Genomic DNA, 228929 nt, shown 5'->3' on the forward strand with positions numbered 1-228929 from the left:
AGCTGCAGCGCACCAACGCCGAGCTCGAGGAGAAGGCGACGCTGCTGTCGGAGCAGAAGGGCAACATCGAGAAGCAGAACCGCGAGATCGAGATGGCGCGCCTCGGCCTCGAGGAGAAGGCGCAGCAGCTGGCGCAGGCGTCGCAGTACAAGTCGGAGTTCCTGGCCAACATGAGCCATGAGCTGCGGACCCCGCTCAACTCCATGCTGCTGCTGTCCCGGCTGCTCGCCGACAACCCGGACACCAACCTGACCGCCCGCCAGATCGAGTTCGCCGCGACGATCCACAACGCCGGCTCCGACCTGCTCGCGCTCATCGACGACATCCTGGACCTGTCCAAGATCGAGGCCGGTCGCATGGACGTCGAGCCGGGCGAGGTCTCGTTCGAGGAGATCCGGGCGTACGTCGAGCAGGCCTTCGCCCCGCAGGCCGAGGACAAGGGCCTCGACTTCATCGTGGCGGCCGACCCGGCACTGCCCCCGGCGATCGTCACCGACCCGCAGCGCCTCCAGCAGATCCTGCGCAACCTGGTCTCCAACGCGGTGAAGTTCACCGACAACGGCTCGGTGACGCTGGCCATCGGGGTCGCGCCGGTCGAGCTCGAGTTCAGCGCCCCGACGCTGGCCGGCGCCCGCCGCGTGATCCAGTTCGCGGTCTCCGACACCGGCATCGGCATCTCCGACGACAAGGTGGCGCTCATCTTCGAGGCGTTCCAGCAGGCGGACGGCACGACGAGCCGCAAGTACGGCGGCACCGGCCTCGGCCTGTCGATCAGCCGGGAGCTCGCCCGGCTGCTCGGCGGCGCGATCGGCGTGACGTCCGAGGTCGGCAGGGGCGCCACCTTCACGCTCTACCTGCCGGACGTCATCGCGACCGAGGTCATGCCGGCGGTACACCCGGTGCCGGCCCAGCCCCTGTCGCACCCGCCGGCCACCCGCGTGCTGCCCTCGGCCCCGGCGATGCTGCGCTCGCTGCCCTCCGGCGACCGCCGCGCGACCGCCGCCGCGCACCAGCTCGACGGCGCGACCGTGCTCATCGTCGACGACGACGTGCGCAACGTCTTCGCCCTGACCAGCGCGCTCGAGCTGCACGGGATGACGGTGCTGTACGCCGACAACGGCGCCGACGGCGTCCGCATCCTCTCCGAGCACCCCGGTGTGGACATCGTCCTGATGGACGCGATGATGCCCGACCAGGACGGCAACGAGACCACGCGCGCGATCCGCCGCAACCGCCGCTTCGCCGAGCTGCCGGTGGTCTTCCTCACCGCGAAGGCGATGCCCGGCGACCGCGAGTCTTCCCTCGCCGCCGGCGCCAGCGACTACATCACCAAGCCGGTCGATCTCGACGAACTGCTTGACGTGATGGCCGCTTGGGTAAACGGGGAGGGCCGCGCGGTGTAGCTTCGTTGGGTCATCCTTCGTTGGTGGCATCGCGGCACGGACGAAGGGAGCGGCATCCTTGACTGGACCGGACAGGCCGGCGAAGGTGCTGCTCGTCGACGACCGGCGGGACAATCTGCTGGCCCTGGAGGCGATCCTGCAGGGCCTGCCGGTGCAGACCGTCGGCGCCGACAGCGGCGAGGAGGCGCTCAAGGCGCTGCTCGTCGACGACTTCGCCCTGATCCTGCTCGACGCGCAGATGCCGACGATGGACGGCTTCGAGACCGCGCGCCACATCAAGCGCCGCGAGCGCACCCGCCACGTGCCGATCATCTTCCTGACCGCCGCGGACCGGGACTCGCACCTGGCCCTGCGCGGTTACGCGGCCGGCGCCGTGGACTACCTCACCAAGCCTTTCGATCCGTGGGTACTGCGGGCCAAGGTCTCCGTCTTCGTCGAGCTCTGGACGATGACGCAGCAACTCGCCGCCCAGTCCGAGCTGGTGCGCACCCGCGAGACCGAGCTGCGCGCCGCCGGCGCGGCGGTCGACGAGGCCACCGCGCTGCTCAAGGCGGCTCTGGCGGCGGACGGCGAGCTCGGCCGCGAGCAGGTCGAGAAGGCGATGGCCGCCCTCGCGAAGGCCCGCGCCAAGATCTAGCCCCCCTCGCGCATGACGCCCGCGCCCCTGAGACCCGGGACCTCACTCCACACTCGCAATTGCGCCCAAACCTTTGACCAGCGCTCGCCATCGCATTTGCAAGGGCCGGCTCGAGACGCGTGCTCGCGGAACATCATGCTGCCGACGACCCCGAACGCGCCCGGCAGGTGCTGCCGCACCCCGCAGGTGCGCGGGATCTCCAGATCTGCGCTGATGCCGGATTTATCCCCTGTCAGGGTATAAATCCGACAAGTCGTGGCGCGCCAGCGCCCGACTTGTCGGAAAAGCCCGCGGAAGGGTGCTATGCCTCCTGGATCATCAGGGCGTTGCGCAGGCCCGTGATGTCCAGGACGCGGATGAGGAAAGCGCCGACGTTGACCAGGACCAGGTAGCTCTGCGCCAGGGTGGCCTTGCGGCTCAGGACGACAAGCGTGCCGAGGCCCTGCGAGTCACAGAACGTGACCCCCGCCATATCGAGCACGACCCGGGCCGGGGGCTCCGCGAGGACGTCGTCGACGGCGGCGGCCAGGCGGGAGACGGTCGACATGTCGATCTCACCGGACAGCGACACCACGGTTTCGGTCGGGGCGCGGCGTACAGAAACGGAGAGATCGGGGCGATCCACCGCCACAGCCTATATCCGATCACGGCCCACAGTGGCGTCGGGCACACGCGCCCCAGGGCCGCGCGGAGCCGGTCCGGAAGGGCTGTCAGAATGGGCAGGCTGTGACCGATTTTGACGCTGCCGGTCTCGGCCCGTATGCGGGTGACGCGCCGGCCTCCGAGGCCCTGTTCGACCGCGCTCAGGCCATCGTGCCGGGCGGGGTGAATTCACCTGTCCGGGCGTTCCGGGCGGTCGGAGGCACCCCACGATTCATGGTCAGCGGCTCCGGCTGCTGGCTCACCGACGCCGACGGGCGGCGCTATCTCGACCTCGTGTGCTCCTGGGGACCGCTGATCCTCGGGCACGCGCATCCCGAAGTCGTCGCCGCGATCACCGAGGCGGCCGCGCGCGGCACCAGCTTCGGCACGCCGACGCCCGGTGAGGTGGACCTCGCCGCGGAGATCGTCGCGCGGACGGCCGTCGACCAGGTGCGCCTGGTCAACTCCGGCACCGAGGCCACGATGAGCGCACTGCGGCTGGCCCGCGGGTTCACCGGGCGGGCCAAGGTCGTCAAGTTCGCCGGGTGCTACCACGGGCACGTCGACGCGCTGCTGGTCGCGGCCGGGTCCGGGGTGGCGACGCTCGCGCTGCCCGACTCGCCCGGCGTGACGGGTGCGGCGGCCGGCGACACGATCGTCCTGCCGTACAACGACGTCGCCGCGCTCGAAGCGGCCTTCGCCGCGCACGGGGACCAGATCGCGGCGGTCATCACCGAGGCGGCGGCCGGCAACATGGGCGTGGTCGCGCCGCACGACGGGTTCAACACCAAGCTGGCCGAGATCGCGCACCGCCACGGCGCGCTGCTGATCCTCGACGAGGTCATGACCGGATTCCGGGTGAGCCGCGGGGGCTGGGCCGGGCTCGAGCCCGTGGACGCCGATCTCTACACGTTCGGCAAGGTCATGGGCGGCGGCATGCCGGCCGCGGCGTTCGGCGGGCGGGCCGAGATCATGGCGCGGCTGGCGCCGGCCGGGCCGGTGTACCAGGCCGGCACCCTCTCCGGCAATCCGCTGGCCTGCGCGGCGGGGCTGACGACGCTGCGCCTGGCGACCCCGGAGGTCTACGCCCGGCTGGACGCGACGGCGGCGACGGTGGGCAAGTTGTCCTCCGACGCCCTTTCCGCCGCGGGTGTACCGCACGTGCTGTCCACGGCGGGCAACATGTTCTCGATCTTCTTCACGGACCGGCCGGTGCTCTCGTTCGCCGACGCGCAGACGCAGGACGTGGCCGCGTTCCGGGCCTTCTTCCACGAGATGCTCTCCCGCGGCGTCTACCTGCCGCCGAGCGCCTACGAGTCCTGGTTCGTCTCCACGGCGATCGACGACGGGGCCATGTCGGTGCTGGAGGCGGCGCTGCCGCACGCGGCCCGGGCCGCGGCCGAGGCGGGGTCCGCCAAGGCATGAAGACCATCGTTCACGTGCTGCGCCACGGCGAGGTGCACAACCCGGAGAAGGTCCTCTACGGGCGCCTGCCCGGCTACCGGCTCTCCGAGCTCGGCGTCCAGATGGCCAAGGCCGCGGCCGAGTCGATGGCCGGCCGGGACGTCACGCACCTGGTCGCGAGCCCGCTGGAGCGAGCGCAGCAGACCGCCGCGCCGTTCGCCGAGCAGCTCGGGCTGCCGATCGCGGTCGACGACCGGCTGATCGAGAGCGCCAACTTCTTCGAGGGCAAGCGGGTCGGTGTCGGCGACGGCGCCCTGCGCGACCCGCGCAACTGGTGGGTGCTGCGCGACCCGATGACCCCGTCGTGGGGCGAGGCCTACACCGTGATCGCTGCCCGCATGTTCGCCGCCCTGATGGCGGCCCGGGAGGCGGCCGAGGGGCACGAGGCGGTCTGCGTCTCGCACCAGCTGCCGATCTGGACGCTGCGCCGGCACGTGGAGAAGAAGCGGCTGTGGCACGACCCGCGGCGGCGGGAGTGCTCGCTGGCGAGCTTCACGAGCTTCCACTTCGAGGACACGAAGATCGTCGGCATCGCCTACACCGAGCCCGCCGCCCACCTCATCGCGCTCTCCGCGTCCGCGCGCCAGGCGAAGGGGGCCTGACGTGCTGCGCCGGGTCCTCGCCGCGGTGCTCGTCGCCGCCGCCCTGCTGACGGTGTCGGCGTGCGGCAGCAGCGCGCCGAAGAACGCGCTGGGCAGCCGCAAGATCGCGGTCGCCGACCGGGTCGCCGCGCCCGCGATGCGCGGCGAGCTCATGGGCGGCGGCCAGTTCGACCTGTCGCAGCACAAGGGCCAGGTCGTGGTGGTCAACTTCTGGGCGTCGTACTGCCCGCCGTGCCGCACCGAGGCCCCCGAGCTGGAGAAGGTCCTCGCCGCCACGAAGGACCAGGGCGTCACGTTCATCGGCGTCAACGTGCACGACCAGCGCGACCCGGCCAACGCCTACCTGGCCGACACCAAGCCGACGTACGGCAGCATCTTCGACCCCTCCGCGTCGCTGGCGCTCCAGTTCGACGTGCCGCCCAACTCGATCCCGGCCACGCTGGTCATCGACCGGTCCGGGCGGATCGCCGCGGTCATGCGCGCCGAGATCGACCAGGCGCTGCTCGAGCCGGTCGTCCGCGAGCTGCTGGCCGAGCAGGCCTGACATGCCGACCGTGCTCGCCGACGCCGGGACGGTCGCCGCGAGCGGACCGCTCCTGGCGGCGATCGCCATCGCCGTGCTCGCCGGGCTGGCGAGCTTCCTGTCGCCGTGCATCCTGCCGTTGGTGCCCGGCTACCTCTCCTACGTCACCGGCCTCGCCGGCGCCGACCTCGACTCGGGCCAGCGCCGCGGCCGGGTGGTCGCGGGCGTCGGCCTGTTCATCGCCGGCTTCTCCGCGGTGTTCATCGGCCTGATCGTGCTGGCCACCCGGGCGGCGATGTCGATGCTCGTGCACCGGCGGCTCATCGAGGTGATCGCCGGCATCGCCGTGATCGTGCTGGGCCTGGCCTTCATGGGCGTGGTGCCGGGCCTGGAGCGGCAGTGGCGGATCCAGCGGCTGCCCGCGGCCGGGCTCATCGGCGCGCCGGTGTTCGGCATGGTCTTCGCGCTGTCGTGGGCGCCGTGCACGGGGCCGACGCTGGGCGCCGTGATCGCGCTCGGCTCGACCAGCGGCTCGCAGGCGCGGGCGGTTACCCTGGCCGTCGCCTACTCGCTGGGCATCGGCCTGCCGTTCATCGCCGTCGGGCTGGGCTTCCAGCGGCTCATCGGGGTCGTCAAGTTCATCCGCCGCAACAGCCGCTGGGTGACCCGGGTCGGCGGCGCCCTGCTCGTGCTGGTCGGCCTCGCCCTGGTGACCGGCGTCTGGAGTTCCCTCATGATCGCGTTGCAGTCGAACATCGGGCCCGGATCGGTGCCGATCTGATGCGCTGGCTCTACCACACCACCGCGGCCGTGAGCCGGCGCGCCTGGCGCCAGCTGACCAGCATGCGCACGGCGCTCGTGCTGCTGTTCCTGCTCGCCGTGGCCGCGATCCCGGGCTCGGTGCTGCCGCAGCGCAACGTGTCGCCGGAGAAGGTGCGCAACTACCTGGCCACGCACAAGCAGTGGGGGCCGACGCTCGACCGGCTGTTCTTCTTCGACGTGTACGGCTCGCCGTGGTTCTCGGCGATCTACCTGCTGCTGTTCGTCTCGCTGGTCGGCTGCCTCGTGCCGCGGTTCCGTTCGCACATCGTGGCGCTGGTGAAGGTACCGCCGAAGGCTCCGAAGCGTTTCGACCGGCTGCCGGCGCACGCCGAACTGGCCGGGTCGGGCGACGCCGCCGACGCCGAGCGCATCCGCGCGCTGCTGCGCCGGCGCCGGTTCCGCACCACCGTGCGCCAGGACGGCGACGTCTACGAGGTCTCTGCCGAGAAGGGGCACCTCAAGGAGACCGGCAACCTCGTCTTCCACTTCGCGCTGCTGTCGCTGATCATCGGCGTCGCGTACGGCTCGTGGTTCGGCTGGCACGGCAACCGCCTGCTGGTGCAGGGCGAGGACTTCGCGTTCTGCAACACGCTGCTCAACTTCGACGAGCACGCCCTGGGCGCCCAGGTCGGCGAGAACGACCTGCCGCGGTTCTGCCTGCGCCTGGACAAGTTCAACGCGACGTACCTGGCCAACGGGCAGCCGGTCACCTACAAGGCCGACATCAACGTCACGCAGCACGGCAAGCAGAGCGAGAAGGTGCTGCAGGTCAACGACCCGCTGCGCCTCGACGGGGCCAACGTGTCGCTGCTCGGCCACGGCTACGCGCCGGTGCTCGAGTACACCGACAAGTACGGCAGGACCTCGACCAACGTCGCGCCGTTCCTGCCGCAGGACGGGCTGCTCACCAGCCAGGGCGTGGCCACGTTCCCGGACGTGAACATCAACCCGCAGACGCACACCCGCGACGAGAAGGCCCAGATCGGCTTCTCCGGCATCTACCTGCCAACCGTGCCCTCGGACCCGTCGGCGAACTCCTCGGCCTTCCCCGCCGAGAACGACCCGCGGCTGATGCTGCAGGCCTACCAGGGCGTGCTCGGCTTCGACGCCGGTGCGCCGCTGTCGGTGTACACGCTGGACGACCGCCAGATCGCGGCGGGCCGTCTCAAGACGTTCGGCGAGCCGATGATGCTCAAGCCCGGCCAGACCGGCACGCTGCCGGACGGCACGACGGTCAGGTTCGCCGGCACCCAGCAGTGGGTCACCATCTCCATCCGGCATGACCCTGGCCAGCCGATCGTCCTCGGCGGCGCCATCGCGCTGCTGGCCGGCCTGCTCGGCTCGCTGTCGGGCAAGCGCCGCCGGATCTTCTTCCGCATCTCACCCACCGGCATCGAGGCGGGCGGCCTGCCGCGCAGCGACTACCCGGGTTTCGCCGAGGAGTTCGACGGGATCGTGCGCGACGCGGCCCCTGCCGCGAGCGTCCCGGAGCAGGTGCCGCAGACTGAGAACGTCGAGGAGGTTGTGTGATGGGCGGGCTGTCGAACCAACTATTGGTCGTCACGATCCTTTGCTACGTGCTCGCGATGATGGCGTACGCCATCGAGTACGCCTTCGGCGGTCGCAGCATCATCGCCCGCGCCGCGGTCCGCGAGCCGGCCCTGGTCGGCGCGGCCGTCGGCGGCCCCACGGTCCTGCCCGAGTCGCACCTGCCCGCCGAGCCGTCGGCGGAGCCGGGGCGCTCCGGTGGCCACAAGGCCGGCGTCGTCGCGGTCGTCCTGACGATCCTCGGCTACGCCGCGCACGTCGGCGCGCTGGTCACCCGCGGCATCGCCGCCGACCGCGCCCCGTGGGGCAACATGTACGAGTTCGTCATGATGGCCACCGCGGTCGGCATGACCGCCTGGCTGGTCGTGCTCGCGAAGTGGGCCAACCTGCGCCACCTCGGCCTGTTCGTCACGCTCGTGGCCTCGATCCTGCTCGCCGTCGCCGGCATGACCCTCTACGTGCCGGTCGGCCCGCTGGTGCCCGCCTTGCACTCGTACTGGCTGGTCATCCACGTCGGCGCCGCCTCGACCGCGTCGGGCATCTTCCTGGTCGGCTTCGTCACCGCCGCGATGCACCTGATCCGCTCCGGCTACGACGCCGGCAAGACCCGCTTCCCGTACTCCCTCGGCGAGCGCCTCCCGCAGGCGGCCACGCTGGAGCGGGTGACGTTCCGCATCCACGCGTTCGCGTTCCCGATCTGGACCTTCGGCGTCATCGCCGGCGCGATCTGGGCCGAGGCCGCCTGGGGCCGGTACTGGAACTGGGACCCGAAGGAGATCTGGTCCTTCATCGCCTGGGTCGTCTACGCCTGCTACCTGCACGCCCGCTCGACGCCGAGCGTGAGCCGCCGCCTGACGAGCTGGATCGCCGTCATCGGCTGGGCCACGATGCTGGTCAACCTCTTCGGCGTCAACCTGGTCGCCAACGGCCTGCACTCCTACGCCGGCGTCTGATTGGAGCGGTTGCCGCTGGACAGCAAGCTCTGCTGACCGGCGCCGCGTCCGCGGCGTGGTCGGCCCGGTGCGCGGCGGCAGCCACCGCACGACCACCCGGCGCAGGAGCAGCGCCGCCGAGACCGCCAGGCGCACGGGCGCGGGCGGGGTGCGCAGGCCGACGGCGGCCCGGGTGCGCGGCGCGAGCAGGGCGGCGACGACCGGGCGGACCAGCGGGCGCAGCCACGGGCGGACGCGGGCGCGGGCCATGGCCAGGGTGCGCTCGCTGCACATCCGGCCGGTCTCGGTGAAGGTGAAGGCGGCCTCGCGGCGCTCGAGGTACGCGGCCAGGCCGTCCGGGTCGCGGGGCAGGCCGGGCACGCCCATGCGGCGGCCGAGCTCGGCGTAGAAGACCGCCAGTGCGGTGCGCTCGCCCGCGGTGAGCCGCCGCCAGCCGTGCCGGTCCAGCCAGCGCATCAGCGTGACCGCGAGGGCCGCCAGGGCGAAGCCGTTGTGCTCGGCCGCGACCGCGCCGGTGCGGTGGCCGCGGTTGACGAAGCGCAGGATCGCCCGGCCGCGTGGGGAGTCCAGGCCGTGCTCGACGAGGTCGCCGAAGGTCAGCGAGGTGACCTCGGAGCGTATGAGCAGGGCGTTGGTCGGGCCGACCGCGTCGGCGACCGGCGGGTTGGCGTACAGGTGCCAGATCATGAGGCGACCGGCCATGCGCACGTCCCACGGGAACTCGTGGAACATGAGCAGGCGGACGATCTCCTCGTGGTCGCGGGCCGGGTCCAGGCCCGCGATGCGATCCCTGATCCCGAAGCGGCGCGGCACGCCGACGAGGATAGGAAAGCGAAGCTACTTCGTCTTCGTGATGGCGGTCGCGGTGACCGTGCCGTCGGCATTCTGACCGGTGACGGTGACGGTGGAGCCCGCGGTCAGGTCCTTCAGCGCGCCCGGCGTCGAGACCGTGGTCTTGTCGCTGGTCTTGACGATCACGGTGGTGCCGTCGGCGGTCTCGATGTAGACGGTGGTGCCGTCGACGAGCTTGACGGTGCCGCTGACGCCGCCGCGCGCACTGTTCTGGCCCGTGCCGCCCTGGCCCTGACCGCCGGCGCCGGGGAAGCCCTGCGCGCCGCCGCGGCCGGCGAAGGCGCTGGCCAGCGCGGCCGGGTTCACGCCGCCGGGCGTGGCGGCCGCCGGGGCGGTGCCGTAGCTCTTCTGCACCTGGGCGCCCCCGACGAAGCCGACCACCACGAGCGCGATGCCGGCCAGCGCGTAGGTGGCGCGGTTGGCCAGGCGCCGCGGCGCGGCCTTGGAGATCCGCTCGTTGAGGTCGTCGTCCAGCGGCGGCTGGGCCAGCAGGTCGGGCTCCTCGTCGCCGCCGAGCCGGTCGTGCTCCGCGGTGACCTCCTCCAGGTCCTCCGGGAACGGCAGCGGGTCCAGGAACTCCGTCTCCGCGTCCGACGGGTGCGGACGGCTGTACGGGGAGCCGTCGGACGGGTCTTGGTGCGCGTCCGGACGGCGGAAGGGCGAAGCGGCGTGGGTCACGGAACTCTCCTCGTCGACTGCCGTGCGGATGGGACCGGGTCGCGATGCCCGCGGGGGGTCGGGCACCGCAACCAGGACCCGTCCGCGCGGAGGTTGCTGTCACTCATAGCGGAGGGCCTCGATGGGGCGCAGGCCGGCGGCGCGGCTGGCCGGGTAGCTGCCGAAGAACAGCCCGATCGCGACCGAGAAGCCCAGTGCCAGGGCGACCGAGCTCGGCACGATGACGGGTTTGATGCTCACGATCGTGAACTGGCTGCCGATGATCGCGGCGGCCACGCCCAGCAGCCCGCCGATCAGCGACAGCACCGTCGCCTCGACCAGGAACTGGGTGAGGATGGTGCGTTTCGGCGCGCCGAGGGCCTTGCGGATGCCGATCTCGCGGGTCCGCTCGGTGACGGTCACCATCATGATGTTGGTGATGCCGATGCCGCCGACCAGCAGGCTGATCCCGGCGACCGCGCCGAGCAGCAGCGTGAACGTCTCCGCGGTGTTGGCGCGGGTCTCCAGCAGCTGCGACTGGTTGAGGATGCGGTACGCCGACGTCGTCGACGATCCGCTGATGTTGAGCTTCTCGTTGAGGATCGCGGTGATCTCCGACTGTGCGTCGCTGACCTCGTCCGGCGAGGTGGCCTGCACGAGGAGCTGGTTGAGCGAGCCGTACCCGGTCAGCGACTCCTGAACCGCGCTGACCGGCGCCATGGCGACGTCGTTGGGGTCGTTGAACCCGCTGCCGCCCTTCGCGGCAAGCACCCCGACGACGGTGAACAGCTTGCCGGACACGGCGATCTGCTTCGACAGCGGATCGACGTTGCCGAAGAGCTCCTCGGCGACGGTCGAGCCGATCACCACGACCTTGCGGGAGTCCTTGACGTCGTCGTCGGTGAACAGCGCACCCTTGGCGACCTTGAAGTTCGACGCTCCCACATAGCCCGGGTAGGTACCCACGAACTGCGGGATGGTGTGGTCCGTGCCCTCGTAGGTCGCCGACTGCGAACCGGTCACCACCGGCGAGACGCTCTTGACGTGCGGCGCATCGTCCTTGTTCTCCAGCGCCGGCACGAGGTCCATGTTCAGCGCGGTGTTCTGCGTCGAGGCGGCGCCGCGGGCACCGCCGCCGGCGCCGGCCGTCACGGTCAGCGTGTTGGTGCCCAGCGACTCGATCTGCTTCTGCACCGCCTGCGCGGAGCCGTTGCCGACCGCGACGAGCAGGATGACGGCCGCGACGCCGATGAGGATGCCCAGCACGGTGAGGCTGGAGCGCAGCTTGTTGGCGGTGATCGCGCGCAGCGCGAAGCGGATGGTCTCGAAGATGTTCACTTCAGCCGCTCATCCTGGACGATGTGTCCGTCGACCAGCCGGATCAGTCGCTTCGCGCGCTCGGCGACGTCCGGCTCGTGTGTGATCAGCACGATGGTCCGGCCCGAGTGGCTGAGCCGGTCGAACACGGCCAGCACGTCGTTGGTGGACTGGGTGTCGAGGTTGCCCGTCGGCTCGTCGGCGAGCACCAGGGCCGGCGCGGTGACCAGCGCCCGGGCGACCGCGACGCGCTGCTGCTGGCCGCCTGAGAGCTGGTTGGGCTCGTGGCCCTCGCGGTCGGCGAGCCCGACCATGCCGAGCGCCGCCCGGGCCCGGCGGCGCCGCTCCGCGCCCTTCACGCCGGCGTAGGCGAGCGGCAGCTCGACATTGGCCAGCGCTGTGGTCCGCGCGATCAGGTTGAACGCCTGGAACACGAAGCCGATCCGCCGGTTGCGCACCAGCGCCAGCTGCCGGTCGTTGAGCCGGCTCACGTCGACGCCGTCGAGCAGGTACTGCCCGGACGTCGGGATGTCGAGGCAGCCCAGGATGTTCATCAGGGTCGACTTGCCGGAGCCGGACGAACCCATGATCGCGACGTAGTCGCCACGCTCGACTGTGAGCGACACGCCCCGCAGGGCGTGCACCTCCGTCTCGCCCTGCCCGTACACCTTCGTGACGTCCTGGATGTCCAGCACCGGCTTCACGGCGCGCTCCAGCTCCTCGCCCGCCTCGGCGGTCATCTGCACGCTCATGTCAGTTGCCCCCACGACCGCCGAAGCCGCCGCCGCCACCCGTGAAGTTCCCGCCGCCGGTGAAGCCGGCCCCGCCCGGGAACTGCTGTTGGTTGTTGGTGCCCGTCGTCGAGCTGGTCGTCGTGGTGGTGATCAGCACCTGCTCGCCGGCCTGCACCCCGGACTTGATCTCGACGAAGCCGCCGCCGGTGATGCCGACCTCGACCGTGCGCTCCTCGTTTTGCCCGTTGACCTGCACGGTGACCGCGCGCTGGCCGCCGGCGGTGCGCAGCGCGGTGCTCGGGATGCGCACCACGTTCTGCGCCTCGGCGACCGTGACCACCGCCGTCGTGCTCTGGCCCAGGCGTACCCCTGCGGGCAGCGAGTCCAGCGTGATCACCACCGCGTAGGAGTTCACGTTGTTGCTGGTCGTGGCCGTTGGCGAGATCGTGCTGACCTTGCCCGTGGCCCGCGTGCCGCTCAGCGCGCTCCAGGTGATGTTGGCGGTCTGGGCCGCCTTGAGCTTGGTCGCGTCGGCCTCGGCGAAGCTCGCGTTGATCTGCAGCTTCGACAGGTCCGCCAGCTGGATGAAGCCGCTGCTCGAGCTCGAGCTGGAGCTCGACGACGAGGACGTGTTGTTGCCGCCGCCACCGCTGCTGGAGGAGGAGCCGCCCGAGGACGAGCCGACCGCGCCGTTGACCGCGGTGACCGTGCCGGCGATCGGCGCCGTGAGCACCGTGCCGTTCACCGTCGCCTGCGCCGAGGTCACGTTGGCCTGTGCGGTGGCGACCTGCGCCTCGGCCGAGGCGATCGTGGCGTCGTCGGCGCTGTTGTTCTCGTCGCGGGTCAGCGCGGCCTTCGCGGCGGTGAGGTTGGCCTTCGCGGTGTCCAGCGACGCCTGTGCGGCGGTCGGGTCGACCTTCGCGAGCGTCTGGCCCTTCGTGACCACGTCGCCGACCTTCACGTCCACCTCGGTCACGGTGCCGGAGGTGGTGAAGTTGGCGTTCGCCGTCGAGGCGCTCGCGACCGAGCCGGACGCGGAGACCGTCTGCGAGACGGTGCCGGTCGAGGCGGCCACGAGGCGGGTCCGCGTGGTGGTCGTCCCGGTGTCGGCGTTCGCGGCCGGCCCGCTGACGATCTGGTACGCCCAGAAGGCGCCACCCGCGGCGGCGAGCACGAGCACAGAGTTCACGAGGGTCACGGAGTTCAACCGTGGCCGGCGCAGAGACGGCAGCGACAAACGCATGAGGGGAATCGTGGTGGGCGTCGCTCGGAGCGACCCTCAGCGAACCTCGGAGTTCCCTCGGAATCCGGTTGCCCGGGTTTCATCGGATTCGTCCGCGTCCTCAGCGTAGTCCTCGTCCTCGTCGCTGAAGTCGGGCATTTCCAGGGCCGGCAGCAGTACCCGGAACGTCGCGCCCTGCCCTGGTGCTGTCCACAGCTCGACCCGCCCGCCGTGCGCCTGCACGATCGACGCGACGATGGACAGCCCGAGGCCGGCGCCGCCGGTCTTGCGGGAACGGGAGCCCTCGGCGCGGTACAGCCGCTCGAAAACGCGCACCGCGTCCTCCGGCTGCATCCCGGGCCCGCTGTCGCTGACCTCGATGGCGCCCAGCGGGACACCCTCGGGCAGCGGCGCGCCGACCGTGGCGATCGGCAGCATCTTCGGCGGCCCGGCCCGGCCGACCCGGACCACGACGCGGGTGTCCTCGGTCGTGTGCTGCAGCGCGTTGCTCACCAGGTTGGCCACCACCTGGCGCAGGCGGGTCTCGTCGCCCTCCACCGTCACCGGCTCGAAGGTCACCGAGCCCTCGTCGAGCGCGGCGAGCTGCACGAACCGGGTCGGCACCCGCACGTGCGCGTCGCGGACCGAGTCGGCGGCGACGGCGAGCAGGTCGACGGGGTGCTGCTGCAGCGGGCGCTCCTCGTCGAGGCGGGCCAGGATCAGCAGGTCGTTGACGAGCAGCCGCATCCGGCTGACCTCGGCGTCGATGCACTCCATCGCCTCGTCGAGGGCCGGGCCGGGAGGGGCGCCGCCCCTGCGGTACAGCTCGGCGAACCCCTGCACGCTCGTGAGCGGGGTCCGCAGCTCGTGCGCGGCGTCGGCGAGAAACTGCCGCAGCCGCCGCTGCGAGGCGGCGCTCTCGTCGACCGCGCCCTCGATGCGGGTCATCATCGTGTTGAGCGCGATGCCCAGCCGCCCCGACTCGGTGTGCGCGTCGGCGTCGTCGATGCGCCGGGACAGGTTGCCGCCGGCGATGTCGGCCGCGGCCTCCTCCATGCGGGTCAGCGGTGCGAGCCCCACCCGCACCAGCGCGGCGGTGGCGAAGCCGACCAGGATGAGCAGGGCGACGCTGACGCCGGAGCTGTACTGGATCATCTGGTCGCGGGTCGCCTCGACGTCGGCGAGCGAGATCGCCCGCACGCCGTAGCCGAGCTCCTCGTGCCGCTCGTTGTAGACCTTGAAGACGCGCACGCGCCAGTCGTTCTTCGCGCCCTTCACGGTGAACGGCCGGCCGTCGGCCGCGTGCTGCTCGAGGCTGCCCAGCAGCTTGGGCGGCAGCAACGGCGTGCCGATCGCCTGCACCTGGCCGGTCTTCGAGATGAAATAGCCCTCGTACTGCGGGCCGGGGTTGAAGCCCTCGTTCTCGCCCCGGCGGGTCGGGAACGACGACGCGCTCGGTGTCGGGAAGCCCGTTGCGCTCGGGTTGACGGCCGGCGGCCTGGGCCCGCCGCCGCGCAGCTGCTGGTTGACGCGCTCGATCAGGTAGGAGTTGAGCAGCAGCACGCCGATGATGTTGGCGGCGACCAGCGCGACCGCGGCGATGGACACCACAGAGACGACGATCCGGGTGCGGACCGTCCACTGTCTCCAGGGCCGCAGTCTCACCCCTCGGCTCTCGGCAATCGCAGCGCGTAGCCGACCCCGCGCACCGTGTGGATCAGCGGCGGGTCCCACTTGTCGATCTTGCGGCGCAGGTAGTAGACGTACGACTCGACGATCCGGCCGTCGCCGCCGAAGTCGTAGTTCCACACGCGGTCGAGGATCTGGGCCTTGCTCACGACGCGGCCGGCGTTCGTCAGGAGGTACCGCAGCAGGTTGAACTCGGTCGGCGACAGGTCGACGCGCGTCCCGCCCCGGCGCACCTCGTGGGCGTCCTCGTCCATCTCCAGGTCGGCGTAGCGCAGCACCCCGCCGTCGACGAGCTGCTGCTGATCGCCCAGGCTGCGGCGCAGGATCGCCCGGATGCGCAGCACGACCTCTTCGAGGCTGAAGGGCTTGGCGACGTAGTCGTCGGCGCCGACGGTCAGCCCAGAGATGCGGTCCTCGACCGAGTCGCGTGCGGTCAGGAACAGCACCGGCACCGGCCGGCCGCTCGTGCGCAGCCGCTGCGCGACCTCGAAGCCGTCCAGGTCGGGCATCATCACGTCGAGCACGACGAGGTCGGGGCCGTATTCGGCGGCGGCCGCGAGCGCCTCCCGCCCGCCGGTGGCCACGCGCACCTCGAAGCCGGTCAGCCGCAGCGTGGCCGACAACAGGGCGCGGATGCTCGCCTCGTCGTCGACGACGAGGACCTTCGGCTGGCGTTCGGTCGTCTGGGACGCGGTTACGGGCATCGGCTCCATCGTCACTGGCCCGCCGTCAGGATCTCGTCGCCTTCGGCAAGTCCGCTCTTGATCTCGGTGTTGACGTCGCCGCGCAGCCCGACCTCGACGGTGCGCTGCTCGTCCTTGCCGTTGACCCGCACGGTCACAACGCCGTCGTGCACGGCCGTAGAGGGCACCGACAGGACGTTGTCCACGGATGCGGTGACTACTGCGACAGTAGCGCTCTGGCCGTACAGGAGCGTATCGGGCACCTTGTCGAAGGAGATCAAGGCGGCGTATCGCACCAGGCGGTTCGACACCGTGCCGGCCGGGTCGATCTGCATGACCTTGCCGTCGTACTTCGCGCTGACGTTGTCCGGCAGCGTGATCTTCGAGGCCTGGCCGACCTGCAGGTGGGCCACCTCGGCCTCGGTGAACTGCGCCTTGACGACCACGTCACCGGTGCCGGCGAGCGTGATCACGTTGGAACCCGCCTGGCTGCCGACGGTCCCGTTGACCGCGAGGATCTTGCCACCTACCGGCGCGGTGATGACGGTGCCGGCGAGCTTGGCGTTGGCCTGGGTGAGGCTGAGCTTGGCGTTGTTGAGCCGCTGCTGTGCGCTCATCAGGTTGTCGCTGGTCTGCTGCACCTGGTTGGCGCGGTTCTGCGCGGTGTTCGCGTTCGTGTTCTGTCCGCCGCCGGTCGTCTGGCCACCCCCGCCGGTGTTCTGGCCGCCGCCGGTGGTGGCGCCGCGGGAGCTGCTGGCGCTCGGCGTCGGGTTGGCGGTCGGCGTGGCGAGCGCCGCGTCGTGCGCGTCCTCGGCCCGGGTCAGCGCGTCCTGCGCGCTGTCGACGTTCTGGGAGGCCTGGTCGACCGAGTCCTGCGCCGAGGCGGGATCGATCTTGGCGAGCACCGCGCCCGGTGCGACCACGTCGCCGGCCTTGACGTCGAGCTCGATAAGCGTGCCGCTCGTGGTGAACCCGAGACTGCGGCTCGCCTGGGCCTGCACCGCGCCCGACGCCGAGACCGTCGTGCTCACCGGGCCGCGGACCACCTTCGCGGTGCTGACCTTTACCGGAGCCGGCTTGTCGTCCCCGGTCAGCACGACCGTCGTCACGGCCGCGGCCGCGAGCACGGCGGCGCCTCCGGCCAGCCACCAGACCTTCATGGGAAGGTAGTTCAGTCCGCTCTCCTCCCGGCTACCTAGGCCGGACCTCAAAGTTTCCTGAGAGCCCCCGCCGGCTCACGCCGCTCGCCGGTTGTGAGCAAACTTTGAGGTTCGGTCTACTTCTCGTCGAGGTTGGCGCCGTTCCATCACACGGGTGATGAACAAGCGGATCGGCGGCGCCGCGCTCGCGCTCGCCGCGGTGGCGTTCTTCGCCGCCGCCTGCGGCTCCTCCGACAGCAACGCCCCTGCCACTGCCGGCGCGTCCGGCGGCACCGACTACGCGTCGTGCCTGCGCAACAACGGCGTCAACCTGCCGCAGTTCAATAACGCGTCCGGCCGCCCGACCGCCCGCCCGTCGGGCTTCCCCACGGCCCGCCCGTCGGGCCAGTTCCGCTCCGGCGAGCCTCGCCCGTCGGGCAGCGGCGGCTTCCGCAACGGAGGCGGCGGCTTCTTCGGCACGGCGGCCCCGAACGGCGTGGACCAGCAGACCTGGGAGAAGGCCCAGAAGGCCTGCGAGTCCCTGCGCCCGACGGCCTTCCCGAACGGTGGCGGTGGCGGCGGCAACGGCCGCGACGCGGCGTACCGCAACTGCCTCACCGAGCACGGCGTCACGGTGACGGGTTCGACGGACCAGCTGGACACCTCGGACGCGAAGGTGGCCGCGGCCGTCCAGGCCTGCGCCCCCTTGAAGCCCAGCCCGCGCCCGGCGGCCTCCTGATCTCTGTGCCCCGGCGCACCTCCGCGAGGATTCAGACCCCCGCCCGAACGGCCACCGGACTCGCCGGCCCCACCCGGCGGGTCACTGCGCCCGGTGACCGCTCGGGCGGGCCATCGCTCACCAGCCACCCCGTGGGCTTCATTCCAGGGTGCGTCGGCGTCGCACCCTCTGTGCGCTGATCTTGCGGCCGCGTACCGGCAATCCGGGCATCGTGGGAGTGTCCCGGCGGATGCGGCCGTGAGATCGGCGCCGGAAACGCGTGTCGGCCTGACGTGATCGGCCCATCCGGGCCGCGGGCGCTGGCTGCCGCGGAGCGAGTGGGCCGATCATGAACATGGTTCTCCGGCCCTGGCGATTCCCAAACATGGTCCGAACATCGGGCGGGTGACGCAGCCGTCAGAATGGGACGGTGGTGGATCAGGGCAAAGGCCTGGTGCTCGTCGTCGAGGACGAGAAGCCGATCGCCGACCTGCTGCGCATGTACCTCGCCCGCGACGGCTTCGGCGTCCACGTCGAGCACGACGGCGCCGCCGGGCTCGCGGCGGCGCGCAAGCTGCGGCCCGTCGCCTGCGTCCTGGACATCGCGCTGCCGGGCATGGACGGCACCGAGGTCTGCCGGCGCCTGCGGGAGAGCGGCGACTGGACGCCCGTGCTGTTCCTCACCGCCCGCGACGACGAGGTCGACCGAATCCTCGGGCTGGAGCTCGGCGGCGACGACTACATCACCAAGCCGTTCAGCCCCCGCGAGCTGGTGTCCCGGGTCAAGGCCGTGCTGCGGCGCACGCAGGGGCAGCCGGACGTCGGGCAGGTGCGCACCGTCGGGCCGATCACGATCGACGCCGCGCGGCGGGAGTGCCGCGTCAACGGGACGCCGGTCGCGCTGACCTCCACCGAGTTCTCCCTGCTGGCGCACCTCATCAAGAAGCCGGGACGGGTGTTCACGCGCGAGGAGCTGCTGGGTTCCGTCTGGGGGTACGCCGCGCACAGCGGCACCCGCACCGTGGACGTCCACGTCGCCCAGGTGCGCGGCAAGCTGGGCGACGCCGCCGCGGTGATCCGGACCGTGCGCGGGGTCGGGTACACCGCCGATGCTTAGCTCGCTGGCCGCCCGCACCGCGCTCGTCACCTGCGTCGTCGCGGTGATGTCGGTGGTGGTCACCGCCGCGGTGGGTGCCCCGCTCGCGCTGACCCGCGACAACACGGCCGCGCAGCAGCGGCTCGAGGACGACGCCACACTGCTGACCGTGCTGCTGCGCCCGAAGCTCGCCACCGCGCGCAACCCCGCCGACGAGGAGGCGGTCGTCAAGCAGCTCGCGGCGAAGAACATCGACGTGTACCTCATCCGCGCCGGCCAGCCCGACCGTGCCGGCCTGCCGCCCTCGGCGGTCAAGGCGATCGCCAACGGGCAGCCGGTCAAGGCGCACCGCGGGCTCGTGGACGGGCGCGTCCGGCTGCTCGTCGGGCGCGCGATCGGCAAGGACGGCAACGGCTTCGTGGTGACCGAGCCGCCGCCGACCGGCACGCTCGCGCGGTTCTTCGGGCAGCTGTGGATCGCGCTGCTGGCGGGCCTGGCCGCCGGGCTCATCGCCGGTCCGCTGCTGGCGCGGCGGATCTCGCGGCCGATCAGGACGGTCGCCGCGGCCGCGAAGCGGCTCAGCGCCGGGGACCGCACCGTCACGCTGTCGCCGGACGGGCCGGCCGAGGTCGCCGAGCTCGCGCACGCGGTCAACGCGCTGACCGCGGCGCTGGCCACGAGCGAGGGGCGGGAGCGGGAGTTCCTGTTGTCGGTCTCGCACGAGCTGCGCACGCCGCTGACCACGATCCGCGGGTACGCCGAGGCGCTCGCCGACGGCGTGGTCGGCGAGGACGGGGTGCAGCGGGCCGGGCGGACGGTGCTCGACGAGGCCGAGCGCCTCGACCGGCTCATCGCCGACCTGCTGGTGCTCGCCCGGCTCGAGGCCGCGGACCTGCCGATCGAGATGGTCGAGGTGGACCTCTGTTCTCTGCTCGCCACGACCGCGGAGGCGTGGGGCGGGCGCGTCGCGTCGGCGGGGCTGCTGCTGCGCACCGAGCTGCCGCCGTTCGCGGTCCCCGTGGTCACGGACCCCGGGCGGATCCGGCAGATCATCGACGGGCTGCTGGAGAACGCGCTTCGGGTGGTACCGGCGCAGGCTCCTCTGGTCTTGGCTCTTTACACGAGCCCGTCCGCGGCATGGCTCGAGGTGCGCGACGGCGGCCCGGGCTTCACCGACGAGGACCTCGCGGTGGCGTTCGAGCGGGGCGCACTGTCGCGGCGGTACCAGGGCATCCGCAAGGTCGGCAGCGGCCTCGGGCTGGCGCTGGCCGCCCGCCTGTCACGCCGGCTGGGCGCACGCATCGACGCCGGCCACGCTGCGGAGGGCGGCGCCCGATTCACGGTGACATTCCCGTTGCGCACCGTGTCATGATGCATGTCTATGCATACCTGGTGGGTGGTCCTGGGGCTCGGCGGCGCGGGTGCGTCGCTGGGCATCCTGCTCGTCCAGGTGCTGTTCTGGCAGCGCCTGCGCCGGGTGGGCGCCGATCCGGTGGGTGTCTTCACCCAGGGGGTCGCGCTGCGGTGGGTCGGCGTGCCGCTCGCCGTGCTGCACGTCGCACTGTTCCTGGCGCTGACCCGGCTCGACCAGCCGGGCTGGTGGCTCGGCGGCGTCGCCACGGTCCTGTCGATGCCGGTGCGACGGCTGCTCAACCTCAAGGCGATCGCGGTCATCTTGCGCGGCGTCGGATACGAGCACGGCCCGGTCCTCGACCGTGACGGGGTCCAGGTCGACAAGCAGCCCTACTGGAGCCTGGTCCGCAGCTGGTACCGCCACGAGTACACCGGCCACGGCGTCGGCGACGTGATCGCCATCAAGGTCCTGGGCCTGCTGGTACACCTGCTCTTCTGGCCGCTGGCGGCGCTGGGCGCGCAGGCCTCGCACGTGCTCATGTGCCAGGACCCGGCAGACGCGCTCGGTCACTCCACCGACGGCCATGAGCGCCCCGGCGACGCCTTCCGCGCGCTCGGCACCCCTTATGTCAGGTTTGCGGCGAGAGATCCGCGGTAGGGAGAGAGTTAGCCCGATTCCGAGGAGGTACCCCGATGAGACGCTCGCGGATAGGCCTGCTCTGCGGCGCGGCGGTCATTGTGGTTGCCGGCGGCCTGCCCCCGACCGCGGCGGCCGCTCAGCCCACCCCCACGCCGACGCCCCCCGAAACCACGAGCTCGGCGCCGGCCGGACATGACATGCTCTCCGGCGTCCTGCACGGCGAGGGACTGGTGCAGACCACGAAGGGGCCGATCCGGGTCGCGATGCAGCGTGGCGAGGCGACGAAGCTGACGCCCACGTCGCTGACGGTCTTGTCGACCGACGGCTACTCGCGCACCTGGACACTGACGAACAACGTCCGCGTGTACGACAAGCGGCACACCCTGCAGCCGGGCGCCCTGAAGGCCGGGGCCCAGGTGGCCGTGGCCGGCACCGCGCCGGTCGCCGCCGGTGCTACCCCGACGGCGCCGGCCCAGTTCACGGCAAAGTGGATCCTGGTCCAATCGACATGAGGAGTCGGCGATGAGCCCGGTCGGAGCCGGGCTTATCGCCGCAGCTCGGCGACGCAGCACTTGATGCTGCCGCCGCCCTTCTTGAGTTCCGACAGCTCCACCGGTACCGGTGTGTAGCCGGCCTCCCGCAGTCGCGCCGCGAGCGTCGTGGCCTCGCTGTTGAGCACCACGTTGCGCCCGTCGGAGACGAGGTTGAGGCCGAACGCGAGCGCGTCCTCCTCCGTGGCCAGGATCGCGGCCGGGAACAGCTGCGCGAGCACCGAGCGCGACGCCTCGGAGAAGGCGCCCGGGTAGTACACGACGTTCTCGTCGTCCAGCGGCGCCAGCGCCACGTCGAGGTGGTAGAAGCGCGGGTCGACCAGGCGCAGCGAGATCACCGGCCGGCCGAGCGCCTCCTGGGCCTCCGCGTGCGCGGCCACCTCGGTGCGGAAGCCGTGCCCGGCGAGCACCAGGCCGCCGAGCGCGGCGGGCAGGTACGTGAAGTCGCCCTCGCCCTCGTTGGTCTGCGACGGCGTGACGTAGCGCCAGCCGATCGTGTCGTAGAAGCGCCGGTGCGCCGCGGCCTCGGCCGTGCGCTGCGGGTACTTGAACCGTGCGCCGTAGACGACGCCGTCGACGGAGAAGGCGCCGTTGGCCGCGTACACCATGTCCGGCAGGCCGATCTCCGGCATCAGCACGTGGACCTCGTGGCCGAGGCGGACAAACGTCTCGCGCAGGCCCTCCCACTGCTTGACGGCGAGTTCGGTGTCGACCGGAGCAGTGGTGTCCATCCAGGGATTGATCGCGTACTCCACCACGAAGTGTTCGGGTGGCGACATCAGGTACGACCGCGTCACGAGATCAAACGGTAGATAGCCTGTGGTACACAAAACAGCGAGAAAAGTTGCTTTCGAGGAGGGATTCGTTGCGCCTCGACCCGATCGACCAGCGAATCATTGCGTTGCTGCAGGAAGACGCCCGTTCATCGTATGCGGAGATCGGTGAGCGGGTCGCGCTGTCGGCACCGGCCGTGAAGCGACGCGTCGACCGGCTCCGATCCAGCGGAGTGATACGCGGCTATACGGCGCTCATCGACCCGGGCGCGGTCGGCTGGACCACGGAGGCGTTCGTCGAGCTCTTCTGCACTGGTCGCACGTCGCCGCAGCAGATCCGGGCCGCGGCCAAGCGCCACCCGGCGGTCGTCGGGGCGTACACGATCTCGGGCGAGGCCGACGCGCTCGTGCACCTGCGCGCGATGGACATGGCCGGGCTCGAGGAGGCCCTCGAGCGGCTGCGCGGCGAGCCGTTCGTGACCTCGACGCGCAGCATGATCGTGCTGTCGCGGCTGGTGGAGACCCTCGCGCCGAGGATGATGGAGGACCCGGGAACCGGTGCGGCCCCGCCGCCGTCCTAATGCCATGAAGCGTGCCGCCGTTACGCTGGGTGCCGTCCTGTTGCTGCTTGCCGGGTGTACTGCGAGCAGAGGCCCCTCCTCGTCCACCGCCGCGTCCGCGGATGCGCCCGCCCCGGCGCCGGCGCTGCGGCTGGTCGCCTACGACTCGTGCGCCGACCTGGTCGCGGGCCTGCGCAAGGCCACGCAGGAGGCGGTCACCCCGTGGGGCCTCGCCGGCATGCCCGGCGACATGCGGGCGCTGAACGCCGCCGGCGACGCGCGCGCGGCCAGCGCGCCGGAGGCGATGCCCGGCGCGGCGAAGGCGCAGGCCGGCGCCGACCAGGCGTACTCCGGCACCAACACCCACGAGGCCAACGTCGACGAGCCCGACATGGTCAAGACCGACGGCAAGCGGATCGTGACCCTCACCGGCGCCGGCGTGCTCACCGTCGTCGACGCCGCGGCGCGCAAGGTCACCGGCACCCTGCGGATCGGCTCCGACGGCAACGGCGGCAAGCGCGCCGCCTCGGCGTCGCAGCTGCTGCTGTCCGGCGACCGCGCGCTCGTGCTCGGCTACGACTACACCGACCCGGAGCACAGCGGCGCGGAGTTCACCCTCGTCGACCTCGCCGGCCCGCCGAAGGTCGTAGGCACGTTCAACATCGGCGGCTCCCTGGTCGACGCGCGCCAGGTCGGCTCGGTCGCCCGGATCGTCGTGCGCTCCTCGCCGCGCATCGACTTCCCCGCCCAGAACTTCTCCGACCAGTCGAAGATCGCCGACGACGACGCCCGGCTCGCCGCCAACCGCGCCACCGTCGCCGGCGCGCCGGTCGAGTCGTGGCTGCCCCAGTGGGCCGCGGTCGACGCGACCGGCAAGCGCACCGAGGGCCGGGTCGACTGCGGCGCGGTGAGCCTGCCGGACTCGTACTCGGGCACCTCCATGCTCACGATCACCACGTTCGACCTCGCCGCGCCCGCGCTCGGGCTCGGCGACCCGGTCACGATCGCGGCCGACGGCGGCATCGTCTACGCCAACGGCCCGAGCCTCTACGTCGCCAACGACCAGCGCTGGCGCACGTACATGCCGATGGCGAAGCGCGGCGTCGCCGCCGACGCCGTGGTGGCCGTCCCGCAGCGCACCCAGCTGTTCAAGTTCACGGTCGCCGGCGCCGCCCGCCCGCGCTACGTCGCCGCCGGCGAGGTGCCGGGCTGGCTGCTCAACCAGTACTCCATGTCGGAGTGGGACGGGCGACTGCGCGTGGCCACGACCGCGAACGACGCCTCGACCGTCTACGTGCTCGAGCAGCGCGGCGGCGCGCTCGCCGAGAGCGGTCACGTCGGCGGGCTGGGCAAGGGCGAGAGGATCTACTCGGTGCGCTTCGTCGGCACCGCCGGCTACGTCGTGACGTTCCGCCAGACCGATCCGCTGTACACGCTGGACCTGTCCGACCCGGCCGCGCCCCGCGCCGTCGGGGAGCTGAAGATCACGGGCTACTCGGCGTACCTGCACCCGGCCGGCGACGGCCGCCTCATCGGCGTCGGGCAGGAGGCCAACGAGAAGGGCCGCGTGCAAGGCCTGCAGGTGTCGCTGTTCGACGTGCACAACATGGCCGCGCCGGCCCGCCTGGCCCAGTTCCAGGTCCCCGGCGCCACGTCGGCGGCCGAGTTCGACCCGCACGCGTTCCTCTACTGGCCGGCGACGGGCCTGCTCGTGCTGCCGCAGACCTCGCGCAACCAGCCGGACTCGGCCGCGAGCGCGCTCGTGCTCTCGGTGAGCGACAAGGCCATCGCGAAGACGGGCGTCATCACGCATCCGACGGCCCGCTACGTGATGATCGAGCGCTCGCTCGTCATCGGCGGCACCCTGTGGACGCTGTCGCAGACCGGCCTGCAGGCCAACGACATGGCGACGCTGGCGCAGCAGGCCTGGCTGTCGTTGCCTTCCGCCTAGAGGTACATCCCGGTGCGCTCGCTCTCGCCGGCGATGGCCGGCTTCGGCTTGTCGCCCTCGCCGAAGAAGCGCTTGCCGCCGAACTCGCCGTGCAGCCGGTCGTCCAGCTCGTCCGCGAGCCCGGTCATCACCTGCACGGCGAGCATGAGGTGGGTGGCCTGAAAGTCGCGCCCGAACACCGGGACGCTGGCCCACACGGTGTCGTTCGTGCAGTACAGCCGGCCGATCGGCATGCGGTTGGTGAGCTCGGAGAGCTTCACATACAGCCGCTCGGTCGGCTCGATCTCGGTGAGGATCGGCGAGAACACGTCGACCAGCGGCGGGTTGTCGCGCACCCGCACGAAGACCATCGCCGAGCCGGACCGGATGCCGATGTCCCCGTCGGGGTCGATGGGCAGTTCCTCCGGCGTCGTCTTCATGAGCCGGGCGACGACCGTGGTCACCTTGTCGTACAGCGGCAGGCCGTCGGTCTGCTCGTTGAGCTCGGCAAGGCTGCCGGCCCCCGACCGGACCACGTCGACGACCCCGTCGCCGTCGGCGTCGACGATCGAGGAGAGCGAGCGCGCCACCCCGAGCGCCGGCACGGCCGCGACCCGCCCCTCGGCGTCGTGCGCCAGGTAGGTCAGGAAGGCCGGGTGCGGCGCGCCGTAGATGTCCCGCAGCGTGCGCATGATCAGCCGGCTCAGCTGCGGCGCCTCGGCCTTGCCGACCCGCAGCCCGAACGACTCACCCGAGCCCGGCACGACCCCCGGCGGCGACCAGCCCAGCGCCACGATCTCCGCGATGACGCTCCTGTCCAGCCGATAGGCCGCCGGCAGGTCCGCGTTGCTCACCGCCGTCGCCGCGAGCTGGTCGTCGTCCTCGCCGGTCACCTGGATCGAATACACGGCGTCGCCGGTCCCGGACGCCGTCGGGTCGAGCGTCACGTCGAGCGTGGTGCCGCTGTCGAGGCCGCGCAGGGCGTCGACGAGGTGGAGCGCGAAGTCGCGCCAGGCCTCGGCGACCTTCGCCTTGAGGTCGCCTCCCACGGGCTCCTCGTCGTCGAACAGCGCACTCTCGAACGCCGCGGCCTCGTCCGGGTCACCAGCCATGATCGCCTCCCTGTCCCCCAACCCTCACCCTATCCAGAGTCGATCGCTCACTCGGACCGGGTAGCCAGCCGGCGCAGCGCCTCCCCCGTACGCTGCGGGTCCGCGCCGCGCCCCACCGCCACCCCGAGCAGGAAGGCGGTCAGCGGCGCCCCCGGCCGGGCGACGTTGTGCGCCACGTCCCGCGCGAGGTCCAGCACGGCGGCTCGCAGCGCCGCGTCGGGCGCCTCCACCCCGAGCGCCTCGGCGGCCTCGTCGAGCCACCGCTCCAGCACGTTCTCGTTCACTCGTCGACCACCTTGCGCAGATCCTCCTCGGTGTCGCAGTCGAAGTACGGCGGCCGCTCCCGGCCCCACCGCACCTCGGCGACGTCCAGCCCGGCGGTCAGCGCGCGCAGCGAGACCCCGTCGACGCTCGCGAGCTGCCGGATGTTTGCGGCCAGCGCCTCGATGCGCCAGACCCCGCACAACCACTGCCGCCGCCCGCCATCATCGACGAACACGGCACCGTCGCGCGCCCGATCGCCCTCGACCAGCGCGTCGGTGAGCAGCCCGATCGCCTCCGCGGTGACCCACGGCAGGTCGGCCGCCAGCAGCGCCACCACATCGGCCGAGCGCCCGACGGCCTCGAGCCCGGCCGCGGCGGCCGCGACCGGCCCGCCGCCCGGCGGCTCCTCCCGCACGACCCTGACGCCGCCCGGCAGCCCGTCCCGGCCCGGCCCGACCACGACGAGCGGTGCGGCACCGGCGCCGGCGGCCGCGGCGAGCACGCTGCGCACCATCGGCACGCCACCAACCGCCACCATCGGTTTGTCGCGCCCACCGAGCCGCCGAGCCTGCCCGCCGGCGAGGACCACTGCCGCGAGACGCATCGGTCCGAGCTCCGGGTGGCCGTCACGCACATGCAGAACCTACCGTCGAGCAAGAACGTCGACACGCTCCGGCAGAGAGGTACAACCATGGGCCGCGTCACGCAGCGCCGCACCATTGTCCGCGTTGCCATGACGCCCAAACCCGCCGAAATACCGGACACGTCCCGGACCGACGCGTTCGCGGTCGAGACGCGGGTGGGTCCGGACACGCTCGCCGCCGAGGAGCCCCTCGAGATCCGCGTCGGCGGCAGCCCCCTCGCGGTCACCATGCGCACGCCCGGCGACGACCTCGACCTGGCCATCGGTTTCCTGCTCACCGAGGGCGTGATCCACAGCGCCGCCGACGTGGTCACGGCCAAGCTGTGCGCCGGCGACGAGGAGCCCAACTCGTACAACGTGGTCGACGTCCGCCTGGCGGCCGGCGTCCCGGCGCCCGAGGCCCAGCAGGCGGCCCGGAACTTCTACACCACCTCCTCCTGCGGCGTATGCGGCAAGGCGAGCATCGAGGCCGTGCGCACCCGCTCGGCGTTCGACGTCGCCGCCGACCCGGTCACCGTCGAGCCCGCCGTGCTGGCCTTGCTCCCGGACGCCCTGCGTCGCCGGCAGCGCGCCTTCGAGACCACGGGCGGGCTGCACGCCGCCGGCCTGTTCACGCCCGGCGGCGAGCTCCTCTGCCTGCGCGAGGACGTCGGGCGTCACAACGCCGTCGACAAGGTCGTCGGCTGGGCGGTGCGCCAGGAGCGCCTGCCCCTGGCCGGCCACGTGCTCATGGTGAGCGGCCGGGCCAGCTTCGAGCTGTGCCAGAAGGCCTGGATGGCCGGCCTGCCGGTGCTCGCCGCCGTCTCCGCGCCGAGCACCCTCGCCGTCGACCTGGCCGCGGAGGCCGGCCTCACCCTCATCGGCTTCCTGCGCGGCCCGACCTTCAACGTCTACGCCGGCGCTCATCGCGTCCTGGGGATACCGCCCGATCAGGCCGGGCCTCACCGCGAGGCTCGCCTTTCCCCGGCTCGCTGACGCGGCCCTTTCCCAGCTCGATGGCGCGACCCTTCGCCGGCTCGGTGACGCGGCCCTTCCCCGGCTCGGCATGGCGCATCGGGCCGCGCCGCGGGCGGTCGACGGACCGTCGCGGCCGGCCCGGCGGGCGTCGCCGCCGGCGGGTCGGCGCGATCGGCGGCACCTGGCCCGGCGACAGGCCGCGACCGAGGATTTCCGCCATGAGGCCGGCCGCCGAGTAGTCCGGGTCGGCGTCCAGCGCCCGGTCGAGTGCGAGGGACGCGTGCAGCCCGTTGCCGGCCCGCCAGCTCAGGTACGACAACAGCGTCGCCGCCGGCGCCACCGACGCCGGCTCGCAGCGGCGCACCAGGTCGGTCCACAGCCGCCGGTGCGCCTCCCCGAGGTGGCCGGCGCGGCGCACGTCCCGGTCGAGGCGCTCCCAGGCCCGGTCCCGGAACGTCACGACGTGCAGCAGCACCTGCAGCCAGGCCACCTCGTCGTCGGTGAGCCGGCCGCCCTCCCCGTATCGGGCGAGCGCCAGGTCGAGCGCGGCCCGGCCCGCGCCGGCGAGCAGCGCCCGGATCGCGGCGGCGTCACGGCCCGCGACGAGGCGCAGCACGCGCAGGTTGGCCCGGTTGCCGGCCTCCTCCATCGCATCGAGCGCCGGGCCGTGCGGTCCGGCGAAGGCGGCCGCCACGGCGGCGCGGTCGGGCAGCGCGACCAGGCCGGCGAGCGTGGCCTCGGCGGCGACGAGCGAGGTGGTGGGGTCGAACGCGCGGCCCTCCGGCGGGCAGCAGCCGGGCGCGGCGCACAGCAGCGACCAGTAGCGCCCCTCGTGCGTGCGCAGCATGTCCAGCAGCGCGATGCCGGATCGCTCGAGCGCGGCGGCCACCGCGCGCAGGAACGGCTCGGCGCGGCCGGGCGGCCCGTAGCCGATCAGCAGGGCGCCGTCGATGCCGTTGCGGCTGAACAGCCCGGCGTAGTGCTCGGCCAGCACCTCGCCGGCGTCTCGGTCGCCGGGCAGGTCGCCGGGCAGGTCGCCGCGCAGCTGCACGTGCAGGCCGCTGCCGCGCAGGCCGAGGGCGACGAGGCTGTCGGTCGGGTGGAACCCCATGAGGTAGGGCATGGCGGAGAGGAGCTCGGCGGGGCCGCGCAGGCGCATTCGGGAAGCCATGCATCGAGCCTCGCCCGGGCCGGGCCGCGCGTGAATGAGCGGTTTTCGGCTGTGGATAACCCCGCAGGCCCTGTGGATAAGTCAGTAACGGAAGCGCAGATCGTGTAGGTCGATGCCGTCTTCGAAGGCCGAGCCCTTGCGGTCGAGGTCGATCGCGAGGGTCACCCGGGCGAGCGCGTCGTAGCCGGCGGCGTGCAGGCAGCGGATGGCGTCCAGGTTGCGGGCCGCCGGCGAGATGCTCAGCTGCCCCAGCCCTCTTCGGCGGGCCTGGTCGGCCACGTGCGCCAGCAGCGCGCGCCCGATGCCCTCGCCGCGCCGCGCGGACGCGACGACCAGCGGCTCCACCTGGCCGCCACGGCCGTCGAGCAGCAGGCCCACCATGCCGACCACGGCGCCGCCGGCGTCCGAGGCCACCCACATTCCGGACAGGTCGAGGCGCGTGAGGTACTCCTCGAACGCGGCGCCCGAGTCGTCCTCGGACGTCGCGCCGTAGAGCCCGGCGTCGGCCGTGGTGAGCTCCGCCCACAGCTGGCGGCACTCTCGATGGTCGGTCGGGCGGTACGCCCGGATCGTGAGGGCCGACACCTGCGCGGCCGGCGTCACCTGTGTGGTCATAACTCATAGTTACTCCGCCGGGCCCCGTTACGACACCCACATCGCAGGATTGCCACCTGGCCCGATTCGCAACTTTTGCTGCAGCGCGCTAGTAAAGACCTTCATGTACCGACCGAATCCGAACGCGGGTTAACATCGGAATCGGCTCGCAGCTACGACGAAGGGACGGCCGGTCGGGGCCGTCCCTTCGCTGTTTTCCAAGCTGGATCTTGTTTATCAAAACTACGGCAGGCGGAATTCGCCGTCCTCGTCGACCGCGGCGATGAAGGTCTCCCACTCGACGCGGGTGAAGCGCACCAGACCCGCGTCCGGTGCGTTCGAGTTGCGGACCTCGATGACGCCGTCGACGAGCCGCGCCTGGACGCATGCTCCGTTGTTACCGCTGCGGGTGGGCTTGTGCCACTCCTCGTTCAGCGCAGCCATTCTGCGCACTCCTTCGGGGTCGGGGCCGTGCTCAGTTCGCGGCTTCCTCGATCACCTTGATCGATTCCAGTGGGCTGAGCGCGGCGGCTCGCAGATTTTCGAACACGTCGTGATAGCGCTGGACATCATCGGCGGCAGGATAGATGTCGCCAGTCATTGCCTCGGCATAGACGACGCTTGGTGCACCATCGAACTTGAGAATCGAGAACGACCCAGCCATGCCGGCATATGCCCCTCCGGAGAAGGGCAGGATCTGGACCGTCACGTTTCTCGACCTGGCCGACTCGCCCAGGCGCTTGAGCTGCGACCGCATGACATCGGGCCCGCCGATGAGGCGCCGGATCACGCTCTCGTCGAGGACCGCGATGAAGTGCAGGGGTGGCTGATCCGCGCGGTTGAGGAGCACCTGCCGCTCGCGGCGGGCCTTGACGTGCGCCTCGACCGCGTCCTCGGACTCTCCGGGTGAGGCGGCGAGCAGCGCGCGCGTGTACTCCTCGGTCTGCAACATCCCAGGCACGACCAGCGCCTCGTAGTTGCGGATCTCGATCGCGCTGGACTCCAGCCCGATGAACCGTGAGTAACTCGCCGGCAGATCGCCGTAGCGGGCGAACCAGCCCCGCGTCTTGCCCTCCCTGGCGAGGACGACCAATGTATCGATCTGTTCCGGATCATGAACGTCGTAAATCTGGAGGAGGCGCTCCAGCGTGCTGCGCCGGACTCCGACCTTGCCGCCCTCCATCCGGCTGATGGTGCTGGGTGAGCAGTCCAGCTGCAGCCCGACGTCCTCGGTGGTGAGTCGCGCACGCTCGCGCAGCTCTCTCAGTTGCTTGCCCAACTGAAATCGGGGGAACGTGGGGCTGTGGGGGGTAGACAACGGTCACCTCCATTACTCAGCACGAGTGTGTCCGTTACCGGGTTGACGCGCAAGCGTCGCAGCGTCTGAGCGATTGCCTTGCTCTACTCAACTTTGACTTGCCGTATTGCCGCGCGAAACGTGCACGTGCATTCTGGATGTGTCAGATCGCTCCTCGCCGGAGGGAGATCCGTGGTGTTCGAGGACGACACGCTCCTGCTCGAAGGCGCACCACGACTCTTCGGCATTGTCGCCGATCCACTCGACGACGACCATCCACAGGTCGTCGCCTGGGGGCACGAGCTGCCCGATCAGGCCGTCCTCACCTGGCGCCTCGGCAACGGCAAGACCGAGATCGCCGTGTTCCGGTCGGCCGAAGCCGCACTGGCCACGGCGCAGCAGCTCTACGACGCGCGCCTGCTCTGGACCGCACCGGCGGTCCAGGGGTTCTGAGGGGTATCAAATGGCGGTGATCTACGACCACGCGGTGACGGACGCGCGCCGGCGCGTCGAGCGGCACCAGCCCGTGCCCGGCCACGGCGGCGGCTGCGCGGCCGGGTGCGCGCAGTGGCCCTGCAAGCCGTACTCGACGGCATGGGCGGTCGTGACGCGCAACTCCAACACGCGCGCCGGACGGTAGTCCCCGGCCGCCGAATCGGCCGACCGGAAAATGCCTGATCGACCGACCCGGATGGATACCACTGCCGCGGCGTTGCCGATCGGTCGGACCCGAAGGATGCGGCGCGGAGATGAGCGGTGGCCGCCGGTCGGGTGAGAACGGGCGGTGGTGGCGCACGCCGGAGGAGAACGGGACTCCAATAGGTCGAGACAAACGGACCAACGCCACGTAACCGCGAAACGATCCGCCCGACCTGGGGGGATTTTTGCGGATTAGTCCGCCGGTGCGGCCCGACTCCATGGTGTCGATCCACACGCCTTCTGCGATGCTGGACACACACCGGCAACGGGGCCGTAGCCTCCGCATACCCTGCGAGGCAGAGCCCGGGGCCGGCTCCCGGGCATGATCACCGTCATGCCCAACCGCGACGCGCCGACCCCACCGGGTTGCCGCGTAGCAGCCACCCCCGCTGCGCGGCAGGGTCACCCCCGCTGCCGACGCGAGAGACGACAGGGAGAAACGGATGGCGAAGGGCGAAGTCAAGGCCCGGGCGCACACGACACGGGCCGTGCCTGAACCCGCGTTCGTGCAGCTGCTCACCCCCGAGGGCGACCGGGTCGAACACCCCGACTACGCGGTCGACTTCACCGACGAGGAGTACCGCTCGCTGTACCACGACCTCGTCGTGGTCCGGAAGCTCGACGCCGAGGCGACCGCCTTGCAGCGCCAGGGCGAGCTGGGCATCTGGGCGAGCCTGCTCGGTCAGGAGGCGGCCCAGGTGGGCTCCGGCCGGGCGCTGCGGGCGCAGGACATGGCCTTCCCGACGTACCGCGAACACGGCGTTCTGTACTGCCGCGGCATCGACCCGATCATGCCGCTCAGCCTGTTCCGCGGTGTCGACCAGGGCGCCTGGGACCCGAACGAGTTCAAGTTCAACATGTACACGATCGTGATCGGCGCCCAGACGCTGCACGCGACCGGATACGCGATGGGCATCGCCAAGGACGGCAAGGTCGGCTCCGACGACGGCGAGGCCGTCATCGCCTACTTCGGCGACGGCGCCACCAGCCAGGGCGACGTCAACGAGGCCTTCATCTGGGCGTCGGTCTTCAACGCCCCGCTCGTGTTCTTCTGCCAGAACAACCAGTACGCGATCTCCGAGCCGCTGGAGCGCCAGACGCGCGTCCCGCTGTACCACCGGGCAAGCGGTTTCGGTTTTCCCGGCCTGCGCGTCGACGGCAACGACGTGCTCGCCTGCTACGCGGTGACCCGCAAGGCGCTCGACGACGCGCGGCACGGCCAGGGCCCGTCGTTCATCGAGGCGTACACGTACCGCATGGGCGCGCACACCACCTCCGACGACCCGAGCCGCTACCGCATCGCCAGCGAGGTCGAGGCCTGGCAGGCCAAGGACCCGATCAAGCGGCTCCGCGCGTTCCTGACCAAGCAGGGCATGGCGAAGGACGGCTACTTCGACGCCATCGACGAGGAGGCCCGCGTGGCCGCCGTCGGCCTGCGCGAGCGGGTGCTCAACATGCCCAACCCCGACCCCCTGACGCTGTTCGACCACGTGTACCCGCACGGCTCCCCCGAGCTGGCACAGCAGAAGGAACAGTTCGCCAAGTACCTTGCGTCGTTCGAGGGGAGTGGGCACTGATGACCGCGGAGAACCTGACCCTCGGCAAGGCGCTCAACACCGGTCTGCGCCGTGCGATGGAGCGCGACCCCAAGGTCCTGATCATGGGCGAGGACGTCGGCAAGCTCGGCGGCGTCTTCCGCATCACCGACGGGCTGCAGAAGGACTTCGGCGACGAGCGGGTCATCGACACCCCGCTGGCCGAGTCCGGCATCGTCGGCACCGCGGTCGGCCTCGCCATCCGCGGCTACCGCCCGGTCTGCGAGATCCAGTTCGACGGCTTCGTCTACCCCGCCTACGACCAGATCGTGTCGCAGGTCGCGAAGCTGCATTACCGCTCGCAGGGCAAGGTCAGCCTGCCGATCGTCATCCGGATCCCGTTCGGCGGCGGCATCGGCGCGGTCGAGCACCACTCGGAGTCGCCGGAGGCCTACTTCGCGCACACCGCCGGCCTCAAGGTCGTCTCCTGCGCCAACCCCGACGACGCGTACTGGATGATCCAGCAGTCGATCGAGTCCGACGATCCGATCATCTTCCTGGAGCCCAAGCGCCGCTACTGGGAGAAGGGCCAGGTCAACGTCGACAGCGCGAGCCTGCCGCTGCACGCCGCGCGGGTCGCCCGCCCCGGCAACGACGTGACCGTGCTCGCCTACGGCCCGATGGTGCGCACCGCCCTCGACGCCGCCACCGCGGCGGAGGAGGACGGCCGCTCGCTGGAGGTCATCGACCTGCGCACGCTGTCGCCGCTGGACATGGCGCCCGTGTACGAGTCGGTGCGCCGCACCGGCCACGCGATCGTCGTGCACGAGGCCCCCGGCAACCTCGGCCTCGGCGCCGAGATCGCGGCCCGGGTCACCGAGGAGTGCTTCTACTCCCTCGAGGCCCCGGTCCTGCGCGTCACCGGCTTCGACACGCCGTACCCGGCCGCCCGCCTGGAGGAGGAGTACCTGCCGGACCTGGACCGGGTGCTCGACGCCGTCGACCGCTCGTTCGGGTTCTGAGGGGAAGACGGATGACCAGGGTCAAAGAGTTCAACCTGCCCGACCTCGGCGAGGGCCTCACCGAGGGCGAGATCCTCAAGTGGCTCGTGCACGAGGGCGACACGATCGTCCTCAACCAGCCCATCGTCGAGGTGGAGACCGCGAAGGCGGCCGTCGAGATCCCCGCGAAGTGGGCCGGCAAGGTCAGCCGGATCTTCCACCCCGAGGGCTCGACGGTCGAGGTCGGCCAGCCGATCATCGCGATCGACACCGACCCCGGCGCCGGCGACCTGCCCGCGCCGTCGGCCGCGTCGCTCGCCGCTGTCGAGGTGGCCGGGGACGCGCCGGTGGAGCCCGGCCTGATCGGCGGTCCCGCTCCGGGCGGCCGCACCGCCGTCCTGGTGGGTTACGGCCCCAAGACCGCGGTGGCCAAGCGCCGCCCGCGGTCGTCGGCGTCCGCGCCGGTTCAAGAGCCTGCTGCGGTACCCCCACCGGCACCCGCCCCCACCGCTCCGGCCGCGCCCGCGGCCCGCACGGTGACGCCCCCGGCACCGGCTCGCAACGGGGCCGTCCTCGCCAAGCCGCCGGTCCGCAAGCTCGCCCGCGACCTCGGCGTCGACCTGGTCGGCATCGAGGGCAGCGGCCCCAACGGCTCGATCACCCGCGACGACGTGCTGACCGCGCAGTCGGCCCCTGCAGCGGCTCCGGCCGCCGCGGCGCGCCCGGCCCGGGCGCCGGGCGAGCGCGAGGAACGCGTTCCCGTCAAGGGCGTGCGCAAGCTGACCGCCGAGAACATGGTGGCCAGCGCGTTCGCCGCGCCGCACGTGACCGAGTTCCTCACGGTCGACGTCACCCGGTCGATGAAGGCCCTCGAGCGGCTCAAGGCACACCGCGACTGGCGGGACGTGCGCGTCTCGCCGCTGCTCATGGTGGCCAAGGCGGCGCTGCTCGCGCTGCGCCGGCACCCGATGGTCAACTCGACGTGGGCGGGCGACGAGATCGTCGTCAAGCACTACGTCAACCTGGGCATCGCGGCCGCCACCCAGCGGGGCCTGATCGTGCCGAACATCAAGGACGCGCAGGAGCTCACCACCCGCGAGCTCGCCGACGCCCTGACTGCGCTGGTCGGCACCGCCCGTGACGGCAAGACGCCACCTGCCGACATGGCCGGCGGCACGTTCACGATCACCAGCGTCGGCGTCTTCGGCGTCGACTCGGGCACCCCGATCCTCCCGCCCGGCGAGTCGGCCATCCTGGTCTTCGGCGCCGTGCGCGAGCAGCCGTGGGTGCACAAGGGCAAGATCAAGATTCGCCAGGTGACGACTCTGGGCCTGTCCTTCGACCACCGCATCATCGACGGCGAGCTCGGCTCGAAGTTCCTGCGGGACGTCGGCGCCTACCTGGAGGACCCGGAGGGCTCCACGCTCGCCTGGAGCTAGCGCGGCACCGGCCTTGCCCGTAGGCAGGCCAATTCATCGACAGTGGCCTCGTGCGATGCACGGGGCCACTGTCATATGCCCGACGAACAGGGCGTTTGCCCAGCTGCGAGCTTACGAATCTTCGGCTGGTGTGCCGCATCACTTCATATTCACTGGCTTTGGATCTTTTCACGGGCGTGTAATGGATGCGAAACCAAAGTGTCCTTACACCCGCCCCAAGGGAGCCAGCCGTGAGCACCTTCTTCGAGCGCTACAAGGCCCGCCGCAACGCCGCCCGCCGCATGGAGGCCATCGAGCGCGCGATCGCCAAGAACCCGTCGTCCGCCCTCCGCGACGAACTCCACGCCATGATCAACCGCAGTTAGCCCTCCCCCGTTCAGGGCTTCCTGCCTCCCGAACCGCCCCGGTCCGTCCCCTCCCCCGGACCGGGGCGGTTTTGTACGTCCTGCCCGCTTCGTCCCGGCCGATTTCTCATGTCTTGCCCACCCCTGGTTTGCTGAGCGCGGTGCCGGCGTTTGCCATCCCCAACCGACGAACCTCGGTACCGGCTCTGCCATGGCACTCCCCGGTCGACTACGGTCGCAAGGGTCTGACCAACAGGAGGCACGCATGACGTCCGACCAGCAGCACCCGTCCGAGCAGCCGGACGAGGGCGCGGCGGCAGCGCCGCCGGTCGGCAGGGCCCCGGCCGTCCGGGCAACCGCTTCGGTCCCCGTCCCCTCCTCACCCCCACCTTCGCCGCTGGCGCCAGCCACGCCGCCGTCGATCCCCGAGCCTTCGCCGTCCGCGCACGACGCCGCGGACGCCGAGCCGGCCGAGCGCCCCGGCCCCTTCCCACCGGCCGGCCCGCTCCCGCCGCGCGTGCCCCAGGTCCCGCCGGGCATGCCCCCGTACGGGCAGCAGCCCTCCGCGGGCGGCGCGTCGGGCAAGGCATCGGTGCCTACCCAGTTCGGCCAGGCCCCACCGCCGGCCGCGGGCCCCGCCGGGAGCTTCCCCGGCTTCACCCCGGCCCCTCCAACCACTCCCGCCACTCCGGCCGCTCCGGCTGCTCCCGCGGCCTGGCCCGAGCCGAGCCCGTGGGCCCCCACGCCCCCGCCGGCCGGCCCATCGTCCGGCGCACCCGTCTCCGGCGCCCCGATCTCGAGCGCGCCGGTCTCCGGCTCCGCCCGCGTACCGACCGGCACCGCCCAGGTCCCCACGGGTAGCGCCCAGGTTCCCTCCGGCACCGCCCAGGGGACGCCGCCGACCGGCACCGCCAAGATCCCTCTGGGTTCCGCGCGGGTTCCGACCGGTTCGGCGCAGGTTCCGACCGGTTCCGCGCAGGTCCCGACCGGCTCGGCCCAGTTGCCCACGGGCTCGGCCCAGGTCCCCACCGGTTCGGCGCAGGTGCCGACCGGCTCCGCGCAGGTGCCGACCGGGACGGCCCAGGTGTCCGGCGCCGGCGCGCCCGGCGTGCCAGCGCCGCCGAACCTCGGGCAGATCCCGCAGGAGAGCGCACCGCAGCCCCGGACGTACCAGGCCCGCGCCCAGGTCTCCGTCCCGCCGGTCTCCTCCGTGCCGCCGGTTTCGTCCGCGCCGCCGGAAACCTACGGCCAGCCCGTCTCCTCAGCGCCGCCGGCCACCTACGGCTCTCCGGCCTCGTCGACGCCGCCGGGCACCTACGGGCAGCCCGTCTCCTCAGCGCCGCCGGCCACCTACGGCTCTCCGGCCTCGTCGGCGCCGTCGGACTCCTACGGGCAGCCGGACTCCTACGGCTCCGCGGCCACCTACGGGCAGCCGGACTCGTTCGCTTCGCCAGCCTCGTTCGGCTCGCAGGACTCGTACGGCTCGCAGGACTCGTACGGCTCGCAGGACTCGTACGGGTCGCCGGCCGGATCGCAGGACTCGTACGGCCCGTCCGACTCGTACGGGTCGCAGGACTCGTTCGGGTCGGCGGGTTCGGCCGCGCCGCCGTTCTCGTCCACGCCGCCCGGTTCGTACGCGCCGCCGCCGGTGTCCGGTGCGTCGGGATCGGGCGGGCCGGGCTCGGCACAGCCGGGCTTCGGCGCCTATCCGCCCCCGCCCGCGACCTTCCAGGCGTCGGCGTCGGCCACCGGATACCAGGGCACCGCGACGCCGCCGACCAGCGTTCCGCCCGCCGGTGGGTCGCCGTTCGACGCTCCGTACGGCGGCGCGCCCGCGGGGTCCGCGCCGGTCAGCGGGCCCGGGCTGTACCAGGCTTCGCCGCCGCCGGCCGGCGGGACGTACCAGACGTCCGCGCCACAGGCCACCGGAGCGTTCCCGGCAGCGGGCACGCCGCGGTACAGCGACCTCGTCACCATGCCCGGCGACAACCCGCCGCCGATGCGGGGCATCGAGGGCGACGTCCCGCCCACGCCCGAGCCGCCGGTCAAGAGCCGCCGCGGCCTGCTCGTCGGCCTCGCGATCGTGGTCGCGGTGTTCCTGCTCGCGGTTGCCGGCACGGCCATCGTGGTCAAGGTCAGCAACCTCGGCACCACGAGCTTCGCGGTCAACTCCTGCGTCAAGCAGGACGGCGAGGGGGCCAAGGGCGCGAGCTGCTCGGACAAGGACTCGTTCCGGATCGTCTCCAAGGTCGACGAGCCGTCGAGCTGCTCCGACGCCAGCCAGCCGTTCATCGTCCTGCAGCACAAGGGGCAGAAGGACCAGGTCCTGTGCCTCCGCCCGGCGAGCCAGAAGTGACCGCCGACTCGCCACTGCTCAAGGCCCGCGTCCGCGCCCCGGAACTGCGCGGCCGCGGCTGGCTCAACACGGGCGGCCGGGACCTACACCTGTCCGACCTGCGCGGCAAGATCGTGCTGCTCGACTTCTGGACCTTCTGCTGCATCAACTGCCTGCACGTCCTGGACGAGCTGCGCCCCCTCGAGGAGCGCTACTCGGACGTGCTGGTGACGATCGGCGTACACAGCCCGAAGTTCGAGCACGAGAAGGACGCCGCGGCGCTCGCTGCGGCCGTCGAGCGGTACGGGGTCGACCACCCGGTGCTCGATGATCCCGAGATGCTGATGTGGCAGCAGTACGCCGCGAAGGCCTGGCCGACCCTCACGGTCGTCGACCCCGAGGGCTACGTCGTGGCGAACATGGCCGGCGAGGGCCACGCCGAGGGCCTCGCCCGGCTCGTCGACGAGCTCGTCCGCCTCCACGAGGCGCGGGGAACTTTGCGGCGCGGGGACGAGGCTCATGCGGTACCAAATCCGGATTTGACGCTTTTGCGCTTTCCCAGCAAAGCCTTGGCGCTGCCCGACGGGCATTTCCTCGTCTCCGACGCCACGCACCAGTCGCTGGCCGAGCTCGCCGCCGACAACGAGACCCTCGTGCGCCGCATCGGCACCGGCCGCCGCGGCCGCAAGGATGGCACCGAGCCCGAGTTCTCCGAGCCCGGCGGCCTCTGCCTGCTGCCGCCGCACGCGGCCGAGATCGCCGGCTACGACGTCGTGGTGGCCGACACGGTGAACCACCTGCTGCGCGGCCTGCGCCTGTCCACGGGCGAGGTCACCACGGTCGCCGGCAGCGGCAGCCAGTGGCGCGGCACCGTCGACTTCGAGGCGCACGACTCCCTGGCCGTGGACCTGTCCTCCCCGTGGGACGTCGCATGGTTCGACGGCAAGGTCGTGGTGGCGATGGCCGGCATCCACCAGCTGTGGTGGTTCGACCCGGTGAAGCGCACGGCCGGCATGTACGCCGGCACGACGGTCGAGGCCCTCAAGGACGGCCCCCTGGACGAGGTCTGGATGGCCCAGCCGTCCGGCCTGTCCACCTCCCCCGACGGCCGCCGCCTGTGGATCGCCGACAGCGAGTCCTCGGCAGTGCGTTGGATCGAGGACGGCGAGATGCACACGGCCGCCGGCCAGGGCCTCTTCGACTTCGGCCACGTCGACGGCCCCGCGGATCAGGCCCTGCTGCAACACCCGCTCGGCGTCCTCGCCCTGCCCGACGGCAGCGTCCTGATCGCCGACACGTACAACGGCGCCGTCCGCCGTATCGCCGCCGGCCAGGTGACCACGGTCGTCGACGGCCTGCAGGAGCCCAGCGACCTGGTCCTGACGGCCGAGGGCGACGTGATCGTCGTCGAGTCCGGCGCCCACCGCCTGGTCCGCCTCGGCGCCGGCACTCTGGCGGCGGCCGGCATCGACGTGTCGGGCGTACGCCACCGCACGGAGCGCCCCCCAACGCTGCTCTCCCCCGGCGAGATCGAGCTGGACCTGATCTTCGAGCCCGCACCGGGCCAGAAGCTGGACGAGTCGTTCGGCCCGTCGACGCGGCTGGAGGTGTCCGCGTCCCCGCCGGAGCTGCTCATCTCGGGCTCGGGCGTGACGACGGCCCTGCGCCGGACGCTGGTCCTGTCCCCCGACGTCCCCGCGGGCGTACTGCAGGTGGTAGCCCAGGCCGCGACGTGCGACATCGACGCCGAGTTCCCCGCCTGCCACCTGACCCGCCAGGACTGGGGCGTGCCGATCAGGGTGGAGCCGGACGGCGCCACCCGCCTCCCGTTGATCCTGCGAGGCATGGACGCCTGACACGTTGGGTTACGGAGTCTCACCCTCCGTAACCACATTGATCAACTGTTTGGTGGTGCGTGTTACGGTGGGTTATCAGCGGCCCGCCCCGCCGCCGAGTTCCGTCCGCACGTCTTCCTAGTCAACGAACGGCTCAACGGCAACACCAGCGACCAACAGTCCGTCGCGCACCGCCCGCGCCATGTCGACCGCGCCAGGCGTGTCCCCGTGCACGGAGAGCGACTCGACCGGCATCGGGATGAGGGTGCCGTCAACGGCCTGGACGACGCCTTCGAGGGCCATGCGCACGGCTCGGACGACGACCTGGCCGACGTCGGTGACGAGCGCGCCCCGCGAGGTGCGGGGGACGAGGCGGCCGTCGGGGAGGTACCCGCGGTCGACGAAGCCCTCGGCCACGACCCGGAGGCCGCGCTCGGCGGCGAGCCGGGCCAGGACGGAGCCGGGCTGGCAGAGCACCGGGAGCCCCGCGGGGCTCGACGGACCCGTGCCGCCCAGCCCGGTCGCGGCCCGGGCCGTGCCCTCGCCGCGCCGCCCAGCCGGGTCGGCGTGGTCGGCCGGGTTCAACGAGTCGGCAGGGCTCGGTCGGCCGCCGACGCTCGGCGCACCCGCGCCCGTCGACGCGCCCGCTGCGGCGCCGAGGGGTGAGAGATCGGCGGGCGCGGGGAAGGCGGCGGCGGCCGACACGACGGCCGACGCGTGGGACTCGTCGATGGCCGCGGTGTTGTACAAGGCACCGTGTGGCTTCACGTAGGCGACCGGCCCGAACGCCGCCAGGGCGCCGATCTGGTACCGCAGCTCGTCGGCCAGCTCATCCGCCGGCACGTCGATGCGGCGGCGGCCGAAGCCTGCCAGGTCGCGGTAGCTCACCTGGGCGCCGACCCGGACGCCCTCGGCCGCGGCGCGGGCACTGACGCGGCGCATCGTGGACGGATCGCCGGCGTGGAAGCCGCAGGCCACGTTGGCGCTGGTGACGATCGTGAGCAGGGCGTCGTCGTCGCCCAGGCGCCAGATGCCGAAGCCCTCGCCCAGGTCGCTGTTCAAGTCCACCACGGGATCGAACGGTAATCGCAAACAGCGGGCTACGGGCGGAAGTGGACCTCGTCGCCGGGGCGAGCCTGTGCCAGTAGCGGCAGGTCGGCGGCATGGACCACCGCGACCACCGGGTACCCGCCCGTCGTGGGGTGGTCGGCCAGGAACACCAGCGGCTGGCCGTCGGCGGGGACCTGGACGCTGCCGAGCACGATGCCCTCGCTCGGCAGCTCGGCGGCGTCCGCGCGGGTCAGCGACGGGCCGGACAGGCGCGCGCCGACCCGGTTGCTCTCGGTCCGGACCCGGTACGGGCCGCCGACCAGCGCCTCCGCGTCCGCGAAACGGTCGGCTCGGGGGCCCCAGGTGATCCGCAGGGTGAGCGGGCCGCCCAGCACGGGGCGCGGTGCAAGATCCACGGCGGCCGGCGACGCGACGACGGGCCCGAGCGGCAGGTGGGCGCCCGCTCGCACCACCGGCGGGCCGAGCAGGGACAGCGTGTCGGTCGAGCGGCTCGACAGGACCGGCGACGGGGTCAGGCCGCCGGAGATCGTCAGGTACGCGCGCAACCCGAGCACCGCCCGGCCGACCTCGATCCGGTCGCCGACCCGAACCTGCACGGGGGCGTTGAGCGGTGCCGGGCGGCCGCCGACCCGCAGCGGGGCGGCCGCGCCGGTCAGGGCGATCGTCCCGGGGCGGCGCGCGACCGCCGCGAACGGGCCGAGCGTGATCTCCAGGCCGGCGGCGGAGGCCGGGTTGCCGACCAGGCGGTTGCCCAGCAACAGCGCCGGGCGGTCCAGGGCGCCCGAGCGCGGCACGCCCAGGTGCGCATAACCGGCGCGCCCCAGGTCCTGCACCGTGGTCAACGGCCCGGCGACCTCGACCAGCAACCCGCCGCTCACGCGGAACGGAACCGCACGGTACGGCCCGGCGTGAACAACGCGGGCGGCTCGCGGTCGACCCGGAACAGCTCGGCCGAACTGTGGCCGACGATCCGCCAGCCGCCCGGCGACGGGGTCGGGTAGATGCCGGCGAACTCCGCGGCCAGGGCGACCGACCCGGCGGGCACCCGGGTCCGCGGCGTGCCGAGACGCGGCACGTTCCAGGGCAACCCGCTCAGATAGGCGAATCCGGGCGCGAACCCGCAGAAGGCGACGGTCAGCTCGGTCCCGGTCAGCACCTCGACGACCGAGGCGACGGTCGTGCCGGTGTGTGCGGCCACGAACGGCAGGTCGATCCCGTCAAAAATCACGTCCACGACGAGGGTGGGCTCATGCGGTACCGCTGCAGGATCGATCGACCAGTCGCGCAATCGGGCGGCAAGGGCCGCGGGATCGGTCACCCCGTCTAGCAGGACCGTGCGCGCGCCGGGCACGATGTCCACCACCGACAGCCGGCCGGCGGCTCGCTCGGCGTCCAGCGCGGCGAACCAGTCCAGCGGGGTGTCGACCTCGATGAGGAGCGCGTCGGCGCCGACCGGGCGAAGCTGCACTCCGTCACGATAGACGTCAGGAAGATACTTGCGAGTAACCTACGGTACCGTAACCTGGAGGGCGTGACCGTGAAGACCGAAACCCGGCTGCGCCCGGTCGACCTCGGCAAGCCGCGCATGCGCGGCTGGCTGCATGCGTATGCGGCCGGCGCCGCCGTCGTGTGCGGGATCGTGCTGTGCTCGCTCGCGGCCGCGCGGCCGGGGTGGGCGCCCTTCGTCAGCTGCGTGATCTACAGTCTCACGGTCGTGGCGCTGTTCGGCACGAGCGCGCTGTACCACCGGCGGGTCTGGTCGGAGCGCGGGTACAAGATCATGCGCCGGCTCGACCACTCGATGATCTTCGTGTTCATCGCCGGCACCTACACCCCGTTCAGCGTCCTGCTGCTCAGCGGCAACACGCGGGTGGCGATCCTGGCGACGGTCTGGAGCGGCGCGGTCCTCGGCGTGGGCATGAAGTTCGCGACGGGGTTGAGCAAGCGGCGATGGCTCTCCGCGCCGCTGTACATCGCGCTGGGATGGGTGGCGATCGCCGTGCTCCCGGACATCCTGCACACCGGGGGCGTGACCGCACTGGTGCTGACGCTGGCCGGCGGGGCGTTCTACACGGTCGGCGCCGTGTTCTACGCCCTGCGCAAGCCCAACCCGTGGCCGACCGTCTTCGGCCACCACGAGTTCTTCCACGCCTGCACGCTGGTCGCGGCGATCTGCCACCACATCGCGATCTACTTCGCGTTGTACGCGAAATAGCGAACTAGTACCGCCGCGTGCGCCGCTCGACGATCTCGTCCGCGGTCGGCGGGATCGCGGTGCCGGCCGCCGGGGGCGGCGGCGGGACCGCGCGACGGCGCGTGTTCCAGAAGTAGAGGGTCAGGACCAGGCCGACGAGCCCGGCAATCTGCAGGATCCAGCCGATCGTGTCGAGGTTGAACGGCCCGAGATCGGTGTCGTCCAGCCCGAACGTCATGATCGCTCCGACAACGATCAGAAGAATGCTTCCGCCGATGCCCATCGAAGACCTCCCGAGGCTGTCTGTTGGGTAACCGTCTGTGCCCGGGTTACCCACGTGCGACGTTCTTCAATCGGGCAGGCTGTCTCCATGACCGTGCGCACGCTCATCCTGCTCCGGCACGCGAAAGCCGCGAACCCGGATGACTACGACACCGACATCGAGCGTCCACTGGCCCCGCGCGGGCATCGCGACGCCACCGCGGCCGGGGACTGGCTGCGCAGCGAGGGACTGACGCCGGACGCCGTGCTGTGCTCGACCGCGGTGCGCACCCGGGAGACCCTGGCCGACCTGCGCCTCGCCGACACGGTCCCGGTGATCTACGAGCATCGCATCTACGTCGGCTCCGCCGAGGACACCCTGGACCTCGTACAGCACGTCGACGCCGCGACCGAGACCCTGCTCCTCATCGGCCACAATCCCACTATTTCCGATTTATCCGACACCCTCGCACCCCGGGCGCTGCCGGACGGCGTCCTGCCGACGTCAGGCATAGCCGTACACCGCTTCAAGGGCACCTGGCACGACGTCGGGACCGCCCCGTTGGCCACCCAGCACACCGCACGCGGATAGCAAAAGGGGGAGGGCGCCATTGCCCTCCCCCTGCAAATCCAAGAACGCCTAGAACGCGTCCTCGGAAAGCTGCATCGCGTCCAGCGCGGTCGACTCGATCACGCGACGGTCGGCGCCGACGCGCGGCAGGATCTCGTGCGCGAAGAACTTCGCCGCGGCGACCTTGCCCTCGTAGAAGGCCTTGTCCGCCGGCGACACCTCGCCCGCGAGCGCCTTGAGGGCCACCTCGGCCTGCCGCTGCAGCAGCCAGCCGACCACGATGTCGCCGAGGTCGAGCAGGAAGCGCCGCGAGTTGAGGCCCACCTTGTAGAGCGCCTGCGGGTCGCCCGCCTGCGCCTCGCCGAGCCAGCCGGTGAAGATGCCCAGGATCTGCTGCACCTCGGCCAGGGCCTTGCCCAGCGCCGCCCGCTCGACCTTGAGCTGGCCGTTGCCGCCCTCGGCCTCGAGGAACTGCTGGATCTCGCCGGCCACGGTGAGCAGCGCCTTGCCCTGGTCCTTCACGATCTTGCGGAACACGAGGTCGAGGCTCTGGATCGCGGTCGTGCCCTCGTAGAGGGTGTCGATCTTCGAGTCGCGCACGTACTGCTCGAGCGGGTAGTCCTGCAGGAAGCCGGAGCCGCCGAAGGTCTGCAGCGACTCGTGGCCGAGCAGCCCGTAGGCCCGCTCGGAACCTACGCCCTTGACCAGCGGGAGCAGCAGGTCGTTGACCCGCTTCGCGATCCTGGCCGCCTTCTCGTCGCCCGCCGCCTCGGCGAGCGCGACCTTGTCCTGCCACGACGCCGTGTAGCAGACCAGGGCGCGCAGGCCCTCGGCGTACGACTTCTGGGTCAGCAGCGAACGGCGCACGTCCGGGTGGTTGATGATCGTGACCCGCGGCGCCGCCTTGTCGTTGCTGACCAGGTCGGAACCCTGGACGCGGCTCTTGGCGTACTCGAGCGCGTTGAGGTAGCCGGTCGACAGCGTCGCGATGGCCTTGGTGCCGACCATCATCCGGGCGTACTCGATGATGAGGAACATCTGCCGGATGCCCTCGTGCACGTCGCCGAGCAGCCAGCCCTTGGCCGGCACGCCGTGCCCGCCGAAGGTGACCTCGCACGTGGTGGACACCTTGAGGCCCATCTTGTGCTCGACGTTGGTCACGAACGCGCCGTTGCGGTCCTTGAGCTCGCCGGTCTCGGCGTCGAAGTGGAACTTCGGCACGACGAACAGCGACAGGCCCTTGGTGCCGGGGCCGCCGGCGCCGGGCGTGTCGACCGGGCGGGCCAGCACGTAGTGGACGATGTTCTCGGCCAGGTCGTGCTCGCCGCTGGTGATGAAGCGCTTGACGCCCTCGATGTGCCACGAGCCGTCGGCCTGCGGGATCGCCTTGGTGCGCCCGGCGCCGACGTCCGAGCCCGCGTCGGGCTCGGTGAGCACCATCGTGGAGCCCCACTGCTTGTCGACGAAGAGCTTCGCCCACTTCTTCTGCTCTTCGGTGCCCTCGATGCGCAGCGTGTTGGCGAAGGAGGGGCCGGAGGCGTACATCCAGATCGGCGCGTTCGAGCCCAGCACCAGCTCGGCGAGCGACCACCACAGCGCGCGCGGCGCCGCGGTCCCGTCGAGCTCGGCGGGCAGGTCGAGGCGCCAGAACTCGGCGGCCATGAACGCCTGGTAGGACTTGCGGAACGACTCGGGCATGCGCACCGAGTGCGTCGCCGGGTCGAAGACCGGCGGGTTGCGGTCGCCGTCGGTGTAGCTGGCCGCGAGGTCCTCGCGGGCCAGGCGGTCGACCTCGCCGAGAATGCTCCGGGCGGTGTCCACGTCGATGTCGCCGTAGGGGCCCTGACCCAGGACCTTGTCGACACCGAAGACCTCGAAGAGGTTGAACTCGAGGTCTCGCAGGTTGCTCTTGTAATGGGTCATCGCGGAGAGGCCCCCGTCTCTGGGTCGCTGCTGTTCCAAGCCGAGCATGGCCGACCGAGGTTACCAGTCGGTAACAGCTATCTTATTACTGGCTAGTAACGTCGGACAACCCGCACCGGCAAGTGAGCCGGACCACAGATGCGACCCAAGACCCAAGACACGAACAAAGATCCGAGCTACCGCGGCGCCCGCCGTGGGCACGGTCCGTGACTCCCGGGCCTGCCGCGTCCGCGCGTAGTCACCCGCGGCGGCGCTCAGGACGACGCGACGCCCGCGCCGCCGATGTCCCAGCTCGGCACCGAGGCCGGCGGCTTGACGCCCTGGTACTCCACCAGCACCAGCGCGATGTCGTCGTCGAGCCGCCCTCGCACCCACTCCAGCAGCGCGCTCTCGAGCGACTTGAGCCCGTCGCCAACGGTCCCGTGCCCCAGCAGCCGCTGCGCCCGCTCCGCGGTCGGGAAGAATTCCCCGTCGCGGCGCGCCTCGGCCAGCCCGTCGGTGAAGAACAGCAGCCGGTCGCCCGGCTCCAGGCGCTCCACCCGCGGCTTGACCACCGGCATGAAGCCCAGCGGCGGCGCGTTGGACGGCGGGTCGAGCTGGATCACGCGCCCGCGGCGCAGCAGCAGCGGCGCGGGGTGGCCGCAGTTGACGATCGTCAGCGTTCCGCCGCGCTCCTCGACGAGCGCCGCGGTCACGAAGTCCTCGTCGCCGAGCGAGCGGGCGACGGCCCGGTCCAGGTCGGCCACGATCGCGCGCAGGTCGCCGCGCTCGAAGGCCACATGGCGGTAGGAGCCCAGGACGATGCTGGCCAGGCGGACCGCGTCGAGGCCCTTGCCGCGCACGTCGCCGATGATCATGCGCACGCCGTAGGGGGTGTCCAGCGCCTCGTAGAGGTCGCCGCCGATGTCCGCGGCGGCGCTGGCGGAGATGTAGCGGGCCGCGACCGTGAGCGGGCCGACCTGGGGGCCGAGCGGGCGCAGCACGGCGCCCTGCGCGACGGAGGCGAGGCGGGACAGTTCGGCGTACCGCGCGATCTGCCGCTGCCGGATCGCCCCTACGGCGGAGGCGATCCCGCTGGCCACGATTACGCCGCCCAGGTTGAGCATCAGCACCAGCGCGCGGTCGCGGCTGTGCATGAGCTCGATCGAGCAGAACAGGAACGCCAGCAGCGTCGAGGCGCTGCCGACGGCGAGCACCTCCGGCCAGGACGCGAACGCCGCGGCCAGGAACGGCGCCGCCGCGAGCAGGCCCACGTAGTCGGCCCTGACCCCGTCGGCGACCTCGGCGGCCAGCACGAGCGCGATCAGCACGAAGGCCGCGCCGACACCGGCGCGGGCCTCGGGAAGCAGCTGACGTTTCATAGGTCCGGCAAACAGCATGCCACCAACCCGGCCCCGGTCCGCTCCATCAAACGGCCGGGTCTGCCTTACTTGAGTACCTCGTACCGCGCGTTGATGACACCGGCACCCAGCGAGGCGATCTTCTGGAACGCGGCGCGGGACAGGTCGATGCAGCGCCCGGACACATAGGGCCCACGGTCATTGATCCTGACCACTACGGAGCTGCCGTTGGCGAGGTTCGTCACCCGAACCTGCGTGCCGAACTTCCACTCCTTGTTCGCGGCGGTCATGGCGTTCGGGTCGAACGGCTCGCCGCTCGCCGTCATCTGGCCGTCCGCGTAGTACGACACCTTGCAGGTGCCGGTGCTCGACACCCCGGTGGCGGTCGCCGTCGAGGTCGTCGGCTTGGGCTTCTTCGACGGCGTCGGCGAGGCCGTGACCGGCACGGAGCCGAGGCCGGCGGTGTCCGGCGGCAGTGCCGCGGAGGCGGAGGCCGAGGGATCGGGGCGATTGCCGCGGTCGGCCCGCTCCTGTGGGCTCCGCGCGGCGTCCACCACCGCCTCGGGCTTGGCATCGTCGGAAACGAGGTTCACGGTCGCCACCGCGCCGCCCACGAGGACGACCACGGCCGCGATACCGGCGATCAACGGGACGAGCTGGCGGCGACTCACGACGGAATGTCGGCCGGACAACGTCTGCACCCTTCGTCGACAGCAAGGCCGTGCCCGACCGTAACGGTCGGGCACGGCCGCCCGTCAAACCGAAGCGCGGCGACTGTCCGCATTTGCCCGCATAGTTCCAGCCGAACGGATGACCCGCGGAGGAGCCGTTCAGCCGATCTGCGAAACGACCGCCGTGACGGCCTCCGCGAGCGCGACCTCCGACTTGTCGCCGGTCTTGCGGTCGCGGATCTCCACCACGCCGTCGGCCAGGCGCTTGCCCACCACGACGATGGTCGGCACGCCCAGCAGCTCGGAGTCGTTGAACTTCACGCCGGGCGAGACGTCCTTGCGGTCGTCGAGCAGCACGGTCAGCCCGGCCGCCTCGAGCTGCTCGGCGAGCCGCTCGGCGCCGCCGCGGATCTCGTCGGTCTTGCCGGCCGCGACCACGTGCACGTCGGCCGGCGCGAGCTCGCGGGGCCAGCACAGGCCGCGGTCGTCGGCGGTCTGCTCGGCGACCACGGCGATGGCGCGGGACACGCCGACGCCGTAGGAGCCCATCGTGACGACCTGGGCCTTGCCGTTCTGGTCGAGCACGGTGAGGCCGAGCGCGTTGGCGTACTTGCGGCCGAGCTGGAAGATGTGCCCGATCTCGATGCCGCGGGCCTGCTCGAGCGCGCCGCCGTCGATCGGGCAGATGTCGCCGTCGACGATGCGGACCGCCTCGATCGTGCCGTCGGGGGTGAAGTCGCGGCCGGCGACGAGGTTCATCACGTGCTTGCCCGGCTCGTCGGCCCCGGTGATCCACGCGGTGCCCACGACGACTCGCGGGTCGACGAGGTACCGGATCTCGCTCGCGCCCTTCTCGCCCAGCACGCCCGGCCCGATGTAGCCCTTGACCAGCGCGGGATGCTGCGCGAACTCGGCCTCGGTCATCGGCGCGACCTCGGCCGGCGACACCGCGGCCTCCACGCGGCGCAGGTCCACCTCGCGGTCGCCCGGCACGCCGACGGCGAGGGGCTCGCGCTTGCCGTCGGGCAGGGTCAGCGTGAGCATGACGTTCTTGAGCGTGTCGGCGGCCGACCACGCCGCACCGTCGCGGCGCAGGTCCTCCTGGGCGTTGAACAGGTCGACCAGCGTCTCGATCGTCGGGGTGTGCGGCGTGTCGACGACCTGCGCGGCGGGCAGCCCGTCGATGGGCCGGGCCGCCGGCGCGGGCGTCACGACCGCCTCGACGTTGGCCGCGTAGTCGCCGTTGGTGCACCGCACGAACGTGTCCTCGCCGATCTCGCAGGTCGCGAGGAACTCCTCCGACGCGCTGCCGCCCATCGCGCCGCTCATCGCGGAGCAGATGACGTAGTCGAGGCCGAGCCGGTCGAAGATGTTGATGTAGGCCTCGCGGTGGCGGGCGTAGGCGGAGCGCAGGCCGTCGTCGTCGACGTCGAAGGAGTAGGAGTCCTTCATGACGAACTCACGGCCGCGCAGGATGCCGGCCCGGGGGCGCGCCTCGTCGCGGTACTTCGTCTGGATCTGGTACAGCGTGAGCGGCAGGTCCTTGTACGAGGAGCACATGTCCTTCACGGCGAGCGTGAACATCTCCTCGTGCGTGGGCCCGAGCAGGTAGTCGCCCTGGCGGCGGTCCTTGAGCCGGAAGAGGTTCGCGCCGTACTCCGTCCAGCGCCCGGTCGCCTCGTAGGGCTCACGGGGCAGCAGGGCGGGGAACGACAGCTCCTGGCCGCCGATCGCGTCCATCTCCTCGCGGATGACCCGCTCGATGTTGCGCAACACCCGCAGGCCCATCGGCAGCATGGTGAAGATGCCCGGTGCGACGCGGCGCACGTATCCGGCCCGGACCAGCAGCCGGTGGCTGGTCACCTCGGCGTCGGCGGGATCCTCGCGCAGTGTCCGGAGGAACAGCGAGGACATCTTCAGGACCATCTGTGTCCACCTTCTTGTGGCCGTTTCCGTCACGTTGGACGATACCGAACGTACCCATTTGCGGTCCTGCGGGTTTCCGTGTCCTGGCGCTCATGGCCGTCGGCGCCCTGGCCGCCTGCTCGCACGGCACCTCACCCGAGGGCGGACCGGCGACACTCACGGTGACCAGTACGGACTGACACACTCGCCTACACTCCACCGGGTGACGATCAGGGGGAAGTTCCCGGCCAGGACGGCTGACACGTTGGCGATCCTGAGCTTTGTCATCGGGGCGGTCTACGTGCTGAACGAGCTGTGGGCGGATCCCAACGGGCGCTACCTTGCGCTGAACTTCCAGGACAGCTTCACCTTCGAGTGGTTCCTCACCCACGCGACCGAGCTGTTCACGAAGGGTGAGACGCCGTTCTTCTCCTACGACGTGAACTACCCCATGGGCGTCAACCTCATGGCGAACACGTCCATCCTGACGCTGGCCCTTCCCCTGACGCCGGTCACGCTGTGGCTCGGCGCGGGCGTCACGTTCGCGATCATCTCCACGCTCGCCGTCGCCGGCACCGCCGTCGCCTGGTACTGGGTGCTCTCCCGCGACTTCGGCCGCTCCCGCCCGGCCGCCTACGTCGGCGCCGCGTTCCTCGGCTTCGCACCGGCGATCATGTCGCAGTTGGCCGGCCACCCGAACATCGCCGGGCAGGGCCTGATCCCGCTGATCGTCGCCGCGGTGTTCCGGATGCGCCACCCCGGCAGGACCTGGCGCCAGGGCCTGGTGCTGGCCGGCCTCGTGCTCGCGCAGGCGGGCATCAACGAGGAGATGCTGTTCTTCACCGCCATGGCCCTGTTCGTGTTCATCCTGGCCTACGTGCCGTGGCGGGACCTGCCGGGCTACGCGAAGGTCATGCTGCCCAAGTGCGGCGTGACGCTGCTGGTGGCGGGCGCGGTGCTGGCCTACCCGCTGTACTTCCAGTTCACCGGCCCGCAGGCCTACCACGGCCTCGACAGCGGTGTGCGCTCGATCAACCTGGACGTGCTGGGGTACACCACCTTCGGCCGCTACTCGATCGGCGGCGACGTCGCCGAGGCCGTGCGCGTCAACCGCGGCAACGCCAGCGAGGAGAACGGCTTCTTCGGCTGGCCGCTGTGCCTGGTGCTGGTGGCCGCCGCGATCGCCATGTGGCGCAGCCGGCTCTCCCGCGCGCTGTTCGTCACCGCGTTCTTCTTCGTGATCATGTCGTTCGGCGACACGCTGCGCATCGACGCCGTCGAGCACACCGACTGGCACGGCCCCTGGCACTGGCTCGCGCTGCTGCCGCTGTTCGACTCGGTCGTGCCGACCCGGCTCGGCCTGGTCGTCACCGCGGTCGCCGGCGTCACCATCGCCCTGATCATCGACCGCCTCATCGTCGACCGCCTGCGCCCCCCGCTCGACGCGACCGCCGCGGTGCCGGTCGAGGCCGAGATCCTCGAGGCCGACGACCCGCGGCTCGACCCCGTGCCCGCACTCGTCGGCTCCGGCCCGTCCGACGGCGAGTCGGCGACGGCCCGCCTCGACCCGCCGCCGGCACCGCCCCGCCGCTCGGCCGGCTCCGCCGACGACGAGCCGCTGCCCATCGAGCGCCCGGGCCTGGTGCCCGCGATCGCGTGGGTCGTCGCGCTCGCCTTGGCGCTCCTGCCGCTGGTGCCGACCCCGCAGCCGGCCGCCGAGCGCCCGCCGCTGCCGGCGATCTTCGCCAACGGCAACTGGCGCACCGAGCTGCCGCCCAACCCGGTCGTCACCGTCCTGCCGGGCGGCTGGGTCGACAACATCAAGCTGATGCGCCTGTCGACCGAGACCAACTACGAGGTGAAGTTCAACGGCGGGTACTTCCTCGGCCCCAACGACACCGTGCCGGAGGACAAGAACGCGCACTTCGGCCCGGGCGAGCGCCCGACCGTCGCGCTCATGGACCGCGTCCGCGGCCAGCTCGCCTCGCCGGACGTGACGGAGCAGCAGAAGGCCGACATGCGCGCCGACCTGCAGTTCTGGCAGGCGACGAACATCGTGATCGTGATCGCGTACCACAACAACGTCGACGTCATCCGCCGCACGATCGACAAGCTGGTCGCGCCGGAGGTCGGCCCCGGCCGGCTCGTCGGCGGCGTCTGGCTGTGGGACGTCCGCCCGATCAGCGGGGCCTGAGGATCAGCTCGGCGGCGAGCTCGGGGTGCATCTCCGGAATCCAGTGGTGCACCCCGCGCAGGATTTCGAAGGTGTACTGCCCGTCGACCCACGCCCCGCACATGCGCGCGAGCCGTTCGGTGACGTACCGGTCCTCGTCGCCCCACGCGAACAGCGTCGGCACGCTCACGCGCGGAAACGCGGCCGTCAGCCCCATCGCGCGGTACCAGTTCAGGGCCGAGTCCAGCTCGTGACGCCGCCCTCGCTCGGCGTAGCGGCGCGCGAACTCCTCGCCGAGCCCGCTGCGCCGCAGCGCACCGCCGATCCCGCGCCCCAGCACCCACTCGGGCACTTTCGGTAGCGAGAAGAGCCCGATGTACGCCGACCGCCACAGCTGCGCACTGCGCAACGCCGACGGCGCCCACGCCCCGCGGTGCGGGACGGACAGCGCGGTCAGCGTCCGCACCCGTTCGGGAAACAGCCCCGCGACGTGGAACGCGAGCGCGGCGCCCCAGTCGTGCCCGGCCAGGTCGAACCGCTCCAGCCCCGCCTGGTCGGCCAGGGCGATGACGTCGCCGGCGAGCAGATCCAGCGCGTACGGCCTCCTTCCGCGCGGCCGCGCCCCCGGCGAGTAGCCGCGCAGATCGGGCGCGAGCACGCGCCTGCCGCGCTCGACGAGCAGTGGCACGACGCCCGCCCAGGCCGTGCGGTCCTGCGGAAACCCGTGCAACAGCACGACTCCGGGCGCCTGCGGTTCCCCGGCGTCGTCGACGTCGAACTCGAGCCCGTCGTTGACGAATCGCGTGATCAAGCCTCGGCCTCCACGAGCTTGCGCTGCGTTGTCAGCAGCAGGAGTACCAGACCACCGGCGAGGCAGTACTGCGCACCTTGGGCGGCGATCACCGGCACGATACCGAGCTGGTCCCCGAGCACGCCCGCCGCGAGCGCGCCGACCAGCATCGCCCCGGCTTCGAGCGCACTGAATACTCCGAAGAGCCGCCCACGGTACGCGTCGTCGCTGTGCGTCTGGAACAACGTCAACAGCCCGGCAAGCATGAACGCCCCCGGCAACCCGACGACCAGCATGATCGGCAATGCGGGCCACCACGCGTCGAACACCAGCGGATACAGGAAGAGAAGCAGGTCCAACCCCCCGAACGCCAGCGCCCCGTATCCGACGAGCCGCCGAGGCGAGACCCGGTGCCCGAACGCCGCCGCCGCGAGCCCTCCGGCGATCCCCCCACCGGCCTGCACCGCCATGATCAGCCCGTACACCGCGGCATCGGCATGCAGCACGCCCCGCACGAACGGCGCCATGAGACTGCCCATGACCGCCTCCCCGACCCCGGTCATGACGACGAAGAGCAGGACGACCCGCAGCGTCGGCTCCCGGACGGCAACCCGCGCCCCATCGGCCCATTCCCGCAGCAGGTGCGGCTTCTCCTGACGTTGCCCATGCCCGGTAGGCGTCCGGATGAGCAGCAGTGTGCCCGCCGCCAGCCCGAAGCTGACCATGTCCACGACCGCCAGCAGCGAGATGCCGCCGAGCCCGGCAACAACACCGCCCACGGCGGCCCCGACCAGCCGCGCCACGTCCCTGACCTGCCCGTTGAACGCATTGGCCGCCACGAGATCGCGCTCGTCGACGAGCCGCGGGATGACGGCGGCTTCCGCCGCGATGAAGAACTGCCCGAGCCCGCTCTGCACCGCCGTGACCAGGTACACGATCCAGACATCCCCACGGTCCTGCACTCCCAGCAGTGGCAACAGCCCCACCGCGAGCAGCAGGTTGGTCACGACCATGACCCGCCGCCGCTCCCACCGGTCGACGAACACGCCGGCGATCGACCCGAGCACGAACTGCGGCACCAGCGAGGCCAGCAGCGCCCCCGCCGAGGCCAGCGTCGACCCGGTCAACTCGTAGACCGCGTAGGTCAGCCCGACCCGCATGATCCAGTCCCCGGTCAGCGAGACGAGCCCCGCGCCGAGCAACAGCCGGAAGTCGCGCGTCATCGCCTCATCCCCCCGACGCGGTCGCCTCGAGCGGCGTACAGATGATCGTCAGATCCACGGGCCGGGCCCCGGCGGGTCGCGCGGCGGCGTCCCCGATCGGCCGCCGCGCAACCAGCGGCTCGATCACCGCATCCAGCGCACGCCGCAGCTCGACCATCTCGTCGGCCGTGAGGTACACGAGGCTCTGCCCGATCCCGGTGTTCTCCCGCCACACGGCGTCCTCGCCGCCGCGCCGCCGCTGCCAGTCCACCAGCTGCCCGATCGCTCGCTGCGCGATCAACTGCTCGAGCGCATCGGCCCCCGCGCCGGCCTCCCACGAGTACGAGGTGGTGGTGACCCGCCACGGCCGCTCGCGGTTGTCCGCGGCCGGCGCCTGCTCGACAAACCCGTACTTGGCCAGCTGCCGCAGATGATGCGAGGCCAGCGCCTGACTGACGCCCAGCTCCCGGGCCGCCTGCGCGGCGGTGAGGGCCCCTTCCCGCCCGACAAGCTCCCGCAGCTTCAACCGCAACGGATGCGCCAGCGCCCGAATGGCCACCGGATCATCCACAACAAGCCTCGTGGACTCACCCGAACCAGACTCCAAAGACATGCTTGGAGTCTCACGCCTTTCGATGGACGATGTCAAGCACTTACTTGGAATACGCTCCGAACGCCACTACCGTCGCGGATCGTCCTCCGGGTCCACGTACTCGAGCCCGAGCGGCCCCATCGCCATGACCTGGGTGACGTACTCGCCGGACTTCGCCCAGTGAAAGTGCGGCGTGCCGCCGGGCAGCACGACGACGGCACCGGGCGGATACGCCTCCAGCTTCTCGCCGTCGAACCGTTCACCCAGCCCGACGTAGAAGACGCCAGACATGACTGTGTAAACGCGATCCTCCGGATGCCGATGGGGCATGAGCTTCACCCCGGACGGCACCTTGACCCGGATGACGTAAAGCTCGGCCTCGGTAGGCCGCCCCACCACGACGGCCAGGCGAGCCTCCGGCGGAAACGCCGGGAACGGCTCCCAGCCGACGTCCTCCGGCAGCACCGCCCTGAAGGCGCCCAGGTCCGGCTGGTGGGTACGCGTCGCCGCGGCCCGAACATGCGTTCTTTAGCTCATCGAGCATCAACAACTGGCAGACTCGCGATATACATCACTACCTTATCTTCCGAAATGGACGATCTCGGCTACTGTCAGGCGATGCCGTTCCGATTCATGACAGGCGAACGATTGGAGAACTCTCCGACCTTGCCATTGAGATCGATCCGCGATTCTGGACTCGACGGCAACGCGACGGAGTGGCGTATATCGGGCGGTAGACGACCTTTACCGCGGCTACATGAGGCATTCTATCGGTACTGCAAGGACGGACAGTCGGGGTCGTACATACCAAAAGATGTTTGAAGCGGTCTCGTTCTTCCGTCGCTCACACCAGGGTCGCAGCGATGACTGGGCCGCAGTGATTAGCCTCGCCACCGCGTTCGAAATGCTATTGACTGATTCGTACGAACCAAATGTTGCCAAACGCCTCCGAAAGCGGACCCAAGCGCTGCTTAGGGGGATTCGCGGAACGGCGCTGATGCAACAATCTGTCGAGGACCTCTATTATGCCCGCAGCGCCACTGTTCACTCCGGAGAGCCGCAAAATATCGACCTAAGCACTGCTCGACGGGCCTTCGTGCTGGCATTTCAGGAGATCATGCAACGGATGCCGACGCTCCGTGCCGGAGAAGAAAAGCCGCTCGCGTTCCTAACAGGTATTCGCTAGTCGTTAGTCTGCGAACTCCACGCATCGGTCTCCGGCGTTGCTGGCCCAGGCGCTGCGGCTCGTGACGGCCCGTTCGGTGTCGCGGTTCGGCGCAACGCGCGCATCCCAGCACCAGCCGGAGCGGCTGACGGCGGCGCCGTGCCGTGTGAAGACCTTTGCAACTAGCACCATCGTGAAGGCTCAGAACGGGGGCTCGTCGTCAAAGGCGGACCTGCCTGGGGTAGCCGCTGCCCACGGGTCCTCGTTCCTTGCCTGTCGGCGGGCTTGCGGTCCAGGCACGTCAGGGTCTTCCTCGATCGCCTCTGACCAAGCACGTCTGGTGGCGTCCAAGTTGGTGAACGGGTCACCCATGCTGTCGGGGTAACGCTCCTCGCCCGGCTCCATGGTCGATGTGGCGTAGAACGCCAATGCGATTGCTTCGACAGTGTGCCAACGCGGAGGCACGTGGCCGCGCAAGATCCGCCGGATGGTCTCGGTACTCGCCGTGCCCTTCAACTCGTCGTTGGCTCGAATCCACTCTTCGACCTCCCGCAACGCCGGGCTTCCGGCCGCGCGGTACAACATGAACATCTCTTCCATGAAAGCCCGGCGCTTAGTTCCCGCCGGCACGACGTCGTGGCGTGGCATCCGGATGACCTTCGGCATGGCGAGTCCTCGTGCAGCAGGAGAGGAGGCAGACGAAAACACTTGAAGACCCGTAATAACACACGATGACAATGGATGCCACGTGTAGACGCCGCTCACCGCCCCGTTCCCCCAGGTCAACAAGGATGCGCAACCACTCTGGCCAGCCTCGACACTGGATCCCGTCGCCCTGGGGGCGAGGCCGGCAGCCGCGTGGGTGCCGGGGGCAGCCGGAAGGAAGAACATGCGGTCACCGTTCCTCTGGACTAGCGCCGCGGTCGCAGCGTTCGCACCCGCGTCTACGCCCTGGTTTGTTTGGGCACTTCTGACGGTGGCTGCTCTTGCAACGGCGGTGACAGGCAGCATTCTGGACTATCGGCTTCGGCGGCACGCACTTGCGAAGGTGCCGGCACAGCGTGTGGTGGACGTGCTCAACGCCGGCTCGGTTCGCCGTGGCGTCCGCCCGGAGTGAGCACGGCGGTCGAGGCTTAGCCCGAGTGGCTCCGGCATCAGCCGGGCGGCGCCGGACGGGCTGCCTCTACCGAGCTAATGGCACGCTAATGGCACGAAGCCGGTGGCGAGTGCCCTGAGACGCGAACGGCCCTGGCTGGACGTCTGTCCTGACCAGGGCCTGAGCGTTGGAGCGGGTGAAGGGAATCGAACCCTCACTGTCAGCTTGGGAAGCTGATGTTCTGCCATTGAACTACACCCGCGAGCGACGCCTACTGTACCGAATCCAAGGGCTTCGTGCACGGATCATTCTCACGTGCCTTCGGGACGGGGCGCGCGCGGTCGCGCCACACCGTCCGTGTTGACACCTTCGAGGTCTCGTGGCGGACCACCATCGCCACGCTGACCGACAGCTCGTAGATGCGCCAGTCCACGCCGGCGGCGGCGCGCATCAGGGTGGCCAGGTGTGCCGTCAGGGCGGGGTCGGTGACCGGGGTGGCTGTACCGGAGAGGTACGCCTCGTCGTCCGCGTCCGTGGACGGGAAGCTGTGCAGCGAGTAGCGGCCGTCCCGGTCCAGGTCGTGGCGCTTCGGGGACGGCAGGACGAAGCAGAAGAGGCCGGCGTCGGTGATGACCGGGGAGACGGGGTGGATGCGGGGGCCGCCGTCGGGGCGGACGGTTGCCAGGTAGCCCAGGCCGGGGCCGTACTGGCAGACGAGCGTGCGAATGTCCGCCGCCAGCTCGGGCTCGGCGGCGGCGAAATCTGCCCACGATGCCATGACGACAACGGTACTCGAACACGCGTTCTAACATGCCGCGATTACGCCAAACCGGGCCGCAACGTAACCTCAGGGGGTGCTGCTATCCGACCGTGACCTCGCCAAAGAACTCGAAGGCGGCCAGCTGCGCCTCGAACCGTTCGATCAGGCGCTGGTGCAACCGTCCAGCATCGACGTGCGGCTCGACCGGTGGTTCCGGGTGTTCAACAACCATCTGTACACCCACATCGATCCCGCCATTCAGCAGGACGAGCTCACGTCCATGGTCGAGGTCGACGACGGGGAGCCGTTCGTGCTGCACCCGGGGGAGTTCGTGCTCGCCTCGACGCTCGAGGTGATCACGCTCGGGGATCAGCTGGCGGGGCGGCTCGAAGGGAAGTCCAGCCTCGGGCGGCTCGGGCTGCTGACGCATTCGACCGCCGGCTTCATCGACCCCGGCTTCTCCGGGCACGTGACGCTCGAGCTGTCCAACGTGGCCAACCTGCCGATCCGGCTCTGGCCGGGGATGAAGATCGGGCAGCTGTGCATCTTCCGGCTGTCCTCGCCGTCCGAGCACCCATACGGATCGGCGGTCTACGGCTCGCGGTACCAAGGCCAGCGCGGTCCCACGCCGAGCCGCTCCTGGCAGAACTGGCGCACCTGGTCGACAAAGTAAGAAGTAGGTCGACAAAGTAAGAAGGGCGGGCCTGCAAACCAGGCCCGCCCTTCGAAGCTATGCGACTCTTCCGTACCCGGATATTGGCTCGGAGTCGATCTTTTTCATCTGCACCGGTTCACTTGGGTTCGGTGCATGGACCATCCATCCGCCGCCGACGTACAGCCCGACATGATGGAAGTCGCTGTAGAAGAACACCAGGTCGCCGGCCTTGAGGTTGGCCCGCGAGACGCGGCTGGTGTCGTCGTACTGCCACTTGGTGTAGTGCCGCAGCGTGTACCCCGCCTGCTTCCAGGCGTAGAGGGTGAGGCCCGAGCAGTCGAACGTGTTCGGGCCCTCGGTGGCCCACACGTACTTCTTGCCGATCTGCTGGCAGGCGATCTTCGCGGCCGTGGTGCCGGGGCCGCCGGTGTACTCGTACGGGCACGCGACAGGCCGCAGGTTCCCGGTGCCGCCGCTGGAGCCGTACGCCTTCAGGCGCATGTCCTGCAGCGACTTGATCTCGCCGTTGATCTGCGTCTCCTGGGCGGCCAGCGCGGCCTCCTGCTCGGCCTGCTTGGCGACGAGCTCGTCGATCGGGGCCTTCTGCGCGTCGTATTCCTTCTTCGACGCGAGGACGTCCTTGATCTTGATCTGCTCGTCCTTCGCCAGCATGTTCAGCATCGTCATCTGGTCGATGAACGTGTCCGGGGAGCCGGTGGTGAGCATGGCGTCGAGCTTGGAGACATTGCCGGTCTTGTACTGCCGGATGGCGAAGGCGCTCACTCGGTCGAAGGCGGCGTCGACCTGGGATCGCAGCGGGGCGATCTGGTCCTCGAGCTTCTTCTGCTTGGTCTTGTTGTTGGCGAGCTCGATCTTGAGCTGGTTGTGCTGCTCGATGATCGGCTCGATCTGGTTCCACTTCTCGTCGATCTGCTTCTCAATATCGCCCGGCGTCGGGTCCGCGTGCGCGTTCCCGGTGATGCCGACGACGAGGGACAGACCGCCGAGGGTGGCAACGAGGAGCCGTACCAGACGACTGGGCCGCCTCGTCCACCTCAGATGGGTCTCCACCGAGGAGTTACTCCTTCTTCCATGGCCGCCTACCGGGTTAGCTGACGGGTTCGGACGGGAAGGTCGCCCTACCGCGCACGCAGATCTCGCGGATTCACCCCGATTGAGCTGGTTGGGTCCCCGGCTCGGTTTCGACTCGGCGGTGCCGCCTGGCGCGCCCGTGGCAGGCGCGGACATCCAGCCGACGAGAATTCACGTTAAGGGGAGTGCGTTCCCAGGTTCAAGCCACGACACGATTCTTGTCCGATTTGTTCCGAAAGGTCACGTGAATCGAGTGACGAACACATCATCGATTACACCGATGAACGAGTCGTTGTTCACGCTCGTTCCCTTGCCGCCAATACACAGCGGGTCGTCGTTCACTATCGACAGTGACGAAGAAATCGCGGTGCGTCCGCCTCGACCCCGGACGCGGCCACCGTGAGCAGCGCGTTACCCCGCGTGCACGCTATCCGGCGCCACCGCGAGTCAGCGACGGTCCGCGATGCCGGCGCTACATAAATGGTAGGAGAAACGGTTCCGACAATCACGCAACCGGGCGCTCGGACACGCCGTCGACCTGCAGTTCGAACTGACCGTCACCGACCGGGAACCCTTTTTCCACGACATTGGCGCCCTTGGAAATCTCATCGGGGCCGCGCAACGTGTCCGACAACTGAATGTCCGAATGCCCTCAGGCCGGCTGCGTCACGGGCGGTCCGCCGACGACCGCCGTCAGCACGTCGTCGAGGGTCACCACGCCCAGGGGCACGCGCCCGTCGCTCACGAGCACGATGTGCTGGCGCTCGCGGCGCATGGCCAGCAGCAGCTCGGCCAGGGTGCGGGTCGGCGGCACGATGCCCAGCGGGCGGATCAGCTCGGCCGGGATCGGGGCGCGCCGCTGCGGCCCGACGAAGCCCAGCACGTCCTTGACGTGCACGAACCCGAGCACCCGGCGGCTGGCCCGCTCCACGACCGGGAACCGCGAGCGCCCGGTCCGGGTTGCCAGGACCTCGAGCGAGGCCGGCGAGACGTCCTCGGCGACCGTGGTGATCTCCGACCAGGGCCGCAGCGCGTCACGGGCGCTGCGCTGCGACAGCGCCAGGGCGCCGGTGATCCGGGCGTGCTCCTCGGGCGCGAGCAGACCCTCGGTGGTCGCCTGCGCGGCCAGGCCCGCGAGCTCCTCGGCGGTGAAGACGGTCTTGACCGAGCCGGTCGCCTCGATGCGCCACAGCGACAGGATCGTGCGGGAGGCCCACTTCATGGCGACGAGGACGGGCTTGGTGCCCATGCAGAACGCGTACATCGGCGGGCCGAGCCACAGCACCGCCCGCTCCGGCGAGGCCAGCGTGAGGTTCTTCGGCACCATCTCGCCGACCACGGTGTGCGCGAACACGACCGCGCCGAGCGCCAGGCCGAAGGCGACCGGGTGGACGAGCCGCTCCGGCACGTGCAGCGCCTCGAACGGGCCCTGCAGGCCGTGCGCCAGGGCCGGCTCGGCGAGCGCGCCGAGGCCCAGGGTGCAGATCGTGACGCCCAGCTGGGCGCCGGCGATCATGAGCGGGATCTCGTTCATGGCGCGCAGCGCGGTCCGGGCGCGGCGAGACGTGGCGGCCATCGGCTCGATGACCGTGTGGCGCGAGGCGATCAGGGAGAACTCGCCGGCGACGAAGAACGCGTTGCCGAGCAGCAGCACGATGGTGACGATCAGCTCGGTCATTCGGCCGGCACCTCCGGGCGCATGACGCGCACCTGCTCGATGCGGCGCCGGTCGACCTCGACCACCGTGAACTCCCAGCCGTCCTCGTTCCAGGTCTCGCCGACGGTCGGGATGTGCCCCAGCCGCGCCATCAGGAAGCCGGCGAGCGTCTCGTAGGGCCCGGGCGGCACGTGGAAGCCGGTGACCTCGGCCAGCTCGTCCTCGCGCAGCACGCCGTCGACGAGCACGGTCCGCTCGGCGCCGGGCACGGTGAGGTCGGGCATGCCGTGCGCGGTGGTCGGCTCCTCCTCGACGTCGTGCTCGTCGGCGATCTCGCCGACCAGCTCCTCGACGAGGTCCTCGACGGTCACGACGCCGTCGGTGCCGCCGTACTCGTCGACCACGATCGCCACGTCGGAGTTGCCCTTGCGCAGCGCCTCGAGCACGCCGTCGAGGTCGAGGCTCTCGGGCACGAACACGGGCTCGCGGGCGACGGCGGAGACCTTGGTGGTGGGCCGGCGCACCGGCGGCACGCCGAGCGCGTCGGTGACGGTGACGACGCCGGTGACCTGGTCGAGCGTCTGCACGTAGATCGGGAAGCGGCTGTAGCCGGTCTGCACCGAGGTCGCCAGCAGGTCGGCGACGGTGGCGTCGGCACGCAGTGAGATGACGTCGACACGCGGCGTCATCGCCTCGGCGGCCCGCTTGTCACCGAAGCGGATCGTGCGCTGCAGCAGCACCGCGGTCTCCTTCGGCAGCGCGCCGGCCCGCGCGGAGATCGCGGCGAGCAGCCCGAGCTCCTCGGGCGAGCGGGCGCTGGCCAGCTCCTCCTGCGGCTCGACGCCGAAGCGGCGCACGACCCAGTTGGCGGTGCCGTTGAGCAGCGTGATCAGCCACGAGAAGAACCGCGAGAACATGCGCTGCGGCCCGGCGGTGGCGCGGGCGAGCGGCATCGGCCGGGCCAGCGCGGCGTTCTTCGGCACCAGCTCGCCGAAGAGCATCGACAGCAGCGTGGCGATGATCAGGCCGATGACGTGCGCGGCGCCCTTGGTCACCGAGCCGAACACCGGGTGGATCAGCGGCTCGACCAGCCGCGACAGCGCGGGCTCGGCCAGGTAGCCGGTCAGCAGCCCGGCGAGGGTGATGCCGAGCTGGGCGCCGGAGAGCTGGAACGACAGCTCGCGCAGCGCCTGCCGGACGGTCCGGGCCTTGCGGTCGCCCGCGTTGGCCTGCTGCTCGATCTCGGCGCGGTCGACGGTGACGAGCGAGAACTCGGCGGCGACGAAGGCCGCGTTCGCCGCGGTGAGCAGCGCGAACGCCAGTAGGGGCAACAGTGTGGTCAACACGCTCGCGCGATGGTCCTCTCAGGTGTGCCCTGATTGTTCCACGTGAACCCAAAAACCTCCCAAGCCGCCCACCGGTCAGGACTTTCGTCCGGAGTCGAACGAGCCATGCATCGAAAAGCCAATGCATGGCTCGGGTCCGTTCAAGTTACGACCGTTGTTCCCACCAGCGCCGGGTCTGGGTCGATCTACGCGAAGCTCATCGAGCCAGACTTGGCGAACCGGTCGGCGCCGGGGCGCCTCCCTGCCACGTCCGCGGTGCCAAGGTCCTACTTTCCGACCGCCTTGAGCAGGACGGAGGCCACGTCCACGACCTCGACGTCGTCCGGCGCCGCGCCCGCGGACTTCTTCCCCGTCACGCCGTCGCCGAGCATCGTCAGGCAGAAGGGGCACGCCACCGCGACCGTCTTGGCGCCGGTCGACAGCGCCTCCTCGACCCGCTCGACGTTGATCCGCTTGCCGATGCGCTCCTCCATCCACATGCGCGCGCCGCCGGCGCCGCAGCAGAAGGAGCGCTCCGCGAACCGGTCCATCTCCACCAGGCCGCCGCCGTCGTCCTTGGCCTTGCCGGTCACGGCGCCGAGCACCTCGCGCGGCGGGGCGAACACCCGGTTGTGCCGGCCCAGGTAGCACGGGTCGTGGTAGGTGACCGACCCGTCCAGCGGCTGGACGGGCGTGAGCTTGCCGGAGGACACGAGCTGCGCGAGCAGCTGAGTGTGGTGAATGACCTCGTAGTGCCCGCCGAGCTGCCCGTACTCGTTCGACAGCGTGTTGAAGCAGTGCGGGCAGGTCGCCACGATCCGCTTCACGCCGGCCTCGTTGAGGGTCTCCACGTTCTGCTGCGCCAGCATCTGGAAGACGAACTCGTTGCCGATGCGCCGGGCCGGGTCGCCGGTGCAGGTCTCGCCCTGGCCGAGGATGGCGAACTTGACGCCGGCCTCGTGCAGCAGCGTGGCGACGGCCCGCGTGGTCTTCTTGGCGCGGTCCTCGAAGGCGCCCGCGCAGCCGACCCAGAACAGGTACTCGAAGTCGCCCTCGGACAGCTCCGCGACGTTGGGCACCTCGAAGCCGAGCCCCTTGGTCCAGTCGTCGCGGGTGGACTGCGCCGCGCCCCACGGGTTGCCCTTGTTCTCGAGGTTGCGCAGCATGACGCCGGCCTCGGTCGGGAAGTTCGACTCGATGAGCACCTGGTAGCGGCGCATGTCCACGATGTGGTCGACGTGCTCGATGTCGACCGGGCACTGCTCGACGCACGCACCGCAGGTGGTGCACGACCACAGCACGTCGGGGTCGATGACGCCGAGCTCGTCGGCGCCGCCGATCAGCGGCCGGTCCTTCTCGGCCAGGGCGAGCACGTCGACCTTCGCCAGGGCCTCCTCGGTGGCCTTGTCGCCGCCGGCGAGCAGGTAGGGCGCCTTGGCGTAGGCGTGGTCGCGCAGGTTGAGGATGAGCAGCTTCGGCGACAGCGGCTTGCCGGTGTTCCAGGCCGGGCACTGCGACTGGCACCGCCCGCACTCGGTGCAGGTCGTGAAGTCGAGCATGCCCTTCCAGCTGAACTGCTCGACGGTGGCGACGCCGAACTGGTCCTTCTCCGGGTCGGCCTCCTCGAAGTCCAGCGGCTTGCCCTCGCTGGTCATCGGGCGCAGCGCGCCGAGGCCCGAGCCCTTCTGGCCCGGTGCGCGCTTGAAGTAGATGTTGAAGAACGCGAGGAACCGGTGCCAGGCCACGCCCATCGTCACGTTGCTGGCGATCACGATGACCCAGGCCATCGACACGACGATCTTGAGCATCGCGATCAGGCTGACCGCGGCGTTCCAGTGCGGCAGGACCGAGCCGAGCGCGTGGCTCACGGGCGCGGCCCAGACCGGCCATTCGAGCTCGTCGTTGGCGGCCTTGAAGCCGCGGATGAAGAAGCCGCAGAGCAGGACGGCGAGGATCGTGTACTCGACGTAGTACGCCTGCCACATCGTCGAGCCGGTGAAGCGGGACCGCCGGTTGGGGTTGCTCGGCAGGTTGCGCAGCCGAATGCCCATGAGCACCAGGATGCCGATGAAGCCCAGCACCCCGATCCACTCGGTGACCAGGCCGTAGACGTCCCAGCCGCCGATCAGCGGCAGGCCGTTGCCGGGCTTGACGACCTCGAAGTACGCCTCGAGCACCAGCGAGGAGAGCGCGATGAACGCGATCATCACGAACCAGTGCGCGGCGCCGACGACGGTCCAGCGCAGCATGCGGGTGTGCCCGAGCGTCTCGGCGAGCATCGTGCGCAGGCGCAGGCCACGATCGCCGGAGCGGGTCGGGTCGGGCTGACCCAGCCGCACCACGGCGAGCATCCGTCGCACGGTACGCACGACCAAGGCCACCGCGACGATGGTGATCGCCGCCGCGACGCTGGTCGCGACGATCTGCACTGCACCCATGCCGAAGCCTCCCACGGTCCCGGGCCTCCAACTCCTGTGGAGACCTTAGTCCCCCTTGTTACCCGTGGGTAACGTGAAGTTGGTCGCAGCAAACGCTAGGCCACCGAACACACGGGCACCGCAACTTGTGACAAGTTCGCGCAGGACGAGCGCCACGACGAGCGTGAGCGCCGCCCCGACGATGTGTCACACGACGGTGAGCGACAAAGCGCAGCCCCCTCGCGGGCGCGAGGGGGCGAACTGCTCAGCGTCTCAGCGCCACTTGGAGAACACGGCGAGCGACGCCACCAGGAACCCGAAGCCGATCGCCAGGTTCCAATACCGCAGATCGGCGAGCGTCGAAAGCCAGTTGACGTCGAAGAACCCCTGCGTCAGGTAGTACGTCACGAGCCAGGCAATGCCGATCACCACGAACGCCACTGCCATCGCCGGCACCCAGACCGGGCTCGGGCGACGCCTGGCTGCGGCGGTCTCCTGCGGGCGGAGTTCCGCCGGCGCGGTGTAGACCTTCTTCTTACGTACTGTCGACTTCGGCACGGCGCTCTCCTGGAGGGGTCGTCTGGCCAACACTATCCACGTGACGCCGCCACCTCCGCCAGCGCCGGCCTGAATAATGTTCTCCGACTAGCGTAGTCAAGTCGGTACGCGACTGTGAGAAGGGGGCGTGGTGGAGTACACATCAGGTGGCTCTTCCTGGTCTCGCGCCCTCCGCCGACTCGGTCGAGCTATGCTGCCACGCCGTCACCCGCAGCGGAGTTTTGCCTGGTCAGTGCTGACGCCGGCGGTCCTGGCGGTGGCCGGGATGCTGTTCTCCCTCAGCGCCGCGACCGCAAAGGGCACCGACCTTCGCGACGACCGCCGCCCGGAACTGACCAACCTGATCAGCGAGCGCAAGCGCGAGGTCGCCGATTCCCGGGACCGGGCCAGCCGGCTCCGCGCCGAGATCGACGCGCAACAGCGGGCCCAGGCCGGCGCCGACGGCCAGGTGGACCAGCAGCGCCGCCGCGGCGACCAGGAGCAGGCCGCCGCCGGGCTGACCGCCGTGCACGGCCCCGGCGTCGTGGTCGTGCTCAACGACGCCCCGCGGCGCGCCGACGGCACCCGCCCGGCCGGCGCCACCGTCGATGACCTGGTCGTTCACCAGCAGGACGTGCAGGCCGTGGTGAACGCTTTGTGGGCCGGCGGCGCGGAGGCGATGACGCTGATGGGCGTCCGGGTGATCTCGACGAGCGCGGTACGCTGCGTGGGCAACACGCTGTTGCTCGACGGCCAGGTCTACTCGCCCCCGTTCGAGATCGCCGCCATCGGCGACCAGGCGAGACTCGAGCGCGCGCTCGGCGTGTCCGAGGGGGTTCGGTTGTTCAGCGAGGCCGCCGGGACCTTCGGGCTCGGCTACGAGGTCAGGTGGGAGGGCGACGTGCAGGCCAGGGCATACGACGGCTCGACCGCGCTGCGCGCGGCCCGGACCGGGTCCTGAGCCGGGGTAGCGCCGCGATGGACCACCACCGGCCCCGCCACCGCGCTCTCGACCAGGACGACATCGCCACCACCGTCATGCCGCGCATCGATCCCGACGCGCCGCCCCCGCCCGCGACCCCGCCGTCTTCGCCGCCCCTGTCTTCGCCGCCGCCTTCACCCCCGCTGCCTTCGCCACCGCCGGCGGATTCGGCCGATGCGACCGCGATAATCCCGAAAATCACCCCGGACGCGGACCAAACCGCATATATTCCGAAATTCAGCGGGCCGCCCGCGGAAGCAACTGCCATCCTCGCGAAACTTCCACAGAAGCCCCCCTCCGACGAGCCCGCCCAGCCGACCGAGCCCACCCCCGAGGCCAAGCCGGAAGCAGTGGACGCCAACGGCGCCATCGTGGTGCCACTGCGCCCGGTCCGCACCGAGGAAGGGTACCGGAGCGTGTACTCCGAATATACGCGAACAACGTTCGGCTCGGTGGCGCGCACCGTCAGCCGGACCACGGGCGAGGTGCTCATCACCTTCGGCCTGATCGTGCTGCTGTTCGCCGGCTACGAGGTCTGGGGCAAGTCCGCCATCGTCGACGCGCACCAGGACGAGCTCAACCACCAGCTCGAGGAGCAGTGGGCGCAGCAGCCGACCGTCGGGCCGAGCACGACGCCGAGCGTGGTCAAGCCGCCCAACGGCGCCGTCATCGCCTCGGTGCACATCCCGCGGCTGAAGAAGAAGTGGGCCATCGTCCAGGGCGTCACGCCGGCCGACATCCGCTACGCGCCCGGCCACTACCCCGACACGGCCCTGCCCGGCCAGATCGGCAACTTCTCCATGGCCGGGCACCGGACCCCGGCCATCTGGTGGGACCTGGACCAGCTCAAGCCCGGCGACCCGGTGATCATCAAGACCGCCGACACCTGGTACGTGTACCGCGTCGTGGGCCACGAGGTCGTGCTGCCCACCGCCGTGCAGGTGGTCGCGCCCGTGCCCGACAAGCCGGGCCAGGCGCCGACGAAGGCGATGCTGACGATGACCACCTGCAACCCGAAGTTCAACAACTACCAGCGCTACGTCGTGCACGCCGAACTCGACCGCTCCCAGCCCGCCGCCGACGGCGACCCAGCCGAGCTGAAGGGCTGAGCGCGTGTACTCGTGGATCTGGCGGCACATCCCGTTTCGGCAGTGGCAGCTCAAGGCGCTCGTCTCCGCCGCGCTCATCGCCGGCGTCGGCGCCCTGCTGTGGTACGAGGTCTTCCCCGCCGTCGAGCCGATCCTGCCCTTCGACGACGTCCAGGTCGAGACCAACGACCCCGGCGCGGACACATCCGTGGAGAGCCCGGCCGCGCGACCGTCGGGCAGCACGATTCCGCGCAGCCCAGCGCCGGGCGCGACCAGCACTACCCCGCCAATGGTGCTTCCGAGTTAGGTGACCCCCGTGCGCGTGCTCGTCATCGACAACTACGACTCGTTCGTCTTCAACCTGGTCCAGTACCTGGGCCAGCTCGGCGTCGAGTGCGACGTCCGGCGCAACGACGAGATCGGCGTCGCCGACGTCGGCGCGGCCCGCCCGGCCGGCGTGCTGCTCTCCCCCGGCCCCGGCACGCCCGAGCGGGCCGGCATCTGCATGGCGGTCATCGAGGAGTACGCCGGCAAGCTGCCCATCTTCGGCGTCTGCCTGGGCCACCAGGCCTTCGGCGCCGCGTTCGGCGCCACGGTGACCCGCGCGCAGGAGCTGCTGCACGGCAAGACCTCGCTGGTGGAGCACAAGGGCCAGGGCGTGCTCGCCGGGCTGCCGGACCCGTTCATCGCCACGCGGTACCACTCGCTGGCCGTTGTCGAGGAGACGCTCCCGCCGGAGATCGAGGTGACCGGCCGCACCGAGTCGGGCGTCGTCATGGCGATGCGCCACCGCGAGCTGCCGATCGAGGGCGTCCAGTTCCACCCCGAGTCGGTGCTCACCCAGGGCGGCCACCTCATGCTGGCCAACTGGCTGGCCGTGTGCGGGCTGCCCTCGGCCCTCGAGCGGGCCCCCGAGCTCGTCGCCGAGGTCGAGGCGCGCCGGGTCGCGGCCTTCGCGTAACGAGCGTCACCGAGAGCGGTTACGCCGCCGAAAGTGTGAGCCTGTGCACAACCCTGTGGATAACTGGCCAGTTATCCACAGGGCACCGTATGTAGCGCCCGCGCCCTTTGCTCAGGGAGTCGCGCTGCCGCTCGGCTTCGGCGTCCCGCCCGACGGGTTCGTGGTCGGGTTGTTGTCGGACTGGCCGATGCGCAGCACGATCTGCTCGGTCTTCGGGTACACCTTGCCGATCGTCTGCTTCGCGCCGACCACCAGGCCGACCTTCGAGTCGTCGGTGACCGTCGTCACCGTCGTGCTGACGTTGATGAAGCCGTACTGCTCGAGCAGCGCCTCGGCCTGCGCCGGAGTCTTGTTCACGACGTCGGGCATGGTCGCCTGGTTGAACTTCGACACGAAGATCGTGACCGTCGAGCCGGCCTTGACCTGGGTGCCCGCCGGCGGATCGGACGCGACGACCTCGTCCTTGGGCTCGACGCCGTCGCGCTCGGCGATCACCGCGTTGAGGTGCATCCCCTGCAGCTGCTGGGCCGCCTGGTCCTTGTTGAGCCGGGTCAGCGACGGGATCGTCAGCAGCTGCGGCGCGCCGCAGATCGTGTAGTCGATCTGCGTGCCCTTCTTGACCTGCTTGCCGGCATCCGGGTTCTGCGTGAGGACGGTGCCGGCCTGGCAGTTCTGCGAGGGGTCCTGCCGCGGGTCGCCGGACAGGTTGGCCTGGCGCAGGATGGTGCTGGCCTCGCCCTCGGTGTGCCCGGTGATCTTCGGCACCGTCGCCAGCGGCTCCTTGTTGGCCAGGTAGAGGCCGATCGACAGGGCGGTGACCGCCAGCAGCCCGAGGATGGTCAGCGCGACCACGACGCCCGTGGAGCTCTTGCGCTTCTGCCGTTGGTTGGCGCGCGACGGCTGGCGCGAGGCCGGCGGCGCGGGCCGGTACTGGGTGGCCTGCTGTGCCATGACCGTGGCCATCTCGTCCTCGGTCATGACCGGCGGCGCCGACACGGGCCGGCCGGCCGCCGCGCGCATGACGTCGGCCCGCATCTCGCCGGCGCTCTGGTACCGGTTGAGCGGGTTCTTGGCCAGCGCCTTGAGCACCACGGCGTCAACGTCGGGCGTCACGTCGCGGTTGCTGCTGCTCGGCGGCCGCGGGTCCTCCCGCACGTGCTGATAGGCCACCGAGACGGGGTTGTCCCCGACGAACGGCGGGTGGCCGCACAGCAGTTCGAAGATCACGCAGCCGGTCGCGTAGACGTCGCTGCGGGCGTCGACGGGCTCGCCGCGGGCCTGCTCCGGCGAGAGGTACTGCGCCGTGCCGATGACCGCCGACGTCTGCGTCATGGTCGTCGCGCCGCTGGCCAGCGCCCGGGCGATGCCGAAGTCCATCACCTTGACCTGGCCGGTCTGAGTGAGCATGACGTTGCCCGGCTTGATGTCGCGGTGGATGATCCCGTGGCGGTGGCTGAACTCCAGCGCCGCGCAGATGTCCGCCGTGATTTCCAGGGCGCGCCGGGGCATGAGCCGCCCCTCGGCCGCGAGCACCTCCTTGAGGGTGCGGCCGTTGACGAACTCCATGACGATGTACGGCAGTTCCTCGCCCGCCGGGCCCCGCTCCTCGCCGGTGTCGTAGACGGCGACGATCGCGGGGTGGTTGAGGGAGGCGGCGTTCTGCGCCTCCCTGCGGAACCGCAGTTGGAACGTGGCGTCGCGAGCGAGGTCGGTGCGCAGCGTCTTGATCGCGACGTCGCGGCCGAGCCGCAGGTCGCGACCCCGATGGACCTCGGCCATACCGCCATAGCCGAGCAGCTCCCCGACCTGGTAACGGCCGCCGAGGAGGCGCGGCTGGGCGGTCATGTCGTGTCGTCCTTCGGTCATCGACTAATACCTTGCCACGTCTTGCGACAAGAACACATTCGGGTTGTTTGTCAGCCCGGCACGCAAAGGTTGCCGACCAGCTTCATCGGCGGCTCGCACGTCTTCGACGTTCCCGGCTGCGGGTTGGCCGACTGCGACGGCTTGCCCGTCGAGTCGTCCCCGGGCGGGGTCGTCTGGTCGTCGATCTTGCCGATGTTGGCGTAGATGGTGATCGCGCTGCCCGCCGGCACGGCCTCGCCGCACGGCTGGACCTCGACGACGGCATTGGGCAGGTAGCCCTGCGTCGGCTTGGGCGCGATGGTGACCGTCATACCCTTGCGCTCCAACTCCCGCTTGAGGAAGTCGGCCTGCTGGAACCTCGGCTTGCACTCGATCGGCACCGGACGCCCGGTCGCCTTCGGCGGGGTCGGCGACGCCGAGGTCGGCGCGGTCGTGGTCGGGTTGTCGCCCACGTTGCTGGACGGATTGTCGTCGCCCTTGGTTGCCAGCCAGATGCCGCCGATGCCGACCAGCACCAGCAGTACCACCGCGAAGACACCCACGATGAGCACGTTGTTGCGCTTGCCGCCGTTGCCCCGCGAGCCCGAGCCGCTGGGCCGCGGCGGCTCGTAGCCCCCGGGTCCGCCCATGTCGTAGCCGCCGGGCGCGCCCATGTAGGTGGCCGTGTCGTTGGAGGGCGGGGGCGGCACGCCGGCCGCGCCGCGCGCCTGGTGGCCGCCGAGACCCGCGGCCGCGCCGGGCGCGCCGGGGGTCGCGCCGGGCATGATCCGGGTGCCGCCGACGCCGGAGGTCGGCGGCCCGGACATCGGCGAGCCGGACATCGGCGACATCGGCTGTCCGCCGTAGCCGGGCGAGACGGGCGAGCCGGAGACCGGCGGCCCGGATACGGGGTTGCGGCCGGTCGGCGACCCGGGCGGGCCCATCGGGGCGCCCATGGGCGCGACCGCCGGGCCGGTGGCCGTCCCGCCGGACATCTGCCCCGAGACGCGGCGGGCGGCCTGTGCCAGCGCCGCGGCGCTGGGCCAGCGGGCACCCGGGTCCTTGGCCATCGCCCGCTCGACCAGCTGCGCCACCGGCGGCGGGATGTCGGGCGGCAGCGGCGGCGGCAGGTCGCGCACGTGCCGCATCGCGATCTCGAGCGGGTTCTCGCCCTCGAACGGGCGCACGCCGGACAGGCACTGGTATGCCACCACGCCGAGCGCGTACACGTCGGACAGCGGGGTGGCCTGCGAGCCGGAGGCCTGCTCGGGCGAGATGTAGGAGGCGGTGCCCAGCACCGAGCCGGCCGCGGTGAGCTGCGCGACGGCGGCGGAGCGAGCGATGCCGAAGTCGGTGAGCACCAGCGTGCCGTTGGGGCGCACGAGCAGGTTGCCGGGCTTCACGTCGCGGTGGACGATGCCCTTCTCGTGCGCGGCGTGCAGCGCGTCGGCGGCCTGTGCGATGAGCGCCATGGCGCGGGCCGGGGTGAGCCGGCCGACCCGGGACAGGGTGCGGGAGAGCGCGTCGCCCTCCACGTACTCCATGATCAGGAAGGCGGTGCCGTTCTCGCTGCCGTAGTCGTAGATGTCGACGACGCCCGGGTGGTTGATCGTCGCCATGGTGCGCGCCTCGCCCCGGAAGCGCTCGGCGAAGCCGGGCTCCTCCAGCAGCGCGGGCAGCAGCACCTTGATCGCGACCGTGCGGCCGAGCACCTCGTCGGTGCCGCGCCACACGTCACCCATTCCGCCGCCGGCGATGCGTTCGTCCAGGCGGTAGCGACCGCCCAGGGTGGTGCCGGCGCTCAACATGTCGCGCACCTCATTATCGAATGCCCTTTTCGTCCGCGTATGCCTTCATGACCAGGCCGCCGATGCGGGCCGCCTCGGCGCTGCCACCTTTGCCAGCGTTCTCGAGGAAGACCGCGACCGAGACGACCGGCTTGCCGTCCTTCAGGGCAAAACCGATGAACCAGCCGTGGTCCTGTGCCTCCTCGCCGTCCTGCGCCGTACCGGTCTTACCACCGACCTGCAAGCCCGAGATGCGCGCGCTCTTGCCGGTGCCGTCGTCGGCGGACACGACGCTGAACATCATGTCCTGCAGTTCGTGCGCGACGTCGGCGGTGATGGGGGTGCGCAGCGTCTTGGGCTCGGTGTGGTCGGCGATCGACAGATCGGAGTTCTGCAGGCGGTCGACAACGTACGGGCGCATCTGCTTTCCGTCGTTGGCAACCGTCGCCGCAATCATGGCGCCTTGCAGCGGAGACATCTTCACCTCGCGCTGTCCGATGCTCGACTGAGCGACGGCCGGCGGATCGACGCGGTTGTCCGAGCCGGCGGTCATCGAGCCGGTGTGGCTGGCCACGATGCCGCAGTAGTTGTGGTCCTGGTCCTCGACGAAGCGGGGCTCCGACTCGAAGCCGAAGGCCTGCGCCATCGACTTGAGCTTGTCCGCACCGACCCGCTCGACGCCCATCCGGGCGAACACCGTGTTGCAGGAGACCGTGAGGGCCTGCTTCATCGTGATCTGGTCGGGGCAGACGCCGGTGTGCGAGTTCTTGATCTGGAAGTCGGAGACCTGCGGCGGCTTGTAGAACTCGCCGCCCGGCACGATCGAGTCCGGCGTGAGCGAGGAGTCCGCCGTCATCGCGGCCGCGGAAGTGATGATCTTGAAGGTCGAGCCCGGCGGATAGATTTCCGACACCGCGCGGTTCAGCAACGGCTTGGCCGGGTCGCCGTTGAGCGTCTTGTAGTTCGCGGACGCGGCGTTGATGTCGTGGGTGCTCAGCAGGTTGGGGTCGTAGCTGGGCAGCGAGACCTCGGCGAGGAGCGCGCCGGTGTTCGGGTCCATCGCCACGACCGCGCCGCTCTTGACCTTGAGCTTGTTGGCGCCCAGTGCCTGGTACGCGGTGTCCTGCGTCGCCTTCGACAGCGTCAGCAGCACGTTGCCGCCGGCCGGCTCCTTGCCGGTGAACATCCCGGCGATCCGGTCGGCCGCCTGCTTGTCCGAGGTGCCGATGAGGAAGTCGTTGTTGAGCTTCTCGAGGCTGGTCGAGCCCAGGTTGACCGGCTTGTAGCCGAGCACGTGGGCGTACTCGTCCCTGAGCGGGTACGTGCGCAGGAACTTCAGCGAGTCGCCGGTCGACTGGGCGTCGGCGAGCACCGTGCCCTTGGCGTCGGCGATCTTGCCGCGCGGCCGCTCGTACTCCGTCGCCTGGACCCGCGCGTTGTGCGAGTCGGTCCGGTAAGCGTCGGCCATGACGACCTGCCGGTAGTTCAGGTTCAGGAACAGCAGGGCGAACAGGACCAGTACCACGACGCCGACCCGGCGCAGCGGGGCGTTCATCGCACAACCTCCGTGGGCATCTCTTTGATCTGTACCGGCCCGCCGCCGCCACCTCCGGTGGAGATCCCGCCGAGACCGATCGACGGCGGACCGCCGGCCGGGCGACGGCCCGCATCGGAGATGCGCAGCAGCAGGCCGATCAGCAGCCAGTTGGCCACCAGCGACGAGCCGCCCGCCGAAAGGAACGGCGTGGTCTGGCCGGTCAGCGGGATGAGCTGGCTGATGCCGCCCACGATGACGAACACCTGCAACCCCACCGTGAACGCGAGGCCGCCGGCGAACAGCTTGCCGAAGGAGTCCCGCACGTTGATCGCGGCGCGCAGGCCGCGCTCGACGAGCAGGACGTACACCACCAGCAGGGCGGTCAGGCCGAACAGCCCGATCTCCTCGCCCAGGCCGGAGAAGATGAAGTCGGTGCGCACCTCGGGCACCTTGGTCGGCTGCCCGGCGCCGGGCCCGGTGCCGGTGAGCCCGCCGGTGCCCAGGCCCAGGAGCGACTGGACCAGCTGGTAGCCCTTGTTGTTCGCGTCGCCGAACGGGTCGAGCCAGGTGGTCGCGCGCTCGGAGAAGTTCAGGAACGGCCCGCCGATGGTCTTGCCCAGGAAGTACGCCAGGAACGCGCCGCCGAGGAACAGCCCGAGGCCGATGATCAGCCAGCTGACCCGCTCTGTGGCCACGTAGAGCGTGACGACGAACAGGCCGAAGTACATCAGCGAGGTGCCCAGGTCCTTCTCGAACACGAGGACCATGAGCGACATAAGCCACACGCCCACGACCGGGCCGAGGTCGCGCCCGCGCGGGAAGTCGATGCCGAGGAACCGCTTGCTCGCCAGGGACAGCACCTCGCGCTTGCGCACCAGGTAGTAGGCGAAGAAGACCAGCAGGCAGATCTTGGCGAACTCGCCCGGCTGGATCGTGAAGCCCGGCAGCTTGATCCACAGCTTGGCGCCGTTGATCGCGGAGTACCGGGCCGGCAGCACCGCGGGGATCAGCACGAGGACGATGCCGGCGAGGCCGAGCGTGTAGGCGTACCGCGAAAGGGACCGGTGATCGCGGACCACCGCGAGCAGCACGACCGCGCCGATGACCGCGACCGCGGTCCAGCCCAGCTGGCGGAAGCCGTCACCGCCGAAGACGCTGAGCCCGGCCCGGTCGACCGCCTTCGTGCCGGCCAGGTCCAGCCGGCGCAGGAACGCCACGCCGATGCCGTTGATGAGCGCGACCGCCGGCAGGATCACGGGGTCGGCGTAGGGCGCCAGGAAGCGGACCGCCACGTGCGCGACCCCGAAGATGATCGCGATCATGGCGGTCTGGAACCAGAAGTCGGACGTGACCTCGCCGATCGCGTTGCCCTCGACCACCGCCGCATAGACGGTGAGGATGGCGATCACGAAGACGAGCAGGCCCAGCTCGACGTTGCGCCTGGTGCGCGGGCGGGCCGGCGCGGAAACGCCCGCTCCGCCGCCCGTGGGCGGCGGAGCCGGGATGGCGGTGGCGGTCACGACTGAGTTCCTTTTCGCCTCGGCACGTCTGTTCGTCCCAGCGCTGTCAGCAGCTTGCCGCGGGGGTCGGGGTCGGCGTGGAGGTCGCGGTCGGCCCGCCCGTGGAGGACGGCGTGCCGGCCGGGTCGTTGGCGGGCGCGCTGACGCCGCCGCTGGTGGGGGTCGACACGGAGATGGACGCCGTTGCGGAGTCCGAAGGTTGCGCCGTCGGGCAGGCCTGCTTGCGCGAGGGGTTGCTCGGGTCCTCCAGGTCGGCCATCTTGTCCTGGGCCTGCTGGAGGTTGTCGACCTGGATGCCCTGCCTGACGTTGCCCTGAGCGGCCGGCGTCAGGTCGTCCAGGGTGAGCGTGGGGCTCTCCTGGTAGACCTCCGACAGGTGCAGCCAGGCGATCTTGCCGGGCACGCCCTTGAAGATCGCAACCCGGCCGGCGTCGGTGGCGCCGACGTAGTACCGCGACTGTGTCACGCTCCAGCCGTACCAGAGCCCGCCGCCAAGCAGCCCGAGCAGCACCACGAGGAGGATCGCCGTGCGCAGCGGGTGGCGGCGGGAGCGCGGCTCCCCCTCCTCCTGCGACTGCGCCGCGGCGGCGGTGTGCCCGCGCGGGTCGGCGGGGTCGTCCGGCACCGGCGGACGCGGCGCGGCGAGCGCGGCGCCCCGGGCCGAGGACATCGACTGGTCGGCAGAGGTCGCCATGCCCCGGTCCTGGGCGGCGGCGCCGCCCACGATCGGCCGCTCCTCGACGATGTCCTCGTCGGTCACGTCGGCGACGATCACGGTGATGTTGTCGGGCCCACCGCCGCGCAGGGCGAGCTCGATGAGCCGCCCGGCGCACTGGTTGGGGTCGACGTACTCGCGCAGCGTCGACTCGATGGTCTCCGCGCTCACCACACCGGAGAGCCCGTCGCTGCACAGCAGGTACCGGTCGCCGGGCTTGACCTGGCGCACGGAGTACTCAGGGTCCGCGTCGCGGCCGTCCAGCGCCCGGGTCAGCAGGGATCGCTGCGGGTGGCTGTTGGCCTCTTCGAGGCTGATGCGGCCCTCGTCGACGAGCATCTGGACGTAGGTGTCGTCCTTGGTCACCTGGGCGAACTCCCCGTCGCGCACAAGGTACGCACGGGAGTCGCCGATATGGACCATGCCCATCTTGGAGCCGGAGAACAGCATGGCGGTCAGGGTCGTACCCATGCCCTCCATGGCCGGGTTCTCCTCAACCGCATCCCGGATCTGCTGGTTGGCCAGGTCGACGGCGCCCCGAAGGGTGTCGATCATGGCGTTACCGGGCACGTCTTCGTCGAGTGGCGCCATGGTGGCGATGACAATGTTGCTGGCGACGTCACCGGCGGCCATGCCGCCCATGCCGTCGGCCACGGCAAGCAGCCGCGGTCCGGCGTACACGGAGTCCTGGTTGCCACTCCGGATCAGACCGCGGTCGCTGCGAGCCGCATAGCGCAAGGTGAGGGTCATGGCCGTAACTCGAGAGATGTGCGGCCGATGCGAATCGGCACGCCGAGGGGGACGGGGGTAGGTGCGCTGACCTTGGTCTTGTCGAGGTACGTCCCGTTGGTCGAGCCGAGATCCTCTAGGTACCACTGGCCGGCGCGCGGCACGAGGCGGGCGTGCCTGGACGAGGCGTAGTCGTCGGTGATCACCAGCGTCGAGTCCTCGGCCCTACCGATGGTGATGGGCGCCTCGCCGAGGGTGATGCGAGTGCCCGCCAGCGCACCGGCGGTGACGAAGAGCTGGTTTGCGGTCTTCCCGCGCTTGACTTTCGCAGGACGGCCAGGAGCCGTCACCGCACCAACCCCCCGGGGTGCGGCGACGATCCGGCTCGAACGCGAGCCCGCGAACAGGTCCCGGCGGATCACTCCCACCACTGTGAACACGAAGATCCACAGCAGCACGAGCAGCCCGTACCGGGCAACCGTGATGACAAATTCCATCTACGACGCGCTCATTCAGATCCGCCTACGTAACGTACGGTCATCCATCCACGCGGTAAGTCAGCGTGGTCGTGCCGAGCTGGATCATGTCACCCGGGTTCAGCGCGACCGCAGAGACGCGCTGACCGTTGACCATCGTGCCGTTCGTGGAGCCGAGATCGGTCAGTACGACCTGAGCCCCGTCGAAGTCGAGCCGCGCGTGACGACGCGAGATCCCGACATCGGGGAGCCGCATGTTGGCCTGGTCGCCCCGGCCGATCACGGTCGAACCGATCGACAGAGGGTAGCTTCGCCCGTCGCCGGACACCAGTCGAACGTTGCGGGCCGGCCCGCCGGGGCCTCCGGGCGGGGGGCCGTAGCCGCCGCCACCCTGGTTGTAGCCGCCATACGGGTCCGGCGGCGGCGGCTGAGCCACGTCGGCGCCGGTGTAGACCTCAGCGGTCACCCGGAACATGCCCGTGTCCAGCCCGTCGCCGCGCTCGATCTCGACGATGACGTCGCCGTACACCGTCCAGCCCTGCTCGCCGATGAACTCCGCCTGCGACTGCGCAAGCTCCTGCGCGAGCGCGGCGGCGTACGGCGCCAGCCGACTGTGGTCATAGGGCGACAGGTCGATCACGTAGCGATTCGGCACGAGCGTGCGCCCGCCTGCCAGAATTGCCTTGTGGGCTTCCGCCTCCCGTTGCATGGCGTTGAGGATCTCCACGGGGTGGACGACCCCCTTGAAGACCTTTGCGAAGGCCCCCTCGACCAGGCCCTCAAGGCGCTTCTCAAAGCGCTGCAGCACACTCACCGGTTCCTCCTCGGGTTCCGAGGCCATGATGGTATCCGGACGTCGCACGCCCGTATGCAAGCTGACCGGCTGGCCCGTGCTACTCTTCCGTGGCGCCCAGGGAAGCCTAGTGCCTACCCGGTGATTTCGCCGAGTGGGACTTAGGTTATGCTCTGACGCGCCAGGGCCCAAGGAAGTCACTCCAGGGTCCCAGGGGAAGTGGCGGAATGGCAGACGCGCACGGTTCAGGTCCGTGTGCCCGAAAGGGCGTGGGGGTTCAACTCCCCCCTTCCCCACCGCTGATGTGAGGGCTCGCGCCGGAAGGCACGGGCCCTTCGCCATTTCCCGATGGTCAAATACATGACTCCGGCCCACAGCGGCGGCAAGAGGCTCCCCGCGACTCACGGTATGCTCCGAAACGGTTTGGACTACGCCGTCATCCTTGGGAGTTCTCCTCGTGAGCGTTGCACTGGTCACCGGCTCGGCCGGCCTCATCGGCTCTGAGGCGGTGCGGCACTTCGCGTCCCTCGGGCTGGACGTCGTCGGCATCGACAACGACATGCGCAAGCGGTTCTTCGGCAACGAGGCCTCCACCGCGTGGAACGTTGTCCGCCTGACGAGTGACCTCGGTGAGGCCTACACGCATCACGACGTGGACATCCGCGATCGCGACGCCGTCGCCGGCATCTTCCAGCGCTACGGCAAGGACATCGCCGTGGTGATCCACACGGCGGCCCAGCCGTCACACGACTGGGCGGTCCGCGACCCCTTCACCGACTTCGACGTCAACGCCGGCGGCACGCTCAACCTGCTGCAGAACGTCCGCGAGCACTGCATCGAGGCGCCGTTCATCCACTGCTCGACCAACAAGGTCTACGGCGACCGGCCCAACAGCCTGCCGTATCAGGAGCTCGAGACCCGCTGGGAGATCGAGCCCGGGCACGAGTACGAGAACGGCATCAAAGAGGACATGTCGATCGACGCCTGCCTGCACTCCGTCTTCGGCGCCTCCAAGGTCGCCGCGGACGTCATGGTGCAGGAGTACGGCCGCTACTTCGACATGAAGACCGCCTGCTTCCGCGGCGGCACCCTCACCGGCCCCGCCCACTCGGCCACCGAGCTGCACGGCTTCCTCGCCTACGTGATGCGCTGCAACATGGAGCGCCGGACCTACCGGATGTTCGGCTACAAGGGCAAGCAGGTCCGCGATGCGATCCACAGCCACGACGTGACCAGCGCCTTCGAGGCCTTCTTCCGCAACCCGCGCTCCGCGGCCGTGTACAACCTCGGCGGCGGCCGCCACTCCAACACCTCGATGCTGGAGGCGTTCGCCCTGGCGCAGCGCATCACCGGCAACGAGATGGTCACCGAGTACCACGAGGCCAACCGCGTCGGCGACCACATCTGGTGGATCGGCTCCAACGAGAGCTTCCAGCTGGACTACCCGGACTGGAAGCAGGTCTACGACGTGCCGATGATCTGCCAGGAGATCTACGAGGCCAACGTCGACAAGTGGACCCCGGAAGCCTGAGACGGATCGGCCGTGATTGACAGAGGCAAGCACAACGTCCTCGGCGTCGAGGTCAGCGCCGTCGACTACGACAGTGCCGTCGACAAGGTGATGGGCGCTGCCCGCGAGGGCGGCTCGCTCGCGGTCACGGCGCTGGCCGTGCACGGCGTCATGACGGGCGTGCAGGACAAGGCGCACGGCGCCCGCCTCAACTCGTTCGACCTGGTGACCCCGGACGGCCAGCCGGTGCGGTGGGCACTCAACCTGCTGCACCACGCGCAGCTGGCCGACCGCGTCTACGGCCCCGACCTGACGCTCAAGGTCCTGGAGTCCAGCGCCGCCGAGGGCCTGCCGGTGTACTTCTACGGCTCGACCCAGGAGACCCTGGACCGCCTGGCCGGGAAGCTGCACGAGCGCTTCCCCGCGCTGAAGATCGCCGGCATGGAGCCGTCGAAGTTCCGCACGGCCCAGCCCGGCGAGCCCGAGCAGATCGCCGCGCGCATCAAGTCCTCCGGCGCGCGGGTCGTCATGGTCGGCCTCGGCTGCCCGCGCCAGGAGGTCTTCGTCTACGCGATGAAGCACCTGGTCGACGCCCCGATGCTCGCCGTCGGCGCCGCCTTCGACTACCACGCCGGCGGCCTGAAGAACCCGCCGCCGTGGATGCAGCGCTACGCCCTCGAGTGGCTCTGGCGCCTGGGCCTCGAGCCCCGCCGCCTCTGGCGCCGCTACATCCTGCTCAACCCGAACTACCTGGCCCGCCTCGGCGCCCAGAAGACCCGCGTGTGGCGCGCCGCGCCGCCCGCCCCGGCAACAGAGCCCCTGACCAGCTTCGCGGTCTGAGCCGCGCCCGACGCGCCCAGCGCCCGCTCTACGGGGCCTGGGCGCGTCTGCGTCGGTTGCCCGGTCGTGCCTGCCCTGGCTCGCGCGAAGCGCGGAAGCGGGCCGGCGGTGCGCTGCGGTGCTCCGAAGGAAAGTGCCCCACAACGCCGATGGGCGCCCCTAGGGCGCCCATCCGTGCGTTCGGCCGTCCCGGCTAGCGGGACCAACCAACAATGTCCGAAATATCACACCAACGGCCGATCAACCGGCCGCGGCCGCATCAGCGGCCCGTGATCGCGTCGACCTTGGCGGTGCGGCGCTTGAACGTCCCGCGCTTGTCGAAGGCGCGCTCGGCCGGCCACAGCATCAGCGCCAGCGGCGCGGCGATGTACCAGCGGTCGAGCATCACGTAGGCGACGATGTTCGCGACGACACCGAGTGCGTAGAGCCCGACCAACCAGTCGACGCGCTTCTCGCCGATGCCGCGCTTGTTGTAGGCGTCCAGGACGCCGAACGCGCCAATACTCAGGGCCAGCAGGCCGACACCGCTCACGACTGCGAAGATCAGATCGGACACGTCACTCACCCTTGCCTCCCCGTTACCACCGGCGAACCCGACCCAAGCTAAGCGGACATTTCAAGATCGACCATCAACTTTGCGACACCGCCGGGGGCCGAACGTTCCGTACCAATCGGGCATTCGGCCGATTTCACTGATCTTGCGCAACCACCCAAATCGGCCGGTCGGCGCCGGTCTCGAGGCAGATCTCCGCCCATTCGCGGCGTGCCGTCCACTTTTCGGGGGCGCTGTCCGATTCGCGGTGCGCCGGCCACGCCGCAATGGCGACGCGCGGTTCGCCGTGTGTCGCGCCGACCGGCAGTACCTGACGGGCCCCGGTCGCGCGTTTTCGGCGCACCCGGAGCCCGTCCGACCTCCCCAGGTCGAGTCCTCCCTGCTTTCTACAGGTTGCGGATCGACCTGTCGATAGACAGGCAGGTGCGCGTAACGACCACGCCGGAGCCACGAAACAAACCGGCCCGCCCCGCAGGCATCACGCCGCGGAAACGGGCCGGCCGGTTGCGCCCCGGCGCGCGTCACGCCAGATCGAACTCGCCGTCCTTGGTGCCGTCGACGAAGGCCAGCCACTCCTCCGGAGTGAACAGCAGTACCGCGCCGGCCTTGTCCTTCGAGTCGCGGAGCGCCACAGCCCCACCGACGAACGCGACCTCGACGCAGTTGTCCGAGTACGGACCGCTGCGGGTGCTCTTGCGCCACGCGGCACCATCGAGGTTCACGCTGAAGCCCTTGGCTTCGATTTCCACTACAGCTCCTTTGTCAGCTTCACGAACATCGACACTGACTCGTCCGGACGGAGTGCGTTGGCGCGCAAGTAGTCAAAGATGAATCCGTAGCGCTGAAGCTCGTCGTCCTTCTCGAGGAAGAGCCCGCCGGCAGCGTTCGAGGCGAACACGAAGTTCTGCCCGGCTGACTCGTCGTACAGCAACATCGTGAATGCCCCATCCATCCCGGCATGCGCGCCGGCGGAGAAGGGCAGGACCTGCAGGGTCACGTTCGGCCAGGTCGCCGCCAGGCTCAGGTGCTCGAGCTGCCGGCGCATGACCGCCCTTCCACCGATCGGGCGGCGAAGGACAGCCTCGTCCAGCACCACCCAGAGATCGATCGGGTCATCCTGAGTGAGCAACGACTGGCGGCCCATTCGGACACGCACCCGTTTCTCGACATCCGTGGCGCCGATGTCGGGGCGGGCGGCGTGGATCATCGCCTGCGCGTACTCCTCGGTCTGCAGCAGTCCGGGCACGACGAGTGCCTCGTAGGAGCGGATGTGGTCGGCCGCGGCCTCGAGCCCGACGTAGGCGCTCGTGAGCACGTCGCCGTAGAGCTGCCACCAACCCTTCTGCCGCGCCTCGCGCGCGATCTTCAGCAGTTGGTCGGCGTATTCGGGGTCAACGCCGTAAATGTCCAGCATGTCGCGGACGTCGCGGGGCGTGACGCCGGTCTGGCCGGTCTCGATCCGGGAGATCTTGGATCCGGAGCACTCGAGCCGGTCGGCCACCTGGTCGATGGTGACGCGCGCGGCCTCGCGCAGCCGTCGCAGTTCCATGCCCAGCTGCCGTCGTCGGAGGGTGGGGCTGCCACGTCGACTTGCCACGTTGTCGCACCTCCGCGCTGCGGGACCTACGTAGATAACTTACGTATAGATCAGCGCAACATCGTAAAGCCATGCAAGGCGACGAGACAGGACAATCGGCGACTCATACCTGCGGTGGAAAATTTCTTTTGCAAGTTGCATTGATCAGGATTCTCGGGCAACCTGTGCGTGTGGCTGGGGTCACGGATTGTTCACTTGCCCGATCAATCCGTCCCAGGCGGACGCAGCGACAAACGATCCAACCGATCGGCGGTCAAGGGCCCAAATCACCGCGATAGGCCCCAAACCGACCTTCCCATTAGCCGACGGAAGACGGGAGTCCCACCGTGTTGCCGAGGACCGGTGACGTGCTGCGCGTGACCAGGACCGCGAGCGTCCAGTTCGCACAGCCAATACTGTTCCGGGTGATCAGAGTGCACGACTGGCAGACATACGACGGCTGGGCCTGGCTGGACGGGTACCAGCTCAACGCGGCCGGCGACGCAGTCGAACGCCGCACCATCTTCGTCCAGCTCCTGGGCCTGCGGCCCGGCTTCGTCGCCCGCAACCAGCGCGCCAACACACTGACGCGCGCCCGGGTTCCGGTCGCCGTCGCCTGAACAGCGCTGCCGGCCACCTCCCCGGTCCGGGTGCGGACCGGCGGGCGAGGTGGCCGGCAGCTCTCGTAGCGCGTGGCCCTACGTCTTTCTCTCAGTCGCTCGCCGACGCACTCGGGCCCGGCTTGGCCGGGGATGACACCGGAGCAGCCACGATCAGGGTGACCGTGTCCCCCGCGTTGACCGTCTCGCCCTCGCCGGGCCGCGTGGAGAGCACCTCGCCCGGCGGCAGCGAGCCGTCGGCCTTGCGCTCCACCTCGACGTTCAGCCCGAGCACCTGCAGCTTCACCGTGGCATCGGCGAGCGTGTTGCCGCGCAGGGCCGGGATCACGACCTGCCCCGGCGGCGGCGCGCTCGAGGTCGGGGCCTGCGAGGTTGGCGCCTCGGAGGTGGCCGCCGGCGGCGACGTCGTCGGCGCGGGCGGCGACGGCAAGGTCGTGACGACGCTCGGCTCGACCCCGCCGGGCGCGTTCTGCCCGTTCACGGTCGCGCGATAGATGAGGAACAACCCGAAGGCCAGCGCGGCGACCATCACCAACGCCACCATGCCCACGAAGACCGGCCTCAGCCAGGACCGCCCCTGATACGGATCCTCTTCCTCCACCCACTCCTGCGGCGCGGGTCGGCGCAGCGCGGGGTCGCCGGGCTGCGGCACTCCGGCGCGCGCCGACCACCGCGCCCCGTCGTCGGCCGGCGGCTGCACCCGCGTTCCTTCGCCCTCCCCCGGCTGCACCCGGGTCGCATCCCGCGGCGCCTGCCTCCGCGTGGCGTCGGCGTCCTCGGCCGGATGGGCCCGCGTGACGTCCGCGTCCCCGGCCGGATGGGCCCGCGTGGCATCGGCGTCCGCGGCGCGGTGCGGCTGCGTCGTCTCCTCGCCCGCCGGCGGGTACGCCGACGTCGCGTCGGATCGCACACGCGGGTGAACCTGCGTCTCGTCGCCGCCGCGCGGCCGGCGCGGCTGGGTCGTCTCGTCGCCGGGCTCCGGCGCAGGTCGGTACGGCTGCGTCGGCTCCTCACCGGGCTCCGGCGCGGCTCGGCGCGGCTGGGTCGTCTCGTCGCCGCGCTCCGGCGCAGGTCGGTACGGCTGCGTCGGCTCCTCACCGGGCTCCGGCGCGGCGGGGCGGAGCCGGGTCGTCTCGTCGCCGGGCTCCGGCGCAGCGGGGCGGGGCCGGGTCGTCTCGTCGTCCGCGGGCGGGTTGATGCGCGTGGCGTCGGTATCGTCCCGGTCGTCGCCGGGCCGTCCCGCACCGGCCTGATCGGGCGAGCTGTCCGCGCTGTTCGACATACCTCCAGTTCACCACCTTGTCCGACTTGTCCGCCCGCCCGCGCCAACCTGCCCATCCGCGAACGCCTCTAACACGGCGCACGACGGGGCGCTGACGTTCCCGCGACTAAGACTCGCCCGTGTGGACGGCTGGGCGTACGCTGCGCGGCATGGCGGCACGAAGCTGGGGAACCTCTATATTCACGGCGATCGGCGTCGCGGCCGGCGCCGGTGCGGCGCAGCTCGGGCTGGGGTACGGGCTGGGGATCATCGCCTGGCAGCCGACCGGCAGCAGCGCGACCGTCTGGGTGAGCAGCCTGGCCTGGGTGACGTGGCTCGCCGCGTCGTCGACGGTCATCGGCGCCGTGTGCGCCGACCGGCTCGCCGGCGCGGGCGCCCCCGTCCCGGCCGACCCCGACAGCGTCGGCGGGCAGGCCCTGATGATCGCCTGGCGCGTGGTGATCGCGCTCGCGGCGGCCGTCGGCTCGCTCATCATCGTCCCGCTCGTCGCCATCCCGGCGCGCCTGCCGCGGCCGGACAACGCCGCGCCGTACTTCACCGCCGGCGGGTACGCGATCGCCGGCCTCATCCTCGGCCTGCTCATCGCCGTCGGCGCGCTCGCCGCCCGGGCCATCGCCGCGAACATCATCGCCTCGTCCGCCTGGCTGTGGACGCTCGCCGTGGTCGCGGTCGCAGATGTGGTACGAGCGGACGGCGACACCGCCACGGCCGCCCAGCTCGGCACCTGGCAGTTCACCGACGCGACCTGGGTGAACGGCATGGTCAACCTGCCCGGCGCCCTGCTCATGCTCGCCATCGCCCTGGTCATCGGCAGCCTCGCCGCCTGGCCGGCCGGCCGCCGAGGCGACAACCGCGTCGGCGTGGCGATCTCCGGCGCCGCCGGCCCGCTGCTAGTGGCCGTCGCCTACTTCCTGGCCGCGCCCGCGCTCGGCGAGCACGACCAGCACCTGTCGGCGTTCGTGATCGCGCCGTATGCGGTGCTCGCCGGCCTGGCCGGCTCCGTCATCGTCTCCGCGGTCGGCCCACGCGGCTCCCGCGCCCGGGCCCGCGCCGTGCGCCGCGCCGCCGCGGACGAGCGCGACGCCCGCTCCGCCGCCGAGTACTCCGACTGGGCCGCCGCCCTCTCCGCGGCCGACGCCGCCGAGTCGCGCCGCGGCGACGACGACGAGTCCGCGACCGACCCGGTCTACGCCTCGTCGTCGAGCCGCTCCCGCGAGCCGGTCTCCGTCGGCGCCGGCGAGATCGACTCCGCCACCGACCTCGAGTCCGACGCCTACGCCCCGTCGCGCGCCTACGGCGGCAGCGACTCCGCCGGCAGCACGTACACGTCGGACGCCGCCAAGCGCGCCTACGCCGAGGACACCGTCGACGAGGACCCCGCACCGGCCAAGTCCTCGAGCACGTCGACGAGCTCCGGCCGCGCCTCCGTCGCGCCGCTGTGGCCGAGCGAGGCGGCCAACGACGCAAGCTCGTCGAAGCCGACCGGCCGCACCAAGCGCGGCCGCGGCAAGCCCACCGACTAGCCGCTGTTCAAGCTCGCTGCGCTCGCGCCGAGGGAGCTTCGCTCCACCCGAACCCCCTCAAACCCGCAGCGCGCGCCCGGACGACGAGCACGTTCGCGGTCATCGTCGGACCAGCCGGCGTATCGTCCGCAGCCGCTCCGGCTTCGGCGCAGGCCTGATCACGAAATTTGCGATTGGCGCTGGACACAAAGGGCGCGCCCCAGCGGACGGCCGAGGACCGCGAGCGGGCAAGGGCGAGGGGCGGGCCGCCGGGACGGAGGATGTCCGGCGTACGCCAGGCGTGCTTGCATACTGCGATGTTCGTGAAACTGGGCGCGCTCATGGACCGTGGCCGCTGGGTCGTCGTCGGCGCGTGGCTCGTGGCGGCGATCGCCGGGGCGGTGTTCGGCGGGGGGCTCTTCGACCGGCTGGTCACCACGGACACGAACCGCCCCGACAGCGAGTCCGCCGTCGGCAAGCATCGCATCGACGAGCTCGCCCCGACCGGCGCGCTGGTGTTCGCGGTCATCGAGGGGTTGCCGCCGTACGACCCGAACCTCGTCGCGAGCGTCTCCGACGCGGCGCGCGAGATCCGCGGGCTGCGCGGGGTGAAGGAGGTCAACGATCTCTACACCGGCGTCGGCGGTCGCATCGGCGCCGACAACCGCAGCGTGATGATCCAGGTCGAGCTCGACCCGGCGCTCGCCGACGCGCCGCGCGAGGCGCTCGAGGACCGGGTCAAGGCGCGCCTGGAGCAGATCAAGGCGCCGACGGTCCGGGTCGGCGGCACCAAGCTCGCCGAGCGCGCGTTCGCCGACCAGTCCGTGCACGACCTGGCGATCGGCGAGAGCGTCGCGTTCGCCGCGCTGCTCGTCGCGCTGTTCCTCATCTTCGGCGGGATACTCGCCGCCACGCTGCCGCTGGCCGTCGCGATCGCCGGCGTCACCGGCTCCCTCCTGCTGCTGCTCGGGATCAGCTACGCGACGCGCGTGAGCGAGTACTCGCTGAACGTCGTCACCCTCCTCGGCATCGGCCTCGCGGTGGACTACTCGCTGCTCATCGTCGCCCGGTACCGCGAGGAGCGCCTCCGTCACGATCCGCACGAAGCGCTGGTCGTGGCCATGGACCGGGCCGGGCGCGCGGTCGCCGTCTCCGGCGTGGCCGTCGCGCTGACCATGGCCGGCCTGACCGCGTTCGCCGAGCCGCTGCTCGCCGCGGTCGCCCTCGGCGGCGCCGCGGTCGTGGCGGTGGCGACGCTGGCCGCGCTCACGCTGGTCCCGGCGCTCATCGCGCTCGCCGGCACGCGCATCCGGCCGCAGGGCGAAGGCTTCCGGCTGCCGTTCAAGCACCGCCAAGGTGTACCGCCCGAAGCCCGCCGATCCGCCGTGCCCACGCAGCGCAAGGACAGTGCGACCGAGCCGCGCAACGGCACGGCGTCGAAGCGCCGGGAAGGCGGCGCGTCCACGCAGCGCCAGGGTCTGCTCGCGCGGCTCGCCGCGCGAGCGCAGCGGGAGCCGGGGCGGGTCGCCGGGCTCGCGACCGTGGGCCTGCTGGTCCTGGCCGCGCCCCTGCTGGGTGCCAACCTGGCCAACTCCGACGCCCGGGCGCTTCCGCGCGGGAACGAGGCTCGCCAGGCGTACGACATCATGAGCTCGAAGTTCTTGAACAACGAGGCGGATCCGGTCGTCGTGCTCGTCCAGGCCGGCCCGGAGCGGGCCGAGGTCCGGGACCTGATGAACCGCATCGCCAACGAACTGCCGCAGGACCTGCTGCGCCAGGACCTGCGCGACAAGGTGCCCGCCGGCTGGACCGTCCTCGAGCTGACCCCGAAGGGCGGCGTCGGCGGCGAGCAGGGCTACGACCTGGTCCGCCGCGTGCGCGCCATGCCCACCCCGTTCGCGAAGTGGGTCACCGGCCCGGCCGCCGAGGTCGTGGACTACCGCAACTCCCTGGCCTCGCGGCTGCCCGCCGCGGCGCTGATCGTTCTGCTGGTCACCATGGTGATGCTCTTCGCGCTGACCCGCTCGGTGGTCATCCCGATCAAGGCCGTCCTCATGAACCTGCTGACCCTCGCCGCGACGCTGGGTGTGCTCGTGGTGCTGTTCCAGTGGGGCTGGGGCGAGGTACCGCTGTTCTTCGACTCGTGGGGCGGCCTGGACCTCACGACGCCGGTGCTGCTGTTCGTGTTCGTCTTCGGCCTGTCGATGGACTACGAGGTGTTCCTGCTGGCGCGGATCAAGGAGGAGTACGACCAGCGCCCCGACACCAACCGTGCCGTCCTGCGCGGCATCTCCCGCTCCGGCCCGGTCGTCACCGCCGCCGCGATCTGCATCGGCATCGTGTTTCTCGGCTTCGCCGCGGGCGGCCTGGTCGCAGTGAAGGAGATCGGCGTCGGCATGACGGTGGCGATCATCATCGACGTGACGGTCGTCCGAGGCCTGCTGCTGCCGGCGCTCATGGCCATGCTGGACGCCTGGAACTGGTGGGCCCCGCCGTTCCTGCGCCGCCGCCGCGTCCCGGAACCGGCCCGAGCGTGAGATATTGACAACGGTCGTGGTTCCGACGCCCGCCTTCTTCGGACCCTCTTTCGCCCGTACCCTTCCACAACATGTCTCCAGTTGCGGATCATGATCCGCGAAACGCCGGGGCGACCTTCGCCGCGACGCTGCGAGCCCGCCGCCTCGCCAGGGGACTGACCCAGGACGAACTGGCCACCCGCGCCAGGCTCGGCGTGCGCACCCTGCGCGAGCTCGAGCGCGGCCGGGTCGCCCGCCCGCAGCGCAACACGGTCGCCCTGCTCGCCGACGCCCTGGGCCTGACCGGCCCGGACCGCGATTCGTTCCTGTCCGCCGCCATGGGCCGCGCATCACTGTCCAACCCGGCGACCGGCGAGTTACATACCAGTTCGGATCACGGCAGGTCAGATGTGCCGGAGGCCGGCATCGCGGGGACCGACCGCACCCGAAGAGCGGACGCGGACCTCGGACACACCGCCGCGACGCCCGGGCCGACGTCCGACGCGGCCCAGCCTCGGCGGACTCCGCAAGGCCTCGCGCCGAACGTGCCCACACAGCGCGGCCCGAGCCCTCAGTTCGGCAACCAAGGGTCCAGCAACCAAGGGCCCGGCAACCAAGAGGCCGGCAGTCGAGGGGCTGGCCATCAAGAGCCCGGCGAACAGCGGCCGGTCGACCCGAGCCCGGTGCGGTCGTCCCGGGGCACACTGCCGCTGCCGACGCTGCCGACGCTCATCGGCCGCGACAACGACATCGCCGAGCTGCTGGCGCTCCTCGGCGTGCCGACCGCGAACAGCGCCGACACCACGACGGCCTCGAGCCGTCAGGCCCCCGCTGCCGGACCGGGTGGGCAGGGGGCCGCCGAGCTCGCGCCCGGGCGTGCGGCCGAGGTCATCGCGCTCATCGGCATGGCCGGAGTCGGCAAGACCGGCCTGGCCCACACGGTCGCGCATTCCGCGGCGGCCGCCGGCTGGACCGCCGTCTCCATCACCATCACGAACATATCCCAGCCCACCGACATTTTTGCCGCAGTCGCCGCCGTCTTCGGGGTCGCGCGCGTGGACGAGCTGGTGGAGAGGTACGCCGCACACCGCGAACGTCCGGCGCTGCTCGTGCTCGACGGGGTGGACCGCTCGCCGCGCGCCGTGGTCGAGGCGCTCGGGTGGCTGCGCGCGCGCCTGCCGACCGTGCGCATCCTCGCCACCTGCCGGCGGCCGCTGTCCGGGGAGCTGCCGGGGGCCGTGGACTGGCAGGTCCTGCCGCTGGAGACGCCGGCGGCGCCCGAGTCCGAGGCCGGCGTCGACGTGGCGGCGATACGACGGGTCCCGGCCGTTGCGCTGTTCGTGGAGCGGCTGCGGCTGGTGCGTCGCGAGCCGGCCCGCGACGACGAGATTCCCACGATCGCCGAGCTCGTGCGGCGGTTCGACGGGCTGCCGCTCGCGATCGAGCTGGCGGCGGCCCGCGGGCGGGTGTTGGAGCTGGCGGAGCTGCTGTCGCGGTACGGTAACCGCGTTCTTGATCTTGCGGCCACGGACCCGGCGGGGCATCGGCTGCGCGACGCGGTCGCGGCGAGCTATCAGCTGCTCGCCGAGCGGGAGCAGGCGGCGCTGCGGCGGCTGTCGACGTTTCGCGGGCGGTGGTCCGTGGAGCTCGCCGAGGCGCTGCTCGACGGCGTGGTCGGGGACGTCGAGGCCGTGCTGGACCGGCTCGTCGGGCTCGGCCTGGTGAGCGTGCGCGGGCCGGGCGACCTGCGCTTCCGGCTGCTCGACGTGGTGCTCGACTTCGCCGCCGAGCGTTGCGCGGACGCGGGCGAGCTGCGCGCGGCCCGGCTGCGCCACGCCGAGGTCATCACGCGCGCCGTCGTGCGCGTCTCGGCGGGGCTCACGGGGCCGGACAGTGCCGCCGCCGTCTCACGCCTGGACTACCTCAACAGCGACATTCGCACGGCGCTGCGGTACACCGCCGTCCGCGAACCGGACCTCGCCCTGCGCCTGGCGGGCGCGATTCCGCGCTGGTGCCGGCTGCGGGGCCGCGACGTCGAGGCGCACCAGCTGCTGCGCCGGCTGCTCGACGATCGGCGCACGCAGGAGTGCGATCCGGGGGTGCGCGCCTGGGCCCAGGTCGGCGCCGCCATGCTCGCGATGGCGCACGGGCGCGGGGTCGGCGAGCTGTACGCGACCGAGGAGGCCGTGCAGGTGCTCACCGTGCGCGGCGACGTCATCGGCGAGCTCACCGCGCGGGCGCTGGTGGCCGGGATCTGGCAGGCGCTCGGCGGCACCGACGAGGCGCGCCAGCACAACGAGCTGGTGCTGGGCCTGGCCATCCGCACCGGCCGCGTCCGCGAGATCGCCGTCGCCCAGAACAACCTCGCCTGGAACGACGTGCTTGCCGGCGACCTCGCCACGGCCGCGCGGCGGCTCGCGGCGGCCGGCCGGCGGGCGGCGGAGGCGGGCGACACGCGCATCCGGGCGCTCACCGAGGCCAACCTCGCCGAGGTCGCGCGCCTGGACTGCCGGTTCGACGACGCGGTCGCCCTGGCCCGGCAGGCCGCGGCCGTGATCGCCGAGGTCGGCGACCCGACCCATCGCGTGCGCGTCCTCGGCACCCTCGGCCAGGCGTTCGCCGAGGCCGGGCGCGCGAGCGAGGCCGCCGGGGTGCTGGCCGAGCTGGCCGCGGTTCCGGGCAGCAGCGGCACGGCGGCGCTGATCGAGGGCTACCTGGCGCTGTCCCGCGGGGACCGCCGGGCCGCGGCGGCCGCGTTCGAGTCGGCGGCGAACCTGCTGGCGGGCCGCGACGACGTACGCGACGTGCTCGAGGCCCTCACCGGCCTCGCCGCGAGCGCCGAGCCGCCCCAGCGGGAGCGGGCGATCGAGGAGCTGGCCGGCCTGCGTGAGCGGGGGCGGATGGCACTGCTGGCCCGAGAGCATCGGCTGCTGGCGGCTCTGAAGGGCACGGACGAAGACCCCCTGGCTGCGTTGACACGCCTGCCCACCTAGCTTCGTCCGTGCCGGCCCCACCGGGGCGCGCTGCACCTCCCCGGCCGCCGACGCTAGCCCAGCCGGTAAGGTTGAAACCCGATTTTTCCGACTTGTACCTCGGGCCGATCCCAGACCTGCCGGTAGTTCTGCCGGTATCCGCCCCCGGACCCGGGGTCGCAAGCATCAGCTGCGCATATCCGAAATTTCGGACATACATGCCTTCGCCATGTCGCATGAACGCATGTTTCCCGTGAAACGCCACAATGTCACCCAAAGCAGCCGGTAGACTACAAAGCGTCTCTGGCCTCGGGGGCTGACTCAATGCTGAATTGTCGGATAAATGGAGCGAAGTCAGGCGGCCGGGCGCATGGAGGGCACGCCCGACGTCGCCTCCGGGCGCACCGCGTCGCGGATCGTCCGCAGGCCGCTCAGCAGGGCGTCCAGGCCCGCCGGCGACAACCGGCCCGTGAACCACTCCTCGATCAGCGCGACATGCCCCGGCAGGACCTCCCGCATCTTCGCCGAGCCGGCCGGCGTGATCACGGTGAACGAGCCGCGCCGGTCCGTCGGGCAGGCGCGCCGCGTCGCCAGGCCGTCGCGCTCCAGGCGGTCCACCACCCGGGTCACGCCGCTGGTCGACAGGCCGGTCTGCGCGGCCAGGTCGGTCATGCGCAGCTCGCCGCCCGGAGAGCGGGCGAGCCGCACGAGCACCTCGAAGTCGACGTTGCCGAGACCGTGCTCGGCCAGCTGGACGTTGAGCCGCGCGTTCACCCCGGAGAAGGCCTCCACGAACAGGCCCATGGCGGTGATTCGCGGGTCTTCCAGCATTTCGTCGGTCACAGTGCAACTCTAGCAGAGAACTTGACGAACGAGAGTCTGCCGTGTGTATATTTGCTGCGGCAATCTTCTTCACAACCGCACAACGAGGGAGTCACCATGACGGCACCCGCGAACACCCGCGAGTACAACGGTCTCACCATCCCCACGCCCGGCAAGTTCGAGCTCGACCCCGCGCACACCCGGGTCAGCTTCGTCGCCCGGCACATGATGGTGAGCAAGGTTCGCGGCGGCTTCACCAGCGCCAGCGGCAGCATCGTGATCGCCGAGGACCCGCTGCAGTCGCACGTCGAGGTCAACATCGACGCCGCCAGCATCGACACCGGCGTCGCCGACCGCGACGGTCACCTGCGCAGCCCCGACTTCCTGCACGTCGAGCAGTGGCCGGCGCTGACGTTCAAGAGCACCCGCGTGATCGGGCTGTCCGGCAACGAGTTCCGGCTCGTCGGCGACCTCACCATCCGCGACGTCACCCGCGAGGTCGAGCTCGACGTCGAGTTCGAGGGGCACGCCAAGAGCCCGTGGGGCCAGGAGGTCATCGGCTTCAGCGCGACGACCGAGATCGACCGCGAGGAGTTCGGCATCACCTGGAACCAGGCCCTCGAGACCGGCGGCGTGCTCGTCGGCAAGAAGGTCAAGATCGAGATCGGCGCCGAGGGCGTGCGCCAGTCCTAGGGCATTTATCCAAACAACGGCTAATGCCGGAGTTTGACCATCGTGCAGAGGGTGGGCGAATTCTCCCACCCTCTGCAAGGTTTTGCTCACCCTCGGCTGACCAGATGTCTGTTTTGTCCCTAGCGGTACACCTGGACTGCTCCTAACGTGAGGGGTCCAAGAGGGCCAGGGGGCAGGCATGGGCCAGGACGTCACACGGGGCTCGTTCTCGCGTGAGGACCGTGCTCGATATCGGCGGAAGGTGCGCCGATGCCTCGACGTCTTCGCGCTCATGCTCAACGATTTCCGGTTCGACTCCGACCGGCCGATGACCGGCCTGGAGATCGAGGTCAACCTCATCGACCCGGACGCGCAGCCGGCCATGCGCAACGCCGAGGTCCTCGCCGACCTCGCCGATCCGTCGTTCCAGACCGAGCTCGGCCAGTTCAACCTCGAGATCAACGTCGCGCCGCGCGTGATCGAGGGCGACGGGCTGGACGTGTACGAGCGCGAGGTCCTCGCGAGCCTGGTCCACGCCGACGAGCGCGCGCACAAGTCCGACGCCCGGCTGGTGCTCATCGGCATCCTGCCCACGCTGCGCCCCGAGCACCTGGTGCTGGCGAACATGTCCGACGACCCGCGGTACCGGCTGCTCAACGACCAGATCATCAACGCGCGCGGCGAGGACATGACGCTGGACATCCGCGGGCAGGAGCGGCTCGAGGCCCAGTCGGACTCGATCGCGGGCGAGTCGGCGTGCACCAGCGTGCAGTTCCACCTGCAGGTGGCGCCGGAGGACTTCGCGATGTACTGGAACGCCTCCCAGGCCATCGCGAGCATCCAGGTCGCCGTCGGCGCCAACTCGCCGTACCTCTTCGGCAAACACCTCTGGGCCGAGACCCGCATAGCGCTGTTCGAGCAGGCCACCGACACCCGGCCCGAGGAGCTCAAGGCGCAGGGCGTGCGGCCGCGGGTCTGGTTCGGCGAGCGCTGGATCACCTCGATCTTCGACCTGTTCGAGGAGAACGTCCGCTACTTCCCGCCGCTGCTGCCGATCACCGAGGACGAGGACCCGGTGGCCGTGCTCGAGGCCGGCGGCGTGCCGCGCCTGGGCGAGTTACGCCTGCACAACGGCACGATCTACCGGTGGAACCGGCCGGTGTACGACATCATGAACGGCCGTCCCCACCTGCGCGTCGAGAACCGGGTGCTCGCCGCCGGCCCGACGGTGGTCGACCAGCTCGCCAACGCGGCGTTGTACTTCGGCCTCGTCCGCGAGCTGTGCGAGCAGGACCGCCCGATCTGGACGCAGATGTCCTTCTCGGCCGCCGAGGAGAACTTCCACACCGCCGCCCGCGAGGGCCTGGACGCGCACGTCTTCTGGCCCGGGCGCGGCGAGATCGGCGTCTCCGCCCTGGTGCTCGACGAGCTGCTGCCGATCGCCGCGGCCGGCCTGGACCGCTTCGGGGTGCAGCCGGCCACGCGGGACCGGCTGCTGGGCGTGATCGAAGGCCGGTGCCGCACCGGGCGCAACGGCGCCGCCTGGCAGACCCAGGTCGTGCAGCGCCTGCAGGAGCGCGACGGCCTGGACCGGCCCACGGCGTTACAAAGGATGCTCCAGCGGTACGCCGAGGGCCTGCACGAGAACGTCCCAGTACATACCTGGCCGGTGTAGGACCCCTACAGCCCCATCGACCGCGAAATGATCATGCGCTGCACCTCAGACGTGCCCTCGCCGATCTCGAGGATCTTGGCGTCGCGGTACATGCGCCCGACCGGCGTCTCGTTCATGAAGCCGTAGCCGCCGTGCACCTGCGTCGCCTCGCGCGCGTTGACCATCGCCGCGTCGCTGGACGTCAGCTTCGCGATCGCGGCCTGCCGCTTGAAGTCGCGCCCGTTGACCAGCCGGCTCGCGGCGTCGTAGTAGGCCAGGCGGGCGGTGTGCGCCCGGCTCTCCATGTCCGCGATCTTGAACTGGATCGCCTGGTACTCCCCGATCGCCTTGCCGAACGCGTGCCGCTGCCGGGCGTAGGAGACCGACTCGTCGACGCAGCCCTGCGCGAGCCCGACGCCGAGTGCGGCGAAGGCGACCCGGCCCTCGTCGAGCGTCTGCAGGAACTGCGCGTAGCCGCGGCCCCGCTGCCCGAGCAGGTTGCCGGCCGGCACGCGCACGTCGTCGAAGCTCAGCTCGTGCGTGTCCGAGGCGCACCAGCCGACCTTGGAGTACCCCGGCTGGACAGTGAACCCCCGCGTGCCGCTCGGCACGATGATCGCCGAGAGCTCCTTGCTGCCGTCGGGGTTGACCCCGGTGACCGCGGTGACCGTGACCAGCACGGTGATGTCGGTGCCGGAGTTGGTGATGAACGCCTTCGACCCGTTGATCACCCACTCGCCGGTCGCCTCGTCGAGCACCGCGCGCGTCTGCGTGCCGGACGCGTCGCTGCCGGCGCCCGGCTCGGTCAACCCGAAGGCGGCCAGGGCCTCGCCGGAGGTGAGCTTCGGCAGCCAGTGCTCCTTCTGCGCCGGCGTGCCGAACCGGTAGATCGGCATGGCGCCGAGCGAGATGCCGGCCTCGAGCGTCACCGCGATCGACGAGTCGACCCGGGCGAGCTCCTCCAGCGCGATACACAGCGCGAAGTAGTCGCCGCCCATTCCGCCGTACTCCTCCGGGAAGGGCAGGCCGAACAGCCCCATCTTGCCCATCTGGCGGACCAGGTCGTAGGGGAAGGCGTGCCGCTCGTAGTAGTCGCCGATCACCGGCGCGACCACATCGTGGGCGAACTCGCGGACGCTGTCGCGCAGCGCCTCCAGCTCTTCCGGCAGCGTGAAGTCAATCATGGTCAGTTCGCCCCTCTAGACCGGCGTGACGCCGTGGCGACGCCGTGAGAACGCGCGGTCCTTGGCCCGGGCCGCGGCGAAGCGGCGCACGAGCTCGCCGCGCAGCGCCGAAGGCTCCACGACGGCGTCGACGACGAGCTCGCTGGCCAGCCGCATGATGTCGATGTCGCGCTCGTAGTCGGCGCGCCGCTCGGCGACGAACGCGGCCCGCTCGGCCTCGTCCTCGATCGCCGCGATCTTGTTGGCGTAGACGGCGTTGACGGCCGCCTCGGCGCCCATGACCGCGATCTTCGCCGTCGGCAGGGCGATCGTGGCGTCGGGCTCGAAGCCCGGTCCGGCCATCGCGTAGAGGCCGGCGCCGTAGGCCTTGCGGACCACGACACAGATCTTGGGTACCGTCGCCTCGGAGATGGCCGTGATCATCTTGGCGCCGTGGCGGATGATGCCCTGCTTCTCCACCGCCGAGCCGACCATGAAACCGGGCACGTCGGCGAGGAACAGCAGCGGCACGTTGAAGGCGTCGCAGAGCTGGACGAACCGGGTCGCCTTGTCGGCCGAGTCGACGAAGAGCACGCCGCCCTTGAACATCGAGTTGTTGGCCACGACGCCGACGACACGGCCGTCGAGGCGGCCGAAGCCGACGGTCAGCTCGCGCGCCCAGAGCGCCTGGATCTCGAAGAACGAGCCCTCGTCGAGCAGCCCCTTGACGACCTTGCGCATGTCGAAGGCCTGGCGCTCGCTCGCCGGGATCTCGGGAAATCCGGTCTCGGCCAGTCCCGCAACGGCGGGCGGCTCCGACGTCCAGTTGGAGGGCAGGTAGGACAGATAGCGGCGTACCGTATCAATGGCGTCCTGCTCGGTCTTGCACAGGAAGTGCCCGACGCCGCTCTCGGCGCAGTGCACGCGCGCGCCGCCCATCGCCTCCAGCGTCGTCTTCTCGCCGGTGACCATCTCGACCATGCGGTCCGAGCCCAGGTACATCGAAGCGTTGCCCTCGACCATCGCCACGACGTCGCAGAACGCGGGGATGTAGGCGCCGCCGGCGGCGGAGGGGCCGAAGAGCGCGCAGGCCTGCGGGATGCTGCCGCTGGCCCGGACCTGGGTGTGGAAGATCCGCCCGGCGCCGCGGCGGCCGGGGAAGAGATCCACCTGATCGGTGATGCGCGCGCCGGCGGAGTCCACGAGGTACACCATCGGGACACCGGTGGCGTAGGCCTTCTCGATGATCCGGATGATCTTCTCGACGGTCCGCGCACCCCAGGACCCGGCCTTGACGGTCGAGTCGTTGGCCATGAGGCAGACAGGCCGCCCGTCGACCGTGGCGGTGCCGGTGATCACGCCGTCGGCCGGCAGCCCGTCGGCCAGGGCGTTGGCGAACATCCCGTCCTCGACGAAGGAACCCTCGTCGACGAGCAGGGCGACGCGCTCCCGGGCGAAGAGCTTGCCGCGCGCAGCGTTGGCCGCGTGGTACTTCTCCGCGCCACCGGCCTCGACCCGTTTGCGCAGCTGGTTGAGGGCATCACCCTCCATGGTGCGACCTCCGCGACGGCTTCCTGAACGGTCGTTCATGTTAACGCTCGTTCAGGTTAGCCGACGCAGAGGTGAAGTTCCAACTCTCGGCGTGTGTGCATCACAAGGGGAGGCGCGGACCCGCCTTGAGCACCCCGGACGGCAGCTCCCGGCCGACGATCTCCTGCGCCAGCCGCGCCGCCTCCAGCAGCGCCTTGAGGTCGATCCCCGTCTCGTACCCCATGTCGTGCAGCATGTGCACGACCTCCTCGGTGGCCACGTTGCCGGTCGCCCCCGGCGCGTAGGGGCACCCGCCGAGCCCGCCGACGCTCGCGTCGAACTCGGTGATGCCCATCCGCAGCGCGGTCAGGATGTTGGCCAGCGCGGTGCCGCGGGTGTTGTGGAAGTGCAGCAGCAGCGGCAGGTCCGGGTGCCGGTCGCGGACCCACCCTACGACCTCCTCCACCCGCCGGGGCGTGCCCATGCCGGTCGTGTCGCCGAACGCGACCCGGTCCGCGCCGTCGGCCACGACCCGGTCGACGATCGCGGCCACCCGCGCCGGGTCGACGTCGCCCTCGAACGGGCAGCCGAAGCTCGTGGAGATGATCACCTCGGCCTTGGCGCCGGCGCCGTGCAGCAGGTCGATGAGCACCGCGATGTCGTCGAGCGACTCGTCGGTCGAGCGGTTCACGTTGCGCCGGTTGTGCGTGTCCGAGGCGGAGACGACCACCTCGATCTCGGTGAAGCCGGCGGCCAGCGCCCGCTCGGCGCCCTTGGTGTTGGGCACGAGCGCGGAGTAGCGCACCGCCGGGTTCTTCTCGGCGCGCTGCCACACCTCGGCGGCGTCGGCCATCTGCGGTATCGCCTTGGGGTGGACGAACGAGACCGCCTCGATCCGCTGTACACCCGTGGCGGAGAGGGCGTCGAGCAGCCGCACCTTGGCGTCGGCCGGCACCGGGTCCTCGTTCTGCAGGCCGTCGCGGGGGCCGACCTCGCGGATGGAGACGAAGCTCATTTGCTCGCACGCATCCTTCCCACGATGCCGGTGTCGTAGTCGCCCGAGATGAACTCCGGGTTGCCCAGCAGCTCGGCGAAGAAGGGCAGGTTGACCTTCGGCCCGGCGACCTCGAAGCCGGCCACTGCGGCCCGCAGCCGCTCCAGGGCGTCGGCCCGGTCGGCGCCGTGCACGACCAGCTTGGCCATCAGCGAGTCGTAGCTGGGCGTGACGACGTTGCCGGCGCTGTACCCCGCGTCGACCCGCACCCCGTCCCCGCTCGGCTCGACCCACGCGGTGATCGCGCCCGGCCCCGGCAGGAAGCGCTTCGGGTCCTCGGCGTTGACCCGCACCTCGATCGCGTGCCCGGTGACCGTCAGCGCGTCGGGGTCGAACGTCGGCGCGAGCCCGGAGGCGATCCGCAGCTGCTCCTCGACCAGGTCGATGCCGAACACGGCCTCGGTGACCGGGTGCTCGACCTGCAGCCGCGTGTTCATCTCCAGGAAGAAGAACTCGTCGCCGGCCGGGTCGAACAGGCACTCGACGGTCCCAGCGTTGCGGTAGTCGACCGCCTCGCCGGCCCGCACGGCCGCCGCGAGCAGCTCGGCGCGCTTGCCGGGCGAGAGCGCGGGCGACGGCGTCTCCTCGACCAGCTTCTGGTTGCGCCGCTGCACGGAGCACTCCCGCTCGCCGAGCGCGACGACCCGGCCGTCACACAGGCCCAGAATTTGTACCTCGATGTGCCGCACCCGCGGGAAGTAGCGCTCGATCAGCACGGACCCGTCGCCGAACATCCGCTCCGCGAACCCGCGCACCCGGTCGTACTCGGTGCGCAGCGCGTCGGCGTCGTTCGCGACGGCCATGCCCATGCCACCGCCGCCGGCCGCGGCCTTCACCATCACCGGGTAGCCGATCTCGCCCGCGGCCTCCAGCGCCTCGCCCACCGTCCGCGCCGGGTCGGTCGTGCCCGGCGCCACCGGCACGCCCGCGGCCGCCATCAGGTTCCGCGCGTTGATCTTGTCGCCCATCGCGTCGATCGCGTCCGGCCCCGGCCCGACCCAGATCAGCCCGTTGTCGGCCACCGTCGCCGCGAACGCCGCGTTCTCCGACAGGAACCCGTAGCCCGGGTGGATCGCCTCGGCCCCGGTCGTCTTGGCCGCGGTCAGGATCGCCTCGGTGTTGCGGTAGGACTGCGCCGGGTTGGCCGGTCCGAGAAGAACCGCCTCGTCGGCCTCGAGCACGAACGGGAGCCCCGCGTCCGCCTCCGAGTACACCGCAACGGTACGAATGCCCAGGCGGCGCGCGGTGCGGATGATCCGCCGCGCGATCTCACCACGGTTGGCGACGAGCAATGAGTTCAGCATCGTTGCTGTTCTCCTGTGGATAACTCTGTGGGTAGGAAGGCGGTGAGCCTGTGGATAACCGCCACGACTCACCCGGAGCGTTATCCCTGCAGCGCGGAGAGTGTTGCCGCCCGCAGCAGCTCGGCGCGGCGCGCCCGGTCGACCTCGCCGCCCAGGAAGGGCGTCGAGTTCATGAGGCCGAACGCCGCGTGCGCGAGCACCCGCGCCTCGCCCGCGTCCAGGTCCGCGCCGCGCAGCGAGGTCAGCGTCGACACCCACTCCTCCACATAGAGGCGCTGCAGCCGCCGGATCTGCCGCCGCGGCTCCTCGGGCAGCCGGTCCAGCTCGTGCAGATGCAGCGCGATGACCGCCGGGTTGGCCAGCGCAAACTCGACGTGGAAGTCGACCAGCGCCGCCAGCGCCTTGCCGGGGTCGTCCCCCGCCTCGGCGATGCGCGCCTGCCCACCGGCGAGCAGTTGCTCACTCACGGGGATCAGCGCCGCCGCGAGCATTGCCTCCTTGCCCGCGAAATGGTGGTACAACGCGGGGCCGGTCACCCCGGCCGCCGCGCCGATGTCATCCATGGACACCCCGTGGTAGCCACGGGTGGCAAAGAGCCCGACGGCGATCTCGAGGATCTCGTCGCGCCGGGAGCGCCGCCGCTGACCGGCGGGCCCCGCTCCTCGCGACTGCGCCGGCGGTCGAACCGCGTGCTGTTCCAGCGTCATGGGGAAAGCCTAACCTCGTGTCAAGCCGTACACTGAACGCTCGTTAAGCTCATCACATCCCATCACTAACGGCAAACGCGCTGGATACGCTCCCAGCGCCCTACGCGAGCGTGGCGGTGTCGATCACGAACCGGTAGCGCACGTCGGAGGCGAGGACGCGCTCGTAGGCGTCGTTCACCCGGTCGATGCCGATGATCTCGATCTCGGCGCCGATGCCGTGCTCGGCGCAGAAGTCGAGCATCTCCTGCGTCTGGGGCAACCCGCCGATGATCGACCCGGCGAGGGTCCGCCTCCGCATGATCAGCGAGCTGGCGTGCACCGCCATCGCCTCCGGCGGCCCGCCGACCGTCACCAGCACGCCGTCGACGGCCAGCAGCGACAGGCACGCGTCCAGGTGCCGCCTGGACGTCATCGGCACCAACGCTCTGGGCCGCGCCCTCTACGAACCCATGTACGCGGCCCCGTCCCGCCCGGTCAACACGGCCCGCTTCGGTTTTCTCAATCCGGCCGCCCGCATCTTCTGGCGCGCCTGGGACAAGATCGCGAACGACTGCGCCAACCTGCTCCGCGCCGAGGCCGGCCGCAACCCGTGCGACGCGGAGCTCACCGCACTCATCGGCGAGCTGTCCACCCGCAGCGAGGACTTCCGCGTCCGCTGGGCCCGCCACGACGTCCGCATCCACACCACGGGCGTCAAGCGCCTCCACCACCCGATCGTCGGCGACCTCGAGCTGCCTTACGAGGCGACCCCGCTGATCGCCGACCCCGGCCAGACGCTGCTCATGTACACCGCGGAGCCCGACACCCCGACCGAGGACGCACTACGCCTCCTGTCGAGCTGGGCGGCCTCCCAGCATGGGCCCGCCGCCGACGCCTCCCAACCGGAGCGAGACACCACCGACTCCGAGCCCATCTGATCCCGACGCCGCTCGTCGCGCCGCGACCAGGCCAACGCCCCGACCAGGCCCACGCCGCGCGGGGCTGGAGCTGGTCACGCGGGGCCGGAGCCGGTCGCGCGGGGCCGGAGCCGGTCGTGAGGGGCCGGAGCCGGTCGCGAGGGGCGGAGCCGGTCGCGCGGGGCCAGGCCAAAAGCGCCGCGGGGAACCGGAACTGGCCCCGGGGCAAGGCCGAAGCGCCGCGCCCGGCTGGAGCTGGCCGCCGGGGACCGGAGCTGGCCGCGCGGGCCAGGCCGAGCGCCACGCAACGTGGCCGAAGCGCCGCGCGGGGCCGGGGCAAAGCACCGCGCGGGCCAGGTCCGAACGGCGGGGCTACTGGTTCAGGTAGTCGGCGCGGATTTTCGCGGCCTCCTCCGATCGGCCCTGTGACTCCAGGGACTCGGCCAGCATCCAGGCCGAGTTCTGTTCGATCTGCGAGCCCCGCGGCGCCGCGCCCAGGACGGAGCGCAGGTGCGGCTCCGCGCCGGACGGGTCGCCCAGGCGCATCAGGGACTCGGCGTGCAGGAAGTCGGCGTCCAGGGCGTCGCTCAGGGAGCCGATCGAGCGCAGCGCGTCGCCGGCGCCCGCCGACCGCTGGGCGGCCTCGTCGAGGCGGCCGGCGCCGATGTACACGCGGGCGGCGTCGCAGTCGAGCATGGCGCGCTGCCAGATCAACCAGGGCTCGGTGCCCTCCGGGGACTCGGACAGCTGCACGGCCAGGGCGTCGGCCTCCGACAGCGCCGACAGCGCGGCCGGCAGGTCGCCCGCCCAGCGCAGGGACAGCGCCCGCATCCGCCGCGTGTACATCTCCGGCTGCACCATCCCGGACGCCCGGAAGGCCTCCGCCGCCGCGGCGAAGCGGTCCGCGGCCAGCGCGTCGCGGTCGGCCTCGTAGAGCAGCTGGGCCGCCTCCTGGAGCATGCGGCCGCGGGCCGGCAGGTTGTCGTAGCCGTCGAGGTTGGTCGCGAGGGTCTCCAGCAGGCCCAGCGCCAGGTCCGTCTCGCCGAGCTCCCGGTAGATGCGCGAGAGCAGGTAGCGGGTCTGGTCGGCCTGCTCCTGCGCGCCGGCCCGGTCGAGCGCGTCCAGCGCGCTCTCGGCGGCCTCGGCCCCGTCGAGCGGCTGGCCGGCGTGGTGGTAGGCGCCGGCCAGGTCGTAACGCAACAGGGCGGCCGGCACGTCCTCGCCGTGCGCGACGTGGTCGGCGACCACCTCGACGAGGTCGTCGATCGCCTCCGCCGGGCGCTCGGCCGCCAGCCGCGCCCGGGCCCGCCCGACCAGCGCCGACAGGCGCACCGTGCGCTCGGCGGCAAGGGCGAGGGCGTTGTCGAAGGACGCGACCGCCTCGTCGAAGCGTTCGAGGTTGCCCAGCGCGTGCGCGCGGATCAGCGCCGCCATGCCGGCCGACGGCGGGTTGCCCAAGGCGGCATACCGCTCGAGAGCCTCCTGCGCGCCCGCCGCCGCCTCCTCGTGCCGGTCCAGCACGAGCAGGTAGTGGGCGCGCCGGGCGGCGACGTCGGCGCGCAAGAGCGGGCGCTGCGGTTTCTCGGCGATCGCGGCCTCGACCGAGGCCAAGGCGTCGGCCGGGCGCTCCAGGCGCATCAACGCCGACTCGGTGCGCAGCCGCGCCTCCGCGCGCGTGTCCGCGTCGGCGCCGGGGTGGGCGAGGATCCGCGTGGCGAGCGCCTCGACGTCGGCGAGCACGCCGTCATCGGGCTCGCGCAGGCACAGCAGCGCCCGGGCCTCGCAGGCCAGCGCCGGCAGCTCCTCGCCGCCGGCCCGGTAGGCCGCGGCGGCCTCGGCCAACATGGCCTGCGCGACCGGTCCGCCGTCCTCGCGGTAGGCGGTCAGCCGGGCGCGGGCCTCGAGCCGGCGCACGGCGAGGTCGGCCGGTGGCTGCGGGTGCAGCTCGTCGAAGCGGTCGAGCGCGGCCTCGGCGGAGTCGATGCGGTGCTCGTCGTAGAACTCCCGGATCCGCTCGAGGAGCTCCGCCGCGCCGGTGGGCAGCTCCCGCACCGGCAGGTCCCGGGCCGGCGGGACCGCGACCGGCGGCGCCTCGACGCGACGGCGGGCGACGGCGCTCAGCGGCACGTGGTCCCCGAGCGGCCCGGCGGCCAGGGTCGCCTCGACGCGGCCGGAGACCGACTCGGTGGCGTTGCGCTCGTCGAAGCGGCCCGCCCACTCGCGGGCCCGTCGGGTCAGGCGCGCGGCGAGCTCGCCGGCGGTGCTGTCGCCGAGCGCGAAGCCCGGGTCGAGCCGGCCGAGCAGCAGCGCCGCCGACGCCGAGAACCACATGTCGGCCTGCGGGCTGGGCGCCCGGTCCAGCCAGGGCAGGTGGCGCTGGACGAGCTCGAGGCCGCGGGCCTCGTTGCCGGTCCGCGCGCAGAACTCGATGTGCGCGCCGATGCTCTGCAGGTCGGCGAGGTTGCCGCGCAGCCGCCGGTACGCCTGCCGATGCGCGTCGGCCGCCTCGTCGAGTCGCCCGGTGCGCACATACGGCACGAGCAGCGAGGTCAGGATCGACTGCGGCTGCTCGACGCAGGTGAGCCGGCCGGCGAGCACGGGCGCGGCCATGGCCACGGCTTCCTCGTCGCGGCCGAGGCCGATGAGGTGGTCGACCTTGGCGCCCGGGTCGCAGCCGGCGCAGTCGGAGTTGCTGTCGCGGGGCGCGGCGTTCCACTTCGCATACCACTCCTCGGCCGCCGGGTCGCCCACGTGCGCGGCGACCTGGTAGCGGTGGGAGTAGACCGCGTGCAGGCTGTGCCCGCCGGCCCGGTAGCGCCGCTCCATGTCGTCCAGCACGTCGTAGGTGCGCGCCAGCGGCACGGCCGGGAACTTCAGCAGGCCGTTGACCATGAACTTGAAGTGCCACAGCAGGGTGTGCTCGTCGTCGGCGTCGAAGCGCTCGGGGTGCGCGTCGTACTCGGCCCGGCACCACGAGAACGTCACGAACGACTTCGCCGGCTCGCCGCCCTGCACGTAGGCCGACGTCGCGAACAGCCGCGACGCGAGCCGCAGCTCGTCGTGCCCGCCCGCGTCGGCGTGCTGCATGACCTGCTCGACGAGCGCGATCTGGGCGCCGCCGTAGGGCATGTGGTAGGCCTCGCGCAGCAGCGACCACAGCTCTTCTTCACTCTTCATGACCCACCGCCTTGTTGAGCAGACCGAGGAACGAACCGTTGAGCAGCGCGGCGTCGGCCGGCCGCAGCGGATGGTGCCCGAGCAGCAGGGCCTGGCCGTAGAGTCCCTCGACCGCGAGGCGGACCAGGTCCGGGTCGGGGATCTCGCTGACCCGACGCACGAGCGGGTTGCGGTAGTTGAGCACCAGCTGGGAGCGGTCCTGCTCGTCGGTGCGGGCCAGCGCGTCCAGCACGTCGGCCCAGACCTCGTCGACGCGCTCGCGGGTGGCCCGCAGCTCCGCGGCGAAGGAGGCCGAGCGGCTGGTGAGGTACATCGCCGGCATCCCCGCCGGGTCATAGGCGCGCAGCACGACCTCGCAGCCGAGCCGGTCCAGGGCCCGCTGTGCCAGCTGCAGGAACGGCCGCTTGGCCAGCTCCACCTCGGGCTCGAGCGCGTCGAAGGCGGTGCTCAGGTCACCCGGCTCGACCCGCTCGATCAGGGCGCCCGGCTCGACCTGCGGCAGCCTCTCGATGATCTCGGTGTCGTAGATGTAGCCGGCGTTGACCAGCGGCATGCCCTGCGCCGCGGCGACCGCGCCGATCTGGCGGAACTCGTCGAGCTGTGCGGAGTAGCGCACCAGCCCGTGCTGTGCCCGGAAGTCGGCGAGCGTCATGCGCCCGGTGTTGGTCTCCATCGGCCACCAGCGCTCGACCAGCCGCAGCATCTCGTCGTCGTGCAGCGCGAGGGCCTTGACGCCGAGGTGGTGCACGTCGAGGAACTCCCCGAGCCGGCGCGGGTTGCGCCCGGCGAGGCGCATGAGCCAGCCGCGCAGCTGGTCGCCGAGGGCCTCCCGGGTCGCCTCCAGCAGCGAGTCCTCGTAGAGCGCCTCGCGGCTCGCGGTCGGGCGCAGCTCGCCGGCGTCGATCACGCAGCGGGCGAAGAACGCCCACGGCGGCAGGACCCCCTCGGCCCCCTCGGCGAGGAGCATGCGCTTGAGGTAGACCCGGTGCCCGGCCCGCGCCGCCGGGTTGGCCGGCGTCGGCAGCACGAACGCGATCCCGGTCAGCCCGGCCGCCGGCACCGAGAGGTCGATCGCGTCGAAGGGCACAAACCCGAAGAGCTGCTGGCAGTACTCCTGCAGCCGCTCCCGCCGCCCCTCGTCCCCGGTCCGCCACGGCAGCCCGTCGCCGCTCACGGGGACCCCGGCGACCTCGACCCGGAACGGCAGCAGCGAACCGTAGAGGCTCGCGAGCTCGACCACCGTGTAGCGCTGCAGCCACTGCTCGGCATCGCGGCGCGGCACCAGCGTCACCGTCGTGCCGACCTCGTCGCGGCGCTGGCCCTCGGTCTGCACGCTGTATCGCCCGTCGCCGAACCCGCGCCAGAGCACCGCCGGGGCGCCCTCGGCCCGGGTCAGCACCCGGATCTCGTCGGCGACGAGGAAGCAGGACAGCAGCCCGATGCCGAACTGGCCGAGGAAGTCGTGCCGAGCGAAGCCGAGGTCGTCGCGCTTGGAGCTGCGCCCGATCGTGGCCAGGAACTGGTGCACCTGCTCCTCGGTGAGCCCGATACCGGTGTCGATGACGCGCAGCGTGCCGTCGCCGGTGACGTCCGGCGGCTCGATGCGGATCAGCGCCGGCGCCGAAGCGCCGCCGGCCGCACGCCGGGCCGTGATCGCGTCGACGGCATTCTGCAGCAGCTCCCGCAGGTACACCCGGGGGCTCGCATAGAGGTGGTGGCTGAGCAGGTCGACGACCCCGCGCAGATCCACTTGGAACGTCCGGTCCACGCGGGCACGCTACCGCGTAGGTCTGACATTTCCAGCCCCGTAAGCCTGTCCAAGCCCGGGCGCCGAGCCGCGCGAGGCCGGCGCCACTCTCGGCAACGGCTCGCATCGGCCGGCCCAGGACACGGTGCCGGTCGCATTCCGCGGGAATGGATCGACGCCCGAGAACCGCTGCCGGAATGGTTCCAGCGTCGGTGGTGACAGTCCGAAGTCACATTACGTGACGTTTAGCCTCTCGCGCAGGCGAATGCAAGCAATTGATAAACATCCACGCGTTTGGTCGGGTGATATCGGGCATGAGCTGCAGGGGGGCATGATCCCACCACACTCCCCATCCGGGCGTATGAAGGTTTTTCGGCCCCGCCGGGGGTAACAATGTGCTCATGTCACACCCTGCCGCGACCTATCGACTCGGTATCGTGTCGACCTATGTGCCGCGCCAATGCGGTCTTGCGACGTACACCGCAGACCTGCGCGAGGCACTGGGTGTCGCCACCGACGATCTGGAAACAGTCGTCGTGGCCATCGACCGTGACGGGCTCACCTACGGCGACGAGGTCGTCGCCACCATCAACCAGGACCGCATCGAGGACTACTCCGCGGCGGCCCGCGTCCTGCGCGAGGCCGACGTCGAGGTCGTGCTGATCCAGCACGAGTACGGCATCTTCGGCGGGCCGGACGGCTCCCACTTGCTGGAGCTCACCCGCGCGCTCAACGCCTGCGGCATCCCGTACCTGCTGACGCTGCACACAGTGCTGCCGACGCCGTCACCGGGGCAGGCCGCCACGCTGCGCGCCCTGTGCGCCCGTGCCGCTCGGGTGACCGTGTTCACCGAGACCGCGCGCCGGGTCGCCATCCGCACCGGCGTCGCCGCGGGTCACCAGCTCGTCGTGGTACCGCACGGCGCACCCGACGCGATGCGTCGCCCGCCGGAGCCGTCCACGCTGCGCACGGACCTGCGCGAACTGCTCGAGCGGGTCCGGGGCAAGCCGACGCTGACGACGTTCGGCCTGCTCGGCCCGGGCAAGGGCATCGACATCGCGATCGACGCGCTCGCCGAGGTGGTCCAGAAGCACCCCGACGTGCAGTACATCGTCGCCGGAACGACCCACCCCGAGATCAAGCGGCAGGGGGGCGAGGTCTACCGGGAGAGCCTGCATGCGCAGGTGGAGCGGCTGGGCCTGGCCGGCAGCGTCCACTTCGTCGACGCCTTCCTCGGCCTCGACGAGCTCTCGGCGATCCTGCACGCGAGCACGCTGTTCGTGACGCCGTATCGCCAGCCGGAGCAGATCTGCTCGGGCGCCCTCACCTTCGCGCTGGGGGCCGGCCTGCCCGCCGTGTCCACGTCGTACAGCTACGCCGAGGACATGCTCGCCGGCGGCGCCGGCCGGGTCGTGCCGATCGGCGACGGCGACGCGCTCGCCGCCGAGATCATCGACCTGCTCAGCGACACCCGGGCGCTCGCCGCGGCGAAGGCCGTCGCGGAGGCGTGCGCGGCCTGGCTGCCCTGGCCCGCGGTCGCGGCCCGGGAGGCCGACCTCTTCGCCGACGTCGTGCGCCAGTCGCAGGCCGCCTCGGCCCGCCCCGGCCACGCCACGGCCACCGCGCCGGTGCTCAACCTCGACCACCTCGACCGGCTCACCGACGAGATCGGCATCCTGCAGTTCGCGCAGGGCCCCAACCCGGACCAGGCCTCCGGTTACTGCGTCGACGACGTTGCCCGGCTCGCGATCGTTGCCGCGGACCTGCTCGCGGTCGGCACCGACGCGAAGCAGACGACGCTGGCCACCCGGTGGCTGCGGCAGTCGATGCGGTTCCTGACCGCCGCGTACGACCCGTCCGGCTCGATGCACAACATGCTCAGCTACGGCGGCACCTGGCAGGACTGGCCGCACATGGGCGACCACGTCGGGCGCACGGTCTGGGCACTGGGCGTGCTGGTGGGCACTCCCGCCGTACCGGATGACATCAGAATGCCGGCGGCGACACTGCTGGACGAGCTGGGCCCGCGCACCGACGCGCTGCCCGGGATCGGCCTGCGCTCGGCCGCGTACGCGCTGATCGGCCTCGCCCGCGCCGGCCGCGTCGAGCTGGTCGCGCCGCTGATGGCACGGCTCGACGAGGCGCTCGCCGAGACGTCCGCGGTCGACCCGTCCTGGCGCTGGTTCGAGCCGGACCTCACGTACGACAACGCGCGCCTGCCGCAGGCCATGCTGCTCGGCGCGGCGCTGCTGGAGGACGACGCCGCGGCCGCCCGGGCCGTCGCCGCGCTGGACTGGTACGTGCAGCACGTGGGGCTCGCCGACGGCACCCTGCGCTGCGTCGGCAACAACTGGCACCGCCGCGGCGAGCCGAGCGCGGTGTGGCTGGCCGACGACGGCGACGAGCAGCCGATCGACGCGGCGGCGGTCACCGAGGCGCTCGTCGACGCCTGGCAGCACACGGCCGATCCGCACCTTGCACGGCTGGCCGGCTGGGGCTACTCGTGGTTCCTCGGGCGCAACCGAGCCGGCGCCCGGCTCTACGTGGACACCACCGGCGCCTGCCATGACGGTTTGTCTGCTACTGAGCCAAATGGGAACCAAGGCGCCGAGTCCACGCTAGCCTATTACCAAGCGCTCCTCAGTCTTCTCAGGGCCGGTTTGGCCGCGTTGCCGCATCCCGTTGCGCCAACGACACCGGTTCCGACCTCCCTGCCGGTCACCACGTTGTCCAAGCCCACCAACAAGGGCCGCGTGGTCGGCCGGGCGTCGGCGGGGTACAGCGCGACCGCCACACCGCCCCGCCTGCGCAATACGGAGGACCATTCCGATGCACTTTGACGCGGAGCTGTTCCATCGGGAAGCCACCAATCCCCTGCTGACCGCGGGGGACTGGCCCTATCCCATCAACAGCGTCTTCAACCCGGGCGCGTGCCTGCACAACGGCGACACGGTCCTGGTCTGCCGGGTCGAAGACCGCCGCGGCATCTCGCACCTGACCGTCGCCCGGAGTAAGGACGGGCGCACCAACTGGGTCGTCGACGGCAAGCCCCTCATTGCCGACGACCCGACCGACGCGCACAGCTGCTGGGGCGTCGAGGACCCGCGGGTCACCTACGTCCAGGAGCTCGGCGCTTACGTGATCGCCTACACGGCGTACGGCCCCGGTGGCCCGTGCGTCGGGCTCGCGAGGACCGAGGACTTCCTGACCGTGGAGTCACTGGGCGTCGTGATGCCGCCCGAGGACAAGAACGCGTCGCTGCTGCCGCGCATGATCGACGGCCACTACGTGCTCTTCCACCGCCCGGTCTCCGTGCTGTCGGCCCGGGCCGACGTGTGGCTGTCCAAGTCGACCGACCTGCGTTCGTGGACGACGCCGGATCCGGTCATGCAGGCCCGCTCCGGCCCGTGGTGGGACGCCACCCGGATCGGGATGGGGCCGCCGCCGATCGAGACCCCGCACGGCTGGCTCGCGGTGTACCACGGCGTCAAGGCCATGGTGGCGACGTCGATCTACCGCGTCGGGCTGGTCATGCTGGACCTCGACGACCCGACCAAGGTGATCCGGCGCACCCCGAGCTGGGTGCTCGGCCCGGATACCGACTACGAGCGGGTCGGCGACGTGCCCAACGTCGTCTTCCCTTCCGGTCTCGTCCTCGACGAGACGACCGACGAGCTGCGCCTGTACTACGGCGCCGCCGACCTCACCGTGGGGATGGCGAGCGCCCGATTCTCCGAGGTCGTGGACTACCTGATCTCGCTGCCGGCCGAGGACGAGTAGAAGCAACAAGGCAAGAGGGGGCCGCAGCGTCGCGGCCCCCTCTTCGCGTTCACCGAGGGTCGGTGCCCTTCACCACCGGCACCCGGACGAGGTTGCCCCACTCCGTCCACGAGCCGTCGTAGTTGCGCACGCGTTGGTACCCGAGCAGGTGCGTCAGCACGAACCAGGTGTGCGACGAGCGCTCGCCGATGCGGCAGTACGCCACGATGTCGTCGCTCAACGCCAGCCCGAGCTCGTCGGCGTAGATGCGGCGCAGCTCGTCGGCCGGCTTGAACGTGCCGTCGTCGCGCGCCGCCTGCTTCCACGGCTTGCTGACCGCGCCCGGGATGTGCCCGCCGCGCAGCGCGCCCTCCTGCGGGTAGTCCGGCATGTGCAGCAGCTCGCCCGAGTACTCACCCGGCGAGCGCACGTCGACCAGCGGCCGGTCGGCCTTGATGTGCGCGAGCACGTCCTCGCGGAACGCCCGGATCGGCGCGTCGACGCGCTCCACCACCGGGTACTTCGTGGCCTCCCGCGCCGGCACGTCCCTGGTCATCGGCCGGCCCTCGGCGACCCACTTGGCCCGCCCGCCGTCGAGGATGCGCAGGTCGCGGTGGCCGAACAGGGTGAACACCCACAGCGCGTAGGTGGCCCACCAGTTGAAGTTGTCGCCGTAGAACACGATCGTGTCGTCCGGCCCGATCCCCTTGGCCGAGCAGAGCGCGGCGAAGCCCTCGGCGTCGAGGTAGTCGCGGGTGACCTGGTCGTTGAGCTCGGTGTGCCAGTCGACCTTGACCGCACCCGGGATGTGTCCGGTGCCGTAGAGCAGCACGTCCTCGTCGGACTCGACGACGACGAGGCCCGGGTCGTCGAGGTGCTCGGCCAGCCACGCGGTGGTGACGAGCCGGTCCGGATGCGTATATGCGCCCAGCTCGGGCGCCGGATCGGAAGCAACAGGCATGATTTCGACCCTAGCGCTCCCGCGGGTGGGCTCAGGCCTCGTTGAGCGGAGCCAGCTCGGGACGTTTCGCGGTCACCCGGTCACCCGAGGAGCGGCCGGTCAGCCGGCGCTTCACCCACGGCGCCAGGTGCTGGGTGGCCCACATGGCGTCGGCGGCCTTCCGCGACACCCAGGACAGCTCCTCGGGCGGCGGCGGCGCGGCCAGCCACTCCGGGTCGCACACGACGCCGAGCTTGGTGAGCACGTGCGCGGCGACGCGGCGGTGCCCGGCCGGCGACAGGTGCAGCCGGTCGATGCCCCACAGCCGCGGATTGGCGAACTCCGTGTCGTCCCACAGGCTCACCACGTGCGCGCCGTGCTTCACGCCGACCGACTCGATGGCGGAGTTGAACAGGTCGACGCGCGGGCGGAGCATCTTGCCGCCCGGCATCCGGCCGGTCATGTCGGCCCAGCGAAAGAGGACCACGTCGGCGCCGGTCCCGCACAGCTTCTCGATCGTGCGGTCGAAGCGTGCGACCAGCGCGTCGAGCTCGAACGAGCGGCGCAGCGCGTCGTTGCCGCCGCCGGCGAAGCTGATGAGGTCGGGCTTCATCGCCACGGCCAGCGGCACCTGCTCGGCGGCGATGTTGTCGAAGAGCCGGCCGCGCACGGCCAGGTTGGCGTAGCGGAAGTCGGCGCTGCCGTTGGCCAGCACGCCGGCGACGAGGTCGGCCCAGCCGCGGTAACCCTGTCCGTCGGGGCGTGGGTCGTCAAGTCCTTCGGTGAAGCTGTCGCCGACCGCCACGAAACTCGCCCATTGCCGCGCCACGCCCTGTTCCTCCCCGTCAGCCCTCGAGCCGTCCCCGATTCGCATCCTTTCAGGCGCCGGGAGTGGGAGAAAGCGACTTTGGCCGAGACCACACTGCCGCCGTAAAGCGGACCGCCCGGTCGCACCCCCCTCTGATGGAGTGCGGCCGGGCCACCTTTGGTGTCGCGGTATTCAGTTGTCGTCGCGCTATTGAGCACGACGATGTACTTGCCCTGGATCGCCTTACTGGTGGCCCCGCTCTGTCCAATGTGGACGGTATGGCGGTCTGTGCCGGTGCACTGTAAGCCTTACTTTGCGCTCGCGCGCTGCCCCGCTTGTGCCGCGGACGGTTTCGGCGCCAGGAAAAGCGACAACGCCCAATTCGCCCAGCGAGCGGGCGGAAGCGGCAAATTCGGACGTATCTTGTTGTGGATGACCGGACACTCCGGGTTACGGGAGTCATGAATCCCCAGGTCGCCGGAGGTCTGTAACCATCCATGGGGCCAAAAGGGTGCGGCGAGCGAGAGTGGCGAAAGTCACTCACTAAAGGTTCGCTAAAGTCGGGAAATGATCCTCGTGCCGTACCACCTGGACGAGCCACTGTACGGTTTGGAGGCCGATCTGCCTGGCCCTCCCGGCCGTGTGGTGAACGCCGAACTGCCCGACGGTGACATTTGGACCCGCCTCGCGGCGCTGTACGACCGGGCCGCGGACGCCGTCGCCGAGGAGGTCGCCGCCGGCGGCACGCCAGTGGTCGTTTCCGGCGACTGCACCGTCTCGCTCGCGACCGTGACCGGCCTGCAGCGCGCCGGAGTGGCGCCGGGCGTGGTCTGGTTCGACGCGCACGGCGACGTGCAGACGCTGGAGACGACGACGTCGGGGTACATCGGCGGCATGCCCCTGCGCATCCTGGTCGGCTACCGCCCGGAGCTCATCGCGGACCGGCTCGGCCTGCGAGCCGTACCGGAGGAGCGCGCGATGCTCGCCGACGCGCGCGACCTCGACCCGGCCGAGGCCGAGTATCTGGCGGGCGCGCGGCTGCGGCGCTACAGCGTCGAGGACGTCCCGGCACCCGACGGACCGTTCCTGGTCCACGTGGACCTGGACGTTGTGGATCCTTCCGACATCCCGGGGTTACTCTTCCCTGTCGATGGAGGCCCGACCGGGTCGGCCGTCGTTGCTGCGGTCGCGCGGCTCGTGGCTACCGGCCGGGTCGTGGCGCTGGACGTTGCCTGCACCTGGCGGCCCGACGGAGGCGATGCTCGGCGACGCAGTTTGGTCACCGCGCTTACTAACTGTCTCTAAAGCAAACTCACAGAGTTTCCAACTGGGTGTGATCAAGGGAGTGCGGAACGTGAATGCCCCTCGGGATCCCCGCCGACGAATGACCAAACGCGTGACCCACGAATCGCTTATCTAGGGAATATTGGTAACCGTGAGAGGACGGCACCGGGCGACGGACCTGAGGAGCAACGGGTTCGCCGCCCTCGCGGCCGGCATGATCCTTCCCCTCGTCGCCATCGGTGCCGTCTACGGCGGGTATCGAGCCATGTCGACGTCGGGCTGTGCGGGAACGGTGCGTCTCACCGTCGCCGCGAGCCCGGAGATCGCGCCGGTCATCAAGGACGCCGCGGCCCGCTGGGTGAAAACCGAGCCGCGGGTCGACAACGAGTGCGTCGCGGTCGATGTGACCGCGGTCGGCTCCGCCGAGGTCGCCGCCGCGGTGGCGGGCGAGGGCGGCGCCACCGTGCCGGGCCTCGGCCAGGCCGACGGCAAGACGCAGGTACCCCAGGTCTGGATCCCCGACTCGTCGCTGTGGCTGCAGCGCCTGCGCACGGCCCGCGAGGACCTCGTGCCGCTGGTCGCGCCGTCACTGGCCCGCAGCCCCATCGTTCTGGCCGTGCCCGAGCCCACCGCGAAACAGCTCGGCTGGCTGGAGAACAAGGTCACCTGGAAGCAGGTGCTCGAGCAGATCGTCGGCGACACCAGGATCATCCCCGGCATCGTCGACCCCAACCGCGACTCGGTCGGCGTGTCGACCCTGGTGGCGATGGCCTCCGTGCGCGACCAGTTCGGACCGGAGGGCGACTCGCTCACCGTCGGCGCGGTCAAGTCGCTGATGACGGGCAAGTCGGAGCAGCAGACGGGCCTCATCGCGCGCTTCCCGCGCGACTCCGACCCCAAGACCCTCTCCACCGCGGTGACCCTGGCGCCGCTGTCGGAGCAGGCGCTGCACGCCTACAACGCGGCCGGGCCGGCCGTGCCGCTCATCGCCGTGTACCCCGATCCGGCGCCCATCGCCCTGGACTTCCCGTTCGCGGCAATGCCGCGGCTGTCGCCGAACCGGGCGTCCGCCGCCGAACAGTTCCGCTCGGTGCTCACCGGCGTCGCCTTCCGCAACCTGCTGGCCCAGCACCAGCTGCGCGCCAACGACGGCACGGTCGGCACCGGCATGACGCTCAGCCCGAGTGCGCCCGTGGGCGGCCAGGTCACCCCGGTGCCCGACGCCACCGTGATCTCCAAGGCCCTGCAGATGTGGGTCGAGATCACCCAGCCCTCGCGGATGCTCGCAGTCGTCGACGTGTCCGCGGCGATGAAGGCGCCGGTGCCCACCGCCGGCGGGCTGACAAAGGAGCAGGTCGCCGTCCAGGCCGCCCAGGGCGGCCTGGACCTCTTTCCCGATTCGTGGGCCGTCGGGCTGTGGTGCTTCTCCACCAACATGCCCGGCGGCCATGACTACCAGTCGCTCGTACCGATCGGCCCGCTCACCTCGCAGCGGGACCAGCTGCGCGCCGCCATCGGCGGCCTCAAGCCCAACCCGAAGGGCGGCAGCGGGCTGTACGACACCATCCTCGCCGCCTACCAGAACGTCCAGCAGGGCTGGGACCCCGGCCGCGGCAACTCCGTCGTCGTGGTGACCGGCGGGCGCAACAACGACGCCAGCGGGCTGTCGCTCGATAACCTGGTCTCGTCGCTGCAGAAAGCCGAGAAGCAGGATCAGCCCGTGCAGATCATCATCATCGGCGTCGGTTCCGAGGTGAACCAGGCCGAGATGCAGAAAGTCGTCGACGCCACCGGCGGCGCTGTCTTCGTCGCGCCCGACCCCTCGAAGATCGGCGAGATCTTCATGAAGGCGCTCGCGCTGGACGACGGGCGCTGACCTTGCGACTCGATCTCTCCGCGGCGCTGTCGCGCCCCGAACTGCTCGCCGCGCCCGTGCGCGACGCCCTGCCGAAGGTCGCCGACATCGACTCCGTGCGGGTCGCTCCCATCGATCCCGGGCTCGCCGACACGGCGGCGTTCTGCGCGGCGTACGACGTGACCCTCGAACAGTCCGCGAACTGCGTGATCGTCGTGGGCAAGCCCGCCGGCGTGTTCGCCGCGTGCGTCATCCTGGCGACGACCCGCGTCGACGTGAACGGCGCGGTGCGCCGGCTGCTCGGCACGCGCAAGGCGAGCTTCGCGCCGATGGACGAGGCGGTGAGCCGCTCCGGCATGGAGTACGGCGGCATCACCCCGATCGGCCTGCCCGAGGACTGGCCGATCTACGTCGACGCGCGGGTGCCCGCCGTCGAGTCCGCGGTCATCGGCAGCGGCCTGCGCGCCAGCAAGATCGTGCTGCCCGGCAGCGTCATCGCGGCACTGCCCGGCGCCACCGTCGTCGACGGGCTCGCCGTCTAGCGCTGCGCCGTGACCTGGTTCTTGAGCCGCTGCAGGATGGCGGTGCCGCCCCGCACGCGCAGCGGGCTGATCGCGTTGGCGAGCCCCATGCGCTGGTAGATGTCGGCCGGCACGGCGAGCACCTCGTCGACCGTCGCACCCTCCAGCCCTTCGGCGAGGATGCCGGCGAACGCGCGGGTGGTCGGCGCCTCGGGCGGGCAGTCGAAGTACAGCTCCACGGTCCCCTTCGCCGTGACGTCCGCCTTCAGGAAGAACGGGGTCTGGCACTCCGGCACCTGCTCCATGCCCGCGTGCCCCTCGAGCTCGGCGGGCAGCGGCCGGACGGCGTCGGAGTACTCCAGCAGCATCTCCAGCACCACGTCGCGTGGCGCCGACGCGAACTCGTCGACGATCAAGGCCAGCTTTTCGGGCATTTCCACCCCGCAAACGTACATCCACGCCCGCGTTGAGCACGGGCGTGGACGTAGTGCGTGACCGTCAGTTGTTCGGCTGGGCCCGGCTGATCCCGCCGAGCACCGATTCGGGGTCGATCTCCTCGGCCAGGTCACCGATCGACACAATGCCGACCAGGCCCTTGTGGTCGTCGCAGACCAGCACCCGACGCACCGCCTGGTCCCGCATGAGCAGCGCCGCCGAGTGGATCGAGTCCTCGGGGCGGACCGTCACGAGGTTCTTGCTCAGGATCTCGCCGATCGTGGTGGCCGCCGGGTCGCACCGCTCGGCAACCGCGCGCACCACGATGTCGCGGTCGGTTACCAGCCCGGTCAGCTCCGGCCCGTCCGCCACCACCACGTCGCCGATGTCCTGTTCGCGCATGGTTCGCGCCGCCTCGGCCAGCGTGGTCTCGCTGGGCAGGTAGACCACATTCGTGGTCATCACATCCCGGACTGTCTGCATCGTCATCGCCTGACCTCCCGCTGTTCGATACAGATCTGTTACCCAGCGTGCCGTTCGCTTAACGATCAAGCGTGCTCGCCCACGGGGATGAAGTGCCGTCGGCTGGCCGGCAGCGCCAGCAGCCCGGCGCACACGGCGACGAACCCGAGGAACACCAGCGACGCCGACTCGCCGAACGCGAGCAGCTTGAGCAGGCTGAACGCGGCCTGGGCGGCGAGCAGCACCAGCGCGGCGCGCAGCCACCCGGTCCCGCCGCGCCCGAGCCGCACCGCCGCGACGATGCAGGCGAGCGACATGATCGGCGCCCACACGACGGCGATGTAGTCCTTGCCGGACAGCGACATCGTCAGCGAGAAGGCGACGGTCGCGACGAGCTGGAACGCGCCGAGCGGTACGAGCAGAAAGAACTGCGCCCCGCGAACGGAGAGAGGAATCTTGACGGACATTGCGGCCTCCGGATCGATTTGGTTGCGTCGAATCCTGCGGCCGCGCCCGCCTCCCATTCATCGACCCGTGGGCGGGACCTGCGGCAACCCCGTGGGCCGAGCGCGAGCTCAGCCCACGGGCTGATGACACCCCTCGGCCCGCTCGCCTACGGTTGCCCCGTGTCCGCCGCAGCCGCTGTCCCCGCCCGGCGCCGGCGCTGGAGCACGGACGCCGTGGTCGCCATTGCCTTGGTCGCCGTCGCGCTGGCCCAGGTCCTGGTCTTCCTGCCGATCGCGCCGCGCCCGATCGGCGCGTTCGTCGCGATTGCCTCGACCGCCCCGATCGCCTGGCGCCGCACCCACCCCGTGCCGGCCGCGCTCGTCGGCTCCGCGGTATGGCTGGTCCCGACCGACGGCTACGTCCTGGTCGGTTACGTCGCCTCGCTGCTGCTGTTCTATGCCGTGACCGCCTACGTCGCCGACCACTACCTGGCGGCGGCGACGGTCCTGATCGGCGCCGTCTTCGGCATCATCGGCACCGCCCTGCAGGACTCGGGCATCGGCGACTACGCCGGCGCGCTCCTGGGCGTCCTGGCCCCCGCCGCCGTGGGCGTCCTGGCGCGCCGGCAGCGGCGGAGGACCTCGCGTCTGGAGGAGCTCACTCGCTACCTCGAGCAGGAACGCGACCGCCGCGAACGCGCCGCCGTCGCCGACGAGCGCGCCCGCATCGCCCGGGAGCTGCACGACCTCGTCGCGCACGCGATCAGCATCATCGCCGTGCAGGCCGACGCCGCCGAGGCCGCGCTGGAGCGCGACCCGGCCCTGGCGCAGCGCCCGCTGGCGGCGATCCGCGGCTCCGCGGGCGAGGCCCTCACCGAGATGCGCCGCCTGCTGGGCGTCCTGCGCACCGACTCATCGGATGCGGACCTCGAGCCGCTGCCCGGCCTGTCGCAGCTGCCTTCGCTCGTCGCCCGCGCCCGCGAGGGCGGCCAGCCCGTCGAACTGTCGGTCGACGGCACCCCGGCGCAGCTGCCGCCGAGCCTGGACCTGTCCGCGTATCGCATCCTGCAGGAGGCGCTCACCAATGCGGTCAAGCACGCGCCCGGCGCCCCCGTCACCGTCGCCCTCTCGTGGCGCCCCGACGAACTGGTCATCGACGTGACCGACCGCGGCCCCGGCGCCGTCGCTCCTCCGTCCCCCGACGCGCACGGCCTGGTCGGCATGCGCGAGCGGGTCCGCATCCACGGCGGCGACCTGCGGACCGGCAACGCGGAGCCGGGCGGTTTTGGGGTACACGCCCGCCTCCCGATCGAGGCGTCATGACCACGGTCCTCATCGCCGACGACCAGGACCTGGTCCGCTCGGGCCTGCGCCTGATCCTCGAGGTGGCGGGCATCGACGTCGTCGCCGAGGCCTCGGACGGCCACGAGGCCTTCGCCGCGGCCGAGCGGCTGACACCGGACGTGGCGCTGATGGACGTACGAATGCCGGACATGGACGGCATAGCCGCAACCCGCCGCATCGTGGACGCGCAGCTGCCCACCCGCGTCCTGATCCTCACGACGTTCGACCTGGACGAGCACGTCTTCGCGGCGCTGAAGGCCGGCGCGAGCGGCTTCCTGCTCAAGGACGTGGGCCGCCAGCAGCTGATCGAGGCCGTCCACACCGTCGCCGCGGGCGAGTCGTTGTTCGCCCCGACGGTCCTGCGCCGCCTGGTGACCCACTACGTGTCGCGCCCGGCCCCGCCCGGTTCGTTGCCGGCGCTGGCCGACCTGACCGCACGGGAGCTCGAGATCCTGCGCCTGATCGCGCGCGGCCGCTCCAACTCGCAGATCGCGGCCGACCTGTTCATCTCCATGGCGACGGTGAAGACCCACGTCCGCCACCTGCTGCAGAAGCTCGACCTCCGCGACCGCGCCCAGGCCGTGATCATCGCCTACGAGTCCGGCCTGATCACCCCGAACGCACCGTGAAGAACGGATCCGCCCACCTGCCCGCTGGACCTATTCCGCGGCGATCGCGTCGAGGTGGCCGTTGAGCGCGGTGTAGGCGAAGTCAGTCAGCTTGCCGTCCCGGTAGAGGCCGGCCAGCTTGTCTCGTAGCGTCCTGATCTTCTTGGTCTCGTCGTCCGGGTTGGCGGTGGTCAGGGTCTTCGCCAGGTCATCGACCATGTGGGTCAGATCCCGCGCGGCATCCGCCTTGAGGTCTCCGGCGTCGACCTGCTGCTGAATGGTCCGATGCATCGCAACGATCGGATCCGTCGGCGACGGTGACGCGGACTCCGTCGGGGACGGCTGGGTCTGCGCGCGGGCGGTGGCCGGCGCCGAACGAGCCGCGCTCGGCGATGGGCCGGCCGCCGCCGGGGAGCCGGCCGTGGTCAGGCGCTGCGCCTCGAGATGTGATCCCGCCCGGTCCGTCGACGGCAGAGCTGCGATGAACGCCGCCACGGCGACGGTTGCGGTGACGAGTACGGCGGCCACCGACAGCCACAGCCCCGGCCTCGGCACGAGCAGGCCACGGTCGTGTCTCGACGGTCGCACACCAGCCGGCGCCACGGAGATCGGCGCTGCGCCGACGTTCGGTTCGCGTGGTTCGGGATCATCGGCCGGCCGCAGCGTTCGTCGCGCCGCCAACACCGCCGCTGACGAGACAGCCGATGAGGGGAGGACGTCCGAGGCGCCGTGCGCCAGCAGATCTGCTGCCGCGGCAATGCGTGCCCGGGCAACGATGGCGTCCGGAGGACGTTCGTCCGGTGTCTTGGCGAGCAGGTCGGCCACCAGGGCCTCCACGTCGGCCGGCGCATCCGGGCGGCGAACCCGCAGCGGCTCTGGTGCGTTCGCGAGGTGCTGGTGGGCGATGCTCTGCGAGGTGCCGGTCGAGAACGGTGGATGGCCGGTGAGCATCGCGTACATGCTGCAGCCCAGGCCGTACAGGTCGGCCCTGCGGTCGACCGGCTCGCCGTTGATGTGCTCTGGCGCCATGTACTTGGGGCTGCCCACGGCGATGACCGTCCCGGTCAGGTTGACGTGTTCCGTGGTGTCGAGGATCCGGGCCACACCGAAGTCGCAGATCTTCACCACGCCGGTCGCGGTCAGGATGAGATTGCTCGGCTTGATGTCGCGGTGGACGATCTCGGCCGCGTGCGCCGCTGTGAGCCCGTCGCAGATCTGTGTGGAGATCGCGAGGACGTCGCCGATCGGCAGCGGGCCCTCGGTCAACAGGTCCGCCACTGTAGGGCCGTCCACGAGTTCCATCACGATGTACGGATCGCCGTCCTCGGCCCCGAAGTCGTAGATCGGAACGATGTTGGGGTGCGACAGCCGGGCGACCGCACGGGCCTCGCGGTCGAAGCGTTCCATGGCCTTGGGCAGGCTCAACCCTTGGTTGGACAGCACCTTGACGGCAACCGGCCGGTCCAGTCGAAGGTCGTAGCCACGCCAGACAGTGCCCATGCCTCCGCTGCCCAGCACCTGTTCGACCCGGTAGCGGCCGCCGAGGAGCCGTTGTGCCATCGCGGTCGCACCAACAGGTCGCTCGTACACATCCACCCCTCCCCAGGTTTCCGGTTTCCGGCTACGCGGGTTGTCGCAGGCCGCTACAGCCATGGCAGTGGGACGGCGGCCGAGATGTTGATTTCAGTGGATGGCCCAGATCGCGACATCACCCGCTGCGGGTGAAGCAGAGGGTGAATCCGGACGCGGGCCAACGGTCGCCACGGACTTCGACGCCGACCGTCACTCCGGTTCCCAGCGAAGCCACCGCTGGTCCTGCTCGAAGCCTGCTCGCAGGTAGAGCGGCGTTGCACGGTCGTTGGAGTGGACGGTTACGTGTTCCAGCGCCAGCTTGCCCGCTTCGGCCAGCACGGCGTCCAACAACGCCGCGCCGATGCCAGTGCCACGCAGCTCGGGCACGACGTATACCGATTGGACGTCGCCACAACGGCGACATGGCTGACCGGGCCCGGGCACCCGCTCAGCGATCATCAGCCAGGCCACTCCGACAAGTTCATCGTCGACCTCGGCGATGAACGGCAGGTGGGTGGATAGGTGCTCGCTGATCCAGGCGACGAAGGAATCTACGAAGGCCTCGCGGTCGAGCTCGCCGTACTCCGGATGCTCGGACGTCACTCGCCAGCGAAGCCCGGCCAGCGCGGCACCGTCGTCGAGTGTCGCTTTCCGCACGGTCACCTGCATCGAGACTTCCCCCTGATGAAGAACACCGCGCCCAACGACCCGGGCGAGCGTTTTCATCGATTGTGATCGTCTGCCAGCGCTCGCCATCCTCAGATTTACCGGACTCCCACCAGTACGGACCGCGACGCCCGCGCCTTACCTGAGTGCCTTAGCGGATCGGGGCGGGCCGAGGTGTTCCCGGTGTCACCGCAGTTCATGGCATGTCCGGGGACACGCACCCACGTGTTGCCCCGGTGGGGTGTCTGGCCCGCATCCACGCTCCGAGCGGGGCTGCTCGCTGACAGCAACATCCGTAGCATCAACGATCGAGGGACGGAGGACCCCGAATGGGTGTGGAGCACTACTGGCGGAGAACGTCGACGGCGGCTATTCGGGACCTCGGCCCGGACGGCCTCTTCAATCTCGTTCCTGAATTCTTCGACGACCGGTTTGCGGTCGAGCGGAGAGAAGGTCTCGTGGTCGTTGCAGAGAGCACCGGCGATCTTCTCCGCGAACTGCTACGCCTCGGGGCAACCGACCACGCCTCGACCGCCGCGGTAACACTCTTCAGGCGCCCGCCTCCGAACTGGGACGACGACTGGATGGTAGGTAGCCACGCTCCAGGCACGGTGTCACAGATCGCCGCGTTCTTCGCCGGCGCTCCGCTCGATCACTGGCTCGAACAGCACCGTGTCACGCTCGCCGCCAAGGTCGAGGACATTGGCTACGGAGGCTGGGCCGAGACGAGTTGGGCTCCGCAGCTCCTCCGAGATGCACAGGACGTCGCAGCCCTCTTCGGCGCAGCTGCCGCCAGCGATGAAGCGGTGATCATCAAGATCTCGGCCTAAACGCCAGCATCGCGAGTCTCGGCGTGCCCGCACCCGAGTAACCGGACAGGCCATTCCTTGGTGCGGGGCAGGGACTGCGGGTCGGTGAGGCGCTGGGGATGGAGGACGGGCCGCGGTGCGTCGACGTCGGCGAGGGTGATGCAGCAACTGCGGTACTCGCCGAAGGAGTACGGCGGGTTCTACCTGGCGAAGCCGAAGGCCGGCTCGTCGGGGACGGTCGACCTCGACGGCCTGGTGGCGGAGCAGATCGCGGCGCACGTGGCGGAGTTCCCGGCGCGCGAGGTTGAGCTTGTCGACATCACGACAGGCAACCAGCGCGGCGGGTGGTGCCGTTGCTGTTCACATCCCGGCACGGCAACCCGCTGACCGACCGGATCTGGTCGCGGGAGTGGGATAAGTGGCGGGAAGCTGCCGACTGGCCGAACACCGAACACGCCGGATTCCACGCGCTGCGGCACCTCTTCGCCACCGTGCTCATCACGAACGGCGCCGAGCCGCAGGAGGTACAGCGGGCGCTGCGGCACAAGTCGCTGTCCCTGACGCTGGAGACCTACGTCGGGTGGTGGCCGAAGCGGATCAAGACGCGCGGCATCTTCGGCGCGGCTCTGTCGGCCGTGCGCGGAAGGGACGAGCGGGGGTGAGACTTACCCGCGGCTTACCGGGCGATCTTGGCGGACCTATAACCGCAGGTCGCACGCCATTTTCAGTGGAGACGAGGGGACTCGAACCCCTAACCCCCGCCTTGCAAAGGCGGTGCTCTGCCAGTTGAGCTACGCCCCCGCAGGCCGCCGGCCCGATAGAGACTACCGCAGGTCCGGGGCGGTGGTCGCCTCGTGCCAGAGGGCGCGCTCTTCGCTCGCGGCCTTCACGCGCTTGGCGACGTATGCGGCGGCTCCGACGACGGCGACCACCAGAAGCACCTTTTTCCACATGTGGGGCTAGCTGGATTCGAACCAGCGACGTCGGTCATGATCGTCGTGCGCATCCAAGTTGCGCCTATCCCGGCTCGGCATGAGACAAAGAACTCTCTCTACCGCCGCACGGAGCTTAGCACCGCCAAAGGACGCCCAAACACACGGGGCACAAACCCGACACCCCAACATCCACACGAACAACACCCCGACCATCCGGGGGAGAGAGGGAGACGGCGAAGCCCAACGGAGAGCACGACCGCAACCCCCGCACCATTCGCACAGAGGCCGCCCCGGTCAAGGGGTCATGGGTGGGCGAAGCTTCACGGAGAGCGCGACCGCAACCCCGCAACATTCGCACGGAGGCCACCCCGGTCAAGGGGGGGGCATGGGTGGGCGAAGCCCCCCATTGGGGAGCGAGCGAAGCGAGCGCGAGGAATCCCACCACTAAACGGCAAGCGGCCCCCGCCGCGAAGCAGGGGCCGCCATAGTGGTGGGGCTAGCTGGAATCGAACCAGCGACCTCAGAGTTATCAGCTCTGCGCTCTAACCGACTGAGCTATAGCCCCGCTGCACCGTGCTTCGGTCCGCATGTCCCGAGCGGTGCGAACAGAAGGTTACCGTACCCGACGCGCCGGGCTCAAACCGGTTACCCCCTGGCGCGGCGCGCCGGCGCCAGGGGGCACGAAACCGCAGGTCAGTCCTTCTCGGCGAGCGTCAGCTCGATGCCGCCGACCAGGTCGGCGCACACGTTGTAGATGAAGGAACCCAGGGTCGCCAGGGCGGTGAAGAGCACCACGTTGACGACGCCCAGGAGGGCGGCGCTGCCGATGACGCCCTTCGCGGTGATGCGGAAGGTGCTCTGGCCGGTGCTGCCGGTCGAGCTGACCAGCTCGGCGAGCACCTGGTTGATGCTCTTGAAGACGTCCATCGCGTCGAGGGCCAGGTAGAGCACCGACGTCGCGACGATCAGGACGACGAAGAGGACGAAGCTCACGGCGAAGGCGAACTTCATCACCGACCACGGGTCGATCCGCTTCAGGTGCAGCCGCGCGCGGCGCGGGCCGCGGCCCACGGCGGAGCTGACCGTCTTGCGGGCCGCGCGCACGGCCTCCGTGACCCGGGCCGAGCCGCTGACCGCGGGCGCAGGCGTGTTGATGGCCTGCGTCGCGGCGGCGGCCGGCGTCCGGACGGCGGCGCGGGCGATCGCGGAGACGCTCGCCGTGCCCGTGGCCGAACCGCTGGTCGGCGACATGCCGCCCGGGAACGGGACGGCCGGCGGCGTGCCGCCGCCGGGCAACGGGGGCGTCTGGATCGGCACCGTGAGCGAGTCGGGGGGTGGCGCCATGCCCGGGGCACGCGTGAACTTCGGCGTGCCTCCGGTCGTGGTCTCGCCGGGGAAGGAGCCCCCGCTGAGCGCGTCCGGTTCCCCACCGGCGGCAGGCGCCCCCGAGTCAGATCCCGACATGGCAGCCTCTCCGGCCTGCGCGGCCTCGTCGGTTGCCGAGGCGGTCCCCGACTTCGCCTGAGTGTCTGTCATCAACTAGTCCTGTTCGTCGGGCTCATCGGCGTTACGGGCGATCGCGACGATCGTCACACCCTCGGGAAGGTCCATGAGTTTGACCCCCATTGTGTTCCGATCCCGCGTACGCCGTACAGGCTTCACGGGAGTCCGGATCACGCCACCATTCGAGGTGATGGCGAATAGCTCGTCATCCGGACTGATCACCACCGCGCCGACGAGACCACCGCGCCGCGACGTGATTTTAGCGGTGAGGACGCCCTTGCCGCCGCGCCCTTGCACCGGATACTCCTCGATGGGAGTCCGCTTGGCAAAGCCACCGTCGGTGGCCACCAGAACGTCCAGGTCCATCCCCTCACGCACCACTTCCATGGCGAGCAGCTCGTCGCCCTCGGCGAACCGCATCCCGATCACGCCGGACGTCGCACGACCCATGGGCCGCAGCGCTTCGTCGCTGGCGGTGAAGCGGATGGCCTGCGCCTGCTTGCTCACCAGGAGGAGGTCGTCCTCCGGGCCGAGCAGGGCGGCGCCCACCAGCTCGTCATCCTCGCGCAAGTTGATCCCGATGATGCCACCCGACCGGTTGGAGTCGAACTCCTCCAGTTTGGTCTTCTTCACCAGGCCCTCCTTCGTCGCGAGGACGAGGTAAGGCGCGACCTGGTAGTTCGGGATCTCGATCACCTGCGCAATGTGCTCGTCGGGCTGGAAGGCCAGCAGGTTGGCGACGTGCTGACCCTTCGCCGCCCGGCTCGCCTCGGGCAGCTCGTAGGCCTTTGCCCGGTACACCCGACCTTTATTCGTAAAGAACAGCATCCAATCGTGCGTTGAACACACGAAGAAATGGCTGACGATGTCGTCTTGCCTCAGTGTCGCACCGGAGACACCCTTGCCGCCGCGCTTCTGCGAGCGGTACAGGTCGACCTTCGTGCGCTTCGCATAGCCCGTCCGAGTGATCGTCACCACAACGTCCTCCCGGACGATGAGGTCCTCCATGGAGACCTCGCCGTCGAACGGGATGATCTGGGTGCGGCGCTCGTCGCCGCGACGGGCGACGATCTCGGCGAGCTCCTCGGAGACGATCTGACGCTGCCGGGCCGGCGTCGCCAGGATGTCCCTGTAGTCCGCGATCTGGATCTCGATGTTGGCCAGCTCGTCGAAGATGCGCTGGCGCTCGAGAGCGGCCAGCCGGCGCAGCTGCATGTCGAGGATCGCGGTGGCCTGGATGTCGTCGATCTCGAGCAGGTTCATGAGGCCGACCTTCGACTCCTCCGCGCTCGGCGAGCGGCGGATGAGCGCGATGACCTCGTCGAGCATGTCGAGGGCCTTGACCAGACCGCGCAGGATGTGCGCGCGCTCCTCGGCCTTGCGCAGCCGGTAGCGGGTGCGCCGCACGATGACGTCGATCTGGTGCGCAACGTAGTGCCGCACGAACTGCGCGAGGTTGAGCGTGCGCGGCACGCCGTCGACCAGCGCAAGCATGTTGGCGCCGAACGTCTCCTGCAGCTGCGTGTGCTTGTAGAGGTTGTTGAGCACCACCTTGGCGACGGCGTCGCGCTTGAGCACGATCACCAGGCGCATGCCGGTGCGGCCGGAGGACTCCTCGCGGATGTCGGCGATGCCGGCGAGCTTGCCCTCCTTCACCAGGTCGGCGATGCGCTCGGCCAGGTTGTCCGGGTTGACCGCGTAGGGCAGCTCGGTCACGACCAGCTGCGTGCGGCCGCGGGTGTCCTCCTCGACCTCCACGACCGCGCGCATGCGGATCGAGCCGCGCCCGGTGCGGTAGGCGTCGACGATGGCCGCAGTACCGACGATGAGGCCCTTGGTCGGGAAGTCCGGGCCCTTGACGATCTTGATCAGCTCGTCGAGCGTCTCGGACTCGTCCGCCTCGGGGTGCTCGAGGCACCACTGCACGGCCGCGGCGATCTCCCGCAGGTTGTGCGGCGGGATGTTGGTCGCCATGCCGACCGCGATGCCGGTGCTGCCGTTGACAAGCAGGTTGGGGATGCGCGACGGCAGGATCGTGGGCTCCTGGGCCCGGCCGTCGTAGTTGGGGACGAAGTCGACGGTCTCCTCGTCGATGTCCCGCAGCATCTCCATGGCGAGCGGGTCGAGGCGGGCCTCGGTGTATCGCATGGCGGCGGCCGGGTCGTTGCCCGGCGAGCCGAAGTTGCCGTTGCCGTCGATCAGCGGGTAGCGCAGCGACCAGTTCTGCGCCATGCGCACGAGCGCGTCGTAGATCGAAGCGTCGCCGTGCGGGTGGTAGTTACCCATCACGTCGCCGACGACGCGGGCGCACTTCACGTAGCCGCGGTCCGGGCGGTACCCGCCGTCGAACATCGCGTAGAGGATCTTGCGGTGCACGGGCTTGAGGCCGTCCCGCACGTCGGGCAGGGCTCGTCCCACGATCACGCTCATGGCGTAGTCGAGGTACGAGCGCTGCATCTCGACCTCGATGCCGACCGGCTCGATCCGGCTGGCGACCGCGGAACCACCCTCGTCCGGAGTGTCAGGGGTGGAAGTCGGTTCCGTCACGCTCTTATATCCCTTTTCTTAGTATCCGCGGGTCAGATGTCGAGGAACCGGACGTCCTTGGCGTTTCGCTGGATGAACGAACGCCGAGCTTCCACGTCTTCGCCCATGAGGACGCTGAAAAGCTCGTCCGCGGTTGCAGCGTCGTCCAAGGTCACTTGGCGCAACATGCGCGTCGCCGGGTTCATCGTGGTCTCCCACAGCTCCGGGTAGTTCATCTCGCCCAGGCCCTTGAAGCGCTGGATGTCGTCCGGCTTGGCGTTGGGCTTCGTGCGTTGCCGCAGCTCGATGAGGCCGTCGCGCTCCCGGTCGGTGTACGCGTACTGCGCGTCGTCGCCCTTCTTGTTCCACTTGATCTTGTACAGCGGGGGCGCCGCGAGATACACGTGCCCGAGCTCGATCAGCGGACGCATGAACCGGAAGACCAGCGTCAGCAGCAGCGTCTGGATGTGCTGGCCGTCGACGTCGGCGTCGGCCATGAGGATCAGCTTGTGGTAGCGCAGCTTCTCGATGTCGAACTCGTCGTGGATGCCGGTGCCCAGCGCCGTGATCAGCGCCTGGACCTCGTTGTTCTTCAGCACGCGGTCGATGCGCGCCTTCTCCACGTTGAGGATCTTGCCGCGGATCGGCAGGATCGCCTGCACGCGCGGGTCCCGGCCCTGCTTGGCCGAGCCGCCGGCCGAGTCGCCCTCGACGATGAACACCTCGCACAGGCGCGGGTCGTTGGACTGGCAGTCGGCCAGCTTGCCCGGCATCGAGCCGGACTCGAGCAGCGACTTGCGCCGCGCCAGCTTGCGCGCCTGCGAGGCGGCGATGCGGGCGCGGGCGGCCTGCGAGGCCTTCGTGATGATGGTCTTGACCTCGGCCGGGTTGCGGTCGAACCAGTCGACCAGCCACTCGTTGCACACCTTCTGCACGAAGCTGCGGGCCTCGGTGTTGCCCAGCTTGGTCTTCGTCTGTCCCTCGAACTGGGGGTTGGCCAGCTTGACCGAGATGATGGCGGCGAGGCCCTCGCGGATGTCCTCGCCGGTGAGCTTCTCGTCGCCCTTGAGCAGCTTCTTGTCCGCGCCGTACTTGTTCACGACCGTGGTCAGCGCGCTGCGGAAGCCCTCCTCGTGCGTGCCGCCCTCGTGCGTGTTGATCGTGTTGGCGAAGGTATACACGCTCTCGCCATACGATTCGTTCCACTGCATCGCGATCTCGACCGCGATGCCCTCGCCCTCCGACCCGAACTCGATCACCGAGCGGTGGATGGGGGTCTTGGTGGCGTTGAGGTGGCGCACGAAGTCGGCGATGCCGCCCTTGTAGCAGAAGACGACCTCGCGCTTCTCCTCCGGCACGTCGGGGCGCTCGTCGCGCAGCGCGATCGTGAGGCCCCGGTTCAGGAAGGCGTACTCCTGGATGCGGCGGTAGATCGTCTCGTAGACGAAGGTGGTCGTCTCGAAGATGGTCGAGTCGGGCCAGAAGGTGACGCTGGTGCCGGTGCGGTCGGTCGGCTCGCCCTGCTGCAGCGGGTCGGGCTTGGAGTTGTTGTACCGCTGCCGCCAGACGAACCCGTCCTTGTGGATCTCCAGGTCGATGCGCGAGGACAGCGCGTTGACGACCGAGATGCCGACACCGTGCAGGCCGCCGGAGACCGCATACGCCTGGCCGTCGAACTTGCCGCCGGCGTGCAACACGGTGAGGACGACCTCGACGGTTGGCCGCTTCTCCTTCGGGTGCATGTCGACCGGGATGCCACGGCCGTTGTCCACGACCCGAACTCCCCCATCGGCCAGCAGCGTGACCTCGATGGTGTCGCAGTAGCCCGCCAGGGCCTCGTCGACGGCGTTGTCCACGACCTCCCACACCAGGTGGTGCAGGCCGCGCTCGCCGGTCGATCCGATATACATACCCGGGCGCTTGCGAACCGCCTCGAGGCCCTCGAGGACGGTGATCGAAGAGGAGTCGTAGGACTGTTCGGGCTTGTTTGCTGACACCCTCTGTCGCTTTCTCGCACTGGCCGGCCGCGCTAGTGTGTGCGCCCCGGGTCTCGTGCGGAGTCGGTGCGAGCGCGCCCGGGGGCAGCAGAAGGCACGCCGGTATCCGGCGCTCCTACGGCAAGCGCCCCGACCTCCGGCGGGCCGACCACTGCTGTGACGCACACGCGGCTGTGATCGACTGTTCTATGAGCCGATGCAATCCTACTGTGTCCGTGCGACATTTTCGCACCGGGACGGCGCCTGTAATCGACGTAGCGGCCCGAACGGTGCGGTCCGAAGGTCCCCCTACGCAGGAGGGGGTCCCGGTGCCTGGTGGCGGGCGGCACAGGCGATACCAGATCCGCTCAGCGCTTTGGGAACCTCCGGGGGTCGCGCAAGAGGCCGTTCGTGCCGTATGTTCCCCGCCGCGGGGCGGGTTGCGGTACATGAAACAGCGGAGGGGTGCGCGATGGGCCTGGACAACGTCGCCGTGCAGTGGCCGCGCACCGGCCGGTTCTACGATCCGGTGGCGCCGGCCGAGTTCGTCGACTTCGCCGACCTGGCCGAGAAGCTGCCGTTGCACGCCGGTCCGGCCGCGGCGCTGGCCGACCACGTGGCGAAGACCGGCACGGTGCGGGTGACCGGCTACACCGAACTGGTCGACCTGCTCTTCGGCCTCAATGGCGTGCTCTTCGCCACAGACGCGGCCGCCGAGGACGAGGACCCGGTGATCAGCCCGGACGACTGCGCGTGGATCGCCGGCGGGCTGGAGCGGTTCGTCAACGGCCACCAGGAGTACGGCGACGAGATCACGTTCGAGACCGTGAGCACGGTGCTGCGCAAGGCGCTGGAGGGCTCCCGCCTCGCCGAGCAGCAGCTGCGGTGGCTGCAGAGCCGGCTCGATGCGCTGCGTGACGACTCCGGCAACGCTCCGCAGTGGAGCTACTCCATCTCGGAGCTCGACGTGCTCGCCAAGTTCTACCGCCGCTGCGCCAACCGCGGCTTCGCCGTTTACGCCGACTTCTAGCCGTCAGCCATACGTGTCGCGAGGGCCCCGGCCGCGGATGCGCCGCGGCCCGCTGCTCCACGACGGCGTGCTCGGCCCGTGGATGTGCAGCCGCTTGACGACGTTGTGTCCGACCTCCTTGGCGATGCCGGCCAGCAGGCGGGCGGCCAGCATGCGCAGCTGGGTGGCCCAGGCCGTCGACTCCGCCTCGATGGTCAGCTCGCCGTCCTCGAGCTTGAGCGGCCGGCTGTGCGCGGCGATGTCCGCGCCTACGACCTTCTCCCACTCGCCGAAAATGCGCGCCTCGGACGTCGGGCGCTGCCAGCCCCGCTGCTTGACGAGGCGCTCGATCACGGCGCCGAACGGCTGCGGGTCGCGCGGATCGGGGCCCGGGCCCGTGTAGCCGCGGCGGCGTGCCTGGCCGTCGACAACGGATCGCCGCCGAGGCGCGGCGCGGTGCTTGGCCAGCGCGGCCTCCACCGCTGCCCGCGCGAGCTCGGGACCGGACTTCTCGGACTTACCGGATTCCTCAGACACGTCGCACCTCACCCCCGCCGACCACGAACCGCGCGCCTCGCAGCCCGGCCGGCACATCATCCTCCACCGCGCAGGTCACGACCACCTGGCTGGCGCCGCCGACCAGCTGCGCAAGCCGATCCCGGCGGCCCGCATCGAGCTCGGCGAAGACGTCGTCGAGGATCAGCACGGGCTCGATGCCGTCGTCGCGCAGGAGGTCGTACGCCGCCAGCCGCAGCGCGAGCGCATAGGACCAGGACTCGCCGTGGCTGGCGTACCCCTTGGCGGGCATCTCTCCGAGGGTCAGCGTCAGCTCGTCGCGGTGCGGTCCGACGAGCGTGACGCCCCGGTCGATCTCGGACGGCCGCGACTCCGTCATGGCCGCAAGCAGCGCCGCCTCGAGGTCGTCCTGGAGCGGGAAGGACGCGCTGTAGGCGATGCGCGCGTCGGAGCGGCTCGCGCTGACCGCGGCGTAGGCCTTCGCGACGTGCGGCGCGAGCGCGGCGACGAGGTCGAGGCGGGCGCGCACGAGCTGCGCGCCGTGGCGGGCCAGGTGCGTGTCCCACACGTCGAGGGTGGACAGGTCGCCGCCGCGGCTCCCGCCGGTCTTGCGCGCCAGGTAGGAGCTGCGCAGCAGGGCGTTGCGCTGCTTGAGCACCCGGTCGTAGTCGGATCTGACCCCGGCGAAGCGGGGCTGGCGGGCAACGAGCAGCTCATCGAGGTACCGACGGCGCTCTGAAGGGTCTCCCCGAACCAGCGAGAGGTCCTCCGGCGCGAAGAGGACGAGGCGCAGCGCGCCCAGGATGTCGCGGGTGCGCGTGACGGGCGCGCGGCCGAGGCGGGCGCGGTTGGCCTTGCCGGGCTCGATCGAGAGCTCGATCAGCAGCTCGCGCTCCTCGTGCACGACCGCGCAGCGGATCACGGCGCGGCCGGCGCCGAAGCGCACCAGCGGCGCGTCGGTGGCGACCCGGTGCGACTCCAGGGTCGCCACGTAGGCGAGGGCCTCGACGAGGTTGGTCTTGCCGACCCCGTTCGGACCGACCAGCACGCACGGCCCGGGGCCCAGCTCGACGACAACCCGCTCATAGCTTCGGAAGTCGACGAGCTCCAGGCCCCGGACGTACAAGCTCAGCCCTTCTTGACGGCGTGGCCGCCGAACTGGTTGCGCAGCGCGGCGACGGCCTTCATCGCCGGCGAGTCGTCCTGACGCGACACGAACCGGGCGAACAGCGACGCCGCGATCACGTTCATCGGCACGGCGAGGCGGATGGCCTCCTCGACGGTCCAGCGGCCCTCGCCGGTGTCGTCGGCGTAGCCCTTGATCCCGGCGAGGTCGGGGTCCTCGTCCAGCGCGCGGTCCAGCAAATCCAGAAGCCACGACTGTACGACCGAGCCGGCGCGCCAGCTCTTGATGATCTCGGGGATGTTGTCGACGTACTCCGACGCCTCGAGCAGCTCGTAGCCCTCGGCGAAGGCGTGCATCATGCCGTACTCGATGCCGTTGTGAACCATCTTCGCGTAGTGCCCGGCGCCGGGCGCCTCGCCCGCGTGCGCGAAGCCGAACTCGCCCTCGGGCTTGAGCCCATCGAAGATCGGCATGCAGTGCTCGACGTGCTTCTTCGGGCCGCCGACCATGAGCGCGTAGCCGTTGGTCCGCCCCCAGATGCCGCCGGACACGCCGACGTCGAGGTAGCCGATGCCCTTGGCGTCGAGCTTCTCCGCGCGGGGCTTGTCGTTGCTGAACCGCGAGTTGCCGCCGTCGATCACGATGTCGCCCGGCGCGAGCAGGCCGGAGAGCTCGTCGATGGTGGGCTCGGTGAACTGAACCGGCACCATGATCCACACCACGCGGGGCGCGGCGAGCTTCTCGACCAGTTCGTTGAGGGACGACACGTCCGTGACATCGGGGTGGTGGTCATAGCCGATGACCTCGTGCCCGGCGGCGCGCAGCCGCTCGCGCATGTTGAAGCCCATCCTGCCCAGGCCGATGAGACCGAGCTGCATTTGTGGTGCCTCCGAATCAGCTGCCGATGCGAACCGGCATGATCAAGTACCAGTACCCAGGGACGATCTCCCCATCATCCTTGGCCGGGGACATGACCGCAGGCTTCTTCGGGTCAGTGAACGACAGCACCGCAATGGGTGCGTCGAGCGCCTTGAGCCCGTCGAGCAGGTACTGGTGATTGAAGGCGATCGTCATCGGCTCGCCCTCGTACTGGCAGTCCATCGCCTCGCTGGCCCGCGCGTCCTCGCTGCCGCTGGCCTCCACGACCAGGCCGTCGGCGCTGAAGGACAGCCGCACCGGCGTCTGGCGCTCGGCCACGAGCCCGACGCGCCGGACCACCTCGTTGAGGGCCGCCACCGGAACCCGCGCCTGCGCGTTGTGGGTGTCGGGAAGCAGCGCCCGGACCTTCGGGAAGTCGCCTTCCAAAAGGCGGGACGTCGTACGCCGGGAGCCGCCGGCGAAGCCGATCATGCCGTCGCCGAGCTTGCCCCGCGACAGCGCGACCGACACGTTGCCGCCGAGCGGCCCGAGGGTCTTGGCGGTGTCGTCCAGGGTGCGCGCGGGCACCAGGGCGGCGACGCTCATGTCCGGCTCGTCCGGGTGCCACATCAGCTCGCGCACCGCGAGCCGGTAGCGGTCGGTCGCCAGCAGCGTCAGCTTGGTGCCCTCGAGCTCGATCCGCACGCCGGTGAGCATCGGCAGCGTGTCGTCACGGCCGGCGGCGACCGCGACCTGCGACACCGCCTTGGCGAACAGGGCCGCGTCGACGGCGCCCGCGGACTCGGGCATCTCCGGCAGCGACGGGTAGTCCTCGACCGGCATGGTCGGCAGCGTGAAGCGGGCGCTGCCGCAGGTGATCTCGACGTGCGAGCCGACCGCGGCGACGTCCACCGGCTTGGCCGGCAGCGACTTGGTGATCTCGGCGAGCAGGCGGCCCGACACCAGGGTCGCGCCGTCGGCGTCGGCCTGGACCTCGACGGTGACCTGGCTCGAAACCTCGTAGTCGAAGCTCGACACCTGCAGGCGGCCGTCGGCAACGCGCAGCAGGACGCCGGCGAGCACGGGCACCGAGGGGCGGCTGGGCAGGCTTTTGGCCGTCCAGGCGACGGCATCGGCGAGCGCGTCGCGCTCGACTCGGAACTTCATCGCGGTCCTCCCGCATTCTCTTCGGTACTTCATGTTCGCCGCTCGTCGCGCACCAGGTCCGGCGGCGCCGGCATGTGCTGCGGCAGTGTGATGTGCGGTGTGCGTGTGCCGTCTGATTCTCACCGGTCCGGTCGGCCGGTGGGGGGAAGTGGATGAGGTTCTCGAGCGGTAGCCGCCGTCCGCGGTGCGTCGGTCAGGCTCGCTCATCGAACCTTAGGGCCTCTCGGCGGCGGTCGTGCACCGACCCCGCCGAATCCGGCGGCCCGAGTCTGTCCACGCCCCGATGATTGTTTTTCTTCTCTTCTTAAAAGAAATTACCTTCGTAGTCATAGGGGGTGTGGATTCTGTGGAAAACCCTCGTCTTCGCAGGTCAGGCCACTTGGTTGACTTAGGATAAGCTGTGCATGGAGCGGTGTGTACAGCCCTGTGGATTGTGGACGAGTGATTGTCCACAGGCGTTGTCCACCGGTTGTCCACCGGTAATCCCCAGGGTTTGTCCACTGCTGTGGAAAACGTAGGGCCCAAACTCTGCTTACGCTCCGTCGCTCTACTGTTACCTTCCGGAAGCGTCCACATGACGTCCACATGCGATCCCCAGGAGTTATCCACAGGCTGTGAGCAACCCCTGTGAGCAATCGGTAGTCACCCGGTGACTCATCCCCGGAAGTTGGCACAAACAAAGTTATCCACAGGAAATCTGTGGACAGCGTGTGGACTTTGGGGACAACGACGCGAGCCCGGGCCCGAAGACACTGTGGACGACCTGGGGACAGTGTGTGGAAAACATAGGGCCACATGGCGACTTGCGGGAGGTCGGGTGCCTGTGGACACGGTGGAAAACCCGGTTGTCCACACCCTGTGATCAACCCCGGTGGACGACACCCGATCTGTGCATAACCACGATCGGGTGACGTCCGGCCGCCGTCAGGTCGTCTGCTTGATGCGGTTCGTCAGCTCCGCGATCTGGTTGTACAGCGAGCGCCGCTCCGCCATCTGCTGGCGAATCTTGCGGTCGGCGTGCATCACCGTCGTGTGGTCGCGGCCGCCGAACGCCTGCCCGATGCGGGGCAGCGACAGGTCGGTGAGCTCGCGGCACAGGTACATGGCGACCTGGCGCGCGTTGACGAGCACCCGCGAGCGGCTGTGCCCGCGCAGGTCCTCGAGGCTCACGCCGAAGTAGTCGGCCGTCGACGCCATGATCTGGTCGGCGGTGATCTCCGGGCCCGAGCCGTCCGGAATGAAGTCGCGCAGGACCTCCTCGGCCAGGCCGAGCTCGACCGGCGAGCGGGTCAGGTTCGCAAACGCGGTGACCCGGATCAGCGCGCCCTCGAGTTCACGGATGGACGAAGCGATGCGCGACGCGATGAACTCGAGCACGTCCGGCGGCGCGAACAGCCGCTCCTGCGCCGCCTTCTTCTGCAGGATGGCGATGCGCGTCTCGAGGTCCGGCGGCTGGATGTCGGCGAGCAGGCCCCACTCGAACCGCGTGCGCAGCCGGTCCTCGAGCGTGGCGAGCTGGCGGGGTGAGCGGTCGGAGCTGATCACGATCTGCTTGTTCGCATTGTGCAGCGTGTTGAAGGTGTGGAAGAACTCCTCCTGGGTGCGCTCGCGGGTCTCCAGGAACTGGATGTCGTCGATCAGGAGGATGTCCACGTCGCGGTACCGACGCTGGAACGCTTGTGTCTTGTCGTCGCGCAGCGAGTTGATGAAGTCGTTCGTGAACTCTTCCGTCGACACGTACCGCACGAACCGCGCGTTGCCGAGCATCGTCGCGTACTGCCCGATGGCGTGCAGCAGGTGCGTCTTGCCCAGCCCCGAGCCGCCGTAGATGAACAGCGGGTTGTAGGCCTTCGCCGGCGACTCGGCCACGGCGACCGACGCGGCATGCGCGAAGCGGTTCGAGGACCCGATGACGAACGTTTCGAAAGTGTACTTCGGGTTCAGGCGATTTCCGGCGGAGTCCCCGGCCGGCGTCGGCGCGCCTCGGCGGTCGTCGCGGCCGGTGCCCGGCGTCGACGGGCGCGCCGGCGGTTCGCTCACCGTCGCCGGCCCGCTCATGCCATAGGACGGCTGCTCGAACCGGCCCGCATCGGCGGCGGCCTCGACGGCGGTGCCGGAGTGCTCGTTGCGCCACGAGTCGGAGGCCGGCTTCTCGCCGGGAAGGTCGAACAGGCGGTCGTGCTCCGGCCGTGGTACCTCCACAGTCCCGCGGTTCTCGAGACTTCCCCGCCCGTCCATTGGCAGCCGCTCGTCCGCTGCGAGATCGGGCAGCTGCTGGCGCAGGGAGGCCGAGGCGCCGTTGGACCAGTGCGAGGCCGACGGCGACGGCAGCGCCGGCGCGTCCTCCGGCGGCCGGACGGTCACGGCCACCTGGATGGCGCGGCCCAGCAGCCGCGAGAGCGCCTCGGTGATGACCGGCCGCAGCCGGCTCTCGATCATGTCGCGCGAGTACGAGTCGGGCACGGACAGCAGCGCGGTGTCCTCGACGATCGCCCGCAGCCTGGTCATGCGCAGGTATGCACGTTGCTGCGCCGAATCGATACCGTCGGCGAGCTGATCCGTAGCTGCATTCCAGATCGCTGCGAGGTCGGTGTCAGTCACCGTTCGCGCACCCCCATCATCATTCGCGGCCCCCACCGCGAGTGGACGGTGCCCGGTTCTTCCCGCCGTCCTCGGCCATTGTCCACAGGTTTTCCACAACCTGTGTATCAACGAGTCATGTGCCGTGGACGGATCGTCCTGTCTCCCCCTCGCCCGTGCTGACTGTGCGGTGATCAGCGCATACGCAGAGGTGGTGCAGGTCGGGCGCGCGCCTCTTCCCCCTTGTCGAGCGCCTCTTCGAGCCAGAAAGTCCGTTTTGCCCCGCCGCCGGTCGTCGCGGTGTCTACCGGCAACCGGGCACGTTAACAGCGTTGTCCACAACCACTCAACCGTTGTCCACAACGAACCTGTGGATTTCGGCCCTGACCTGGGGATTCTTTGTTCACATCCCCGGGGCTGATCGCCACCGGGCGGCGCGCGTCGTTGATCGTTGACGGTGAGTAGGGTGGCGCGTACCCTGTTTCGGTTGGAGCACCGGTCCCTGGTAAACTCCAAGCCACCGATCGACATCCTGTGGGCGCGCCGGCATTTTCAGCCAAGTCGGGTCCACGCCAAGCCACGAAGACGGAGCCCGACGTGAGCAAGCGCACCTTCCAGCCGAACAACCGCCGGCGCGCGAAGACCCACGGCTTCCGGCTGCGCATGCGCACCCGCGCCGGCCGTGCGATCCTCTCGGCGCGCCGCGCCAAGGGGCGCGACCGCCTTTCGGCCTGAGCCTGACCAGACGACCGCGCCCTCCGGGAGGCAGCGTGCTTGCGGCCGGTCAGCGACTGCGGCGGCGGGAAGACTTCGCCGCCACCATTCGCAACGGCCGTCGGGCCGGTCGGGGGGCTGTGGTCGTGCACTTCCTCAACCCCGGGCCACCGTGGCCCGGGGTTGATCCGTTTTCGTCCCCTGCTGAGCCGTCTGGGGGCTCTGAGGGTGTCGCACCGTCTTTGTCCCCTTCTCCCTCGCCTGATGGTGCTGGCGAGGCCTCCGGAGATGTGGACCTGAGGGGATCGTCCGACGACGCTTCGGTCACCGGGACTCCGGGTGCTCCGGCCGCTCGCGCCGGGTTTGTCGTTTCCAAGGCCGTCGGCAACGCTGTGGTGCGCAACGCCGTGAAGCGGCGCCTGCGGCACCTCGTCCGCCCGCGCCTGGCCGACCTGCCGGCCGGCTCCGTGATCGTCGTGCGAGCGCTGCCGGAGGCGGCTCGCGCGGGGTACCACCAACTGGAGCAGGATCTTGACGCGGCGCTGCAGGCCGCGCGCCGACCGAGAAACCGAGGTGACCGTCGATGAACGCCGGAGCCCGGATCGTGACCGCTCCTATCGTCGCGTACCGTCGTTGGGTAAGCCCGGCGTTGCCGGCGCGTTGTCGGTTCTACCCGTCGTGCAGCGCTTATGCCCTGGAGGCGGTCAGCACCCACGGCGTGATCCGGGGAATCGGTCTCGCGATCTGGCGGCTGCTGCGCTGCCACCCATTCCACCCCGGTGGGTTCGACCCGGTGCCTCCGCGCCGGGGACACTCGCCCGAGCCCGAGTCGACGTGACTGGAGCAGTGTCGTGATTAGCAAGCTGATGGGCGGGATCTACTGGCTGATCTCGAAGGTGATGCTGTTCTGGCACACCGTCTGGGATTCGATCATGCCGGATCACCGCGTGCTGGGCACCAACTGGCAGTGGGTCCTGGCGATCGTCTTCCTGGTGATCACCGTCCGGGTCGTGCTCTTCCCCATTTTCGTCAAGCAGATCAAGTCGCAGCGCGCGATGCAGGCGATCCAGCCGAAGATGAAGGAACTTCAGGAGAAGCACAAGAGCGACCGGGAGACCCTCCAGAAGGAGGTCATGAAGCTCTACCAGGAGGAGAAGGTCAACCCGCTCATGGGCTGCCTTCCGATGTTCCTGCAGATCCCGGTCTTCATCGGCCTCCTGCACGTGCTGCGCCACCTCAAGCCCGGCACGTCCGACCACCAGATGCAGCTGTACGGCTGGACGAAGGACGAGTTCCTCAGCGCCGTCGACGCCCGCCTGTTCGACGCCCCGATCGTCGCGAAGTTCAGCAGCAGCGCCGATGACCTCATCAAGATCGAGGCCCACTCGACCACGGTCAAGATCGTGGCCGCCTGCCTCGTCGCGCTGATGATCACGACGACCTACCTGACGCAGCGTCAGATGATCAAGAAGACGGGCTGGAACACCGACCCGCAGCAGCGCATGATCCAGAAGTTCATGCTCTACGGCATCCCGTTCTTCACGCTGACCTCCGGCTGGTACTTCCCGATCGGCGTCATCATCTACTGGGTCACGAACAACGCCATCACGCTGGGCCAGCAGTACTGGGTGCTGCACAAGTACCCGCCGCCGGCGAGCGCGACGACCAGCACCGTGCCGTTCAAGGGCACCGGCGGCACCGCGAAGGTGGCCGAGTCGAAGCCGAGCGGCCTGGGCGCCCTGTTCAGCCGCGCCAAGGAAGAGGCCGCCGCGCAGCGGTCCAACGGCAAGGGCCCCGCGAAGGCGACCGGCGCCAAGGCCACCGGCGCGAAGGCGACCGACGCGGCCGCCAACGGCGCCCCTTCCCGCGCCCCGAAGCCGGGCGCGAAGCCGATCAACCCGAAGAAGGGTGGCGCCGCGAAGCGGCAGTCGGGTTGATGCGACCCCGCCGGGCCACCTCTCAGTCGGCCCGGCGCGGGGCGCTCCCTGTAGCAACCCACCCCTCACCGACGACCTGTGACGGCGCCTCGGCGCCCCAAACAAGCGGAGATGAGTTTCGTGACCGACACCACCAATGATCTCGACGCGGCGGCCGTGGCCCGGGACGAGGACAAGGACGTGGACCAGGCCGAGCACCGTGACGCCACGGCCGAAGCCGACGCCGACCTCGCCGACGCCAACGCGGACGACGAGGACGACGAGGCGGACGAGGAGACTGACGAGGACGAGGAAGCCGACGAGGACGAGGGCGACGAGGAGGCCGAGGACGACGAAGAGGCCGACGGCGACTCGGAGGCCAAGGCCGGCTCCGGTTCGGGCCGCGCCGCCACCGACCTGTTCCGCGAGAGCGAGATCGCGGCCGACTACGTCGAGGGCCTGCTGGACATCCTCGACTACGACGGCGACATCGACGAGCTGGTCGTGAGCGGGCGCCCGGTCGTCGAGGTCGTCGAGGGCGGCGACGGCTCGGGCAAGCGCCTGCAGGCCTTGGTCGGCCAGCGCGGCGCCACCCTCGAGGCGCTGCAGGAGCTCAGCCGGCTGGCCGTGTTCCGGCAGACCGGTTCGCCGAGCCGCCTTCTGCTCGACGTCGGCGGCTACCGCGCCCTGCGCCGCAAGGAGCTCGGCGCGATCGCGAAGAACGCTGCGGAGAAGGTGAAGGAGTACGGCGAGGCCGTGCGGCTGGAGCCCATGAGCGCCTTCGAGCGCAAGTGCGTGCACGACGTCATCAACGCCCTGCCCGGCGTCGAGAGCGAGTCGGAGGGCGTGGAGCCGTCCCGCCGGATTGTGGTCCGCCCGACCGCCTAGCTCTCAGTACCACTCACCGCCCCAACCGCGAGCTAGCGGTTGGGGCGGTTTCGTTTGTGAGCCTCGTGCCCGCGTCTTGTGTTCCTCGTGCCCGCGGTGGCCGGGCTTGCCCTTGTCGCATCCCTCGGCTTTCTGTCACGGTTCCTCTCGCCCCGCTCTCGCCCTCTCCGCCTTTCCCTCTCCGGCTCTCTCACTCCCCGTTCTCTCCGCTCTCCGGACGCGACCTGTTCGGGATGACCGTCTCGAGGCGAAGGCGGGCAGTCGGGCATAATCAAAGTGACGCGACTGGCGGCACCAAGGATGGGCAACCATCGGGAAGCCTCGTCGTGGGAGTCGACCGCCTGGGCTTCCACGCATTTGCGAGGAGCCGTATGTCCAACCAGTCGACCGCTCTTTCCGCCCCCGCTGACGCCACGCACACGGCACGCCTCCTCCCCGGCGCACCGGTAGCCGACGAGATCCTCGCCGACGTCGAGTCCCGCGTATCGGCCCTCCGCTCCCGCGGCATCACCCCGTCGCTGGCCACGATTCTCGTCGGCGACGACGACGCTAGCGCCGGCTACATCCGGATCAAGCAGCGCCAGGCCGCCGCCCTGGGCTTCGCCTCCCCGCATCAGCACCTCCCGGCGACCGCCACCCAGGCCGACCTGCACGCCGCCATCGACGCCTTCAACGCGGACCCGGATGTGCACGCGCTCCTGATCCAGTACCCGACGCCGGCCCACCTGGACTACGACGCCGCCCTCATGCGGGTCGACCCGGACAAGGACGTCGACGGCATGCACCCCCTGAACCTGGGCCGCCTGGCCGCCGGCATCCCCGGCCCGCTCCCCTGCACCCCCGCCGGCATCGAGGCGCTGTTGGCCCACCACGGCATCCCGGTGAGCGGCCGCGAGGTCGTGATCCTGGGTCGCGGCGCAACGCTGGGCCGCCCCTTGGCGATGCTCCTGGCCCAGAAGCGCCCAACCGCAAACGCCGCCGTGACGGTCGTCCACACCGGCGTCGCCGACTGGCCCCGCTACACCCGCCGCGCCGACATCCTCATCGCCGCGGCCGGCGTTCCTGGCATCATCCAACCCGAGCACGTACGCCCCGGCGCTGTCGTCATCGGCGGCGGCGTTCGCTACGAGGGCCGCCGCCTCCTCCCCGACGTAGACGAGTCCTGCGCCACGGTCGCCGGCGCCATCACCCCCCGCGTAGGCGGCGTAGGCCCCACCACGGTCGCAATGCTCTTCCGCAACGCCATCGAGGCCGCGGAGCGCGCTGTTTCACGTGAAACGGCCGAGGAGTGAGAGGTCCCCTGAGTCGCCTCGCGCCTCTGTAGAGCCGCCGTCCTCACACCGTCGCGCCATCGTCCCCACCGCCCCGCCTCCGACTGTTCGGAGGCGGGGCGCTCCGTTTCGCCGAGTCCGCGCTGCGGTTCCCTCCGGGCCGGGGTTCTGTCCGCGCCGCGGTTCCTCCGCGTCGCGGTTCCTCCGCGCCGCCGGTTCTCTCCGCGCCGGGTTCTGTCCGCGCAACCGGATCTCTCCGCGCCAGGGTCCTTCCGTCGTCTCCACCGTCTTCACGCCGCGGGTTCTCTCCGGGCCGACGTTCCGTCATCGGCTCCACGCCGCGGTTCATCTCGCGCCGCGGCTCGCCCCGGGCCGCAGTCCCCACGCGCTGCAGTCCTCCAGGGCTTGCTCTCTTCCGCGTCGCGGTCCTCCACGGGCGCTGTTTCACGTGAAACAGCGTGCGATCGAGGAACGGCCGAGGCGCGATCCCCCACGTCCGAGGCGACGGCGTTGGGCATGGTTTGCTTGACGGATGGACGGTGCAGTACCCAGCGATATCCTCCCCGCCGCCGAGAAGGCATTCGGCGATCGGCTTCCCGAGGCTCGGCGGTTCGCCGAGCTGCTCGTGACCGACGGCGTCGTGCGGGGCCTCATCGGCCCTCGCGAGGCGCCGCGCATCTGGGAGCGGCACCTCCTCAACTGCGCCGTGGTCGCGGAGCTCATTCCCTCGGGTGCCTCGGTGGTCGACGTCGGGTCGGGGGCCGGTCTGCCCGGGATGGTGCTGGCGGTGGCTCGTCCCGACCTTTCCGTCACCCTGGTCGAGCCGCTCGCCCGACGTACCGCATTCCTTTCCGAAGCGGTGACGGCGCTCGGCCTCGAGCGGACCCTCGTGATTCGCGCCCGGGCCGAGGAGTGCGTCGGGAAGATCCCGCTCGCCGATGTCGTCACCGCCAGGGCCGTCGCTCCGCTGGATCGGCTCGCCGGCTGGTGTCTCCCCCTCACCGCTATCGGTGGCCGGCTGCTCGCGATGAAGGGTGCCTCCGCCGCGGCCGAGATTGCCAAGCACGCGGAGGCGCTCGCGCAGCTCGGTGCGGGGACTCCGTCGGTGCGCGCGTGCGGGGAGGCCCTCCTTGCCGAGCCCACGACCGTGGTCGAGATCGTGCGCGAGCGGGAAGCCGCGCGTCCCCGAAAGGCCGGGGGCCGCCGCGGCCGGTGACCGGGGGACGGCACCGCCCCCGGTCCCCCAGGGCGGCACCGCCTCCGGTCCCCCAGGGCGGCACCGCCTCCGGTCCCCCAGGGCGGCACCGCCTCCGGTCCCCCAGGGCGATGCCACTGCCGGTGGCCCGGGGCGGCACCGCGACCCCCGGCGACGGGGAATGCAGAGGCACTCATGCGGGACTCATGGGGGACGGCGGGCCGGTCGGCATCGGGTGGCCGATGTCGCCGACACAGCGGCCCGGCGCCCTGCCTCGCCGAGTTGACGGATTTCTGGTCTTTTGGCGCACGAGTCGCCGTGAGAAGACCAACGACGCGCCGATGGGTCATGGCTCCGCCCGGCGAAGCGCCGTAGGCTGGCCCCGCGCCACTTCAATGTCCGACGGAACGGGCCCTGAGGAAGCCGGACTGGACGGAACGGATTCGAGCGGAACGCCCTCCAAGGGAGCGAGCACGCCTCCCGCGGAAGCCGATCTGCTCGGGTGCGGGACCGACGGGACGTGTGACGACGGGCCGGGCTCCGACCGGCGGGCTCTCGACGAACCGGTTCCCGGTGGGCCGGTATCGGGTAACCCGGTCTCGGGTGCACCGGACTCCGGTCTGCTTCCGGAGCCGGCGACTGGAGGTCCGGCGGGGAACTCACCGCATCGGCTCCGGCGGACGAGGCGGCCGAGGGTGCACATCTTTCCGAGCGGGACGGGACTGACATGGTGCGCGACAGCGATGATGGTCCGGGCTACGGCGATGCAGACGGTCATGTTTCACGTGAAACGGGGATAGAGGGCTGGGGCGTACGTCCCGCCGGTCGCGCGGTGCCACAGCCGCGGAACGACGGCGTCGAGGCGCCTCGCCCCGGCGATCCTGCCCGCGGTACCGGCCATCGGATCGAGCACCGAATAGACCCCGCGGGCGGCATGGACCCCCGGATCGACCCCGGCCGCACCGGTGAGCCGGCGCGCATGGACCACGTTCGTGCGCCCGAGCCCGGCCACGGTCCGGAGACGATACGCGGGCACGAGTCGACACGCGGGGGGACGGTGGAGTTTCACGTCTCCGGTCCGAGTGATCGAACCTCAACCGGTACCCTTTACGGCCGGGGAGTGACGCCGACAGTCGACGCTTCTCCAGCCGAGGTGCGGCCCGAACGACGGAACCCACCATCCCCCCAACCACACCCGTCCGTCGTCACCGCGGATACCGAGGGCGCCATGACTGACGCGTACGTTTCACGTGAAACCGAAGACCCCCCACTGGCACAGGAGGCAAAACGCGCCGTGGAGATTCTCAACCCGAGCGGGGAAATCACCATGCCCCGCCCACCACGGCGTCGCACGATGTGTGTAGCCAACCAGAAGGGCGGGGTCGGCAAGACGACCACCGCGGTGAACATCGCCGTCGCCCTGGCGCTGCACGGAAACCGTGTGCTCGTGATCGACCTCGACCCGCAGGGCAACGCCTCGACCGGGCTGAACGTCCCGCACCACTCCGGTGTGCCGGACGTGTACGACTGCCTGATCGACGGCGCCCCACTCGACGCGGTTACGCAGCAGGTGGAGGGGATCCCGAACCTGTGGGCCGTACCGGCGACGATCGACCTCGCCGGGGCGGAGATCGAACTCGTGTCGGTCGTCGCTCGTGAGTCGCGACTCAAGCGCGCCATCGAGGCCGGCGGCAGCGACTACGACTACATCTTCATCGACTGCCCGCCCTCGCTCGGCCTCCTCACGGTCAACGCGCTCGTCGCCGCCGAAGAGGTCCTCATCCCGATCCAGTGCGAGTACTACGCGCTGGAGGGTGTGCAGGCGCTCACGAACAACATCGAGCTGGTGCGGTCCCACCTCAACCCGAAGCTCGACATCTCGACGGTGCTATTGACGATGTACGACCGGCGCACCCGTCTGGCCGACCTCGTCGAGCAGGACGTGCGGAACCACTTCGGCGAGAAGTGCCTCAACGCCGTCATCCCCCGCAACGTCCGGGTGTCGGAGGCGCCGAGCTACAGCCAGTCGGTCATGACGTACGACCCCGGCTCGCGGGGTGCGGTCAGCTATTTCGAGGCGGCGCAGGAGATCGCGCTACGCGGCGCGCAGGTGGGAGGGGTCGCATGAAGTCCAACCGACGTGGAGGTCTCGGGCGGGGGCTCGGTGCCCTCATCCCAACCGCCGCCGCGCCGGCCGATGGCGCGGCGGGCACGGGTACCGCACTCGCCGAACCGCCCGCCCCTGGCGTCGCCACCAACGCTCCGGCCGCTGCTTCCGTGCCCGCGGCCGACGGGCTCGCCCCGGTGCCGGGCGCGCGGTTCGCCGAGATCCCGGTGGGCGCGATCGCGCCCAACCCGAAGCAGCCGCGGCAGGTCTTCGACGAGGAGGCCATCGAGGAGCTGAAGACCTCGATCCAGGAGGTCGGGTTCCTTCAGCCCATCGTGGTACGCGAGCTTCGCGAGACCGACGGCGAAAAGCAGTACGAGCTCGTCATGGGCGAGCGTCGCTGGCGGGCCGCCCAGGCGCTCGGCAGGGACGCCATCCCGGCGATCGTCCGCGAGACGCGCGACGACGCGATGCTCCGGGACGCGCTCCTGGAGAACATCCACCGGGCGAACCTGAACCCGCTCGAAGAGGCGGCCGCGTACCAGCAGCTGCTCGATGAGTTCGGCGCGACCCACGAGGAACTCGCCCGGCGCATCGGGCGGAGCCGGCCGCAGATCTCGAACACGATCCGCCTCCTGAACCTCCCCGCGCCGGTACAGCGCCGCGTCGCCGCCGGCGTGCTCTCCGCGGGCCACGCGCGGGCGCTCCTCGGGCTCGACGACTCGGAGGAGCAGGAGCAGATGGCGACCCGTATCGTCGCGGAGGGCCTCTCGGTGCGCGCCACCGAGGAGCTCGTCGCGCTCGCGGCGTCGGAGAGCGCAACGGCCAAGAAGGCGGCCCCGGCGCAGCGGCGCGCGAAGCCGCACGCGCCGGCGCTGACCGATCTGGCCGATCGCCTCTCGGATCGCTTCGACACGCGGGTGAAGGTCGACATCGGCCGCCGCAAGGGCCGCATCACGATCGAGTTCGCGACGGTCGACGACCTCGAGCGGATCGTCGGCATCATCGGCGTTCCGGACGAGCGCTCGGCGGGCCAGCGGGAGCAGTGACGCCGCCCGGCCGAGCCGGCGCTGCCGGTGCGACATAGTCGCCGACGCGAACGACACAAACTTCATAGACAGCGAGGGCCGACCCCGACCGGGGCCGGCCCTCGGTCATTCCGGCGGCCGGCCGGCTGACGCCGGGTCGGGTCGGTCGAGCGGCGCTGGCGGGCGGCGAGCGCGTCGGTCGAGCCGCGAGCGAGGCCGCGGTAGGCGCGGGCGAGTTGGTCGAGCGGGCAGGCGTGGGCGGTAGACGCGGACGCGGGCGGGGGGTCAGTCGAGCCGCGGGCGGGGCAGTGGGCGCGCGGGCGGGTCGATCGAGCGGCGGGCGTGGGCGGAAGCGCGGCGTGGGGGCAGGAGCGCGCCGCGTGGGCGGGAGCGGCGGCGCGGACGGGCGGTGGAGACGCATGGCGGCGGGGGTGTTTCGAGTCCGCGCGAGGCGTGTGCGGGCGGCTGGGAGGAGTAGCGCGGGCGAGGTGCCGAAATGCGGCGTTTGGAAAGGCTCAGGGGCCGAAATCGGGGGCCGGAAGAATCTTGAGAGAACGGCTCCCACGGAAGACTGTCCACAGGGGTTATCCACAGGCTGACCCGTTTCACGTGAAACCACGTGCTAGACCGGCTGACGGCCTGTGGATGAAGGCGCGCTCAGTCGGGCCTTGTTGAGATGCGGAACGGGCGTCATCCACAGCGGTCCTGTGGATAACTTCCCGACACGGTGATGGCTGTCCACAGGGTGCGGACACCGGCCCCGCGGTCGGCTAGGGTCGGCTTCGTGCCTGAGACGCCAGCAACCCCGGCCAATCCCCCGGCCGATTCTTCGCGGTCGGCCCAGCAGCTGCCCGCCTTCACGTACTGGCCGACCTTTCCGTTCGAGGGCGACCTTCGCATCAAGCGCCTCCTCGATCCCGTGCCGGTCGAGCCGCCCCGGCACGGTGACAACCCGGCCGAGTGCCGGGCCTGTGCGGCGCCCGATGAGGCGTACATCTGGGTGAGCGACCGCTGGCGGGTCCGCGCCCTCGACCGGCCGACGGGGCTGCCCGCTGTGCTGATCCTGGAGTCCCGCTCGCACCTGGACCTCGGCGACCTGCCCAACATGCTCGCGGCCGAGCTCGGCGTGATGACGGTCCGGCTCGAGCGCGCGATCCGCTCGCTTGACGGCGTCGCCCGGGTTCACGTGAATCGTTGGGGTGACGGCGCGGCACATCTGCACGTGTGGTTCCTTGCGCGGCCGTATGGGCGGCTCCAGCTCCAGGGCACGTTCCTCGCGCTGTGGGACGACATTCTGCCGCCGATCCCGGAGGACCGCTGGCGGGAGAACCTTGCGCTCGTGGCGGCCTGGCTGGCCGAGTTCGGTGGGCGGCCGCTGGCCGAGCCGCCGCGCATCAACTGGACCGCGCCGGCGAGCCTCGCGAAGGACCAGGGCGATCGGGATGACCAGGCCGAGGAAGAGCTCGAGCCCGCCGCGGCCGCCGAGGAGAACGACGACGTGGTGGTGCCGGAGCCGGCCGCCGGAAACGCCGACGACGCCGAGGAAACTCAGGACAAGCCACAGGGCTGAGGACGCCCGACGACACGCCATCGGGACGCCGACCGAGGACGCTGCCCGGAACGCCATCGGGACGCCATTGGGACGCCGACCGAGCACGCCGACCGGAATGCCATCGGACGCGACGTTCGGGGGCGGCAGTGCGAGAAATTGGCCACCGTCCCGACGGTGAGGACACGCGGCCCCTGGAGATGAACGCGCGAGGGCGGACGACAGCGAGGCGGTCGCGGACGACGCGCGCCGAGGCCGTCGGCTTGACGGCGGGGGTTCGTAGATCTTCATCGCCGTCGAACGTGCTGGCCCGGGGGCGAAAGCGCTCTGGGTGAGATCGGCGGGTGACGGGGAGAAGGAACTGCTGTCCCGGGGTGCGGAGGTGGGCAGCGCTGAGCGTCTCAGGGATGAGGAACTGTGGGCGGACGGCTCCCACGACGGATCGTGAGTGCGTACCATCATGACGAGCTAATGCCGGGTGCGGTGGAGATGGGCCAATGTCGCGACGTCTCGTCAGTTTGACGCTCGACACCCTCGAGGATCTTCCTCGATCGTGCCGCGATTGCGTGTTCTGGGAACTCGATCCGGTCGCGGCCGAGCGTGCCTGCGCCAACGGCGACCCAGGGCTGGAGAAAGAGGCCTGGGTCTCGCAGACGCTGCTCGAGTGGGGGTCCTGCGGCAAGCTCGTCTACGTCGACGGGATGCCGGCGGGGTTCGTGATGTTCGCGCCGCCCGCATACGTGCCGCGGAGCATGGCGTTTCCGACGTCGCCGGTCTCGCCCGATGCGGTGCTGCTGATGACGGCACACGTGGTCCAGCCGTTCGCCGACGGTGGGCTCGGGCGCATGCTCGTCCAAGGGGTCGCGCGAGACCTGACCAAGCGCGGCGTGAAGGCGATCGAGGCGTTCGGGGACGCGAAGTTCGGCGAGGTGGACGAGGCCGGGCGCAACGAGCGCGGGTGCCTGGCGCCGGCGGACTTCTTCCTGTCGATCGGCTTCAAGACGGTGCGGCCGCATCCGCGCTATCCGCGGCTGCGGCTCGAGCTGCGGACGGCGTTGTCGTGGAAGTCCGACGTCGAGTACGCGCTGGAGAAGCTGCTCGGGTCGATGAGTCCGGAATCGCTGCTTCGTCCGGTTCTTCCGGTTCGTCCCGCCACGAGGGAAATGACATCGGGCTGAGCGCCGAACCTGCGCTTGCCGGCAAATCAAACCTGCACCACAACCGACCTGCGCTTGCCGGCAAATCGACCCTGCGCCACAACCAACTGTGCTCGCAGGCGAATCGACCCTGCGTTCACAGCCAACCTGCGCCACAACAAAACAGCCAACCTGTGCCCACAACAAACAGCCAACCTGGTGCCCGCAACAAAAAACGACCCTGCGCCGACGAGTGACCAGCGCAGGGATCAGGACGAACGGGTGCGGGGGGAGCCGGGTAGGCACATGGGGTACACCCGGGGAAAATGCGAAAAGTCAGGCAGTCGCTGCGGGGGACGAATTCGTCAGCGCGCGCAGCAGGCTGACGTCGATCGAACCCGTCGGGACGTCGGCCTCGACCGGCAGGTACATCCGCTGCACCGCCGCCATGATGGCCTCAACGACGCGGTCGCGGAAGGCCGGGTCGATCAGCTGGCGGCGGTCGCCGGGCGAGGTGAGGTAGCCGACGTCGACTCGCACGGCGGGCATGCGGGTCAGGCGTAGCAGCTCCCACGTCTTCGCGTGCGTGTGGCAGTCGCGCAGGCCGGTGCGCATGACGATCTCGCGCTGGACCAGGCCGGCCAGGCGCTCGCCCACGACCGAGGTGGGGCCGGAGACCGAGCCGTAGTGGTAGGTGGCGACGCCGTCCGCCGTCGGCGTGTGGTGGCTGTCGATGTGGATCGAGATGAGCAGGTCGGCGCCGAGCTCGTTGGCGAGCTGGACCCGGTCACGGTCGCTCAGAGCCACCGTAGGCTGCGGACCCCTGGTGAGGTTCACCCGCATCCCCGCGGCCGCCAGACGGCCCTCCAGGCGGGCCGCAAGGTCGTACACGAGGTCGGCCTCCACCCACCGCAGCGGGCCGTCGGGGACGACGTTGCCCGCGTCGGGGCCGCCGTGGCCGGGGTCGATGACGATGCGCTTGCCGAGCAGGGTCGGTCCGGACTCGCGGAACGCCTCCGCCTCGCGCAGGAGCTGCGGGCGGCCGCCGATGACCTTGCGGCCGAGGCGGCGCAGGGCGCCGACCGTGGCGGGGCCGCACTCGCCGTCGGGGCGCAGGCCGACCTCGCGCTGGAACTGGGCCACGGCGTGCGCGGTGCGTCCGCCGTAGATGCCGTCTGCGCGGCCGGGGTTGTACCCCATCTCGAGCAGGCGCTCCTGCAGCTGGCGCACGTCGTCGCCGATGTAGGGGTCGGCGACGGTGTGGAAGAGGGCGCGCTGGCCGAGCCGCCAGCGGGCCGCGTCCAGGGCCCGCCATGTCTCGTCGCCGACCTCGCCGTCGACGGTCAGGCCGCGGCTCTGCTGGAACGCGCGCACGGCGCGCTCGACGTCGGCGTCGTATGCGGGGTCGCTCGCCGACGGATCCGTGGACGGCAGGTCCTCCAGCAGCTCCAGCACGACAAGAATGCTGCGGATCTCGGCAACCGCCGCTCCCCGCGCTCCGCGCCGGATAGCCCGCATGTGGTCCTCCTGACAGCCTGTGACCCCGCGACGGAATCGTACGTGCCCGGCCGAGCACGCCGTTATCGGGCGAATGACCCGCGCGGCGCCGCGCCCGCGAGGCAGCGTACTCCCACCGCCTCCACGCCGCGCTCCGGCGAGCCGTCACGCCGTGTGCGCCCTGCCCCGCTTGGGGCGCCTCACACACCGGAACAAGCCGCCCCGCCTCCGAGCGGTCCGGAGGCGGGGCGGCGGTGATGTTGTCCGGGAGCGTCAGGCCGGGTCGAGCGCCGACTCGATCAGCCGGACCAGCGCGCTCTTCGGGTTGGCCCCGACGACCGAGCGGAACGGCTCGCCGCCCTTGAACACGGTCAGCGTGGGCACCGAGAGGACCTGGTAGGCCCGGGCGGTCTCCGGGTTGCTGTCGATGTCGACCTTGACGATCTTCACCTTGTCGGCGAGCTCGCCTGCGGCGATCTCGTTCAGCATGGTCTCGATCTTGCGGCACGGCTGGCACCATTCCGCCCAGAAGTCCACCAGAACCGGAATATCCGATTTGAGGACGTCGACCTCGAAGGTCTTGTCACTGACGGGCTGGATGGCTCCCATGCGCTCTCCTTCTCTTGAGCCTGCTGACGCTGCTACAGCGCCGCGATGAAACGCTCGGCGTCGAGGGCCGCGGCGCAACCGGTGCCGGCGGCGGTGATGGCCTGCCGGTACGTGTGGTCGACGACGTCGCCGGCGGCGAACACGCCCTCGATGTTGGTGCGGGTGCTCGGCGCGGCCACCTTCACGTAGCCGTCGTCGTCGAGCTCGACCTGCCCACGGAACAGCCCGCTACGCGGGTCGTGACCGATCGCGACGAACACGCCGGCGACCGGCAGGTCGCGCTCCTCGCCGTTCGCCACGTTCTTGACCCGCACGCCGCCGACCCGGCCGCCGCCGTCCAGGACCTCCGTCACCACGCTGTTCCAGAGGACCTCGATCTTCTCGTTGCCCAGGGCGCGCTCGGCCATGATCTTGCTGGCCCGGAACTCGTCGCGCCGGTGGATGATGGTGACCTTGGTGGCGAAGCGGGTGAGGAAGGTGGCCTCCTCCATGGCCGAGTCGCCGCCGCCGACGACCACGATGTTCTCGTTGCGGAAGAAGAAGCCGTCACAGGTGGCACAGGACGACACGCCGCGGCCGAGCAGCTCCTGCTCGCCGGGGACGTGCAGCGGGCGCCACGCCGAGCCGGTGGCCAGGATCACGGCCTTGCCGCGGTACTCCAGATCGCCGACCCAGACGCTCTTCACCGGGCCCTCGAGGGCCACGCGGGTGGCGTCGTCGGTGATGAACTCGGCGCCGAACCGCTCGGCCTGCTTGCGCATGTTGTCCATGAGCTCGGGCCCGTTGATGCCGTCCGGAAAGCCGGGGAAGTTCTCCACCTCGGTGGTCGTCACGAGCGCGCCACCGGACGTGACGCCCTCGATCACCAGCGGCTTGAGGTTGGCACGGGCGGCGTAGACCGCGGCCGTGTACCCAGCGGGGCCGGACCCCACGATGATCAGGTTGCGGACGTCATCCACGGTCGACTCCTCGATTTCAGCCTGTGCCAGCAAAACGTCATCCTACGAACCGGCAATTCCCCTTGGGCGGTGACTGGTGTGCCACATCACCGCTACGGGGCGATGGTCCGGTACCGCTCGTCGGCGATGGCACCGCCGATGCCGCAGTCGGGCCCGACCACGACGATGAGCCGCTTGCCGGCGCCGACCCGCGTGCCATCGACGATCACCACCAGCGCCGCCTGGCCCTCGAACGCTGCGTAGTCGACCAGCGACACCTGACCACCGTATTCCCCGGTGATGGCGGCGAGGCACGCGGCCCGGGCGGCCGGCTGGCTGAGCCGGGTGAGCGGGCTGGGCACGTTGGTCGGCGCGGGCGCCTGCGCGACCATCGGGGGTGTCCCCGCCGCCTCGCCCTGCAGGTTCTGGCTGTTCGTGCTCTTCTGGCCGGCCTGGCCGGCGAGCTGGCCGAGCGTGCCGCGCCCGTAGTCGCGCCCGCTGCTGATCACGCCGCCGCCAGGCTGGGCGGACAGGTCCGCGCCTGACCCCGAGCCGCCGGCCGCGCGCGTCTCGCGGGTGTCGTTCGGCGCGGCCGCGGGGGCCGCCGAGTCCGACTTGGTGTCGGACATCACGTCGGAGCGCAGCGCCTGCACGCCCACCGCGCCGCACACGAGCGCCGCGGCGGCCGCGGTCAGCCCGACGGCCCAGCGCATCCGCCGCCGTTTGCGCGCCTCCCGCGCCCGGGCCAGATCAACGACCGGGGCGTCCGCCGGGGGCGCGGTCACCGCCGACGCCAGGGCCGCGTCCAGTCGTTGCTGCACATCCAGCGGTACCGCGGGAGCCTCCGCCCCCAGCGCGTGCAGCTCGTCGCGCATTGCCGCGTCGGCGGTCACGAGCATCGCGTAGGCCTCGGCCCAGCTCGTCTCCGTGCTCACCAGACGGCGCACGTCGTCCGCCTCCGGGGTGCCGTCCAGCGCCCCGCCGACGAAGTCGGCGAGCCGGTCGAGGTCGGCTTCGGAGAAGGCCGTCACGCGCCGCTCTCCTTTCCGGACGCAAACGGGAGGTCCGTGTTCACTGGTGATGGGACGCGGCCGCCGTCGACCGGGTTCCGCAGGTGGCCGAGGAGCAGGGCCAGCCGGGCCCGGCCACGCGCGCACCTACTCTTGATGGTGCCCTCCGCGACGCCGAGGATCACGGCGGCCTCGGCCACCGCATACCCCTGCACGTCGACCAGGACCAGCGCGGCGCGCTGCTCGGCGGGGAGCTGCCGCAACGCCTGCTGGACGTCCATCGCGGTGTCGCGGTCGGTCGCCGGCGCCGGTGTGACGTCGGTCTCGGGCAGCGGCACGGTCGGCCGGGCCTGCCGCCGGCGGACCCGGTCGAGGCAAGCGTTCACCACGATGCGGTGCAGCCAGGTCGTGACGGCGGAGTCACCGCGGAAGCCGCTCGCCGCGCGAAACGCCGACAGCAGCGCGTCCTGCAGCGCGTCGGCCGCCTCCTCGCGGTCGCCGAGCGTGCGCAGCGCCACCGCCCACAGCCGGTCGCGGTGGCGCCGCACGAGCTCGGAGAACGCATTGGGGTCGCCCGACGCGTGGGCACGCAGCAGCCACGCGTCGTCGCGCATCTCGCGCGCACCCGACCCCGCAGCGTCCACGGCACGCACCTTATCGATCGGGGCCGGTCCGTGGGGTCACTGCACGCGGACGGTTATCTCTCCGATAGCCACTCGGTATCCGCCGGAGCTCTCCTTGGGCAGCTTCGTGATCCAGACCATCAGGTACCGCGTCTTCTGCTCCGGCCCGTTGAACAGCATCGTGGCGCCCATGCTCTGCCGCGGCTGCCCCACCACCTGGTACTGCTGGACGGTCGCCTGGTCGCCCTGCGTGGTGCTGCCGAGGTCGGCGTCGCCGTAGCGCAGCTCGCCGTCGGCGCCGGGCGTCTGCAGGATGACCTGCACCGAGCTGACCTGCTTGGCCTCGCCGAGGTCGATCCACACGCCCATGCCGGACTTCTTGCCGCCGAAGTCGGCCTTCGTGTATCGGTCGGTCTTCCACACCGTGGTGGGATTCCCGTCCACGGTGTTGTCGGCGTCCTTGAGCTCGGACCGGCTGCCCTGCGGGTCGACGATGCGGACCTTCGACGGGTCGATCTTGAACTCCACCGGCTGCCCCGGCGGCTTCACCTGCTGCGACGTGCTCGCATTGGGCGCCGCGCTCGCACCGGGCGTCTCCGGCGTTGCCGGGTCGCCCAGCACCCGCGCCGCGGCCAGCGTGCCGGCCAGCGCGAGCACGAGCAGGCCGACGACACCGACGGCGAGCTTGCGCCCGGCCGGCTTCGGCGGCACGGGGGACGCCGCCGCGGAGTCGAAGGCGTCGAAGTCGACGCGCCCGCCCTCCTCGGCCGCCATGTCTTCCTCGTCGAAGCTGCCGAAGGAGGCGAGCTCCCCCGCCAGCGACTCGGCCGACGGCAGCGGAAGTTCACCGTTCAACAGGTCGGCGACCAGCGAGTCGAGGTGCGCGGGCACGCCCGCCCGCACCTGCCGCGGCGACTGCAGCGCCCCGGAGGAGTCGCGAACCCCGTCGGGCACCGAGTAGGAGCCGGCCTCGGCGTGCGGCCAGTACCCGGTCAGCGCGCAGTACAGGATCGCGCCGATCGCGCGGATGTCGGTCTCGGGCGTGGCGCCGTCGTCGGCCCGGGCGTCGGTGAGCACCACCCGCCCGTCGTGCGCGACCAGCACGGTCCCCGGGTGCACGTTTCCGTGCGCCATCCCGGTGCCGTGCAGTGACGCGACCGCGTCCGTGACGGCCCACGCGATGGCGACCGACCGTCCGGCGTCCAGCGGCCCCTGGGCGACGATGTCACGCAGGGCGATCCCGTCGACCCACTCGCGCACCACATAGGCGCGCACCCCTTCGTCGATCGCGTCATACACGCCGACGAGGTGCGGATGCACGATGCGGCTGGCGGCGACCGCCGCGGCCAGCATCTCCTTGGCGCTCTCCCCGCCGGGATAGCGCAGGACCACCGCCACTGGGCGGCGCAGAATGACGTCGATGCCGCGGTAGAGCTGCCGGCCCAGCGAGTCGTTGCCGATGTGCTCTTCGAGCTGGTATCGCTCGGCAAGGATTTCACCGACGGATGGGGTGCCGAAGGTCAGAACCTGAGGGACGCCCCTCGAAGCCTGCAGCCCTTCGTCGAGCTCAGCCACCCGTCCTCCCTTCCGATCCGTGTGCCGTACTTCATCGCTGACCAGAACGGCGTCCGTCGTAACGCGAGTCGCAGTCACTAAGCCTAAGCGCTTCGGCAGGGCGCCGGGGTTGACCTTACCTGTCGCCAGTTCGGTGTCCGACACGTCATCATCTCCGGACCACCCCGCACGAGGCCAATTGATCACCCATGTCCCGACATGGCAGCCATTTACTCTTTACCTACATTTCACCGAATAGTCGCAGCTGGCCGCACCGCCCCCAACACGCCGTTTGCGCGTGAGGCCGCCCACAATCTCCGCGAATGTGACAAATCACCCAGTTCGCTGCACCGGCCCCTGCGAACCGCACACCAGTCAGGCGCACCAGATTGCTCGCGCGCAACCCCAACCGGCCATTTCACCCGTCCGAGCCGATCTCACCCGATTCCCCCCGTCGCCGTCCTACCTCCACACGGCCCCCACCCGACACACGGGTTAAGCCGCGCGGAACACCCTCGCCGCGGCCGCACTCGTGCCGCGGCGGTGCAGGCGACGGATCGTCGAGGGGGGTTGCGCGGGCGGTGCGGATGCGGCGGTGCGGATGCGGCGGTGCGGACGCGGCGCGGCGGCGGAGGCCGGCCGGCGAGGCCGGCGAGGCGGCGCGGCGCCCGACAGGGGGGCGTCGTGGGCTGGCGGAGGGTCGGTGGATCCGTACGGGCGCTAGCGCGGCGGCGGAGGCCGGCTGGCGGGGCCGGTGAGGCGGCCGGCGAGGCGGCGCGGCGCCGGCCGGGCGCGTCAGCGGCCCAGGCGAGAGCGGATCATCCCCGCGAACTGCCGGACCTCCGGCACCTTCAGGAAGACGGCGCCGGCCGCATACGCCGCGAGCAGCACCGCGCTGCCGAACAGCAGCTGGACGATGCCCTGCAGCTTGCCCGGGTCGATGATCTGGGCGATCAGCCACGAGACGGCCAGCGCGAGCAGCGAGGCGGCGATCGCGGCGGCGCCGAGGCGGATCAGGGTGTCCAGGAGGCGGCGCAGGCCCAGGCGGCCGAGCCGCCGGCGCAGCAGGACGTAGCCGACGATCAGGGCGACCACGTAGGACAGCGCGGTGCCGACCATCAGCGACGTCGTGACGACCGCGACCGGGAGGATCACGTAGAAGCCGATGTCCAGGAACAGTCGGACGGCCACGCCGCCGATGTTGACCAGGGCGGGGGTCTTCGTGTCGCGCAGGGCGTAGAAAACGCTCGTCTGCATCTGGCTCAGGGCGAACGGGACCAGGCCGAGGCCGGCCGCGGCGACCACCGAGCCGGTGGCGAGGGCCTGCTCGTAGCCGTAGTTGCCCCAGTCGAAGAGGGTGACGGCGAGCGGGCGGCCGAGGACGACGTAGACGGCGGCGGCGGGGATGAGGATCACCGAGGCCAGGCGGCTGCCCTGGGCGAGCTGGTCGGTCACGTCGCTGAAGCGGCCGTCGGCCGCCGCGGCGGAGATGCGGGGCATGATCGCGGTGATGACGGAGACGGCGACGATGCCGTGGGCCATCATGAAGATCAGGAACGCGTTGTTGAAGACGGCCGGGCCTTCGCCGCCGCGGAGCTGGTTGTTCTTCGCCAGGGCCATGACGACGGTGATGCCGAGCTGGTAGACGCCGACGTAGAGCAGCATCCAGGCGCCGAGCTTCGCCAGCTCGCGCAGGTGCAGCTTGCGGAAGTCGAAGCGCCACTTCCAGCGGAAGCCGGTCTTGCGCAGCGCGGGCCACAGGCCGGCGGCCTGCACGATGATGCCGAGCGTGGTGCCCAGGCCGAGCACGAGCACCTGGGTGAGGGTGATCGTGTCCGGGGTCGGCAGGCCGCCGCCGCGCACGAGCATGAACACGCCGGCGGTGACGATGATGACGACGTTGTTGAGGATCGGCGTCCACATCGGGGCGGCGAAGTGGCCGCGGACGTTGAGGATCGCGGCGAAGATGCCGGCCAGGCCGTAGAAGAAGATCTCCGGCAGCAACAGGTAGGCCAGTAGCGTGATGAGGTCGCGGTCGGCCGTGGTGACCTTGTCGTTGCCGAGCGTGTAGATCGCCGTGATCAGCGGCGCGGCGAGCACCACGATGAGGGTGGCGGCGCCGAGTGCGACGGCGGCCAGGGTGAGCAGGCGCTGGGCGTGCGCCTCGCCGCGGTCGGGCTCGTCCTTGCGCGCGCGCACGAGCGTCGGGATGAGCACGCTGGCGAGCACGCCGCCGAGCAGCAGCTCGTACACCTGGTTGGGCAGGTTGTTGGCCAGCGTGTAGTCGTCGCCGACGACCTTGCCGCCGATGGCCGCCGCGATGGCCGCCGCCCGCAGGAAGCCCGTCGCCCGGCTGACCAGGCTCAGGATCGCCATCGTGCCGCTGTTGCGCACGACGTTGCCGGTGCTGTCGTCCTCGGCCGTGGGCGGCGGAGCCGACTCCTCCACGAATGGGGCGTCGGCGACGATCCGCGGCGTGATCACCGGCAGGGCGACGGTTGGCGCGTTGGCGGGGTCGAGCGGAATGCCCTCCGGCCGCCGGCCCACGTGCAGCCGGACGGTCTGGCCCGGATCGTCAGGCACGGGCTGGGCGGGCAGAATGACCTGAGTGGGCTCGTCGGGGGCGCGATGGGCCCCGCCGCCGCCGCCGGTCGGCCGCAGCCGGACGGTCGGCTCAGTGCTCCAGCTCCCGCGCTGTGCCGGGTCCGTACCCGGTTCCATTCGCCACACCTCGACTCGGCCCGTGCTTCTTCCGCAGCACGAACCATAGTGGCACCCTCCGACACTTCTGGGGCGGCGCGGATTTGACGCGACGGGACGCACATCGGGCCGCTACCCTCGGTGCCTGCTTCTTCCGTCGCGATAGGCTGACCGACCAATGCCAGAGACCAAAGAGAAAAGCGCCGTGGCAACCGACCGTAACCTCAGCGAGGCTCAGCGCCGTGCCGTGCACGAGCTGCTGCGAGTCTCCCCCGTCGCCGACGAGCTCGGCCGGCGGTTCGCCAAGGCCGGCCACGAGCTGCACCTCGTCGGTGGCTCGGTCCGTGACGCGCTGCTCGGGCGCCTGGGCGACGACCTGGACTTCACCACCGACGCCCGGCCCGAGGACACCCTGCGCATCATCAAGGGCTGGGCCGAGTCGGTGTGGACCACCGGCCAGGAGTTCGGCACGATCGGCCTGGCCCGTCACGGGCTGCGCATCGAGGTCACGACGTTCCGCGCGGACGCGTACGACCGCGTGAGCCGCAACCCGATCGTGCGCTACGGCGACAGCCTCGCCGAGGACCTGCGCCGCCGCGACTTCGCCGTCAACGCGATGGCGGTCTCGGTGCCGGGGCACGAGTTCACCGACCCGTACGGCGGCCTGAACGACCTGGCCGAGCGCGTGCTGCGCACGCCGGGTGCGCCGGAGGAGTCCTTCGCCGACGACCCGCTGCGCATGCTGCGCGCCGCACGGTTCGTCAGCCAGCTGGGCTTCACGGTGGCGCCGGAGGTGCGCGCCGCGATGGTCGCCATGGCCGGCGACCTGGCGCGGATCACGGCCGAGCGCATCCGCGACGAGTTCGTGAAGCTCATGTGCGGCGCCGACCCGATGGCCGGCCTGCGGCTGCTGGTCGACACCGCCCTCGCCGAGCAGTTCCTGCCGGAGCTGTCCGGTCTCAAGCTGGAGATCGACGAGCACGCGCAGCACAAGGACGTCTACGAGCACACGCTGACCGTCGTGCGCAACGCGATCGCGCACGAGCGCGACGGCGCCGACTTCACGCTGCGCATGGCCGCCCTGATGCACGACATCGGCAAGCCGGCCACGAAGGCGGTCGGCCCGGACGGCGGCGTGAGCTTCCACCACCACGAGATCGTCGGCTCCCGGCTGACCAAGCAGCGGATGAAGGCGCTGAAGTTCCCCAAGGACGTGATCTCCGACGTCGCCGAGCTCGTCGCGTTGCACCTGCGCTTCTACGGGTACGGCCGCGGTGAATGGACGGACTCGGCCGTGCGCCGCTACGTGACCGATGCCGGTCCCCTGCTGCCGCGGCTGCACAGCCTGACGCGCTCCGACGTGACCACCCGCAACCGGCGCAAGGCGGCCCAGCTGGCGGCCGACTACGACGCGTTGGAGGAGCGGATCGCGCGCATCGCCGCCGAGGAGGACCTGGCCCGCGTGCGGCCCGACCTCGACGGCAACGCGATCATGGAGCTGCTCGGGGTGCCGCCCGGCCCGATCGTCGGCCGCGCCTGGCGCTACCTGAAGGACCTGCGCCTCGAGCGCGGCCCGCTGGAGCACGACGAGGCCATTGCCGAACTCCTCCGCTGGGCCAAGGACGAGGGCATCACGCCACCCGAAGCTCGGTGATCTGCGCGCCCAGCTCGGGCGCCATTGATAAGCCGTTGTCGGAACCCCGACCACGGGTCGGTCGTGCATGTGGCGATTCAGTTGGTTCTGCACCTAGACCGGGTCCGCTACCGTCGCTAACACAAACCCCCGGACCACCCCCGGACCCCTTTGAACCTGGAGGCAGACATGCAGCCGTGTCCCAACTGCGGCGGCATGGGCATTGATGCGAACGGCTACTGCACGCAGTGCCGCACATATCGAGGCGTCCCGCAGGCGCCCCAGCAGCCGACGAGCGGCACGCCCTACAGCGGCGCACCGTACGGCGGACAGCAGCCCTATGCCGGCTACCCCGCGAGCTCCGTACCGTCATATTCCGACCCGGTCAGCGCGCCGCCCACCGCATACGGCGCGACGTACGGGGCCGCACCGTCCGGTCCCAGCCGGAACAAGTTCCTGATGCCGGTCCTGGCGCTCTCGGGCGTGCTGGTCGTTCTCGTCGCGGCGATTGTCGTGGTCGCGGTGCTCAAGAACGGCGACGACCCCAAGAACCCGCAGGCCGGCCCCACCGGCACCGCCGCGAACGCGGACGCGACCGCGACGGGCAAGACCAAGCCGTCGGCCGCGATCGACGAGTGCCTGGTCGGCACCTGGACCACGAAGACGTACACCGAGAAGACGGCGATGGACACGGTGGGTACCGTCGAGTTCTCGCTGAAGGAGAACGGCTCGACGGTGAAGTTCGCCCCGGACGGCAAGGCGACCGAGACGTTCAAGAACAGCACGTTCCAGGGCAACCCGACGATCCAGGGCCAGTCGGTCCCGATCACGATCATCGCCAACGCCACCGTGACCTCGAACGTGGCCACGACCAGCGGCAGCCTCGCGTACTCCAACGTTGCGGCGACGGGCACCCTCAACACGAAGGCGCCGTCGATCAACTACGACGAGACCGAGCCGTTCCAGGCCAACGACGACCCGGCGAAGTACACGTGCAACGGCGACTCGCTGAGCATCACCACCTCGATCTTCAGCCAGACGCTGACGAAGTCGAGTTCGAGCTACTGATTCGCGGGTGAGACCGCCCCGCCGGGGCCGGCGATGTCGTCGCCGACCCGGCGGGCCCAGCGGCCGCCGAGGGCCGCATACGCCGCCGCGGCCAGCACGTAACCGACGGCGACCACGGACAGCATCGCCGCCGAGTGCCCGGTCTCGGGCAGGGTGAGCGCGCCGAGGTAGATGCCGACGACGAGCGTCACGTTGAACGCGGTGTCGTTGATGCTGAAGACCCGCCCGCGGAACTCGTCGGCGCACTCGTGCTGCAGCGACGTGTCGGTCACGATCTTGATGCCCTGCGCGGCGAGGTTGATGACGAAGACGGCGCCGAGCAGCAGCGTCGGGTCGAACGGCAGGCCGAAGCCGAGGACTGCCGCACCCGTGCCGGCGAGCACGATGGACACCCACCGCCAGCCCCCGATGCGGCGGCTGAGCGGGGGCGTCACGAACGACGCGAGGAGCATTCCGGCGCCACCGGCCGCAAAAGCATTGGCGATGGTACCGAAAGAGCCGCTCACGTCCTGGCCACGGTTGAACTCCGTGCGGAACAGCAGCAGGCTGGCGAGCAGGATCACGCCGTACAGCAGCCGGAACATCGCCTGCGCGAGCACCAGGTAGGCGGCGCCGCGCTTGGCGGCGAGGTGCCGGACGCCGGCCACCGTCCCGCGGCTGGTCTCGCCGATCGCGGAGACGATCGAGCCGTGCCGGCGGTCCTCGGCGTCCGGCCCGAGCTCGTCCGGGCCGTACGAGACCCGCCCGACCAGCGCGGAGACCAGGTAGAAGGCGGCGGCGCCCGCGGCGACCAGCGCGTAGCCGTGGAACGACGTCGCCAGGACGGTCTTGATGAGCGCCGCGCCCGCGCCGATGCCTATTGAGAAGCTCAGCGAGCCCAGCGTCGCGGAGAACGAGTTCGCGGTCACGAGCATGTGGTCGTCGACCACGTGCGGCGTCGCGGCGGACAGCCCGGCCAGGAAGAACCGGCTGAGACCGATGACGACCAGGGCGAGCAGGAAGGGCACCGGCGACTTCTCGCCCTGCCAGATGTAGAGCGCGATCGGCAGGACCAGGCCGGCCCGCACGAGGTTGGCCACGCTGATGATCGACCGGCGCCGCCAGCGGTCCAGGAAGACCCCGACGTAGGGCCCGATCAGCGAGTACGGCAGGAGCAGGATCGCGAACCCGGCCGCGATCGCCATGCCGCCCGCGCGCTGCTCGGGGTTGAACAGCACGCTGCCGGCGAGCCCGCCCTGGAAGAGCCCGTCGCCGACCTGCGCGATCATGCGGATCGCCACCAGGCGGCGGAAGCCTCGCTGCCGCAGCACGGCGCGTACGAAATGCGCCTGTGCTTGGGCGGCGACGGTGGCGGACACGGCAAAAGCCTACGGCGCCAAGACCCGGACGCGAGTCGCACGAACGGAAGAGGGCCCGCGCCGAGCGGCGCGGGCCCTCCCCCGGGATGACCGGTGGTGCAACCGGACGGTCAGGACTTCGGCGCCTCGACCGCCGGTCGGCCGTTGACCGGCTCGTCGTCGGAGCCGAGCCCGCCCAGCCGGCTCAGCAGCTTCGGCAGGTCGATGCCGGTGAGGTCGGTGCCCAGCTGCAGGCCCTGGGCCACGTTGCTGGCCACCGACTTGGTCAGCGACGACGCGCCGTCGGTCGAGATGACCGTGATCTTGTCGATGTTGCTCATCGGGTCGCTGGCGGCCTTGACCACGTCCGGCATCACCCGGACGAGCAGGTCGAGGATGGCCGCCTCGCCATACGTGGCGAACGCGTCGGCCTTGAGCCGCATCGCCTCGGCCTCGGCCTGGCCGCGGGCCAGGATGGCCGAAGCCTCGGCCACACCCTCGCGCTCGAGCGCCTCGGCGATTGCGCTGCGCCGGCGCTGCTCCGCCTCACCTTCCTTGGCACCCTCGATGGCGTTGGCCTCGGCGAGCGCGGCGCGGCGGGACCGCTCGCCCTCACCGGTGAGGCGGGCCTGCTCGGCGGAGGCCTGCGCGGCGGCAATGGTGGCCTGCCGCTGCGCCTCGGCCTTGGCGATCAACGCGTTCTTGGCCGCCTCGGCCTCCTGCTCGACGCGGTACCGCTCGGCGTCGGCCGGCTTGCGCACCTCGGTGTCGAGCTGGCGCTGCTTGAGCTCGGCGTTGCGCTCGGCCACCTTCTGCTGCTCGGCGAGGATCGCCTGGTCGCGCTCGGCCTGGGCGAGCGGGCCGGCCGCGGCCGACCTCGCCTTGGCCGCGTCGATCTCGGCCTGGATGGAGGCCTGCTTGAGGGACAGGTTGCGGTTGGCCTCGGCGATGGCCTCCTCGGCCTTGAGCCGCTCGGACTCGGCGGCCTGGCGGGCCTGCGCCTCGGCGATCGCCGCGTCGCGCAGCACGCGGGCGGCCTCGGGGCGGCCGAGGTCGGCGAGGTAGGAGCCGTCGGCGAAGATGTCCTGCAGCTGGAAGGTGTCCAGCACCAGGCCCTGGTTGGTCAGCGAGTGCTCGGCCTCCTCGGCGACCGCACTGGCGAACGCGGTGCGGTCCCGGATGATCTCCTCGATGGTCAGCCGGCCGACGATCGAGCGCAGCGCGCCGGCGAGGACCTCGCTGGTGAACAGGTCGATGCCCTGCTGCTGGTTGAGGAAGCGCTGCGCGGCGGCGCGGATGGCGTCCTCGGTGCCGCCGACCTTGACGATCGCCACGCCCTGCAGGTTGGCGCGGATGCCCTGCTTGCTCACCGCGCCGGTGATCTCGACGTGGATGCGGCGGCTGGACAGGTCGAGCACCTGCAGCCGCTGCACGATCGGCACGACGAAGACCGAGGCGCCCATGACGACCTTCTGCCCCGACAGGTCGGTCGAGCGCGAGCCGTCGACGCCCTGCACGGACTTGCCCTTGCGGCCGGTGACGATGAACGCCTCGTTGGGGCCGGCCACCTTGATGCGCGAGACGATGAAGATCACCAGGAACAGGATCAGCAGCACGCCGCCGCCGATCGCGATGAGCAGGACGGTATCCATCCGCTTCCTTCTTCTTCCGGAGGTTTAGAGGGGGGTTTCTTCCACGATCACGCTGGTGGGGCTCGTAGCCTCCACCACGAAAATCCGGGCGCCGAGGGGTATCGGGCGGTCGGCGCGGGCGCTGAGCTTGACCGGTTGGCCGCCGAGGGAGATCCGCACCTCGCCGAAGCCGTTGCCGGTGATGGGGGTGACCACCACGCCGGTCGTGCCGATCATGTCGCGCTGGGTGGGGGTCGCGTCGGTGCGCATGTTCATCGCCAGGCGGGCGAGCCGGGTGGCGACCCAGGCGGTCGGCAGCGCCGCCACCACGCCCGCGACGACGGGCACGAGCAGGCCGTCGGAGCCGGTGATCGCGCCGGCCGCGGCGCCGGCGAAGCCGAAGGCGCCGATGAAGCCGGCGACGGCCGGAACCGAGAACGGGCCGGCCGCGTCGGGATGGCCGAAGTGGAAGACGTCGCCGATGAACACCGACAGGGCCAGAACCACGACACCGACACCGCCGATGACGAGGAACGTCGTCTCCACGGCCCCTCCCCTCGCCGACAATTGGAGGGTAGTCCCGCCGTGCCACTCGAGTCGTCCGGCAAAAGGCGCACAATTGGCGCCGTGCGGTGGGTAGAGGTGCAGGCGCCGATCGATGCGCTCGGCGTGGCTGTGGACGACGCGGGGATATGCCGGGTGCAGTTCGGCGGCGTTCCGCCGAACCGGAACGTTTCGGAGCCCGACGAGGTGCTGGCCCGGGCCGTCGACGAGCTCACGCGCTATTTCGCCGGCGAGGACGTTGCATTCACGGTGCCGTTGTCGGTCACCGGCGGCTCCGAGTTCGAGCGGGCCGTCTGGCGTGAGCTCTACGCCATTCCGTACGCCGAGATGCGCACCTACGGCCAGATCGCCGCCGCCGTCGGCGACCCCGACGCGGCGCGTGCGGTCGGCACCGCATGCAACCGGAACCCGATTCCGGTGATCATTCCCTGCCATCGCGTGGTCGGCGCCGACGGCAAGCTGGTCGGCTTCGGCGGCGGGCTGTGGCGCAAGAAGGTCCTGCTGGAGCTCGAGGCCCGCGTGCGCATCGAGAAGGAGTTCGGGCTCGGCTGAGCAATTGCAAAGGGCCGGTTCGCTGGTGCGAACCGGCCCTTGTGCGCTCTGCCGAATGAACTAGCGCTCGATCTCGCCCTTGATGAACGCCTCGACCGACGCGTGCGCGTCGTGGTCGTTGTACTGCACCGGCGGCGACTTCATGAAGTAGCTCGAAGCCGAGAGGATCGGGCCGCCGATGCCGCGGTCCTTGGCGATCTTCGCGGCGCGCAGCGCGTCGATGATGACGCCGGCCGAGTTCGGCGAGTCCCAGACCTCGAGCTTGAGCTCGGCGTTCAGCGGCGTGTCGCCGAACGACTTGCCCTCGAGGCGGATGTACGCCCACTTGCGGTCGTCGAGCCACGGCACGTGGTCGGACGGGCCGATGTGCACGTCGGACTTCACCATCTCGTGCGGGATCTGCGACGTCACCGACTGGGTCTTCGAGATCTTCTTCGAGACCAGGCGGGTGCGCTCCAGCATGTTCATGAAGTCCATGTTGCCGCCGAAGTTGAGCTGGTAGGTGCGCAGCAGCTCGACCCCGCGGTCCTCGAACAGCTTGGCCAGCGCGCGGTGCACGATCGTGGCACCGACCTGGCTCTTGATGTCGTCGCCGACGATCGGCAGGCCGGCGTCCTCGAACTTCTTCGCCCAGACCGGGTCGGAGGCGATGAAGACGGGCAGCGCGTTGACGAAGGCGCAGCCGGCGTCGATCGCGGCCTGCGCGTAGAACTTGTCGGCCGCCTCCGAGCCCACCGGCAGGTAGGACACGACCACGTCGACCCGCGCCTCGCGCAGGGCGGCGGCCACGTCGACCGGCTGCTCGTCGGACTCCTCGATGATCTCGCGGTAGTACTGCCCCATGCCGTCGAGCGTCGGGCCGCGCTGGACGGTGACCCCCGTCGGCGGCACGTCGCAGAACTGGATGGTGTTGTTCTCACTCGCGCCGATCGCGGCGGCGAGGTCCTGGCCGACCTTCTTCGCGTCGACGTCGAACGCCGCCACGAACTCGACGTCGCCGACGTGATAGTCGCCGAACTTGACGTGCATCAGACCCGGTACTCGGTCATTCGGGTCGGCGTTGCGGTAATACTCCACGCCCTGGACCAGGGACGAGGCGCAGTTGCCGACACCGACGATGGCAACGCGGACGGAGCCCATCGCGGATGCCTCCTTCTTGTTGTTCACGATGACCGCTCCGGATCTTGTGCCGAAGGCGGCTCAGGGGTGGTGCCATTGCGTTCGTTCGCAATGAGCTCTTCGAGCCAGCGAACCTCGCGCTCGCAGGCATCCAAACCGTGACGCTGCAGCTCGAGCGTGTAGGCGTCGAGCCGCTCGGCGGCCCGGCTGAGCACGTCGCGCATGCCCTCGCGGCGCTCCTCGACACGACGACGGCGGCCCTCGAGGATCCGCAGCCTGGTCGAGGGATCAGTGCGCGCGAAGAACGCGAAATGCACCCCGAAACCGGCCTCGCTGTCGTAGGTCTCGGGTCCGGCGGCGCTGAGCAGGTCCTGGAACCGCTCCTTGCCTTCCGCGGTGATCGTGTAGACCACGCGGCCCCGCTTGCCGGTGAGCAGGGGAACCTCTTCGGCGCTCGCCGGCATGTCCGCCGTCGGGGCGCCCTCGGTGATCCAGCCGTCCGCCTGGAGGCGGCGCAGCGTGGGATAGAGGGATCCGTAGCTGATCGCGAAGCGAAACGCCCCCAGCTTGGTCGTGAGCTGCTTGCGCAACTCGTAACCGTGCATCGGGGACTCGTGAAGCAGGCCCAGGATCGCCAGTTCGAGCACTCCCGGCCTCCTTCCCGTAACCAGCCCGATGTATCGGACCGATACATCGAACGGTAAGCCGCTGCCCGAACGGATGCAACAAAACCGACCAAGTGGCCTGCGACACACCGCTGGTCGTCTATCGAACGGTTACCTATCGTGACGGAACTCGCCGAGTGCCTTGGGACCGCGTACCCTCGGGCGCATGCGTACCCAGCGTCAGGTCGTGGACTTCTCCTTGCGGAGACGCGCCCTGCTGCGCGAGGTGCAGTCGGGTCGTGTCGGCACCTATGAGGTGTGCGACGCGTCGCCATACCTGAAGAGCGCTGCGAAGTTCCATGGTGAGCCGACGGACGAGCTGTGCCCCGTGTGCCGCCGGGAGAACCTCACCCATGTGCACTACATCTATGGCGACGAGCTGCGTCAGTCCTCTGGGCAGGCGCGCCGGCTGGCCGAGTTGCCTGTCCTGGCGATGACGCTGAGTGAGTTTCACGTCTACGTCGTCGAGGTCTGCCGCGACTGCGGCTGGAACCACCTCGTCGAGCAGTACCTCCTTGGCCGCGACGGTCTCGCGGCCGGGCCCGACGACGGCGAACAGCCGTCGCGCCTGCGGGGAGGGGCAGCCGAGTGAACCTGGCGTGCCGAGCACGCGAACTCCCTGATGGGGGCCGCGAAGCGTGGCGACTGCGCCATGGCGGCCGGGCTGCCTTAGGAGTGGCTCAGGTCACAGAGACGATGGCGACGGAGCATGCGACGACGATGCAACCGGCAAGGTGGGACGAATGAACTACGGTGACCCGGACAACCCCCAGTCGGGCCGCGCGCAGGTTCCCGGATTCCAGCCGGAACCACCGTCCCACAATCCCCAGGCTCCGGCGGCCCCGCCGCCGGCGGGCCGGGCTCAGGTGGGGCGCGCGAGCGTGGGACGGGCGAACGTCGGCGGAGCCAGTGGCTCCGCCAGCGTCGGTTCGGCGCGCGTTTCTCCCGCCTCCGGCTCCGCGCGCGTCACACCGCCCGGCGAGCCGGGCACCGGTCGCGCCTCCGTGACGGGCTCCGCATCCGTGCCGAGCGCCGGCGCGGCCGGCCGCGCCTCCGTCGGCCGTGCCGTAGTCGGCTCGGCCTCGGTGGGCATGGGCGATGTCATGGACGGCCCGGGCGGCCCGCCCGGCGACCTCCCGCCGGGGCGGCCCGGCGGTCGAGGCGGCGCCGGCGGCCCGGGCGGCGGGCGCAACACCGCGGCCAAGGCCAAGAAGCGCCGCCGCCGCAACATCATCATCGCCGCCATCGCCGCGTTCATCATGATCGCCGGTATCGGCATGGTCAGTGGTACCTACTACTTCGACCAGGTCGCTCTACCCGACGACATCACGTTGAACCAGTCGACGACCATCTACTACTCCGACGGCGTGACCCCGATGGGTCGCATCGGCGAGAACCGCACCGTGCTGCCGCTGGACAAGATCCCGAAGGACGTGCAGCACGCGGTCGTCGCGGCCGAGGACAACAGCTTCTACACCAACGACGGCGTCGACTACAAGGGCGTCGTCCGCGCGGCCTGGAACAACATCAGCGGCGGCGACCGGCAGGGCGCCTCGACGATCAGCCAGCAGTACGCGCGGCACTGGGCGGACCTGGAGGGCGTCACCTACGCCCGCAAGCTGCGCGAGGCGGTCATCGCGCTCAAGCTCAACCAGCAGTACAGCAAGGACGAGATCATGGCGATGTACCTCAACATCGTCTACTTCGGCCGCGGCGCGTACGGCATCGAGGCGGCGGCTCAGGCGTACTTCGACAAGCCCGCCGAGAAGCTCAGCATGGCCGAGGGCATGGTTCTGGCCGGGCTGATCAAGAACCCCGAGGGCAGCGGCAAGGGCAGCCCGTTCGACCCCAACATCGACAAGAAGCAGGCCCAGGACCGGTTCGACTACATCAAGGGGCAGATGCTCAAGCTGAACTTCTGCTCCGAGGCCGACGCGCCGACGAAGATGAAGTACCCGGACAAGGTCATCACGCCGCAGGAAGCGCGCAACAACACCGCGCAGTCGCAGAACTTCAGCAAGCCCGAGGGCCTGATCATGCACCACGTCCTCGGCGAGGTCGCGGCGCTGACCGACCCGAAGACCGGCAGCCTGCTGTACGAGGACACCGACGGCGAGGGCAGCAAGAACTTCGACCGGATCCGCAACGGCGGCCTGAAGATCGTGACCACGATCGACAAGGACATCCAGCCGATCGCGGTGCGCGAGGCCAGCCGCAACAAGGAATCGAACATGAACGGCCAGCCGGACAACTTGCAGGCCGCGCTCGTCGCGGTCGAGCCGGGCACCGGCGCCGTGAAGGCGTATTACGGCGGCGACAACGGCAACGGCAACGACTACGCCGGCTACTACAACGACCCCGTGCTCGGCGACGGCAAGGACAGCTGCTGCGGCGGCCACCCGCCGGGCTCGACGTTCAAGGTCTACACCCTCGCCACCGGTCTCATGGCCGGATACAAGATCGACTCGATGTGGAACGGCGAGTCCCCGGCGGACTTCCCCGCCAGTGGCCGTACGGCCAAAAACGGCAACCCGGTCAAGAACGCCGGCGACGGCTCGCCACAGTCCCCGAAGTGCGAATCCGGCTCGGGCCAGTGGTGCACGCTCGAGGAAGTCACCGTCATGTCGCTCAACGTGCCCTTCTTCGCGCTGACGGAGAAGGTCACCGCGGCCAGGGTGATCGACACCGCGCGGGCCGCCGGCATCACCGACATGTGGGCGACCGTCGACGGCAAGTCGCAGAAGATCGACCTGGTGGCCAACGACGGCGCGAAGGTGTCGCCGAAGTACTTCCAGACGGAGGTCGGCTTCGGGCAGTACCCGGTGACCGTGCTCGAGCACGCGGGCGGCATCGCCACCTTCGCGGCGCGCGGCGTCGCGGTGAAGACGCACTTCCTCAAGGAGGTGTGGACCGGGGCCAAGAAGACCTACCAGGAGGTCATCAACCCCAAGCGCATCCCGGGCTTCACCGACCAGATGGCCGACGACCTCAGCACCGTGCTGCAGGGCGTGCCGAAGCACTACAACCTGAAGACCCACGACAACCGCCAGATCGCCGGCAAGACCGGCACCTGGCAGTTGGGCACCGGCAACGGCGGCGGCGGTAACGCGCACGCCTGGATGGTCGGCTACACCGCGTACGACCCGGCCAAGAAGTCGCCCGGCCTGGCGGTCGCCGTCTGGGTCGGCAACAAGGACAAGGAAGTCGCACTCAAGGACAAGAAGGGCGTCTCCATCATCGGTGGTTCGCTGCCCGGCCCGATCTGGCGCGACTTCCTCGACGCGGCGATGACTCAGCTCAAGGAACCGAAGATCAACTTCCGGGGCCCGGCCAACACCGGCCGGATCGACGTCGGCACCGGTATCTCGCCGCAGCCGAGCCTGCCGCCGAACATCGACCCGAACAACCCCGGATTCCCGGGCAACGGCAACCCCGGCAATCCGGGCAACCCGGGCAGCAGCCAGGGCCCGGGCGGCAACGGCGGCGGCACGGTGCCGACCACCGATGCCACCCGAAGGCGCTGATCGAGCAGGGCAAAGATGTGCGGCCACGGCACCGGCGGTATGTTCGCCGGGACCGTGGCCGCAGTCGTTGGGGGTGTTGGTTGGACGCACGCAGGGCCGTCCGGTGGGTGCTGCTCGGGCTCTTCGTGGCGCTGGTCGTCTACGGCCACATCTGGTATCGCAACCGCCACGACTGGTTCGACCTGGGGATCTATCGCCAGGCCGTGAACTGGTGGCTCGACGGGCACAACATCTACGACTACGTGAAGCCCGACGACACTCAGGGCTCGCTCGGCTTCACCTATCCCCCGTTCGGCGCGCTGGTGCTCGTGCCCTTCGCGGTGCTCGGCTGGATGCCGGCCGTGGTGCTGTACAGCGTGGTCACCGTCGCCGCCGTGCTGGTCACGACGTACTGGCTGCTCGCGCCGGTCGCCCGGCAGAAGGGCTGGGACCTGCCGTTCGCCCTGGTCCTGGCGCTGGCCGTGATCAGCACCCTCGAGCCGATCCGTGAGAACTACACGTTCGGCCAGATCAACATGGTGCTGGTCCTGCTGATCCTGGCCGACCTGCTGGTCCTGGTGCCGCGGGGCAGCCGATGGGCCGGCGTGCTCATCGGGCTCGCCGCCGCCATCAAGCTCACCCCGGCGATCTTCATCGTGTATCTGCTCATCAGCCGTCGGTACCGCGCCGGGCTCACGGCCATCGCGAGCGCCGCCGCCGCGAGCCTGCTCGCGTTCGCGATCATGCCGAAGGGCTCGGTGCGGTTCTGGACCGACGCGTTGTGGCAGGGCGAGGGGATCGGCAACGCGGCGTACACCTTCAACCAGTCCCTCTACGGCATGCTCGCCCGGCTGTCGGCGCCCGCCGACGCCAACCGCCCGATCTGGGCCGTCCTGGTGCTGCTCACGCTCGGGTTCGGCCTCTGGCGGGCCCGCCGCGCCGCGCTCGCCGGCGACGAGGTCGTCGGCCTGACCCTCACCGGCATCGTCGGCTGCCTGGTCAGCCCGATCACGTGGGTGCACCACATCTACTGGTTCGTCCCGGCGATCATCGTGCTCGCTGCCTCCCGCCGCCACGCCTGGTTCGCCGGGGTCATCGCCGTCACCGTCGGCCTCGGCCTGGTGTCCTGGTTCGAGCAGGGGCTCCCGCTGGACCCGTGGAGCCACGGCGTGCCCGGATTCCTGATCAAGAACTGGTACCTGCTGCTGCTCGTGGCGCTGCTGTTTGCACTGCCGATCCGCGCAGGAGCACGCGTTGTACCGTCCCTTGCACCCGCTTCCGAGCCGGCGACGGTACGGTGACGGGATGCCGCCGAGTGTGCGACCCGAGCATCTAGTCGACGAGCCCGCCAACTCCGACCGCTTCATCGGTGGCCTGTCCGAGTCGATCGGCGGCCCGATGGGCGACCACGCCGTCCGGTCCAGCGTCCGGCTGCCCGGCGGCGGTCGTTTCTGGACGCCGGCCCGCGTGGTGCTGCTGCTCATCTGCGCCATGCTGAGCTTCCACTGGGTGCAGAAGTCCCCCTGTCGCGACGCCGCGTGGGCGGACATGAAGCAGTACAAGTACTTCTGCTACACCGATGTGCTCGCGCTGTACTACGCCGAGGGCCTCAACGAGGGCCAGGTTCCCTACGCCGAGCACGACGTCGAGTACCCGGTGCTGACCGGCGCGTTCATGGGCGTGCTCGGCCTGCCGATCCACGACCTGCACCAGCGCAACATCATCGACAACGACGGCCAGGCGTTCTACGACGTCAACGCGGTCGTGCTCGGCGCCTTCGGCATCATCGCTGTCGCCGCGACGTTGGCGGTGCGCCGCCGACGCCCGTGGGACGCGGCCCTATTAGCGGTGGCACCGGCGCTCTTCGTCTCCGCCACCGTCAACTGGGACCTGTTCACGGTCGGCCTGACGGCCGTGGCCATGGCCTACTGGGCGAAACGAAAACCCGTCCTCGCCGGCGTGTTCCTAGGCCTGGCGACCGCGGCGAAGTTCTACCCGATGCTGATCATCGGCGCCCTACTGGTGCTGAGCATACGCACCGGCAAGTGGCGGGACTTCTTCATAACCGTGGGCACGGGCGTGGCCACCTGGGTCGCGGTCAACGCGCCGGTCGCGATCTTCTTCCGGGACGCGTGGCTCAAGTTCTGGGACTTCAACCAGCTGCGCGGGATCGACTGGGGCACCCTGTGGTACATCGGGGCGCACTTCCCGCGGGGTAATGGGCAGTACGGCTTCCCGTTCTTCCAGAACCTCGACCTGGACCCCGAGCACTCGACGCTCAACATCCTGTACCTTGGGCTGTTCCTGATCTGTTGCGCGGGCATCCTGATCCTCGGGCTCACCGCGCCCAAGGAGCCCCGCCTCGCGCAGCTGGCGTTCCTGATCGTCGCCGCGTTCCTGCTCACCGGCAAGGTGTGGTCGCAGCAGTACGTCCTGTGGCTGATCCCGCTCGCCGTGCTGGCCCGCCCGCGGTGGGGAGCGTTCCTGGCCTGGCAGGTCGCGGAGGTCCTCTACTTCGTGTCGTTCTACGGCGAGCTCATGGGCGCGTCGGGCCGCCAGGTGTTCCCGGAGGGCGTGTTCGTGCTCGCCTCGATCCTGCGCCTGGTGACCCTCGCGATCGTGGTCGGGTACGTCATCCGCGACATCCGCCACCCGGAGGAGGACGTCGTCCGGCAGACCTACGAGGGCCAGGACCCCGACGGCGGCATCTACAACGAGGAACCTCTCGAGGACGACCTGCTCAACCCGCCGCCGGCTCCCGCGCTGGCCCGGACCGGTTAGTCCGGTTTCACGTGAATCATGGGCGGCCCAGCGCTTCTTCGCGCCGGGCCGCTCGTGTTTTTTGGTACTCAGGTTTCTTGGCCTCAGGTTTGGGTCCTCAGGCGGCTTTTGGTCCTCAGGCGGCTTTTTCGGTCCTCGGGCGGCTTTTTGGTCCTCACGCGGCGACCGGCTCGGCTTTCGGCTCGCTCTCGCTGCTGGGCGCGGGCCGGGCGGCGTCGCGCAGGCGGGCGGCGAAGAGCATGGCGAGCAGGACGACCGCGCCGGCGACGGCGAAGACGACCTCGATCCCGACCACGAAGTCGTTCATGGCCTCGGGATGGGCGGCGATGGCCGCGGACGACATCGCGCCGCCGCTGCGGGCCTCGTAGACGCGGCTCAGGATCGAGCCGAGCAGGGCGGCGCCGACCGCGGTGCCCATCGACTGGAAGAACCGGATGCCGGTGGTCGCCACCCCGAGCTGATGCGCCGGTGCGGCGTCCTGCACCACCATGATCAGCCGCCCGATGAGCTGCCCGAACCCGATGCCGAGCAGCACCAGCGCACCGCGGATCGCCCACAGCGACGTGCCGAGGTGCACGAACAGCACGACGCCGCCGATCGCCGCGGCCGCGCACGCGGTGCCCACGAGCAGCGCCGGCCGCGTGGCCAGCCGCAGCCGCTCCCCCAGCATCCCGGACGCGGTGAGCCCGGCGGCCATGAACGCGAGGTACAGCCCCGAGTCGGACGCGCTCACGCCGCGCGCCACCTGGAGGTACAGCATCAGGTGCAGCATCGCCCCGATCATCGCGGCCCCGATGAGCAGCTGGACGATGTAGCTGTTGCGGATGGTCCGATCGCGCAGCAGGGACGGCGGCAGCACGGGATGCGCGGCGACCGACTCGCGCCACGCGAACAGCGCCAGGCTCGCGACCCCGGCCGTGATCATGGCGAGGATGGGGCCGGAGGTCCAGGCGTACCGCTGCCCGCCCCACTCACACACCAGCAACAGGCTCGCCGCGAACGCCGCCGCCAGCGCCGCACCCGGCAGGTCGAGGTCCGTGCGCCGGGTGACCCGCGGAATGCGGATCGCGAACAGCCCGCCGAAGATCACGACCAGCCCGAGCGGCACGTTGACGTAGAAGATCCCGCGCCAGTTGTCGTGGTCGGCGAAGAGCCCGCCGATGAACGGTCCGATCGCCATCCCGACACCGGCGAAGAGCCCGCCCATCCCGCCGCCGCGCCCGCGGTTGGCCCCCGGCTCGGCGAGGTTGGCGATCACGACCATGGTGACGCTCATCAGCCCGCCCGCGCCGGCTCCTTGTATCGCCCGGAACGCGATGAGCTGCCCCATGCTCTGCGCCGCCCCGCACAGCACCGACCCGACGAGGAAGATCCCGACCGCCGTGAGCCACACGGGTTTGGCCCCGAAGGCATCGGTGAGCCTCCCGTACAGCGGCAGCACCACGGTCGCGGCCAGCGCAAACGCCGCGACCAGCCAAGCAACGTGCTCAACCCCATGGACCGGATCGAGATCCCGCACGATCGGCACGATCGCCGAGGACACGATGTTCTGATCAAGGATCGCCAACACGATCGTGAACAGACACAACACCATCCCAACCCGCCGCTGATTCTTCGTCATGCTTCTTAGACTAAGCATAACTTTAGACCGAGTACAAGTTTGTGCCTGGTACAGTTCTGTCCATGGAGGCCACGCTGCGCGAGCGCAAGAAGGCGCAGACCCGCATGGTGCTGTGGAACACCGCGATCGCCCTCTTCGTCGAACACGGCTTCGACAACGTCTCGGTCACCCAGATCGCCGCCGCCGCCGAGGTCTCGAAGATGACCTTCTTCAACTACTTCCCGACGAAGGAAGACCTGGTCATCGGCCCGATGTCCGAGCACACGCACGAGCTCGCCGAGATCGTCCGAACACGCCCGGAGGCCGAGTCCCCGGTGGACGCCCTGCATCGCCACTTCCTGGGCGGCCTGTCCCGCCGCGACCCCGTGACCGGCCTGTGCGACAAGCCGAACGTGCTGGCGGTCCAACGCCTGATCCACGAGACCCCGAGCCTGATGCACCGCGCATTCGCGCTGCTGGCAATGTCCCAGGACGCCCTAGCCCAGGAACTGGGCCCCGATTTCCGCCACCGCGCAGCGGCCGCGATGATCGCCGGCGCCCGCAACGCTTTGGTCGTGGAGAACACCGCGCGCCTGCTGTCCGGCGCGACGACGGACGCCGTCTACCCAGAGGCCGTAGCGAACGCCAACGAGGCTTTCACCCTGCTGAAATCCGGCCTGTAGCCAGCACCACTTTCGCTCGCCCCCCGCCCCAAGGGCGTTATCTCTCCACAATCACAACTATGTCCGATTTTCGCGGGCACTTTTCGCATGATCGCGGAGAGAAAACGTCGCCCGGTGGTGCCTACGCTGGCTCGCGCGAAGCGCGGAAGCGGGCCAGCGGTGCGCTGCGGCCCCGACCGTCAGCCCCACTTCGCGCCCCGTGCCCGTAGCCGCAGCCCTGCTCCCTGTCCGTGTGGGGCGTACCCACGGCCCCGCGCGCTCGGGGGCGTCGCGGGGCTGGGCGCGGCGGCCGGCGGCGGGGCGGGACAGGGCGGAGCGGCCGGCTAGCCGTCGATCTTGTAGATGATGACGTTGCCCTGCTCGGTGCGGGTGATGCCGAGGCCGTCGATCGGGGCGTCGATCGCGCGGGCGTACGGGGTGCCGGCGGCCTGGTCGCGTAGGACGACGATCGTGTGGATCTTCAGTCCGCGGAGTTGGGCGACCGTGGGCTCGTCGGGGAACTGCTGCATGTTGAGGCGCAGGATCTCCTGGTCGCCCGGCGTGAAGCCGCTGCCGCCGTTGACCATCTTCGGCAGGCCGTCGGTGCTCCACAGCATGACGTTCATGTCGAACAGCTCGCTCGTCGGCAGGACCATCAGCGGAGCCTCGAGCGTGCTCATCTTCACCGGCGACGGCGGGACCGTCGGGTTGGGCAGCGTCGGGTTGTGCAGGCCCTCGGCCAGCACCAGGAGCAGCGGAATGAGCGTCACGATGCGCCACGCGCCGGCGTGCCCGCCGATGTTGTCGGACTGCGTGCGGTCGGTGAAGAGCTCTACCGCCCGGTCCGCGAACGCGCTCACCGCTCCAGCCGCGAGCAGCGCCAGGAAGAGCGTCACCCAGACCATCAGGCGGCCCGACGTGCGGATGCCCTCGAAGCCCGGCAGCACCTTGTACAGCAGCATGTACCCGGCCTCGCCCTTGTCCGGGCCGTTGGTGCCCATCGCGAGGATCGCGGTCCCGACGACGCCGAGGGCGAGCCAGATGCGGTGCTTGAGCCGCCACACGGAGACGAACAGCCCGACGAACGCCAGCCCGTACAGGAAGAACCCGGGCAGCAGCGCCATCTCCGGCGCCCACCCGAGCGTCGAGCGGGCGTTGGCGTAGATGTCGCCCCAGAGCCACGACTCCGGCGGCGAGATGAAGAAACCCTTCAGCGGCGGCGAGAACAGCTCGATGATCTCGGCGCTGCGCTTAGCTTCCTGGTGCTGCTTGAGGACCTGCAGGTAGGGATACGCCATCATGGCGCTCACCCCGGCGAAGACGAGCCCGCCGCCGAGGTTGGCGAAGAACAGCTTCCAGCCGAACGGCCGGCGCACCCCCCAGCGCCAGATGGACCGCACGCCCCATACCAACGCCGTGACGACCACGATCAACAGCAGCGCGTATGCGAACGGGATGCCGATGCCGAACCCGAGGCTGATCTGCCACGCCGCGACCAGCCAGCCGCCGAGCACCCAGCCCCACCGGCGCTTGTCCGGCTCGTAGCCCTTGCGCAGCGAGAACCCGTGCCCGCGGGCGAGCATCGCCAGCGCCAGCGCGATGCCGCCGATGGACAGCACGTGCAGGTGTCCGGCCTGCCCGAGGCGCCACGGCGCGTAGGCGAAGGCCGCCCCCGCCACCGCGGCCCCGGTGCGCCCCGCGCCGAGCTGGCGGACCAGCGCGTAGGCCCCGAAGAAGGCGAAGGCAAAGATCAGGACGAAGATGATGTTGTACCGGACGATGGCCGCCACCGGCCCCGACCCGATCATGCCGGCCGGCGCATACCCGAGCAGCGTGTCCGAGAAGGCGTAGCTGTACTGATCCGGGTAGAACGCGTTGGCCTGCCACAGCCGCAGCGGGTCGGTCGTCAGGATGTGCCCGGCCCACGACATCTGCCACGCCTGCAGCGTCGGGTCCCAGATGTCCTGCGGGATCGTGCTCGCCGGGTGCGCCAGCGCCGGCCAGGTCATGACGACGGCGAGCGCGATCGACCCGAGCACGGCGAGGGTCCACTCATGCGAAAAGAACCGGGCCAGCCCCGACCCGGTCCGCCTGCCGATGCGGCCCACCCGCCCCGGCACCACCTCCGGCTCGGGCGCGAACGCGCTGAACGGATCGGCGGGCGCCTTCTCGCCGTCCGCCTCCTCGTCGCTTTTCTCGCCGTCGCTTTTCTCGTCGACCTTGTCCACGGCGTCGTCGACCTTGCCATCGGCGTCCGCGTCACCGTCCGCGCCGTCCCGGTCGGCCGAATCACCGCCGGAACCACCGTCCGGCTCGTCCGGGCTGAGGGCGGCCTGCCGCTCGATCTCGTCGGCCGCGCCGCTGGCGTCGCCGTCCGCGCCGGCGTCGGGGCCCGAGGGGTCCTCAGGCCCCGACGAGGGCGTGGCGGGGCGGCCGGGCTCGGGACGTACCGAATCCGGGAAATCCTCCGGCGAGGGCTCTTCCGACACCGTCCGCTCCGACGAAACGTTGCTCACGCCAGCCGCTCCCGCAGGTAGGTGATGTCGGCGCCCTGGCCCTCGGCACCGCCCGGTGTCTCCACGAGCGCCGGCGCGCCGGCCGCCCGGATCACGGCGACGATCAACTCCGGGTCGATCTCGCCGGCGGTCATGTTGTCGTGCCGGTCGCGACCGGAGTCGAAGCCGTCGCGCGAGTTGTTCGCGTGGATGAGGTCGATGCGGCCGGTGATGGCCTTGACCCGGTCGACGATGCCGAGGAGGTCCTCGCCGCCGGCGTGCGCGTGGCAGGTGTCGAGGCAGAAGCCGACCTCGTAGTCGCCGATCGCGTCCCACAGCCGGGCGAGGTTGTCGAAGCGGCGGGCGCAGGCGTTGTCGCCGCCGGCCGTGTTCTCGATCAGCACCGGAGTGGCGAACCCGCCCTGCTCGGCGGCGTATGCGAAGGTCTTGCGCCAGTTGTCGAACCCGGCGTCGAGGCCGTCGGCCTTCTCGACGTGGCCGCCGTGCACGATCAGGCCCTTGGCGCCGACCTTGGCCGCGCCCGCCGCATGGCTGAACAGCAGCTTGCGGCTGGGGATGCGGATGCGGTTGTTCGACGACGCGACGTTGATCCGATACGGCGCGTGGACATAGACGTCGATCTCGGCCGCGCGGATCGCCTCGGCGTCGGCGCGCTCCTTCGGGTCGGTCCAGCCCTGCGGGTCGGTCAGGAAGAACTGAATGAGGTCGGCGCCCCGGGCGGCGGCCTCAGCCAGCGGCTCAGCGGGGTCGACGTGAGCACCGATTCGCATGCCGCAGAGCCTACGACGTGGGTGTGACACTTTGCGCGACGCGCCTCTGGCCGCACGACCGATGCGCCCGGAATGCGCGGCTTCCGTCGCCGTCTCGCGACGCACGCAGCCGCCCATGATCGCTCAGGCTTCCCCCAGGTCTTCCGAGACGCAAGATCCCCCGAACGAACGTCCCCCGGCAACCGAACATCCCCCAAAACGAGGATGGTGGAACAGGCGGTCGCGGCGAGCACTCGTGGCGACGGTCGGTGTCGGAATCGTCGCAATTCGGGCTATTATTGCTCAGCGGGCATCACGCGCTAGCTGCGCTTAAGGTACGATTTCCCCTAAGCTCCGCGGGGCGCCGTCATCCAACGCACCGGTGTGGTCGTTCCTCCCCAGGTCCCACCCAACGAAGCGGATGATGCGCCCCGCGGTCCTTTTTCATCTCTTGACACCTCAGCGTGTACTCTGGTTCGGTCCACCAGCCTCTGCGCAGGTGGACGACGCATGACCTCCTGCCGCGGATGGACCGCGGCCGCTTAGCCCGTAGGAGGTGAGAACGTCTTGCGTCATTACGAGATCATGGTGATCCTCGACGGAAGTCTCGAGGAGCGCACCGTCGCCCCGTCGCTCGACACGTATCTCAACGTGATCCGGACGTCGGGTGGCTCGGTGGAGAAGCTCGACGTGTGGGGCCGCAGGCGCCTCTCGTACGAGATCAACAAGAAGACCGAGGGTATCTACGCCGTCATCGACCTCCAGGCCTCGCCGGAGTCGGTCGCCGAGCTGGACCGTCAGCTGCGACTCAACGAGTCCGTGCTGCGCACCAAGGTCATCCGGCCCGAGGTCCGCTGAGCGGATCCCCGGGCGAGATCGATCTGCTTCGCCCGGCCGCGCGTCATCAGGCGTAACAGGAAACTGTCGTACCCCTGTGACATCGTGGCCATACACCAGCGCGCGAGGAGTTGACTCATATGGCAGCGGGAGATACCACGATCACGGTCATAGGCAATCTGACCGATGACCCTGAGTTGCGTTTCACTCCGTCTGGACAGGCGGTCGCCAAGTTCCGGGTGGCTTCGACCCCCCGGTTCATGGACCGTCAGACCAACGAGTGGAAGGACGGCGAGCCGCTGTTCCTGGCCTGCACCGTTTGGCGGCAGGCGGCGGAGAACGTCGCCGAGTCGCTGACGCGAGGGGCCCGGGTGATCGTCTCCGGTCGGCTCAAGCAGCGGACCTACGAGACGCGCGAGGGTGAGAAGCGCACCGTCATCGAGCTGGAGGTCGACGAGATCGGCCCCTCGCTGCGCTACGCGACTGCCAAGGTGCAGAAGATGTCGCGCAGCTCCGGTGGTGGTGGCGGCTTCGGCTCCGGCGGCGGCAACGGCGGTGGTGGCGGTGGCGGCGGCGGGTTCAACGATGACCCGTGGGCCAGCGCGACCCCGGCCGGCGGCGGTAGCGGCAGCGGCGGCGGCAGGTCGAGCTCATCCTTCGACGACGAGCCCCCGTTCTAATGGCATCAGGAGCAAGAGCAATGGCGAAGGCTGCGGCCCTGCGCAAACCGAAGAAGAAGGTGAACCCTCTCGACAAGGAGGGCATCGCCTACATCGACTACAAGGACACCGCACTGCTGCGGAAGTTCATCTCCGACCGCGGCAAGATCCGCGCTCGGCGGGTGACCGGCGTGACCGCCCAGCAGCAGCGGCAGATCGCGCGCGCCGTCAAGAACGCGCGCGAGATGGCGCTGCTGCCCTACACCGCGACCACGCGCTAAGGGGCCGGCCGACATGAAGATCATCCTTACCCAGGAGGTCACCGGCCTCGGGACCCCCGGCGACATCGTCGAGGTCAAGGACGGTTACGGGCGCAACTACCTGCTGCCGCAGGGGTTCGCGATCCCGTGGTCCAAGGGCGGCGAGAAGCAGATCGTGACGATCAAGCGGGCCCGCTCGGCCCGTGAGATCCGCGACCTCGGGCACGCCAACGAGGTCAAGACCCAGCTCGAGGGCCTCACCGTCAAGCTGGCCGTGCGGGCCGGCAAGGAAGGCCGCCTCTACGGCTCGGTCACGCCGGCCGAGGTCGTCGAGGCCGTGCAGAAGGCCGGCGGGCCCCAGCTGGACCGCCGCCGCCTCGAGCTGCCCGGCCACGTCAAGGCGGTCGGCGACTACAGGGTGCAGATCAAGCTGCACCCCGAGGTCGCCGCGGTCTTCACGCTGAAGGTCACCGCCGCCAAGTAGGCGGAATGCGGCAACGCGAAAGGGGCCCCGGGGAATGCCCGGGGCCCCTTTTCGTATCAGTTGTAGAGCCCGATTGCTGCGCCGATCATGTCGTCGAGGTCCCGCACCTGCTGGCTCTCGCCGGAGTTGCGAGCGATCGTGCGCAGGTCGTTGAGGCGGACGTCCTCGCCGTACCGGCTGCCGCGCAGGACCTCCGCCAGGAACGCGGCGGCGTAGTCGACGCGCAGCGGGGCCACCGCCTGGCCGAACTCCTCGTCAACGGCCGTCACCCGCACCGGCTGGGACAGCTCGCTCGGCTCCCGGGTCTTCGGGTCCTGCCAGCGCACCCGCACGTCCGCGAGGTGGCCCTGCGCGCCCGGGCGCAGGTGCAGGGCGTACAGCGCCGTCACCGAGTGGCCGGGCCCGACCTCACCGCCGTCGACGCGGTCGTTGCGGAAGTCCGACGACGAGAGCGCCCGGTCGTCGTAGCCGATCAGGCGGTACGACAGCACGGTGTTCGAGTCGAACTCGACCTGCGCCTTGGCGTCCAGCGCGCGCAGCGCCACCGTCGCCGGGAGCTGCCGGACGAAGACGCGGTCGGCCTCGGCCTGGTCGCTGACGTACACCACGTAGCCGTCGCCCTTGTCGGCCAGCTGCTCCATGAACTTGTCGCCGTAGTCGCTGCCCACGCCGACGCCCAGCAGCGTGATCTGCTTCGCCGCCGCCTCCTGGATCTCGCGCACCAGCGGCGCCGCGTCCGTCGTGCCGACGTTCGGCAGGCCGTCGGAGAGCAGGATGACCCGGTTGGTCGCGCCGGAGCGGAAGCCGTTGCGCGCCGTGTCGTACCCCAGCCGCAGGCCCGCCTCCAGGTTGGTGCTCCCGGCGATCTTCAGCCGGTCGATCGCGTCGTGCAGCGCCTCCCGATCGCGGACCGGCGTCATCGGGCGCAGGACCGAGGCCCGGTCCGAGTACGACACGACGGCCACCGAGTCCGACGGGCGCAGCTGGTCGATCAGCGTGTTCAGGCCGTGCTGCACCAGGTCGAGCTTGCCCCGCTCCGCCATGGAGCCCGACACGTCGACGACGAACGTCAGCGCCGCGTCCGGGCGCGACTCGCTGGACTCGCCACGCGTCTGCAGCCCGACACGCAGCAGCCGGGCGCTGTCGTCGGCGCCGCGATGGGTCTGCGGCAGGTGGGCGCCGTCGGCGGTGATCGAGAAGCCATTGCCGTCCGGCTCGCGGTACTGCTGCCCGAACGAGTTGACGAACTCCTCCGGCCGGACCGTGTTCGCCGCCGGCCGCTGGCCGGACAGCAGAGTGCGCCGCGCGAAGCCGTACGAGGCCGTGTCGACGTCCACCGCAAACGTCGACACGGGCCGCTCGGACGTCGAGACCTCGCCGGCGGCCGCGCGATCGGCGGCCTCGTCGGTCGCCGCGCCTCTGGCTAGCCCTTCGGGCGTTCCCGGCGGACCGTAGGCCGTGCCCGCCGGCGCGGCGTTCTTCCCGCTGTCGGAGCGGTCGTAGGAGTCCGCACCACACGCCGCCACCAGGGCGAGCGTGAGCGTCGCGACCGCGGCGACGCGCAGGTGCTGCAAGAACCGACCGGCCATCGAAGCCTCCTCAAGGGTGTTTGGCCAGTCAGACGGCGGCACCCCGCGGGCGGCTCCCGGCGTGATCGGATGGTGACCCAACGGTGATCAATACGTTTGCAAAAGATCAAGATCCAAGCTGACTCTTCAGTACCGCATAAGCCACCGTCGCCACGCCCGCGCCCAGCACCGTGCTCGCGAAACCGATCGCGAACGGCCGCCAGCCCGTCGTCACCCTGCCCAGGAACATCGCGACCGTGATGCTCAACGCCATCGACACGGCCAGCTGCGGCACCATGTTCATGAGGTTCGTCAGCGCCTCGTCCTGCGGCGCCGGGCACGGCAGGCCGAACGCGTTCGTGCACCCGGGCCGCGACTCGGAGGACAGGGTGAACGACCAGCCCACGTACGCGGCGACCGGCAACAGGTACCAGCAGGCGGTGGAGATGAACGAGCCGATGTACACGCTGCGCTGGTCCGGCTCCTCCTCGTCGTCCTCGTCCTCGTCGTCCTGCGCCGGGCGCGACCGCCCGGCCGGCAGCTCACGGACCGGCGGACGGCGACGCGCGACCGGCGGCGCCTCCGAGCGCGGCTGGTAACCGGAATTCCACTCATCGTGGTCGAGCACGCGCCCCTGCCCGGGCCGGCTGTCGGGATCCGAGCGCGCCTGGAACGGCTCGATGCCGAAGTCGTCCCCCTCGGGCGGGCGCTGCTGGGGTATCCACCGCTCCTGCCGCAGATCCCAGCGACCGGTCTCCGGACCCTGACGCTCGCGGCCGTCGCGTGACCTCTCCCACTCCGGGTATCCCACGGCCGGAGCGTCACCTTTTCGTGACCTTTACGCCATCGGCCGTCCAGTTGAAAAATCCGTGACCCTCTTTTTCTCGCACACAGGCTGTGGACGAAGGGTTCGCAGGTCAAGAGCCAATATGTGGTACCGCGGGAAGGGTTATCCACAGCCATGTGCACAACGTTTCCCAAGGTTGGAGCCCGTGGTCCACAGGTTGTCCAGAGCCTTGTCCACCGGCTAGCTTTCATCGAACGCCAGTCGCCCCATACGGTTGCGCGGGCGCGCCGTCGCGCCGGCGAGTTTTTGTCATACCCGCGAGGTCTACTAGTCCTGGCAGGTGTGGCGTTGGGGGGCAAGAGTGTCGATCACCGAAGACAGGCGTTCAGATCCGTGGGACGATGCGCCCCCGCCCGAGCAGCGCGGCGGCGGCGAGCGAGGCGAGCGGACCGAGCGCCCGTCGGGCGGCGCTGAAACTTTCGAGCGCACCCCACCCCAGGACATCGCCGCCGAGCAGAGCGTCCTTGGCGGCATGCTGCTGTCCAAGGACGCGGTCGCCGACGTCGTCGAGATCCTCAAGACGCACGACTTCTACAAGCCGGCACACAGCATCATCTTCGACGCGGTCCTCGACCTCTACGGCCGCGGCGAGCCCGCCGACGCCGTCACCGTCGCCGCCACGCTCACCGACTCGGGCAGCATCGCCAAGATCGGCGGCGCACCCTACCTGCACACCCTCATGACCACGGTCCCGACCGCCGCCAACGCGAGCTACTACGCCCGCATCGTCGCCGAGCGCGCCGTCCTGCGCCGCGTCATCGAGGCCGGCACCCGCATCGTCCAACTCGGCTACGGCTCCGCCGCCCAGGGCGGCCGCGACGTCGACGACGTCGTCGACCTGGCCCAGCAGGCCATCTACGACGTCACCGAGAAGCGCGTGAGCGAGGACTTCGCCGTCCTCGCCGAGATGCTCCAGCCCACCCTGGACGAGATCGAGGCCGTCGGCGCCCAGGGCGGCATGATGACCGGCGTCCCGACCGGCTTCAGCGACCTCGACCGCCTCCTGAACGGCCTCCACGCCGGCCAGTTGATCATCGTTGCCGGCCGCCCCGGCCTCGGGAAGGCGCTGGCGCTCGACACGCCGCTGCCCACGCCCGACGGCTGGACCACGATGGGCGAGGTGCGGGCCGGCGATCGACTGCTCGGCGCCGACGGGCGGCCCACGACCGTGGTCAACGCCTTCGAGGTGCTGCACGCCCGGCCGTGCTTCGAGGTCGAGTTCTCCGACGGCTCGGTGATCGTCGCCGACGCCGAGCACCTGTGGAAGACCACGACGAGGGCCAGCCGACGGCAGCGCGCCGAGAATGTCGTGACTCCGCAATGGTCGACCGCGGCCCGCGCCGAGGTCGCCGCCGTGCATCGCAAGGTGATGGCCGGCCCGGACCAGCTGGTCACGTTCGGGGAGGCGGTCGAGCTGGTCGGAGACCAGTTCCGCCATGTGTTGCACGTCGCCGGGCACCAGGTTGGCACGAGCGGCCAGGTGGTCCGGCAATACACCCGCGCGGGCCGGCCCTGGCGGCGCTCGATGCGGGCCTACTCGCGACAGGCGCTGATGGAGTCGCTGTATCGCCGAGTGTCACGTGTCATGAACGCGGAGACCAAGGCGGTGCACCCGAGCGTGGTCACCACCGCCCAGATCGCGGCCACGCTGCACCACCCGGCCGACGGCCGACTCAACCACGCCGTGGAGAACGCGGCCGCGTTGGAGCTGCCCGAACGGGATCTGCCCGTGCCGCCCTACACACTCGGCGCCTGGCTCGGCGACGGTCACTCGGCCGCGGCTCGTCTGACCACCGCGGACGCGCAGATCGTGAGCCTCGTCGAGGCGGACGGGTTCGTGGTGCGGCCGAGCTCGGCGCACCCAATGCTGTTCGGCATCGGTTCGGCCCGGCCCGGCGGATCGCTGACCCGTGACCTGCGCGAGCTCGGCGTGCTCGGCAACAAGCACATCCCGAGCCACTACCTACGCGCGTCGCAGGAGCAGCGGCGGGCGCTGCTCGCCGGACTGCTGGACACCGACGGCACGGTCACCGCGACGGGCAACGTGCAGTTCACCTCCACCTGCGAGCGGCTCGCGAAGGACGTGTTCGAGCTGGTGGTCAGCCTCGGGTATCGCTGCACGGTCACCAGGCGGAACGTGAACGGGCGCACGCCGGCGAGCTCGGTGGCATACAACCTGAACTTCACCCCGGCCGACGACGTCTTCCGGCTGGATCGCAAGCGCGACGCGATGCGGGCGCGGCGGCGCTCCACGACCGACGCGCGGACCGGCGCGCGGTATGTCGTCGCGGTGCGGCCGGTCGCGAGCGTGCCGGTGCGGTGCGTGCAGGTCGACAACGCCGACCACATGTACCTTGCCGGCCGCGCCATGATCCCGACGCACAACTCGACCGCCGCGATGGACTTCAGCCGGGCGGCCTCGGTCAAGCACAACATGGCGTCGGCGATCTTCAGCCTGGAGATGTCGAAGGTCGAGATCGTCATGCGGCTGTTGTCGGCGGAGGCCAGGGTGCCGCTGCACGTGCTGCGGTCGGGGCAGCTGTCCGACGACGACTGGACCAAGCTCGCTCGGCGCATGGGGGAGATCAGTGAGGCGCCGCTGTTCGTCGACGACACGCCGAACATGAACCTCATGGAGATCCGGGCCAAGGCGCGGCGGCTCAAGCAGCGGCACGACCTGAAGCTCATCGTCGTCGACTATCTGCAGCTCATGACGAGCCCGAAGCGCACCGAGAGCCGGCAGCAGGAGGTCGCCGACCTGTCCCGTGGCCTGAAGCTGCTGGCCAAGGAGGTCGAGTGCCCGGTCGTCGCGGTGAGCCAGCTCAACCGTGGTCCGGAGCAGCGCACCGACAAACGGCCCCAATTGTCCGATCTGCGCGAATCTGGCTCGATTGAGCAGGATGCTGACGTTGTGATTCTTTTGCACCGTGATGACTACTACGACAAGGAGTCTCCGCGGGCGGGGGAGGCGGACTTCATCGTGGCCAAACACCGTAACGGGCCGACCGACACGGTGACGGTGGCGGCGCAGCTGCACCTCTCGCGCTTCATCGACATGGCGATCTGACCCGCGGCTCTATCGCGGCGCAGCGTGCGGGGCGCGAGGTGCGCTTCGCCGTGGGTGGGGGAGATGCACGGTGCGCAGCACGCCGGGTATGACGGCACCTCGCCGTTGGCGAGGAGACGCATGGCGCGCTGCGCGGGTCCGGGCTCGCCCTGTTGCGGCCGGGAGGCTGCGACCGGAGAACCCGGCCGTGAGTAGCAGGCTCGGGCCGGGAGCAGCGGGCTCGGGCCGGGAGCAGCAGGCTCGGGCCGGGAGCGGGAGGCTGCGGCCGGAGCCGGAGCCGGGGCGCGGGCCGGGCTGCGGCAGGGCCGGGAGGTTGCGGTCGGGAGTTGGACGCTCGGGCCGTGAGCAGAAGGCTCGGGCCGTGAGCGGGCGACTCCGGCCAGGGGCCGCGGCAGGGCCGGGAGTTGGAGGCTCGGGGCGGTAGCAGGAGACTCCGGCCGGGAGCGGGAGGCTGCGGGCGGGTCAGTTGAGGAGGCGGGTTACGTCGGCGTCGGCGAGTTGGCGGAAGTCGTCGTAGAAGCGGCTGACGGCGCCGAAGTTTGAGGTTGCCAGGGGGCAGACGACCTCGTCGGCCAGGTGGCGCAGGCGGGAGATCGCGGCCTCGGCCGCCACCGGGACGGCCAGGACGACCCTGGCCGCGGACAGGCTGCGGGCGACCGCCACGGCGGCGCCGGCCGTTGCGCCTGTTGCCAGGCCGTCGTCGATGACCAGGGCGATGCGGCCGGTCAGGTCGAGCGGCGGGCGGCCGACGCGGAAGATGCGTTCGCGGCGGCGCAGCTCCGCGGATTCGTTGCGGATCACCTCGTCGATCTCGGCGGGCTGCAGGCGCTCGGCGATTTCGTCGTTGAGTACCTGGACGCCGCCCGGGCCCACGGCGCCGAACGCGACCTCGGGGGACCACGGGACGCCGAGCTTGCGCACCACCAGGATGTCCAGGGGGATGTGCAGGTGGCGGGCGACCTCCGCGGCCACGGGCACGCCGCCGCGCACCAGGCCCAGGGCGATGGCGTCCGGGCGGTCGGCGTATGCGATGAGACGGTCGGCCAAAGCCTCGCCCGCCTCGAGGCGGTTGCGGAAGCTCATATCTCCTGTCTACGCCCAGTACGCGCCCGGCGTCACCAGGTCACCGAAGGCGTCTACACCGCGTGCACAAGCCGGGCGTGGCTCCATCGCTGAAGGCATCGATGCCGTCGGGCCGGAGTCGGGCGTCACCCGGTGACCGGGCTCGGGGCGGCGCGATCCTCAGTGGCGTCGACGTCGACCCGGCGCAGGGACCACCAAAGGGCCAGGAAGGCGACCGGGTAGAGCAGATAGCCGAAGCGCGTGCTCGGGGTGAGCATGATGGCGGCGGTGAGGCCGGCGGCGATATACGCGGCGGCGGAGCCCGCGGTCCTCGGTGGGCGCCGGACGAGCCGGACCGCGATGACCAGGCCCGCGAGCACGAGCAGGGCCAGCGCGATGCCCCGGCCGCCCGCGGTGCTCTCGGCGATGAGGTGGCCGGGCAGCGGGGACTGCGCGGGGCTCGTGACCAGGCCGTGGCCGGCGGGGAAGCGCAGCGCGTTCTCGATGTACGCGTGGGCGTCGACCAGGAGCGCGGGCACCAGGGCGAGGACGGGGAGGCCGAAGGCGCCGAGCGCGAAGCGGGTCACGCGGCCGGTCCGGGCGGCGATGACCAGGACGAGCAGGACGAGGGCGACCGGCAGGGCGAAGAGCTTGAGCGCGCCGGCGAGGCCGACCGCGATGCCGGCGGCGCCGTAGCGGTCGCGGGCGGCGAGGGCGCAGGCGAGCAGGCAGAGCGTGAGGACGGGGAGGTCGTCGCCGCCGGTGGCGAGGGTCAGCGTGCACAGCGGGAGGACCGCGACGGCCTGTGCAAGGCGCAGCGATCGGTCGGCGGGGGCGATCGGCCGGAGCAGGCTCATGGTGTACACCAGGGAAAACACCGTGACGACGGCGAACCAGACGCGGGCGTCGGTCCACCAGGATGCTCCGAAGGCGGCGCGCGGCAGGCCGAAGAGGGCCATGCCGGGCTGGTAGGGGGCGTAGCCCATCAGGCGCTCGGCGTCGGGCAGGGCGGCGATCGCGGCGTGGCCGAGGTAGGGGGTGCCGGTGTCGGCCAGGCGCTGGCCCATCTGCTCGACGACGAGCACCTCCTCCTGCGCACGGTCGGTGCGGCCGGCGGCGCGCTGGACGGACTCGACGACGAGCGGCAGGAGGGCGGTGGCGGCGAAGACGAGCGGCACGACGCGGAAGCGGCCGATGGCGAAGACGGCGAGGGCGGCGGCCGCGTAGCCGATCCAGGCGATGGCGCCCCACGCGCGGTGCGGCAGCAGGGTGGAGGTGAGCGCGGTGACGCCGGCGAACGCGGCGCAGAGCGCGTAGCAGGTGGCGTCGATGAGGCGGGTACGCAGATCGGTCACGATGCCGACCATTGTCACAGAGGCTAGGTCGACTTCTCGCGGCCCGGCGGCTCGCCGCCCATGCTCATGCGGCGCGCCCGGCGGCTGCGCGACATGCGGATGACGGCGCCGGTGTCGTGCAGTGGCGCTGCGAGGTGGCCGTCGCCGCGGTCGAGGGCGGCGAGGAGGCGCTCGGCGGGCATCGCGCGGGCGAAGAGGTGGCCCTGGCCGGCGGGGCAGCCGAGCTCCCACAGCTGCTGGCGCTGGTCCTCGCGCTCCACGCCCTCGGCGACGATGAGCAGGTCGAGGCTGCGGCCGAGGTCGATGGTGGAGCGCACGACGGCGCCGGGCGCGGAGGCGTTCATCGCGGTGACGAAGCTGCGGTCGATCTTGAGTTCGTCGACGGGCACGCGGGCGAGGGTGGCCAGGGACGAGAAGCCAGTGCCGAAGTCGTCGAGGGCGAGGCGGATGCCCTGGTCGCGCAGGGCGGCGAGGACTTCGTCGACGACCTCGAGCTTGCTCAGGGTGACCGACTCGGTGAGCTCGATGACGAGGGCGGAGGACGGGACGCCCCGCGCGGCGAGGCGGCGGGCGACCGCGTCGGGGAACGAGGGGTCGAGCAGGCTGCGCGGGGAGACGTTGACCGCGACCGGGATGGGGTGCCCGGCGTCGGCCCAGTCGGTGACCGCGGTGAGGGCCTGGTCGAGCACGGCGTCGGCGAAGGCGGCGAGCTGGCCGGAGCGTTCGATGGCGCCGAGGAAGCGGTCGGGTGCGAGGTACCCGCGGTCGGGGTGGTGCCACCGGGTCAGCGCCTCGGCGCCGATGACGCGGCCGCTCGCGAGGTCGACGATGGGCTGGAAGTGCACTGTGAACTGCTGCTCGGCGACGGCGCGGGCGAGGTCGCCGCCGAGGGTGAGGCTGCCGACGTCGGCGGTGTCGCGGGCGCGTGCGTAGACGACGACCCGCTGGCCTTCCTGTTTGGCCTGGTACAGCGCGACGTCGGCCCGCCGCAGCAGCTCGCCGATCGAGCCGCCGCTGCCGGTGGTGACGCCGCAGCTGGCCTCGACGCTGATGCGCATGTCGTCGAGCTCGATGGGCGGGCCGAGCGCGTCGAGGATGGCCTGCGCGCGCAGCTCGGCGATGGCGGGTGCGCTCAGGCCGGCCAGGACGACGGCGAACTCGTCGCCGCCGAAGCGGGCGACCAGGTCGCCGGGGCGGGCCGCGGCGGTGAGGCGTTCGGCGACGGCGATGAGGACCCGGTCGCCCTCGGCGTGCCCGAGTGTGTCGTTGACCTCTTTGAAGTGGTTGAGGTCGATGAGCAGGACGCCGACGACGCCGGCCGCGGAGCCGGCGGCGAGGATCTCGTCGCCGTGCTGCTGCAGGCGGCGGCGGTTGGCGAGGCCGGTGAGCGGGTCGTGCGCGGCGGCGCGGGCGTGGCTGTCGGCGAGGCGCTGGGTCTCGGCGAAGGTGGCGGCGTTGCGGATCGCGGTACACAGGGCGGCGGTGAAGGTGCGCAGCGTGTACTGCTCGCGTTCGGTGAACTTGACCGGACCTTTGCCGCGGAAGCGCAGCCGCAGCTCGCCGAGGTCGGCGTCGCCGCGGTAGCTCTCCAGCGCGACGGGGATCAGGAAGCCCTCGGCGGTCGGTGCGTCGGCGGGCGAGCCGTCGAAGAGGATCCGCGTGCCGTCGCTGCGCACCAGGCGGGCCCTCGAGCCCGGCGGGTGCACCTCGACCTCGGCCTCGTCGGTGGAGAAGATGTCGGCGGCGCGGCGCACGGCGGCGTAGAGCACGGCGGTCTGGTCGACGGAGTTGAACTCGTCGGTGGCCTCGGCGAGGCGCTGCCAGGCCTCGTTGCCCTGCCGGGTGCGGACCTGGTTGGCGGCGGCGAGGTGGATCGCGTAGACCAGCGGCGGAAGGACCAGCAGCAGCCATTTGCTGGTGTGGTACGCCGAGACGGTGGCCACGGCGACCGCGAAGAGCCCCAGCCGCGTGATGACCTGGGTCCGGGCCTGTGCGGCGAGCCGCTGCCGCAGGGAGGTGCGCGTCACCATCGCGAACAGCGCGTGCGAGACGACCTCGTCCGTCACCGCGTACGCGACGAATCCGGCGGACATTCCGGGAATAACACCAGAAATCGTGAACTGCGAGTCCGGGAGAATAGGGTGAATACCGGCGGCGGCTGCGGCGAAGACGGCGGCCGCGGCGCACAGGGTCTCTTTTGCGACATTGAAACTCACCTTTACCGGGTCGGTCCGGCGCAGGGTGAGCAAACTGAGCAATTTGCCACAGATTGTGCCGAGAATCAGCGGGGGTGCGGGCAGGAACGCCGCGGCGACGACGATGATCGCGGTGGTGGGTGTGATGGAGATGCCCGTGGATCGGACCCGCACGCGAATCGTCACGAACCCGTTGCCGATGAGGACGATGGCCAGCGCCAACATCGGCAGGAAGAGTTCGCCGTAGCCGGTGATGTTCCACAGCGACCAGAGGCCCAGGCCGGCCCCGCCGACGACGACGGGACCAACGAGACGCCATGGGCGCTGGTTGGTCGCGTCGTCGGTGCGCGGTTGGCTTTGCATCGCGGTTGAAACCATCGTGGCCGACGATGCTCGGGTGTTGTCAACCCGTCATTCGCGTACTAGTCCCAGTCGTAGTCTCGACGCATCGTGCACCCCCAAAAGGTCGTTCGCGGATACGACCCCCGTCGGCTCAAGACATCGAAATAAATCGAAGTCCCGTGCGCTGAACGCAGCCTAGGGTGCAAAACGCAAGATGCTCAAGGCGATTTGTCGGTCGAATCATAGTTTGCGAACTATAACGGGCCTTGTCACGATTTGGCGACAGGAATGTGACGCTCCGTATAGCGATTTCGACGCAAGTAGCCCTAAGCGTGCATGATCAAACAAAGTTTCGCGGTGCACGACTAAGCTCGGTGAGTGGCAAATGAGCTGACCCACGTGGACGCCTCGGGCGCCGCGCGGATGGTCGACGTGGCCGCCAAGGACGTGACCGTCCGGCGCGCCGTCGCGGCGGGATTCATCCGCACCACAACGGAAGTCGTCGGCCTCCTGCGCGAGGGCGCGCTGCCCAAGGGCGACGCGCTCGCCGTGGCCCGCATCGCCGGGATCATGGGCGCCAAGCGCACTCCGGACCTTATTCCGCTATGTCACCCCATCGCCCTGCACGGCGTGACGGTGGAGTTGACGCTGCGTGACGAAGTGATCGAGATCGAGGTTGTCGCGCGCACCGCCGACCGCACCGGCGTCGAGATGGAGGCGCTCACCGCGGTGGCGACGGCCGGCCTCGCGCTCATCGACATGGTCAAGGCGGTCGACCCGGCGGCGTCGCTGGAGTCGGTGCGGGTGCTGCGCAAAGAGGGCGGCAAGACCGGACTGTGGGAGCGCTCGTGAAGGCCGTCGTGGTGGTCGCCTCGAACCGGGCCGCGGCCGGGGTGTACGCGGACACGAGCGGCCCGCTGCTGGTCGAGGGCCTGTGCGAGCTCGGCTTCGAGGTCGCCGAGCCGGTCGTGGTGCCCGACGGCCCGCCGGTCGAGGCGGCGCTGCGCGAGGCGGTCGCCGGTGGCGCTGACGTCGTGCTGACCAGTGGCGGCACCGGGGTCACGCCCACCGACGCCACGCCGGAGATGACGCGACGGGTGCTCGACTACGAGATCCCCGGCATCGCCGAGGCGATCCGCGCCGCGGGGGCCGGCAAGGTACCGACGGCGATCCTCTCCCGCGGCCTGGCCGGCGTCGCCGGGCGCACGCTCATCGTCAACCTGCCCGGCTCGCGCGGCGGCGCCAAGGACGGCCTGGCCGTGCTGGGCCCCGTTCTCGCGCACGCCGTCGACCAGCTTCGCGGCGGCGATCACTGACGGACCGGGCCGCCCTCACCTCGCGGTCACCTGCGCCTGAAGGTCTAGGCTTTCCGGCGTGACGTTACCGATCGCGTGGGCCGCGGCCCGCGAGGCGGTGTTCGAGGCGGGCTCGGCGGTTGCGCCGGGCCCGGTGCCGGTCCCGCTCGTGGAGTCCGACGGCCTCACGCTCGCCGAACCGCTGGTGACCCTGACCGACCTGCCGGCCTTCCCCACCTCCAGCGTCGACGGCTGGGCGGCACGCGGCCCCGCGCCGTGGCGCATCGTCGGGCGCGTCCTCGCCGGCGACACAGCCAAGCCGCTCGCGGTCGACGGCACCTGCGTGGAGATCGCCACCGGCGGCATGGTCCCCGACGGCACCACCGCGATCGTCCGGGTCGAGGACTCCGTCACCACCGACGGGATGGTCACCGGCGAGCCGCGCCGGGGCAAGATCCCCGACTGGCGCCGCCGCGGCGAGGAGGCCGCCGCCGGCGAGGAGCTCCTGCCGGCCGGCACGCCGATCACGCCGGGGGTCATCGGGCTGGCGGCTTCGTGCGGGTACGACACGCTGAGCTGCCGCCCCGCGCCCCGCACCGCCCTGCTGGTCTTCGGCGACGAGCTGCTCACCGCCGGCGTGCCCGGCGACGGGCGGGTCCGCGACGCGCTCGGCCCGGCGCTGCCGTCCTGGCTGCGCCGCGCCGGCACCGACGTGGTCCGCGTGCGCGGGCCGGTCGCCGACACGCTCGAGGACCACGTCGCCGCGCTGCGCAGCGCGATCGACGCCGGCGCACAGGTCATCTGCACCACCGGCGGCACCATGCACGGGCCCGTCGACCACCTGCACCCGGCGCTGGCCGAGCTCGGCGCGCGGTACGTCGTCAACACCGTCGCGGTCCGGCCCGGCTTCCCGATGCTCGTCGCGCAGCTGCCGGGCGGGCAGTTCGTGGCCGGGCTGCCCGGCAACCCGCAGTCCACGTTCGTCGCTCTGGTTTCGTTGGTACTTCCCCTGCTCGCCGGCCTCACCGGCCGCCCGCTGCCGACGCTGGGCACCGTCACCCTCGGCGCCGACGTGCCCGGCCGCGGCGACTTCACCCACCTCGCGCTGGTCACGCTGGCCGACGGCCGGGCGCACCCGGTCGCGCACGTCGGCTCCTCGATGCTGCGCGGGCTCGCCCGATCCGCCGGGTTCGCGGTGATTCCACCGGGGGCCGAGGGTCATGAGGGCACGGTGGCTCAGCTCGTACCACTGCTGGACGGAGATCGCCCGTGATCAAGACGCAGGTGACCACCGAGCCGCTGGACGTGCGCGAGCACGAGATCGCCGTCGAGCACCGCGCGGCCGGTGCCGTCGTGTCGTTCGCCGGCGTCGTGCGCGACCACGACGGCGGCCGCGGCGTGGTCGAGCTCGAGTACGAGGGCCACCCCAGCGCGGCCGACATCCTCGCCGAGGTCGCCGCGGAGATCGCCGCCGACCCGGCCGTGCGCGGGCTGGCCGTGTCGCACCGGGTCGGCCGCCTGGAGATCGGCGATGTGGCGCTCGCCGCCGCCGTGTCCACCGCGCACCGAGCCGAGGCGTTCGCGCTCTGCGCCCGGCTGGTCGACGAGGTCAAGGCGCGGCTGCCGGTCTGGAAGCGTCAGGTGTTCACCGATGGCGAAGAGGAATGGGTGAACTGTCCTTGAGGTGACGGCGGGCCCGCCGCAGCGTCTTCGCCGCGTGCCCGGCACGCCACCGCAGGTCGGGCCGCCCCTCGTGGTCGACCGCGGCCAGCAGCAGCCCGCCGAGCAGCCCCAGGTTCTTCAGGAACTGGATGCGCTGCGCGGAACGCTGCTGCGGGTCCTCGACGTCCCAGAACGCGTGCCCGGCCAGCGTCGTGGGCACCAGCGACCCCGCCAGCAGCAGCGCCGCCGGTCGCGCCGCGTGCCCGGTCGCCAGCAGCAGCCCGCCGGCCATCTGCGCGGCGCCGTTCACCCGCACGAGCGTCTCGGCGTCGGTCGGCAGGCTCGGGTGCACCGCCTTGATCGTCGGCTCCAGCCGGTCCGTGATGGCCCGCGCCCGGCCGGCGAGCTTCGCCGGGTTGCTGAAGGCCGCCCAGCCCTGGATCACGAAGATCGCGGCGAGCATCGAACGGGCCGCGGTACGCACGGGTCTCATGACGGAAACATACCCAGCGCGGAAATGTCGTACCCCCTCACTACGGTTAGCAGCATGGCCGAAACAACGACGGTCACCACGGTCTGGACCACCGACCAGGTGATGGCCCTGGCACCCGACTCGTCCGCACAGCGGGCGGCGCGCGGGCTCGCCGGCGACCGCGCCTGGCTGGAGACCGGGTTGAGCGCCGGCGAGGACATCGACCCGACCCTGTGGGGCCTCTGCCAGGGCAGCGGCACCACGCCGTATCAGACAGCGGTGGACCTGACCGAGCCCGCCTTCAAGTGCACCTGCCCCAGCCGCAAGTTCCCCTGCAAGCACGCGCTGGGCCTGCTGCTTCGCTGGTCCGCCGGGTCCGTGGCCGAGGCCGTCGCACCCTCGTGGGCGAGTTCCTGGCAGGCCTCCCGGGCCGCGCGCGCCAATCGCGCCGCCGCGGCGCCGCCCGCCGAGCAGCCTTCCCCCAGCGGCGGCACCTCGGGGCGCGCCGCCCCCAGCGAGAAAGCCCAGGCCAGGCGCGCCGACCGGATCTCGGCCGGCCTCGAGGAGCTCGACCGCTGGCTCGCCGACCAGGCCCGCTCCGGCCTTGCCGGCACCGGCCGCGACGGCGCCTCGTGGGACACGATGACCGCCCGGCTCGTCGACGCCCAGGCCGCCAGCGCCGCCGGCATCCTGCGCCGCACCGGCGCCGTCATGGGCTCACCCGAGCGCCTGCTGGGCGAGCTGGCCCGCCTCCACCTGCTTGTCGGCGGCTACCGGCGCCTCGCCGACCTGCCGGAGGACCTCGCCGCCAGCGTCCGCATGCGCGTGGGCGTCCCGATCGCCACCGAGACCGTCCTCGCCGGCCCCGCCGTCCGCGACCGCTGGCAGGTCCACGGCGTCCGCGACGAGATCGAGGACCAGCTGACCGTCCGCCGCGCCTGGCTGCGCGGCGCCGCCTCCGCCCGACCGCTGATCATCCTGTCCTTCGCCGTCGCCGGCCAGTCCCTCCCGATCGACCTCCTCCCCGGCACCGAGCTCGACGCCGACGTCTGCCTCTATCCGGGCGGCCGGCCCGAGCGCGCCCTGATCGCCAAGCGACACGCCCCACCCGAGCGCATGCACACCGTCGCCGGCGCCAATGGCATCGAGGCCAACCTCCACGCACACGCCGAGGCCCTCGCCGGCGACCCCTGGCTGGACTACTGGCCGATGGCCCTCGACGCCGTCTGCCCGGTCCGCGACGGCAACACCTGGCTCCTCGCCGACGCCGACGGCAACGGCCTCCCGCTCGACCCCGCCGTCGGTGAGCCCTGGCGCCTGATCGCCGTCACCGCGGGCCGCTTCGCCACCGTGACCGGCGAGTGGTCGGCGGCGGGGCTGCGCCCGCTCGGGGTGTGGTCGGACGATCGGCTGGTCCGTCTGTGAGTGCTGTTCATTCGGCTTTGCCGACGCAGACCCGGCCCCTGGCTCCGGGGGACCCGTGTGCTCCTCTGCCGGCCGGGTCCGCGGCTCCGCATGCATCGTGCGGGCCTTCCGGGCCGTCGTCCGTTTGGGCCGCGGTTTCGGCTGCTCTGTTCTCACCTTCCAGGCCGTCGTCGGTTCAGGGCGTGCCGGCCGGGCGTGCTGGAGGGGGGTGCGTCCGTGTTTGCGTCATCTGAGGAGGAATCGGGGGCTGTGGACCAGAGCCGCCTTGCGGGTGCGCATGGTGCGTCAACTCGCCAATCCGGCGTCGCCGGGCTGCCCGACTGGGGGGATGTGCTGGCCACGGCGCTGGTCGGGACGCAGCGGCGGACGTTGCCGGCCGGTGTTGGGGCGCCCGGTGAGGATCCGGCCGAGGCGCTGCTGGATGTCGCCGGGGCGCTGACGTTGTACCGGCGGGCGGGGTTCAAGGCTCGGACCGGGCTCGTTGTGCCGGACCCCGCGCCCGATGACTCGGACATTCCGCTCGTTTCGTGGTCCGCGGCGGCGCGGGCGGCGGATCTGCTCGCGGTGGATGCCGCCGGCTACGGGACGAGCAACGCTGTGCCGGTCCGCGACGCCGACGGGCGGCTCGAGCTGCTTGCCGAATGGCTCGGGGCGATCCGGCATCGGCGGGTGCCGGGGGAGCTGCTGCCCGCGCTGCTGGAGATCGGGCGGCGGCACCGGGCGCTGCGCGGGCTGATCGCCGCGGCCGGCGGGCCGCGGGCGGTGTGGCTGGCGGGGCAGCGGGCCGACTGGGGCTACCTGGGCGCGGCGGCCGTCGAGGCGCCGGCCGACGACCGGCAAGGCTGGGAGCTGGGCTCCATCGGGCGGCGGGTCGGGATTCTCACCGCCGTGCGCCGGGGAGGAACAGACGGCGAGCAGCGCGGGCGGGAGATGCTGCAGGCCGTCTGGGCGAGCGAGACGCCCGAGGACCGCGCCGCGCTGCTCGGGGCGCTCGGGACCGGGCTGTCCGCGGCCGACGAGCCGCTGCTGGAGGCGGCGCTCGACGACCGGCGCAAGGAGGTCCGGGTCGCGGCGCTGGACCTGCTGGCGCTGCTGCCCGACAGCGCATACGCGCGGCGGATGATCGAGCGCGCCACGACCTGCGTGCGGGTCGTCGACGGGCGGATTCGGCTGGCGCCGCCGATCGCGTGCGACAAGGGCATGCGCCGCGACGGGATCGTGCCGCGGCCGCCGGCGGGGGTCGGGGAGCGGGCCTGGTGGCTCGAGGAGCTGCTGACGCGCACGCCGCTGCGGGTGTGGGGCGAGCCGGAGGAGTTCCTGTCGCTGCCGGTGACCGACGAGTGGGCCGCGGTGCTGCGCCGCGGGCTGGCCCGGGCCGCCGCCGGGCAGCGGGAGCCGGGGTGGGCCACGGAGCTCACCGGGCGGCTCACCGAGGAGGTCGCCGCGGGCGGGCGGCCCGATGATCGGCTGCTGCTCGAGGCGCTGTACGACGCGCTGCCCTCCGATGCGCTCGCCGCGATCGCCGTGGAGGTGCTGCGGCGCGGGCTGGTCGGCGCGGCGGCGGTCGGCGTCGAGCACGTGCTGGAGCTGTGTCCCCGGCCGTGGCCGCCCGCGCTGGTCGAGGCGGTGTTCGCGGCGCTCGACGACGTCGGCGGGCGGCGGTCCGCCGGCTGGCGGCTGGCCGGGCTGTGCGAGCTCGCCGCGCTGCGACTTCCCGCCGAAACGGCGGCCCGGGCCACGGCTCTGGCCGGCGGGCTGCACTCCGATGACCCGATGTCCTCCATCGTCGGCCGATTCGCCGACACCCTCCGGTTCCGCCACGACATGCTCGAGGAGCTCGCGTGACCACAGTCGATGTCACAGCCGCACACGTCGACGGGGCGCCCGTCGCCGAGACGGTGCAGCGCCGGCATGCCGAGGACGAGTTCGCCGCCGAGCTCGTGGCGCTCGCCGCCTGTGACGAACGGCCCCGGCCGCCGGGGTGGCGGCTCTCGCCTTCGGCGGTGGTGACGTACCTGCTCGGGGGAGAGACGTCGGACGGGACGGTGATCGTGCCGAAGTACGTCGGGCCGCGGCGCCTGATGGAGGTCGCGGTCGCCACGCTGGCCACGGACCGGGCGCTGCTGCTGCTCGGCGTGCCCGGCACCGCGAAGACCTGGGTGTCCGAGCACCTCTCCGCGGCGATCAGCGGCGACTCGACGCTGCTGGTGCAGGGCACGGCCGGCACGCCGGAGGAGGCGATCCGGTATGGCTGGAACTACGCCCGCCTGCTGGCCGAGGGGCCGAGCCGTGCCGCGCTGGTGTCGAGCCCGGTGCTGCGGGCGATGGCCGAAGGGCGGATCGCGCGGATCGAGGAGCTGACGCGCGTGCCCTCCGACGTGCAGGACACGCTCATCACGATCCTGTCGGAGAAGACGCTGCCGGTGCCGGAGCTCGGCGAGGAGGTGCAGGCGCGCAAGGGCTTCAACGTGATCGCCACCGCCAACGACCGGGACCGGGGCGTCAACGAGCTGTCCTCGGCGCTGCGGCGGCGGTTCAACACGGTGGTGCTGCCCGTGCCGGCCGGCGTCGAGGAGGAGGTCGACATCGTCGCCCGCCGGGTCGCGGCGCTCGGGCGGGCACTGGAGCTGCCGGAGCTGCCGCCGGCGGTGGACGAGATCCGGCGGGTCGTCACCGTGTTCCGCGAGCTGCGCAACGGCGTGACCGAGGACGGGCGCACGAAGCTCAAATCGCCCAGCGGGACGCTGTCGACGGCCGAGGCGATCTCGGTGGTCACCAATGGCATGGCGCTGGCCGCGCACTTCGGCGACGGGGTGCTGCGCGCCGGGGACGTAGCCGCGGGGATCCTCGGCGCCGTGGTCAAGGACCCGGTGTCCGACCAGGTGGTGTGGCAGGAGTATCTGGAGACCGTCGTGCGCGAGCGCGAAGGCTGGCGGGACTTCTACCGAGCGGCCCGCCGTGGCGAGTGAGCCGCTGCTGCTCGGCGTGCGCCACCACGGCCCGGGCTCGGCGCGCGCGGTGCGCCGGGCGCTGGCCGCGTTCCAGCCCGAGGTCGTGCTGATCGAGGGGCCGCCCGAGGCCGACGCGCTCGTGCCCTACGCCGGGGACGAGGACATGCGCGCGCCGGTCGCGCTGCTGGCGTATCCGGCCGACAACCCCGACCCGAAGCTGCGCGCGTCGTTCTGGCCGCTGGCCGAGTTCTCGCCGGAGTGGCAGGCGATCCGATGGGCGGTGGCGCGCGAGGTGCCGGTGCGATTCATCGACATGCCCGCGTCGGTGCGCCTGGCCAACCCGCCGGCCGGCAGTGACTCCACGGATCCCGAGGCGGAGGAGGCCGGCGCTGTGGAGGCCGCCGTGCGCATCGACCCGATCGGTGCGCTGGCGGAGGCCGCCGGGTACGACGACCCGGAGCGCTGGTGGGAGGACGTGGTCGAGCACCGGTTCGCCGATCCGGTCCGACCCGCCGCACCGGCTCCGGCGGCCGCGGCAGTCGAGGGCGTGGACGAGGGCGTGGACGAGGCCGTCGTCGCCGATGCGAGCGGGGTCATGGGCGGCGTGGGGCTGTTCGCGCGCGAGGCCGACATCGACGAGGAGGAGCTGCGGGCCGCTGCCGCGCCGTTCGAGGCGATCGCCGAGGCCATGGGGGTGGTGCGGGCCAGTGCGCCGCGGCCGCCCGAGGCCGAGGCGGTGGACGAGGAGCGGCGCGAGGCGTACATGCGCATTGGGCTGCGGGGGGCGCTGAAGGAGTTCGAGCGGGTCGCGGTCGTGTGCGGGGCGTGGCACGTGCCGGCGCTGACCGGGCCGCTGCCGAGCGCCTCGGCGGATGCGGCCGTCGTGCGTGGGCTGCCCAAGATCAAGGTCTCGATGACGTGGGTGCCGTGGACGCATGCGCGGCTGGCGTCGTGGCAGGGGTACGGGGCCGGGGTGCGCTCGCCCGGGTGGTACCACCACCTGTTCACATCCGTGGACGCGCACGTGATCGAGCGGTGGCTGGTGCGGGCGGCGGGCGTGCTGCGCAGGGACGGCGTGCCGGTGTCGAGCGCGCACGTGATCGAGGCGACGCGGCTCGCCCAGGCGCTGGCCACGATGCGCGGGCGGCCGCTGGCCGGGCTCGCCGAGGTCACCGACGCGGCGCGGGCGGTGCTGTGCGACGGGGACGAGCTGCGGCTGGCGCTGATCAACCGGCGACTGGTCGTGGGGGACCGGCTGGGGCGGGTACCGGACCAGACGCCCGGCGTGCCGATCGCCAAGGATGTGGCCGGGAGCCAGCGGCGGCTGCGGCTGCCGCCCCGGGTCGAGCGCCGCGAGCTCCGGCTGGATCTGCGCCAGGCGTTCGACCTCGACCGCAGCCGGCTGCTGCACCGGCTGCGGCTGCTCGGGGTGGAGTGGGGCAAGGTGCTGGCGGCGGCCAAGGGCAAGGGCACGTTCCGCGAGGAGTGGGAGATCGCCTGGCAGCCCGAGTTCGCGGTCGATCTGGTCGAGGCGGGGGCCTACGGGACGACGGTGCTCGAGGCGGCCACCGCCCGCGTCGCGGAGCAGGCCGCGTCGGCGGCGACGCTCGCCGACGTGACGGCGCTGGTGGAGCGGTGCCTGCTGGCGGACCTACCGGACGCGCTGCCGGGGGTGCTCGACGCGCTGGACGAGCGGATGGCGCTCGACGCCGACGTGGCGCACTTGATGGACGCGTTGCCGGCGTTGGCGCGCACGCTGCGGTATGGCGACGTGCGCGGCACCGACCTGTCCGCGCTGCGGGACGTCACGTTCGGCACGATCACGCGCATCTGCGTGGGGTTGCCGGCGGCGGTCGGCGGGCTCGACGACACCGCGGCGGCGGTCATGCGGGACCGGATCGACGGGGTGCAGGCGGCGCTCGCGCTGGTCGACGACGCCGAGGCGCACGAGCGGTGGCAGGGCGTGCTCGCCGGGCTGTCGACCCGCGACGACCTGCACGGGCTGCTGACCGGGCGGATGAACCGGCTGCTGCTGGACGCGGGCGCGGTCGACGTCGACGAGATCGGCGCCCGGATGGCGCTGGTGCTCACGGTCGGCGTGCCGGTGGCCCGCACCGCCGCGTGGATCGAGGGGTTCCTGGCCGGCGACGGGCTGCTGCTGGTGCACGACGAGCGGCTCCTGGCCCTGGTCGACGCGTGGCTCACTGGCATTCCGGGCGACGCGTTCCTGGAGGTCCTGCCGCTGCTGCGGCGCACGTTCAGCGGTTATCCAGTGCCGCAGCGGCGCATGATCGGCGAGCGCGCGGCCCACATCGGCACCGGCCGCCGCGGCGCGGAGGCGGACGAGGACCTGGACCCGGCACGCGGCGCGCTGCTGCTGCCGGTCGCGGCGCGGCTGCTGGGGAGGGAGCTGCATGTCTGAGCGCGGCTCTCGGACTTGGGGGGTCCGCATGTCTGAGCGCGGCTGGGATTTGGGGAGGGGGCCGTATGTCTGAGCGGGGCGAGGGGACCGACGAGCAGGAGTTCGAGATCGATGAGCGGCTGCGGCGATGGCGGCTGGCGCTCGGCGGGGCGCCGGGGGCTGAGGGGACCGGATACGGGCTGAGCGGCACCGATGCGGCGGTCGACGCCGCGCTCGGTGCGCTCTATGACAGCGGGGGCACCGACGGCACGCCCAACCAGCGCGGTGCGGGCCTCGGGGCCTCGGCGCCGCGGGTGGCGCGGTGGCTGGGGGACATCCGCCAGTACTTCCCCTCGACGGTCGTGCAGGTCATGCAGGCCGACGCGATCGAACGGCTCAACCTCACCAGGCTGCTGCTCGAGCCGGAGATGCTCGACGCCGTCGAACCGGACGTGCACCTGGTCGGGACGCTGCTGTCGCTGAACCGGGTCATGCCGGACAAGAGCAAGCGGGCCGCGCGCAAGGTGGTGGCCAAAGTGGTCGCCGAGCTCGAGCGGCGGATCTCGCAGCCGACCCGCACGGCGCTCAGCGGGGCGCTCAACCGGGCCGCGCGGATCAACCGGCCCCGGCACCACGACATCGACTGGAATCGGACGATCCGGGCCAACCTCAAGCACTATCAGGTCGACCGGCGCACGATCGTGCCGGAGCGGCTGATCGGGTACGGGCGGCGGGCGCAAGCGGTGCAGCGCGACGTCGTGCTGTGCGTGGACCAGTCGGGGTCGATGGCGGCGTCGGTCGTGTACTCCGGCGTGTTCGCCGCCGTGCTCGCCTCGATGCGGTCGCTCAAGACGTCGCTGGTCGTGTTCGACACGGCGGTCGTGGACCTCACCGATCGGCTGAGCGATCCCGTCGACGTGCTGTTCGGGACGCAGCTCGGCGGGGGGACGGACATCAACCGGGCGATCGCGTACGGGCAGCAGCTGATCACGCGGCCGCGGGACACGATCTTCGTGCTGATCAGCGACCTCTACGAAGGCGGCGTGCGCGAGGAGATGCTGCGGCGGGTCGCGGCGATGACGGCCGCGGGGGTCCAGGTGATCACGCTGCTGGCGCTGTCGGACGAAGGGGCGCCGGACTACGACCGGGAGAACGCGGCGGCGCTGGCCGCGCTCGGGGTGCCGGCCTTCGCGTGCACGCCGGACGTGTTCCCGGAGCTGATGGCGGCCGCGATCGAGCACCGTGACCTGCGCGGGATCATGGAACGGGCCGCGGCCGAGAGCAAGAAGTGACGAACGCGGTCACTCCGTCGGCTGGGTGCGCAGGTAGCGGGCGAAGTGGGGGACGGTGAAGGCGACCGTGCCGCGCTCGCCGGAGTAGATCAGGCCCTTCTTGATGAGCGCGTCGCGGGCGGGGGACAGGCTGGCGGGGCGGCGGCCCAGGGTCTTGGCGATCTCGGCGGTCGCCACGGCCTCCGAGACGTCGACGGCGGGCAGCAGGGCGGCCATCGTGCGCATGTACTCGCGCTCGGCCGGCGTCGCGCGCTCGTAGCGGGAGCCGAAGAAGCCGACCGCGAGCTCGGCCTCGGCCTCGGGTGAGGCGACGCGCACGTCCGCGGCGGTGATCGGCGAGCGCGGGGCGTGGTCCCAGGTGGCCTTGCCGTAGGCCTGGACGAAGTACGGGTACCCGCCGGATGCCTCGTAAAGGGCGTCGAGCGCCTTCGGCTCGTACTCGACCTCCTCGCGCTCGGCCGGCGCGGTGAGCGCCAGGTCGGCCGCGATCCGGTCGAGGCGGTCGATGCGCTGGTAGCGGAAGAGGCGCTCGGAGTACGACTTCGAGGCGGACAGCAGCGCGGGCACGTGGGGCAGGCCGGCGCCGACCACGATGAGCGGCGCGCCGGTCTGCGACAGCTCGTGGCAGGCCGCGCACAGCGCCGAGATGTCGTCGGCGGCCAGGTCCTGCATCTCGTCGATGAACAGCGCCACCCCGGTGCCCACGTCCGTGGCCACGCTCGCGGCGTCGGTGAAGAGCTCGACGAGGTCGATCTCGATGTCGCCGGAGTCGCCGCGGCCGGTCGCGGCCGGCACGTCGATGCCGGGCTGCCAGCGGTCGCGCAGCTTCGACGGCGGCTTGCGCGGGTCCTCGCGCAGCGCGAACGCCTTGAGCACGCCGAGGAACTCGTCGATGCGGTCCGGCGCGCGGTGGTGCGGCGCGAGCTCGCGGATGGCCATGTGCAGGGCGGCGGAGACGGGGCGGCGCAGCGACTGGTCGGGCCGGGCCTCGATCTTGCCGGTGCCCCACAGGCGCGAGATCGCCTCGGAGCGCAGGGTGTTGAGCAGCACGGTCTTGCCGACGCCGCGCAGGCCCGTGAGCATCAGCGAGCGCTCGGGGCGGCCGCGCGCGACCCGCTCGAGCACGACCTCGAAGGCGTGCAGCTCACGGTCGCGGCCGGCGAGCTCGGGTGGGCGCTGCCCGGCGCCGGGCGCGTAGGGATTGCGAACCGGGTCCACGAATCGCACAGTATCGGGCTTTCTAGCGCGCAGGCTAGAACCCCGTAGAGGAAGCTCTACGGCGTGTCGTCGTGGAACATCTACGGCTTTCTAGGGTGCACACAAGAAAGCCTTATACGGCGCCATCGAATACTACCGAACAGACGTTCGATGGCGGGCTCGAACTAATGTACTACACCCCTCCGGGGTGCCCGTGCAAGGGGGGCCCGAAAAAGAGCCGGCCCGGGCGAGTGCCCGGACCGGCGCCGAAGGTGGAAGTGCTCAGCTGCGAAGCTTCAAGCAGAGCACGAAGTCCTGGGAGTCGACCTGGCTGTCGAAGAAGTAGTCGTGCGTGTACCCATCGGTGCCCTTGCACTTCGTCACGTCCTTGGTGGACGGGATGCGCTTGAGCACCTCGTACGTCCCGGCCCCGCACTGCACCTTCTGCATCTGCGGCTTGTCGCCGGTGCCCACGTTCTTCAGGCATTCGCCGACCTTCGCGTTCGCCGCGTCGCCGGCCTGGACGCCGCCGCCGGCGCTCGCCTTGGGCGACGCGCTGCCGTTCGGCGCGGCCGAGCCGCCGTTGCCCGCGGGGGCGGACGAGCCGTGGCCGCCCGACGAGGCCGCCGGGGTTTCCTTCTTGTCCTTCAGCACCAGGTAGTAGATGCCGACACCACCGCCGCCGAGCAGCAGCAGGACGAGCAGGCCCACCAGCGCAACCGTCCCGCCCGAGCGCTTCTTCTTCGGCGGCTCGGTAGGGGCGCCGCCCCAGCGGGGCTCGTCGTTGTAACCGGGCGGCTCGTCGTCGTAGGGCCGGTAGCCGCCGGTCTGCTGGTAGGTGCGGTCGTCGCCGTAGCCGCGACGGTCGTCGTAGCCGGGGCCCCCGCCGTAACCGCCACCCTGGCCGCCGCCCTGGTTGCCGTAGCCCTGGTCCGGGTACCCGCCCTGGTTGCCGTAGCCGCCGCCACCCTGGCCGTAGCCGCCCTGCCCGTAGCCGCCCCCGCCGCCCTGGCCGTAGCCGCCGCCCTGGCCGCCGCCCTGGTACGGATCCTGCTGGCCCCACGAGGGTTGGCCATGCTCCGGCTGTCCGTAGGGGTCCGGCTGACCGCCTTGCTGCCATGGGTCCTGAGGTTGACCCCGGTACGGTCCGCCCGGCGGTCCGTAACCCGACATGATGTCCTCCTGGTCCTCGGCCGGTGGTCGGCGTGGTGAGCCTATCGGCGTCGATGCAGCTACGGTAGCTCCACTCCCCACCACCTCGGCCTCACGGATCCGCGCCAATTCCGGTTCAGATGAGTCGCAGCTGCCGGTCCTTCGGCTTGCGGGGAGCGGCCGGTCCGCGCCGTTCCAGCAGGCCGGGATCGATCGCGGCCAGGAACGGCGACGGCGCCATCTCGCGCTCCGAGCCGTGCCGGAACCGGTTCCGGCTGTGCGAGACGAACAGGCGGTCCTGCGCGCGGGTCAGGCCGACGAAGAACAGCCGGCGCTCCTCGGCGACGTCGTCCTCGGACTGCCGGGCGCCGGCGTAGGGCCGCAGCGGCAGCAGCCCGTCCTCGCAGCCGACCAGGAAGACGACCGGGAACTCGAGGCCCTTCGAGGCGTGCAGCGTCAGCAGGTTCACCCGGTCGGCGCGCGGGTCCCAGCCGTCGACCTCGGCGCCGGTGGCCAGCGCGCCGAGGAACTCGTCGAGGTCGGCGCCGGCGCGCAGGGCCATCGGGGTCATCAGGTCGACGGCGTTCCAGACGTCGGCCTCGCCGAGCCCGATCAGGTCGCTGTCGAGCTGGCCGCAGCGGCTGGCGACGACCTGGCCGGCCAGGCGCACCCGGGCGGCGATCGAGCCGCCGAGGCCGCTGGCGAAGCGCAGCTCGCGGGCGATCGCGGCGACGCCGGGGCGGTCGAGCAGCCGGTCGTGCGAGCGCTTCTGCACCGGCACGCCGGCCCGCGACAGCGCGTCGACGATCGGTGCGGCCTGGGAGTCGGTGCGGTACAGCACCGCGATGTCGGAGAACGACATGGCGCCGACGGTGGCGCGGGCGTCGACCCGGCCGTCGTGTGAGCGGTGGGACAGGCCGCCGACCAGCTCGTCGACGGTCCGCACGACGAAGTCGGCCTCGTCGGCGACCGAGGCGGCCGGGTACAGCCCGACCATCGGCGCCTCGAGGTCCAGCCGCGCCGGGTCGAGGCGGCGGCCGGGCACCAGCGTCGTCGGGGCGATGGCCTGCACGGCGGCGGCCAGGATCGGCGCCGACGAGCGGTAGTTGCGGGTCAGCCGCACCACGCGTGCGTCGACGTCGGGCGTCGAGAAGTCGCCGGTGAAGCGCAGGAAGAAGGAGACCTCGGCGCCGCGGAAGGCGTAGATGGCCTGGTCCGGGTCGCCGATCGCGCACAGGTTGCCGCCCGGCGGGCACAGCAGCCGCAGCAGCTCGTACTGCACCGGGTCGACGTCCTGGTACTCGTCCACGAAGATCCACTGCCACCGCGCCCGATAGCGCTCGACCAGCGCCGGCGCCTCGCTCAGCAGCTGCACGGTGAGCGTGAGCAGCTCGTCGAGCGACACCAGGTCGCGCGCCCGCAGCGCCTTGGCCAGCGACTCCTTCGTCGCCGGCTCCATCGCGGCGAGCGCCTTGCGCGCCTCGCGCTCCGAGAGCGGCTCGAGCGCCGCGAGCAGATCGGCCTCCTCGGCGATGCGGAACTGCGGGGTCAGCCCGACCGCGGCGGCGTTCTCCCGCAGGATCGACAGGCCCAGCGCGTGGAAGGTCGAGACGGTCACCGCCTCGGTCACCGGCCCGAGCAGCGCCTCGAGCCGCTCCCGCAGCTCCTCGGCGGCGCGCCGGGTGAACGTGATCGCCAGGCACTCCTCGGGGTACACGTCGAGCTCGGCACAGAGGTATGCGATGCGGTGCGTCAGCGTCCGGGTCTTGCCGGTGCCCGGCCCGGCCACGATGAGCAGGGGGCCGCCGGGCGCGGAGGCCGCCACCCGCTGCAGCGCGTCGAGCCGGTCGAGCAGGCCGGTCCCGACCTCTTCCATCCCGGCGAGCATGGGCTCGAGCGGCTCGTGCGGCGAGGGCGGCGGCGCGATCGGCGGCGGTGGCGCCGCTTCGGCGGGCTGGGCACGGCGCCGCCGTGCCTGCGGTTTCGGGGCCGCTTCCGCTTTGCGCTGCTTGGGCAGAGCCGGCATCGGTACCTCGAACAGCACGTCCTCCTGCGCACTCCCGCGCAGCTCGGCGGGCTCGAACAGGCGGATCACGCCATATTCGCCGTCGTACCCGGGCGTGCGGTGCACCTCGCCCCGGCGCAGCCGTGCGATCCCCTCGCCCAGCAGCTCACCGCCGACGCGCGCGATGTCCTCGACGGGCACCTCGCGCAGGATCGACAGCTCCGACCCCAGCTCGGCGACGAGCGTGGCGAGCTTCTCGTCGACCGTCTTCGACTTCGGCCCGACGCCGTTGATCTCACCCAGAATCTCGTGCAGCTGGATGAGGTGGGTAACACCCGGCGCGCCCGGCGGTGTGTAGCCCTCCGCCCGGTCGGCCAGCTCCTCGACGCGGTGCAGCACGCCGACGGTCAGCGGCTTGCCGCACTCCGGGCAGCGCCCCTGCGCCTCGCGGGTGCGCGCCGGCGGCCAGCTCACGTCGCACGCGCGATGGCCGTCGGCGTGGTACTTGCCCTCCTCCGGGAAGAACTCCAGCGTGCCGACCAGCCCGTCGCCGGTGCGCAGCATGTCGCGCACGCCCAGGTAGGACAGGTCGCCCCGCAGCAGTGTGGCCTCGCGGGCCAGCGCCGGCGCGGAGTGTGCGTCGGAGTTCGACACCAGGCGGTACCGGTCCAGGGACGACACCCGCCAGTTCATCTCCGGGTCGGAGGACAGCCCGGTCTCGACGGCGAAGATGTGCTCGGCCAGGTCCGCGTAGCAGTCGGCGATCGCGTCGAAGCCCGACTTCGAGCCGAGCGCGGAGAACCATGGCGTCCAGATGTGCGCCGGGACGAGGAAGCCGTCCGGGCTCGCCTCGAGCGTGATCTCCAGCAGGTCGCGGGAGTCCAGCCCCAGGATCGGCCGGCCGTCGGAGCCCAGGTTGCCGATGCGCCCGAGCGCGGTGTTGAACCGGCCTACCGCGTCGAAGTCGGGCTGGTAGATCAGGTGATGGACCTTGCGCGTGCGGTCGCCGCGCTTGTAGATCGTCGAGATCTCCACCGAGAGCATGAACCGCACGGCCTGCTCGGCGACGCCCAGCCGGGCCGGCAGCCGGCGCAGGATGTCGGCCTCGCGGTCCGGATGCAGCCGGTAGAGCCCCGGCTCGGCCGGGACCAGCGCCTCGCGCAGGTGGTCGTGCCAGGCCGGATGGGTGAAGTCGCCGGTGCCCAACAGGGCGATGCCCTTGCGCCGCGCCCACCAGGTGAGCGTCTCGATGCTGAGGTCGCGACTGCACGCCCGGGAGTACCGAGAGTGAATGTGCAGATCGGCGACGAACGAGTCGGGGGCGACGTTCGAAGGCACGCTGCATCCTGCCACAGGCGCCCCGGGCGGCGCCGGTTACGCGCCGTGCAGCTCCACCACGGAGATGTCCGGCGGGGCGCCGAAGCGCACCGGCGGGCCCCAGAAGCCGGCGCCGCGCGTGACGTAGACCTGCGTCCCGTCGACGTTGCCCAGCCCCGCGACCACCGGCTGCTGCAGGCCCACGAGCAGGTTGAACGGCACCATCTGCCCGCCGTGGGTGTGGCCGGACAGCTGCAGGTCGACGCCGTGGCGCGCCGCCTCGTGCGCCTGGACCGGCTGGTGTGCGAGCAGGACCACGGGCCGGGCGGCGTCGCGCCCGTCGAGCGCCTTGCCGAAGTCGGGCCCGTCGCCGACGTCCCCGCCGCTCACGTCGTTGACCCCGGCGAGATCGAGCCCGAGCACGTCGACGCGCTCGTTGCGCAGCACCCGCACGCCGAGCGAGTTCACCTCGTCGACCCACTCCTGGTAGCCGGAGAAGTACTCGTGGTTGCCGGTCACGAAGAAGCTGCCGTGCTTGGCCCGCAGGTCCTGCAGCGGCTCGGCGGCGGCACCGAGCTCGGCAACGCTCCCGTCGACGAGATCCCCGACGACGGCCACAAGGTCCGCGCCGACCCCGTTGATCATGCGCACGATCCGCTCGGTGTGCGAGCGCCCGAGCAGCGGACCGAGGTGAATGTCGGACACCAGCGCGATGCGGAACCCGTCCATGCTCGCCGGCAGCTTGGCCAGCCGGATCGGCACGCGCTTGAGGTTGGGCGCGCTCATCGCCTGGTACACCCCGATGCCCACCGCGCTCGCGGAAAGCACCCCGGCGGTGACGGCGAGCGACCGCCCGAGCAGCAGCCGCCGCCCCGCATCGAACCGCTCGTCCGTTTCGTCGACGGTCCGCGGCGGCGCGGCAGCCGCGAACGCGCTCTGATCGTCGGACGCCTCGCCCGAGCCTTCGCCGGACGCTTTGCTCGAACCCTGGCCGGACGCTTTGCTCGAACCGGAAATATCCCCCGCTCCGCGAGGGATATTTCCGACATTTCCGTCGTCAGAAGAAATGTCGGAACCAACGCGGGAGCCAATGTCAGAACCACTGCCGGAGCTAACGTCGGAGCCACTGTCTGCATCACTGCCGGAACCACTGCCCGGACCACCGTCGGAACCACTGACCGGACCACTGTCGGAACCACTGCCCGAGCGAACCTCACGGCGGCGAAGCCAGAGGCGAAGCGCCAGGCGGGGAAGCTCCAGGATCAGCAGCGTCACCAGCAGGTAGAACATGATCGCCAGCCACAGGAACCCGGGCCACGCGACCAGCGGCTGCCGCGAGTGGGGCAGCGTCCGCGACAGGGCCAGCGTCGCCGGGATGATCAGGGCGAGCACCACCGCGACGGCGGTGCCGATCCGGCGTGCGCGACGGGTGCGGGTGGTGTCGCGGACGAGGCGCTTCCAGAGGTACCAGTGAATGGCTCCGATGATGACGAGCACCACCGCCAGCAGCGCGAAGATCACCGGCTCAGCCGCCCGCGAACGGGGGCAGCACGTCGATCGTCGCGGTGGCCGGCAGGGCGGCGTCGCGGTCGCGCCACGAGGTGCCGTCGACGAGGAAGGAGCAGGCGGTCAGGGCCGAGGCCAGCCGGGGGCGCTCCGCGGTGATCGTCGCGACCAGGTCGCCCAGCGTCGCCGCCTCGATCTTCTCTTCCGGGACGCCGGCGGCCGCACGGGCACCGGCGAAATAACGCACGAGCAGCACTGAGGGGTCAGCCTCCGATCGCGGCGGTTGGTGCGGGTGAACGGCGGGAGAGCGACACGGCCGCTCAGCCGCCGATCGTGGCAGTTGGCGCGGGCGAGCGGCGTGGGAGCGACATGGCCGCTCAGCCGCCGATCGCGGACATCGGGCGGGCCGGCTGCAGGAACCGCGGGTCGTCGATGCCGTGCCCGGCCGGCTTGGCCCACATGGCCTTGCGCCACAGGTCGGCCAGTTCCTCGTCGGTGGCGCCGGAGCGCAGCGCGCCGCGCAGGTCGATCTCCTCCTGGCTGAACAGGCAGGATCGGATCGCGCCGTCGGCGGTGAGGCGGGTGCGGTCGCAGGCGCCGCAGAACGGGCTCGACACGCTCGCGATGACGCCGACCTTGGCGGGGCGGCCGCCGACGCCGGCGTGGCCCTCGACCACCCAGGTCTCCGCGGGCGCGCCGCCGCGCGCGTCGGGGTCGGGCAGCAGCGTGAACTCGGCGCGCAGGCCGGCCAGGATCTCGGCGGCGGTGACCATCTCCTCCCGCCGCCAGGTGTGGCCGGCATCGAGCGGCATCTGCTCGATGAAGCGCAGCTCGTAGGCGCGCTCGAGGGCGAAGCGCAGCAGCTCGACGGGCTCGTCGTCGTTGACGCCGCGCAGGAGTACCGCATTCATCTTCACCGGCACCAGGCCCGCCTCGGCCGCGGCGGCGAGGCCGGCGACCACGTCGGCGTGGCGGTCGCGGCGGGTGATCTCTCTGAAACGCACGGGGTCGGTGGTGTCCAGCGACACGTTCACCCGGTCCAGCCCGGCCTCGGCCAGCGGCGCGGCGAGGCGGGCCAGGCCGATGCCGTTGGTGGTGAGCATCATCCGCGGGCGCTGGGGCATCGCGGCCACGGCGCGGACGATCTCGGTCAGGCCGCGGCGCACGAGCGGCTCGCCGCCGGTGAAGCGGACGTCGGTGATGCCGAGGCGGTGCACGGCGATGTCGATCAGGCGCACGATCTCGGCGTCGGTGAGCAGCGCCGGGTTGGGCAGCCAGTCCAGGCCCTCGGCGGGCATGCAGTAGCTGCAGCGCAGGTTGCACCGGTCGGTCAGCGAGACCCGCAGGTCGGTCGCCACTCGCCCGTGCCGGTCCGCCAGGCCGGCCCCCGGAGGTTCGTGCGGAACCGAAAGGGTCATGCGTCGAACGGTACCCGAAACTGGGTCTTGGTCAGAGGGCGCGAAGTAATGAGCGGACCGACTCGCGGTACTGCGCACCGAACAGCGCGGTATGCACCAGCATGAGGTACAGCCGGTGCAATGCGACCCGCCGCTCCCACCCGTCGGCGAGCGGCCAGGCCTCCCGGTATGCGGAAAGCAGCCGGTCGTAGAAGGGCGCGCCGCCCCACAGGCCGAGCAGCGCCAGGTCGGTCTCGCGGTGCCCGCCGTGCGCGGCCGGGTCGACGAGCCAGCCGCGGCCCCGGCGGTCCCACAGCACGTTGCCGGGCCACAGGTCGCCGTGGATGCGCGCCGGCGGCTCGTCGCCGCCGTAGGAGTCGACGCCGGCCATCACCCGCTCCACCCCGGCGATGTCGGCGGGCTCGAGCGCCCCGGTCGACGCCTCCAGGAAGGGGCGGATCCGGAAGCGGGCGAACCACTGGCCCCACGGCAGCGAGGAGGGTTCGTTGGGCATCGGGAGGCTGCCGATGTACCCGGGCCAGGGCGCACCGAACGCCTCCGCGCCCGAGCGGTGCAGCCGCGCCAGCCCGCGCCCGAGCTCCTCCGCGCCCGACGGGGTGGCCTCGCCGTGGTCGATCCACTCCAGCGCGAGCATGTCCGGCAGCTCGGCGATGATCTCGGGCACCGGCACCGCGCCGGCCTCGCGCAGCCAGCGCAGGCCGGCGGCTTCGGCGGCGAAGAAGCCCGCGGGCGGGTCGGCGAGCGACTTGGCGAAGATCGAGCCGCCGTCGTCGAGCGTGAGCCGCTGCGCGACGCAGATCGAACCGCCCGGCACCGGCGTCTCGCGGATCCGCTGGTGCTTGATGAAGACGGGCAGCTGGGCCGGGTGCTCGCGGAGGTACTGCAGGTCCATCAGCCGGCCTCTTCCAGGTGGTGTGTCGCCGCGATGGCGGGCGGCACGAGGGCCCCGCCGACCAGGCTCAACAGGCTCAGCACCCGATCGGTCGTGCCCATGTGCCCGGCGTGCAGCGCGTGGTAGCCGAAGTGCAGCGTGCCGAAGACCGCGGTCGCGAGCCCGACGACCCAGCTCACCGCGGGCCGGTCCGCGATCGCCGCCGCGGCGAACAGCGTCGCCAGCGTCAGCATGGTCGCGCCCAGGTCGACGATGAGATGTTGGTTGTACGGCGGGTAGCTCGCCGTCCAGTGCAGCCCGAACCCGGGGAACGTGGCGAAGAAGTGCGCGGGCGCGGCGACGGCCCACGCGCCCCACGCGAGGTTGACCAGGCCGAGGCCGGCGAAGCACAGGCGGCGAACCGGGCGGACGAGCCGGGCGATCCTAGGCGGCAGCGGCGAGGGCTTCACGCGCGTCATCGTACGAGCGCAGCACCTCCTGCACCGGCACGACGATGTGGGTGTTGGCCACGGCGGCGATCGACTCGCGCAGCCGACGCTCGGCCCGGGCCCGCGCGTGGCGGGCGGCGATGACGACCAAGGGCCGCATCACGACGGCGAGCAGCACGCCGAAGAGCAGGCCGCCGCCGAGGAGCAGGGTCGCGAGCGGTATGCCGGCCCCGACCGTCGGCCCGTCCAGGCTGGGCAGGCCGAGCAGCGCGAACAAGGCCCGCACGGCGAGCCACACCAGCCCGGCGAGCGCGGTCGCGGCGCCGAGCCACTGCAGCGCGCCGACCAGCCGCCACCACAGCGGCTTGGTGACGACGCCGAGGTCGGCCGAGGCCACGGCGACGTCGAGCGCGTCGGGCACGTCGTCGACCCGCGATCGCGACGCGGCGGCGATCGCGGCCGGCCACGGCTCCGGCAGTCCCTCCGAGGCGACCGCGGCGACCTCGCGGGAGGCGAGGGTGACGGCCGCCTTCTGCGCCGCCGTCGACTCCGGCAGGGAGGTCGCTTCGGGGCGTGCGACCGGGCCGCCCTCGAGGTGGAGGCGGCGCAGCGGGTCTGGGCGCATCCGGCGCATCCAGCGCAGGAACGGCCAGCCGAGCGTGCCGGTCGCGCGGTGGCGATAGGTGCGCTCGGTCGCGGCCGCCACGATCGGGGCGCCGGCGGCTTCGCCGAGTGCGTGCGCGAGGTTGTCGACCGTGGCCCGCGGTACCGCCGCGGAGGCCTTGGCTCCCGAAGCCACCAGTGGCTGCAGGTCGGCGACCGCCTGGTTGACGTCGCCGTTGAGGCGCAGCAGGGCGGCCGCCCGGGCCGCGACGGCGCGCTCCAGCCCGCTGCGCAGCGTGGCCAGGCCGGGCTGGCCCTTGGCCGAGGTCGGGAAGGTGGGCACGCCGGCCAGGCCGTCGGCGTCGAGCAGCCGGCGCAGGTCGACCACGAGCCGCTCGGCGTCGGCGCGGCTGAGCCGGTCGGCCTGGTTGAGCACGACCACGGTCACGTCGCGGTGGCGCTGGAACTGGGCGAGGTACTGCTGGTGTACCACTCGGTCGGCGTACTTCTGCGGGTCGAGCACCCAGATCACCAGGTCGACCAGGCGCAGCAGCCGATCGACCTCGAGCCGGTGCCGGGCCTCGATCGAGTCGAAGTCGGGCAGGTCGAGCAGCACGAGCCCGCGCAGCGCCGCCTCGTCGTTGCCGTCCAGCGCGCTCTCCCGGGTGAAGCGCCGGTTGGGCGGCACGCCGAGCCAGTCCAGCAGCGGCGCCGCGCCGGCCTCGCCCCACACGCAGGCGTGGGCGACGCCGGTCGTCGGCCGGCGGACCCCGACCCGGGAGAGCTGGAAGCCGGCGAGCGCGTTGAACAGGCTGGACTTGCCGCTGCCGGTGGCGCCGGCCAGCGCGACGACGGTGTGCGCGCGGGAGAGCGCAAGCCGCTCGCCCGCCCGGTCGATCACCGTGCGCGCGGCGACGAGCTGGTCCTCGGGCACGTGGTTCTCGGCCGCCGCGACGAAGCGGCGCAGCGCCTCGACACGCGTGTGCAGCAGGTCCGCGTCGACCGGACGCTGCTGCCGTGGTACCACCTGTTTGATTCGCTCCACCAGACTCATTCGTCAACCTCGGGCCGCGCGTTGTGGATGGCGACGCTCAGGGCGCGCAGGCGCGGCGACAGCTCCTCGTCGACCCCGGCGCCGTCCAGCACGCTGCGGAAGCGCTCGGCCTCGGCGTCGAACAGCGCGGCGACCCGCTCGGCCAGGCTCCGCCGGGCGCGCTCGGCCAGCGAGCGGACGGCCTGGTCGCCGAAGATCGCCTCCAGCACCTTCTGCGCCGCGATCGTGGTGCCGCCCGCGACCGCGATCTCGGCGCCGGTCGGGATGAACGCGGTGGCCGCGAAGACGCTGACCATGACCAGCAGGCCGGTCGCGTTGACCGCGTAGGCGCTGGCCTTGGCGACCACCCGCTTGTCGCCGGCCTCGGTGCGCACCAGCTCCAGCACCGAGCGCTGCCAGTCGCGGATGAGCCGGTCGATGCGCTCGCCGAGGTCCTCGGACGGGTGCACGAGCCCCGGCGCGGCGTCCAGCAGCGCCGCACCGGACGGGTGCGCCCGCCAAGCGGTGCCGGCCCGCTCCGCGGCGTCGGTGGCGGCGCCCTTGAGCAGCACCGCGAGCCCGGAGCCGAGCGCCTGCTGGAACTGCTCCCCGGGCGCGGGCCGCCCGGTGAACGCGGCCACCGCGCGATCGCGCAGCTTGCCGACCCGGGCCTGCAATGCGCGCATGATGTCGCCGGTTCCCACCAGCTCCTGCCATCGCGCCAGCACCTCGCCGCGCAGCAGGGCGCCGTCGTGGATGCCCTTCTCGACGGACTCGGTCGCGGCCCGGTAGGCCACGTGGACCGCCTCGCCGAGCGCGCGAGCCGCGCCGACCTGGTCCTCGGCGGCCGCGGCCAGGATCACCACGTCGATGGTGAGCGCGTCGATGGCCCCGCCGACGGTCTGGCGCACGACCGCGGCCCGGGCCTCGGCGTCGCGGGCGAGCCGCCCCAGCCAGTCGGCTAGCGGCGCGATCTGCCCCTCGGTGAGCAGGCCCTGGCTGTCCAGGCGGGTCTCGGGGAGCACGAAGAGCGGCACGCCGCCGAGGTCGTGGTCGCGCAGCATCTGGGTCAGGTGCGGGCCGATCTCGTCCGCGGCGCCGCCGCCGGGCACCCGGTCGAGCACCAGCGAGACGGCGGTGCCCCGGTTGCGGGCGGTCTGCAGCAACGTCCAGGGCACGGCGTCGGCGTACCGCGCGGCGGTCGTCACGAACAGCCAGAGGTCGGCGGCGGCCAGCAGCTGCCCGGCCAGCTGGCGGTTGGCGTCCACGACCGAGTCGATGTCGGGCGCGTCCAGCAGCGCCAGGCCGGGCGACAGCGCCGGTGCGGAGACGACCTGCAGCGAGCGCGGGTCGGTGCTCGGCCCGGTCGTGCGGGTCAGCGACGGCAGCAGGTTGGCCCGGGAGAACCAGGCCATGTCGGCCGGGTGGCAGACCAGGACGGGGGCGCGCGTGGTCGGGCGCAGCACCCCGGCGGGGCTGATCGGCGTGCGGACCAGGCTGTTGACCAGGGTGGACTTGCCGGCGCCGGTCGAGCCGCCGACCACGACCAGCAGCGGCGCGTCGAGGCGCTCCAGCCGCGGCAGCAGGTAGTCGTCGAGCTGGGCGACCATGGCACCGGCGACCGTGTCGGCGCGCTCGGCGCTGGGCAGCGGCAGGGCGAACCGGGTCCCCTTGACCGTGTCGCGCAGACCCACCAGGGCGCCGACGAGCGACTGGTCCGGCTGGCGCGGGCGCGGTGGACGACCGGACGACGGGCCATCCGCCGAAGGGTCTGCGGCCGCCGACCGGGCGGACACCGACTCGCCCTGTGTGGTCACGGGTAAAGCGTGCCCGATACGGCTCGTCAGCGCTACGTAATGCGCGTGAGCATCGATGCGACGGAGCGCAATCACACGCGGGAATCACCCCGGGCCCGGAGGAGTTGCGTCAACTGGGCTCAAGGTTCCACTTGACGATCGAGCGACTCGTGGCACTATTGAGTGACTGTCACTCAACTTCGCAGCCGGCGACCAACGTCGACTGCCGCATGGAGGTCAAGCAGCTATGGCACGTGCGGTCGGCATCGACCTCGGAACCACCAACTCGGTGGTCAGTGTCCTGGAGGGCGGCGAGCCCAGCGTCATCGCCAACGCCGAAGGTGCGCGCACGACGCCGTCGATCGTCGCGTTCGCCCGCAACGGTGAGGTCCTTGTGGGTGAGGTCGCCAAGCGGCAGGCCGTCACCAACCCGGACCGGACCATCCGCTCGGTCAAGCGCGAGATGGGCACCAACTGGGCCATCGACATCGACGGGAAGAAGTACACCCCGCAGGAGATCTCCGCGCGGGTGCTCATGAAGCTCAAGCGCGACGCCGAGGCCTACCTGGGCGAGCAGATCACCGACGCGGTCATCACCGTGCCGGCATACTTCAACGACGCGCAGCGCACCGCCACCAAGGAGGCCGGCGAGATCGCCGGGTTCAACGTGCTGCGCATCGTCAACGAGCCCACCGCGGCCGCCCTGGCGTACGGGCTGGACAAGGGCTCCAAGGAGCAGACCGTCCTGGTCTTCGACCTCGGCGGCGGCACCTTCGACGTCTCCGTCCTGGAGCTCGCCGAGGGCGTCGTGGAGGTCAAGTCGACCTCCGGCGACAACCACCTCGGCGGCGACGACTGGGACGAGCGGATCATCGACCACCTGGTCAAGACCTTCCGCGGCCAGCACGGCATCGACCTGTCCGCCGACAAGATGGCGATGCAGCGGCTGCGTGAGGCGGCCGAGAAGGCCAAGATCGAGCTGTCCGCCGCGACCACGACCTCGATCAACCTGCCCTACATCACCGCGGGCCCCGACGGCCCGCTGCACCTGGACACCCAGCTGTCGCGCTCGGAGTTCCAGCGGATGACGCAGGACCTGCTGGACCGCACCAAGGTGCCGTTCGAGCAGGCGATCAAGGACGCCGGCATCAACCTGGCCAAGCTCGACCACGTCATCCTGGTCGGCGGCTCGACCCGTATGCCGGCCGTGACCGACCTGGTCAAGCAGCTCACCGGCAAGGAGCCCAACAAGGGCGTCAACCCGGACGAGGTCGTCGCCGTCGGCGCCGCCCTGCAGGCCGGCGTGCTCAAGGGCGAGGTCAAGGACGTCCTGCTGCTCGATGTCACCCCGCTGTCGCTGGGCATCGAGACCAAGGGCGGCATCATGCACAAGCTGGTCGAGCGCAACACGACCATCCCGACCAAGCGCTCCGAGGTGTACACCACCGCGGACGACAACCAGCCCTCCGTGCTCATCCAGGTCTTCCAGGGCGAGCGGGAGATGGCGGCGTACAACAAGCGCCTCGGCACCTTCGAGCTGACCGGCATCCCGCCGGCGCCGCGTGGCGTCCCGCAGATCGAGGTCACCTTCGACATCGACGCCAACGGCATCGTGCACGTGTCCGCCAAGGACCTGGGCACGGGCAAGGAGCAGTCGATGACGATCACCGGCGGCTCGGCGCTGCCGAAGGACGACATCGAGCGGATGATGCGCGACGCGCAGGACCACGCCGACGAGGACAAGCGCCGCCGCGAGGAGGCGGAGACCCGCAACCTCGCCGAGGCCCTGCAGTGGCAGACCGAGAAGTTCCTCGCCGAGAGCGGCGACAAGATCCCGGCCGACGCCAAGGAGCAGATGAACGAGGCGCTGGGCGACCTGCGCAGCGCGCTCGGCGGCAACGACACCGAGCGGATCAAAGCGGCGCACGAGAAGCTCGCCCAGGTCTCGCAGCAGGCCGGCAGCGCGCTGTACGAGCAGCAGCGCCAGCAGGCGGCCGGCGACGCGGGCGGCGCCACGGGCGCTGCGGGCGGCGCGGGCACCGGCGCGACGTCCGGCAACGGGCCGGACGACGTTGTCGACGCCGAGATCATCGACGAGGACAACAAGAAGTGACGGATGCGCAGGAGCCGGCCGCGCCGGAGGCGCCCGAGGCGGACGCTGTCGAGCCGGTCGAGGAGACCGACGTGACGGCCGAGGCCACTGCGGAGCCGGAGGAGGAGAAGCCGGTCGAGGGCGAGATCGTGGACGAGGAGTTCACGGTTCACGCCACGGCCGAAACAAACCAGGCAGCGGCGCAGGGCACGACCGACGACGCGCACCAGCACGGGCTGGGCGCGGAGCTGGCGGCCCTGCGCACGGAGCTCGACGAGCGCACGCGGGACCTGCAGCGGGTCACCGCCGAGTACGCCAACTACCGCAAGCGGGTCGACCGCGACCGGGCGCTGGTGGTCGAGCAGGCCAGTGCCAACGTGCTGGGCGCGCTGCTGCCCGTCCTCGACGACCTCGACCGGGCCCGTGAGCACGGGGACCTGGTCGGGCCGTTCGGGGCGGTGGCGGAGCAGCTCAACGCCGCGCTGACCAAGTTCGGGCTGACCGTGTTCGGTGCCAAGGGCGACCCGTTCGACCCGACCCGCCACGAGGCGGTTGCCCACCTGACCTCGGCCGAGGTGACCGAGCCGACCTGCATCGACGTGATGCGGCGCGGCTACCTCCTCGGCGAGCGGCTACTGCGACCGGCGCTGGTCGCGGTAGCCGACCCGGAGTAGACGCACGCCTGGAGGAGGTGGCGCAATGAGTTCGAAGGACTGGTTGGAAAAGGATTTCTACGCGGTTCTGGGCGTCACCAAATCCGCTCCCACCGACGAGATCAAGAAGGCGTACCGCAAGCTCGCGCGCGAGCTGCACCCCGACCGCAACCCGAACAACGCGGCGGCCGAGGAGCAGTTCAAGGCGGTGTCGGAGGCATACGACGTGCTCTCCGACCCGGCGCGGCGCAAAGAGTACGACGAGATGCGGTCGCTGTTCGGCGCGGGCCAGTTCCGTCGCAACGCCCGGGCCGGCGGCCCGGCGGGGGCGGGCGGCCCCGGGTTCGACTTCACCGACCTGTTCGGCAACGCCGGTGCCGGCGCGAGCACCGGCGGCGCCGGCGGTGATCGCCGCTTCGGCGGCGCCGGCTTCTCGGACCTGTTCAGCTCGATCTTCTCGGGTGGTGGAGGCGGCGGCCCGACGACCGCGCGCCGAAGCCGCGGGCGCGACGTCGAGACCGAGGTCGTGCTCAACTTCGTCGACGCGGTGCAGGGTGCGACGCTGCCGATCACCCTGCGCACGCCCGGCACCTGCGAGACCTGCCACGGCAACGGCGCGGCGCCGGGCACGGCCCCACGGACGTGCCCCAAGTGCCACGGCCACGGCGTGGTGAGCAGCAACCAGGGCTCGTTCAGCTTCACCGAGCCCTGCCGCGAGTGCCAGGGCGTCGGCACCATCGTCGACGAGAAGTGCCCGGAGTGCCACGGCACCGGCGGGGTCACCAAGACCCGCACGATCAACGTGCGGATCCCCGCCGGAGTCTCCGACGGCCAGCGCATCCGGCTGGCCGGCCGGGGCGAGCCGGGCACGCGGGGCGGTTCGCCCGGCGACCTGTTCGTGCTCATCAAGGTCCGGCCCGACTCGGTCTTCGGCCGCAGCGGCGATGACCTGACGCTGACGGTGCCGGTGACGTTCGCGGAGGCGGCCCTCGGTGCCGACCTGCGCGTGCCGACCCTCGACGCGACCGTGACGCTGCGGGTGCCGCCGGGCACCCCGAGCGGCCGGACGCTGCGGGTGCGCGGCAAGGGCGTCGCCCGGCGCGACGGCAACGTCGGCGACCTGCTGGTCACCATCGACGTTCACGTGCCGGCCGAGCTGTCCGAGGCGGCCCGGCAGGCCCTGTCCGACTATGCGGCCGCGGCGCCGCCGGCTCCTCGCGAGCGGCTCGACGCGATCGCACGGGAGCGCAGCAGCTATGAACGATGACGACGACGCCGCGGAGCACGAGGTCTTCCTGCGCTTCGAGACGGTCTCCGACGCCAAGGTGCTGATCATCTCCATCGCGGCCCGGCAGGCCGGGATGCATCCGCAGACCCTGCGGCAGTACGACCGCATGGGCCTGGTGCAGCCCGGCCGCACCTCCGGCGGCGGCCGCCGCTACAGCGAGCGCGACGTGGCGCTGCTGCGCGAGGTGCAACGCCTGAGCCAGGAGGAGGGGGTCAACCTCGCCGGCATCAAGCGGATCATCGAGCTCGAGGGCTTCGTCGGCGACCTGCGCCAGCGGGTCGCGGATCTCGAGGCCGAGGTGGTCCGCCTGCGCACACGGCTGGCACAGATCGAGGCCGCGGGCTTCCCCCGCCGCGACCTCGTCCCATCCAACCAGCACCAGACGGCCCTGGTCGTATGGCGCCCGTCAAAGAACGTTTGACGGGCGCGGGCACTGGGCACAACCCCTGGTGGGAATGGTGCGGTGCGATCCGGAGGCTGACCGGAGCGCACACAAAGGGTGTGGTCACGTTCGAGGGGCGCCTTAGTGATGAGGCGCCCCTCGGCGTTTTCGCGGGCTGTCAGCTCAGGCGGCGGGGCTGGCGGACCAGGCCGCCCTCGCACCAGTCGTGGTACTCGAAGAGCTCGGGGCGGGCCAGCAGCATCCTCGCGTTGTGGGCCCACGTCGTGAGGATCTCGTCGCCGTTCTCCTCGGCCTGCTCCACGAACTTCCGCAGGCGGCGTTTCGGGTGGGCCCGAAAGTGGGTGCGAATGCCGTCCGCGGCGTAGATGTAGAGGCAGTGCAGCGCGAAGCGGCGTGCCGGGCAGGCCGGGTCCATGGCCAGCTCGAACAGCGTGCCGATCAGGCGGTCGCCTGCGACCAGCAGGTCCCAGTCAGGGGGCATTGTCTGCAGCAGGGAGGCGTCGGGGTGATAGGCCCACGCGCGCAGTTCGGCTGCGGTAGGGTCGACGGGGTTTGCAAACCCTCGGAATCCCGCCTGTGTCACGCTCACCATCAGCTCCCGTGGCCAGCGGGTGATCACCGAGCGATGCCGGCACATCGCCAGAGGTCCTGGTTTCGGCGACAACTTAGCCCGCCACCTGGTTGCATGGGAAGAGCCGAACAGGATCCTTACGCTCGGTAAACCCTGGAATATCCGGATTTTTCCGCCGGAAGTGGACGGCAAACGCAGTATGTCAATGACTCACGATCGGGATTAGAGTGTCGTCGTGAGCACGGACCGTCCGGACATGCGTATCTCCGATGCCGAGCGGGAGCTCGTGGTGGCGCAGCTCAACGCCGCCGTCGCGGAGGGCCGGCTGACGCTGTCGGAGTTCGAGGAGCGCGTGGACGGGGTCCTGCGCTCGCGCACCTTCGGCGAGATCGAGCCGTATGTCGGCGACCTGCCGCAGAAGGGGCCGATCGCGGTTCCGGACCAGCTGGAGATCCGCAACCACTCGTCCAACCTCAAGCGCCAGGGCCGCTGGTCCGTGCCCCGGCGCCTGCTGATCAGCACCCGCGCCGGCTCGGTCAAGCTCGACTTCACCGAGGCCGTGTTCACCACCCAGCTGGTACAGATCCAGCTCGAGGCCCGCTCCAGCTCGATCGACCTGGTCCTGCCGCGCGGCGCCACGGCCGACATCGACAGCATCGCGCCGCACGCGAGCTCGCTGCGGCAGAAGGTGCCGGCTGCATACGACACCGGCGCGCAGGGCATCACGTTCAAGATCAACGGTGAGGTGCGCAGCAGCAGCGTCCGGGTGCGCTACCAGCGCAGATTCTGGCGCTGGCGTTGGTGAGACGCCGCCGCCGGGCCCTGGCCGTAGCGCTGGCCGCAGCCTTGCTCGCGACGCTGAGCGCCGGCTCCTGCGCGCCGAGCAAGAGTGCCGAGCCCGAGCAGGCCGCGCCGACCGACGACGTCTCCTACGAGGACGTCCCCGCCCCGAACGGCTCCGAGGACCCGCACGACCGCCAGAACGTGGTCCCCGTGCCGAAGGGCACCTCGCCGCGCGGCGTGGAGTTCGCCGACCCCAACACCGGCTACGCGCTGTTCACCAGCTGCGTGGCCGGCCAACCCTGCCAGGTCGGGCTGGTCCTGACGCTCGACGGCGGCGGAAGCTGGGTGGAGCGTCAGCTGCCCTTCACCGACGCCCTCGACGTGGACATGCACCTCGGCCGCGGCAACGTCCTGGTGATCAAGGCGGCGCCGGCGGGCTACTTCGTCTCGAAGGACACCGGGCGCACCTTCGACAAGCGCCCGCTGACCCCGCCACCGGTCGAGCTGAACCTGGCCGACCCGCAGTACTCGGTCGGCTGCCAGGACATCGCGGCCAGCGGCTGCCCGGACGCCCAGCCTTGGATCATCGCCGCCGACGGCGCCCGCCAGCCGCTCCCGTCGCGCCCGGCCGGCTCGTTCAAGTACCTCGGCCTGACCGCCTCGGCCAACGGCACCCTGTGGCTGACCGCCCAGCCGACCGGCGGCGCCGCCACGCCGGCCCCCGGCACCACGATCAACGTCTGGAGCAGCGCCGACAAGGGCCGCACCTGGCAGGCCCAGGGCACGGCACACTCCACCGACCAGAACGTCGCGGTCAAGCCCGTGGTCTCCCCGAGCGGCGACGACGTCTGGCTGGTCGGCGCCCACTTCGCCGCCCGCCGCCAGCCCGGCACCACGGGCACGAACTCCTCCTGGCAGGAGGCAACGGGCATGCGCGAGGTGACCGAGCTCTTCAGCGCCGAGGTCCTACCGGGCGGCGCCGTGCTGATCGCCAGCAGCCAGGGCGTCTGGGTCCTGGACCAACAGCAGCGCACCCGCGACCAGGGCGCCCGCCAGATCTTCCGCCTACGCCGCCTGGACGAAACCACAATCCTCGGCTACCCCGCCCAGCAATCAGGCGAGGTCTGGCTCTGCACCGTAAAAACAAAGTCCTGCGACTGGTCCCACGTAGCAGTGAGCTCAAGGTAGCCAAGCCCCGGCGCCCCCACCACAGCAAGCAGCGCACGAAGCGCACACAAGAGCGCGCACCCACTGCGCGAAGCGCCCTCAGGAGTGCGCACCCACCGCGCGAAGCCCCTCAAGAGCGCGCAACCACCGCGCGAAGCGCCCAAGGAGACCGCAACCACCGCCCGAAGCACCCACAGCGCGCGCCAATCGGAGTTGAGTGGAATAGACTCAACCTCGCGGGTGTCGTACCTCCCGTAGGACGCATCGGAACGAGGAGTCGATGAACGCCGAACGCCTGACCACCAAAAGTCGCGAGGTCATCAAGGCCGCCGTGGACGCGGCGAGCCAGCGCGGCCACGCGACCGTAGAGCCCTGGCACCTGCTGCTGGCGCTGCTCGACACGGGCGGGTCGACCGCCGCCGGGCTGTTGCGCGCGGTCGGGGCCAACCCCGCCGACGTGCGCCGTGCCGCGCTGCACGCCGTCGAGCGGCTGCCGAGTGCGCGCGGTGCCAGCGTCGTGGATCCCAACGTCGCCCGCGAGTTTGCCAACGCGATCGCGGCCGCCGAGCAGATCGCGCGGCCCCTCGGCGACGAGTACACCTCGACCGAGCACCTGCTGGCCGGCCTGGCCCGCGTGGGCGGCGCGGTCGCGGCGCTGCTGAAGGAGTCCGGTGCGACCGAGCAGACGCTGGTCGCGGCGTTCCCGCAGGTGCGCGGCGGCGACCGCAAGGTGACGACCGCCGACCCGGAGCAGACGTTCCAGGCCCTGGAGAAGTACGGCGTCGACCTGACGCAGGCCGCGCGCGACGGCAAGATCGACCCGGTGATCGGCCGCGATGCCGAGATCCGGCGGGTGATTCAGGTGCTGTCCCGGCGTACCAAGAACAATCCCGTGCTCATCGGCGAGCCCGGCGTGGGCAAGACCGCGATCGTGGAGGGCCTCGCGCAGCGGATCGTGGCGGGCGACGTGCCCGAGTCGTTGCGCAACAAGCGGCTGGTCAGCCTCGACCTGGGCGCGATGGTGGCGGGTGCGCAGTATCGCGGGCAGTTCGAGGAGCGCCTCAAGTCCGTCCTGGAGGAGATCAAGGGCTCCGACGGGCAGGTCATCACGTTCCTGGACGAGTTGCACACGGTCGTCGGCGCCGGCAAGGGCGAAGGCTCGATGGACGCCGGCAACATGCTCAAGCCGATGCTGGCCCGCGGCGAGCTGCGGATGGTCGGCGCGACCACGCTGGACGAGTATCGCGAGCACATCGAGAAGGACCCGGCCCTGGAGCGGCGCTTCCAGCCCGTGGTCGTCGGTGAGCCCACGACCGCGGACACCGTCGGCATCCTGCGGGGGCTGAAGGAGCGTTACGAGGTACACCACGGCGTGCGCATCACCGACGCCGCGCTCGTGGCCGCCGCCGCGCTCTCCGACCGCTACATCACCGACCGCTTCCTGCCCGACAAGGCCATCGACCTGGTCGACGAGGCGGCCTCGCGGCTGCGCATGGAGATCGACTCGCGGCCGACCGAGGTCGACGAGGTCGAGCGCAGCGTGCGCCGGCTCGAGATCGAGGAGATGGCGCTGGCCAAGGAGCCCGACCCCGCCTCGGCCGAGCGGCTGCAGCGGCTGCGCGCCGAGCTCGCCGACCGGCGCGAGCAGCTGACCGCGCTCACCGATCGCTGGCAGAACGAGAAGCAGCACATCCAGAAGATCTCCAACACCAAGGAGCAGCTCGAGCAGCTGCGCGGCGAGGCCGAGCGCGCCGAGCGCGACGGTGACCTGGCGCGGGCCTCCGAGCTGCGGTACGGCGTGATCCCCGGCCTGCAGCACGAGCTGGAGCGCGCCGAGCAGGAGCTGACCGCCCTGCAGTCCGCGGGCGCGATGCTCAAGGAGGAGGTCTCCGCCGACGACATCGCCGCGGTGGTCGCGTCCTGGACGGGCATCCCGGCCGGCCGGCTCATGGAGGGCGAGACGACCAAGCTGCTGCGCATGGAGGACTCGCTCGGCAGCCGCGTCATCGGCCAGGAGCGCGCGATCCAGGCGGTCTCCGACGCGGTGCGCCGCGCCCGGGCCGGTATCGCCGACCCGGACCGCCCGACCGGCAGCTTCCTGTTCCTCGGCCCGACCGGCGTCGGCAAGACGGAGCTGGCCAAGGCGCTGGCCGAGTTCCTCTTCGACGACGAGCGGGCGATGGTGCGCATCGACATGAGCGAGTACGGCGAGAAGCACACCGTCGCCCGGCTCGTCGGCGCGCCGCCCGGCTATATCGGCTACGAGGAGGGCGGACAGCTCACGGAGGCGGTGCGCCGCCGGCCCTACACCGTGGTCCTGCTGGACGAGGTCGAGAAGGCGCACCCGGACGTGTTCGACGTGCTGCTGGCGGTGCTCGACGACGGCCGGCTCACCGACGGGCAGGGCCGCACCGTGGACTTCCGCAACGCGATCCTGATCCTGACCTCAAACCTCGGCTCGGAGGTGCTCGCCGACGACCCGACGCTCGACGCCGAACAGCGCCGCGACGCGGTCATCGCCGCCGTGCGGGGCCATTTCAAGCCGGAGTTCGTGAACCGGCTGGACGACATGGTGGTCTTCGACGCATTGTCGCAAGACGATCTGCGTGCGATCGTAGAGATCCAGCTCAATGCGTTGGGCCGGAGGCTGGCCGATCGCCGGCTCGCGCTCGAGGTCTCCGACCAGGCGCGTGACTGGTTGGCCAGTCTTGGGTATGACTCGGTGTACGGTGCCCGCCCCCTGCGACGCCTGGTGCAGACGTCCATCGGCGACCAGCTCGCCAGGGCACTGCTGGCCGGTGGAATCAGGGACGGTGACCGGGTCCTGGTCGACCTGTCGGACGACAAGAAGGCGCTCACGGTGACCGCCGGCTAGTTAGCTGTGGGAGGGTATAGCCAGATGCTTTGGAAGAAACACGTGTTCGACGACGAACTGCGCCTGCTCGCCGACGCCGACACCCTGGCGTTCGGCGGTGTCGGGATCGCCGGCACCCTCCTGCCCGCCACCAAGGCCTACTTCGCCGTCGAGGAGGGCCTGCGCGAGCACGGCGCGGACCTGCGCCCCCGCCTGGAGGCCCTCCTCGACCGCGCCACGCCGGCCGGCCGGGTCTACGCCGCCGAGCTGCTCACGCACGCCGACGCGGCGGCCGGGCGGGCCGCCTGGCTCAAGCTCGAGGCGCAGGACGCCGAGGTCAAGACGTTCAGTGGCTGCATCATGAGCAGCACGACCGTCGGACGCTACGCTGCGGAGCGCCTGCGGGATTAGCGTGACATCTATACGGTGATCCCAGGCATTTCCTGGGAGGAGTACCAACCCGATGTCTTTCGCCGTACCGGCCCCGGCGCCGCGCGCCCGGCCGTCCACTGTCAGCCTCGCCGCGACGCTGCTTTTCGTGGCTGCAGGCGTCGAAGTGATCAGCGTGATCCTTTCGCTGTTGTACGCCCAGAAGATCGCGGACGGCACGAAGCGGGTCTACGACCAGGCCGGCGTGACCAACGGGAGCAACGCCGGGCTGGCGATCGGCTCGACCGTCGAGGTCATCGTCGGCTTCGTGATCATCGTGATCCTGGTGGTGCTCGGCTACCTCGTCAGCCGCGGCAACCAGGTCGGGCGCGTCCTGACCTGGGTGTTCGGCGGCATCGCGTTCTGCTGCAGCCTCGCCGGCCTCGGCTCGGCGCTGTTCGCCTCGGCGCTGTGGGACCAGGCTCGCAAGCAGAACCCCTCGCTGCCGACGTGGAGCGAGTACCAGAAGATCGTCTACGCCGACGTCCCCGGCTGGTACATGCCGCTCAGCACCGTGCTGAGCATCGTGCTGATCCTGTCGATCCTGGTGACGATCGTGCTGCTGGCGCTGCCGGCCTCGCACCCGTACTTCCGCAAGCCGCAGCAGGAGTGGGAGCCCCCGGTTCCGCCCGGCCCCGGCTTCCCCGGCCAGCCGGGCCAGCCGGGCCAGCCGGGCCAGCCCGGTGAGCCCGGTCAGCCGGGCTACGGTCCGCCGACAGCCTGAGCCGCACAGCACACGAAGGCCGGACGACCCGTCCGGCCTTCGCCGTCTCGGCTAGATTGCGGCTGTGACCGAACGGCGTACCGCCCTCGTGACCGGTGCCACCGCGGGCATCGGCGCCGCCTTCGCGCGTGAGCTGGCCGCCGAGGGTCATGCATTGGTACTCGTGGCCCGCGATCGGGAGCGGCTGGCCGGCCTCGCCGAGGAGCTGCCCGTGCCCGTCGAGGTGCTGCCGGCCGACCTCGCCACGGCCGAGGGCTGCGACGCCGTCGCGGCACGGCTCGCCGACCCGGCCCGCCCGATCGACCTGCTGGTCAACAACGCCGGGCGGTCGCTCAACCGCTCCTTCCTGCGCTCGAGCGTCGAGGCCGAGGAGGAGCTGCTGCGCCTCAACGTCCACGCCGTCATGCGCCTGACGCTGGCCGCGCTGCCGCCGATGGTCGAGCGTGGCCGGGGCGACATCGTCAACGTCTCGTCGGTGGCGGGCTTCGCCTCGCTGAGCCCGGGCTCGACATACCCGGCGAGCAAGGCGTGGGTCACCAGCTTCAGCGAGTCGCAGGCGCAGCTGGTGCGCCGCAAGGGGGTGCGGGTCATGGCGTTGTGCCCGGGGTACACCCGCACCGAGTTCCACGAGCGCGCCGGCATCGACGTGAGCCGGTCGCCGTCGTGGCTGTGGCTGGACGCCCGTGCCGTCGTGCGGGACGGCCTGCGCGACCTGCGTCGCGGGCGGATGGTCAGCGTGCCCGACTGGAAGTACAAGCTGGCGGTCTTCGGAATGCGCCACGCGCCCCGTGGATTGCTGCAGCGTGCGTCCCGGGACAGCAGGGGACGCATCGGGCACGAGGATCGATAACACTCACACGGCGATCGATACGTGCACCCCGACAAGCATTGAGTTTGCTGTGTATTTGGGCCGGTGCATCGAGCATGATTGTGGTCACGTACGAACGGACGATGGCCGGTCGGTATTGCTCCCATAGGGCGTCTGGTCGACCCAGGACCAGCCGTTCGGTTGTTCCGGCAGCTCAGCCGCGTGCATCGAGCATTGCAACGATCTAATGAGAGCAAGATTCGGATTAGCCGGTGTGGCATCGGTGCATCGTTATCCCCCGTTACCATCACCCCCCGCGTCACTCGTGGTGATCGCTGCGATCACCTTCGTATTCGCCCTTGTCCCCTTGACGGCCTTAAATTTGGCCGAGAGTGCGGGTCATCGATTCACCGCGGAGATTTAGCGCGTACGCTTCGGTCATGACCGACCGTGACGACCTGCTGAAACTCGTACGCGACCTCGCCGTGGTCAACGGGCGAGTGACGCTGTCGTCCGGACAAGTTGCCGACTGGTACGTGGACCTCCGTCGTTTGACGCTGCACCATGCAGGTGCGCCGTTGGTCGGCCGAGTTCTGCTCGACCTCGTCGATGACTGGGAGTTCGATGCCGTGGGCGGGCTGACCCTCGGCGCCGATCCGGTGGCCGCAGCGATGCTGCATGCGGCGGCCGCTCGCGGGGGACGACCGCTCGACGCGTTCGTCGTCCGCAAGAGTGACAAAGCTCATGGTCTGCAGCGCCGGGTCGAAGGCCCGGACGTTGCCGGCCGGCGCGTCCTGGCGGTCGAGGACACGTCCACTACCGGTGGAAGTGTGCTGACGGCCGTGGAGGCGTTGCGTGAGGCGGGCGCCGAGGTGGTCGGTGTGGCCGTTATCGTCGATAGAGGCGCGGAAAAGGCGGTTCGCGCCGCGGGGCTGAGCTATCGCTCAGCATTTTTGTCGGCCGACCTCGGCCGACAGGGCTGAAAAATTGTCGATTCGGACCTGCGCATATGCAGGCGGGTCGATGGTGTTGGTGGAAGGATGGAAAACGTGGGAACTGCGCTGGCTGAGATGACCCTGCCCCAGACCTCGCCGCTTGCCGGCGAGCCGATTGACCGCGCTGACGCCGAGCGTCTCGCGAGCGTGCTGAAGGCGCTCGCCGACCCGGCCCGACTCCGGCTGCTGAGCCTGATCCAGTCGGCTCCCGACGGCGAGGCGTGTGTTTGTGACCTGACGGCCCCGCTCGGGCTCTCGCAGCCCACGGTGAGCCACCACCTGCGAATCCTGACCGAGGCCGGTCTGCTGGAGCGCGAGAAGCGGGGTGTGTGGGCGTTCTACCGCCTCGTGCCCTCCGCCATCGGCACCATCGCCGACCTGCTGACCCCGCCGCGCAAGCGCGCGACGAAGAAGGCTCCTCGCTGACCGCGCCGGGTAGGGCTTCGCAGCACTACCCGGACGGCGACCTCCGCGACCAGCTTGCCCACGCCGGGCTGGCGGTCGTGCAGGCCGGACTAGTCGTGGGCTCAGGCGGCAACCTGTCCGCCCGGGCGCCAGGCGCCGACGAATGCTGGGTAACCGCGGCCGGGACTTGGCTCGACCGGCTCGACCGCGGTTCATTCGTTCGGATCCGAATCACCGACGGCGCGGCACTTGACAGCAATGCCAAGGCCGCGCCGTCGTCGGAGTTCGCGCTCCACCTCGCCACGTATCGGGCCCGCCCAGACGTCAACGCAGTGGTGCACCTGCACCCGCAGACGGTCCTCCTGCTCGATGCGATCGGCGAGCCCATCCGGCTGGTCACCACCGACCACGCCTTCTATCTGCGCAGCGTGGTCACCACGCCGTTCGTGCCGCCGGGCCGCACCGAGGTGGGTGCCCTGGCCGCCGAAGCGTGCGCCGACGGCACCAACTGCGTCGTGCTGTCCCGGCACGGCTGCTCCGTCGTGGCCGACTCCGTCGAGCTCGCGCACAAGCGCGCCTTCTATCTCGAAGAGGCCGCCAGGCTGACGTACCGCATGCTGCTCCTCGGCCGCCCCGTGGAACCCCTCCCGACCGACTGGCTGACGCCCGGCGCCACGGCCTGAAAAATCCTCCGCTTACACTCGTCCTCCTGTTGAAGGCCAGGCCAAGGGGGCGTGAACGGTGCAGGAACGGCAGCGGAGCGGCTTGCTGCGCACGCCCGTCATTGTCGTCGCGGTCGCGGTGGCCCTCGTCGCCGTCGCGCTGGTGACCGTGCGCGTGGTGAACGGCGCCGGCGGTTCGTGCTCGGGCGGCGTGCGGCTGCTCGTCGCGGCCGCGCCCGAGATCGAGCCCGCCGTCCGCGAGGTCGCCGACCGGTTCGCCGCCGGCAAGCCCGAGGTCGGCGGCGACTGCGTCCAGGTGCAGGTCAAGGCGGCCGACTCGGCCGACGTCGCCGGCCTGCTCGCCGCCCGCGCCGGCGGCGGCGTCGTGCCGGGCGCCTCGGCCGCGCCCTCACCGGCGCCCGGCGACGTGCCGACCGTGTGGATCCCGGACTCGAGCGCGTGGCTCACCCGCGTGCAGGGCGTGGACCGGGAGGCCTTCGACGCGCAGGTCACCTCGGTCGCCGTCAGCCCCGTCGTGTTCGCCGCGAGCGAGCCGGTCGCCACCGCGCTGGGGTCCCATACCGTCGGCGCCGCACAGGTCGGCACCCTGCTCGGCAAGGTCTCGGCGAAGCAGCTGCAAATCGGCTCGGTCGACCCGCGGCGCAGCACGGCCGGGCTGGCGGGGGCCGGGCTGCTGTACGACAGCATCGTCACCGACCCGAAGAAGCTCGTCGACATGGTCCGGGCGTACCGCAGCATCGCCCTGGCAGCGGACCAGCCCACCCTGCTGAAGAATGCCGCCGGCGGCCAGGCGGTGATCACCAGCGAGCAGCAGGTGCTCGCGGCCCCGGCGGGCGACCTCGTCGCGCTCCCGTTGGACCCGGCGGTGACGCTGGACTACCCGTTCGCCGTGGTCGCGGGCCAGCCGCCGGCCAGCCTCGCCGCCGCCGAGATGCTGCGCGCGACGCTCGCCAACGCCGACCGCGGCGCGTTCGCCCGGCGCGGCTTCCGCGGCGCCGACGGCTCCACCGGCGCGACGTTCCCGACCGGGCACGGGGTGTCGCAGGGCGAGTCCCAGGTCAGGCCGCTGAGC

201 protein-coding genes, 5 tRNA genes, 5 pseudogenes and 2 riboswitches (2 of these 213 running past the window's edge) are annotated in these 228929 nt (G+C 71.0%); of the genes and pseudogenes, 101 read left to right on the top strand and 110 right to left on the bottom strand.

What is annotated here, in order from left to right; translation table 11 throughout:
* Both ABD901_RS01690 and ABD901_RS01695 read left to right on the top strand, forming a co-directional pair.
* Nucleotides 1-1403 carry the 3' end of a HAMP domain-containing protein gene (locus tag ABD901_RS01690; protein ID WP_345120388.1) on the top strand. Its footprint begins 2974 nt before the window's first position, so the window shows 1403 of its 4377 coding nt (coding positions 2975-4377); its start codon lies beyond the left edge, outside the window; the stop codon is at nt 1401-1403.
* 58 nt (nt 1404-1461) lie between these two features.
* Nucleotides 1462-2040: a response regulator gene (locus ABD901_RS01695; protein WP_345120390.1), complete on the top strand. Its 579-nt coding sequence runs from the start codon at nt 1462-1464 to the stop codon at nt 2038-2040.
* A 301-nt stretch (nt 2041-2341) separates the two neighbouring features.
* Here the strand turns inward: ABD901_RS01695 and ABD901_RS01700 are convergent, their stop codons facing one another.
* A complete protein-coding gene (locus ABD901_RS01700) occupies nt 2342-2665 on the bottom strand; it encodes an STAS domain-containing protein (protein WP_345120392.1) in 324 nt (107 codons plus the stop codon).
* A 101-nt stretch (nt 2666-2766) separates the two neighbouring features.
* Between ABD901_RS01700 and hemL the strand changes: the two genes are divergently transcribed.
* The 6 genes from hemL to ccsB are packed head-to-tail and all read left to right on the top strand — an operon-like array spanning nt 2767 to nt 8594.
* On the top strand, nt 2767-4107 hold the full coding sequence (gene hemL, locus ABD901_RS01705) for a glutamate-1-semialdehyde 2,1-aminomutase (protein ID WP_345120394.1): 1341 nt from the start codon (nt 2767-2769) through the stop codon (nt 4105-4107).
* Entirely contained in the window at nt 4104-4748 is a 645-nt protein-coding gene (locus tag ABD901_RS01710) for a histidine phosphatase family protein (protein ID WP_345120396.1), read from the top strand. Before hemL ends, ABD901_RS01710 begins: the two co-directional genes overlap by 4 nt.
* Nucleotide 4749: 1 nt before the next feature.
* Nucleotides 4750-5292, top strand: a complete 543-nt coding sequence (locus ABD901_RS01715; protein ID WP_345120398.1) for a TlpA family protein disulfide reductase — start codon at nt 4750-4752, stop codon at nt 5290-5292.
* Nucleotide 5293: 1 nt separating this feature from the next.
* Nucleotides 5294-6052 carry a cytochrome c biogenesis CcdA family protein gene (locus tag ABD901_RS01720; protein ID WP_345120400.1) on the top strand — a complete coding sequence of 253 codons (759 nt, stop codon included), beginning with the start codon at nt 5294-5296 and terminating at the stop codon, nt 6050-6052.
* On the top strand, nt 6052-7623 hold the full coding sequence (gene resB, locus ABD901_RS01725) for a cytochrome c biogenesis protein ResB (protein WP_345120402.1): 1572 nt from the start codon (nt 6052-6054) through the stop codon (nt 7621-7623). Before ABD901_RS01720 ends, resB begins: the two co-directional genes overlap by 1 nt.
* A complete protein-coding gene (gene ccsB, locus ABD901_RS01730) occupies nt 7623-8594 on the top strand; it encodes a c-type cytochrome biogenesis protein CcsB (RefSeq protein WP_345120404.1) in 972 nt (323 codons plus the stop codon). Before resB ends, ccsB begins: the two co-directional genes overlap by 1 nt.
* A gap of 837 nt (nt 8595-9431) precedes the next feature.
* On the opposite strand, the gene ABD901_RS01735 is transcribed toward ccsB, so the two are convergent.
* The 7 genes from ABD901_RS01735 to ABD901_RS01765 all read right to left on the bottom strand — a co-directional run bounded on the left by ABD901_RS01735 (nt 9432) and on the right by ABD901_RS01765 (nt 16908).
* Entirely contained in the window at nt 9432-10124 is a 693-nt protein-coding gene (locus ABD901_RS01735; RefSeq protein ID WP_345120406.1) for a hypothetical protein, read from the bottom strand.
* Between the two features lie 99 nt (nt 10125-10223).
* A complete protein-coding gene (locus ABD901_RS01740; protein ID WP_345120408.1) occupies nt 10224-11441 on the bottom strand; it encodes an ABC transporter permease in 1218 nt (405 codons plus the stop codon).
* A complete protein-coding gene (locus ABD901_RS01745; RefSeq protein WP_345120410.1) occupies nt 11438-12172 on the bottom strand; it encodes an ABC transporter ATP-binding protein in 735 nt (244 codons plus the stop codon). The genes ABD901_RS01740 and ABD901_RS01745 overlap by 4 nt, the downstream gene beginning before the upstream one ends.
* Before the next feature lies 1 nt (nt 12173).
* Nucleotides 12174-13352: an efflux RND transporter periplasmic adaptor subunit gene (locus tag ABD901_RS01750; RefSeq protein WP_345120412.1), complete on the bottom strand. Its 1179-nt coding sequence runs from the start codon at nt 13350-13352 to the stop codon at nt 12174-12176.
* Nucleotides 13353-13433: 81 nt separating this feature from the next.
* On the bottom strand, nt 13434-14987 hold the full coding sequence (locus ABD901_RS01755; RefSeq protein WP_345120414.1) for a sensor histidine kinase: 1554 nt from the start codon (nt 14985-14987) through the stop codon (nt 13434-13436).
* A 50-nt stretch (nt 14988-15037) separates the two neighbouring features.
* The gene (locus tag ABD901_RS01760) at nt 15038-15769 is read right to left on the bottom strand and encodes a response regulator transcription factor (protein ID WP_345120416.1); all 732 of its coding nucleotides are present in this window, start codon (nt 15767-15769) and stop codon (nt 15038-15040) included.
* A gap of 11 nt (nt 15770-15780) precedes the next feature.
* Nucleotides 15781-16908, bottom strand: coding sequence for an efflux RND transporter periplasmic adaptor subunit (locus tag ABD901_RS01765; RefSeq protein ID WP_345120418.1), 1128 nt, complete (start codon nt 16906-16908; stop codon nt 15781-15783).
* A gap of 157 nt (nt 16909-17065) precedes the next feature.
* Between ABD901_RS01765 and ABD901_RS01770 the strand changes: the two genes are divergently transcribed.
* The 5 genes from ABD901_RS01770 (at nt 17066) to ABD901_RS01790 (ending at nt 21206) form a co-directional block, all read left to right on the top strand.
* Nucleotides 17066-17626, top strand: a complete 561-nt coding sequence (locus ABD901_RS01770) for a hypothetical protein (RefSeq protein ID WP_345120420.1) — start codon at nt 17066-17068, stop codon at nt 17624-17626.
* A gap of 412 nt (nt 17627-18038) precedes the next feature.
* Nucleotides 18039-18722 carry a response regulator transcription factor gene (locus ABD901_RS01775; protein ID WP_345120422.1) on the top strand — a complete coding sequence of 228 codons (684 nt, stop codon included), beginning with the start codon at nt 18039-18041 and terminating at the stop codon, nt 18720-18722.
* Nucleotides 18715-20073 (top strand): HAMP domain-containing sensor histidine kinase, encoded by a 1359-nt coding sequence (locus ABD901_RS01780; RefSeq protein WP_345120424.1) that lies wholly within the window; start codon nt 18715-18717, stop codon nt 20071-20073. The genes ABD901_RS01775 and ABD901_RS01780 overlap by 8 nt, the downstream gene beginning before the upstream one ends.
* Before the next feature lie 3 nt (nt 20074-20076).
* On the top strand, nt 20077-20712 hold the full coding sequence (locus ABD901_RS01785) for a hypothetical protein (protein ID WP_345120427.1): 636 nt from the start codon (nt 20077-20079) through the stop codon (nt 20710-20712).
* A 35-nt stretch (nt 20713-20747) separates the two neighbouring features.
* Nucleotides 20748-21206, top strand: a complete 459-nt coding sequence (locus tag ABD901_RS01790) for a hypothetical protein (RefSeq protein ID WP_345120429.1) — start codon at nt 20748-20750, stop codon at nt 21204-21206.
* A gap of 32 nt (nt 21207-21238) precedes the next feature.
* On the opposite strand, the gene ddaH is transcribed toward ABD901_RS01790, so the two are convergent.
* On the bottom strand, nt 21239-22042 hold the full coding sequence (ddaH, locus tag ABD901_RS01795; RefSeq protein WP_345120431.1) for a dimethylargininase: 804 nt from the start codon (nt 22040-22042) through the stop codon (nt 21239-21241).
* A 68-nt stretch (nt 22043-22110) separates the two neighbouring features.
* On the opposite strand from ddaH, the gene ABD901_RS01800 reads away from it, so the two are divergent.
* Together ABD901_RS01800 and ABD901_RS01805 are read left to right on the top strand one after the other, a co-directional pair.
* Entirely contained in the window at nt 22111-22599 is a 489-nt protein-coding gene (locus tag ABD901_RS01800; RefSeq protein ID WP_345120433.1) for an Lrp/AsnC family transcriptional regulator, read from the top strand.
* 4 nt (nt 22600-22603) lie between these two features.
* Nucleotides 22604-24529 carry a beta-propeller domain-containing protein gene (locus ABD901_RS01805; RefSeq protein ID WP_345120435.1) on the top strand — a complete coding sequence of 642 codons (1926 nt, stop codon included), beginning with the start codon at nt 22604-22606 and terminating at the stop codon, nt 24527-24529.
* On the opposite strand, the gene ABD901_RS01810 is transcribed toward ABD901_RS01805, so the two are convergent.
* Genes ABD901_RS01810 through mobA form a run of 3 tightly spaced genes read right to left on the bottom strand, consistent with a single transcriptional unit; the run spans nt 24526 to nt 26488 of the window.
* Nucleotides 24526-25620, bottom strand: coding sequence for a T3SS (YopN, CesT) and YbjN peptide-binding chaperone 1 (locus ABD901_RS01810; protein ID WP_345120437.1), 1095 nt, complete (start codon nt 25618-25620; stop codon nt 24526-24528). The two genes, ABD901_RS01805 and ABD901_RS01810, sit on opposite strands and share 4 nt — an antisense overlap.
* Before the next feature lie 47 nt (nt 25621-25667).
* Entirely contained in the window at nt 25668-25904 is a 237-nt protein-coding gene (locus tag ABD901_RS01815; RefSeq protein ID WP_380137394.1) for a DUF6457 domain-containing protein, read from the bottom strand.
* Nucleotides 25901-26488 (bottom strand): molybdenum cofactor guanylyltransferase, encoded by a 588-nt coding sequence (gene mobA / locus ABD901_RS01820; RefSeq protein ID WP_345120439.1) that lies wholly within the window; start codon nt 26486-26488, stop codon nt 25901-25903. Before mobA ends, ABD901_RS01815 begins: the two co-directional genes overlap by 4 nt.
* 87 nt (nt 26489-26575) lie before the next feature.
* Here mobA and fdhD point away from each other — a divergent pair, with 87 nt between their 5' ends.
* Complete coding sequence (gene fdhD / locus ABD901_RS01825) at nt 26576-27502, top strand: formate dehydrogenase accessory sulfurtransferase FdhD (protein ID WP_345120441.1); 927 nt, start codon at nt 26576-26578, stop codon at nt 27500-27502.
* On the opposite strand, the gene ABD901_RS01830 is transcribed toward fdhD, so the two are convergent.
* The 4 genes from ABD901_RS01830 to ABD901_RS01845 all read right to left on the bottom strand — a co-directional run bounded on the left by ABD901_RS01830 (nt 27411) and on the right by ABD901_RS01845 (nt 30528).
* Nucleotides 27411-28655, bottom strand: coding sequence for a DUF4192 domain-containing protein (locus ABD901_RS01830; RefSeq protein WP_345120443.1), 1245 nt, complete (start codon nt 28653-28655; stop codon nt 27411-27413). The two genes, fdhD and ABD901_RS01830, sit on opposite strands and share 92 nt — an antisense overlap.
* An 81-nt stretch (nt 28656-28736) precedes the next feature.
* The gene (locus ABD901_RS01835; protein WP_345120445.1) at nt 28737-29270 is read right to left on the bottom strand and encodes a GNAT family N-acetyltransferase; all 534 of its coding nucleotides are present in this window, start codon (nt 29268-29270) and stop codon (nt 28737-28739) included.
* A 222-nt stretch (nt 29271-29492) separates the two neighbouring features.
* Nucleotides 29493-29693 carry a DUF397 domain-containing protein gene (locus ABD901_RS01840; RefSeq protein WP_345120447.1) on the bottom strand — a complete coding sequence of 67 codons (201 nt, stop codon included), beginning with the start codon at nt 29691-29693 and terminating at the stop codon, nt 29493-29495.
* Between the two features lie 31 nt (nt 29694-29724).
* Nucleotides 29725-30528 (bottom strand): helix-turn-helix domain-containing protein, encoded by an 804-nt coding sequence (locus ABD901_RS01845; protein WP_345120449.1) that lies wholly within the window; start codon nt 30526-30528, stop codon nt 29725-29727.
* 213 nt (nt 30529-30741) lie between these two features.
* Between ABD901_RS01845 and ABD901_RS01850 the strand changes: the two genes are divergently transcribed.
* The 8 genes from ABD901_RS01850 to ABD901_RS01885 all read left to right on the top strand — a co-directional run bounded on the left by ABD901_RS01850 (nt 30742) and on the right by ABD901_RS01885 (nt 39755).
* Complete coding sequence (locus ABD901_RS01850; protein ID WP_345120451.1) at nt 30742-30999, top strand: hypothetical protein; 258 nt, start codon at nt 30742-30744, stop codon at nt 30997-30999.
* A gap of 10 nt (nt 31000-31009) precedes the next feature.
* Nucleotides 31010-31186 carry a hypothetical protein gene (locus ABD901_RS01855; protein ID WP_345120453.1) on the top strand — a complete coding sequence of 59 codons (177 nt, stop codon included), beginning with the start codon at nt 31010-31012 and terminating at the stop codon, nt 31184-31186.
* 502 nt (nt 31187-31688) lie between these two features.
* Nucleotides 31689-32822, top strand: coding sequence for a pyruvate dehydrogenase (acetyl-transferring) E1 component subunit alpha (gene pdhA, locus ABD901_RS01860; RefSeq protein WP_345120455.1), 1134 nt, complete (start codon nt 31689-31691; stop codon nt 32820-32822).
* Complete coding sequence (locus ABD901_RS01865) at nt 32822-33802, top strand: alpha-ketoacid dehydrogenase subunit beta (protein WP_345120457.1); 981 nt, start codon at nt 32822-32824, stop codon at nt 33800-33802. Before pdhA ends, ABD901_RS01865 begins: the two co-directional genes overlap by 1 nt.
* Nucleotides 33803-33813: 11 nt before the next feature.
* The gene (locus ABD901_RS01870; RefSeq protein ID WP_345120459.1) at nt 33814-35220 is read left to right on the top strand and encodes a dihydrolipoamide acetyltransferase family protein; all 1407 of its coding nucleotides are present in this window, start codon (nt 33814-33816) and stop codon (nt 35218-35220) included.
* 230 nt (nt 35221-35450) lie between these two features.
* Complete coding sequence (locus tag ABD901_RS01875; protein ID WP_345120461.1) at nt 35451-35585, top strand: hypothetical protein; 135 nt, start codon at nt 35451-35453, stop codon at nt 35583-35585.
* 244 nt (nt 35586-35829) lie between these two features.
* Entirely contained in the window at nt 35830-37920 is a 2091-nt protein-coding gene (locus ABD901_RS01880) for a hypothetical protein (RefSeq protein WP_345120464.1), read from the top strand.
* On the top strand, nt 37917-39755 hold the full coding sequence (locus ABD901_RS01885; protein WP_345120466.1) for an NHL domain-containing thioredoxin family protein: 1839 nt from the start codon (nt 37917-37919) through the stop codon (nt 39753-39755). Before ABD901_RS01880 ends, ABD901_RS01885 begins: the two co-directional genes overlap by 4 nt.
* A gap of 117 nt (nt 39756-39872) precedes the next feature.
* On the opposite strand, the gene ABD901_RS01890 is transcribed toward ABD901_RS01885, so the two are convergent.
* Genes ABD901_RS01890 through ABD901_RS01900 form a run of 3 tightly spaced genes read right to left on the bottom strand, consistent with a single transcriptional unit; the run spans nt 39873 to nt 42273 of the window.
* Complete coding sequence (locus tag ABD901_RS01890) at nt 39873-40805, bottom strand: LamB/YcsF family protein (protein WP_380137402.1); 933 nt, start codon at nt 40803-40805, stop codon at nt 39873-39875.
* 29 nt (nt 40806-40834) lie between these two features.
* A complete protein-coding gene (locus tag ABD901_RS01895) occupies nt 40835-41683 on the bottom strand; it encodes a 5-oxoprolinase subunit C family protein (protein WP_345120468.1) in 849 nt (282 codons plus the stop codon).
* Nucleotides 41680-42273 (bottom strand): 5-oxoprolinase subunit B family protein, encoded by a 594-nt coding sequence (locus tag ABD901_RS01900; RefSeq protein ID WP_345120470.1) that lies wholly within the window; start codon nt 42271-42273, stop codon nt 41680-41682. The genes ABD901_RS01895 and ABD901_RS01900 overlap by 4 nt, the downstream gene beginning before the upstream one ends.
* A gap of 117 nt (nt 42274-42390) precedes the next feature.
* Here ABD901_RS01900 and trhA point away from each other — a divergent pair, with 117 nt between their 5' ends.
* Nucleotides 42391-43020, top strand: coding sequence for a PAQR family membrane homeostasis protein TrhA (gene trhA / locus ABD901_RS01905; RefSeq protein WP_345121121.1), 630 nt, complete (start codon nt 42391-42393; stop codon nt 43018-43020).
* Between the two features lie 4 nt (nt 43021-43024).
* On the opposite strand, the gene ABD901_RS01910 is transcribed toward trhA, so the two are convergent.
* Nucleotides 43025-43282, bottom strand: coding sequence for a DUF6458 family protein (locus tag ABD901_RS01910; RefSeq protein WP_345120472.1), 258 nt, complete (start codon nt 43280-43282; stop codon nt 43025-43027).
* An 87-nt stretch (nt 43283-43369) separates the two neighbouring features.
* Here ABD901_RS01910 and ABD901_RS01915 point away from each other — a divergent pair, with 87 nt between their 5' ends.
* Nucleotides 43370-43852 carry a SixA phosphatase family protein gene (locus ABD901_RS01915; RefSeq protein ID WP_345120474.1) on the top strand — a complete coding sequence of 161 codons (483 nt, stop codon included), beginning with the start codon at nt 43370-43372 and terminating at the stop codon, nt 43850-43852.
* A 48-nt stretch (nt 43853-43900) separates the two neighbouring features.
* Here the strand turns inward: ABD901_RS01915 and ABD901_RS01920 are convergent, their stop codons facing one another.
* The 4 genes from ABD901_RS01920 to ABD901_RS01935 form a co-directional block, all read right to left on the bottom strand.
* Nucleotides 43901-45754: an acyl-CoA dehydrogenase gene (locus tag ABD901_RS01920; RefSeq protein ID WP_345120476.1), complete on the bottom strand. Its 1854-nt coding sequence runs from the start codon at nt 45752-45754 to the stop codon at nt 43901-43903.
* Between the two features lie 254 nt (nt 45755-46008).
* Nucleotides 46009-47133, bottom strand: a complete 1125-nt coding sequence (locus tag ABD901_RS01925) for a PP2C family protein-serine/threonine phosphatase (RefSeq protein ID WP_425556649.1) — start codon at nt 47131-47133, stop codon at nt 46009-46011.
* A 47-nt stretch (nt 47134-47180) separates the two neighbouring features.
* Nucleotides 47181-47786: a septal ring lytic transglycosylase RlpA family protein gene (locus tag ABD901_RS01930; protein WP_345120480.1), complete on the bottom strand. Its 606-nt coding sequence runs from the start codon at nt 47784-47786 to the stop codon at nt 47181-47183.
* Between the two features lie 138 nt (nt 47787-47924).
* Entirely contained in the window at nt 47925-49691 is a 1767-nt protein-coding gene (locus ABD901_RS01935; RefSeq protein WP_345120482.1) for a proline--tRNA ligase, read from the bottom strand.
* 202 nt (nt 49692-49893) lie between these two features.
* Between ABD901_RS01935 and ABD901_RS01940 the strand changes: the two genes are divergently transcribed.
* Entirely contained in the window at nt 49894-51864 is a 1971-nt protein-coding gene (locus ABD901_RS01940) for a DUF6311 domain-containing protein (protein ID WP_345120484.1), read from the top strand.
* On the opposite strand, the gene ABD901_RS01945 is transcribed toward ABD901_RS01940, so the two are convergent.
* The 4 genes from ABD901_RS01945 to ABD901_RS01960 all read right to left on the bottom strand — a co-directional run bounded on the left by ABD901_RS01945 (nt 51851) and on the right by ABD901_RS01960 (nt 54892).
* Nucleotides 51851-52654 carry an alpha/beta fold hydrolase gene (locus tag ABD901_RS01945; RefSeq protein ID WP_345120487.1) on the bottom strand — a complete coding sequence of 268 codons (804 nt, stop codon included), beginning with the start codon at nt 52652-52654 and terminating at the stop codon, nt 51851-51853. The genes ABD901_RS01940 and ABD901_RS01945 overlap by 14 nt on opposite strands.
* On the bottom strand, nt 52651-53856 hold the full coding sequence (locus ABD901_RS01950) for an MFS transporter (protein ID WP_345120489.1): 1206 nt from the start codon (nt 53854-53856) through the stop codon (nt 52651-52653). Before ABD901_RS01950 ends, ABD901_RS01945 begins: the two co-directional genes overlap by 4 nt.
* Nucleotides 53857-53860: 4 nt before the next feature.
* Nucleotides 53861-54394, bottom strand: a complete 534-nt coding sequence (locus ABD901_RS01955) for an ArsR/SmtB family transcription factor (RefSeq protein WP_345120491.1) — start codon at nt 54392-54394, stop codon at nt 53861-53863.
* A 120-nt stretch (nt 54395-54514) separates the two neighbouring features.
* Nucleotides 54515-54892, bottom strand: coding sequence for a cupin domain-containing protein (locus ABD901_RS01960; RefSeq protein ID WP_345120493.1), 378 nt, complete (start codon nt 54890-54892; stop codon nt 54515-54517).
* 349 nt (nt 54893-55241) lie between these two features.
* Between ABD901_RS01960 and ABD901_RS01965 the strand changes: the two genes are divergently transcribed.
* Nucleotides 55242-55613, top strand: coding sequence for a hypothetical protein (locus tag ABD901_RS01965; RefSeq protein WP_345120495.1), 372 nt, complete (start codon nt 55242-55244; stop codon nt 55611-55613).
* Nucleotides 55614-55793: 180 nt separating this feature from the next.
* Here the strand turns inward: ABD901_RS01965 and ABD901_RS01970 are convergent, their stop codons facing one another.
* The 3 genes from ABD901_RS01970 to ABD901_RS01980 form a co-directional block, all read right to left on the bottom strand.
* A complete protein-coding gene (locus ABD901_RS01970) occupies nt 55794-56258 on the bottom strand; it encodes a hypothetical protein (RefSeq protein ID WP_345120497.1) in 465 nt (154 codons plus the stop codon).
* A gap of 618 nt (nt 56259-56876) precedes the next feature.
* Nucleotides 56877-56950, bottom strand: a tRNA-Gly gene (locus tag ABD901_RS01975).
* Between the two features lie 9 nt (nt 56951-56959).
* The gene (locus ABD901_RS01980; RefSeq protein ID WP_345120499.1) at nt 56960-57466 is read right to left on the bottom strand and encodes a pyridoxamine 5'-phosphate oxidase family protein; all 507 of its coding nucleotides are present in this window, start codon (nt 57464-57466) and stop codon (nt 56960-56962) included.
* A gap of 76 nt (nt 57467-57542) precedes the next feature.
* On the opposite strand from ABD901_RS01980, the gene dcd reads away from it, so the two are divergent.
* Nucleotides 57543-58121: a dCTP deaminase gene (dcd, locus tag ABD901_RS01985; RefSeq protein ID WP_345120502.1), complete on the top strand. Its 579-nt coding sequence runs from the start codon at nt 57543-57545 to the stop codon at nt 58119-58121.
* A 57-nt stretch (nt 58122-58178) separates the two neighbouring features.
* Here the strand turns inward: dcd and ABD901_RS01990 are convergent, their stop codons facing one another.
* The 6 genes from ABD901_RS01990 to ABD901_RS02015 form a co-directional block, all read right to left on the bottom strand.
* Nucleotides 58179-59174 (bottom strand): C40 family peptidase, encoded by a 996-nt coding sequence (locus tag ABD901_RS01990; protein ID WP_345120504.1) that lies wholly within the window; start codon nt 59172-59174, stop codon nt 58179-58181.
* An 11-nt stretch (nt 59175-59185) separates the two neighbouring features.
* Nucleotides 59186-59326, bottom strand: a riboswitch (cyclic di-AMP (ydaO/yuaA leader).
* A 374-nt stretch (nt 59327-59700) separates the two neighbouring features.
* Nucleotides 59701-59829 carry a hypothetical protein gene (locus ABD901_RS01995; protein ID WP_345120506.1) on the bottom strand — a complete coding sequence of 43 codons (129 nt, stop codon included), beginning with the start codon at nt 59827-59829 and terminating at the stop codon, nt 59701-59703.
* An 18-nt stretch (nt 59830-59847) separates the two neighbouring features.
* Nucleotides 59848-60873 (bottom strand): hemolysin family protein, encoded by a 1026-nt coding sequence (locus ABD901_RS02000; RefSeq protein ID WP_345120508.1) that lies wholly within the window; start codon nt 60871-60873, stop codon nt 59848-59850.
* Nucleotides 60870-62195: a hemolysin family protein gene (locus ABD901_RS02005; RefSeq protein WP_345121123.1), complete on the bottom strand. Its 1326-nt coding sequence runs from the start codon at nt 62193-62195 to the stop codon at nt 60870-60872. The genes ABD901_RS02000 and ABD901_RS02005 overlap by 4 nt, the downstream gene beginning before the upstream one ends.
* A gap of 269 nt (nt 62196-62464) precedes the next feature.
* Entirely contained in the window at nt 62465-64615 is a 2151-nt protein-coding gene (locus ABD901_RS02010; RefSeq protein ID WP_345120510.1) for a (Fe-S)-binding protein, read from the bottom strand.
* 252 nt (nt 64616-64867) lie between these two features.
* Complete coding sequence (locus ABD901_RS02015) at nt 64868-65152, bottom strand: cell division protein CrgA (RefSeq protein ID WP_345120512.1); 285 nt, start codon at nt 65150-65152, stop codon at nt 64868-64870.
* A gap of 130 nt (nt 65153-65282) precedes the next feature.
* On the opposite strand from ABD901_RS02015, the gene ABD901_RS02020 reads away from it, so the two are divergent.
* The 4 genes from ABD901_RS02020 to ABD901_RS02035 all read left to right on the top strand — a co-directional run bounded on the left by ABD901_RS02020 (nt 65283) and on the right by ABD901_RS02035 (nt 68162).
* Nucleotides 65283-66092, top strand: a complete 810-nt coding sequence (locus ABD901_RS02020; protein WP_345120514.1) for a DUF881 domain-containing protein — start codon at nt 65283-65285, stop codon at nt 66090-66092.
* A gap of 371 nt (nt 66093-66463) precedes the next feature.
* The gene (locus ABD901_RS02025; protein ID WP_345120516.1) at nt 66464-67222 is read left to right on the top strand and encodes a class E sortase; all 759 of its coding nucleotides are present in this window, start codon (nt 66464-66466) and stop codon (nt 67220-67222) included.
* A 4-nt stretch (nt 67223-67226) separates the two neighbouring features.
* Nucleotides 67227-67508, top strand: coding sequence for a hypothetical protein (locus ABD901_RS02030; RefSeq protein ID WP_345120518.1), 282 nt, complete (start codon nt 67227-67229; stop codon nt 67506-67508).
* Nucleotides 67509-67517: 9 nt separating this feature from the next.
* A complete protein-coding gene (locus tag ABD901_RS02035) occupies nt 67518-68162 on the top strand; it encodes an aminodeoxychorismate/anthranilate synthase component II (protein ID WP_345120520.1) in 645 nt (214 codons plus the stop codon).
* A 111-nt stretch (nt 68163-68273) separates the two neighbouring features.
* On the opposite strand, the gene pknB is transcribed toward ABD901_RS02035, so the two are convergent.
* The 8 genes and pseudogenes from pknB to ABD901_RS02070 all read right to left on the bottom strand — a co-directional run bounded on the left by pknB (nt 68274) and on the right by ABD901_RS02070 (nt 77585).
* On the bottom strand, nt 68274-70007 hold the full coding sequence (gene pknB, locus ABD901_RS02040) for a Stk1 family PASTA domain-containing Ser/Thr kinase (RefSeq protein WP_345121124.1): 1734 nt from the start codon (nt 70005-70007) through the stop codon (nt 68274-68276).
* A gap of 71 nt (nt 70008-70078) precedes the next feature.
* Complete coding sequence (locus ABD901_RS58955) at nt 70079-70339, bottom strand: hypothetical protein (protein ID WP_425556651.1); 261 nt, start codon at nt 70337-70339, stop codon at nt 70079-70081.
* A 209-nt stretch (nt 70340-70548) separates the two neighbouring features.
* A pseudogene (locus tag ABD901_RS58960) lies at nt 70549-71815 on the bottom strand (serine/threonine-protein kinase); the annotation flags it as partial.
* 13 nt (nt 71816-71828) lie between these two features.
* Entirely contained in the window at nt 71829-73349 is a 1521-nt protein-coding gene (locus ABD901_RS02050; RefSeq protein ID WP_345120521.1) for a peptidoglycan D,D-transpeptidase FtsI family protein, read from the bottom strand.
* Nucleotides 73346-74851, bottom strand: a complete 1506-nt coding sequence (locus ABD901_RS02055; RefSeq protein ID WP_380137418.1) for an FtsW/RodA/SpoVE family cell cycle protein — start codon at nt 74849-74851, stop codon at nt 73346-73348. Before ABD901_RS02055 ends, ABD901_RS02050 begins: the two co-directional genes overlap by 4 nt.
* 46 nt (nt 74852-74897) lie before the next feature.
* Complete coding sequence (locus ABD901_RS02060) at nt 74898-76316, bottom strand: PP2C family protein-serine/threonine phosphatase (RefSeq protein ID WP_345120522.1); 1419 nt, start codon at nt 76314-76316, stop codon at nt 74898-74900.
* Nucleotides 76313-76792 carry an FHA domain-containing protein FhaB/FipA gene (locus ABD901_RS02065; protein ID WP_345120523.1) on the bottom strand — a complete coding sequence of 160 codons (480 nt, stop codon included), beginning with the start codon at nt 76790-76792 and terminating at the stop codon, nt 76313-76315. The genes ABD901_RS02060 and ABD901_RS02065 overlap by 4 nt, the downstream gene beginning before the upstream one ends.
* Before the next feature lie 40 nt (nt 76793-76832).
* A complete protein-coding gene (locus ABD901_RS02070) occupies nt 76833-77585 on the bottom strand; it encodes an FHA domain-containing protein (RefSeq protein ID WP_345120524.1) in 753 nt (250 codons plus the stop codon).
* 192 nt (nt 77586-77777) lie between these two features.
* Here ABD901_RS02070 and ABD901_RS02075 point away from each other — a divergent pair.
* From ABD901_RS02075 to ABD901_RS02085, 3 genes are all read left to right on the top strand, one after another.
* Nucleotides 77778-77860 (top strand) — tRNA-Leu (locus ABD901_RS02075).
* Nucleotides 77861-78021: 161 nt separating this feature from the next.
* Nucleotides 78022-79095 (top strand): NAD-dependent epimerase/dehydratase family protein, encoded by a 1074-nt coding sequence (locus tag ABD901_RS02080; RefSeq protein WP_345120525.1) that lies wholly within the window; start codon nt 78022-78024, stop codon nt 79093-79095.
* Between the two features lie 12 nt (nt 79096-79107).
* Nucleotides 79108-79914, top strand: a complete 807-nt coding sequence (locus ABD901_RS02085; RefSeq protein ID WP_345120526.1) for a WecB/TagA/CpsF family glycosyltransferase — start codon at nt 79108-79110, stop codon at nt 79912-79914.
* A 259-nt stretch (nt 79915-80173) separates the two neighbouring features.
* Here ABD901_RS02085 and ABD901_RS02090 read toward each other — a convergent pair whose 3' ends face one another.
* The 3 genes from ABD901_RS02090 to ABD901_RS02100 form a co-directional block, all read right to left on the bottom strand.
* A complete protein-coding gene (locus ABD901_RS02090; RefSeq protein WP_345120527.1) occupies nt 80174-80470 on the bottom strand; it encodes a hypothetical protein in 297 nt (98 codons plus the stop codon).
* 518 nt (nt 80471-80988) lie between these two features.
* Nucleotides 80989-81216, bottom strand: coding sequence for a DUF397 domain-containing protein (locus ABD901_RS02095; RefSeq protein WP_345120528.1), 228 nt, complete (start codon nt 81214-81216; stop codon nt 80989-80991).
* Nucleotides 81216-82016 (bottom strand): helix-turn-helix domain-containing protein, encoded by an 801-nt coding sequence (locus tag ABD901_RS02100; RefSeq protein ID WP_380137421.1) that lies wholly within the window; start codon nt 82014-82016, stop codon nt 81216-81218. Before ABD901_RS02100 ends, ABD901_RS02095 begins: the two co-directional genes overlap by 1 nt.
* Nucleotides 82017-82390: 374 nt before the next feature.
* Here ABD901_RS02100 and ABD901_RS02105 point away from each other — a divergent pair, with 374 nt between their 5' ends.
* Nucleotides 82391-82663 (top strand): hypothetical protein, encoded by a 273-nt coding sequence (locus tag ABD901_RS02105; protein WP_345120531.1) that lies wholly within the window; start codon nt 82391-82393, stop codon nt 82661-82663.
* 91 nt (nt 82664-82754) lie between these two features.
* On the opposite strand, the gene ABD901_RS02110 is transcribed toward ABD901_RS02105, so the two are convergent.
* Nucleotides 82755-83945, bottom strand: coding sequence for a PASTA domain-containing protein (locus ABD901_RS02110; protein WP_345120532.1), 1191 nt, complete (start codon nt 83943-83945; stop codon nt 82755-82757).
* A 149-nt stretch (nt 83946-84094) separates the two neighbouring features.
* Here ABD901_RS02110 and ABD901_RS02115 point away from each other — a divergent pair, with 149 nt between their 5' ends.
* From ABD901_RS02115 to ABD901_RS02125, 3 genes are all read left to right on the top strand, one after another.
* A complete protein-coding gene (locus tag ABD901_RS02115) occupies nt 84095-85468 on the top strand; it encodes a hypothetical protein (protein WP_345120534.1) in 1374 nt (457 codons plus the stop codon).
* A 296-nt stretch (nt 85469-85764) separates the two neighbouring features.
* On the top strand, nt 85765-87984 hold the full coding sequence (locus tag ABD901_RS02120; protein WP_345120536.1) for an MMPL family transporter: 2220 nt from the start codon (nt 85765-85767) through the stop codon (nt 87982-87984).
* A gap of 71 nt (nt 87985-88055) precedes the next feature.
* Nucleotides 88056-90956: a helix-turn-helix domain-containing protein gene (locus tag ABD901_RS02125; protein ID WP_345120538.1), complete on the top strand. Its 2901-nt coding sequence runs from the start codon at nt 88056-88058 to the stop codon at nt 90954-90956.
* Between the two features lie 333 nt (nt 90957-91289).
* Here the strand turns inward: ABD901_RS02125 and ABD901_RS02130 are convergent, their stop codons facing one another.
* A complete protein-coding gene (locus tag ABD901_RS02130; protein WP_380137433.1) occupies nt 91290-91778 on the bottom strand; it encodes a MarR family winged helix-turn-helix transcriptional regulator in 489 nt (162 codons plus the stop codon).
* A gap of 96 nt (nt 91779-91874) precedes the next feature.
* On the opposite strand from ABD901_RS02130, the gene ABD901_RS02135 reads away from it, so the two are divergent.
* Complete coding sequence (locus ABD901_RS02135) at nt 91875-92450, top strand: YceI family protein (RefSeq protein WP_345120540.1); 576 nt, start codon at nt 91875-91877, stop codon at nt 92448-92450.
* Between the two features lie 178 nt (nt 92451-92628).
* Nucleotides 92629-94104: a glutamate-cysteine ligase family protein gene (locus ABD901_RS02140; RefSeq protein WP_345120542.1), complete on the top strand. Its 1476-nt coding sequence runs from the start codon at nt 92629-92631 to the stop codon at nt 94102-94104.
* Between the two features lie 5 nt (nt 94105-94109).
* On the opposite strand, the gene ABD901_RS02145 is transcribed toward ABD901_RS02140, so the two are convergent.
* The 6 genes and pseudogenes from ABD901_RS02145 to ABD901_RS02170 all read right to left on the bottom strand — a co-directional run.
* The gene (locus ABD901_RS02145; protein WP_345121128.1) at nt 94110-95264 is read right to left on the bottom strand and encodes an acyl-CoA dehydrogenase family protein; all 1155 of its coding nucleotides are present in this window, start codon (nt 95262-95264) and stop codon (nt 94110-94112) included.
* A gap of 18 nt (nt 95265-95282) precedes the next feature.
* A complete protein-coding gene (locus ABD901_RS02150; protein ID WP_345120544.1) occupies nt 95283-96797 on the bottom strand; it encodes an acyl-CoA carboxylase subunit beta in 1515 nt (504 codons plus the stop codon).
* 100 nt (nt 96798-96897) lie between these two features.
* Nucleotides 96898-97791: a hydroxymethylglutaryl-CoA lyase gene (locus ABD901_RS02155; RefSeq protein WP_345120546.1), complete on the bottom strand. Its 894-nt coding sequence runs from the start codon at nt 97789-97791 to the stop codon at nt 96898-96900.
* Nucleotides 97788-99134 carry an acetyl-CoA carboxylase biotin carboxylase subunit gene (locus ABD901_RS02160; RefSeq protein ID WP_345120548.1) on the bottom strand — a complete coding sequence of 449 codons (1347 nt, stop codon included), beginning with the start codon at nt 99132-99134 and terminating at the stop codon, nt 97788-97790. The genes ABD901_RS02155 and ABD901_RS02160 overlap by 4 nt, the downstream gene beginning before the upstream one ends.
* 80 nt (nt 99135-99214) lie before the next feature.
* Nucleotides 99215-99841 (bottom strand): TetR/AcrR family transcriptional regulator, encoded by a 627-nt coding sequence (locus ABD901_RS02165; protein ID WP_345120551.1) that lies wholly within the window; start codon nt 99839-99841, stop codon nt 99215-99217.
* A gap of 100 nt (nt 99842-99941) precedes the next feature.
* Nucleotides 99942-100238, bottom strand: a pseudogene (locus ABD901_RS02170) (alcohol dehydrogenase); the annotation flags it as partial.
* Nucleotides 100239-100290: 52 nt separating this feature from the next.
* Here ABD901_RS02170 and ABD901_RS02175 point away from each other — a divergent pair.
* Entirely contained in the window at nt 100291-100758 is a 468-nt protein-coding gene (locus ABD901_RS02175) for an MmyB family transcriptional regulator (RefSeq protein WP_345120555.1), read from the top strand.
* A gap of 351 nt (nt 100759-101109) precedes the next feature.
* Here ABD901_RS02175 and ABD901_RS02180 read toward each other — a convergent pair whose 3' ends face one another.
* Together ABD901_RS02180 and ABD901_RS02185 are read right to left on the bottom strand one after the other, a co-directional pair.
* Nucleotides 101110-103914 carry a hypothetical protein gene (locus ABD901_RS02180; protein WP_345120557.1) on the bottom strand — a complete coding sequence of 935 codons (2805 nt, stop codon included), beginning with the start codon at nt 103912-103914 and terminating at the stop codon, nt 101110-101112.
* A complete protein-coding gene (locus tag ABD901_RS02185) occupies nt 103904-105682 on the bottom strand; it encodes an HSP90 family protein (RefSeq protein WP_345120559.1) in 1779 nt (592 codons plus the stop codon). Before ABD901_RS02185 ends, ABD901_RS02180 begins: the two co-directional genes overlap by 11 nt.
* Nucleotides 105683-106062: 380 nt before the next feature.
* On the opposite strand from ABD901_RS02185, the gene ABD901_RS02190 reads away from it, so the two are divergent.
* Both ABD901_RS02190 and ABD901_RS02195 read left to right on the top strand, forming a co-directional pair.
* Nucleotides 106063-108501 (top strand): glycosyltransferase, encoded by a 2439-nt coding sequence (locus ABD901_RS02190; protein WP_345120561.1) that lies wholly within the window; start codon nt 106063-106065, stop codon nt 108499-108501.
* The gene (locus ABD901_RS02195; protein ID WP_345120563.1) at nt 108491-109441 is read left to right on the top strand and encodes a glycoside hydrolase family 130 protein; all 951 of its coding nucleotides are present in this window, start codon (nt 108491-108493) and stop codon (nt 109439-109441) included. Before ABD901_RS02190 ends, ABD901_RS02195 begins: the two co-directional genes overlap by 11 nt.
* 49 nt (nt 109442-109490) lie before the next feature.
* Here ABD901_RS02195 and ABD901_RS02200 read toward each other — a convergent pair whose 3' ends face one another.
* Complete coding sequence (locus ABD901_RS02200) at nt 109491-110381, bottom strand: sulfurtransferase (protein ID WP_345120565.1); 891 nt, start codon at nt 110379-110381, stop codon at nt 109491-109493.
* 31 nt (nt 110382-110412) lie between these two features.
* On the bottom strand, nt 110413-111189 hold the full coding sequence (locus tag ABD901_RS02205; protein WP_380137444.1) for an SGNH/GDSL hydrolase family protein: 777 nt from the start codon (nt 111187-111189) through the stop codon (nt 110413-110415).
* Nucleotides 111190-111735: 546 nt separating this feature from the next.
* On the opposite strand from ABD901_RS02205, the gene ABD901_RS02210 reads away from it, so the two are divergent.
* The 3 genes from ABD901_RS02210 to ABD901_RS02220 all read left to right on the top strand — a co-directional run bounded on the left by ABD901_RS02210 (nt 111736) and on the right by ABD901_RS02220 (nt 114849).
* A complete protein-coding gene (locus tag ABD901_RS02210) occupies nt 111736-112473 on the top strand; it encodes an arginase family protein (protein WP_345120569.1) in 738 nt (245 codons plus the stop codon).
* 130 nt (nt 112474-112603) lie between these two features.
* Nucleotides 112604-114328 carry a substrate-binding domain-containing protein gene (locus tag ABD901_RS02215; RefSeq protein WP_345120571.1) on the top strand — a complete coding sequence of 575 codons (1725 nt, stop codon included), beginning with the start codon at nt 112604-112606 and terminating at the stop codon, nt 114326-114328.
* A 2-nt stretch (nt 114329-114330) separates the two neighbouring features.
* On the top strand, nt 114331-114849 hold the full coding sequence (locus ABD901_RS02220; RefSeq protein WP_345120573.1) for a YbaK/EbsC family protein: 519 nt from the start codon (nt 114331-114333) through the stop codon (nt 114847-114849).
* Here the strand turns inward: ABD901_RS02220 and ABD901_RS02225 are convergent.
* The 3 genes from ABD901_RS02225 to ABD901_RS02235 all read right to left on the bottom strand — a co-directional run bounded on the left by ABD901_RS02225 (nt 114846) and on the right by ABD901_RS02235 (nt 116192).
* Entirely contained in the window at nt 114846-115262 is a 417-nt protein-coding gene (locus tag ABD901_RS02225) for a SufE family protein (RefSeq protein WP_345121130.1), read from the bottom strand. The genes ABD901_RS02220 and ABD901_RS02225 overlap by 4 nt on opposite strands.
* Nucleotides 115263-115326: 64 nt before the next feature.
* Complete coding sequence (locus ABD901_RS02230) at nt 115327-115752, bottom strand: CBS domain-containing protein (RefSeq protein ID WP_345120575.1); 426 nt, start codon at nt 115750-115752, stop codon at nt 115327-115329.
* A gap of 59 nt (nt 115753-115811) precedes the next feature.
* Complete coding sequence (locus ABD901_RS02235; protein WP_345120577.1) at nt 115812-116192, bottom strand: hypothetical protein; 381 nt, start codon at nt 116190-116192, stop codon at nt 115812-115814.
* Nucleotides 116193-116315: 123 nt separating this feature from the next.
* Here ABD901_RS02235 and ABD901_RS02240 point away from each other — a divergent pair.
* Both ABD901_RS02240 and ABD901_RS02245 read left to right on the top strand, forming a co-directional pair.
* Nucleotides 116316-117425 (top strand): annotated as a pseudogene (locus ABD901_RS02240) (sensor histidine kinase); the annotation flags it as partial.
* A 65-nt stretch (nt 117426-117490) separates the two neighbouring features.
* On the top strand, nt 117491-118144 hold the full coding sequence (locus tag ABD901_RS02245; protein WP_345120581.1) for a response regulator: 654 nt from the start codon (nt 117491-117493) through the stop codon (nt 118142-118144).
* 30 nt (nt 118145-118174) lie between these two features.
* Here the strand turns inward: ABD901_RS02245 and ABD901_RS02250 are convergent, their stop codons facing one another.
* Nucleotides 118175-119683, bottom strand: coding sequence for a serine/threonine-protein kinase (locus tag ABD901_RS02250; protein ID WP_345120583.1), 1509 nt, complete (start codon nt 119681-119683; stop codon nt 118175-118177).
* A 222-nt stretch (nt 119684-119905) separates the two neighbouring features.
* A complete protein-coding gene (locus ABD901_RS02255; RefSeq protein WP_345120585.1) occupies nt 119906-120421 on the bottom strand; it encodes a GNAT family N-acetyltransferase in 516 nt (171 codons plus the stop codon).
* A 269-nt stretch (nt 120422-120690) separates the two neighbouring features.
* Here ABD901_RS02255 and ABD901_RS02260 point away from each other — a divergent pair, with 269 nt between their 5' ends.
* From ABD901_RS02260 to ABD901_RS02270, 3 genes are all read left to right on the top strand, one after another.
* Nucleotides 120691-121191, top strand: a complete 501-nt coding sequence (locus tag ABD901_RS02260; protein ID WP_345120587.1) for a hypothetical protein — start codon at nt 120691-120693, stop codon at nt 121189-121191.
* 135 nt (nt 121192-121326) lie between these two features.
* Nucleotides 121327-121557 carry a hypothetical protein gene (locus ABD901_RS02265; RefSeq protein ID WP_345120589.1) on the top strand — a complete coding sequence of 77 codons (231 nt, stop codon included), beginning with the start codon at nt 121327-121329 and terminating at the stop codon, nt 121555-121557.
* On the top strand, nt 121524-121832 hold the full coding sequence (locus ABD901_RS02270; protein WP_345120591.1) for a tyrosine-type recombinase/integrase: 309 nt from the start codon (nt 121524-121526) through the stop codon (nt 121830-121832). The genes ABD901_RS02265 and ABD901_RS02270 overlap by 34 nt, the downstream gene beginning before the upstream one ends.
* Before the next feature lie 66 nt (nt 121833-121898).
* Here ABD901_RS02270 and ABD901_RS02275 read toward each other — a convergent pair.
* The 7 genes from ABD901_RS02275 to gyrB all read right to left on the bottom strand — a co-directional run bounded on the left by ABD901_RS02275 (nt 121899) and on the right by gyrB (nt 128131).
* Nucleotides 121899-121971, bottom strand: a tRNA-Ala gene (locus ABD901_RS02275).
* Nucleotides 121972-121994: 23 nt separating this feature from the next.
* The gene (locus ABD901_RS02280) at nt 121995-122123 is read right to left on the bottom strand and encodes a DLW-39 family protein (RefSeq protein ID WP_345120593.1); all 129 of its coding nucleotides are present in this window, start codon (nt 122121-122123) and stop codon (nt 121995-121997) included.
* A 1-nt stretch (nt 122124) separates the two neighbouring features.
* A tRNA-OTHER gene (locus ABD901_RS02285) sits at nt 122125-122194 on the bottom strand.
* A gap of 399 nt (nt 122195-122593) precedes the next feature.
* Nucleotides 122594-122670, bottom strand: a tRNA-Ile gene (locus ABD901_RS02290).
* 128 nt (nt 122671-122798) lie between these two features.
* A complete protein-coding gene (locus tag ABD901_RS02295; RefSeq protein ID WP_345120595.1) occupies nt 122799-123641 on the bottom strand; it encodes a DUF3566 domain-containing protein in 843 nt (280 codons plus the stop codon).
* Nucleotides 123642-123644: 3 nt separating this feature from the next.
* Nucleotides 123645-126155 (bottom strand): DNA gyrase subunit A, encoded by a 2511-nt coding sequence (gyrA, locus tag ABD901_RS02300; RefSeq protein ID WP_345120596.1) that lies wholly within the window; start codon nt 126153-126155, stop codon nt 123645-123647.
* A gap of 32 nt (nt 126156-126187) precedes the next feature.
* A complete protein-coding gene (gene gyrB, locus ABD901_RS02305) occupies nt 126188-128131 on the bottom strand; it encodes a DNA topoisomerase (ATP-hydrolyzing) subunit B (protein ID WP_345120598.1) in 1944 nt (647 codons plus the stop codon).
* Nucleotides 128132-128582: 451 nt separating this feature from the next.
* On the opposite strand from gyrB, the gene ABD901_RS02310 reads away from it, so the two are divergent.
* Nucleotides 128583-129140 (top strand): hypothetical protein, encoded by a 558-nt coding sequence (locus ABD901_RS02310; protein WP_345120600.1) that lies wholly within the window; start codon nt 128583-128585, stop codon nt 129138-129140.
* 3 nt (nt 129141-129143) lie between these two features.
* On the opposite strand, the gene ABD901_RS02315 is transcribed toward ABD901_RS02310, so the two are convergent.
* The 5 genes from ABD901_RS02315 to dnaA all read right to left on the bottom strand — a co-directional run bounded on the left by ABD901_RS02315 (nt 129144) and on the right by dnaA (nt 135387).
* Complete coding sequence (locus ABD901_RS02315) at nt 129144-129713, bottom strand: DciA family protein (RefSeq protein WP_380139865.1); 570 nt, start codon at nt 129711-129713, stop codon at nt 129144-129146.
* A complete protein-coding gene (gene recF / locus ABD901_RS02320) occupies nt 129649-130761 on the bottom strand; it encodes a DNA replication/repair protein RecF (RefSeq protein ID WP_345120604.1) in 1113 nt (370 codons plus the stop codon). Before recF ends, ABD901_RS02315 begins: the two co-directional genes overlap by 65 nt.
* Before the next feature lie 2 nt (nt 130762-130763).
* Complete coding sequence (gene gnd / locus ABD901_RS02325) at nt 130764-131639, bottom strand: phosphogluconate dehydrogenase (NAD(+)-dependent, decarboxylating) (RefSeq protein WP_345120606.1); 876 nt, start codon at nt 131637-131639, stop codon at nt 130764-130766.
* A 16-nt stretch (nt 131640-131655) separates the two neighbouring features.
* Nucleotides 131656-132786 (bottom strand): DNA polymerase III subunit beta, encoded by a 1131-nt coding sequence (gene dnaN / locus ABD901_RS02330; protein WP_345120608.1) that lies wholly within the window; start codon nt 132784-132786, stop codon nt 131656-131658.
* A gap of 924 nt (nt 132787-133710) precedes the next feature.
* Nucleotides 133711-135387, bottom strand: a complete 1677-nt coding sequence (gene dnaA / locus ABD901_RS02335; protein ID WP_345120610.1) for a chromosomal replication initiator protein DnaA — start codon at nt 135385-135387, stop codon at nt 133711-133713.
* A gap of 576 nt (nt 135388-135963) precedes the next feature.
* Between dnaA and rpmH the strand changes: the two genes are divergently transcribed.
* From rpmH to rsmG, 7 genes and pseudogenes are all read left to right on the top strand, one after another.
* A complete protein-coding gene (gene rpmH, locus ABD901_RS02340) occupies nt 135964-136101 on the top strand; it encodes a 50S ribosomal protein L34 (RefSeq protein ID WP_033360019.1) in 138 nt (45 codons plus the stop codon).
* 35 nt (nt 136102-136136) lie between these two features.
* Entirely contained in the window at nt 136137-136667 is a 531-nt protein-coding gene (gene rnpA / locus ABD901_RS02345) for a ribonuclease P protein component (protein WP_345120612.1), read from the top strand.
* A pseudogene (yidD, locus tag ABD901_RS02350) lies at nt 136664-136935 on the top strand (membrane protein insertion efficiency factor YidD). Before rnpA ends, yidD begins: the two are co-directional and overlap by 4 nt.
* Nucleotides 136936-136946: 11 nt before the next feature.
* Nucleotides 136947-138017, top strand: a complete 1071-nt coding sequence (gene yidC / locus ABD901_RS02355; RefSeq protein ID WP_345121132.1) for a membrane protein insertase YidC — start codon at nt 136947-136949, stop codon at nt 138015-138017.
* A 111-nt stretch (nt 138018-138128) separates the two neighbouring features.
* A complete protein-coding gene (locus ABD901_RS02360; protein WP_345120614.1) occupies nt 138129-138884 on the top strand; it encodes a Jag family protein in 756 nt (251 codons plus the stop codon).
* 271 nt (nt 138885-139155) lie between these two features.
* Nucleotides 139156-139238: riboswitch (ZMP/ZTP riboswitch) on the top strand.
* A gap of 17 nt (nt 139239-139255) precedes the next feature.
* Nucleotides 139256-140176 (top strand): bifunctional 5,10-methylenetetrahydrofolate dehydrogenase/5,10-methenyltetrahydrofolate cyclohydrolase, encoded by a 921-nt coding sequence (locus ABD901_RS02365; protein WP_345120616.1) that lies wholly within the window; start codon nt 139256-139258, stop codon nt 140174-140176.
* A gap of 511 nt (nt 140177-140687) precedes the next feature.
* Complete coding sequence (gene rsmG / locus ABD901_RS02370) at nt 140688-141371, top strand: 16S rRNA (guanine(527)-N(7))-methyltransferase RsmG (RefSeq protein WP_345120618.1); 684 nt, start codon at nt 140688-140690, stop codon at nt 141369-141371.
* Nucleotides 141372-142131: 760 nt separating this feature from the next.
* On the opposite strand, the gene ABD901_RS02375 is transcribed toward rsmG, so the two are convergent.
* Nucleotides 142132-142362: a hypothetical protein gene (locus tag ABD901_RS02375; protein WP_345121165.1), complete on the bottom strand. Its 231-nt coding sequence runs from the start codon at nt 142360-142362 to the stop codon at nt 142132-142134.
* Between the two features lie 108 nt (nt 142363-142470).
* On the opposite strand from ABD901_RS02375, the gene ABD901_RS02380 reads away from it, so the two are divergent.
* From ABD901_RS02380 to ABD901_RS02395, 4 genes are all read left to right on the top strand, one after another.
* The gene (locus tag ABD901_RS02380) at nt 142471-143478 is read left to right on the top strand and encodes a ParA family protein (protein ID WP_425556656.1); all 1008 of its coding nucleotides are present in this window, start codon (nt 142471-142473) and stop codon (nt 143476-143478) included.
* Nucleotides 143475-144506 (top strand): ParB/RepB/Spo0J family partition protein, encoded by a 1032-nt coding sequence (locus ABD901_RS02385; RefSeq protein WP_345120620.1) that lies wholly within the window; start codon nt 143475-143477, stop codon nt 144504-144506. The genes ABD901_RS02380 and ABD901_RS02385 overlap by 4 nt, the downstream gene beginning before the upstream one ends.
* 763 nt (nt 144507-145269) lie before the next feature.
* The gene (locus ABD901_RS02390) at nt 145270-146055 is read left to right on the top strand and encodes a hypothetical protein (RefSeq protein ID WP_380137462.1); all 786 of its coding nucleotides are present in this window, start codon (nt 145270-145272) and stop codon (nt 146053-146055) included.
* 476 nt (nt 146056-146531) lie between these two features.
* Nucleotides 146532-147212 (top strand): GNAT family N-acetyltransferase, encoded by a 681-nt coding sequence (locus ABD901_RS02395; RefSeq protein WP_345120622.1) that lies wholly within the window; start codon nt 146532-146534, stop codon nt 147210-147212.
* Between the two features lie 294 nt (nt 147213-147506).
* Here ABD901_RS02395 and ABD901_RS02400 read toward each other — a convergent pair whose 3' ends face one another.
* The 7 genes from ABD901_RS02400 to murJ form a co-directional block, all read right to left on the bottom strand.
* Nucleotides 147507-148688 (bottom strand): N-acetylmuramoyl-L-alanine amidase, encoded by a 1182-nt coding sequence (locus ABD901_RS02400; protein WP_345120624.1) that lies wholly within the window; start codon nt 148686-148688, stop codon nt 147507-147509.
* 252 nt (nt 148689-148940) lie between these two features.
* A complete protein-coding gene (gene trxA, locus ABD901_RS02405; protein ID WP_345120626.1) occupies nt 148941-149276 on the bottom strand; it encodes a thioredoxin in 336 nt (111 codons plus the stop codon).
* A gap of 32 nt (nt 149277-149308) precedes the next feature.
* Entirely contained in the window at nt 149309-150235 is a 927-nt protein-coding gene (gene trxB, locus ABD901_RS02410) for a thioredoxin-disulfide reductase (protein WP_345120628.1), read from the bottom strand.
* A gap of 92 nt (nt 150236-150327) precedes the next feature.
* Nucleotides 150328-151245, bottom strand: coding sequence for a hypothetical protein (locus ABD901_RS02415; protein WP_345120630.1), 918 nt, complete (start codon nt 151243-151245; stop codon nt 150328-150330).
* Complete coding sequence (sigM, locus tag ABD901_RS02420) at nt 151242-151838, bottom strand: RNA polymerase sigma factor SigM (RefSeq protein WP_345121136.1); 597 nt, start codon at nt 151836-151838, stop codon at nt 151242-151244. The genes ABD901_RS02415 and sigM overlap by 4 nt, the downstream gene beginning before the upstream one ends.
* A gap of 66 nt (nt 151839-151904) precedes the next feature.
* On the bottom strand, nt 151905-153422 hold the full coding sequence (locus ABD901_RS02425; protein ID WP_345120632.1) for a protein kinase: 1518 nt from the start codon (nt 153420-153422) through the stop codon (nt 151905-151907).
* A gap of 774 nt (nt 153423-154196) precedes the next feature.
* Nucleotides 154197-156122 carry a murein biosynthesis integral membrane protein MurJ gene (gene murJ, locus ABD901_RS02430; RefSeq protein ID WP_345120634.1) on the bottom strand — a complete coding sequence of 642 codons (1926 nt, stop codon included), beginning with the start codon at nt 156120-156122 and terminating at the stop codon, nt 154197-154199.
* 157 nt (nt 156123-156279) lie between these two features.
* On the opposite strand from murJ, the gene ABD901_RS02435 reads away from it, so the two are divergent.
* Both ABD901_RS02435 and ABD901_RS02440 read left to right on the top strand, forming a co-directional pair.
* Nucleotides 156280-157755 carry a CCA tRNA nucleotidyltransferase gene (locus ABD901_RS02435; protein WP_345120636.1) on the top strand — a complete coding sequence of 492 codons (1476 nt, stop codon included), beginning with the start codon at nt 156280-156282 and terminating at the stop codon, nt 157753-157755.
* Nucleotides 157756-157950: 195 nt separating this feature from the next.
* Entirely contained in the window at nt 157951-158802 is an 852-nt protein-coding gene (locus tag ABD901_RS02440; protein WP_345120638.1) for a hypothetical protein, read from the top strand.
* Here the strand turns inward: ABD901_RS02440 and ABD901_RS02445 are convergent.
* From ABD901_RS02445 to ABD901_RS02455, 3 genes are all read right to left on the bottom strand, one after another.
* A complete protein-coding gene (locus tag ABD901_RS02445; protein WP_345120640.1) occupies nt 158796-160160 on the bottom strand; it encodes an MFS transporter in 1365 nt (454 codons plus the stop codon). The two genes, ABD901_RS02440 and ABD901_RS02445, sit on opposite strands and share 7 nt — an antisense overlap.
* A gap of 110 nt (nt 160161-160270) precedes the next feature.
* Nucleotides 160271-161791 (bottom strand): flotillin family protein, encoded by a 1521-nt coding sequence (locus ABD901_RS02450; protein WP_345120642.1) that lies wholly within the window; start codon nt 161789-161791, stop codon nt 160271-160273.
* A gap of 24 nt (nt 161792-161815) precedes the next feature.
* Nucleotides 161816-162316, bottom strand: a complete 501-nt coding sequence (locus ABD901_RS02455; RefSeq protein WP_345120644.1) for an NfeD family protein — start codon at nt 162314-162316, stop codon at nt 161816-161818.
* An 81-nt stretch (nt 162317-162397) separates the two neighbouring features.
* Between ABD901_RS02455 and ABD901_RS02460 the strand changes: the two genes are divergently transcribed.
* Nucleotides 162398-162886 carry a methylated-DNA--[protein]-cysteine S-methyltransferase gene (locus ABD901_RS02460; protein ID WP_380137474.1) on the top strand — a complete coding sequence of 163 codons (489 nt, stop codon included), beginning with the start codon at nt 162398-162400 and terminating at the stop codon, nt 162884-162886.
* A gap of 60 nt (nt 162887-162946) precedes the next feature.
* Here the strand turns inward: ABD901_RS02460 and ABD901_RS02465 are convergent, their stop codons facing one another.
* Together ABD901_RS02465 and ABD901_RS02470 are read right to left on the bottom strand one after the other, a co-directional pair.
* Entirely contained in the window at nt 162947-164026 is a 1080-nt protein-coding gene (locus tag ABD901_RS02465; RefSeq protein WP_345121140.1) for an inositol-3-phosphate synthase, read from the bottom strand.
* A 23-nt stretch (nt 164027-164049) separates the two neighbouring features.
* Nucleotides 164050-164652 (bottom strand): PadR family transcriptional regulator, encoded by a 603-nt coding sequence (locus ABD901_RS02470; protein WP_345120646.1) that lies wholly within the window; start codon nt 164650-164652, stop codon nt 164050-164052.
* A gap of 184 nt (nt 164653-164836) precedes the next feature.
* Here ABD901_RS02470 and ABD901_RS02475 point away from each other — a divergent pair, with 184 nt between their 5' ends.
* The 4 genes from ABD901_RS02475 (at nt 164837) to ABD901_RS02490 (ending at nt 170954) form a co-directional block, all read left to right on the top strand.
* Nucleotides 164837-165262, top strand: coding sequence for a DUF5318 domain-containing protein (locus ABD901_RS02475; RefSeq protein WP_345120648.1), 426 nt, complete (start codon nt 164837-164839; stop codon nt 165260-165262).
* A gap of 412 nt (nt 165263-165674) precedes the next feature.
* Nucleotides 165675-168194 carry a transglycosylase domain-containing protein gene (locus ABD901_RS02480; RefSeq protein WP_345120650.1) on the top strand — a complete coding sequence of 840 codons (2520 nt, stop codon included), beginning with the start codon at nt 165675-165677 and terminating at the stop codon, nt 168192-168194.
* A gap of 80 nt (nt 168195-168274) precedes the next feature.
* Nucleotides 168275-169474: a glycosyltransferase 87 family protein gene (locus ABD901_RS02485; RefSeq protein ID WP_345120652.1), complete on the top strand. Its 1200-nt coding sequence runs from the start codon at nt 168275-168277 to the stop codon at nt 169472-169474.
* Nucleotides 169475-169478: 4 nt separating this feature from the next.
* Entirely contained in the window at nt 169479-170954 is a 1476-nt protein-coding gene (locus tag ABD901_RS02490) for a glycosyltransferase family 87 protein (protein ID WP_345120654.1), read from the top strand.
* Between the two features lie 154 nt (nt 170955-171108).
* Here the strand turns inward: ABD901_RS02490 and ABD901_RS02495 are convergent, their stop codons facing one another.
* Nucleotides 171109-172575, bottom strand: a complete 1467-nt coding sequence (locus tag ABD901_RS02495; RefSeq protein ID WP_345120656.1) for an MFS transporter — start codon at nt 172573-172575, stop codon at nt 171109-171111.
* A 62-nt stretch (nt 172576-172637) separates the two neighbouring features.
* On the opposite strand from ABD901_RS02495, the gene ABD901_RS02500 reads away from it, so the two are divergent.
* Nucleotides 172638-173237 carry a TetR/AcrR family transcriptional regulator gene (locus tag ABD901_RS02500; RefSeq protein WP_345120658.1) on the top strand — a complete coding sequence of 200 codons (600 nt, stop codon included), beginning with the start codon at nt 172638-172640 and terminating at the stop codon, nt 173235-173237.
* 323 nt (nt 173238-173560) lie between these two features.
* On the opposite strand, the gene ABD901_RS02505 is transcribed toward ABD901_RS02500, so the two are convergent.
* Entirely contained in the window at nt 173561-175732 is a 2172-nt protein-coding gene (locus ABD901_RS02505; protein WP_345120660.1) for an ICP22 family protein, read from the bottom strand.
* On the bottom strand, nt 175729-176502 hold the full coding sequence (locus ABD901_RS02510) for a deoxyribonuclease IV (RefSeq protein WP_345120662.1): 774 nt from the start codon (nt 176500-176502) through the stop codon (nt 175729-175731). Before ABD901_RS02510 ends, ABD901_RS02505 begins: the two co-directional genes overlap by 4 nt.
* Before the next feature lie 546 nt (nt 176503-177048).
* On the opposite strand from ABD901_RS02510, the gene rpsF reads away from it, so the two are divergent.
* The 4 genes from rpsF (at nt 177049) to rplI (ending at nt 178721) form a co-directional block, all read left to right on the top strand.
* Nucleotides 177049-177339 carry a 30S ribosomal protein S6 gene (rpsF, locus tag ABD901_RS02515; RefSeq protein ID WP_033359943.1) on the top strand — a complete coding sequence of 97 codons (291 nt, stop codon included), beginning with the start codon at nt 177049-177051 and terminating at the stop codon, nt 177337-177339.
* A 119-nt stretch (nt 177340-177458) separates the two neighbouring features.
* Nucleotides 177459-177998, top strand: a complete 540-nt coding sequence (locus ABD901_RS02520) for a single-stranded DNA-binding protein (RefSeq protein WP_345120664.1) — start codon at nt 177459-177461, stop codon at nt 177996-177998.
* Nucleotides 177999-178018: 20 nt separating this feature from the next.
* On the top strand, nt 178019-178258 hold the full coding sequence (gene rpsR / locus ABD901_RS02525) for a 30S ribosomal protein S18 (protein WP_223100246.1): 240 nt from the start codon (nt 178019-178021) through the stop codon (nt 178256-178258).
* A gap of 13 nt (nt 178259-178271) precedes the next feature.
* A complete protein-coding gene (rplI, locus tag ABD901_RS02530; RefSeq protein WP_345120666.1) occupies nt 178272-178721 on the top strand; it encodes a 50S ribosomal protein L9 in 450 nt (149 codons plus the stop codon).
* Between the two features lie 56 nt (nt 178722-178777).
* Here the strand turns inward: rplI and ABD901_RS02535 are convergent, their stop codons facing one another.
* Nucleotides 178778-180310, bottom strand: a complete 1533-nt coding sequence (locus ABD901_RS02535) for a YfbK domain-containing protein (RefSeq protein ID WP_345120668.1) — start codon at nt 180308-180310, stop codon at nt 178778-178780.
* A gap of 106 nt (nt 180311-180416) precedes the next feature.
* Nucleotides 180417-181100, bottom strand: a complete 684-nt coding sequence (locus ABD901_RS02540; protein WP_345120670.1) for a hypothetical protein — start codon at nt 181098-181100, stop codon at nt 180417-180419.
* 337 nt (nt 181101-181437) lie between these two features.
* Between ABD901_RS02540 and dnaB the strand changes: the two genes are divergently transcribed.
* The gene (gene dnaB / locus ABD901_RS02545) at nt 181438-184203 is read left to right on the top strand and encodes a replicative DNA helicase (RefSeq protein WP_345120672.1); all 2766 of its coding nucleotides are present in this window, start codon (nt 181438-181440) and stop codon (nt 184201-184203) included.
* Nucleotides 184204-184665: 462 nt separating this feature from the next.
* Here dnaB and ABD901_RS02550 read toward each other — a convergent pair whose 3' ends face one another.
* The 3 genes from ABD901_RS02550 to ABD901_RS02560 all read right to left on the bottom strand — a co-directional run bounded on the left by ABD901_RS02550 (nt 184666) and on the right by ABD901_RS02560 (nt 189178).
* Complete coding sequence (locus ABD901_RS02550; protein ID WP_345120674.1) at nt 184666-185286, bottom strand: phosphoribosyltransferase; 621 nt, start codon at nt 185284-185286, stop codon at nt 184666-184668.
* A 125-nt stretch (nt 185287-185411) separates the two neighbouring features.
* Nucleotides 185412-186620 (bottom strand): glycosyltransferase family 87 protein, encoded by a 1209-nt coding sequence (locus ABD901_RS02555; protein ID WP_345120676.1) that lies wholly within the window; start codon nt 186618-186620, stop codon nt 185412-185414.
* Nucleotides 186621-186643: 23 nt separating this feature from the next.
* Nucleotides 186644-189178 (bottom strand): putative bifunctional diguanylate cyclase/phosphodiesterase, encoded by a 2535-nt coding sequence (locus ABD901_RS02560; RefSeq protein WP_345120678.1) that lies wholly within the window; start codon nt 189176-189178, stop codon nt 186644-186646.
* A gap of 357 nt (nt 189179-189535) precedes the next feature.
* On the opposite strand from ABD901_RS02560, the gene moaC reads away from it, so the two are divergent.
* The 4 genes from moaC to ABD901_RS02580 are packed head-to-tail and all read left to right on the top strand — an operon-like array spanning nt 189536 to nt 192135.
* Nucleotides 189536-190009: a cyclic pyranopterin monophosphate synthase MoaC gene (gene moaC, locus ABD901_RS02565; RefSeq protein WP_345120680.1), complete on the top strand. Its 474-nt coding sequence runs from the start codon at nt 189536-189538 to the stop codon at nt 190007-190009.
* Entirely contained in the window at nt 190006-190473 is a 468-nt protein-coding gene (locus tag ABD901_RS02570; protein ID WP_380137496.1) for a MogA/MoaB family molybdenum cofactor biosynthesis protein, read from the top strand. The genes moaC and ABD901_RS02570 overlap by 4 nt, the downstream gene beginning before the upstream one ends.
* A gap of 58 nt (nt 190474-190531) precedes the next feature.
* The gene (locus ABD901_RS02575) at nt 190532-191725 is read left to right on the top strand and encodes a molybdopterin molybdotransferase MoeA (RefSeq protein WP_380137498.1); all 1194 of its coding nucleotides are present in this window, start codon (nt 190532-190534) and stop codon (nt 191723-191725) included.
* Nucleotides 191722-192135, top strand: coding sequence for a molybdenum cofactor biosynthesis protein MoaE (locus ABD901_RS02580; RefSeq protein WP_345120684.1), 414 nt, complete (start codon nt 191722-191724; stop codon nt 192133-192135). Before ABD901_RS02575 ends, ABD901_RS02580 begins: the two co-directional genes overlap by 4 nt.
* On the opposite strand, the gene ABD901_RS02585 is transcribed toward ABD901_RS02580, so the two are convergent.
* Nucleotides 192098-192607, bottom strand: a complete 510-nt coding sequence (locus tag ABD901_RS02585; protein ID WP_345120686.1) for a DoxX family membrane protein — start codon at nt 192605-192607, stop codon at nt 192098-192100. The genes ABD901_RS02580 and ABD901_RS02585 overlap by 38 nt on opposite strands.
* Nucleotides 192608-192661: 54 nt before the next feature.
* Here ABD901_RS02585 and ABD901_RS02590 point away from each other — a divergent pair, with 54 nt between their 5' ends.
* The 5 genes from ABD901_RS02590 to ABD901_RS02610 all read left to right on the top strand — a co-directional run bounded on the left by ABD901_RS02590 (nt 192662) and on the right by ABD901_RS02610 (nt 200655).
* Nucleotides 192662-194011, top strand: a complete 1350-nt coding sequence (locus ABD901_RS02590) for an SWIM zinc finger family protein (protein ID WP_345120688.1) — start codon at nt 192662-192664, stop codon at nt 194009-194011.
* Nucleotides 194012-194260: 249 nt separating this feature from the next.
* Nucleotides 194261-195856: a DUF5691 domain-containing protein gene (locus tag ABD901_RS02595; protein ID WP_345120690.1), complete on the top strand. Its 1596-nt coding sequence runs from the start codon at nt 194261-194263 to the stop codon at nt 195854-195856.
* Nucleotides 195853-196980: an ATP-binding protein gene (locus tag ABD901_RS02600; RefSeq protein WP_345120692.1), complete on the top strand. Its 1128-nt coding sequence runs from the start codon at nt 195853-195855 to the stop codon at nt 196978-196980. Before ABD901_RS02595 ends, ABD901_RS02600 begins: the two co-directional genes overlap by 4 nt.
* Complete coding sequence (locus ABD901_RS02605; RefSeq protein ID WP_345120694.1) at nt 196970-199384, top strand: DUF5682 family protein; 2415 nt, start codon at nt 196970-196972, stop codon at nt 199382-199384. The genes ABD901_RS02600 and ABD901_RS02605 overlap by 11 nt, the downstream gene beginning before the upstream one ends.
* A gap of 65 nt (nt 199385-199449) precedes the next feature.
* Entirely contained in the window at nt 199450-200655 is a 1206-nt protein-coding gene (locus ABD901_RS02610) for a VWA domain-containing protein (protein ID WP_345120696.1), read from the top strand.
* Between the two features lie 9 nt (nt 200656-200664).
* Here the strand turns inward: ABD901_RS02610 and ABD901_RS02615 are convergent, their stop codons facing one another.
* The 10 genes from ABD901_RS02615 to ABD901_RS02660 form a co-directional block, all read right to left on the bottom strand.
* Nucleotides 200665-201873 (bottom strand): ATP-binding protein, encoded by a 1209-nt coding sequence (locus tag ABD901_RS02615; RefSeq protein ID WP_345120698.1) that lies wholly within the window; start codon nt 201871-201873, stop codon nt 200665-200667.
* Between the two features lie 261 nt (nt 201874-202134).
* Nucleotides 202135-203025, bottom strand: a complete 891-nt coding sequence (locus ABD901_RS02620; RefSeq protein ID WP_345120700.1) for an LppU/SCO3897 family protein — start codon at nt 203023-203025, stop codon at nt 202135-202137.
* A gap of 115 nt (nt 203026-203140) precedes the next feature.
* Nucleotides 203141-206362 (bottom strand): UvrD-helicase domain-containing protein, encoded by a 3222-nt coding sequence (locus tag ABD901_RS02625; protein WP_380137507.1) that lies wholly within the window; start codon nt 206360-206362, stop codon nt 203141-203143.
* Between the two features lie 21 nt (nt 206363-206383).
* Nucleotides 206384-207847: a metallophosphoesterase gene (locus tag ABD901_RS02630; protein WP_345120703.1), complete on the bottom strand. Its 1464-nt coding sequence runs from the start codon at nt 207845-207847 to the stop codon at nt 206384-206386.
* A 4-nt stretch (nt 207848-207851) separates the two neighbouring features.
* The gene (locus ABD901_RS02635) at nt 207852-208088 is read right to left on the bottom strand and encodes a MoaD/ThiS family protein (RefSeq protein WP_345120705.1); all 237 of its coding nucleotides are present in this window, start codon (nt 208086-208088) and stop codon (nt 207852-207854) included.
* 121 nt (nt 208089-208209) lie between these two features.
* The gene (moaA, locus tag ABD901_RS02640) at nt 208210-209250 is read right to left on the bottom strand and encodes a GTP 3',8-cyclase MoaA (protein ID WP_345120707.1); all 1041 of its coding nucleotides are present in this window, start codon (nt 209248-209250) and stop codon (nt 208210-208212) included.
* Between the two features lie 31 nt (nt 209251-209281).
* On the bottom strand, nt 209282-210142 hold the full coding sequence (locus tag ABD901_RS02645) for a fructosamine kinase family protein (RefSeq protein ID WP_345120709.1): 861 nt from the start codon (nt 210140-210142) through the stop codon (nt 209282-209284).
* The gene (locus ABD901_RS02650) at nt 210142-210591 is read right to left on the bottom strand and encodes a hypothetical protein (protein WP_345120711.1); all 450 of its coding nucleotides are present in this window, start codon (nt 210589-210591) and stop codon (nt 210142-210144) included. The genes ABD901_RS02645 and ABD901_RS02650 overlap by 1 nt, the downstream gene beginning before the upstream one ends.
* On the bottom strand, nt 210566-212227 hold the full coding sequence (locus ABD901_RS02655; protein WP_345120713.1) for a GTPase: 1662 nt from the start codon (nt 212225-212227) through the stop codon (nt 210566-210568). The genes ABD901_RS02650 and ABD901_RS02655 overlap by 26 nt, the downstream gene beginning before the upstream one ends.
* Nucleotides 212224-214023, bottom strand: coding sequence for a GTPase family protein (locus ABD901_RS02660; protein ID WP_380137510.1), 1800 nt, complete (start codon nt 214021-214023; stop codon nt 212224-212226). The genes ABD901_RS02655 and ABD901_RS02660 overlap by 4 nt, the downstream gene beginning before the upstream one ends.
* 226 nt (nt 214024-214249) lie before the next feature.
* Between ABD901_RS02660 and dnaK the strand changes: the two genes are divergently transcribed.
* The 4 genes and pseudogenes from dnaK (at nt 214250) to ABD901_RS02680 (ending at nt 218456) form a co-directional block, all read left to right on the top strand.
* Nucleotides 214250-216115 carry a molecular chaperone DnaK gene (gene dnaK, locus ABD901_RS02665; protein WP_345120715.1) on the top strand — a complete coding sequence of 622 codons (1866 nt, stop codon included), beginning with the start codon at nt 214250-214252 and terminating at the stop codon, nt 216113-216115.
* Nucleotides 216116-216132: 17 nt separating this feature from the next.
* Nucleotides 216133-216768, top strand: a pseudogene (grpE, locus tag ABD901_RS02670) (nucleotide exchange factor GrpE); the annotation flags it as partial.
* A 25-nt stretch (nt 216769-216793) separates the two neighbouring features.
* Entirely contained in the window at nt 216794-218014 is a 1221-nt protein-coding gene (gene dnaJ, locus ABD901_RS02675; protein ID WP_345120719.1) for a molecular chaperone DnaJ, read from the top strand.
* The gene (locus ABD901_RS02680; protein WP_345120721.1) at nt 218004-218456 is read left to right on the top strand and encodes a heat shock protein transcriptional repressor HspR; all 453 of its coding nucleotides are present in this window, start codon (nt 218004-218006) and stop codon (nt 218454-218456) included. Before dnaJ ends, ABD901_RS02680 begins: the two co-directional genes overlap by 11 nt.
* A gap of 139 nt (nt 218457-218595) precedes the next feature.
* Here ABD901_RS02680 and ABD901_RS02685 read toward each other — a convergent pair whose 3' ends face one another.
* Nucleotides 218596-219030 carry a hypothetical protein gene (locus tag ABD901_RS02685; RefSeq protein ID WP_380139870.1) on the bottom strand — a complete coding sequence of 145 codons (435 nt, stop codon included), beginning with the start codon at nt 219028-219030 and terminating at the stop codon, nt 218596-218598.
* Between the two features lie 214 nt (nt 219031-219244).
* On the opposite strand from ABD901_RS02685, the gene ABD901_RS02690 reads away from it, so the two are divergent.
* From ABD901_RS02690 to ABD901_RS02735, 10 genes are all read left to right on the top strand, one after another.
* Nucleotides 219245-219814 (top strand): DUF1707 SHOCT-like domain-containing protein, encoded by a 570-nt coding sequence (locus ABD901_RS02690; RefSeq protein ID WP_345120725.1) that lies wholly within the window; start codon nt 219245-219247, stop codon nt 219812-219814.
* The gene (locus ABD901_RS02695) at nt 219811-220980 is read left to right on the top strand and encodes a beta propeller repeat protein (RefSeq protein ID WP_345120727.1); all 1170 of its coding nucleotides are present in this window, start codon (nt 219811-219813) and stop codon (nt 220978-220980) included. Before ABD901_RS02690 ends, ABD901_RS02695 begins: the two co-directional genes overlap by 4 nt.
* A gap of 259 nt (nt 220981-221239) precedes the next feature.
* Entirely contained in the window at nt 221240-223834 is a 2595-nt protein-coding gene (gene clpB, locus ABD901_RS02700; RefSeq protein ID WP_345120729.1) for an ATP-dependent chaperone ClpB, read from the top strand.
* A gap of 24 nt (nt 223835-223858) precedes the next feature.
* Entirely contained in the window at nt 223859-224224 is a 366-nt protein-coding gene (locus ABD901_RS02705; RefSeq protein ID WP_345120731.1) for a hypothetical protein, read from the top strand.
* Between the two features lie 52 nt (nt 224225-224276).
* A complete protein-coding gene (locus tag ABD901_RS02710) occupies nt 224277-224966 on the top strand; it encodes a hypothetical protein (RefSeq protein WP_345120733.1) in 690 nt (229 codons plus the stop codon).
* A gap of 55 nt (nt 224967-225021) precedes the next feature.
* Nucleotides 225022-225816: an SDR family NAD(P)-dependent oxidoreductase gene (locus ABD901_RS02715; RefSeq protein WP_345121146.1), complete on the top strand. Its 795-nt coding sequence runs from the start codon at nt 225022-225024 to the stop codon at nt 225814-225816.
* 398 nt (nt 225817-226214) lie between these two features.
* Nucleotides 226215-226757, top strand: a complete 543-nt coding sequence (gene pyrE, locus ABD901_RS02720) for an orotate phosphoribosyltransferase (RefSeq protein WP_345120735.1) — start codon at nt 226215-226217, stop codon at nt 226755-226757.
* A 57-nt stretch (nt 226758-226814) separates the two neighbouring features.
* Nucleotides 226815-227195, top strand: a complete 381-nt coding sequence (locus ABD901_RS02725; protein WP_345120737.1) for an ArsR/SmtB family transcription factor — start codon at nt 226815-226817, stop codon at nt 227193-227195.
* Entirely contained in the window at nt 227192-227857 is a 666-nt protein-coding gene (locus ABD901_RS02730; protein WP_345121148.1) for a class II aldolase/adducin family protein, read from the top strand. Before ABD901_RS02725 ends, ABD901_RS02730 begins: the two co-directional genes overlap by 4 nt.
* An 82-nt stretch (nt 227858-227939) precedes the next feature.
* Nucleotides 227940-228929, top strand: the 5' portion of a protein-coding gene (locus ABD901_RS02735; protein ID WP_345120739.1) for a substrate-binding domain-containing protein. 648 nt of this gene lie beyond the right edge of the window; only the first 990 of its 1638 coding nucleotides appear in the window; it begins with the start codon at nt 227940-227942; its stop codon lies beyond the right edge, outside the window.

It is taken from the genome of Dactylosporangium darangshiense, from assembly GCF_039537565.1.
Classification (GTDB): domain Bacteria; phylum Actinomycetota; class Actinomycetes; order Mycobacteriales; family Micromonosporaceae; genus Dactylosporangium; species Dactylosporangium darangshiense.

What these genes read in the sequence shown, in the direction of transcription:
- ABD901_RS01710 (WP_345120396.1), top strand. Translation starts at nt 4,104, where the DNA reads ATGAAGACCATCGTTCACGTGCTGCGCCACGGCGAGGTGCACAACCCG.
- ABD901_RS01720 (WP_345120400.1), top strand. Translation starts at nt 5,294, where the DNA reads ATGCCGACCGTGCTCGCCGACGCCGGGACGGTCGCCGCGAGCGGACCG.
- resB (WP_345120402.1), top strand. Translation starts at nt 6,052, where the DNA reads ATGCGCTGGCTCTACCACACCACCGCGGCCGTGAGCCGGCGCGCCTGG.
- ccsB (WP_345120404.1), top strand. Translation starts at nt 7,623, where the DNA reads ATGGGCGGGCTGTCGAACCAACTATTGGTCGTCACGATCCTTTGCTAC.
- ABD901_RS01745 (WP_345120410.1), bottom strand. Translation starts at nt 12,172, where the DNA reads ATGAGCGTGCAGATGACCGCCGAGGCGGGCGAGGAGCTGGAGCGCGCC.
- ABD901_RS01760 (WP_345120416.1), bottom strand. Translation starts at nt 15,769, where the DNA reads ATGCCCGTAACCGCGTCCCAGACGACCGAACGCCAGCCGAAGGTCCTC.
- ABD901_RS01765 (WP_345120418.1), bottom strand. Translation starts at nt 16,908, where the DNA reads ATGAAGGTCTGGTGGCTGGCCGGAGGCGCCGCCGTGCTCGCGGCCGCG.
- ABD901_RS01770 (WP_345120420.1), top strand. Translation starts at nt 17,066, where the DNA reads ATGAACAAGCGGATCGGCGGCGCCGCGCTCGCGCTCGCCGCGGTGGCG.
- ABD901_RS01780 (WP_345120424.1), top strand. Translation starts at nt 18,715, where the DNA reads ATGCTTAGCTCGCTGGCCGCCCGCACCGCGCTCGTCACCTGCGTCGTC.
- ABD901_RS01785 (WP_345120427.1), top strand. Translation starts at nt 20,077, where the DNA reads ATGTCTATGCATACCTGGTGGGTGGTCCTGGGGCTCGGCGGCGCGGGT.
- ABD901_RS01790 (WP_345120429.1), top strand. Translation starts at nt 20,748, where the DNA reads ATGAGACGCTCGCGGATAGGCCTGCTCTGCGGCGCGGCGGTCATTGTG.
- ABD901_RS01805 (WP_345120435.1), top strand. Translation starts at nt 22,604, where the DNA reads ATGAAGCGTGCCGCCGTTACGCTGGGTGCCGTCCTGTTGCTGCTTGCC.
- ABD901_RS01810 (WP_345120437.1), bottom strand. Translation starts at nt 25,620, where the DNA reads ATGGCTGGTGACCCGGACGAGGCCGCGGCGTTCGAGAGTGCGCTGTTC.
- mobA (WP_345120439.1), bottom strand. Translation starts at nt 26,488, where the DNA reads ATGCGTCTCGCGGCAGTGGTCCTCGCCGGCGGGCAGGCTCGGCGGCTC.
- fdhD (WP_345120441.1), top strand. Translation starts at nt 26,576, where the DNA reads ATGGGCCGCGTCACGCAGCGCCGCACCATTGTCCGCGTTGCCATGACG.
- ABD901_RS01830 (WP_345120443.1), bottom strand. Translation starts at nt 28,655, where the DNA reads ATGGCTTCCCGAATGCGCCTGCGCGGCCCCGCCGAGCTCCTCTCCGCC.
- ABD901_RS01835 (WP_345120445.1), bottom strand. Translation starts at nt 29,270, where the DNA reads ATGACCACACAGGTGACGCCGGCCGCGCAGGTGTCGGCCCTCACGATC.
- ABD901_RS01840 (WP_345120447.1), bottom strand. Translation starts at nt 29,693, where the DNA reads ATGGCTGCGCTGAACGAGGAGTGGCACAAGCCCACCCGCAGCGGTAAC.
- ABD901_RS01855 (WP_345120453.1), top strand. Translation starts at nt 31,010, where the DNA reads ATGGCGGTGATCTACGACCACGCGGTGACGGACGCGCGCCGGCGCGTC.
- pdhA (WP_345120455.1), top strand. Translation starts at nt 31,689, where the DNA reads ATGGCGAAGGGCGAAGTCAAGGCCCGGGCGCACACGACACGGGCCGTG.
- ABD901_RS01865 (WP_345120457.1), top strand. Translation starts at nt 32,822, where the DNA reads ATGACCGCGGAGAACCTGACCCTCGGCAAGGCGCTCAACACCGGTCTG.
- ABD901_RS01870 (WP_345120459.1), top strand. Translation starts at nt 33,814, where the DNA reads ATGACCAGGGTCAAAGAGTTCAACCTGCCCGACCTCGGCGAGGGCCTC.
- ABD901_RS01880 (WP_345120464.1), top strand. Translation starts at nt 35,830, where the DNA reads ATGACGTCCGACCAGCAGCACCCGTCCGAGCAGCCGGACGAGGGCGCG.
- trhA (WP_345121121.1), top strand. Translation starts at nt 42,391, where the DNA reads ATGCGCGGCTGGCTGCATGCGTATGCGGCCGGCGCCGCCGTCGTGTGC.
- ABD901_RS01910 (WP_345120472.1), bottom strand. Translation starts at nt 43,282, where the DNA reads ATGGGCATCGGCGGAAGCATTCTTCTGATCGTTGTCGGAGCGATCATG.
- ABD901_RS01915 (WP_345120474.1), top strand. Translation starts at nt 43,370, where the DNA reads ATGACCGTGCGCACGCTCATCCTGCTCCGGCACGCGAAAGCCGCGAAC.
- ABD901_RS01920 (WP_345120476.1), bottom strand. Translation starts at nt 45,754, where the DNA reads ATGACCCATTACAAGAGCAACCTGCGAGACCTCGAGTTCAACCTCTTC.
- ABD901_RS01925 (WP_425556649.1), bottom strand. Translation starts at nt 47,133, where the DNA reads ATGCTGTTTGCCGGACCTATGAAACGTCAGCTGCTTCCCGAGGCCCGC.
- ABD901_RS01935 (WP_345120482.1), bottom strand. Translation starts at nt 49,691, where the DNA reads ATGGTCCTGAAGATGTCCTCGCTGTTCCTCCGGACACTGCGCGAGGAT.
- ABD901_RS01950 (WP_345120489.1), bottom strand. Translation starts at nt 53,856, where the DNA reads ATGACGCGCGACTTCCGGCTGTTGCTCGGCGCGGGGCTCGTCTCGCTG.
- ABD901_RS01965 (WP_345120495.1), top strand. Translation starts at nt 55,242, where the DNA reads ATGTTTGAAGCGGTCTCGTTCTTCCGTCGCTCACACCAGGGTCGCAGC.
- ABD901_RS01970 (WP_345120497.1), bottom strand. Translation starts at nt 56,258, where the DNA reads ATGCCGAAGGTCATCCGGATGCCACGCCACGACGTCGTGCCGGCGGGA.
- ABD901_RS01980 (WP_345120499.1), bottom strand. Translation starts at nt 57,466, where the DNA reads ATGGCATCGTGGGCAGATTTCGCCGCCGCCGAGCCCGAGCTGGCGGCG.
- ABD901_RS02000 (WP_345120508.1), bottom strand. Translation starts at nt 60,873, where the DNA reads ATGACCGAGCTGATCGTCACCATCGTGCTGCTGCTCGGCAACGCGTTC.
- ABD901_RS02010 (WP_345120510.1), bottom strand. Translation starts at nt 64,615, where the DNA reads ATGGGTGCAGTGCAGATCGTCGCGACCAGCGTCGCGGCGGCGATCACC.
- pknB (WP_345121124.1), bottom strand. Translation starts at nt 70,007, where the DNA reads ATGACCGCCCAGCCGCGCCTCCTCGGCGGCCGTTACCAGGTCGGGGAG.
- ABD901_RS58955 (WP_425556651.1), bottom strand. Translation starts at nt 70,339, where the DNA reads ATGACGGTCACCATCGCGCCCAAGCCGACGCAGGGCTACCTGCCCAAT.
- ABD901_RS02050 (WP_345120521.1), bottom strand. Translation starts at nt 73,349, where the DNA reads ATGAACGCCCCGCTGCGCCGGGTCGGCGTCGTGGTACTGGTCCTGTTC.
- ABD901_RS02060 (WP_345120522.1), bottom strand. Translation starts at nt 76,316, where the DNA reads ATGACCCTCACCTTGCGCTATGCGGCTCGCAGCGACCGCGGTCTGATC.
- ABD901_RS02065 (WP_345120523.1), bottom strand. Translation starts at nt 76,792, where the DNA reads ATGGAATTTGTCATCACGGTTGCCCGGTACGGGCTGCTCGTGCTGCTG.
- ABD901_RS02100 (WP_380137421.1), bottom strand. Translation starts at nt 82,016, where the DNA reads ATGGAACTGCGACGGCTGCGCGAGGCCGCGCGCGTCACCATCGACCAG.
- ABD901_RS02110 (WP_345120532.1), bottom strand. Translation starts at nt 83,945, where the DNA reads ATGTCGAACAGCGCGGACAGCTCGCCCGATCAGGCCGGTGCGGGACGG.
- ABD901_RS02115 (WP_345120534.1), top strand. Translation starts at nt 84,095, where the DNA reads ATGGCGGCACGAAGCTGGGGAACCTCTATATTCACGGCGATCGGCGTC.
- ABD901_RS02120 (WP_345120536.1), top strand. Translation starts at nt 85,765, where the DNA reads ATGTTCGTGAAACTGGGCGCGCTCATGGACCGTGGCCGCTGGGTCGTC.
- ABD901_RS02125 (WP_345120538.1), top strand. Translation starts at nt 88,056, where the DNA reads ATGTCTCCAGTTGCGGATCATGATCCGCGAAACGCCGGGGCGACCTTC.
- ABD901_RS02135 (WP_345120540.1), top strand. Translation starts at nt 91,875, where the DNA reads ATGACGGCACCCGCGAACACCCGCGAGTACAACGGTCTCACCATCCCC.
- ABD901_RS02140 (WP_345120542.1), top strand. Translation starts at nt 92,629, where the DNA reads ATGGGCCAGGACGTCACACGGGGCTCGTTCTCGCGTGAGGACCGTGCT.
- ABD901_RS02150 (WP_345120544.1), bottom strand. Translation starts at nt 96,797, where the DNA reads ATGGAGGGTGATGCCCTCAACCAGCTGCGCAAACGGGTCGAGGCCGGT.
- ABD901_RS02155 (WP_345120546.1), bottom strand. Translation starts at nt 97,791, where the DNA reads ATGAGCTTCGTCTCCATCCGCGAGGTCGGCCCCCGCGACGGCCTGCAG.
- ABD901_RS02160 (WP_345120548.1), bottom strand. Translation starts at nt 99,134, where the DNA reads ATGCTGAACTCATTGCTCGTCGCCAACCGTGGTGAGATCGCGCGGCGG.
- ABD901_RS02165 (WP_345120551.1), bottom strand. Translation starts at nt 99,841, where the DNA reads ATGACGCTGGAACAGCACGCGGTTCGACCGCCGGCGCAGTCGCGAGGA.
- ABD901_RS02175 (WP_345120555.1), top strand. Translation starts at nt 100,291, where the DNA reads ATGTACGCGGCCCCGTCCCGCCCGGTCAACACGGCCCGCTTCGGTTTT.
- ABD901_RS02180 (WP_345120557.1), bottom strand. Translation starts at nt 103,914, where the DNA reads ATGAAGAGTGAAGAAGAGCTGTGGTCGCTGCTGCGCGAGGCCTACCAC.
- ABD901_RS02190 (WP_345120561.1), top strand. Translation starts at nt 106,063, where the DNA reads ATGTCACACCCTGCCGCGACCTATCGACTCGGTATCGTGTCGACCTAT.
- ABD901_RS02195 (WP_345120563.1), top strand. Translation starts at nt 108,491, where the DNA reads ATGCACTTTGACGCGGAGCTGTTCCATCGGGAAGCCACCAATCCCCTG.
- ABD901_RS02200 (WP_345120565.1), bottom strand. Translation starts at nt 110,381, where the DNA reads ATGCCTGTTGCTTCCGATCCGGCGCCCGAGCTGGGCGCATATACGCAT.
- ABD901_RS02210 (WP_345120569.1), top strand. Translation starts at nt 111,736, where the DNA reads ATGATCCTCGTGCCGTACCACCTGGACGAGCCACTGTACGGTTTGGAG.
- ABD901_RS02225 (WP_345121130.1), bottom strand. Translation starts at nt 115,262, where the DNA reads ATGCCCGAAAAGCTGGCCTTGATCGTCGACGAGTTCGCGTCGGCGCCA.
- ABD901_RS02230 (WP_345120575.1), bottom strand. Translation starts at nt 115,752, where the DNA reads ATGACGATGCAGACAGTCCGGGATGTGATGACCACGAATGTGGTCTAC.
- ABD901_RS02235 (WP_345120577.1), bottom strand. Translation starts at nt 116,192, where the DNA reads ATGTCCGTCAAGATTCCTCTCTCCGTTCGCGGGGCGCAGTTCTTTCTG.
- ABD901_RS02245 (WP_345120581.1), top strand. Translation starts at nt 117,491, where the DNA reads ATGACCACGGTCCTCATCGCCGACGACCAGGACCTGGTCCGCTCGGGC.
- ABD901_RS02250 (WP_345120583.1), bottom strand. Translation starts at nt 119,683, where the DNA reads ATGGCACAACGGCTCCTCGGCGGCCGCTACCGGGTCGAACAGGTGCTG.
- ABD901_RS02255 (WP_345120585.1), bottom strand. Translation starts at nt 120,421, where the DNA reads ATGAAAACGCTCGCCCGGGTCGTTGGGCGCGGTGTTCTTCATCAGGGG.
- ABD901_RS02260 (WP_345120587.1), top strand. Translation starts at nt 120,691, where the DNA reads ATGGGTGTGGAGCACTACTGGCGGAGAACGTCGACGGCGGCTATTCGG.
- ABD901_RS02280 (WP_345120593.1), bottom strand. Translation starts at nt 122,123, where the DNA reads ATGTGGAAAAAGGTGCTTCTGGTGGTCGCCGTCGTCGGAGCCGCCGCA.
- ABD901_RS02295 (WP_345120595.1), bottom strand. Translation starts at nt 123,641, where the DNA reads ATGACAGACACTCAGGCGAAGTCGGGGACCGCCTCGGCAACCGACGAG.
- ABD901_RS02310 (WP_345120600.1), top strand. Translation starts at nt 128,583, where the DNA reads ATGGGCCTGGACAACGTCGCCGTGCAGTGGCCGCGCACCGGCCGGTTC.
- ABD901_RS02315 (WP_380139865.1), bottom strand. Translation starts at nt 129,713, where the DNA reads ATGTGCCGGCCGGGCTGCGAGGCGCGCGGTTCGTGGTCGGCGGGGGTG.
- gnd (WP_345120606.1), bottom strand. Translation starts at nt 131,639, where the DNA reads ATGCAGCTCGGTCTCATCGGCCTGGGCAGGATGGGCTTCAACATGCGC.
- dnaN (WP_345120608.1), bottom strand. Translation starts at nt 132,786, where the DNA reads ATGAAGTTCCGAGTCGAGCGCGACGCGCTCGCCGATGCCGTCGCCTGG.
- yidC (WP_345121132.1), top strand. Translation starts at nt 136,947, where the DNA reads ATGGGCGGGATCTACTGGCTGATCTCGAAGGTGATGCTGTTCTGGCAC.
- ABD901_RS02360 (WP_345120614.1), top strand. Translation starts at nt 138,129, where the DNA reads ATGAGTTTCGTGACCGACACCACCAATGATCTCGACGCGGCGGCCGTG.
- ABD901_RS02365 (WP_345120616.1), top strand. Translation starts at nt 139,256, where the DNA reads ATGTCCAACCAGTCGACCGCTCTTTCCGCCCCCGCTGACGCCACGCAC.
- rsmG (WP_345120618.1), top strand. Translation starts at nt 140,688, where the DNA reads ATGGACGGTGCAGTACCCAGCGATATCCTCCCCGCCGCCGAGAAGGCA.
- ABD901_RS02385 (WP_345120620.1), top strand. Translation starts at nt 143,475, where the DNA reads ATGAAGTCCAACCGACGTGGAGGTCTCGGGCGGGGGCTCGGTGCCCTC.
- ABD901_RS02395 (WP_345120622.1), top strand. Translation starts at nt 146,532, where the DNA reads ATGTCGCGACGTCTCGTCAGTTTGACGCTCGACACCCTCGAGGATCTT.
- ABD901_RS02400 (WP_345120624.1), bottom strand. Translation starts at nt 148,688, where the DNA reads ATGCGGGCTATCCGGCGCGGAGCGCGGGGAGCGGCGGTTGCCGAGATC.
- trxA (WP_345120626.1), bottom strand. Translation starts at nt 149,276, where the DNA reads ATGGGAGCCATCCAGCCCGTCAGTGACAAGACCTTCGAGGTCGACGTC.
- sigM (WP_345121136.1), bottom strand. Translation starts at nt 151,838, where the DNA reads ATGCGCGACGACGCGTGGCTGCTGCGTGCCCACGCGTCGGGCGACCCC.
- murJ (WP_345120634.1), bottom strand. Translation starts at nt 156,122, where the DNA reads ATGGAACCGGGTACGGACCCGGCACAGCGCGGGAGCTGGAGCACTGAG.
- ABD901_RS02435 (WP_345120636.1), top strand. Translation starts at nt 156,280, where the DNA reads ATGCCAGAGACCAAAGAGAAAAGCGCCGTGGCAACCGACCGTAACCTC.
- ABD901_RS02440 (WP_345120638.1), top strand. Translation starts at nt 157,951, where the DNA reads ATGGGCATTGATGCGAACGGCTACTGCACGCAGTGCCGCACATATCGA.
- ABD901_RS02450 (WP_345120642.1), bottom strand. Translation starts at nt 161,791, where the DNA reads ATGGATACCGTCCTGCTCATCGCGATCGGCGGCGGCGTGCTGCTGATC.
- ABD901_RS02465 (WP_345121140.1), bottom strand. Translation starts at nt 164,026, where the DNA reads ATGGGCTCCGTCCGCGTTGCCATCGTCGGTGTCGGCAACTGCGCCTCG.
- ABD901_RS02475 (WP_345120648.1), top strand. Translation starts at nt 164,837, where the DNA reads ATGCGTACCCAGCGTCAGGTCGTGGACTTCTCCTTGCGGAGACGCGCC.
- ABD901_RS02490 (WP_345120654.1), top strand. Translation starts at nt 169,479, where the DNA reads ATGCCGCCGAGTGTGCGACCCGAGCATCTAGTCGACGAGCCCGCCAAC.
- ABD901_RS02495 (WP_345120656.1), bottom strand. Translation starts at nt 172,575, where the DNA reads ATGACGAAGAATCAGCGGCGGGTTGGGATGGTGTTGTGTCTGTTCACG.
- ABD901_RS02500 (WP_345120658.1), top strand. Translation starts at nt 172,638, where the DNA reads ATGGAGGCCACGCTGCGCGAGCGCAAGAAGGCGCAGACCCGCATGGTG.
- ABD901_RS02510 (WP_345120662.1), bottom strand. Translation starts at nt 176,502, where the DNA reads ATGCGAATCGGTGCTCACGTCGACCCCGCTGAGCCGCTGGCTGAGGCC.
- ABD901_RS02520 (WP_345120664.1), top strand. Translation starts at nt 177,459, where the DNA reads ATGGCAGCGGGAGATACCACGATCACGGTCATAGGCAATCTGACCGAT.
- rpsR (WP_223100246.1), top strand. Translation starts at nt 178,019, where the DNA reads ATGGCGAAGGCTGCGGCCCTGCGCAAACCGAAGAAGAAGGTGAACCCT.
- rplI (WP_345120666.1), top strand. Translation starts at nt 178,272, where the DNA reads ATGAAGATCATCCTTACCCAGGAGGTCACCGGCCTCGGGACCCCCGGC.
- ABD901_RS02535 (WP_345120668.1), bottom strand. Translation starts at nt 180,310, where the DNA reads ATGGCCGGTCGGTTCTTGCAGCACCTGCGCGTCGCCGCGGTCGCGACG.
- ABD901_RS02550 (WP_345120674.1), bottom strand. Translation starts at nt 185,286, where the DNA reads ATGAGCTTCCGCAACCGCCTCGAGGCGGGCGAGGCTTTGGCCGACCGT.
- ABD901_RS02560 (WP_345120678.1), bottom strand. Translation starts at nt 189,178, where the DNA reads ATGCAAAGCCAACCGCGCACCGACGACGCGACCAACCAGCGCCCATGG.
- ABD901_RS02585 (WP_345120686.1), bottom strand. Translation starts at nt 192,607, where the DNA reads ATGAGACCCGTGCGTACCGCGGCCCGTTCGATGCTCGCCGCGATCTTC.
- ABD901_RS02590 (WP_345120688.1), top strand. Translation starts at nt 192,662, where the DNA reads ATGGCCGAAACAACGACGGTCACCACGGTCTGGACCACCGACCAGGTG.
- ABD901_RS02610 (WP_345120696.1), top strand. Translation starts at nt 199,450, where the DNA reads ATGTCTGAGCGGGGCGAGGGGACCGACGAGCAGGAGTTCGAGATCGAT.
- ABD901_RS02620 (WP_345120700.1), bottom strand. Translation starts at nt 203,025, where the DNA reads ATGTCGGGTTACGGACCGCCGGGCGGACCGTACCGGGGTCAACCTCAG.
- moaA (WP_345120707.1), bottom strand. Translation starts at nt 209,250, where the DNA reads ATGACCCTTTCGGTTCCGCACGAACCTCCGGGGGCCGGCCTGGCGGAC.
- ABD901_RS02645 (WP_345120709.1), bottom strand. Translation starts at nt 210,142, where the DNA reads ATGGACCTGCAGTACCTCCGCGAGCACCCGGCCCAGCTGCCCGTCTTC.
- ABD901_RS02655 (WP_345120713.1), bottom strand. Translation starts at nt 212,227, where the DNA reads ATGAGTCTGGTGGAGCGAATCAAACAGGTGGTACCACGGCAGCAGCGT.
- dnaK (WP_345120715.1), top strand. Translation starts at nt 214,250, where the DNA reads ATGGCACGTGCGGTCGGCATCGACCTCGGAACCACCAACTCGGTGGTC.
- dnaJ (WP_345120719.1), top strand. Translation starts at nt 216,794, where the DNA reads ATGAGTTCGAAGGACTGGTTGGAAAAGGATTTCTACGCGGTTCTGGGC.
- ABD901_RS02680 (WP_345120721.1), top strand. Translation starts at nt 218,004, where the DNA reads ATGAACGATGACGACGACGCCGCGGAGCACGAGGTCTTCCTGCGCTTC.
- ABD901_RS02685 (WP_380139870.1), bottom strand. Translation starts at nt 219,030, where the DNA reads ATGGTGAGCGTGACACAGGCGGGATTCCGAGGGTTTGCAAACCCCGTC.
- clpB (WP_345120729.1), top strand. Translation starts at nt 221,240, where the DNA reads ATGAACGCCGAACGCCTGACCACCAAAAGTCGCGAGGTCATCAAGGCC.
- ABD901_RS02705 (WP_345120731.1), top strand. Translation starts at nt 223,859, where the DNA reads ATGCTTTGGAAGAAACACGTGTTCGACGACGAACTGCGCCTGCTCGCC.
- ABD901_RS02710 (WP_345120733.1), top strand. Translation starts at nt 224,277, where the DNA reads ATGTCTTTCGCCGTACCGGCCCCGGCGCCGCGCGCCCGGCCGTCCACT.
- pyrE (WP_345120735.1), top strand. Translation starts at nt 226,215, where the DNA reads ATGACCGACCGTGACGACCTGCTGAAACTCGTACGCGACCTCGCCGTG.
- ABD901_RS02725 (WP_345120737.1), top strand. Translation starts at nt 226,815, where the DNA reads ATGGAAAACGTGGGAACTGCGCTGGCTGAGATGACCCTGCCCCAGACC.